We start from the raw sequence: 230,686 nt of genomic DNA on the forward strand, positions 1-230,686 counted from the left end.
ACAAACCACGCCAGAAGGTAAAACTTACGGTAACCCCTAAAGACGCAGCCGCAGCCATCGAAGGCAGCTACTCCGTGTCGGTAACGGATGAACAGAAAGTACCTGTGAATGAAGACAATGAAACGACCATTTTAAGCTCCCTACTGCTCAGCTCTGACCTGCAGGGATACATTGAGAAGCCCAATTATTATTTTAACAAAACGGACGACAAGAAACTGGCGGCGCTTGACGAGTTGCTGATCACGCAAGGTTACAGACGTTTCAACTACAAGGATATCCTTGCTGATAAGTTCCCGCAGGTAGCCTTTATGCCTGAGCAGGACATGCGCGTAACGGGCACCCTCAGAGACCGTACGGGAATGCCGGTAAGGAAAGGTGCCTTGCGCCTCACTGTCCCTGGCACTACCATTTCCGCAGAAGCAATCACCAGCCCTTCGGGAGTATTTGCATTTACCAACCTTGCTCTTCCTGACTCTACAGAAGCCGTCATCAACGCGAAATACGGAACCAATGCCTCCAACCTGATGATCATGCTGGACCCTGCACCACTACCACTCATCGCTAAAAACCCGCATCCACAAGAAGAAGTGGTCAACATTGACAGTACGATGTCTGCCTACCTGAACAATAGTAAAAGACAGTACAGCTACCTGCGTACATTGAAAGAGGTAAAGATTGAAGGTGCAAAAGCGAAGAGACCTAGTCACGCAGATCACCCTGCCCTCTCCGGACTGAGCTCCATCAACTCCACAGTGATTGAAGGCGACCGACTGAAAGACTGTAACTCCGTCGCCCTTTGTCTGCAGACCATGGCCATGGGTTTAACCTTCTTTGAGAATAATTTTTATGTTTCACGTGACTACCAGGCGGGCAGCAGAGTGCCCGTACAGATCTTCCTGAATGGTATGCCTATCGACTATTTCGGCCTGCTCAGCGTGCAGCCTTCGGAAGTAGAGTCCGTAGAGGTGTTCACTAAAGACGACCTCGGTACCGTTAACAGGATGTATAATACCAATGGTGTGCTCGTCGTCAATACCAAGAAAATCGAAAAGACCACCATCAGCCTGGCAGACCTGAAAAAGATGCTGCCGAAAGACAATATGCTGAAATTCACGCCTAAGGGTTTTGCCAAACAAAGAGAGTTCTACATGCCTAAATATGTGAATCCTGCAAATACCTATAACTTCAACGACCTGAGAAGTACCATTTACTGGAACCCTAAGGTCATGACCACTGCTGGTGCTCCGCTAACACTCGAATATTACAACGCCGATGGAAAAGGAACTTACAAAGCGGTCATTGAAGGAATAGACAAAGACGGCAATGTAAGCCGCTTTGTCTATCGCTATACTGTAAAATAAATTGCGCCTAAACATTAGGTATGCGAAGGAAGGTCACCTCATCTACTCTGGTTCATGATCATGATCTTCCTTCACACACTTAAGTCCTTCCTCGGTCATCACCCATTGCGTATATTGTTTGTTATCGTCACTTTCACAGTCCCAAAAATTGTCACCGCGGATATAACGGTCAAAATCTTTACTGATGAATACGTTAAGCCCCACCGGCACCTTTAGCACCAGCTCCACTTCCTGATCCCTCCAGTTTCCCTTATCCAGGATCTGCAGCGTCGGACTGAATATAAGCAAGGAGTCCTTCTGTACAAAGTCGTAGTGTGTCCGCTGCGCAGCCTTCAGGGCTTGTTCAAATGTCTTACCCTTGGCAAAATAGTTCTGACTGAGCGAAGCCTGCATTTTTTCACTTTTCTCTATCCGCAGTTTCACATTCCTTGGCTGCGCAAAGGGCCCGTTCATCTCATTCAGGATCTTACGACCTTTATAGTTTGCCGGATCAATACTGTACTGCAGGCTGTCGGCCTTTGTAAAAAAGCGACTGCGGTCTACGGTCAGGTAGTACTCAATCTTATCAGTAACAGGCACTACCTGGGTAAATTCCGCACTTTCCTTAAACTCAGAAGAGATTTTGGCAATGAAAAATATCCCCACTACCAGCGCTCCAAGCCATACGACCAGCAAACCGAAAGACAGCATCTTATGAACCGCACGGGTATTGAAGACCACGCGAATGGAAAAAAGGATCAATGCCAGCAATGGTACGGCGAAGCTCAGAAATACGGCAATCGTCAGGCTGACCATGTAATCTTCGTTCACAATGCTGAGTGGGAAATAACTGTAGATACTCGCATCCCAGAAGCCCATGAATGCCGCCAGACAGCCGATCAGAAATAACAGCAGCATTGAACCGAAAATCACGATCGCTGCGGCAATGGCTTTAAAAACAAACCTTGACGACTTCTGAAAAATATTACCCAGAAAAACCATCAGCTCTGCGATAAAGCCCCGTGACTGCCTAAATAGCGGGTTCAGGTGACTGTTCGCAAAACCTTTCAGGTTTGGTGTCTCCCCATACATTGCCATCTTTTCGGCCCTGCTCTCGGCTTTTGGGATCACAATCCACATCACCAGATAGGCCACCACTCCCGATCCGCCCAGAAGGAAGGAAAGCAATGCCAGCACCCTTACCCAACGGATATCAAGATCCAGGTAATGGCCAAATCCGGCGCAGACACCAGCGATCATCGCCTGGTCTGTATCCCGGTATAATTTCTTCACCTGATCGTAACCTGCAGCAGCCACGTAATCCTCTACTGTCGACTCATCGGCTTCGGAATTTTCAAAATCACTTACAGATCCCATCTGAAGCATCATTGCCTGTACGTCCTCCACACCAATCACCTGCTTCTGCTGCACTTGCAGCATCTCTGCAAACAACTCTGCAATACGGTTCTCTATGTCTGTCACGATCTCAAAATCATCTGCATTTTTTGAAAAATGCTGCTTCACCTCATTGAGGTAACCTTTCAGCAATTCATAAGCATCTTCCTCCAGATGGATGATGGAATTGCCAATATTTATATTTAATGTCTTTTTCATTTGTCTTGCGTTAGAGGTCAGATTTTTTATCAAGGTTAATTTTAATGCTGTCGTTCATCTTCGCGCCTTTTCTGGAGGTATCAATGGCATAAGCCAGCTCATTCCAGGTATTGTCCAGCTGCCCGAGAATGGCAGTCCCCTCCTCGGTCAGTACGTAATACTTCCGGGGAGGACCCGAGGTCGACTCCACCCAGTTGTAAGCCAGTAAACCGTTGTTCTTCAGTCGCGTCAGCAAAGGATACAAGGTACCCTCCACCACCAACAGCCTGGCAGACTTTAATTCGGAAATGATATCCGAAGCGTAGATCTCCCCACGGGAGATCACCAAAAGCACACAATATTCCAGGATGCCCTTTCGCATTTGCGTTTGTGTATTCTCTGCTATCATATCACAAAGTTATATGTTTTATATAGTAATATGCAATACATAGTACTGTATAAAAACAAAAGTCCAACACAACACACTGATTAATAGACTAATAATTTTGATTACATCTTGTCCTAGCTCGACAATATGTTCGTAAAAAAGCGAGATTTCGCCAACGGCAACGTAAAAACAGACGTCCTTTTTTCCCTTCAATGCCCATAAGGCGAGTGATCACAAGACTACACTAACACATTGTAAATGAACGAAAAAGAAAGAATTGTAAATGAGAATTAACAACAAACGAAAGTTATTAACATTTTAACATCAAAAAATAGCTTTGGCGCAGGCTTTGTATTCTGTCAACTGCATTCACAAAACACGACCTATGTTAAGTAAATCATACTCCATCTCTCAGATTTTTGCCAGGCAAAAGGAAGAGAAAAAAGCAAAGTCCCTCAGTAGGCAAGACTGGATCAAAGCTGACCGTGTGGTCATGATGTTGCTTTTCATTGCTGTAATTGTTGGCGCTGTGCTTTTCTCCTACACCCAAATGTCTTAAACGATTCTCCTTCAGATCGAAAGACCCTTACAACAATAAAGTGTCGATGCGATGGGCCTGCACCCTGCCCTGCAGTTCAGACCAGGTATATATCGTAAAATGTCCGTCCTGAGAGGCCACTAGTGCCGTAGCATCACGTTGATCGTGCACAAACTGAGCAGCAGAGAGGTGCCTTGTTCCGCCAACCTTCGTTGGATGCATCACTCCTGCATCGCCACCTGTAATCGGCTCTGAGAACGACAGTTCATCAATATTTTCTTTTCCTTTGGCCCTCCCGATCTTGGCCCCAAAGGCCAGTAATTCATAAGTACTGCTGATGATGGTTGCCCCATCTACTGCGGTGAGTCCCGCCAGATGGTCTACTTCCCGTTTTAAAGCCGTCTGCCAGAAGATCTGGCTGGCTTCCTTCCGGTCCTGCTGCAATAACTTGGAAAGCCCTGAAAAGGCAGGCTGAATTGCGTATTGTATGGGTTTGATGATCGATTGTAACCATTGGTTATGTGCCGAAGGAACAATCAGCAAGGTGCCACCACGGCCATGCGCACGCATGGAAACCGCAAGCTGGATCATGACATTGACCGCGTCATTCCAATAGGAAGGTGCGGTAAGATCAAGCAGCGACAGCAGCATTGGCGGGCAATCTGACTTCCTGATGCTGTGGTTATCCACCATCTTCACCTGGTCTCCCTTCAACACTGCCACATTGGTGAATTTTCCAAAGCCATAGATCCTACGGTGCTTGATCACCAGCAAAGCTGGTTCGGAAACATCTACCACAAAACAGAAGTTCGGGATGCTTACTGTTGTTCCCCAGATGAAAAGCTCTTCTTCTTCCATCCAGACGCCCAGATGGATCCCTGCACGTTCTATACCCGGTGCAATTTTTGTCAGCACCCCCGGTGTTAGCGGAAGACGGTATTTGAACATCAGCGGATTACCTGCCTGTGCAGGGGGCAGAAAAGCCAGCGAGATCTTCGGTGAATGCCCCTCTTCCTTGCGGAGACTTGCCCAGAAGGTCACATCTACAATCGCCTCCACCACATCTGCCGTAGGCAGCGGTGCCAGGTCGTCCTCCCCACTTGCCTTCGCTGCGGCAAGGTGCGCCGCAAAAATAGCTTCAACTTGAGGGGCAATAACGCCGGCTGCCTGATAGGTCGACTGGTAGATCATGCCATAAAGTTAAGCTATTCATGCTATTTTATGGTATACCTGAGTCCAAAAAATCCTCTGACGTTCTGGTTAGGGCCGTATACATAATTAGGATCAAAGGTCAGCGCAAAAGGATTACCTGCGGTTGACTTTACAGAGCCGTTTTCGTTGTACTCCACCTGCTTATCAAAGGGATCGTTCGCGCCGGCGATGATAAATGGATTGCCCTTGTTCGGCGTCCAGTTCAGCAGGTTCTTCACACCCCCGTACAGCTCAATATTTTTGAACCCGCCATAGGTAAACTGGATGTTCTGAATGCTCCAGGTCGAAGAGTATTCCTTCCTTGGGTCGAGAGGGCCCAGCAGCGGCAGGCGCATCGGGCTATATACGTTTCCCGTATAGTCAATGCCCAGGTTCAGCTTTTTAATTTTGTAGGATACCGCCCAGTTGCCGGAGAACTTCTCCGTCAGGATTTGCTGCATTTTTATCCCTCCTTCATAACTAGCTACATCCTGGTAAGTAGCGCCAAGTATAAATTTCAGTCCATTCCGGAAGGTGAGGTCGATGTTCGTGCTCAGCCCCTTGCTCACCGCATGCCCATCCAGGTTATCATAGACAATCTGGTTCGGATCTACATCGTAATCCCCGATGATGCGGTTATTGAAATAGGTATAAAAGGCCGAACTTTCTACCCCAATAAATGTTCCGTCGCCGGTATAAATTTTCTTGAGGTAGTTCAGGTTTACATTGTAAGTTTTCTCCGGTTTAAGCTCGTTCCTGATCACGACCTCCCTGGCACCCGTCAGTGCCGCATGGTCTTCGGTAAAGATGTTCACTACGCGGAATCCCGTTCCTGCATTTAAACGAAGGATGTCATTTTCACTGATGCTCCATTTATAAGCAAAGCGCGGTGTCAGGATATTCCCATGAAGGGAATTGTAGTCATAGCGGAAACCAGCCAGAAACTTATGCTTTGGTGCCAATGTAATTTCATCCTGGATAAAAACGCCAGGCAGCCAGATGTTTTTCGCAGGATTGTTCAGTGCTGTTGCAGCTGTATTGTCGTCATAATAGGTGTGTCTGAGCGCGGCACCCAGCAACAGGTCATGTCTGCCGGCTTTTTTGTCCCAGGTCAGCTGACCAAAGGCCACACGCTGTGAAGCAATATAGGAGGTATTGCCATATCGGCTATCCTGATCATGGTCATTGTATGAAAAAGAAAATAAGAACTTTTCCTTAACCGGCAGCTGGTAATTTCCAATGATCTCCCAGCGTTTGGTATAGATGCTTTCCCCATACACCTCATCTCCTCCGCGGTAGGATTTGTTCCAGTTCGTTTCTCCGCCCCAGCGGTCTTCATACAAGTATCTGCCGGCAATGGTAAAAATACGGTTGTCCTTACGCTGGAAGTTCCATTTCTGAAAAACGGAGATCCGGTCCTGTAGCGTCACATCGGTAAAATGATCATGGTTATTGTCGACGATGTGCCCATATTTAAAATAATTCAGGCCTGTCAGCGCTGTTGCTGTTCCCACCTTTGTTTTTAAACCCAGGTCCGTGTTGAGCTCCTGGTAGGTGGTTCCAAAAATGTCGGCCGACAGCAGTGGTGCATTTTGTGGTTTTTTAGTAATGATGTTGATCAGTCCGCCAACAGCTTCACTGCCATACAGCGATGATGCCGGGCCTTTGACAATCTCAATCTGTTCCACCAGTGAATTGGGAATTCCCGAAAGGCCGTAAACGGTCGATAAACTGCTTACAATTGGCATCCCGTCAATCATCACCATAGTGTAGGGACCTTCCAGCCCATTGATGTGGATGTCACCAGTATTACAAATGTTGCAGTTCAGCTGGGGACGTACACCGTTTACATTCTGCAATGCATCAAAAATACTGGGTGTGGGATTCTTACGGAAAAATGCCGGTGTATAGACCTCTACCGGAACAGGGCTTTCCATCCGCTTCACCTCTTTAAGCGTCCCGGTTACGACCACCTCATTCAGGTCATTCTGAAAATTGCTGAGGTCAAAATCCATCTCCTGTCCTGTTCCCTCCACCATTGTCAGGCTCCGGACCACCTTCCTGTAACCCACCGCTGTTGCCTGAACCCTTATAAGTCCTGCAGGAACGCCTGAAATCAGATAAATTCCACTGCTGTCCGTTGTTGTTTTCAGCTCGGTACCCTGAATCATGACATTTACTCCCTGCAAGGCCAGGCCGGCAGCGGAGACTTTCCCTTTTAGGCTGCGCTCCTGTGCCTTTAATCCGGCCCCGCATAAAACTAGAAACATAACGACCGATACAAACGCAGAACTGATTTTCATAATTGATTTTCTGAGATATAAGATTTTCAAACTGATAGCAAAATAAACAATAAGGTGTGTTGACTAAAATAAGTTAGATGACACTAACTTTTAAATATAATGCAATGATATAAAAGTTAGACTAGTCTAACAAATATAATATGATATTTATTCTTTTATATTTGCTGCATGCTATCTCATACCGAAGAAAACTATTTAAAGGCTTTACTGAAACTGAGCTTTCAAAATGAAGAGAAACCAGAAGCGGGCACCAATGAAATGGCGGCCTACCTGGGTGTAAAGCCTGCAACAGCTACGGATATGCTGAAAAAGCTGAAGGAGAAAGAGCTGGTTACCTATAAAAAATATGGCAAGATCCTGCTCACAGAGTTAGGTCGTGCCAAAGGCATTGCGATCCTCAGAAAACACCGCTTATGGGAAACTTTTCTCTATGAGAAGCTGGACTTCAGCTGGGACGAAGTGCACGAGGTAGCCGAACAGCTGGAGCACATCCAGTCGCCCAAACTGGTTAACAAACTGGAAGAGTTCCTTGATTTTCCCGAGTTTGACCCACATGGTGATCCTATACCAAGAGCAAATGGTGAGCTACCGACAGTGGACAAGGTATTGCTGACGGATGTCAAGGCAGGCGAAAGCTGCCAGGTAGTTGCCGTTAAGGATACCTCTACCGTTTTCCTCCAGTACCTCGAAAAGTTACAGGTCACCATCGGAACGCTCGTTAAAGTGATGGAGGTGGTCGACTTTGATGGTTCGATGAACATACAGATTGCCAGCTCAGACCCTCGCAATGTATCCATGAAGTTTGCCGAAAGTCTTTTCGTAAAGAAAAAGACCTCCGTAACGGTTTAAGCCAGCATTTGCACCGCATGCTGCCCAACCTTGGCAACAGGAGCCAATTTGTCCGGCAACGCATCCGGTTTTCTAATGAGATAGTCGTAAATTTGTGAGCACCGTTTATATCCCTAAGATATGTCAACAGAAATTAAATGCCCTAACTGCGCCCATTCCTTCCCGATTGAGGAAGTCATGGCAGAGGAATATAAAAAAGACCTGCGGGAAAAGATGGTTTCTTTCACCAAACAGAAAGATGAAGAATACCATAAGAAACTCCAGGAACTGACCCAGCAGCAAAAGCTGAAGGAACAGACATTTGAAGAGCAGCACCAGCAGCAGGCACGAAAGTTTGAGCAGCAGCTTGCCGAAGAAAAAAAACAGTTACAGACCGCCCTGGAGGAAAACCTGCGCAAAACCATAACCGGTGATTTTGAACATAAACTCCAGCTACTCGACAATGCCAACAAGGAGAATGAGGAAAAGCTGAAACTTGCCCGCAGCAAGGAAATGGACTTCCTGATGAAGGAAAAGGCCATGAAAGAGAAGGAAGCCGAAATGGAACTGGAAATCCAGCGTAAGCTGCAAAGCCAGCGTGAGGAGATGGTGGAACAGATCAGGAAACAGGAAGCCGAAAAAAGCAACCTGAAAGATACAGAACACCAGCTGCGCGTCAAAGAACTGGAGAAACAGCTTGATGACCAGAAGAAACTTGCCGAGGAGATGAAACGTAAGGCAGAGCAGGGATCGATGCAGCTGCAGGGTGAGGTACAGGAACTCATCCTTGAAGAGCTCCTTAGGAACGCCTTCCCATTTGACCTGGTGACAGAAGTAGGCAAGGGCGTCCGTGGTGCCGACTGTGTACACCACATCAGAAACCAGTTTGGGCAGGACTGTGGCAAGATCATCTACGAAAGCAAACGCACCAAGGACTTCTCCATGGAATGGATAGAGAAGTTAAAGAAAGATATGAGGAGCATGGGCGTGGATGTAGCTGTGATCGTCACCCAGGCCTATCCTAAGGGAATGGACTGCTTCGGGGAAAAAGATGGCGTATGGATCTGCTCTTTTGACGAAGTGAAAGCAGTTTCCTACATCCTCAGAGATGGGATCATGAAGTTGTTCAGCGCCGCCAAATCGCAGGAAAACAGAGGCGACAAAATGCATATGCTGTATGACTACCTGACCAGCAACGAGTTTTCGGAACAATGGAAAGCCATCCGTGAAGGTTTCATGAGCATGAAGCTCTCCATCCAGCGCGAGCGTGATGCCATGGAGAAACTGTGGAAAGCAAGAGAAAAACAGCTGGAGAAAGTGATGCTCAACGCAGCACACATCCGTGGTTCCATCGAAGGCATCGCCGGAACAGACAGCATACAGCTCAGCCTTACCGACGACGAGGATGATGCGCTATTACTGGAATAATGTTTTTTTAACCCATCCATGATCTACGCAAATAAGAAAGTACAGCAAAGCAAAAATACTGCTGCACAGACGGCAAAAATCATCGCCAATGTGATGGCCCTGGAGGAGAAAAACCTGATCCGAATTTCCGGACAGGAGATATTCCTCTACCCCGAGCTCTGGAAAGATAAAATATCGGCATTAAACTGGATCAAATGCCTTCATCTGTACTGCATGCTGAAGAAGCGCTTTAAGGAAAGCGACCCACTTTATTTCAAACATTTCAGTACAGAAGAGCCCCTGGGCAGCTATAAAAACAAAAAAGCAAGACTGCTCATTGATTTTTGAGCGGCATGCTTTTCTCAGGTGTTCAGGACCGTCTATTTCTTTTTCCAGCGACGTTGCGCCCAATCCTGCTGCTCAGGCGGCGTTAAAAACGTCCAGGCCACAAAGCGGCTGACTTTCTGTCCCTGGGCCATCTCTACCGTTCTCACCGTCTGGACACCAACCCGCTCCAATGCAGCGTAGATAAAGGAGAGGTTTGCGCTTTTGGACACGAGCGTGCTGAAGCAGAAACATTGTTTTCCGAACAGGGCACTCTCCTCAATCATCCGGCGGATGAATCCGACCTCGCCCCCTTCCACCCAGAGCTCTGCATTTTTCCCACCAAAGTTCAGTACCGGCGAAGGCCCTTTTTGCTTACCCAGGTTCCTCACTTTACGTTGCGTACCGGCCAATGCTTCCTGCGCTGAAGCATGGAAGGGCGGATTACACATGGTGAAATCAAAATATTCTTCTTTATGAATGATGCCTTTGAAGATCTGTCCTTTGCTCTGCTGCTGGCGGATGACAACAGCAGCTTTCAATGCTGGGTTAACCGCAGCAATATTCGCAGCAGCCTTTACCGCCACCGGATCAATTTCCGAACCTGTAAACTCCCAGCCATATTCCTGGTGGCCGATGATCGGATAGATACAATTGGCACCAATCCCCACATCAAGCCCTTTGATATTTTTCCCTCGGGGAAGATCGCCGCCATTTGCATCAGCAAGCAGATCAGCAATATAATGTATATAGTCTGCCCTTCCCGGAATCGGCGGACACAAGTAACCGGCGGGAATATCCCAATGGTCAATCTGATAGAAGTATTTTAGTAACGCTTTGTTCAGCGATTTTACTGCCGCAGGATCCGCAAAGTCGACAGACAGGTCTCCATATTGGTTTTCTCTGACAAAATCCTTCAGCGCCGGGAGACTGCGGATGAGTTCCGGAAAATCGTATCTGGAACGGTGTTGATTTCTGGGATGTAAAATTTGCTTCTCTGCTGACATATCTGATCTGATAACACCAAAACCGATGGCCAGCTATAAAAAGTGCTGAGCATCGGTTTTAGCGCATTTGTTATTCGGGTGTATAAAACGCTACGCCGGCAAAGATAAGCATTACTGTGCCAGATAACCGCCATCGGCAGCATAATAGGCGCCGGTAACGAAAGAAGCTTTGTCTGAGGCAAGCCAAAGTGCCAGCTCAGCAATTTCCTGCGATTCTCCAAGACGTCCGATTGGATGTAAAGATACCAGGCCGTCAAGCTGCTCCGGCGTCAGGCTTTTCTCCACCAGAGGGGTATGAATGTAACCAGGACCTACTGCGTTGATCCTTATTTTCTGATCTGCATAACCCAATGCGGCCGCTTTGGTAAGTCCGACTACACCATGTTTCGCAGCAACATAAGCCGGCGACAGCTTTGTACCTACCTGGCCCAGGATGGAAGCCATGTTGATGATGCTGCCACCACCACTTCTCAGCAATGCCGGGATCTGGTACCGAAGACCATAGAAAACTCCTGAAAGGTTAATTTCAATGACTTTGTCCCATCCATCCAGCGGATAATCCCCAGCCAGCGCTGCAGGGCCACCAATACCTGCATTGTTCACTGCAATGTGCAGTCCACCGAAGCCCTGTACGGCATGCTCCACCAGCTTCTCATTGTCTTCAGGTTTTGAGGTATCTGCTTTCACGAATAAAGCCGTACCACCGTTGCTTTTGATTTCTTCGACAACTGCATTTCCACCCTCTTCATTGATGTCTGAAACCACAACTTTCGCTCCTTCAGCGGCAAAAGTTAATGCAATTGCTTTTCCTATACCTGATCCGGCGCCGGTAACCAACGCTACTTTATTTTCTAAACTTGCCATAATGACTATAATTGAGTTTTTTCGTTAACTGATGTTTAAACACCTATATAACAAATCAAGCCTCCGGGAGTTTGTTTCCTGATTGTCAAATCTGACTATCACTGCCGGACCGGAGGGATAGACCTAAGGCCCAAAATAAAAGATTGTATAATCCAATCACCCTGCGTTAATTTGCATATTGGTTCAACAAAACAGATATTGGTTTAATACTAACGGGTTTTTGTACTATTGTTAGCCTTTTACCGGGTTCAGCAATGCAATGTTGGTTTGACACGACAACTAATATATTGATTCAACAGCACAGAGGATGTTAAGATTTTTCAAGAGTTTCGGATATGCCATATTGGGTCTACGTTATGGGTTTAAAACCCAGCTGAACTTTAGGGTACACTGCATTGCATTGATTGCGGTGCTGATATTGGGATGCTGTACGGGACTTAATGCCAACGAATGGCTGTGGATTTGTATGGCCTCCGGGCTGGTCATCGTGACCGAACTGATCAACACCGCACTGGAGGTTCTTGTAGATCTTGTGTCCCCACAGTACCATGTTAAGGCAGGCATCATCAAAGACCTCGCTGCGGGCGCCGTACTGGTCGCCGCCATTACTGCCGTTGTGATCGGCCTGTTGATCTTCATCCCAAAATTCTGCCATGCTACATAAAACCAGGGGCATCGTACTCAAGACCACCTTATACAGCGAGAGCAGTGTGATTGTGCAGATTTTCACGGAGAAACTTGGCATCCAATCGTACATGATCAACGGCGTCAAAAAGCCAAAAGCGAAGATCCATATGAACATGCTGCAGCCGCTGCACCTGGTCGATATGATTGTTTACCACAAGGCCAACACCAATATCCAGCGCGTATCGGAGCTCAGACCCTCTCCGGTATTCCGCAGCATCCCCTATGACATCATCAAGAGTACCATTGCCATGTTCCTCAACGAGGTGCTGTATAAGAGCATCCGACAGCAAACTACAGATGAACACCTCTTTGATTTCATCTTCAGTGCCATCTGCTGGTTTGATGAAACCAACGAACAGCAACATAATTTTCACCTGGCCTTTCTGCTGAAGCTGACCCGGTTCCTCGGTTTCGCACCAAGCACACAGACAAAAAGCGACCAGAGTTACTTCGACCTTCAGGAAGGGGAGTTTAAATCCCACCCGCCCATACACGCGCATTTCATTGATAAAAGCGATGCGGAAGTCTTCATTTCCCTTTTTGCAACGCCTTTTGAAAAAATATCTGAAATAAAACTGGGCAACAGAACCAGGAGATCTGTCCTTGATAAAATACTGGTTTACTACACCTTACACACCGCCTCTTTTGGCGAAATCAAGTCGCACCAAATCCTGGAAGATGTACTTTCCTAAAAAAGCTAAAAAATTTTTTGCAAAAATGATTTAAGGGTGTATATTTGCAATCCCAAATCGAAGGGACCTTCGAACGGGTTTTACGGCTTACTCAGCCGGTTGGATCAACAAATAGAGTATGAACTAAAGGGGAGATTAGCTCAGCTGGTTCAGAGCACCTGCCTTACAAGCAGGGGGTCACTGGTTCGAACCCAGTATCTCCCACCAACAGCCTGCCTCGGCTGAATACATAGAGGGAACCAAAGGGAGATTAGCTCAGCTGGTTCAGAGCACCTGCCTTACAAGCAGGGGGTCACTGGTTCGAACCCAGTATCTCCCACAAAAAAGACCACCCCTTCAGGTGGTCTTTTTTTATATCCATCAGGATTTTAAATGATGTTTTAGAACTGTCCTGGATAAACACCCTGACCGTCTCCCACAAGGTAAGCTCTCAACACCCTGTTTTCTTCAGCAGCGCTAATCATTCCGGCACTACCCAGGGGAGCTTCCACCAGGAAAATTTCGCCGGTGTCCCTGTTTTTAAGTACCAGCATATAATCGTAGGTAGGCTGTCCGGTAGTTGTATTTATAGCAACCGGCAGGGTCACATATGGAGAAAAACCGTTATTAAGTTCATTCCGTCCTACATTTTCAATCAATCCGGCGGTCACATACCTAAAAGGCCTCCTGGAAGTAGTCTGTTGCATAACTTCAATATCAAGGTGTTCAGGAAGGTTGGTCGCAAAGTTGGCAATGCTGATCTTCACCTCATTCAATTCCGGGGCCGGCACATCCGCCGGCGGGGTAATGATTTTCACAGGATCTGCCATATCCACACTAAATAAGGTAATAGACTTCGTGGTATTGCTTTCAATTTTAACTGTAGTTTCCTGCAATAAGGAATCCGGCCTGCTTGCTTTATAGAATTGAAGCTTGTATTCCTTTTCTGGCAGCAGTTGAATATTTTCACCTCCTATTCTCGCAAATCCCGGAAGGAGGTCCTTTCCGTTAAGTCTGGTAATGATGCTGTCGGGACCAGCAATCGTTCTGTTCACAATTTCGATCTTACCAAATGAGACAGCAGACATTTGTTCTGCTTTCTTACATGCAGAGGTCACGATAGTTAATGATAGTATAAAGAGTAATAGTTTTTTCTTCATAATGATTTATTTATAAAATAGCACTGTCCGCCCGATGAGCAGACAGTGCTTACTGTACATATATTTTTTTAATGGTTTACAATACTACCCATGGTTCAGCAACCCAGTTGGATGACGATGCAGGAGCAACAGCACCAAGGTAAGTTGTGGCACTAAAGAAGGCTGGCAATCCAGTAAAGTTAGCACCAGCGCTTGCAGGAGCAGCAATTGGCCTTAAAGCATTTACATTGTAAGCTGCAGCAGAAGTATAAAAAGGAGCAGCACCCAGCCCGAGTGCAGTTCCGACTCCTGTAAGCACAGAAGATGTCGTTACGTTACTTACGAAAGCAGGAGCAGTTCCAGCAGGATACAGTGAAGTAAATGCATGAAGTGCATTATAACTGAAGTTCGCACTGGTAGCATTTACCGTTTCAAAGGCAGCACCACCTGGGAATCCACCGATCACGGAGTTTTTAATGATCAGTGACGATCCTCTTCTCCAACGGTTACCATTACGCAATGAAGTAGCATTCGCAGAGTAACCCAGCAAAGTGAAGTTAGACAAGGTAGGACGTGTAGTCGGAGTAGCTGTTGAGCCGGTTGCATCATTATCAGACTCAATTCCGTTGGCATCAGAAGCACCACCGCTTACGCTGTGTGTAGTGGTAGGATCTTTCAGTCCCACAGCAAATTGAATGTTTCCTGAATATCCAAAATCGAAATCGAAATCATCATCATCACCACTGTTGGCGATCAGATATTTTGCATTTACGGTACCTCCGAAGAATTCAAATGAATCATCCGCGCTGTAAGAAACCTGGATGTGCTCTAAAACAGTTCCAGAACCAACGCCACCTAAAGTCAAGCCATTGATTTCCTGATTAGTAAACAATGGGACTCCCGGATATTCAATCCTTACATAAGTTAAAGAACCTGAATTATCAGCAGCAACGGTACCGCCATAGGTATTGCCACCTGCAACAGGTGCTTTAGGCAGACCCTCAATTTGTGGGTTTACTTTGTTTGTAGGTGCATTACCCAAAAGGACAACACCACCAAAGTCACCGGGGGCAGGACTTGCAGTAGCAGCAGTAAACACAACAGGGGCACTTGACGTACCATTTGCAAACAATTTACCTCCTTTTTCAACAACCAATACACCAGCTATACTCCTTGTTTGGACATCAGCAGGATTTTCAGGATTTGTCACAGTGTAGGTCTTAGCCGTTCCTGTCTGAATTGTAGTTCCGGCAGGAATCACCAATGAATAACCTGAAGGAACACGTGTAACGCTATCAAGCAGATAGGTATTACCTGCTGAAAGTGTCAGTGTAGTTCCTGAGTTGGGTACTATTCTACCCAGTGCATCCGTTGGGATGTGCACTATGGCCAGGGCACCAGCAGTAAGGTTTCTGTTGTCACCTTCCTGACCTTTTTTGCAGCTTTGTGCAAACATCATTACCGCGGCAGCAGTAGCGAGGAAACTTGCTTTTTTAAAAATCGTCATTGTTTTAAATTTAACTTGTTAATAATTGAACTTTTATGTACAGTTTCTTAATGTCTATTTTTAAAAATTGTAGGTAAAAGACAGACTGGCTGTCCTTCCATACTTAATCCGATGGGTCACTATGTCTCCCTCGCTGCGATCATACTTATCGCTCTTTCCCGGCTTGGCAATTGCCTGCTTACGGTCTTCGCTGATATCATAACCATCTGCGTTGATATAAAAAGCAGAAGCATCGTCAAGCAGATTGCTGATATTAAGCCTCAGCTCAGCCTTTTGCTTAAATAACTTTTTACTCAACTGCAGATCCACCAGGTTACGCCCGTTTTCATACTCTATGTTATTCGGTTCATCTTCTACAGTGTAGGTGCGGTATCCTGAGCGGTTAAATGAAGCGTTGACACCAAAGGTTTTTGCGTTATAACTTATCCCGGCATTGACAATGTAGGGAGACTGCCCAAATAGCGGACGTTTGATTTCCAGATCGAAGGCTTCAATTGTAGGAGCTGTACCCGGCTCACCCTGGATCACGTTCTCACCAACAATCGTCACCTTTGATTTCATTATCGTGGCATTTCCAAACAGACTCAGGTTATTCAGCCATTCCTGATCGCCAAGAAAATCAAGTGATTTCCTGAACTCCATCTCCACTCCTAGATTATAAGCCGACTTCTGATTGGTGAAATAATATTTATTCAGGTTATTGGTCTTCATTAATTCTACAGGATCATCAAAATCTTTATAGAATCCACTGATGCTCACAATCTCGCCTGATTTTGGATACCACTCATAACGCAGGTCATAATTCCTGATTCTGGTACTGATCAGATTTGATCCTGAAATCTCTCCACGCAGCAGGGGGTCGACAAAGGCCATTGTGGCAGTCTCTCTTAAATCAGGGCGGATCATTGTTATGGAATATGCAGCCCTGAAGTTCATCTTTTCTGTCAGGCTGTAGGTCAGGTTGGCCGATGGGAGATACTTCCAGTTTCGTTCTGACGTCTCTGTTAACCCTGTTCCTGTGTAAGGTTGCCCCGGAAACTGCTCCCCGAAACGTCTTCGTTTTTCCAACTCGGACAGCTGATCGTTCCTGGAGTCGAAATGTTCAGCCCTTACACCATATACTATTCTCAGTTTCTGAAAAAACCGCTGATCCAGCATCAGGTAAGCCGCATGGTACTTAGATGACCCCTTATACTGGTCGCCACTATTCTCTGCATTTGCAAAATAGTAACCTTTGTTCTGAGCCCAGCCCTGGTTCTCGGGAGCCAACACGACCTCGTAAGGACTATACAAGTCAAAAAACTGACCTGTATAAGCAGAATAAAGATTTACCAACAGCGTATTTTGCTCACGGCTTTTATGCCAACCCGCATAGCCTATTTTAACAAGGCTTTTGTCTTTCAGGAAAGAGAAAGGCCGACTAAGGTTCAGGCCCCAGTTATAATCTGTTTGTTTAACATGCGTCCACACACGGTAATCAAAGTCAAACCCAGTCCCAAGATTATTGCTGTTTGCCAGCAGAGGCGTCTGATAAATCTCCTGACCATCAACAACGGAGGTCAGTCCATAGGTAAATCTGCGCAGGTCTTTATGGTCCTGCCCTACTGAAGTACGGGCCACATTCCAGTCCAGCAAGAGGCCATCTTCTGTCAGCTTATGTTCGCCTTCCAGTTTATTCTGTAAGATATTCGTAAATACGGGATCCACAATGATCGAATACTGCTTACTTCCCAGGTCGTCATCCTGTCTTTTGTAGACACCATAAGCATCATCGGTAAACATTCTGGTGTAAAGGTTTCTGACGCTGATCTTATACTTTTCACCCTGAACACCCGCATTAATAGTTCCACCCAGGCTGCTGCTGAATTTCGAAACCTTACCGACGCCTGCCGTATCCGTATCAATCACATTCACATGACCATACCCTCTCGTTGTGCGGTAATCATTCGTCTCCTGTGCATTCCTATACGTCAGCCCTGTCACAAAACCAATCTTTGTATGTTCATTGAGGTCGTATAACCGACCCAGTGCGAAGCGGTAGTTTTGGTTTGGTCTTGCAGTTTCGTTGTACAACCTGAACCCATTCGGATTGAACCGTTTACTTTGTTCCAAAGCCGTTGGTTCATAAGCCTCCGGATTGTCATTGCCAATACCCCTCACTGGGAAAACCCAGTATTTGATATCTTTAGGCTGCTTCCTGTCGCCATCATCAAAAGCAAGGTAATCGTATTTACCACGGCCACCTACCTGAAGAAAGTCCTTACCCGTACTGCGGGTATTGCCGCCCGTTCCTGCCGTTACAGACATGAAGTTGGACTCCGGTATGGCGAGCGTATTTACCGTTACCTGTCCTCCGGAAAACTGGGCAGAGACATCTGGTGTAGCTGTTTTATTTACGACCACACTGCTTACCAGCTCTGCAGGCACCACGTCAAAGGAAAAATTACGCCGGTTGAGGTCTGTGCTCGGAACGGCAATACCATCCACCATTGCCTGGTTGTAACGCTCGGCCATACCACGCACCACTACATATTTGTTGTCAATGGTATTCACACCGCTCACCCGCTTTAGTACTGCCCCTACGTTATTGTCCGGTGTACGCGCGATCTGTTCAGACGAAATGCCATCTGTCATGGATGCTGCATTTTTTTGCTGGGCATACAGTCCCGCAACAGATTCCTTCTTAAAACTTCCGGTCACGGTTACCTGCTGGAGCGCATTAGCCGCAGCCTTCAGCACAACATCCAGCTTGCTGAGCTGGCCAGCTTTCACCACAACATCCGTAACACGTTTAGTTTGGAAAGAGATGTAGCTGACCTCAATGCTGTAGGTGCCTTCTGCCACATTAAACTGATAACTGCCATCCACACTACTTTGCATGGTTTTATTCAGCGGCAGAATCCTGACACTCGCTCCTGGCAGGCTTTCCCCCCGGTCATCAACAACCTTACCAGCAATGCGGCCGGTCTGCTGACGCTGGATCACCTTCTTATGGTCTATGCTGGCAGAAATATGGTTACTGGAGACCAGAAATACCAGTCGTGTATTTCTTTCCAGGTCCTTCAACACTGAGTTCAAAGGCACATCCTTGTATTCAATATGGTTGACCTCCAGTTTTTCAAACTCCGAAGAGTTGAAGCTGATGTCAAATCCACTTTGTCGGGCAAGGTCATTCAACAATGCTGCGGCAGATATTTTCGCATACTTCAGCGTCACCCTTCTTTCGACACCCGCACCCGCCTGCGCATAAAGCGGCAGACTGGAGATGACGATGAGTAACATCACGATATATGTGTTGATCAGTATTAGTTTTCCCCGTTTCGGGTTTATTAAGTCCATGTAGTTTTCTAAATATTGTTTTCTTCTTCCCGGATTTCCGGATTGGTGTTTCTTTATTTGTTTTGGTTCCTTTGCGGGTATCTATTTCTTCATAATGGAATAAGTCGTTTGGTTTACATCTTTAATAACTAGGTGGTGGGTAAAAGCGATGGAGCGTAAAATTTCTTTGGCATTTCCCTGTTGAAAAGAGCCGGTTACATACATCCTCCTGAAATGTTCCGGATTAAACTGGAGCTGAACATGGTAGTAAGCTGCAATATTGTAGAGCACCTCATCAAGACGGTCTTTACTGAACTTCAAAGTACCAGAGGTCATCGGATCTTTGGCCAATGAGAAGGATTTAACTGCATCCTGACGATGTTCGCTGTCCTGTTCAAACTCCTGACCGGGATGGAGGATAACAGTTCCGTCCTTTACATCGTCATTATGGGCGATCCTCACTTTTCCTGTATAAAGGCTGATTTTTTCGTATCCATATTTTTTGTAATTCTGTACGATGAATGAAGTCCCCAGGGCTGTCGTTGCGAGTTTCGCAGAACGAACGGTAAAAGGCTTTGTTTTGTCCTTTGCGACATCAAAGAAGCCACGCCCATCCTCCAGAAACACCTCTCTGGCATTCCTTGTAAATTTCTTAGGGTACCTGAAGACCGTTCCTGAGCTCAACGTCACTTTTGTTCCATCCGATAACTCCACAATTTTCATATTGCCTACAGGTACGCTCACTGTTACGTATGTCCGGGTCAGCTTAAGAAACTCCTGTTCCTGCCACACCCTGTATCCTCCACCAATGATCAGCAATACAGCCGCTACAGAAGCGGCCTGCCAAAGCCATTTTAGCGTATGCCTTTTTCTATCAGCCTGAATGTACTTGTTCAGTCTCTTTCCTACACGTGTCCTTGATTCCGCAGACGGCACAAACCGGGCCTCCGCACTTTCTTCTTCAAGCTCAGCAATCAGCCTGTCATAGTCAGCATCCAGCGCTCCGCTTTGCAACAATTCAAAAAATTCATTCAGCTCAGCTTCATTAAGCCGACGTTTACTGTACCTCCTGAATAAATCCTTTTTTCTTAAATAGTCCATTTTTCTTTGTCTTTCAGCAGGCTGATCACAATTACCATCTGGCTGCTATAGAGGTATAGTACTTCCGGGAGCAAGTAGGGTAGTCCGGCAACAAAAAAATCATTTACTTTTCTGAAATCATTGCAATATGAAGTACTAGTCCCGGTGCCGGGAAGAACTCACCAAGTGAAAAAAATCAGCCTGTCGCAAAAAAATGGCACCTGAAAGCCTGCGATCATCAAAGGAAAAAGAGTAGTAGTAGAAATGTTAACTAAAGAAAAGAAATGCAAAAAGGATAAAACCGTAGGTAAACTCGCCTGTACTGTTCAGCTTACGGATAGACTGATTGGCCTTCACCATGTGATCTTTTACAGCATCTCTGCTAATGGACAACCGCTCTGCTACCTCATTGTAGGAGAGCTCCCCAAATTTGATGAGTTCAAACACTTTACGTCGTTTCGGGGGGAAGCCATCCAGAAAGGTCTTCATCCGCGCCAGATCAAGCGCAGCATCTATCGCAATGTCCTGGCGTACACTGCGCTGATCGTTCAACAGCTGTACCTTATGCTCCGCCTTAAACACAGCATTCAGTGCATTCTTTTTTAACCATCGAAAGACCTCATGTCTTGCAATACTAAAAAGATACGCCTTAACGCCCTGTTCAGGATCAATCAGCTCACGTTTCTGCCATAATATCAGAAAGGCATCATGAGTAAGTTCTTCCGCAACCTCTTCATTCCGACTGTATTTAAAACACACAGACCAGATGTCGTTGTAAAAGCAATGATAAATTTTTCTGAAAGCTGAAGCGTCACCTTCTCTAAATCGCTGAATAACAATTTGTCCAAGCATATGATAAGCATTAACACTTCAAATAGACCGATTTAGTTTAACGGATAGGTTAACTTCATATTAAATAATGGTTCCCTTGTGAAAAACAATTAAATTCAGATTTATCGGTGTATGACGACCATACCTGCGTTTTCGTCTGTCGAATTCCTGGAATCGTAAAATACCTTCGCCGGCGTTGGCTTCGGGACAGATCGTAATGATGACTTGGCCGAAACACCTGTAATGTCGAACAATGCGCGGCTCAGTAATGGGTCTTCGGGATCTCCAAAAGGTTTAAGCGGCAGTAGTTCAAGTTCGTTGACTGCAATATCCGGCCTTAATCCAGCCGTATAATTGCCTATTCCATTTGCATTAAAGAGTTTATAAACAAGAGGATGGATCACCCAAGTCACCACCCTCGGGTTGCGCATGTCTTTCACTTCAAACGATGCCATATCCTTACCTAAAGTCTGCCCCCCCACGCGTACCGTAGAAAGATAAGGGGAAAGACCGTTGGCCACCAGCTCCGCTGAAGAAGCCGTATGAGCTCCGGTAAGGATATATATCCTACTTAGCGGAAGCCGGTAAGGGATAAGTTGTGCAACAGTGGTTCCAGTTGCCGAGAGCGTCTCATCAAAGGTATTACGCTGATTACCAATCCTGGAATTGCCCCTGTATTCCGCAAAAATGTCACTCCCTTTTACAGGCGCAATCAATGCAGTTAACAATGCTGCGATATTTACTTCTCCCCCAGCATTGTAACGCATGTCAAGTACCAGCTCAGTAGCCTGAGCTGCACGGAAATCTGAAAAAGCAGCTTGCAAACCGGATATTGCATGCTCACGAAAGGTGTTGAAAAACAAATAAGCCACCATTTTTCCGCTGCGCTCAAAAGTTTTTGCCACATAAACAGGTTTGTCTGCAGGATAAGAAGAACGGTAACTGACCTCACCGGACCTTCCTTTAAAGGTCATCCGAATGCTTCCCTGCGCAATAGCTCCATTGATGAGCGTGCTGATGTTCTGTCCCGTAATGGCAGTCCCGTTCAGCGACAACACCTGGTCACCCCTCCGGATGCCAGCCTGGTCGGCTTCCGCGCCAGGAACTACCAGGGTAACCAGGCATTGAGGTTGCGCGGATACTTCAACACCAATCATATCTATTCCCAATGCAGCAGATAGGGTAGGATTTGAGGTCAGTGGTTTTGAAGGATTGACCAGGAGCGAAAAGCGGTCTGCAGAATTTTTGATGTTATTAAAAAATGTCTGTGGTTCCATCGACAACAGCGGCTTTTTAGGAATGGCAGTATTCCAGTAATAAAAGACTTTCATACTGTCCAACACCCAGCTATTCAGGTATTCATTCGTATCAGCAGGATAATCAGGCTGGCGGTCATCTTTTTTACATGCACACAACGATAGCAATAGCAGACAAAAAACCAAACAATAGGAAAGACTGCGATCTGAGGGAGAGGTTTTCATCTTTTCTGTATTTAACATCGAAAGATACAGAAAGCAAGAGCTGCTGATATTAACTTAATGTTAAACATCAAAAAAAACACAACAAACCCTAAAAAAGAAGGGCTAGTCAACGACTAACCCTAAGATTTTTAACAAGTTAATTTAAAATTGACGATCTCTGCCGTGATCGACATTGCAAATGTAAATAAATCTTTAAGAAATAAAAACTTCATTATTAATGTTTTGTAAAATTAAGCTACATCACAACATTTAAACACATGGACACTAAAAATATAGCATACCTATCTGTTGGCGATACTCACCTGTGCACCCATCGAAATTATTGACAAGGGCTGCTGTCAGCACAGGTTTTATCTCTTAAGACAACATGGCATATATCATTTAAATTTCGAGCAAGTCATCAATCTGTTTGGCCAGCTTCCAGTCTTTCTCCGTAACCACATCACCAGCATCGTGTGTGCTTAACCAAATCTCTACTTTATTATACTCATTGGTCCATCTAGGATGATGGTTACTTTTTTCCGCGAGCAAGGCCACTCTTACCATAAATGCAAAAGCCTCCTGAAAATCCTTAAACAGCAATACTTTATAAAGCTTCTGACTGATCTCTTCCCATTGTTTCTGAACTACATTATCCATAATTTATGACGTTTATGTATGATGGTAAAAACAACTGGTCAATTGATAAGTTTCAATTCATTTTGACAAGCCTGAATTTTAAAGATTGGTTTTCTATCTTTAAAAAGAAAAAACAGCACCCGAAAACACATTGATCTATAGTATTTGCATCCAACCAATATCCAGATGAAAAGAATCACCCCTATTATTTTATCGTTCACATTATTTTACTCAGTCAATGTTGCAGCCCAGACCAGCATCCTGAAGCAAAAAATCAAACAACAGTTGTCTGGCAAAAAAGCAACTGTAGGTATTTCGATTCAGCACCTCGAGACAGGACAAACTCTTACCATCAATAACGACAAACATTACCCGATGCAGAGTGTGTATAAGTTTCACATCGCCATGGCCGTCCTGAACCAGGTAGACAAGGGTAAACTGCAATTGCAGCAAAATATCTATATCAAAAAAAGCGACCTGCTACCAGGCACCTGGAGTCCCATCAGGGAAAAATATCCGGAGGGGGAGATGAACCTGCCGTTGTCAGACTTGATCCGGTATACTGTGGCGCAAAGCGACAACAATGGATGTGACATACTCTTACGCTTGCTTGGCGGCCCTAAGCTAGTGAACAATTACATCCACAAGCTTGGCATCGAAGATGTTTCCATTCAGGCTACTGAAGAGCAGATGCACCAATCTTACCCGGTACAATTCAGTAACTGGTCAACCCCGAAAGCAGCAACCGATTTACTGCTGCTGTTTTACCAACAAAACACCCTGTCGAAACAAAGCTTCAACTTTCTATGGGAGACCATGCTGTCCACAACCACCGGCAAAAAACAACTCAGAGGACAGCTTCCCCTCAATACACCAGTAGCACACAAAACGGGCAACTCGGGCACTAATGACAAGGGGATCACTGCGGCATTGAACGACATCGGTATCATTACCCTGCCTGATGGCACTCACATCCTCATCAGTGTCTTTGTCTCCAACTCAAAAGAAAACAGTGAAACCAATGAAAGTATCATTTCTGACATCGCAAAGACCGCCTGGGACTATTTCCTGAAATAAATACCAGTTACATCACTCGGGCTTTCCAGGCATAGTACTGAGCTTCTCTTTGAGCACCTCATATTCCTTTTCAAGGTTTCGAAAGGCTTTATCCCTTGGAATTATACCTTCTTCAGCCTCTATACGTGCCATATAACTGGCTTCAACAACGTCAAAACGCATTTTCACTTCCCGATACTTCTTTTTATGCTCCCGCGCTCTTGGCGTTTCTACCTGCCCATTCAGATTACCCACATACATGCTGTCGGAAATTTCCGTTGCATCAGCAGAACGGAAGCACATAAAGGCCTCCATTGGTTGGTCCAGCAATGATTTATTCAATGGAATAAAATACTTACCAGCACTTCTCTTGGTGGCATTGAAATACATCCTTGAAGTTTTTACACCTGGGAAATAGAGCAAAATCATCACACCATCTTCCTCAGCACCCCTATACCAGGTCTTCTCACCCGGATTCCAGCTGACCACAACTCCCTCTTCTGTTTTTGCAAGATGAATGTCTTCTGCAGTGGATACCTTGCCATTACTATTGCTCAGGATGACTTTACTGTAGTCAATGCTCAGGTTAGGAAATTCACCTTGTAAGGCTTGTTTTTTGATGTAAGATGTAGCGAGGTTATGTGCGTTTTTTGTTGTTCCACGGGCTTCGAGTTCAAAACTGACCTTTACGAAATCCTTGATGCAGCGCAGGAAGTCCATTGTGACTGTCATGGCCTGAAAGTTAGCCTGTTGCTTTTTGCTGGGTTTACCATTGTACTCGCCAATGGTTCTGCTGACGTACTGTCCGTTCAACATATAATATACAACCCTTCCTATTTTCCCGATGAATTGGCCATTCAGGCCTTTACCTATTGCCATAATTAATTCGATTTAAGTTTAAAATGAGGTACTTGTTAATTTTAACACAAAATAGGAATCTTTCATGACAGATCCATACCAAAGCTATAATTAAATGTAAATTAAATTTAATTTAAATAGGTGTTTAGAATAGCTTAAAAGATCTTTTAGTCCTATCAACCCCCAATTAGATTCTATTAAAGAATCATTCAATAAACACTTAACTCTAGCCGTGCTAACAACGTGGTCATGCCGGCATGCTGGTACCGTTTACAGCAATGAACAGTTGTTCAATACCATAAAGGCTATTGCCAGTTAATCAAATGAAGTAATTTTGAAAAGATTAGTTTAAACGCTATGTTCTCATGAAAGGAGCGCATTGCGGATAGAGCGCTCCTGTATTTTGCTAAAAAACAAAACAGCAATAACGGCGCCGATCAATGCAGTTAGCATATCCGATTGCGTATCCCAGATGTCACCCTGAGTGCCTAGGAAGGCATCACCGGACTCCCCGGTATTGATGGAAACAAACCACTCGATTAATTCATAAAAAGCACTGATGGCCAAAGCAATACTAACAGTAATAAAGGCAAGCCATTTTTTTCCGTTCACCACATTTTTCCGGATGCACACTTCGCGGATTATCAGTGCCGGCACAAAGCCCTGCACAAAATGCCCTACCTTATCATAGTTGTTCCTGGATTGTCCGAAGGTCTCCCGCAACCAGTCGAACAATGGCACCTCTGCATAAGTGTAGTGTGCACCAACGAGCAACACGAGGCAATGGATCAGGATCATAAGGTACGTGAAATCACTCAGCCTGAACTTCTGATAGGTTAGCAACAGGATCAAAACACCAATAAAAGCAGGAATAGATTCCAGAAACCAGGTAAAGACCTCCCTACATCCGACGAAAGAAATGATGGCACTGAAGATAAATAAGGACAACAGGAGCAGATGTTTTTTCATTGGGGGTAACGTTGCGTTCCTGCAAGATATAAAAATGAAACGATTTACTACTACAGCGGATTATTTATGAGATATTTGAGATAACGAAATAGAAAAACTAGCTCTTTTTGAAAAGAGGTGACCGCAGTCATTTTTATTATCGGAATCTAGTGTTAGCTTTGGGATTAATTTAGGCAAAGAACAGCTTGCCCGTTTCGTCAATTAAATGAGCTTCATTTAGTCATGACGGATCAACCTAAAAAATTTTGATTATGTATATGACATTATCTGATATCAGTTTTTCCGAGTTCATCAAGGACTTTAAGCAGGCCTTAAACCACTTGTTTCATGAACAGGAAGACATCAACCTGTTGAGTCAGGAAAGAGGCTTGCCACCATCGGTACTGAAAGGTATTATGGATATGCAGCCTTTATCGGTTGCCATTCCAAAAGAATATGGTGGCCGTGGCAGTATCGTCAAGGAATGCCTTGGTGTACTTTCTGCAGCATCATACGAATCGCTGCCCCTATCGCTAACTTTCGGCATCAACATCGCCCTGTTTCTGGAGCCCATTTCCAAATATGCAGATGAAGGGGTAAGAAAAGAAATTTTTGACCGCTTCCTGGAGCAGCAGAATATGGGTGGGCTGATGATTACCGAGCCCAGCTATGGCAGTGACGCCCTGAACATGAAAACCCTGAACAGGGAGATCGATGGTGGTTACCACATCGAAGGCACCAAACACTGGCAGGGACTGACTGGCATGGCCGACTACTGGCTGATTGCTTCACGTAAGGAGCTGGCAAACGGCGATCTTGGCCGCGACATCGATTTCTTCATCTGTGATACGGCACAGCCAAAACAGCAGATTGTTGTGGAGGAATATTACGACAACCCCGGTCTTTACATGATTCCTTATGGATTGAATAAAGTGGACGTCAACGTTCCTGCAAACTATAAGCTGAATCCGGAAAGTACAGGTATCAAAATGATGCTCGACATTCTGCACCGCAGCAGGATGCAGTTCCCGGGCATGGGTATGGGTTTCATCACCAGGATGCTGGATGAGGCCATTACACATTGCAGGGAGCGCATTGTCGGAAACTGCAACTTGCTGGGGATCGACCAGGTACAGTTCCAGTTGTCAAGAATGCAGTCGGCCTATACCATCTGTTCAGCCATGTGCGCACGCAGCTGTGAAATCAGCGGTATTGAGCACAACCTGGCTATGGAAGGACTGGATGCCAATGCAATGAAAGCGGTCGTCACAGACCTGATGCAGGAATCCGCACAGTTGCTCGTACAACTATCGGGCTCTAAAGGTTACCGCACGAGCCACATTGGTGGACGTGGCATCATGGACAGCAGGCCATTCCAGATTTTTGAAGGATCGAATGAAATGTTGTATGCCCAGATCGCGGAGATGGTCACCAGACCAATGAAAAAGCAAAAGCTGAACAACTTGTTCGATTTCCTGAAAGACTTCAAAGCAACCGCACAGTCCTGCGAATACTTCAGAAAAGAACTGTCCTTCAACATCGGCGAGAACCTTTCTCAGCGTAAGCTGGTTGACCTGGGCAGGGTACTTGGCCGCGTCATCTGCATCGGTTACGTGCTCATGCTCGAAGAAAAAGGCTTCAGAAAAGACCTGGTAGAGAACTGTATTACCACAGTGAGACAAGAGGTTGCTTCGATACTTACTGCTTTCCATTTCGACAATACAGTAAAGGTGGTTGAAGATTATTCAGACAACAGCTCCTGGATGGCATTTGCCTAACCGGGCTTTTAAAACGGATTAAAACATTACAAATACAAACGGCTGTCCGGCATCATCCTTTTGAGGATCAAACCGGACAGCCGTTTTTTTGATATAATCACCGGACAACGTGTCTTAGTGCATCAGCTTTTTCAAATAAAGGACCGGCATGCTGACCGTCGTTTCATCAGACAGCCGGCCGCTAATCTGATGCAGGTCAATCTCTTCGTCTATGCTCAGGGAAACTTTCCCTTCGGTCACGATCTGCAGACGGTCAACAACATTTTTATGGTTATCTCTGTCATATAGACCAAATACCACTGAGGACTCGTTTGAGGCATGAATTTGCTGGAAACCGCAGGATTGCAGGCTGGATCTTAAAGAGGTAGCCTCCAGGTCCAGGCTCAGCGTTTCCATCCGATTTCTGCGGATTGCCAGGTCCCTTACACCCTTTGCATCTATTTTCAGCCGTCCTACGTCAAAAGCTCCCTCCAGTTCCGCACTAACTACATCCCGCATACTGAGGTTCAAAGTATCAGCAGTCATTTCCAGCCCAACTCTATTGACTTTCTTCACAGAAATACCGGATACCACAGGCCCATACACAAAGACTTCATAGATATCATAATCACTTTTTGGCTGCTTACCTTTCCAGGAAATCTGTAAGGTGCCATCCGCATCAACATCCGCAGAGATCGAATCCTTCAAGCCATCCGAAATTTTAATACCGGTATGCTGATCTTTAATGAAGATGAAGGTCCAGGATTTCATCATGCCATCTTTAAGTTCCAGCTTGCTGAAAGGCCGGTTGATTGCCACACTTGTCATTCCGCTGGTTGCACTGTCAAAGTGATTTTTCGATTCGTTCCTAGCCTTATCTTCATCAACACTGACATACCCGGTTTTCGCAGTATATGCAGTGATACTCAACGGCACGAGAAACGCTAAGAAGGCAAATGTGATCAATAGTTTATTACTTGTTTTCATTTGAATATTTTTTTTTAAAATACACCCTTAAAGCAAAGCTGCGGTCAGGAGGTAAAGTGATCTTTAATAAATTGTCCGTACAGGGATTCCAGTTCAGGAAACCCGATATCCAGGAGGTAAAGATTTCTGAAAAACACGGGCAGGTCTTCCTCTACGAACTGTGATTTGCGATAGCTTTTGATCTGCGCAATTGAGTCCGGCGCGATGAAAAAACCAATCCCACGCTTGTTGCTGAGGATATTTCTGTTCTGCAGCAACTCATAGCTACGCATGACGGTATTAGGATTCACCTCCAGTGATACCGCCAACTCCCTGACTGATGGTATTTTCTCCTCGATTTTCCAGTTACCAAGCAGGATATGCTCACATGCATAGTCTGCAATCTGAAGGTAAATGGCCTTATTGTCTCTAAATTCCATGTTGACAGGTTTAAATTAAACTTCCTTCTCTTTGAGACGGAAGAAGGTAGTGATCGATAAAAAGACTGCAATGACTATCGTGCTGACCAGCAAAAAAAGATAAGCGGTAAGTTTAGGATCGGAACCGAATGAAGCTGACGCCCTCATCGGTTTCATTCCAATCATCCATTGACTAAAACGGATCGTCGTATACCCTACCACCCATAAAAAAATCATACTCACTACTGCCGTTTTAATGTAATGAAAGCGATGAAAATAAATGGAGCCGAGAAGAAAAAGACTGGTGATAACCTGCGGAATAAGGAGACTATAGGCTACGGGCCCAGCCTCAAAAAACTCAGCAAAAAACAATCTCGTTATGACCGCTCTGTTTTCCAGGCCATGAATTTCATCCCCCTCAGTGGAAAACGTGATGCCTTCCAGCATGTGTCTGATGTAGCTGACAAACCCCAGGTCCGTCAAATAGAAGATCAGATAAAAACTGCCAACGCTCAACACACCTGTATACAGTACGCTGCACAGCCATTTTTCGAAAGTGGAAGCGGGGATCATCAGTTCGATGATGGCCTTTGGTCTCTGTCCCATAGCTGAAAAATAGCCACTTGCAGTAATGCTGATGAAAGCAAAACCAAGTATCAGAAATAATGGAATCCTGAACAACATATTGAAATTACCATCCCGGATAACAGTGCCCAAGGGCATATGATTGTCGTCGGTGTATTTTGGCAGGTTAAAAATATAGGTGATGATGATCGCCCCGGTGACAACCAGCAGGCTGATCAGATAGATCTTGCCGAAATCCAGCCATTGTCTCCTAACCAGCAAGGCAAAGCGGTTGAAATTAAAAATACTGTTCATAGCTGTTAGTTAAAGTGTTGTTTAAGTTTACTGTTGCCGCTGATGACTGCATTGAAAAGCAGCTCGATGTCCAGCTTGCTCTCTTCCCCATACTCATTTAGAAGCATTGCATTGAAACCTGCCAGTGCTGGTTCCGCATAGATGACTTTATCGTCAAGCTCCTTAACTTTTTTAAAGGTCAGTTTACCTGTAATCTCTTCTACAGATGCATTTAGGGCGATGCTGCTGTTGTCGAGCATGATCACTGTGTCAATGAGATTGTCCAGGTCACGCACCTGATGTGTGGAGATGATGATGCAGCGCTCATCAACCAATGCCGCAGCCATGATTTTCCGGAATTGGGCTTTAGAAGGAATATCGAGTCCATTCGTAGGTTCATCCATGATGACCAGTCTCGCCTGTGTAGCCAGGCCGAAGGCGATGATAAATTTCTTTTTCTGTCCATAAGACATGTCCACCAGTTTGTTGCTGAGTGGAATATCAAACTCCTTCAGCAGCTCCTCAAGGTAACGTTCATCAAAACGCGGATAGAACGGTGCATTGGCCTTGATGTAAGCACCAATCTTCAGGGACGGCAAATGAAACTCTTCAGGAATGAAACAGATGTCAGACAGCATTGCAGGATGCCTTTTTGCAGGGTCATAGCCCATCACTTCCAATCTGCCGCTTTTTGCATAAACGAGGCCTGCAATATTCTTCAGTAAGCTGGACTTACCGGCACCATTTTTACCAAGCAGGCCGTAGATGTGACCGGCACTGAGTTGTACATTCATGTCCCTGAAAAGCAATTGCTGCCTGGGATATCCAAAATTAAGATCGCTAATTTTTATCATACACTACTGTATTAGTTAAATAATACACTAAAGTATTTACTGATCATGAATAATCCAAATTATTTTTGATAATAAAACATTAGCTATCAACATGAAACATTGAAAAAGATAGCTCAAGCGATCAGAAACACTCTTTTCCATTATTTCGATTTGTTCCATTTACTTAAAAAAATGTAGACTCGGTAAATGCCGAACAAGGAAAAGCGAAGGAGACAGTCAAGCCAGTATGATAAAATCATCAGGGAAAACATGGAGGTTACCCTTCCCGAGGTGATCAGAGAGGTCTTAGGACTGGAGATCCTTCTAAGCGAGGAGTTACCAGATGATGTACAACATACCAGGGAAAGAAAACCGGACGCGCTGAAAAAGGTAACAGATATACAGGGAAATACCTTCGTCCTGCATATTGAGTTTCAGGTAGAAGACGAGAAAGAAATGGTATATCGTATGGCAGAGTATAGCATCATGCTGATGCGCAGGTATCAGTTACCGGTCAAACAGTATGTCATCTTCTTAAAGGACACAAAACCGCGGATGCCTACAGGACTGAAGACGCCAAAACTGGTATACAGCTTTGATCTCATCAGGATTGCTGAAATCAGCTACAAATTATTTATTAAATCAGACAACCCGGAAGTAAAAATGCTGGCCGTTTTGGCTAACTTTGATGAGGCAGACCGTGAGGGGGCATTGACATCAATCATTACAGGTTTGTTATCCCATTCAAAAGGCGACTTTGCGGAGCGCAGGCATTTTAAACAATTGCGTATCTTTATGCAGCTACGCAGCAGTATTGAACAACATTTTGATAAAGTTATGGACTCAGTAAGCACATTTTTCAAAGAAGAGAACGACTACTTTTACCGAAAAGGGGAAGCGCGTGGTGAAATTAAAGGGGAAGCGAAGGGAGAAGCTAAGGGAGAAGCCAAGGGAGAGGCAAAAAAAAGCCGTGCAGTTGTAGAAAACTTAATCGCGAAGTTAGGCTTCAGCGACGAGCAGGCTGCTGAAATTGCGGAAGTAACCGTGGATTTTGTAAAAGACATTCGTGCTGGACGAAGGACAAAGTAGCAGCCTTGATGTGAAGGCTGCCAAGAGGAGTTTTCAGAGCCCGGCCTTACCTTTCATCCAGTAAGCTTCTGTCCGGATATTTTTTACAGCTACCCCCATATGTCTTAGTGTCCTTTTTACATGCTGGATGGATGCTGCATTTCCGATGAGGTAAAAAATGCCCTGATGAAAAATATGCGGATAACCCGTCTTCATTGCATGCAATGATGCCGCAGCATAACGGCCGGGATCATCCGGGTTTTTTGTTACGGTCTTCAGACGCATCCCCAATCGTGCCGGCAGGGCCAGATTTTCTTCCGAAAGTTCCAGAACGCCGGTGTAGTGCTGATCCGCAGCATGGATTTCTTCTCTGAGCAACTTAAACAGTCCCAGTGCAGTTTCATCGCCGAAAAAAAAGTGGAACTGATGATCCGGCTGGTAAAGTTTACGCCCCCGGGGAATCACCATCTTCAGAACCTCTCCAACTTTCAGCCGACTGATAAAGTCGCTGCCAGGCCCATTTCCATGCAAATGGATGAGGATTTCGCAGGTACCTTCCTGTGCGTCAAAAGCACTTGGCGTATAATGCCGGAAGTCATTGTCGTTGACACGGAAATCGATAGCATAGCCGGGATGGAAATCCAATCCCTGGAAATCACCGGACAGGTTCAGCTGACATAATGTATCCGTCAGCAGTGTAACCGAGCTGACCCTAACCGTCAGATATTTTGAGGCAAGGACGCTTTCCATCGCATCACCAAGCCACTTTGGAACTCTGGGCATATCCTTAGCTGAAACTATTTAGGTAAGCACCTAAAGTATATATAGCAACACCTGTGAGGATCACTGCTGCAATGACCAGTCGTTTTGCCTTATTTTTTGTATTTTCTTCCTCCATAACGCTCTTGTTTTTACTGGTACAAAACAACGTCATGAAAGCTTGCCAAACAATGAAGAATTCGCAGTGTTGATTGGACTATTTGCGGTATCTCTGACGGAATTGCAACGGAGGCATACTTTCTACCTTACTAAACAAACGGATAAAATAGGTATGGTCCTGATACCCCAGCGCATGAGCAATTTCCTTTACGGTGTTCTCTGTATAAAACAACATCCGTTTCGCCTCCAAAATGATCTCCTGCTGAATCCAGAAACTCACCGGGCTGCCGGTTACCTGCTTGACAGCCTCATTCAGATACGAAGGACTAAGATTTAGTGCTTCCGCATATTCCGAAGGACTTTTCATTACCCTGAAGCTGATCATCAACAGGCTGCGAAACTGTTTTGTAATCGTATAAATACGCAGGTTGTTTTGCTCAGGCAGCTGTGCACGGTCTTTGTAATGTGCGGCAACAATTCCAACTACTGCATCGGTGGCACCGCGCAGCATGGCGTTGTAAACATTTCCGGAACCTTTCTGCATTTCAAGAGTATGAAGTAATAGTATAGCAGAGCGGATCAGGAAGGCTGACTCTTCATTCAGCGGTATCGGGGAAGGCTCAGTATAGATATCGTGTAATACCGGACGAAAATGTTCGTTTACCCATGCAGTATCCAGCGCAATCACCCATCCCCTAGTATCTTCAACTGAAATCCCGTAATGCACCTGACCGGGAAGAATGGCCATTACAGATGGGCCACTTGAACCAATTTCTTTAAAATCCACCATCATCCTGCCATGCCCCTCTTCCTGGAACATGATGATGTAGTGGTCATCGCGGTGCGCTGACATCAGCGAAAAATTCTCTGCATCAGCCCTGTCCACCCTGCTGACCTCCAGCCCGGATAGATTTTTTTCCTGCATGGAAAAGGTAGGGATCACTGATCGCTTTTTTGCCATATTTGTTAACATACCGCGCCAGGCTTTACCAGACGCTGCGCAAATAAAGGGAATAAATTGCCGGCAAAGATAGACGATTCAGGGTAAAGACTGGACAAATCAAGGTAAAACCAAGGACAAAGATCATCGCAGCCGGAAATCAATCCATTAATGGCCAATCAACAGAATGCAAGCAACTACATTTAAACCAAGATAACCAAAAAGGGCTGAATCCATTGTCGGATTCAGCCCTTTCGGAATGAGTATTGTCGTAATTATTTAGTCAGAGAGAAAGGAAGATCAGCAGCTGTACCTGTACGGTTTTTTGCGGGCTGTCCAGCCATTTCCAGTTTGAGCACGCCACCATTGGTGATGTCGCTATGGCGGATGAAGTTGGCCGTAAAAGGTTTACCATTTAGTGTGGTCGACTGGATATAGACATTGTCCTTGCTATTTGCCGCAGCATCGATGATGAATTTCTTACCGTTTTCCAGGTTGATGGTGATCTTGTTAAACATCGGACTACCCATCACATACTGATCTGTTCCCGGCGTAACGCTATAAAAACCAAGGGCACTCAATACATACCAGGAAGAAGTCTGTCCCTGATCTTCATCCCCCGGATAACCATTTTCGGTAGCATCATACAATTTGCTCATCACCTCCCGGGCGTGGAACTGCGACTTCCAGGGCTGTCCGGCATAATTGTACAGATATACCATGTGCTGAATGGGCTGGTTGCCATGTGCATACTGTCCCATATTGGCCATCACCATTTCCGTCATTTCATGGATCATACCCCCATAGGAACCTACATTTACCGTGTTTGGTTGCGAGAATACGGAGTCCAGCTTGGCAGTGAAGTTATCATTGCCACCCATCAGGTTGATCAGCCCTTTGGTATCATGAAATACCGACCATTGCCAGTGCCATGCATTTCCTTCGGTGTAAGGCCCTCCCCACTCTGTAGGGTCAAAGTTCGGCGACCAGGCACCTTTGTCGTCTTTCCCCCTCATGAAGCGGGTAGAAGGATCGTATACATTTTTATAGTTGTACATCTGCCTGCTGAAGATGTCGGCATAAAAGTTATTGCCCGTCATGCGTGCCAGCTCATATCCGCAGAAGTCATCATAGGCATATTCAAGCGTTTTCGCTGTAGCTTCCCTGACCTTATTGTAAGGTACATAACCCAGCTGGTAATATTCTTTCCAGCCGTCACGTCCGTTTGCAGGACCCCAGGGGCCTTTGTTGGTCGCTTCATGAAGGTAGGCTTCCAGTGCTTCTTTAGGATCGAAGGTGCGGATCCCTTTTGCCCATGCATCTGCCAGCAGGGAGATCGCATGGTTTCCGACCATGCTTCCCGCCTCACTTGGGAAAGACCAGGATGGCAGCCAGCCACATTGTTGATAGGCATCCAGCAAGGCTTTCATGTATTCACCATGCATGGTTGGATGTAACAACGTGTTTAAAGGAAACTGTGCTCTGAAGGTATCCCAAAAACCGGTATCTGTGAACATCTGCCCCGGATGGACTTTACCGTCATAAGGGCTGAAGTAGTACGCTTTACCATCTTTGTCCAGCTCGTAGAACTTACGGGAAAACAGGCTGGCACGGAAGAAGCAAGAATAGAAAGTGGCTTTGTCCGCTTCCGATCCCCCCTCCACGAGCACCTTGCCCAGGGACTTGTTCCATACCGCAGCAGCGGCACTTTTTGTCTGCTCCAGGTTGCGGTCTTTGCCGAGTTCTCTTTGGAGGTTGAGCTCCGCCTGCTCCATGCTAATATAAGAAGAAGCTACTTTCACCTGGACTTTGGCCCCTGCTTTGAATTGGATGTAAGCGCCTTTACCCATTCCTTCGGCTGTGGTAGAATCCGCTTTAATGGTGTTTTCTTTATTCTCCCAGGTGCCATAAGCCTGGATCGGCTGATCAAAATAGATCACGAAAAAGCTTTTCCATCCTTTTCTGAAGCCTTCACCATTGTTTACATACCCGGTGATTTTGTTTTGTTTTGGAAAGATCTGCACACCACTCATGCGGGTATACCCGTCCAGGATGAGGAAACTTTTCTTTCCTGCAGGATAGGAAAAGCGCAGGTGTGCACCACGTTCTGTTGGGGCGATCTCTGTGGTGATCTGGTTTTCGAACTTCACCTTATAATAGTTCGGCTTAGCGACCTCGTCAGCGTGACTGAACTTCGCTTCACGTCGGTTTTCGTCGACCACGAGGTTATCTACCATTGGCATGAAGGAGAACACCGCATAATCACGGGTCCAGGAGCTGCACTGGTGTGCCTGCTGAAATCCGCGGATACGGTCTTTGAAGTACTGGTACTTCCAGCCGTCACCGTTGCGTCCTGTTTGTGGCGTCCAGGTGTGCATGCCGAAGGGCAGTGCCGTGGTTGGATACGTGTTGCCACGTGTGAGTTCATGTTTAGAATTGGTACCTTGCAGCGTATTCACGTAGCGTACCAGGTCTGGTCCCTGGGCAAACATGCCGGTGCTGAGGGAGCAGGCCAGAATGGTGGTTAAGATTTTAGATTTCATTTGGTCTATTGTGTGTTGCAATATATAAATTTATCGTTTTAGCAGTCAGCAATTTATCTAATTTGTTACGGGTAACCAACACGGAATGTACATCCCCCAGGTGGAATAGGATCACTGAAAGGCCATTACCCCCTTTAACTTTTCCAGAGTTATCATTGTTATATAGTTCTGTAGTGATCAATCCACTATTGGTATTCATCAGCGTCCAAGAGTATAAGCGTTAATTTCTGTCCATTAATTAACCCTTCATGCGTACTTTACGTATCGCTGAGTTGGTTTTTCAGGTGTGGTGGTGAAGCGGCTCCTTAAGATCGGGTTTCATCTTTTTGCAGATGGCCAGCAGCTGATCCTTACCACCGTAGATTTTATAACCGTACAGGTACATATTGTGTTTAGAATCATCAATCCAGCCAATAGGACGTAATTCATGCCTGTGATTTTGCAGCAGTTCTTTTACCAATAAATACCCGCAATCACCTGCACCATAGATCATCACCCTTTTTTCCAGGATCCTGAAGTACGGCCATGGGATGTTTTACACGGAATTCTAAGTTTGTTCTGACAATTTATCTTTATTACCATCATAGAACTTTGTATCTTGCCGATACACAAAAAACAGCTATGAGTGTTATTTTCGGTAGATGCAATTTCCACTTTCAACCTGTTACCGGGAATGACCTGTCGATCATTGAAAAAACACTAAGCCACTGGAAATCAGACGATAAAGGAGCCTGGCTGCATAATGCCACCGGACTTGGCCATCTGATGCTCTATAACACGCCCGAATCTCTGACTGAAAAGCTTCCCTATCATCATGCAGGGAGTAAGCTGACCATTACAGCGGATGCACGCATTGACAACCGGGATGAATTGTTCAGTAAGCTGGGCGTTCCGGCTGCCGAACAGCTCACTATACCTGACAGCCTGCTCATCTTGAAGGCTTATGAGAAATACGGAACACATGCTCCTGCGCATCTGACAGGTGATTTTGCTTTTGCGATCTGGGATGAAAACGAGCAGAAACTTTTCTGCGCACGTGATCAGATGGGTGCAAAACCTTTTTTTTATTATTGTGCAGGCAGTTTCTTTGCTTTTGCTTCTGAGAAAAAAGGAATCATCGCCATTCCCGGCACAGACCTTACGGTCAACAAGCAGTTTTTATTCAACCAGCTTTTACGTCCGCCCGAGCAGGAGACGGATACCACTTTATACATCAACATCAAACGGCTTAAGCCGGCACATACCCTGCTGCTCGACGCCCGTACAGGGGGTATGCACACACAACAGTACTGGGACCTTGATCCTTATACAGAGCTGAAGTTTGCACGTAAAGCAGATTACCATGACGGGTTGCTCCACCATTTTGAGCAGGCTGTACAATGCAGGACACGTTCCCACTATAGTGTAGGCACTGAACTCAGCGGCGGAATGGACTCGTCGTCCATTACAGCGGTTGCGAATATTTACCTCAATCAACATCAAAAAGAACTGATTACCTTTTCCAATACACTGGCTGATGAGGTAACAGATCCTCAACTCACAGACCTTGACGAACGAAGGTACATTAATGCAGTACTGGAATTTAATAAGATCAAAAACGCTGTTTACATCACCCGGGAGGCCTTTGACGACCAGCTGGAGGAGCTTAGATTTGCCGTTGAAGTAAATGACGGTCTGGAGCGTTGGAATCCTTTATGGCAGATCCCGCTCAAAAAAAAGGCGATGCAAATGAATGTCCGTACGCTTCTTTCTGGTTTTCCAGGTGATGAACTGGTGACCTACCGGGGCAAATACTATTTCTTAGACTACCTTGATAAGAAGCAATACCTGCGGTATTTTCTGGCTAAAAAAAAATATCCCGGCTTCAATAAACTCGAGCCACTCCTATCACATCATTTTAAATACCAGATCAGCCAGGTAAAGCGAGCCTTTAACATCTGGCACCGCCCCAGGGAAAAGGAGATACTGGAAGAGTTTAGGATCCCTGATTTTTACAAAAGACACATGAGAGACTGTATCTGGCTCAACCCGGTTTACCAGGAACAGTTTAAGAGCTACCGGCATTTTCAACGCTGCAGGCTGCTGAAGCCCCAGGTTCACCACAGGATGGAAAGTGAAAGCCGGTATGGCATTCATTTCAGAACAGAGCCGCGCTTTCCGATGGCAGACATCCGTCTTACGCAGTTTTATCTATCTATGCCCAATGAATTTAAATACGAGGGTGAACTGAGCCGTACATTTTTCCGCAATACCTTAAGCAAATACCTGCCGCCAATGCTGATGCAGCGCAACGATAAATATGGCAGTGTTGCTCCCTTTATTAATAGGAATAGAAAGACCAGCAATGAACAGTTTCATCAACTGCTGGATACCGCTCCGGAGATTAGTTTTATCAATAAAGCGCGTTACCGCCAACAGGGTACTGAACCCCGTCAGTCGCTTCTGGAAATTCTGCTTTGGATAACTAAGAACAAAAACAGGATCGAAAAATTATGATGCATGCACTGCTAAATATCCGTACCGATGCATCACCTCCTGGTGTTTATCTACAATCATTTTAACCTGCAGTGGTGTAAGTTCATTCACCCAATCGCCCGAAATTCCCTTGCGGAAAAATTGTTTACTGTTCCTGTTTTTCTCCGCAAACCCTGTTTTCCCTTCCTGTTGCTGTAATTTTTCGAATTTAGTTTCTGCAATTGCCTTATCGATCTGTTCTTCTGTTGCATCAATCTTCATAAATAGGACAGCCCGGGTAAATACAGCTTTGGTGTCTGCCAGCATATCTTCATAGCGGAGCACTAACACAGGAAAAGGCAAATTTTTGTTCCAGCTTTTTACATGGCCGCTCCAGCTAAGCATTAATTGTGCGAACTGATTATTTACATTCCGGTTACCGGGTTGTTTAGCCAGATATCCGTTTTCATTGTTCATCAACTCGATCGCTTCATCGATTGTTCCTCCATTGTGTCCCGCAAAAGAACAAGCCACATCTAAGGGATTCCGGATAAAATACACCGCACACAAACTAGGTTCCTCCGGGATAATGGGTGCACCGTTCGCATTTAGAGTATACGCATCGTGTACTTTGATAAATAGCCGATCCCGCTCGAAGTTTCTGGCCTGGCACCTGTAAATATCCGGCAGCATATTCTTCACTTCTCTGTCATACAAGAAAGTAGAATTCAGATCAGCACTACTGTCAAAGATCCGGCGGGATGAAAAGATACCATCTGTTTTCATTGCGTTAATATTAAGATCACCTTCCCCAAGCAAAGCTGTTAAAAATGCCCTGAACCATGTATTTCCGCTTTTAGGGTACGAAGCCAGCCAGATGATCTTTTTTGGAATAGTTTTCAGATCAGTCATAACCTGGTAAATTAGATTCAATTAAAGCAATTAGCTCATCGATTGTATTGCGGTTCCCTGGTCTGGAAATTTTATAAACAGCCACTTCTGACGTTAACTTTGAGATCATTGAGAAATGGATCGCTCTCTTATTCATTGCGTTCATCTGGGAATGGCGATACGTATTTTGCTGCAATAGCTTAAAAGCGGCAAGTGAACCAAGCTTTTCTATTTCCGGGTTGTCACCCTTGGCATTGCCGTTTAAAATAAATACCTGTTTTATTTTTCTAGCTGAAACATCAAATTCATTGTGGTAGAATCTGCTGTATTTAGCCAGTTCAGGTCTAAGCTTATCCGTTTCTTGCGCAGCATTCAGTCCTATTTTCTGAAAACTGTCAGCCCATAGCTTGATCATTGGATAAGATGGCAGGGCAACCAGTTCCGCATTTTCATCATACTGCAAAACGCAGACATCATCAGAAAAGACAGTATAGCCCTTTTTCTGTAAGGCCGTTACTGTTGTTGATTTGCCGGCCCCGGAATGACCACAGAACAACACAATTCCGTCTTCATGATAAACTGCGGCAGCATGTAAGGGGATCACATCCCGCTGATGCAGCACAGCAGCCATTGCATTACTGAGCAGGAAAAGCCGGATGCTTTTTTCATCTGCACCAGGTTTTGCTTCCACACAGATTTCATTTCCGTTTGAAACATAGTAATCAGCCACATCAGGAACGGAATGCAGGTACGCCGTACTATTCATCGATACTTTAACGAGGTGTACAACATTATCACCCTCCAGTTGCATGGGAACGGTGCCTTTGAAAATATGAACGTCTGGCTGATCAAACACAGCAGGTAATAGTTCCGGAAATTCAATAGTCGAGTTAATGTTCAGGCCGAAGCCCCAGTAGCTATACATGTATGAAAATGATGATGATGTCGGTTATTGAGCAGAGGTAAGTATCGCAAATATTTTCTTACTTATTCAACAAATTTTAAATTTAATCTTTATTTTAGCCATGATATCAGTTCCCGTTAGATCAGAATTATATATACCAAATATAAAATCAACTTCCTGAAACTGCCACAGAATTGAGTTTAGCCCCATACAAATAACCTTCGATCATCGCCTCAAAATTAAAAAATATATGTTAGACCTCACTTCAAAAATTGTCAGGAATACAGACAGCTTCCTGTTAAGCGCACTCGGAAATGAAATCGTAATGATGGATACCCGGAATGGTAAGTATATAGGTCTCAACCAGGTGAGCAGTGACATTTGGAATTACCTTGAAAAAGGCCTTAGTGCAACAGAGCTGATCGACAGGCTGGTGAGTGAATATGAAGTGGAACGTGGAGAATGCGAAAGCCAAACACTTGAATGTTTGAATAAAATGGAGCAACAGGGGCTTATATCGGCAGTATAAAAACATGTACAACCCTCTGAAGAAACTGGCAGGCAAATTTAACACCCTGAGCAGTCTGTCCTTTAAAACCAAACTCCTCTTCATAGAAGCACTGGTTATATCGGGCTGGGTTAAAATATGTCTCCTCTTTTTTCCTTTTAATAGTATAATGGGCTGGTTGGGCAATGTCCATGTAGAAAGCTCATTTACGAAGGAAGACGAGACTTTAATGCTTCGCAGGGAAATCAAAAGCGCGATAGGCCTGTGCCGGAAATATGCTCCCTGGCCTACGGAATGTTATACCATGTCCCTTACCGGCAGAATTATGTTAAGGTGGCGCAAGTTAAGCAGCACTATTTACATTGGCTTTAAAAAAGAGGAGTCGGGCAAATATATGGGGCACGCCTGGCTGAGGGCAAATGACCTGTACATTTCAGGGTATAAAGAGTCTGCAGGATTCACTGTAAATTTCATTTTCAGCTAAATGCGGTCAGTTAGAGATCTGCTGAGAGCATCAGCACTGCTTTGGAAAGCCGACAAGCGCATTGCCTCTGTGAATATAATCTTAAAAATCATTCAGGCTATTCTGCCAATTTATCCCTGTATTTTCTAAAGCAACTGATAGAAGCGGTGATCCATGGGAACCAGCCCTTTGGTTGTTCCGATCGTTATTTATTATGGATCTGTACAATTGTTGTTGGCCGTTGCCGGGCAATATACGAGATATCAGCACCATTCATCAGCATAAGCTCAGGGATAAAATATCGGTAGAAGTTCTGGAGAAAGCCGTGAGTGTAGACTATTCCTATTATGAAAATCCAGCTTACCACGATACCCTGCACCTGGCCCAGCAGCAGGCCATTTTTAAAGTTTCATAATTGCTGAACAATTTTAATGGTATTCTGCTCAATAGCCTGTATTTGCTATTCCTGGTAACTTTCTTCTTTACGTTCACCAGACCTTAACTGGTATCAATCGGGCTAAAGAAGTCAGGGTATTTGGGTTCGCAGACGAGTTTATCCGTAGGTTTAAGCTGATCCGGCAGCTGATCCAGCAGGAGAAAACGAAGCAGAACACCAAACTAACCTGGTACAGTTTATTTGCTGAGGCCGGTGAAGTGATCGTGATGATCTTTATATTTGGCCTGCTGGCAAAATACACCTGGCAAAAAGTAATTACCGTAGGTACCTTTGTGATCTAAAAAATTTCGGAAATAGCAGCGGTTCTGAATGCAGATTTCAACAGGTCACCATCACTATCCTTCAGACTAAAATACATGCTGGTTTCATTTAGCCCTAAAATTTTCCTCGGGCTTTACCATCTTGCCTTGTCCTGGTCCCAGTTCCGGAAAAATAAACTTGCCGCACAGACCGATCGACAATAAGAATGATATTTTGTTGAAAGTTTCGCCATTCAAATATATTTGTTATTTTTACATTAATTATAATTTGCACTATGGAAAATCTTCAACATCAAAAAGCTGAGTTATCAAAATTAGATTCCTTCAATTCAGATCGCATCAAGAAAGCATGGAGTAAGCCAACTGTTGAAATAATTAATACGGGTGACATACAGAGCGGTGTAGACCCCATTGGTAGTGAGGCAGGTAGTGGGCCCGTATATGTAAGTTAAATACAGAATTTATGAAGACCTTTAATACTGCATTAATATTCATATTGAACGGTGACCACTGATTATATGATGATGTGCTATGTCTCTCTGTTCAGCAATAGCACAAATTTCCCTGAGTAGGTATATTGTATTTTAAAAGGTTCATTAGGCACACCTCTAAGTCAACATTCCACCATTCTTTCCAGTCATCCAGGTCATGCTGCTGCAGGATGAAGTTTTTGTAAACGTGACTCAAGCACTTTCACAAGCAGTGCCTTAACTTTTAGCTGGCCTGATAAGATACGAGCATCTGGCTTTAAGAAATGTCCTATTGTGTCTTTAACCACGGGGAGTACATTTTCGACGGAGGGATCATTCCCAAAGATTTCGTAGATCAGTACATCTGCTTTTTGTTCCCGCTTGTCGTCAACTTTATTGCTTTTAATAAATTTGTGATTTCCATTGAAACAACAATGCCATATTTCACAAGAATTTTCAAGTCAATATTCCTGCCATACAAATAATCATAGTGGAGAATATCGATCAACAGCCCTAAAATTCAACAAGATGTAATGGCAATTTTCATAATACCTGATTTTTATGTACTTTAAATGTTATAAATGAACAGTGTGATTCTAGAGCAATCGACCAATACCTTAATATTCAGACCAACTGACTACAAAACCATTTATGAGGAGCTGCACGCACTTCATGATCTGTATGCTTCACATAGCGGCGTTTCAGCAAGTAGTGTTATTGATCAGGATATGTGGCTCCCATCGGGTAACGCGGTTTCTCCGGTTAAAGCAGCACACTGCCTGTTAGAAATCCAACGTACAGCAGTATTCATTCGTGGTATAAACAAGGCAATACTTTCACTACAGGCATCATTTCCGGGACAGCGTATACATATCTTGTATGCAGGCTGTGGACCATATGCAACATTGCTTACACCATTTACATCACGTTTTACGAAGGATCAACTCACATTTCATTTACTGGACGTCAATGAACACTCATTAAACGCCGCAAAAAAGCTGTATAAAGGTTTAGAAATAGAGGAATATGTAGCTGAATGGATTTGCGGAGATGCGACGACGTACAGGTTACCCGATGATGTAACTATACACCTGGCTATTTCTGAAACTATGTTGAATGCGCTGCGAAAAGAACCACAGGTAGAGATCATGTTGAATCTGGTACCACAGTTAGATAAAAAAGCTCTTTTTATACCGAGTGATATAACAGTGACTGCGGAATTACTTGATAGCTACAAGGAGACATACAGGTATCTTGAACCCGAGAAGACGCCAGACAGGCTAAACCTGGGCACTCTTTATTCGATTGGGCGGGAACAATGTGAACCTCATAGTCAGGTTACGATAGAAATTCCACAGCAAATTGAGAACTTCAAACAACTAAACTTACTCACTACTATTACAACATTTGCTGATGAGCAGTTACAAACATACGAATGTAGTTTAAATATGCCTGTAAGAATAGCAGATGTAACCGGATATGAAGGACGGAAAATCACATTCGATTATGAACGCGGAGCTAAACCAGGGTTTAAGTATGAATGGATATAACAATACGCTCCTTATCCCCTCTAACAACCCCACTTTTTACATCAATTATTTCACCCGCAGCCGCTATCCATTATTTTTCTCAGCCTGGGAATTATCAGATAAATCTGATGATGGATGTAAATTTGGGATTTCCATAATACGTTGGCTTAAACAATGAAGGTCAAAGTAAAATAAATGAACACAATTCAAAATTGGAAAAAACAGACCAATTTAAAGACATACGCTTATAAAATACACTGACAAGTCTTGGCTATTAAGCATTGTAACTCCTTTGGGCTTTTAGCCAAAATTCTCTCCATTAACTAACCCGACGGTTTTTACGAAATATGCTGGCAGGAATGCATTGTTAAAAAATAGCGTGTTCACATTAATGATTTTAGCATCACGGCAATATATATTTATACATTGTTGATCTGATACAATTGTGCCTGCAGGCAATTGCCTTGCATCAGTATCACCAATAATTACAGCATCCATAAGCTTCACTTCTTGTCCTTTAAAAAAACTCAATGCTCCTTTATTCCAGGGATTACAAGCCCGCACCAGGTTGCATATTTCGGAAGCATCCATCTCTTCCCAATTTATCAGTACATCCTTTAAACCAGGTCGATTTTGATACTCCATAACCATATTCGTCGTATCAATATAGGGCAAAGGCATTCGCTGCATTAATAAACGCAGTATAAAGAACACTCCTTCTACACAAAGCTGACTAAGCAGATCATTTACAGATTGGTAATTGTAATGTGAAAGATTAGGACTCTCTTTCATCCAAACCACCGGGCCGTCATCGAATTTCTCTGACAACCGATGAATTGTAAGCCCCACACTATTGATTCCCTTTTTCAGTTGCCAAAAAACAGGCACAGGACCTCTGAAACCAGGTAAGGGTCCAAAATGAATATTAAACAACAGTGTGGTGTTATTCTTTAAACGATCCAGCCTGATCAACCAGGAATAGCCTAATATAAAACATACATCATAATTACCTTTTTTAAGCCACTGGTAAACATCTTGCTCCGTATTTTTTTCTTCGGTAAAAGATATATTGGTTTGTTGAACAAATGCTGCTACTCTTTGATTGACAAATTGGTCGGGTGATGGGCTAAAAAACACATACACCTGCAGCCCCTGAGCTGCAAGTGTATAAGTAAAGGGTATAAAAGAGTCTGTATTTGAAATAATGCCTATACGCATGTATAATATTAACTATTAAGGCCGTACAGGATAAAGCCCATTTATACAAATAATATAATTGAGAGCCAGAAAAGGCATAATATTGGCATGTGCCTGAGAACCTCCGGTATTAGAGAGCACCTGTGTATCTAACGCTCTCACCGATGCTCCGGTAGCATTGCCAGGTACATATCCTACTCCTGCCCCCGCCGACGAATTTACCACTCCTAAGTAGGATGTGTTGCTAGGAGCATTAACACTAGCCGGACTAGTTACTGTACTTACGGTAAGATTATGATTATGTGCAGGTAATTGTGCTTCAGTAAGAGCAACGGTTTCTGCCCCTCCAACACTACCTAATATCCGCGAAGTTAGCCCTGTACCTAATCCCTGGCCAACAGTCAATCTGCCTCTTAAGTCAGGTACCTTAAAATCTGTTGGCCCATTACTTCCATAAGTACTTCCGATTAAAGAGTATAGAGCTTCATTGCCCTGAACCGTTAAAGTCGCGCCATTACACATCATCCAGTCTACAGGGGCATAAGTTCCTGCAAAGGCTCTGATTTCGCCTAAATAATAGTCTGCCATATTTTTTAGATTAAAATTATAAATGAATTATTATGGTCTTGGTGGATATAATCCAAGAACAGCGATACAAAAATTAATTGTTTGAAAAGGCTGCATGTTACTATGTGGTGATCCCGCTCCGGTATTTCCAACTGTGTCCGGATTTAAAGTAGTTGTAGCACCCGCACTGGTATTATAGATATTAACCTGTGTTGAACCACCATTTGGGATTGCCAGGATGCCTCCTGCTAATCCTACTGATCCCAAAGCATTTTTTGCAGACACATAATGGTTATGCGGAGGCATTGTAGCCGTTTCAAGAGCCACTGTTTCCGAGCCACCATTGTTTCCTATAGTATAGGTATACGCTGGACTTGCTCCCCTGACCCCCGTTCCTACAGGTACACGTCCTCTTAAATCAGGTAAAGCAAAGGTAGTTGTACCATTGCCTCCAAATCTAGTGCCGAGTAAAGAATATAATGCTTGATTCTGGCTTAGAGGTAATAAACTTCCATCACAAAGTGCCCAGCCTTCTGGTGCATAACTACAAGCAAACGCTCTGATCTCACCTAAAAAATTGTCTGTCATTTCGAATTTTATATTTAATTTCCAAATTAGTTTGTTAAGGTCTGCTTGGATAATATCCATTAAAGCAGATGGCGTAAGTTACTGCAAGATAAGGTTGCCTGTTTTCATGAGCACCACCTCCTCCTGTCTGCGTAACTGACGAAGGATTTAACAGGGTATCAGGAGTACCAGGAGGAACATATCCACTTGCGGAAGTAAACGTTGTCGCACCCGCCCCTCCATAACCAAAATTTGTTAAATAGGAAGTGTTACCTGCAGTATTTGTCCTGAATCCAGTAGCCCCTATTGCACCATTAAAGACATGGTCATGGTTTGGAATCTGGTTTACTGTCAGCCCAGCTTTTTCAGTACCTCCGGTTTGTGCAAGTGTATAAGCACTTGTAGTTGGACCTTGCCCTGCACCAATGATTGCTTCTCCCTGGAGATTAGGAACTTTAAAATTTTGCCCCAGCGTTCCTCCATAAACAGTACCAATCACAGAATAGAGTGCCTGGTACTGAGCCAAAGGGTAAGTCGCACCATTACAGGCAAGCCAGCCATCGGGTATCCAATCGAAAGCAAAAGGTCTTACTTCACCAATAAATGCATCCATAAATGATAAGATTAAATTAAAAATGATTGTTAATTTTTTTGAAATTATATAAATATCTAGAGTAATTTATAATGTATAGTTTTAAAATCCAAGCATTTGTTTATAAAAAAATATTTTTTTTATTAGCACAGAGAGTTAACTAATTATATGAATAGTTCTGGCTTTAACCAAAATAGCTATAAAATGACACTAAATCGATTTTGTAACATAGTTTTAAGCAGATTGTATTATTCGCCGTTAAGAAAATCTTTAGGAAGATAAATATCCTATCAGGTTAATCAAATTCTGGTTTTTGGAAATTATTCTGGATTCCGACGAATTGAATCATATTCTTTCCTGATCAGGGAGTTACCCAGTGTATTTGCAACAATTGATAACAAAAAATATACTCATCTGTCCAACAGCAGCCCGATCAAAACAGTGTCAAAAATGCCGTTCACTTGAGTAACTTTTTGATTTCTTTATTCAGAATTGGGATTATTTATATGTTTATTTGTAATTAGATTCTAAAGCATTACTAAACCGATTAATCCTTTTTTATGCTACTCAGCATTCTTAACGTTATTTTTTGCATTTCATTTATTGGCTTCGCTTATGTAAACCTGAATGATGATGACTCCTGGCTATGGGTACCAATTTATATGGTGGCAGCCATTTGCTGCGGGTTGGTTGTTTTCGGACTTTATTATCCGTTAATATACCTTGGAGCCATTGCCTTTTACCTGATCTACGCAGTAATTCTGTTTTTTGCGGAAGATGGTGTAAAAGACTGGATTGTAAAATACAGGCGTCCAAGCCTGGTGGAGAGTATGCAGGCTACGAAACCATACATTGAAAAGGCAAGGGAATTCTTCGGCTTGCTGATTATCAGTGCTGCTTTGGCCATTAACTATTTTGTCGCAGTCAATTAAATTTGATCTCATGCATTTAACGGATCCTCACACCACCAGAACAATTGATGGGCTCTTTACGAGCATCATCCACAGGCACCTTTCGGAACAGGCTGAAGCCTGGCTTCAGGCAAAAGCCACGGCAGTAAAGACGGAGCAGGGCAGCATGCAACTCAACATGGCCTTTGCACAGCTGCCGAGGATGACCACAAAGGCCGCTTTACAGCTGAAAGCCGAAGAGGTCCAGGAGATAGATGCGCTGATGCCGGGGCTATCGGTGACGACGTGGAGCATCGACCAGCTATCGCGCGTATGGCTGCTGATGCAGGTCCCCGATGCGGATCAGGACAGCTACCTTAAAAAGATCAATGGCCTTTTTATCGCCGCAGAGATGAATGAACTGGTGGCATTGTATGCGGCACTTCCGCTGTTAAGTTACTCCCAGGAATGGGCATTCCGTTGTACTGAGGGCATCAGGAGTAACATCGGAACGGTACTGGAGGCCATCATGTACCACAACCCATACCCATTCCGGTATCTTCCGGAAACGGCATGGAATCAATTGGTGCTGAAAGCATTTTTTACAGAAAAAGACGTTGAATTGATATACGGGCTGATGGAAAGAAACAATAAGGCGCTGCAACAGACGCTGAAAGACTATGTGGAAGAGCGTGATGCCGCAGGGCGCACCATCAACCCATGGATCCATCGACTGATTAAAGGACAATAAAATATTTTAAACATGTGTTGTAACGAGAATTTTAACGACAGGAACCAGGAAGAGAAAGTACAGACCACACTGCACCTGGAAGAGATCAGCGGGATGAAGTTTTTCGATCCTCATGTACACATGACCTCACGCACTACGGACGACTACCAGGCGATGGCAGATGCAGGCATTGTTGCCCTGATTGAGCCTGCCTTTTGGTTAGGTCAGCCACGGACAGGCGTAGACAGCTTCACAGATTACTACAGCAGTCTGATCGGATGGGAGCGTTTCCGTTCTTCACAATTCGGCATCAAACATTACTGCACCATAGGCCTCAACTCGCGCGAGGCCAACAACGAAGCGCTGGCGGAGCAGGTGATGGAGCTCCTTCCTCATTTCATCTTCAAGGATGGGGTAGTTGGCATCGGCGAGATTGGCTTTGACGATCAGACGGCGGCAGAGGATAAATATTTCCGCCTGCAGCTGGAGCTGGCAAAAGAAGCATCCTTGCCGGTGCAGGTACATACTCCACACCGGGACAAGAAGAAAGGTACACAACGGAGTATGGACATTGCCATAGAACATGGCCTCTCCCCATACAGCGTCATCATCGATCATAACAATGAGGAAACAGTGAAAGAAGTACTCGACCGTGGTTTCTGGGCTGCTTTTACGATCTATCCTTTTACAAAAATGGGCAACGAACGTATGGTGGAGGTCGTGAGACAATATGGTTCCGAGCGCATCATGATCAACTCTGCGGCCGACTGGGGCATCAGCGATCCATTGGCGGTACCAAAGACTGCTGCACTGATGAAAAGATCAGGCATCAGCATGGAGGACATCGAGCTGGTGAGCTACCGCAATGCCATTACTGCTTTTGCACAAAGTGGCCAGGTTGATGAGGAGGATTTTCTCAGGGTAAAAAATATCGACCAGAGTCAGAAGTTCCAGAGCAACTCGATCCTTCGCGGGGGGCAGCAGCCGAGGGTAGACAAAAACTCTATCATTATCTCCTAAAAATTGGAAAAGAGACTGGCCTATATTAGAATGATGCGTCCTGCAAATGTGGTGACCTCCGTTGCAGATGTGCTTGCAGGCATTGCCATATCCGGCTATTTCCTTTCTCCGGTGATGAGCATGGCTTATATTGATCCGGTGCTCCTGCTCTGTCTGTCGACCATCGGCTTATACTCCGGTGGGATCATCTTCAATGATGTTTTCGACTTCGAGCTGGACAAGCTGGAACGGCCGGAGCGTGCACTGCCGAGTGGCATCGTCAGCATCAGGGAAGCCACCATTTTTGGAGCAATCTGCTTTGCCGTAGGCATCATCGCCGCTGCATTTGTGAATACCACTTCACTCAGTATGGCTCTGCTGGTGATGATTGCCGCACTAACCTATGACAAATGGGGCAAACACCTATCGCTGATAGGCCCTGTGAATATGGGCCTTTGTCGCGGGTTAAACCTGCTGCTGGGCGTCACCATCATCTCCACTGTTCCTGAAGGCTGGTGGCTGATTATTGCCGTTATTCCCATCATTTATATTGCTTCTATCACGATGATCAGCAGAGGCGAAGTACATGGCGGCAGCAAAAAGATGCTTTACTTTGCGGCATTGCTGTACATCCTTGTGGTGACCTTTATCCTTTTCATTGCACACAATAAGGGGCATTTCCTGCTGACCCTTGTTTTTGTTGTCCCCTTTTACTGGATGATCTTTACACCTTTATTCAAAGCGATGGAAGATCCCGTAGGGAAAAACATAGGCAAGGCTGTAAAGGCAGGTGTTATTGCCCTGATCCTGCTCAACGCCGCATGGGCCAGCGCCTTCGGCATCTGGTACATTGCCCTCGTTATTGCGCTCCTGTTACCATTATCCATATGGCTAAGTAAAACTTTTGCCGTCACCTAAAACCCGTCATCCGGTTTCAAACAGATGAGGAATTTCAATTATGAGTCATTTAAAACAATCTTTCAGCGTAAAGTTCGAATATCAGATTTATTTCAGTGCAGGCCTGTTCCAGCCTGAAAACCGGACATTTGCCGACTTCCTGAACATCAGACAGTCCAGCGCTTCCAGAAAAATCTTTTTTGTGGTGGACGAAGGAGTTGCTGCAGCACACCCTGAGCTGATCAACAACATAAAAACTTATTTCCAGCAACATCAGGAGGTGCAGCTCGTCGCCGACGTCATGGTGGTTCCCGGTGGGGAGCCCTCAAAAAACAGCACCGCCTTGTTTGATGAGCTGATTGCCGCTGTAAACACTTATGGCATCGACAGGCATTCCTTTGTTGCTGCCATTGGTGGTGGTGCCGTGCTTGACCTTGTGGGATATGCTTCGGCAGTAGCACACCGCGGCATCCGTCACATCCGCATCCCGACGACCGTACTTTCACAAAACGATTCCGGCATAGGGGTAAAAAACGGGATCAACTACAGGGGCAAGAAAAACTTCCTGGGCACCTTTGCACCACCCGCAGCCGTATTTAATGATGAGCAGTTTCTGCTGACATTGAGCGACAGGGACTGGCGGTCGGGGATCTCTGAAGCCATTAAGGTCGCCCTGATCAAGGACCTGCCTTTCTTTGAATGGATTGAAGCACATACTCATCAGCTGGCGGCACGCGATATGGAAACCATGAACTACCTGATCAAGCGTTGTGCACAACTGCACCTCGACCATATTGGTGGCGACGATCCTTTTGAAACCGGTTCCGCAAGACCCCTCGACTTTGGACATTGGAGTGCCCATAAGCTGGAGCAACTCAGCAACTTCGCCATCCTGCATGGAGAGGCGGTTGCTATGGGTATCGCGCTGGACAGCAGCTACTCTTATATCAAAGGGATGCTGACCGAAAGCCAGCTGCAACGCATTCTTAATGTATTACATGCCCTTTCTTTCGACATTTCCAACCCACTGATCCAGATCAGCAACAGCAATTCGGTCATCCTTACGGGATTAAAGGAGTTCCAGGAACACCTTGGCGGGCTGCTGACGATCACCCTCCTTACAGCACTCGGAGTAGGCAAAGAGGTGCATGAGATGGATGAGCAGCAGCTCATCGAAGCCAGCAACTATGTGTCGGCATTTATGCTGGAAAAAACAGGCGTATCTACGATTAATCATTAACGATGAAGTTAAACACCGGTCATCTGACCTACTGTACCAATATACACTCCGGCAAAAACTGGGCGGAGGATTTTGAAATCTTAAAACACGACTTTCCGGCCATCAAATCAATGGTGGCACCCCGGCAAGCGCTGGGCCTTGGCCTGAGGTTGTCACATGAGGCGAGTTTATCACTCAGCAGTCCGGAGGAAATGGCGACCTTCAAAGCATGGCTGCAGCAGCAGGATGCCTACATATTTACCATGAACGGCTTCCCTTACGGAGCGTTTCACCACGCTGTCGTGAAGGCTGAAGTACATGCGCCCGACTGGACCACTGAAGCGCGGCTGTCGTATACGCTGCGCCTTTTTGACCTGTTGGCGCAACTGCTTCCTGCAGGAATGGATGGTGGCATTTCCACCTCCCCACTCACTTACCGCTATTGGTTTAGTGAGCAGGAGACCTTTGCTGAGGCACGAAAAACGGCTACGGCAAACCTCATTAAGGTGATCAAAAGACTTGCTGAGCTGGAACGCGAAACCGGAAAGCTGATGCACCTGGATATGGAACCAGAGCCAGATGGGATGCTCGAAACCGGCAGGGAGTTTATCGACTGGTTTGAACAGGACCTGCTGCCAGCCGGCATTCCGGTACTGGCCGAAGCCCTTCAGATTGATCATGCAGCAGCAGCTGTACTCGTCAGAAGACACCTGTGCCTGTGTTACGATGTCTGCCACTTTGCGATGGGCTACGAGGATCACGAAGCCGTGCTACAGGAGCTCAATGAAAAAGGCATCCAGATTGGAAAGATACAGATCAGCGCAGCCCTGAAGGCTGAGTTTAGAGGCGACAGAGATAAGATTAAAGCGGCGTTTAGTGCCTTTAATGAGCCAACCTACCTGCACCAGGTGGTAGCCAGAAAAGAGGATGGGGAGTTACTGCGCTACCGCGACTTACCTGAAGCACTGCAGGACTTCAGCCATGATGGCGTATCGGAATGGCGCTCACATTTCCATGTACCCATTTCGGTAAAGGAAATCGGCCCGCTTCAATCCACACAGGACGACATTGTTGCTGTTCTGAAGCTGCAGGAATCGTCACCTTTCACCAACCATCTGGAAGTGGAGACCTACACCTGGGAAGTACTTCCTGAACAATTGAAACTTCCAATTACAGAGAGCATCAGCAATGAGCTCAACTGGGTAAAAAACAACCTATCCTCTTAAAACGTCCACAATGAAGAAGACCGTAGTTATAGATGTTGTCGGTTTATCGGCAAACCTGATTGGAAAACACACCCCTTTTCTGGAAGCCTACAGCAAAAAGAAAAACCTGAGTAGCATTGCCCCGATGTTGCCTGCGGTGACCACCGCGGTACAGTCGACCTACCTGACCGGCAAACTGCCTTCTGCACATGGCGTAGTGGGGAACGGATGGTACGACCATACCGATGCTGAAGTGAAGTTCTGGAAACAGTCCAATAAATTGGTGCAATCAGATAAAATCTGGGATAAGGCTAAAAAGGAAGACCCCTCATTTACCTGCGCCAATATGTTCTGGTGGTACAACATGTACTCGAACGCTGATTACTCGGTCACGCCCAGGCCAAACTACCTTGCCGATGGACGCAAACTGCCGGATTGTTATTCACACCCGGCATCGCTCAGGGACGTGCTTCAGGAGAAACTCGGACAGTTTCCCCTGTTTCAGTTCTGGGGACCCGGAGCGAACATTAAATCTTCTAAATGGATTGCAGAAGCCTCAAAGATCAATGAGGTCATGCACAACCCTACCCTAACCCTGATTTATCTGCCGCATCTCGACTATTGTCTGCAGAAGTTTGGTCATGACTTTGACAAGATCGGCAAAGAGCTAACCGAAATTGACACGCTCGTTCAGGATCTGGTTACGTTTTATGAGGAACGCAATGCAAATGTGATCATCCTTTCAGAGTATGGCATCAACCCGGTCAATCATCCCATCCACCTCAACCGGATTTTCAGGGAACACGGACTATTACAGATTCGTGTGGAACGAGGGCTGGAGCTGTTGGATGCGGGTGCCTCTAAAGCTTTTGTAGTAGCCGACCATCAGGTGGCACATGTATACATTAATGATGCTTCGGTACGTGAACAGGTGCAGCAGATCTTAAAAAGTACTCCTGGTATTGCATTGATACTGGATGAAGAGGGGAAGCATAAACATGGCATAAACCATGAACGGGCAGGAGATTTTGTGCTGATGGCCGAAACAGAAAGCTGGTTTACCTACTATTTCTGGCTGGATGATGCATTGGCTCCTGATTATGCAAGATGTGTAGACATCTTTAAGAAACCTGGATATGATCCTGTGGAGATGTTTATGTCTTCCAAAGGAAGGGCTGCATACAAGTTATTACGCAAGAAAGCAGGGTTCCGTTATGTAATGGATGTAATCCCACTTGACGCCACGTTAATCAAAGGATCGCATGGTGCAACAAACACTGCTGAAGGTTTTCATCCAGTACTGATCAGCGACCAGAAGCCAGAGGCTAAGTTCGTCGCTACAGATGTATTTGATGTGATCTGGAACAGCCTGACCGCAAAGGTTTAGGTCAGGCTGAGGCCATAGGCGTATTTTCGACTACTCCTTAATTAACAGGAACCAATTTATATATGGTGCCCGGTGATTCAACAGCAATGTAGATAAACCCGTCAGGTGCCATTCGGACATCCCTGAGTCTGCCAATATTTTTAAAGAGAATCTCTTCTTCTACTACTTTGTTGTTTTTGATTACAGATCTGTTCAGGTATTGGAAACGCAGGGATCCGGTAAGGAGGTTTCCTTCCCATCCTTTGTATTTGTTGCCGGTCACGAAAGCCATTCCACTCGGTCCGATAGAAGGGATCCAATAATGTATGGGAGCAGTAATGCCCTCCTTCTCAGAAATGCTACTGATGATTTTACCGTTATAATTGATGCCGTAGGTAGCAACAGGCCAGCCATAATTGCTGCCTGGTTTGATGATGTTGATCTCATCCCCGCCTCTTGGTCCATGCTCATTCTCCCAGATTTCCCCGGTTACGGGATGAATGGTCAGTCCTTGCGGATTGCGGTTTCCATAAGTGTAAATCGAGGTTTGTGCATCTTTGACCTTCACAAAGGGATTGTCGGACGGAATGCTGCCATCACTTTTGATGCGGTGGATTTTTCCAAGGGCATTACCTTTAATTTCCTGTGGGTTTTGCTTTTCATTGCCACGTTCACCAACGGAGAAGTACAGGTACCCGTCTTTGCCGAACTGCATCCTCGAACCATAATGATGTTGCGTACGCTGCCATGGCATGGCGACAAAAATGTCCTGCTGCGCGGTCAGCTGATCATCTTCCAATCTCGCCTTCAGGATTGCCGTTGTCGCCAGCAGCGTGCCGTTTTCATTTTTAAATTTAGCGTAAGACAGGTAAATGGTTTTGTTGCTGGCAAATGCAGGATCAAGGATGACATCCATGAGGCCGCCTTGTCCGCGGTTGAGCACTTCCGGTGCGCCACTGATGGCATGGAGGCTACGGTCGGTCCCTACCCTGTAAAACTTACCATTTCGGTCAGTGACCAGCAACTCTCCTTTTGGGAGAAAAGCCATTCCCCAGGGTACATCCATTCCAGTTGCAACGGTATCCAAACGAATGCTGCCCGTCTTTGTTTTGAAGAGGTTACTTGACGGTTTATTGTTATCCGCGTAGCGGTCTACATTTTTGATCCCGGTCAGGATGTAATCGGCAAGCTCATTGATTTCCTTATCGGTGAAAGTGGAATCGAATGATGGCATGCCATCATTAGCATTACCATGTTTGATGGTATTGAAAAGATCTTCTTTTTTATTGCCATGTTTCCATTGCCGGTCTACAAAAGCATCCATTTTCTCGCCATGGCAACCGCTGCAGTAGGTGCGGTAGTTTTCGGCAGGCAGGTCTTTGCCAGGCAGCACTTCTGCGGGCAATGTTTTATGCAAGGGCTGGTGCGCCGTATTTTGCTGCTGTGTATAGCTGAGGTAGCCACCCGTCAGGGCAGCAAGAACCAGCGTTGTTCCAACATATTTAATCATAAACTAAGGCTTAGGGTGTTTGTTGAAGCCAATTTAAGCATTTGAGGAGCCGCATTTCAGAAAACAGAAAAAATAATCGTAAAATAGTTGTGCGTTTTGCAATGCATCACGATTTATTATCAGCGAGCTCACAATTTATTAATAATCGAAGACCTAAATTTGTCGCTTAATTTATTAACACCACCAAACATGGATTCCAGAAGATCATTCTTAAAGAAAGCGGCCTTATTATCTGGCGCAGCCGTAGCACCCAACGTCATTCCCATGTCCATCCAAAAAGCAATGGCCATCAGTGCTGATCCGGGCACTACATTTTACGATGCCGAGCATGTCGTCTTTCTGATGCAGGAGAACAGGTCTTTTGATCATATGTTTGGTAAGCTGAAAGGAGTACGTGGTTTCAATGACCCCCGCAGTTTCAGCCTTCCCGACCTGAACAAGGTCTGGATGCAAAAAGATAAAGACGGCAAAACCTACGCACCTTTTCATATCGACATCAATAAGACAAAGATCACCTGGCAGGGTGGCTTGCCACACTCCTGGAACGACCAGCTGGCAGCCCGCAATGGCGGTAAGTATGACCATTGGATCGAGGCGAAGACACACATGTGCCTTGGACATTATGACCGTACCGATGTTCCTTTCTACTATGCCATGGCTGACGCTTTCACAATCTGTGACCATCACTTCTGCTCCTCACTGACAGGCACCACACCAAACAGGTTATTTTTCTGGACAGGCACCATCCGCCCTGAGCAGAACGGCACCTCAGTAGCTGCGGTCAATAATTCACAGGCAGAATCCAGGGATAATGTCTTCATCGACTGGGACACTTTTCCTGAATTGCTGGAAGACCATGATGTAAGCTGGAAGATCTATCAGAATGAAATCTGGACGGCAGACCTGAAGGGAGATACGGTAGACGACTGGTTGGGCAACTATGGCGACAACGCCATTGAGTACGTCAAACGTTACCATGTAAAGCTGTCGGCATATTTCAGAAAAAATGGTGATGCCACAGCAAAGCCAGCACTGACAGCTGCAGAAGTAACCGCAAAATATAACGCGCTGACAGAAAGAGAAAAGAACCTGATCGACAAAGCGTTCGCGACCAACATTAATGCCCCGGAGAACTACCTGGAGCTGGCTCCTTTTACCTTCAACAACGATCTGGGTACAGAGGAAACGTTAAACATCCCGAAAAACGACATATTTCATCAGTTCAGGGCTGATGTAGACAATGGAAACCTGCCAACGGTATCCTGGCTGGTGGCCCCACAGCGTTTCTCGGACCATACCAGCTCGCCGCTATACGGCACCTGGTATGTGTCTGAAGCCATCGACATCCTGACTAAAAATCCGGAGGTATGGAAGAAGACCATTTTCATTCTCACTTACGATGAGAATGATGGTTATTTCGACCATATTCCTCCTTATGTAGTCCCTAAACCAGGCGATGAACAATCGGGTAAGGTCTCTGCGAAGATCGACACCGCTGCGGATTACGAACTGACGAAAGACAGCCCAATCGGACTGGGCTACCGTGTGCCGATGCTGATTGCCTCGCCATGGAGCAAAGGTGGTTATGTCAACTCGCAGGTTTTTGACCATACCTCCTGCCTGATGTTTCTTGAAAACTTTCTCGCAAAAAAAACAGGTAAACAGATCAGAAGCAAAAACATCAGCAGCTGGCGACGTGCCATTTGCGGCGACCTAAGTTCAGCTTTCAGGCCTGCAAAAGCTGATGTGTCCAACCCTGTAACGCCATTGAAGCGCGAAGAGGTCATCACAGGAATACAGAACGCCAGACACCGTCCGGCACAGGTAAAGCCAGATCCGCTGACCGCCGCGGAAATCAGTGCGATCAATTCATATCCCTCGTTTGCTGAACAGTCGCCCTCGGCCATGCCGAAGCAGGAAAGGGGTACAAAACCGGCATGTGCACTTCCTTATGAACTGTTTGCCGACTGTAGCCTGAATGCAGGGGCAAAGCAACTGGAGCTCCAGCTGGGCAGCGCCAAAGGTAGCTTTGGACAAGCGCAGGTACCTGCAGGGGCACCTTTCCTGGTGTTTAGCAAAAAGCCCTACCAGGGTAAAACAGGCAAAACATGGTCGTATGCCGTGGTGGCTGGGGATCAGCTGAATGACCACTTTGACTTGGCCTCATTTGATCAGCAACACTACCAGCTTTGCATCAGCGGCCCCAATGGCTTCTTCAGAGAATGTCAGGGTGACATCAAAGACCCTTTGCTGACCATCTCCTGCCTTTATGACAATAAGGGTTTGCTGATGAAGAAAAAAACCGGGAACGTAGAGCTGCTGCTTGAGAACAAAGGCGATACCGCACTTACGGTAAATATCACCGACGACATCTATAGAAACCAGCGATCGCAGGAAATCATCCTGACTGCAAAAAGTAGCAAGAGACTGATCATCAGTCTTCAGAAAAGCGCAGGTTGGTATGATTTTAAAATCAGTCTAAAAGGCAACGAACAATATAGCAGGCATTATGCAGGTCACGTAGAGACCGGCGAAGAATCGATTACAGATCCATACATGGCCGGAATACTCTAAATCCCTGCCACCGATACAATTTGACGCATTGAAATCCTGCGCAAATGAAAAAACCAAAGGAAGGCGTCTCAGACGCTTTCCTCTTCTTGTTTTTCAGGCTCCAGTTCTACACATCCTTCTTTGTCCTTTTTAGCAAAAAGAATCGGATACATGAACATCAGCGCACCGGCTATAAAAAAGAATCCGGCGAGCTCCAATACGTAAATACTGGCATCTATCTTATTGACATTCATAACTTTATATACCACCAGCGCCACTATTCCCAGAATAATTGCAATGAGGGCTTTTTGGAGTTTCAGGATTTTGATCATGACGTGGGAAGTTAAGGATATGTGTTCAAACTTATACAAAAATCAATCCAACATCATTATTCGTCCAATGTGTATAAAGATTGGCCAAGATATCTTCTATTTTTTTCCTATTTTACCGCCCAAATTTATGACGACCATAAGTTTGCAGGGACAAGTTAGCTTTTATGATAATGAGAAGACTATCATTTTTGAATCTAAAAATGTACCTTTGCACACTTAATTTTTTGAGATACTTGATTGATGTATAGGGAATTTAAACAGCTGGAACTAGCGAAGATAGGAAAAGAAATACTTGATTTTTGGAAAGCAGAAAACATCTTTGAGAAGAGCATTTCCACGCGTTCGAAGTCAAACCCGTTTACCTTTTACGAAGGCCCGCCTTCTGCAAATGGTATGCCTGGTATTCACCATGTAATGGCACGCGCCATAAAGGATATTTTTTGCCGTTACAAAACGCTGAAAGGGTTCCAGGTGAAACGCAAAGGCGGATGGGATACGCATGGTCTTCCTATCGAGCTTGCTGTGGAAAAGAAACTGGGCATTACAAAGGAAGATATCGGCAAGAAAATTTCTGTAGAAGAATACAACACCGCCTGCCGTGAGGAGGTGATGAAATACACAGATGTATGGAATGACCTGACGGAAAAGATGGGTTACTGGGTAGATCTTGAAAACCCGTATGTGACTTATGAAAACGACTACATCGAGTCGTTGTGGTCTATCCTGAAATCTTTCTACGACAAAGGACTTTTATACAAAGGATATACGGTACAGCCCTATTCACCTGCTGCCGGAACCGGTCTGAGCTCACATGAACTCAACCAGCCGGGTACTTACAAAATGCTGAAAGATACCACGGTAACGGCACAGTTTTTCCTGAAAAAAGATCAGGAACATGCGATGATGCCTGTACTTTTCGATTCGGAGAATGAAGACACCGCCATCATTGCCTGGACGACGACGCCATGGACATTGCCCTCCAATGGCGCCCTTGCCGTTGGTGAGAAGATCAGCTACGTAAAAGTCAAAACGTTTAACCCATACACCTATCTGCCGGTCAGCCTTGTGCTGGCGAAAGACCTTGTGCAAAAACATTTCAAGGCTGACGCAAAGGACCTGTCGTTTGAGGATTACAAACCTGGCGACAAGCTGATCCCATGGACGCTGGCAGCAGAATTTACCGGTAAGGAGCTGGTAGGCCTGAAATACCATCAGCTGATGAATTATGTGACCAATGCGGAGCTCGAAGAAAAAGCCTTCCGTGTGATCCCTGCAGATTATGTGACCACTGAAGATGGTACCGGTATCGTGCACATTGCTTCCGTATTTGGTTCAGACGATTTCAGGGTTGCGAAAGAAAGCGGCGTCCCTGCGGTGATGATCAAGGATGAGCAGGGCAATGAGCTGCCCCTGGTAGACAAACAGGGTAAGTTTGTTGCAGAGGTGACCGACTTTGCCGGCCGTTATGTAAAAGAAGAATATTATAGCGACGACATCCGTCAGGCTACAGACTTCAAGCCTACAGATGTGCTGATTGCCATCAAGCTGAAGGAAGACAACAAGGCTTTTGACGTCAAGAAATATGAACACAGTTATCCACATTGCTGGAGAACAGACAAACCCGTGCTTTACTATCCGCTGGACAGCTGGTTCATCAGGACTACTGCCGTAAAGGAAAAGATGGTGGAGCTGAACAAGGGCATCAACTGGAAACCTGAGGCTACCGGTACAGGGCGCTTCGGCAACTGGCTCGAAAACCTGGTAGACTGGAACCTGTCGCGCTCCCGCTACTGGGGTACTCCCCTGCCGATCTGGCGTTCTGCCGATGGTCAGGAGGAAAAATGTATCGGTTCCGTTGCGGAGCTGAATGCAGAAATCCAGAAGGCCGTGGAGGCAGGTTTTATGGCGCCAGGTTTTGAGCTGAAAGACATGCACCGTCCGTATGTGGATGATGTGATCCTGGTATCTCCTACGGGCCAGAAAATGGTACGGGAGCTCGACCTGATCGACGTATGGTTTGACAGCGGTGCAATGCCTTATGCGCAATGGCACTTCCCTTTTGAAAATAAAGAAGAATTTGAGCACGCCTACCCGGCAGATTTTATCGCCGAAGGCGTAGACCAGACCCGTGGCTGGTTTTTCACCCTGCACGCCATTGCGGTGATGCTGAGTGAGAGCAGCGAGGAGATTAAGGCCATTAACACTAAAGTGGGTAACCCTGGGGTGGCCTTCAAAAATGTGGTATCAAACGGTCTGGTGCTGGATAAAAACGGCAATAAAATGTCAAAACGTCTGGGCAATGGAGTTGATCCATTCTCGACGATTGAGACCTACAGTGCCGATGCTACCCGCTGGTACATGATCAGCAACGCTTCGCCATGGGACAACCTGAAGTTCAACATGGATGGCCTGGATGAGGTACGCCGGAAGTTTTTCGGAACCTTATACAACACTTATGCTTTCTTTGCGCTATATGCGAACATTGATAAGTTCGAGATTGACGTCAATAACCTGACACCTGTTGCTGAACGCAGCGAGCTGGACAGATGGATTTTGTCGTTGTTACAGGCTTTAATTACTGAGGTTGATGAAAGTTATAACGCTTATGAGCCGACAAAGGCTTCAAGGGCAATACAGAACTTTGTAGATGAGCACCTGAGCAACTGGTATATCCGTTTATCACGCCGCCGTTTCTGGAAAGGCGAGATGACTGCAGATAAAAAGGCAGCTTATGAGACCTTGTATACCTGCCTGAATACCATCGCGCAGCTGATGTCACCGGTAGCGCCATTCTTTGCAGACTGGCTGTATCAGAACCTGGCGGTGGCAGATAAAAACAATGATGTACAATCGATTCACCTGACTTTGTGGAAGGAAGCAGATCACAGCCTGCTGGATGCCGCATTGAATGAGCGCATGGAGCTGGCACAGCAGATTTCTTCGATGGTGCTCTCCCTACGCAAGAAATCGGGCATCAATGTTCGTCAGCCATTAGCAAAGATCCTTGTCCCGGTACTGGATGAGCAGTTTGCAGCGAAGGTGGAACTGGTAAAAGAATTGATCCTCACGGAAACCAACATCAAGGATATTGAGTATATCAGAGACACTGCGGGATTCATCAAAAAGAAAATTAAACCAAACTTCAAGGCATTGGGGCCTAAAGTTGGAAAGGACATGAAGTCTGTTGCCGAAGTGATCAGCAACCTCGATCAGGAGCAGCTGGCACAGTTTGAGGCAGCGGGTGAGTACGCCATTCCAGGAACGAACTATGTGGTTTCCCTGTCTGATGTAGAGATCATTGCCGAGGATATTCCTGGATGGCAGGTAACGAATTTAGGCAGTCTGACTGTGGCGCTGGACATCACCATTACGGATGAATTGAAGCAGGAAGGCTTATCGAGAGAGTTGATCAACCGCATACAGAACCTGAGAAAAGAATTGAACTTTGAGGTTACCGATAGAATTACGGTGAGTTTACAGAACGATAATTTGATAGCAGCAGCTGTGGCACAAAATAAAACATACATTTGCTCGGAAATTTTATCCGACGATATTAATTTGACAGATAATTTAGGTAACGGAAACAAAATCATCATCGATGATGTTGAACTACTCATCTCGATTGAAAAACAATAATTATTATGGAAAAAGCTACAAAAACAAGGTATTCTGATAGTGAACTACAAGAGTTTAAGGACCTTATTCAGGAGAAATTACGTATGGCCAGGGAAGAATTTCTTTCATTGACCAGTTCATTAAGCAATCCTAACTCCAACGGAACAGAGGATACTTCGGGCACTTACAAAACGCTGGAAGATGGTTCTGCGACTTTAGAGAAAGAGCAATTGAACCAGCTGGCCGCGCGTCAGAAGAAATTCATTGAAAACCTGGAGGCGGCATTGGTACGCATTGAAAACAAAACTTACGGTATTTGTCGTGAGACCGGTAAACTGATTCAGAAAGAGCGTCTGCGCGCGGTGCCGCATGCGACCTTGAGTATGGAAGCTAAACTGAAGCAGTCGTAATGAAAGGCTATACAAAACCTTTACTGATTATCTTTTTAGTGTTGCTGGCCGACCAGTTGCTGAAGACCTGGATCAAGACCAATATGTACATCGGCCAGGAGTTTAAGATCGCGGGCAACTGGTTCATCATCCACTTCACGGAAAACAATGGTATGGCTTTCGGACTGGAGTTTGGGGGAGAGTTTGGCAAGCTGGCCTTGTCGTTGTTCAGGATCGCTGCAGTAGCCGGGATCGGTTACGGCTTGCATTACCTGATTCAGAAGAAATATCACAGGGGCTTGATCATGAACGTAGCACTGATTTTCTCGGGTGCCGTAGGTAACATCATCGACTCTGTGTTTTATGGAAAGATCTATGGCTACGAAGGCTGGTTTCATGGCAGAGTAGTAGACATGTTCTACTTTCCGATTATACAGGGCAACTTCCCTTCCTGGGTTCCTGTATGGGGCGGTGAGGACTTCGTTTTCTTCAGGCCTGTTTTTAACATTGCAGACGCTGCAATCTCTGTTGGGGTGATCATTATTCTGATTTATCAGAAGACCTACTTTAAGGAAGAGGTTACTGAAGAAATCGGACCCAACAATGAAATCGTTGAAGATTAAATTGTATTCTATATATTTTTAAACCGGCCGGGTCATGCGCAATGATCCGGCCGGTTTTTTGTTAGGGATAGCTTGTTAACTTGTTAAATAAATCAACCTGACGATCAACCCATTACAGAACAATAAAAGAAAATATTAATGAACAGCTATGGAAACGGTATGATATTTACATCTGATCATTAAACACACAAATAAAAATTACCATTATGAAAAAGTTATTTGCCCTCGCCTTTGTTGCCTTATTCAGTTTAAGCGCCATGGCCCAACAAGTAGACCTGCGTAAAAAGATTACCGTAACCGGATCTGCAGAAACAGAAGTGACCCCAGACATCATCTATATTACCATTTCCCTGAAGGAATACCTGAAAGATGGGAACAGCAAGAAAAAAGTCGAGATCACTACACTGGAAAACCAGTTGTACAGTGCAGTGCAAAGTGCGGGCTTGCCAAAAGAAAACCTGACGATCAACAATTTATCAAGTTATACTGCGGCAGCAGAGAAAAAGAAAAATCCGGACTATCTGGCTGGGAAACAATATCGCCTGAAAGTCACAGATCTGAATAAATGGAATGCCATCATTGGTGATGTAGATGCGAAGGGTATTGCCTACACTAACATCGACAGTTATGATTATTCAAAGATTGAAGCTTTGAAAAAAGAACTAAAAATTAAAGCACTGAAAGCCGCAAAGGAGAAAGCAAGCTACCTGGTGGAAGCCCTTGGCGATCAGCTGGGCAGTGTGATCGACATCCAGGAGATCAACAATGAATCTTATCCTCAACCGATGTATCGTGCAAACGCGATGATGGTAAGGGCTGAAAGCGCCGATATGGCTGCCCCTGCCCCGGAAATAGATTTCAAGAAAATCAAACTCAACTATACCATGAATACGGTTTTTGAGATCAAATAATGCACTCCACAGTATACAAATAACCCATTAAACTGTGCTGTGAGATATTTTGAAAATATTAATTATCCGCATAAAACGCTAATAAAGCGGGTTTTGATCAGAAAACGACAGTAAACAAAGGACCTACCACTATTTTTTGGTAGGTTTTTTGTTATTTATGGCACAGTAAGTATTAAACCCAAAATCATATGAAAAAATTCATTTACTCCCTTGCCTTAATATTCATGTTAGGCGTTAGCGCAAATACAGTTCTTGCAGCAGAAAAATCCGAAAAGAACAAAACGGAGATGACAGCGGAGCAGAAAGTACAACTGAAGAGAATTACTGATCGCGTAGAAGAAATCAGAGACATGGACAAATCTGACCTGTCCAAGTCTGACAGAAAAGAGTTACGTAAAGAGCTTAGAGAATTAAAGAAACAAGCACGTGCAATGGGTGGAGGTGTTTACCTTTCCGTTGGTGCGATCATCATCATCATCTTATTGTTGATCCTGATCCTATAATATTTCATCTACCTATGGAATGGGAACGGTTGATCATTGATTTGATCAACCGTTTTTTTATTTAAGCTGATCAACTCCTCATAAAAAAAGCATAAACCAGTAAGTTTATGCTTTTTTTATTACAGTATCTGAACCAGGATGACCCGGTCAGAATATCCGGATTACTCAATATATTCAAAGCCGGTATATTTCACCAGGGCTTCAGGGATTTTGATACCTTTCTCTGTCTGGTTATTTTCCAGGATGGAGGCTACTATACGTGGCAATGCCAATGCACTTCCATTCAGCGTATGTGCGAGTTGTGTTTTTCCTGTAGCACCTTTAAACCTTAATTTCAAGCGATTGCTCTGATAGGTTTCAAAATTGGACACTGAAGATACCTCCAGCCAGCGTTGCTGGGCAGCGCTCCACACCTCCATATCGTAGGTCATCGCAGAGGTAAAGCCCATATCTCCGCCGCAGAGGCGCAATACACGGTAGTGAAGCCCAAGTTCCTGCAGCAGGGATTGCACATAGACACTCATCTGCTCCAGCACCTCATAAGATTTTTCAGGATGTACCACCTGTACCACTTCCACCTTATCAAACTGGTGGAGGCGGTTAAGTCCCCGTACGTGTGCGCCATATGAACCGGCTTCACGACGGAAGCAAGGCGTGTAGGCTGTATTTTTTACCGGCAGTTCCTCTTCTTTCAGGATCACGTCCCTGTAGAGGTTGGTCACAGGTACTTCTGCAGTAGGGATCAGGTAAAGGTTGTCAACCCCGGCATGGTACATCTGTCCTTCTTTATCCGGGAGTTGTCCGGTGCCGAAACCCGAAGCCTCATTCACCAGGTGGGGCACCTGCATTTCCTTATAACCTTCAGCAGTAGCGTGGTCGAGGAAGAAGTTGATCAATGCACGTTGCAGCCTGGCGCCTTTTCCTTTATATACCGGAAAACCAGCACCCGTGATTTTCGTTCCCAGTTCAAAGTCGATGATGTCGTACTTTGCTGTCAGCTCCCAGTGTGGCATTGCATTTTCCGGGAGGACCGCTGGTTCACCATGCACATAGACCACTTCGTTTTCCTCGGCTGTACTGCCTGCAGGAACCAGGTGGTAAGGGATGTTCGGCAGCTGTACAATCAGCTGATATAGTTTTTCTTCCGCTGTGGCAAGCACATCAGAAAGGTTTTTTATGTTTTCTTTGTTTGCTGTAGTCTCCGATTTTAATACTTCCGCTTCTTCTTTTTTACCATTACGCATGAGCTCACCAATCTGTTTGGCACTGGCATTGGCGACGGCAGAAAGCTGATCCAGTGAGGTTTGCGTATTTCTGCGCTCTTCATCAATCTTGATAATCTCATCTACCAGTTCAGGTTGTTTGAAATTACGTCTACTTAGTCCTTCTAAAACTTTCTCTCTATTTTCGCGGATATAGTTAACTTGCAGCATTATTTTATTTTTTAGGCAAAGATAATAAATAAGTCGTCATTGCGAATGTAAGCGGCAGGAAACGAAAAATAACTATGGAAGGTAAACTATATCTTGTTCCCACGCCCATCGGCAACCTGGAGGACATGACATTCCGGGCGATCAGGATCTTGAAGGAGGCAGATGTGATCCTTGCTGAAGATACACGCACCAGCGCGCCGATGCTCAAACATTTTGGGATCGACAAGAAGGCTTATTCGCATCATCAGCACAATGAACATCAGGCGACATCGGAGATCATCAAATTTCTGAAAGAAGGCAAACAGGTAGCATTGATTTCAGATGCTGGCACTCCTGCCATCTCCGATCCTGGATTTTTTCTGGTGCGCGAAGCCATCAAACACGACCTGGCAGTAGAATGCCTGCCAGGAGCGACCGCATTTGTACCCGCACTGGTCAACTCCGGGCTTCCTTCCGACACCTTCATCTTCGAAGGCTTTCTGCCGGTCAAGAAAGGCCGTCAGACACGCTTCAAGAAGCTGGCAGAAGAAGACCGCACGATCATCCTATATGAGAGCCCACACAGGCTCCTGAAAACACTGGAGGAGTTTGCACAGTACTGTGGCGAAGACCGCCAGGCTTCGGTGAGCAGGGAACTCACCAAGCTCTACGAAGAAACCGTCAGGGGTACATTAACAGAGATTAAATCACATTTCGAAAACAATATATTAAAAGGAGAATTTGTAATTTGTATCGCCGGAAAGGCAGAAGAGAAAAAGCAGAAATATACAAAAGACAATTAGGTTCAATTTTTGATCATACAGGATAAAGCATACACCATGATATTAATAGATAGATTTTTAAGCGACGAGCAGGATCCTAAGGCTGTAGAAAAAGTACTAGGCAAATTAAATGACATGCTGAGCACCAATGAGGAGCTGATTTACCTCGCTGTGCAAAAGCGGCCGGCGGTGAACCTGCTGCCTACCTGCATTGCGGTGAGCAACAAACGCATCTTCTACTGTGAGCCGGGCAACTTCGGCATTACGATGAACTTCAAGGACATCTCTTGGAAAAGCATCAAGGAAATCTCGTTTAAAGAAGAGATCTTCGGATCGAAGTTCATTTGTGTGCCTACTTACGGAGAAAACATCATCACTGAATATATTCCTAAAGTCCAGGCCAGAAAGCTATACCAGGCAGCCCATGAGCAGCTGGAAGGCTTCAAGGAACAGCAAAGACAGGCCGAATTGGAAGACAAACGTTCCAGCACTTCACCGGTGACTGTAACCACTGCTCCTGAGCCCAAGGTGATCGAGGAACCGGCGCCTTACGTAGCACCAACACCTATCGTGGAGCAGGAAGATGAAACTACGCTGAAATTGAGGAAACTGAAAACCTTATTTGACAAACAGCTGATCACCCTGGAGGAATACGAAGCAAAAAAAGCAGACATACTGGACAGCCTGTAACCCCGCCCTGATGAACCTTAAAAACCATGCACTGCCGGCCGTTATCAGTGCTTTTCTATTGTGGCTGGCATGGCCACCGATTCCTTACACTGCTCCCCTCTTACTTATTGGCCTTGTGCCTTTGCTGATTGCCATATCCAGGATTAAAGCCGATGACCGGCAGAAAAAGGGAAAACGCATCTTTCTGACGGCGGGGCTCTGCTTTCTGATCTGGAACACAGCCTGCATTTATTGGGTTTACAATGCCATCAGCGCAGATAACAATGCCGTCGTGGCCTTGCTGGTATCGATGATTCCCTTCGGCCTTGGAGCTTTGCTCATGACCTTTGCTTTCTGGCTGTATTATCAGCTGGGGCGGCGGACAGGGCAAATTACTGCCTATGCCGGGCTGATCAGCTTTTACATCAGCATGGAGTACCTGCACCAGAGCTGGGACCTGGCCTTCCCCTGGATGACCCTGGGCAATGGTTTTGCCAGCACACACCAACTGGTGCAGTGGTATGAATATACCGGTGTATATGGCGGTTCATTCTGGGTATTACTCAGCAACATCCTGGCATTTGAAGTGTACCGAACGATGAAAGATCCGGCCCAAGCAAAAAGAAAAATAAAAACTATTGCTGCATTTGCGGCGGTGGTCATTCTTCCGGCTGCAATTTCCTTATGGAGCTACTCAGCGTACACGGAGAAGTCTGTGCCCATTAATGTGGTCGCTGTTCAGCCCAACATTGACCCTTATGTTAAATTTGGGGGAATGAGCCCGTCGCAGCAGCTGGATGTTTTAACCGGGCTGACTGACAGCATTGCTCAGGTCAATACCGAATATTTTATCTGGCCGGAGACGGCGATCCCCAATTATGGAAATGAGGACCGCATCCGCAGCAACAATGATTTCATCAGGCTTCAGGACTTCCTGACAAAATATAAAAACGGGACGCTGATTACTGGCATGGAGAGCATCAAACAATACCAGCAGCAGGAGACCCTGAGTGCGAAGTATGATGCCAACAGCGGTAGTTATTACGACAACTTCAACACCGCCATACAAATTGAAAATTCTGCAAACGTACAGTTTTATCATAAGTCCAAGCTTGTTCCCGGAGTGGAGAAACTTCCTTTTCCAAAAGTGATGTCCTTTCTTTCCCCTGTATTTGCGCAACTGGGAGGATCTGTAGGTGGCTGGGGCTGGCAGGAAAACCCGACCGTATTTTATGCACAAAGTGGTGTCGGTGTAGATCCTGTGATTTGTTATGAGTCACTCTGGGGAGAATGGATCGGCAGATCTGTCAAAGAAGGCGCTCAGTTCATCGCCATCATCACCAATGATGGCTGGTGGGGCAACACCTCAGGAAAAGACCAGCACCTCCTATACGCGAAGTTAAGGGCTGTGGAGACACGCAGGTGGGTTGTCCGCTCTGCGAACACCGGGATATCGGCATTCATCAATCAGCGTGGCGACATTACCAGCCAGACGAAATGGTGGACACGCACGGCAATCAAAGCAGACATCAACCTGAATACGGACCTGACCTTTTATGTCGAATATGGAGATGTAATTGCTAAGTTGATGTGTTTTGCAGGCTTATTACTGGCATTGATTATTCCCTATAAACGATGGACAAACAGGAACCAAAAACAAGTGGCACTTCCGTAATAAGGAGTTTCGCTTTGATTTACAGGATTATGATGATCTTGCTTAGCTGGACAGCACTGATCCTGCAATGTTATCTTATGCTGATAAACAGAGAAGTTGGATTGCTGGAAACAATGATTCGTTTCTTCAGCTTCTTTACGATCCTGACCAATCTGCTGGTTGCACTTAGCTTTAGCTTACCATTGTTAACCCCTGGATATCGCCTGTCAAAGTTCATGGCACGTCCTCAGACATTTACCGCCATTGTCGTTTACATCATTGTCGTCAGCGCAGTGTACAATATGTTTCTCAGGAACCTATGGCGACCCGAAGGACTGCAATTTATTGTAGATCTGATGTTGCATACGATTCTTCCTGCCCTTACCATATTGTATTGGATAGTATTTATCGACAAACGTGGATTTCGCTGGGCTGTTGTGATTCCATGGTTGTGGTATCCGCTAATCTATTGCCTGATGATCTTGTTAATCGGCAGTGTTTCTGGATTTTATCCATACCCCTTTGTGAATGTGACTACTTTGGGTTATCCCATAGTGCTCCTGATTTGTGTGGCACTCGCAGGCGTATTTCTGGTTTTATCGCTCATTATCGTAGCCATCACAAAACTCCTGAACTGGAAACAGGAAAACCGGCATTGATCAACTTAAGCTAATTAAGAAAGATGTTTACCTACAATAGGCATCCTCCTGCCCATACCAAATGCTTTAGGCGATACCCGGAGGATTGGAGGTGTCTGATAGCGTTTGAATTCCGCGTTATTCACCATTTTAATCACACGTCGCACCAGCTGTTCATCAAATCCCTGAGCGATGATCCTTGCAGAGCTTTGCTTCTGTTCGATATAATGATAGAGGATCTGGTCCAGGGTATCGTAATCAGGCAGAGAATCTGAATCCTTCTGCCCCGGGCGCAGCTCCGCCGATGGGGGTTTAACAATAGAATTTTCAGGAATCAGGATACCATCTTTATTCATATAATGGCACAGTTGGTATACCTGAGTTTTGTACACATCTCCAATTACGCCAATGGCTCCGCACATATCACCGTACAACGTGCCGTAGCCTACTGCGCATTCACTTTTGTTGGACGTATTCAAGAGGATATATCCAAATTTATTGGACATGGCCATAACAACAACTCCACGGCATCTGGCCTGGATGTTTTCTTCCGTCAGGTTAAAAGGCAATCCCTGAAATGCAGGTGCTAAGATCTCGTCAAAGGCATCGGCCACAGCTTTAATCTCGATGATTTCATGTTTACAGCCGAAATTCTCTACAAGGTCAAGCGCATCTTTGACAGAATGATCTGATGAGTATTTGGATGGCATAAGCACGGCCATTACATTCTCAGGACCGAGTGCCCTACAGGCCAGCGCACAAACCAACGCGGAATCTATTCCTCCGGATAAACCCAATACCGCTTTACTAAAACCCGATTTCTGGAAGTAGTCTTTGATGCCCAGCACCAGCGCATCATGGATCTGTTCTATGTCTGGAACAGCACGCTGAGCAACCGGCGACAGCCCTTTAAAATGATCATCCTCAAACTCATAGATGCGCAGGTCTTCACTGAAGTAAGCCATCTCATCCAGCAGTTGACCTTGATTATCGAAAGCCATGGAACCGCCGTCAAAAATGATCTCCGTCTGTGCCCCTACCTGGTTTACATACAGCAGTGGCAATTGATATTTTCTGGCATTATCAGATAAGACGACTACCCTTTCATCATCATGGCAATAGGAGAAAGGAGAGGCCGCAATATTAATCATCAGGTCGGGCTGCTGACGGATCAGTTCATCCATTGGGGAGGAAATGTATAAAGGGTTGTTGTTGATGTTCCAGAGGTCCTCACAGATGGTGAGGGCAATTTTCTTGCCTTGAAAAGGCACACATGCAAACTGTGTCGCCGGTTCAAAATAGCGGTATTCATCAAATACATCATAGTTTGGCAGGAGTGCTTTTCTGACTGTTTGTTTGATGTCACCATCCTCAATGAAAACTGCAGCATTGTATAGGTCCTTGCCCGCGAGCACTTGATTTTTTACCGGCAGTCCAACGATACAGGCAATACCGGTACACTGCGCTGCAATCTCCTCCACTGCCTGTTCACAGAGGGTGATGAACTCCTCAAACTCCAGAAAATCACGCGCAGGATAACCACAGATGGCGAGCTCGGCAAACACCACCAGGTCGGCGCCTTTAGATCTGGCCAGCTGGACGTGTTCAATGATCTTTTTCGTATTGGATTCAAAATTGCCAATGTGATAATTTAGCTGCGCAAGTGCGATTTTCATGAGTATATTTTATTACGCCGAAGATAAGATGGTTAAATATGGAAATAGCAATCCACAGTTCTTTAAAAGAACACAGCAAAGTTAAGGCCTACGTAATGATTTTTCACATTTCTATTGCGCTGTGTTGCAATATTAGTGAAGCCGTTGTTGAAGGTAAGGCCTACAGCAATGCTGGTATGCCCGTCAATGTCATATTCACCACCTGCACCAACGATCAACCCCGCACGATACCATTTGATTTCATCAGAAATATTCTCACTGTCGGCAAGCACTGTTCCCCCCACTGCTACCGCACGCTGGTGCGCTTTGATGTTAAAGCCATTGGAAAGCCCGAACTGACCGTACCATTTGACATCACCCATTTTGTTGGTTTTGAGTTTAATGGTCATTGGAATTTCCAGGTATTGCAGTTTGTAACGCAGGTCGTAAGCAGAACTGACTTCAGCATTATGATATGGAGGAACGTCCAGTTCAGTACTTTTTCCATTGATGGTAGTGACCGTAAGCCCCGTTGAAAAGGAATAGTTTTCTGCAAAGTTGAAGTCGCCCAGCAGGCCGTAGCTGAATCCTAATGCCAGACCGTTTGTTTTTCCTGTTTCCGGTTTGATCCAGCCCAAAGTAGGGTGTGCCGTAAGCCCGAGCCTGAAGCCATAGTCGGGCCGTCCTCCATACTGTGCAAAGGTGGCCATACTCAACAGGAACAATAATAGGGTAAGGTATTTTCTTTTCATTTGTCAGTTTATTAAATTAATATATTTGCTGTGATGACACAGCATGCAACAATCAGCCGAATAACGCTATCCCTTCTGATCCTGCTCAGTTTGATTTCGTGCAGGCAAAATACGAAACCTGACGTTAGCAACATTAGTCTGCAGCTCAAAATAGAACGTTTTGACAAAGATCTGTTTAATGGCAAAGGTAAAAATCTGTCGGCAACAGACCAGCTGCTGACTAAAAAATATGGCTTATTCTATAACGATTACATCCATAGGATGGTGGGTGATTTCAGCTATGGCAATGCAGAGATCCTGCATACCCTTTACCAGGACAAGGCCTATACCGACCTGAATGCAGAGGCAGACAGCGTATTTAAAAGCATGCAACCAATAGAACAGGAGCTCACCAGCACCTTTAAATACATCAGATATTATTATCCGAAGGTAAGGATTCCAAGGTTCATTTCCTTTATTTCCGGTTTTGCGGTGCAGACCCCTGTTGGAGACGATTATGTAGGCATTGGCCTTGACATGTTCCTTGGCAGGAACAGCAAATTCTACGGCGCTATTGTGCAGAGTGTACCAACCTACCTGTCCCGAAGATTTAGTCTGGAGTATGTTGTGCCACGTGTTACGGAGACATATGCGCGGGAAGACCTCTTCCCGGAGCAGGATGAGGACCGCAGCCTGTTGTCCAAGATGGTTCATAACGGGAAGGTACTTTATTTTATGGATCAGGTCCTGTCGGACACCACCCCGGATTCAGTAAAAATCGGTTATACTTCGCAGCAGTTGCAATGGTGCAAAGCCTTCGAAGCTGATATCTGGGCTTACCTTTTAGAGAACAAACTCCTCTATGAAACGGATTATCAAAAAATACAGGTACTTTTAAGTGAGGGCCCCTTTACACCAGGCCTTGGCGAAAAGAACGAGTCGGCCCCAAAGCTGGGTGTATGGATCGGCTGGCAGATGGTGAAGAAGTATATGCGGGAACACCCGGAGCTGAGCCTTCAGCAGCTGATGGCAGAGCAGGACGCGCAAAAGATATTAAACGGATCAAAGTATAAGCCCAAATCGTAAGGTTATGACTAAAGTAGGAATTGTATTATCAGGAGGAGGGATCAGGGGCATTGCACATCTGGGTGTGCTGAAAGCGTTCATCAATGCGGGCATCACCTTTAGTCACATCAGTGGCACCAGTGCCGGATCTATTGCCGGGGCATTTTACGCGGCAGGGATTGATCCTGAGGAGGGGCTGAACATCTTCATGAAGACCAAGCTGTTGCGCTTCATCAGACCTGCGGTAGGCTCGCTGGGCCTGGTCAACATTGAGTATACCTCCAACCTGCTGAAAGAATTTTTTCCGGATGATAAGATCGAAAATCTGAAAATTCCATTAACCATTGCGGCGACAAACTTTAGTGAGGGCAGGCTGGTTTATTTTACAAAAGGCCCATTGATCCGGGCCATTCAGGCGTCCAGCTGCATTCCGGGAATTTTTAAGCCCATTATGATTGACGAACAGATGTATGTAGACGGGGGCATCCTTAACAATTTCCCTGTAGAGCCCCTGCTTGGGAGTTGTGACTACATCATTGGCTCTTCCTGCAACCACCTGCGTTCTGTAGACAAGATCGTCAGCATCCCCTCACTCATGCGCCGCGCGGGGATCATGTCGATCAACCACGATATGGAACGCAAATCATCCTTGTGTAATGTTGTCATAGAACCTAAGGGCATGGGCGAGATCAGCACCTTCGACATGAAAAAGGCGGAAACCATTTACTGGCTGGCGTATGAGGAAACATTGAAAACCATACGTACCAATGAGAGTCTTCAGGAGCTGATCAGAAAACCAAAAATAAAGCTGGATTAGCATCCTTAGGATGACATGGTCACGAGGGCATCGCCCTTCAGCACCGGAATGGCTTTGCAGATGTCAAACTGGAGGCAGAATTTCACATCCTCCTCAATATTGAGCTTGGCAAGCCGGTGGCTATGAGAGGACTTATTGATGTAAGCGCGCAGGTTATCTTTAGCCATGAGGTAAAGGTCTTCTGCAGCTACACCAGCATCATCAGAAAGTACAAAGTCTTTGGACAGCTCGTTGACAACTGCACCGGCAAATAGGGTATCCTCTAAATTAAAATTATCCTTCCAGCCGGCGCAGAGCAGCAGGATGTTGCTATCCTGTACTTTCAGCCATTCACACAATGCCGACAGGTTAAGGAACGCGCCGATGACCACCTGTTTGGCCGTTGCCCTCGCCATATGTAGGGCTTTGGTGCCATTCGTGGTGGTGAGCACCACTGTCTTCCCCGACACTTTCTCTGCGGTATAGGAAAATGGAGAGTTGCCGAAGTTATACCCTTCAACCACCTCTCCATTTCGCTCTGCAGCAAGCAAAAAGCCGTCCTTTGCATAAGCAAGGCAATCTTCTACCTGTGCCACGGGGATAATTGCTGTAGCCCCGTTATCGATCCCATATACCATAGATGAGGTTGCCCTCAATATATCAATGACCACCACAATGCTGTCTTCAATGTTGTAGAGGTTCAGTAACGCTGGTGTGAGACACACTTCTATGCTTTTTTTCATTGCTGGTATTTTCTTATGATGCGATAACCGGGTTTTAAGATTTATTTATAGAATGGGAATTTTACCACTTTAGCTTTGATCCTGCTGTTGCGGATATTGATGAAAATTTCAGTTCCTTCTTTGGCAAAAGCTTTATCAATGTATCCCATACCGATGGCTTTCTGCAATGACGGCGCCTGTGTCCCTGAAGTTACACGTCCAATCACCTGACCTTCTGCATCCACAATCTCATAGTCGTGGCGCGGAATGCCCCTGTCGATCATTTCAAATCCGATCAGTTTACGGCTTACCCCAGCCTCTTTCTGTGCCTGAAGCGCCTCAGAGTTGGTAAACACCTTGCTGAACTTGGTGATCCAGCCCAGGCCTGCTTCGATTGGCGAGGTAGTATCGTCAATATCGTTACCATACAGGCAGAAGCCCATTTCCAGACGGAGCGTATCGCGGGCACCAAGGCCAATCGGCTTGATGTTCAGTGCCGCTCCTGCCGCAAAGATTGCTTCCCAGATTTCATTCGCATGTTCGTTATCAAAATAGATTTCAAAACCACCTGCGCCAGTATATCCTGTTGCAGAAATCACGACGTTGCCTACACCTGCAAAGGTACCTTTGGTGAAGCTATAGTATTCCATGGACGCCAGGTCCACCTCTGTAAGGCTTTGCAAAGCTTCGGCCGCTTTAGGACCCTGGATGGCCAGCAGCGAAGTTTTGTCGGAAATGTTGTGCATTTCCACACCTTTATCATTGTATTTCTGAATCCAGTTCCAGTCTTTCTCAATATTTGAGGCGTTGACTACCAGCATGTAGGTAAGCTCATCAATGCGATAAACCAGCAGATCGTCTACAATACCGCCATCTTCGTTCGGCAAACAGGAGTATTGCACCTTGCCATCATAAAGCTTGGAAGCATCATTGCTGGTAACCCTTTGGATGAGGTCCAGCGCATTTTCACCTTTCAGGATAAATTCCCCCATATGACTTACATCGAAAACGCCCACAGCGCTTCTGACTACGGCATGTTCAGCGTTAATGCCTTCATATTGTACGGGCATGTTATACCCTGCGAAAGGTACCATCTTGGCCCCTAAAGAAATGTGTTTGTCTGTTAAAGCGGTATTTTTCATGCTATATATCTATAAAAACGTGGCAAAAGTACATAAAAATTATGCACTAATTAATTTTTGATAGATAACCAACATTCTTTCGGTTATGGTATTGATATCGTGGTCTCTTTCAGCTGTTTTTCTTGCATTTTCTCCAATTTCCCTCCATTTTTTCGGATTTGTGATGCATTGCAGGATGGCGCGGTAAAACTCATCAGGAGTATTGGCAATCATAATGTCTTTTCCATGGACACAATTGATCCCTTCGGCAGCCATACCTGTGGCAATGATGCATTTACGCATGGCCATACCCTCTACAATCTTTACCCGCATCCCACTTACGGAGAGCAACGGAACAATCATAATGGCCTTGGAGTTCATAAACTCGATGGCATCAAAGATCTCCCCTTCTACCACCAGGTTATCCGAATCATAATGAAAAAAATCTTCAGGCATACTCTTCCCGGCGATGTAAAAGCGCAACTCCGAGTTCAGCGTTTCAATGTCGGGCCAGATCTCATCAAGAAACCATTCAAGCCCCTCTTTATTAGGCCTCCAATCCATAGCACCTAAATGAAAAAGTGTGGGAAAGCTGATCTTCGAAGGGTCAGTCACGTACTTCTCAAAATCCAGCGCCACTGGAAATACCTCCATGGGTGCTTTACAGCCAAAGCGCAGGATGCTCTGCCGGTCCTGCTCGGAGATGGTAAAGATCTGGTCAAAGCGGTTGATCTGTTCGGTCTCATACACCTTGAGCCTTCTGGAAAGGAACTCCAGGTATTTTCGTCTGGGACTGAACTTCTCGGTTCTCGCAATCCGTTCCCATACATCGAACTCAATGTTATGTGCCCTGTAGATTACCTTTGCACGCGTATGTTCCTTGACCACATCGAGGTAAGGGACCACAAACAACCCTTCAAACTGAACGATGTCAAAATCGGTTTCCTTGAGTACATCTTCCAACAGGCGTGCCGCATCCTCATGATAAAAACGGGACACGTTGTAGGACTTGTTGGAGAAGATGTTCACCAAAGCATCGTACACATTAACGCCAGTATCGAGATGAAAAGAATGAAAGCTAATCTGATCAAAGACGGGATCATAAATATCCTCCACATCGAGGTTATGTTTCAGTGGATTGATGCTGAACAAAGTAATTTCCACCCCAAGCTTCAGCAATCCCTTCATGGTGTTGTAAACAACAATGGGATAACCACTATTTGGAGGAAAAGGAACCCGGTTTGTCAGTATCAGTGCTTTCAAATCAGCTCAAAATACTAATTATCCGTTGATTTCCGAAAACATGACCAGCTGGGGATCTGTAATGCTGAAAGTTTTACGGTGATATGGCGATAAACCATGCGCCAATGCCGCCTTACGGTGAACGATGGTGGGATAACCTTTGTTCTGTGCCCACTGGTACACAGGATATTCCAGTGCAAGCTGTTCCATGTGCTCATCGCGGTGTGTTTTTGCAAGAATGGAGGCTGCAGCAATGTTAAGGTATTTACCATCACCTTTTACGATACAGCTGTGTGGAATGCCGGTATAAGCTTTAAACCTGTTTCCGTCAATGCTCAGGTACTCCGGTTTCAGGCTGAGCTGTTCAATGGCACGGTGCATGGCCAAAAACGAGGCGTTGAGGATATTTATTTTATCGATCTCTTCATGGTCCACAGATGCTACAGCCCAGGCCAGCGCTTCCTGCTCAATGATGATGCGGAGTGCTGCCCGTTGTTTATGGTTCAGCTTTTTCGAATCTGTCAGCTCCCCGGGGATAAAGTCGGGGGGAAGGATTACTGCAGCAGCAAATACAGGACCGGCAAGGCATCCACGGCCTGCTTCATCACAGCCGGCCTCAATAAAGTCAGTTTGGTAACAGTTCAGCAACATGGGACAAAGTTAATAAATTATAGAGAGATGTTCTGCGACTTCACATCGAAAGCATCCCGTAAACCGATGGCCAGCAGATTAAAAGCATATACCGTCAGCATGATGGCCAGTCCCGGCAGCACGGCAAGGTAGGCGGCATCCATGATGATGTATCCATAATGCTCCTTGATCATCCCTCCCCAGCTGGGCATGGGTGGCTGGGCACCGAAACCAAGGAAGCTCAGGCCTGTTTCCAGCAATATCGCGGAGGCGAAGTTGGCAGAAGCGACGACGAGGATGGGGCCGGCAATATTGGGAAGGATATGGCGGATGATGGTCCTTGAGGAAGAAAAGCCCAGGGCTGTGGATGCTTCAACAAACTCCACCTGCCGGAGGGCCATTACCTGGCCGCGCACAAGGCGGGCAACATCTACCCAGGTGGACAACCCCACAGCGATAAAGATCTGCCAGAAGCCTTTTCCCAGCGCAAAGGATATGGCGATCATCAGCAGCAGGGAAGGCAGCGACCAGACCACATTCATGAACCAACTGATGGCACCATCAGTCCATCCACCGTAAAAACCTGCAAGTGCGCCCAGGGAAACACCCAGGAAAAGCGAGATGAGCACGGCAATGAGACCAACAGACAAGGATACCCTGATGCCCAGGATCAGCCTGCTGAGGATATCGCGGCCCTGAATGTCGGTACCTAACCAGAACGTCTGCCTATAGTGATTATCAGGACCCAGTAAGGGATATATTTGTTCCGATCCCTGTTCGTCATCGCCGATATAAGGCCGGGCATAAACTTTATTTCCCGACTCGCGGTAGCTGGTGATGGGGATACTTTTAAAATCAGCCTCCTGGCCATAAATCATGCGCCCAAAGAAATTCCGTTGTTCCACATCTTTCAAGCGGCTGATGATCAGGAACTGAAAGGTTCGTCCAGGCTTTTTTATCGTCAGCTGAAGATGACTGTTATTGCCCATGGGTGTTTGATCGGGGGTAATCAGATAACCCAATACTGCCATCGACATCATCAGCAGGATAAAACACAGACCAGCAACGGCAAGCGTGTTGGATTTAAAGCGTTTCCATACTCTTGATGAGGGACTGTGCTGGGCTTCCATTATTTTACCATTCTACCTTTCCAATTGTATTTCCCTGTGTTACCGGCAATGCCAATATACACAATATAAAGAATGTGCATCAGCCCCACCACAGGCAGCAGGACCATTAATTTTGTTCTTCCAGCGAAGCGGGTAACATCCCAGAGGAAAACTCCTTCGACCACCAGTTTCGCCAGCAACTGACACAAGGCCAGCTTGAAGTAAAAACCAATGAAAAGACCGACACCGATATTGAGCAGGATGCTCAGGTTGAAGAGCCATACGGCAACGCCCAGCACGATGATGGATTTGTTTTTATACCGTGTACTCTTGGACGCCCAGCGTTTGCGCTGCTGAATAAATTCGCCAAGCGTGGCCTTAGCATGAGTATATACGATGGCATCGCGGTTTTTCAGGAAACCGATGCGGTTGTCAAAACGGGCGGCCATCTTGTGGAGCAGCAACTCGTCATCCCCTGAAGCAAGATCATCGATTCCTTTAAAGCCGCCGACTTCGTAAAAGGCTGCTTTTTCATAGGCTAGGTTTGCGCCGTTACAGGTTGAAGGCGCCTTATTGCCTATGGTAGATGCACCGAGGCCGATGAGGTACAGAAACTCCAGCGACTGTGCCCGCTCGAAGAAACTTCTCTCTTCAAAATAAGCTACAGGCGAGGAGATCATTTTGTAATCGTGCGTCTCATAAAAGCGGACAATCGTTTTCAGCCAGTCGCGCCCCATGCGGCAGTCGGCATCGGTGGTAATGATCAGTGTGCCCGTGGAGGCACCAATGGCCGTTTGGATGGCTTTCTTCTTATAAGAGTTTAAGGGCTGGTCTTCATTGAGACGAATGAGCTGTACCCCACGGTCCGCATAGGCAGCGATGATGTCACCCGTACGGTCAGTGGAGTGATCGTCGATAAAGATGATTTCCATCAGCGCGGGGTTATAATCCTGGTTGATGAGGTCTTCCAGCGTAAGGTGGATGCTTTCTGCTTCATTTCTGGCCGCAACAATGATGGATACCTTGGTCTGCGCAACGCCATCGCGGCGACTAAAATCGCTAAGTTTGTGCCATCCCCTGATAAAGGCGACAACAATAACCAGGTATAGAATGGTCAGGAATGAGGTGAAGTAACTAACGACGCTGAAGATTTCCAAAGAAATTAACTTTAAATACGAAATAAGTGCCTAATATAGCAGGAATAATAATATTTATCAGCCATATGCTTGCCGTGCATGCAATCACGGCTACATCCTGATTGGTAACAGACTTGAAAAAATAAGATGCCGTCACACTTCTTACGCCAATATCGAAAAGGTCCAGCGAAGGCAAAGTAGACTGCACAAAGAAGAGGATGCTGATCATCATCAGAATATCGAGGTAATGAAGCTCAGGAATGAGCCAGTAGAACAGAATGAAATACTGACTGCTGAATACTGCATACCTGGATAGACACAGGAGCAGGATTTTGAGAAGTTCCTTTTTCTGATATCGGCCCAGGATGTTATAGAATTTTTTATACTTCCTGGTAAATCTCATGGACAAGAGAATCCCATTCAGCCACCTGATGTTAAAATAGAAAATGATAAAGAACAGACAAAACATGACGGAGAGTGCGACCAATGCATAAAACAACAGGTAGTCCAGATTTGAGAACCTGTAAATAAATATACACAACGCAATGGCCCCGAAAACATTGGTCAGCACCATCTGGCCGATATTCCCTACCGCCATTGCGACAACCCCCACGATCCGCCTTTTTGGAGAGAGAAAGAACACACGGCCCCCATATTCACCGATTCTGTTGGGTGTGAATACCGCCCAGGTAAGGCCGCAGAATACCGATTCGATAGCCCTCCAGAGGCTGATCTTTTCCACGCCGGAAATGAGGCGTTTCCACTTTACGGCCTCCAGTCCCCAGTTGAGGAGCATTAGCACCAACACAAGACCTACCACCGCAAAGATCTCCCCGTCAGGGATTTCAGCTATGAGTTCTTTAAATTTCCTAAGGTTCTCATTTGAAGACAGCTTTTTGTAGATGATCCAGAATGCAAGTACTACAATACCGCTTTTAATAAGATAAGAAAGTATTTTTTTGTATCGTGATGTCAACTTTTTTGCTTTTACTGTGTGCAAATATGCTTAATATTGTTCTTATGTTGGCTGAAAAAAAGGAAAGGGTGATCATGGGGATTGACCCGGGAACCTCGATCATGGGTTATGGAGTGATATTGGAGCGCGGGAGTAAGATCGAGCTGGTCACGATGGGCATTGTGCGGATGGATCATATGGATGATCATTTCCTGAAACTTCAGCGGATTTTTGAGAAGACTGTGGTGCTTATCGATGAGTTTAAGCCGGACACGATGGCCCTTGAGGCCCCCTTCTACGGAAAAAATATTCAGGTGATGCTTAAGCTGGGCAGGGCACAAGGTGTAGCGATGGCGGCGGCCTTGTCGAGGAACATCCCAATAACAGAATATGCACCCCGGAAGATCAAACAATCCATCACCGGCAATGGAAGTTCGGGCAAGGAGCAGGTAGCGGCAATGTTGCAGCGTTTGCTGAACTTTAAAGAAACACCGGAATTCCTCGATGCCACCGATGGACTGGCTGTTGCTGTATGTCATTCCTTTCAGCGGGTGGGAACTACCGGAAGCGGCAAATCTTATTCCGGCTGGGAGGCATTTGTGAAAGACAATAAAAAGAGAATGAAATAAAAAAGCCTGCCTCCGGATTGATCTGCATCTCCGGGGCAGGCTTTCAAACTGCGATATTCTGATTTAGGCAGCGACGTTTCTTTTTTGCTTTTTATAATAACGCAAGCCGAAATAAACCAACAGGCCAAACAGCAGGAGCATCCAGATGTTAGTGAGCAGAATGATAAATTCCTTGAAGATGAACCAGCCATTCTGAATGCTGAGTAGCAGGCGCTGAAAAAACGGAGGGCGATAATCACTGAGGTTATCATTTCCTACCACAACCTGTTTCACAGTGTTATCCTGGTAAAAGCTCAGCGTGATATCGCTGTATTTTACACGGTTGTTGATGTCTAGGTTTGCTATCTTTTTATCGATATAGTCATCTTTTAGGACGAGTGCTGTCTCCACGTTGTTGCTTTTCTTCGTGGCATTTCTGTTGAGTTGTTCAGTGGCCTCTACCCTATTTTGATTTTTCATCTGGTTGGAGAGGTAGTTCAGGCTGAGGTCATCCATCTTCATCGACTGGTGGTGTACGAAGATGGCCATTTTTGCCACTTTGTTGGTGAACTCATCCAGCTTTGCGGAGGGCACCTTCGCCGTGATCTGGCCTTCGGTCCTGTAAGAGGTAAGCTCCAGGAGTGAATCTGTTTTATACGGTACTTTTTCTGTTTGCTGGATGTTGCTGCTGATGGAAAACTCAGCGATCGTGCCTCCTTCAGACTTGATGGCCTGACTTAGTTTTTCTTTGGTCTGCTGTACATCTTTTACCCGGAACTGCATGTCGGCAGTTTTGATGATCTTTTCAGTAGCTGTGGTGTCCATGCTATCCAGAGAGGCTGTTGCTTCAGCTGATCCTTCTTTGTAGCCAGATTTACCGCAACCTAAAGCCGCCATTGTGAATACACAATAGATTAAATATTTTTTCATAATATTAATGGTTGATTATTTAACCTTAATACAAAATATCAAAATAGGTAACCTTAAAATATTTAGATCACACAAAAGTTACCTAAAAAAAATTCCCCATTGGTCTTGACTCCAATGGGGAATTCCCGAAAAAACTGCGTTTTGTTGACTAGGCAGCTAATATTTTAAATACTCCTTTAATGGCAATGATGGCACCAATAAAAAGGATGACCCATGAAACAATAGATAAAGTCATGGAATCACCAGCGAAGCGCAGATAAACGCCCAGCATGCTAACCAGAATGCCTACAGTCATCAATTTATAGATTGATGTCTCATTCGCTCTTTTCATGCTTTCGGTATTGTGATTTGGTGTCTGTTCCATAATATCAATTTTTATGGAGCAAAAATAATATTAATTAGCCATTTGCCATGATAAAAAAGAGAAAAATTTTATACATAAAATTTACCATCTTGGCGTTCTAGTTTTTGCAGATAAATTACGGAACTTTGGACCTGCAGGAATAAATCTAACCATTGGCAAAAGAATAAATGATCCAATATAGCTCCTTAACTGATTTTGAACTCGTCGATTTCTTAAAAAACGGGGAAGAAAGAGCCTTCAGGGAGATTTATGAGCGCCATTGGCAAAAGTCATACCTCATGGCGCGCAAACGGCTGAGCGATGATACCGGGGCAGAAGAAGTCGTACAGGACATCTTCTGTAAGCTGTGGCGCAAGAGGGATTCCTTTACGCTCACCAAAGGATTGGACAATTACTTTGCCGTTGCGGTAAAGTTTGAAGTCATCAACCAGCTTGCAAAAAAAGCAAGGCATACCCGATTTGAAAAAGAGACCTTTACCAGGTTTTCGGAAGCTGACAATTCGACCATTGAGGATCTTGACCTTAAAGAACTCAAGGAGCAGCTGCAGCAATCCATTGATGCCTTGCCGGAGAAATGCAGACAGGTATTCAAACTTAAATACGAGCAGGAATACACGCAGCTCCAGATCGCTGCGGAACTGGATATCTCCGAAAAAACGGTCGAGGCACACCTCTCCAAGGCCAGAAAGACCCTTAAAGGCACCTTCCAGGGCATGCTGGGTTTATTGATCTGCTTCCTTTAAAAAATTTATTTTCATTGCCACTAAGGGATTGGGCGTCCCCGATTGGCTATACATCAAACAAGCTAACCAAATGTCTTCTGAAAAACCGCAATCCATCATTCATAAACTTGCCAGGAAGTGGCAGGAAGGCACAATTACGCCAGAAGAGAAAATACTATTCAATGAATGGTATGATTCTTTTGAGGAAGACGACATGGAACAACTGCCGCAGGAACAGCTGAAGAAGAGGATGTATTGGAACATTCTCGAAAAAGAAGCCATTCCTGTGCAAAGGCAAAACTCCCCACGATGGTGGTTTGTTGCTGCAGCAGTAACTTTTGGTGTGTTTGTTTCTTTCGGCGGTTATCTGTTGTTAAAAAACAAAGGAATAGAACCTGTACCATCCTCTGCCCTATCTCAGGCTGCAGACATCCCTCCGGGTCAGAATAAAGCCATGCTTACTTTGGCTGATGGCTCAAAAATCACATTGAACGACGCGAAAAATGGCATCCTGGCCAACCAGGGTGACTTATATATTTCTAAAGATAAAGATGGTCAGGTGATTTATCATGCTTCCAAATCAGGAACAAAAACCAGAGGTCCCGTATTTAACGAAATCTCCATTCCGCGTGGCGGACAGTTTCAGGTTAACCTTCCTGACGGTACAAAAGTATGGCTCAATTCCGCCTCTACCCTTAAGTTTCCACTCGCATTTAATAAAGACGAGCGGCGTGTAGAGTTGACCGGAGAGGCTTACTTCGAGGTAAAACATCAGGCATCTTCCAAACACAAATCTGGCAGACTTCCCTTTATCGTGTCCAGTCGCGGACAACAGATCGAGGTACTGGGTACCCACTTTAACGTCAATGCTTATCCGGATGAAAACGATGTAAAAACGACATTGCTGGAGGGAGCGGTAAAAGTTGTCCAGCTATCCACAAATCAATCCAGAGTACTGAAGCCCGGCCAGCAATCGGTCATGAATACAAACATTTCCGTATTTGATGTAGATGCGAATCAGGCGATAGAATGGCAGAAAGGATATTTTTCTTTTGAGAACGAAACCCTGGAGAACATCATGCGCACCATCTCCCGCTGGTACGATGTAGACATCGAACTTGAAGATGGCATCCGTTACAGGCGCTTTGGCGGAAGGATTTCCAAATTTGAAAACATCTCCCAGATCCTGAAAATCATGGAGAAGACAAAAGTTATTCACTTTAAAATTGAAGAAAGGAGGGTTATCGTTATGCCGTAATCACTACACAACCATCAAATTTAAACAGCGAAACCAAATCATCCGGCAGCAAAAAAAAAGTTGCCGACTTAACCAAATATAATTAATCCTGAGATCGATGTATAAAAATTGCATTAGATTAGTGTATAGCTATATCAGCTGTATTCCTTTAAAACTTCTGCTTCCTATGAAACTCACCTTTATCATTCTGCTTGCTACGCTTCTGCAGGTGCAGGCACGTGGATACGCGCAGAAGGTCAGCATTACTGCCCGTAACGTAAGTATCGAGCAGATTTTCAAGGAAATCAAGAAACAAACAGACTACAATATTTTTTATGATATGCAGATGTTGCAAGACACGAGACCTGTAAGCATTTCTGTCAAAAATGCACCTATAGAAACGGTGCTGGAACAATGTTTTGAAGGTCAGCAACTGACTTTTGACATTGAGCAAAGGACCATCACTGTAAAGAAAAAACCAACTGCAGCACAGACCATAAGCAGCTACGCGAACCAGACCAGCATCTCCGGCAAGGTTACTGACGAAAGCGGCTTGCCAATACCCAGCGTCAGCATCCGTGTAAAGGGATCGACAGCAGGGGCAAGCACGGATTCCGAGGGACGCTTCAAGCTGAGTGTCTCGGATAAAAATGCGACGTTGGTATTTGCCTTCATTGGATATACAACTAAAGAGATACCGCTTAATGGGCAGACCTCTGTTAATGTACAACTGCTCCCTGAGCAGAAAAACCTGGATGAGGTCGTTGTTATCGCTTACGGTACGCAACGCAGGGCAAGTGTGGTTGGCGCAATAGACCAGGTGCGTGCAAAACAAATTGAAGACCGCCCGGTGGGTAACCTTACCCAAGCACTTCAGGGCGCATCTCCCAGCCTCGTGATTCAGCAGCGTAGCATGAACCCCAATGACAACAACATGAACATCAACCTGAGGGGTGTCGGCACTTTCGGCAATAACTCGCCTCTGCTGGTCATCGACGGAATCATCAGCGAGGATGTCAACAATATGAACAACCTCAATCCAAATGATATTGAAAGCATTTCTATATTAAAAGACGCAGGAAGTTCTGCCATTTATGGATCGCGTTCCTCGAATGGGGTTATTCTGGTGACCACAAAAAAAGGTAAGCTCAATATGAAACCTGTGGTCCGGTTCTCCGGCATCCTGGGTACACAAACGCCTGAAGTATTGGTAAAGCCGCTAAAAGGATATCAGAATGCATTGCTACGCAACGACTCCTACATCAATGTCGGTGCAAATCCAATTTATTCCTCAGAACAGATCAGCCAGTTTGCAACTGGTGACAGTGAATATTTCCTGAAAGGAATTCTTAAAGATGGAAAACAGCAAAATTACAATGTGGACGTACAGGGCGGTTCAACAAATACCGCTTATATGGTGTCCTTCGGTTACTACGATCAGAAAAGTAATTTTAAAGGCCCCGATTTTGGAACAAAACGATACAACCTACGCTCCAACTTTACCACTGATATCGGCAAATTAAAGCTGACTACCATATTGTGGTATGACAGAAATGAAGGTAAAGCTTATCAGGGAGATACCGGATTCCTTATTGCTGATGCATCCAGGTTGCCGGTTTATAACAACTACATCCTTAAAGGAGATAATGGCCGTTACTACACAAACGATGTACTTACTGCGGGAAATCCGCTTGCCGGACTGGAGCATGGCGGTTATACAAATAACATCAATGACCATTTTCAAGGTAGCTTAAATGCAGAAGTGGAGATCATCAGCGGACTGAAGGCGAAAGGGTTGATATCCCTGGACCTGCGCCCGGACAGCAGGTTGATCAGGCGGTTCTACTGGCCTGTATACAATTTGTCCGGAGATGATACGCCAATCAACATCAACGACAACAAAAACTATAGCATCGAAGACTTCTCGCAAAAATCAACGCTACAGAATATTCAATTGATGCTGGACTATAATAAAACTTTCGGCAAGAGTCACAACGTATCGTTATTGGGTGGTTTTTCCAATGAGTCTTACAGAAGGGTTGCGCAGGAGCTCAAAAAGAAGTTTGTAGATCCCGACCTTGGTATTCCTGTAGAGGGAACCATTATAGATCCTACCAGCAGCAATACCGTTGACAATACTACTGAAAGGACACTATATTCATACTTCGGACGCGCAGGATATTCTTATGACAACAGATACTTTGCTGAGGCGAGTTTCCGTTATGATGCTTCGTCCAGATTTGGCGTAAACAACCGCTGGGGATTCTTCCCTTCAATGTCCCTTGGATGGCGCATCACAGAAGAGGGTTTCTTTAACTTCTGGAAAGAGAAGGTCGGAGATATGAAAATCCGCGGTAGCTACGGTAGCCTGGGTAACCAGAATGTTGCTGATTACCAGACCTACACTACTTATGACATTTACAATAACCAATATGGTTTCAACAATGTAGCAGTACCAGGAACAGGTTATACATTTGGTAATCCAGACCTGAAATGGGAGTCGACAAATGCCTTCAACATCGGAGCCGATGCCTCGTTCTTCAGAGGGAAAATGAACGTGATATTTGATTACTTCCACAAAACCACAAATGACATACTCTTGCAGCCAAAAACACCTGCGACATTAGGTGGAGCTGTAGCCAAGGCCAACCTGGGCGCGATGGTTAACCGCGGTTGGGAAGTGAGCATCAACTACCGCCTGAACCACGGTGACTTCAACCATAATTTCGGTTTTAACGTGGGTGATTCCTGGAATAAAGTGACCAGGTTTGAGGGCGATGAACAAATCGATAAATCTGATGAGATCGAAAGAATCATCCGTGTGGGTTTACCACTATACAGCTATTATGGCTATAAAATGGCTGGATTGTTTCAAAATGAGGAAGATATCAAAAACTCAGCCCTTCCTGTAGGTGTGGCAGCACAACCTGGAGATGTAAAGTATGTCGACAGAAATAACGATGGTATCATCGATGACAATGACCGTTTTGTACTGGGACATGCATTCCCGCGCCTGAACTTCGGGTTCACCTACGATATTCAATGGAAAGGCTTTGATCTGAGTATGTTATGGCAAGGTGTAGGGAAACGTGAAATGGCCTTAAGGGGAGAAACCATTGAGCCTTTTCATGGTGGCTATTCCTTTGTGATGTTTGAACATCAGCTGGATTACTGGACCCCGGCAAACCCTGACGCAAAATGGCCTAGACTAACTCCTCCAAGCACCGCCTCTACCGCAAACAATTACGGAAAAGGATCTGACCTTAACATTTTCGACGCCGCTTACCTGCGTCTTAAAAACATCCAGATTGGATACACCATTCCTAAAAACGTCACCGCTAAAATAGGAATGAGTAAAGTGCGCGTTTTTGTCAACGGTCAAAACCTGCTGACCTTCAGCAAAAACTCATTTGTGGATCCTGAATCAACAGAATTCGGCGGCAGCATGAATGCCAGTGGTGCAAATAGTGTCCGTAATTATCCGCTGCTCAAGTACGTTGGTGGTGGTTTCAATGTAGAATTTTAATGATCAATAGATAAATGAGAATCATGAAAAGGAATTTAAAAAAATATAGTCAGCTAATTCTACTTGCCGCAGGGATCTGCCTGAGCGGCTGCGTTAAGCTGGATGTCACCCCAACCAATAAGTTTACCGACGAGACTTACTGGACCTCGGAAGACAAAGCCAATTCGGTACTCAGCATGGCTTACCGCCAGATGTTTAATGCCGGATCGATCTTCTCAAATGAGATCCTGAGCGACAACGTTTATAACGGCTACGGAACTACAAACGAAAAACTGATTGCAACAGGTATTGCAGATGCATCCAACCCACGCTTCCTCTCAGACTGGACGGACGCCTACGGTGGAATAAAAACATGTCATACCTTCCTCGCGAACATAGACCGTGTAACGGCGATGACCCAGCAAAAAAGAGACCAGCGAAAAGCGGAAATACGTTTCATCCGGGCCATGCTTTACTGGCAGCTGACCACCTGGTATGGTGATGTCCCCTTCTTCACCGAAGACATCAACCTGGAGCAATCCAAAGCTTTATTCCGTAAACCGCAGGCAGAAATTCTTGCCTGGGTGCATCAGGAGCTCGATGAAGTTGCGACGTTGTTGCCAAGCAGGGAACAGTATGCTGCTGCAGACAATGGCCGGATTACCAGCGGAGCAGCAATAGCCCTCAATGCAAGGGCTTATCTTTATGAAAACAACTGGGCTAAAGTTGTCGAAAACTGCGAAAAACTAATCAACGGCAGCACATATGGATCTTACAATTTATTCTCTAATTACGAGGAATTGTTCTGGGTAAGAAATGAGTACAATAATGAGATCATCATGAGCCTTCAATTTGTCCCTGAACTTAGAACCTGGGGCACGCTGGTAGATTATGTCCCGATTTCTGCCAATGCCCGCCTCTGTCTGGCAGGACCAACGCAGGGTCTGGTAGACAGCTATCTGATGAAGAATGGTGCGAAATGGACTTCTGCCGATCCTGATTACGCCAACCGCGACTCCCGGATGGGGGCAACGATTGCCTATGATGGCTCACAATGGATCGACAGGGCTGGCAACACCTATCCTATCGTCACCCATCCTGACGGCACCGTTCCTACAGGCAAATCTTCTGATAAATATACCGGGCCTGGTACTGCCCAAACACCTACGGGTTACTACTACCGCAAATATGCCGATCCTACTGCTTCCTCTTATTTGGGTGGCGGCTGGGAATCTAGCCTGAACCTTCCGGTAATCCGCTTCGCGGACGTTTTACTGATGTACGCAGAAGCAAAAAACGAGCTGAATCAGATGAATACCGCCGTATGGGACCAGACCATCAGGAGATTAAGAGAAAGAGCAGGTTTCGACAATACCACTCAAGCGCGATCCATGCCTTCCTCAGACCAGACTGCACTTCGTGAAGTTATACGCAATGAACGTCGTGTAGAGCTTGCTCTGGAGGGTTTGCGCATCTATGACCTCCGCAGATGGAAGACTGCTGAAACGGTACTTACACAACAACCACGCGGTGCCAGATTCGACAAAAGCAGCGGAACATACGATTATATCAAATTGCCAGCAGGAAACTTTAACCGCAACCGCGACTACCTCTGGGCAATCCCGAGAGCTGAACGTCTGCTCAACACCAACCTTACACAAAACCCAGGCTATTAATTTTAAAAAGAAGAAAATGAAAACGAATATATTATCTATCACCTGTTACCTGATGGCAATTCTGGCTTTCTCAGGCTGCAAAAAAGACAATGATTTTAAAGAGGTGAGTGTTACAGAAGTAAATACCCTCTACTCTCCTGATGATGGAAGAAACCTCGTCCTCCAGGCGGCGGGATCGGCATCTTTGTATTTCGAATGGGAAAAAGCCATCGCTCAGGACAATGGAGTAGTTTATTATGACGTATTGTTTGACAAGGAAAACGGTGACTTCTCCAATCCTGTGTTTACGGTTACCGCCGACAACAAAGGTACCAGCACCGGTGCGAGCATCACTCATAAAACACTAAACAAAATCGCAGGCCTGGCCGGAATTGCAGCATCGGAAGAAGGCACCTTGAAATGGACCATCGTTTCTTCAAGAGGTCTTACTAAAACGCCATCAAAACAGGTTCGTAAACTGAACGTCACCCGTTTTGCAGGCATTGAGGCTCCAAGCGCACTGTTCCTGACAGGTGAAGGGTCTGAAGGCGGGGTGGACATGGCTCAGGCACTGGCGGTGAAAACACTCGAAGGTGGAACGGAATTTGAAATCTATACAAGGTTGACCGCAGGTAAAAAATATACTTTCGTAGATTCAAAAACAGGTACATCAAGAACATTCTCTGTGACACCCGCTGGTACCGCATTCCAGGAAAATGCTGAAGGCGCTACGGTAGCGAAAGACGGAATTTATAAAATCAACCTTGATTTTCTTGCCGGATCTGCATCAATTGTAGAGGTAAACAAATTGGACTTCTTCATGTGTACTCCACAAAAAAGACAAACACTGACCTATCAGGGTAAGGGGGTATGGCGTGTGAATGATATGGTGCCCGACTTTACTACAGAGTTCGGTGATGACCGCTATTTCTTCTGGATCACCCTGGGCGGTGTGGAACAAAAAATCGGTAGTATCAACAAAGACAACCAGCCGCCTTCTGGCAAAACCGGTCCGTACTTCAAACTGGCTTTCCATCCTGAAGATAAGAACCGCTGGGACTATTCTTTCAAATTCCCTAACAGATCAATAGCAAAATGCAATGTAATCCTCACCATGAACGCGGAGGTCGCCGATTACACCCACGAAATTGCATTCTAATCCGGGCTTACCAAATATACATACAGATGAAAAAGATCATATTAATGGCCGGGATGGCACTACTATTCAGTGCCTGCGGAAAGATAGACGATGAGTACATAGACCGAAGTACAAAATATAATATCGACTGGGACCAGGCTGCAGACAGCAGCAGCAGCAGCTTTAGCAGTGTGTACTTTAATTCTACAAAGCACCATTTCAACAACGATAACTTTGGGGCGATAGGGCAATACGATTACTGGCCTGAGGCCCATGGGTTAGATGTACTCATCGACGCCTACAACAGAACGAAAAGCGCAGTCTATAAACAGCAGATTTATGATTTCTATGAAGGTGTAAAAGCCAAAAACGGAGGAGGATTCTATAACAATTACTATGATGACATGGGATGGCATGGAATGACACACCTGCGTGCACTGGAAGCAACGGGAGATACACGCTACGAAGCTTCTGCAAGGCTACTATGGAACGAGATCACTAAAGGCTGGAATACCTTCGACGGTGGCGGGATTCCATGGAACCACGAGAATAATGACGCCGGCAAAAGTAAAGGCGTTCCGTCCAACGGACCTGCAGCGATTATTGCTGCCAGACGCTGGCAGAAATATGGAGACGCGGAAGTCATGAACGGACACAATAACCTGGAATGGCTATCCATGATCTACAACTGGATGAAAGAAAACCGTGTGGTGCAACAGTCCGGTAGGGTCTACGAAAACATTGAAGATAAAAATGGCGACTGGACTTACAATGCAGGCACCTATTTGGGTGCAGCACTGGAATATTATAAGATTACCGGCAACAAGGTTTATCTTAATGATGCCATCAAAACTGCCGATTGGGCGACAAGCACCCTTGTAAATGCGAACAATAAAGTGCTTAGCGACTGGGCGGAACAACAGGACCATGACGTCAACCTGTTCAAAGGTATCTTCGTCCGTTACCTTGTATTGTTGATCCAGCACAAAGATCTGCCCGAGACCTCCAGAAAGAGATATGTTAACTTCCTAAAAAACAGTGCCCAGATATTATGGACTAAAGGGACTGCCAAAAGTCCGGTGATCCTTTTCGGTTACCACTGGTGGGAAGCACCATTAGATGGTAAAGCCGGCCTGCGCGCAGAAATCAGCGGAGCAACATTGATGGAAGCAATGGCTACCTTAAAACAAGGGGGCTACCTCAACTAAGCAATAACTTTAGAAAGTTGAAAAGTGCGGTATCATCTACATGATGATACCGCCCTTTTATTTATGGATTTTTTTAAGTGGCGACATCGTATTAAAAACTTAACATTATGAAGTCCATATTTATTCTCTTCCTTAGCCTTATCGGCATACAACAAATCCAGGCTCAACTCCCACCCTCCTTTAACGCTAAACTGGAATCTGTCAGCATTTACAGTCATGGTGCCCTGCTCAACCACAGCGCAAAGGTACGGCTGCCATCGGGAACTACTGAGATCCTACTGACTGCCGTCGCCAACCAGCTATATGACGAAAGTCTCCAAATTAATGTTCCTGAAGGTGTAACGATCTTATCTACCAGTTACGTAATGGATTACCTGAAAAACGAAAAGAAAAGTCCTGCCTACCTGAAGGTCGAAGACAGCCTCAGCGTGACGGCAAAGGTGCTCAGCGATATACAGAACAACATCGTCGTGGAAGAAAACATGCTACTGATGCTGGATAAAAACCAAACTGTAGGCGGCACAGCCAATGGGGTAAATGTTGCCGAGCTGATCAAAGTGACAGAGTACTATAAACGAAAACAATTGGAGCTCAGGGCCAGTATCTATAACCTACGTCAGAAAGAGGAACTTCTGAAAATGAAGATCAGCAAAATGCAGCAACAATTAAAAGAGCTAAACAGTAGCCCGTCTGACAATACTGGACAGCTCCTGCTTCAATTGGTATCAGTCAAGCCAATAGAGGGTGATTTCAAGATTAGTTATATGGCCCCTGGGGCATCATGGACACCGTTTTATGACTTGCGCGCGGAAAACGCCGCTGCGCCCCTTAAAATCATGTATAAGGCAAATGTAGTTCAGTCAACCGGGCTCGATTGGAAAAAGGTAAAGCTGAGCTTATCCACAGGAAATCCGAACCGCAGTGGATCTGCCCCGATCCTGAGTCCATGGTTCCTTCGCTACCAACAGCCTCAGCAGTTGCCAAATGCTTTGGAAGGGAAGGTCGCAGGCATATCTGCAAATCGGGCTCGTGCCAAAGCAGTACCTTCAGATAACGACATGGTCTTGAACGAGGTGGTCATCAGCCCGTCCCTTAACGAACATGTAAATGCGACACAGCAAACATTGAGTACTGTCTTTGACATTGACATTCCTTACGACATCCTTTCCAATGGCAAGCCGCAGCTCATTGCGCTAAGAGAGCTGACCCATCCGGTGCAATACAAGTACTACAGCATTCCAAAAGCAGATGCAGACGTATTCCTTGTTGGGGAGATCAGCGGTTATGACCAGCTTGACCTACTCCCGGGAGAAGCCAGCGTCATCTTTGAAAACAGTTATGTCGGCAAAACCACCATCCAACCGAATACAGGCAGCGATACCCTTCAGCTCAGTATGGGCAGGGACAAAAAGATCATTGTAAAAAGAGAAAAAATCGCAGAACAGACCGGTACCAAATTTATAGGCGCAAATAAGAAACAAACCTTTAATTATGAGATCAGCATACGTAACGGTAAGAATGAAACAGTTTCCCTCTATCTGAGGGATCAGTATCCTATTACAACGGATAAAGATGTGGAAGTAGAATTACTCGACTCGGGCTCCGCATCAGTCAACCCACAAACCGGCATATTGACCTGGAACCTGAAGTTAAAACCGGGCGCCACACAGAAGATAAAGTTCAGCTATGCTGTTAAATCGCCAAAAGACAAGGTCCTGGCAAACCTCTAAACACATAAGCTCTCCCCCAAAATCCCGGTGCCAACAAAAGAGCACTGGGTATACAAAAAAAGCCCTTATCAATTAAGATAAGGGCTGTGTATTTTTAGTAAGGAAACCTTAACCGTTCAAGGCTGCAGCGCCACTCACAATCTCAGTAAGCTCTGTGGTAATCGCTGCCTGACGTGCCTGATTGTAAGAAAGTTTTAAGGCTTTCAATAAATCACCGGCATTTTCAGTCGCTTTATCCATAGAAGTCATACGTGCGCCATGCTCTGAAGCATGAGAGTCAAGGACTGCTTTATATAACTGAATTTTGATAGATTTAGGAATCAGCTGCTCTACAATCTCTTCCTGAGCGGGCTCAAGGATGTAGTCGATCTTCGAACGTTTCTCGTCTTTTAATACTTCAGGTTTAGGCAAAGGCAACAATTGTTCTGTAGTCAGGATTTGCACCGCTGCATTTTTGAACTTGTTATAAACCATTTCCACCCTGTCGAACTCACCTTTTTCAAAGCCTGCCATAATGGAGTCTGTGATTTTGGTAACGTTCTCAAAAGTAAGTGAAGCATATACCTCGTTATTGTTTCCAATGACGTTATAGTTACGTTTCTCATAGAAATCCTGAGACTTCTTACCGATAGCAACGATGCTCACATTACCATTTTTGTACTGCTCGCTGTATTTTTCGGCAATCAGGTTGTTGGTTGCTTTGATGACGTTCATGTTGAACGCACCAGCAAGACCACGGTTAGAAGAAACCACTACAATTAACACTTTATTAGGCTCACGCTCCTGAATGAAAGGGGAGGAAGATCCTTCTAAGTTAGCAGAAAGGTTTCCAAGGATCTCTTTCAGCTTTGTAGCATAAGGACGTAACTGTATAATTGCATTCGTAGCACGCTTCAACTTCGCAGCCGAAACCATTTTCATGGCCTTGGTGATCTGCTGTGTTGACTGCACAGAGGCGATACGAATTCTTACTTCTTTTAAATTTGCCATTCTTTTCTATTATTCAGTCAAGAGTAATTTTTAGTATTTAGCGGAAAGCTCTTTTGCTACAGTTTCCAATACTCCTGTAATTGTATCATCAAATTTTCCAGCTTTCAGTGCAGCCAAAGTATCCGCGTGACGCAATTCCAATTGCTGTAAAAATTCAGTTTCAAACTCTTTCACTTTATTTACAGGAACTGAACGCATTAAGTTTTTAGTACCGATATAGATAATCGCTACTTGCTTCTCCACAGTCATCGGAGAGAACTGTCCTTGTTTCAGGATCTCCACGTTACGTGAACCTTTGTCAAGAACAGATTTCGTAGCTGCATCAAGGTCAGAACCGAATTTAGAGAAAGCCTCTAACTCACGGTATTGTGCCTGATCTAACTTCAGCGTACCCGCAACTTTTTTCATGGATTTGATCTGCGCGTTACCACCTACACGTGATACCGAGATACCAACGTTGATCGCAGGACGGATACCAGAGTTAAACAAGTTGGTTTCCAGGAAGATCTGTCCGTCGGTAATCGAAATTACGTTCGTAGGGATATAAGCAGAAACGTCACCTGCCTGAGTTTCGATAATCGGAAGGGCTGTTAACGAACCACCACCTTTTACAATTCCTTTTAAAGATTCAGGAAGATCATTCATTGCCTGGGCAATCTCATCGTTTGAATTGATCTTTGCAGCACGCTCTAACAAACGGCTGTGAAGATAAAACACGTCACCTGGATAAGCCTCACGACCCGGTGGACGACGAAGTAACAGAGATACCTCACGGTAAGCAACAGCCTGCTTAGACAAATCATCATAAACAATCAGGGCTGGCCTTCCTGTATCACGGAAGAACTCACCAATCGCAGCACCAGAGAACGGCGCGTAGAACTGAAGTGGCGCCGGCTCAGCAGCAGAAGCAGCAACAACAACCGTGTATGGCATTGCACCGTTTTCTTCTAATGTACGAACGATATTCGCCACTGTACTTGCTTTCTGACCACAAGCTACATATATACAGAATACAGGCTGCCCTGCTTCATAAAATTCTTTCTGGTTGATGATGGTATCGATACAAACCGCAGTTTTACCAATCTGACGGTCACCAATTACCAGCTCACGCTGACCACGACCGATTGGTATCATACCATCAATCGCTTTGATACCAGTCTGCAAAGGCTCAGTAACCGGCTGACGATAGATTACACCCGGTGCTTTACGCTCGATAGGCATCTCGTACGTCTGACCAATAATTGGTCCCTTACCGTCGATAGGCTCGCCAAGGGTGTTTACCACACGACCCAGCATACCTTCACCAACTTTGATAGAGGCGATCTTCTTAGTACGTTTAATCGTATCACCTTCTTTGATTGTATCGGAAGGGCCCAAAAGAACCACACCAACGTTATCCTCTTCAAGGTTTAAAACAATACCTTGCAGGCCGTTTTCAAATTCAACTAACTCTCCAGATTGAACTTTAGTTAAACCATATACACGGGCAATACCATCACCCACCTGCAGTACGGTACCAACTTCTTCAAGTTCTGCTTCTGACTTAAAGCCCGCCAATTGTTGCCTGATAATTGCCGATACTTCGTCTGGTCTTACCTCTACCATAATTTTATATTATTTCTTTTGTAAATCAGTATGTTATCTATATGTCGCCCGGACTAAACAATCCCCTGGGCAAATTCTTTTTTAAGTTTGTTCAAGCCATTGGCAATGCTGGCATCAAATTGCTTGTCGCCAACCTTTAAAATAAAACCGCCAATCAGTTTCTCATTTACCTTCTCTTTAATGATCACCTCATTAGCTTGTACTTCCTTCTTCACCAAAGCTACGATTTCCGCACGGCTAGCCTCTGTAAGTTCAATTGCAGAAGTGACATAAGCAGTCACAATTCCCTTGATCACATTATATTGTTGGATGAAGGCTTTTGCTGTTCCAAAAATGATCTCCGAACGCCCTTTTTTAACAATCAGTTTCAGGAATGTTTTAGTGACCTCATGAACATGTGTCCCAAAAACATTAATCAGTATACTCTCCTTTTTATCCAGGGGAACAATAGGATTATTGAGAAGTGCTTCCAGCTCGGAGCTATCATCAATCACCTGGTCTACAAGAACCATGTCCTTTTTGATATCTTCCAAAGCGTTCTGCTCCTGAGCAAGGTCTATTAAAGACTTGGCGTATCTCGATGCTGCTTTATTTTCTAACATTTTTATCTAATTTGGCTAAGCGAAGGAATCAATTAATTTAATTCAACGTCTTTTAATAGATTCGTTACTAAGTCCTGCTGAGTAGCTTTGTCCTGCAGCTGGTTACGTAAAACACGCTCAGCAATATCAAGGGAAAGAGACGAAACTTGATTTTTCAATTCTGACAAAGCAGCTTTCTTTTGATTTTCAATCTCAATTTTAGCTTTTTCAATCAGCTTAGCACCTTCATTGTGTGCCTGGGTCTTAGCCTCATTGACAATATTGTCTTTAAGTGCTTTTGCTTCTTTCAGGATCAGGTCACGCTCAGCACGCGCTTCTTTCAACAGCTCCTCATTCTGACTGGTCAGACGTGCCATTTCTGTCTTAGCAAGTTCAGCTTTATTTAAAGCGTCTTCGATGCTTTGCTCACGCTCCTGAATGGCAGCAAGTATCGGTTTCCATGCAAACTTCTTAAGTAATATTAATAAGCAGACAAACGCGATTGATGTCCAAAAAACTAATCCTATGCTAGGGGTTACTAATTCCATTATATGATACTTTTAAACTTGTTTTCTATATTAAAGCAGGTACCCGGCCAATCGCCGGGTACCTGCTTAAAATTTTCAGTTTGAATTATGCAGGATTGTTTCCTAATAATGCAACTACCACACCGAATAAAGCAGCACCCTCGATAAGGGCAGCAGCGATAATCATTGCAGTCTGAATTTTTGATGCAGCCTCTGGTTGACGAGCAATACCTTCCATTGCTTTACCACCAACTTGACCGATACCGATACCGGCACCAATTACTGCTAAACCGGCACCTATTGCCGCGATTGAACCTACCATAACTAATTTAATTTATATAATTTGTAAAAAATGGTTTGCTAACTATTAATGGTGTTCCTCTACTGCCATACCGATAAATAAAGCGGTAAGCAACGTGAAGATGAACGCCTGTAAAAATGCAACCAACAGTTCCAGCACATCCATGAACAAAACGAATGCGATAGATACAGGTGCGATTGCAAGGGTTTTAAAAATAAAAATCAGGGAAATCAAACTCAGCACAATGATGTGACCCGCAGTAATGTTCGCAAACAAACGAATCATCAACGCGAAAGGTTTTGAGATGATACCAATTACCTCCACAACAACCATCAATGGCCACAACCAGAATGGTACGTTAGGAAGAAAAATATGTTTCCAGTAATGTTTGTTACCGTTGATGTTCACGACGATCATCGTAAACAACGACAACACAAACGTCAATGCGATGTTACCTGTTACGTTGGCACCCCCCGGGAAAATCGGAATGAGGCCGAGGATATTATTGATCCAGATGAAAAAGAAAACAGTCAGCAGGTAAGGCATGAACTTCGCATATTTATGACCAATGTTCGGACGGGCGATGTCATCTCTTACGAAAATGATGATCGGCTCTACAAAAGACTGCAGTCCTTTAGGGGCTTTACCTACCCTTTTGCGGTAAGCAGCAGCTACTGAAACAAAAACGATAAGGATGACGGCAATCGCTACAAACATGGCAGCAACATTCTTGGTGATTGAGAAATCAAGCACGGCAGCAGAAGCAGCCTCGTCAACATTTCCATCAGCACCTACAACCTTGATTTTATCTTCAACAAGACGGTAGTTGTTTACCCCCTGATAGTCATGCTCACCATGATGAAAATGACCTGAAGAAAAAACTTCGAGACCTCCGTTAGGAGTATATACAATTACCGGAAGAGGAAGGGAAGTATGTCCCCACAGATGCCACATATGTGAATCGGCAATATGCTCCATAATCACTTTTGTTGGCTCGAATTTTTCTTCGCCATGTGCGGCGGCATGCCCTTCGGCACCTTCAGCATGAACTTCAGTTGCAGAAACCGCAGTATCCGCTGAAACAACAAGGCTATCGGTCTGCCCGTAAGCATCTGACCTGAGAGAGAAAAACGCTAAAAAAAGCGCAAAAACAACAATTAACCTATTCACTTTAAATTCAAAAACGTGGCTACAATCCATTTAGTCGCAGATTTTTACTATTTATTTTGGTGGCGCAAGTTAAGTAACAAAGAGTATATTTCAAAGAAGCTGAACAATAAATATAAAGAAAAAAAATTCAGCACTAAAAGCAAGCCCTTTTCTTTAGCGTTCAGGCTGTAAATCAGCACAAAAGCCAGTGAAAACATGACTTTGATCACGATTGATCCCATAATGGCCATTATACCCGTTTCAGGATTGCGTTTCATCCCAAAATCAGCGAGTGCATAGGCGATATACGTGATCCCTGCGAGAAAGCCAAACATCACCCAGAAACGGGGGATGAACAATACCACATCAGGAAACAGGTAAGGTAGGAAAACCACTATCGCAGCCAGCAGAAAACTGTACAATAAATAGTAAAGGGTAAAACGCGCTAAACTCAATTTGGTATATTTTTCTGCAAAAGTATATAATAAGTATTGCTTTATACAATTACTACTTTGTTTTATTGAGTTGTCGCACAACCTGATATAAGGAAAGCACCACTCCCAGCAGACTGAACAATGCAGTAAAAAGCGGCTGCCCGGGACCTCGACTGGCATCGATCTTATATCCGATAAAAGCGAATATACCTATAGTGACCAGCATCTGTACGCTGATTGCCGTATATTTGGCAAAATCATTTAAGCTCTTTTTTTTTCCTTCAGGATCCTTCATAAACTGAGATGCTGCAAATAAAACTTATTTTGTTAAGAAGTTATTCACGAATAAAATACTTTTGTATATATTTTGTAGTTAATTAAACTAAAAACCAATCTGCACTTTTTGAAAAATTACGCAATCGACATCCTAAAGGTAATACTATTTATCTTTTGCACGAGCATCCTTTACGCTTGCAGTACACACAAGGATACCGGCGGAAGCAGAGCGATACAAAACCTCACTTCCCGGTATAACTATATATATAATGCCAATGTGATCCTGACGACCCACCAGCAGGAACTCAGGGATACCTACGCCGACAATTACGAGGAGATCTTACCAGTATATACCAACCCGGACAAATACGATATTTATAACATACAGGCTGAGGCCGGAATCCCGGCAATGGATGACGTCATCAAAAAGGCCCAGGTGATCATTCTCGAAAAAAGCTATGGGAACTACATAGACGAGGCCTACCTGCTGCTTGGTAAAGCCAACTTCTTTAAAAAGAACTATTTTAATGCTGTTGAGTACTTTGGCTACGTGACCAAAAACTACGACAGTCTCAGGAACAGTTACCTTCAGGGTATGGACTGGAAAGCCAGAAGCCTGATGCAACTGGGCAAATACAGCGAAGCTGCCGGTGTTCTGGATACGCTGCAGGATTCTGTAAATGTGGCGACGAGGCACATTGCAGAACCTTTGGCCACCATTGCGCAGATGTACATCTACCAACGCAACTACAAGGAGGCCGCCAACACGCTTCAGGCGGCTATTGCGTCCGGCCCTGAACAGCAGGAGAAGATACGATGGACCTATATTCTAGCACAGCTTTCAGAGATCGAACAGCAATATACCACAGCCCTGCAGCATTACCGCAGGGTCGAAAAGAGCAATGCTCCTTTTGAATTGTACTTCAACGCCAACCTCAACCGCATCAAACTGAATGCTTTCCTGAGTGGGGAAAAAGTAAATAAACAGGCACAATTGCTGGCATTGCTGAAAGACGATAAAAACCTGGACTATCACGACCAGGTATATTACCAGATTGCAGAGTCGTATGCAAGGGATGAACAGTTTAATGACGCCCTTAAGTACTACAACCTGTCTGTCAGGAACAGTACCAGTAACAACTATCAGAAAGGGCTCTCCTATCTAAAAGTTGCCGACCTCCACTTTAAAGAACTCCGGAATTACCGGGCAGCAAAGTTATATTACGACAGTGCCGTGCTCACCCTACCGAAAACCTACCCTGGTTATGGGCTTATTGTTAAGAAAAACCAGAACCTGGAATACCTGACCGACAGGTACGAAATCATTACTGTCCAGGACACCCTGCAGGCACTTGCCAGGCTGCCGGAAGCAGAAAGACTTACCAGGATTGATGCCATGTTAAACCCTAAAGTCAACAGTACTTCAATCCCAGACCAGAACATTAATACGCCATTGTTTGATAACAACACCAACCCTTCTTCGAGGACAGGAAATACATCAGGGGCCTTTTACTTCGCAAATACCAGCGCAGTGGACATGGGCTTCTCTGATTTCAAGAAGAAATGGGGAAACAGAAAACTGGAGGACAACTGGCGTCAGAGCATCAGGACCTCAGCGCAGGCCACTACAGATGAGATCAAAAAAAATGAATCCGGCAACGCTGGAATCAACCCTGATAGCGTACTTGCGGGCATCACCGATAAAGATCAGAAAATCCGGAACTTCAAAGACTCCATCCCTTTGACACCTGTACAACTGGCAAAGTCCAACCAGCAGATCATCGATGCCTACTACCAGATTGCCAACTTCTACCTGCAGGAATTAAATGATTATAAGGAAGCGGAAACGGTATACCAGCTCCTGTTAGAGCGCTTTCCGGACAACAATCACCTCGCTGCCATCTATTACAGCATGTTCCTGCTGAATAAAACCAGCAACCCGGAAAAGTCAGATTTGTACAGAAATAAGGTACTGAAGGAGTTTCCAACCTCTACTTATGCCAAGACCATACTTGATCCTTCCTTCTCTCTGAGGCAATCGGAGCTGGAGACCGCTATTAATGCACAATACAATACCATCTTTGGTCAATATGAGCAGAAGGATTTTAGTGGGGTAATACAGCGTGTAGACGAGGTGCTAAACCGTAACCCGGAAAACTACCTGGCACCTCAGCTTGCTTACCTGAAATCTATCGCCATCGGCAGAACAAGTCACGTGGACAGCCTGATTAATTCATTTGAATTGCTGAAAAGCGGGTTTCCAAACGACCAGCTCATTGTCCCATTGGTAAATGACCACCTGACATACATCCGTCAGCACCTTGAGGAATTCAGAAAGAGACCAGTGGCCCTGATCGACTTCGACCCATCCGAACCAAGGTTCTTCAAACAGCAGCCACTGGCGAGCGTATCCAAAAAACCACAAACACAGATACCTCCTGTCGTTACACCAAAACCCATTGCACCAGAAGCAACGGTTGTCGCACCAGTAACCGTGACGCCTAAACCAGAGACGCCTGTAATGGTCACAAAACCTGAGCCTGCAAAGGTGCAGACGATTTTCAGCACCGCCGCATCGGGTACTTATTATTTTGTTGTGCATGTTGCTGACGCCAGTGTCAGTCTCAGTTCGTCCCGCTTTGGCATCGGCCAATTTAACCGTGGAAACTACGCAGGAAGCAATCTGCGTCATCAAATAACGGAATTTGACAATGATCAGCTTATATTTGTCGGAAACTTTGGTACTTTAGACGATGTAAAAGAATATTCGTCTGGCATCACACCACAGTTAAGACAGATCATGAAAGTCCCTGCAAACCTGTACGACAGCTTTATCATCAGTAAGGAAAACTTTGAGAAGCTGACCAGCAGGGACCTGATGAACAAATACCTTGAATTCTATAAAAACAACAATTAAACAATGAGGAAGCCACTTTCGCAAGAAGACATTAGAAAGTACAATTTTAGACTTTGGAAGATATTGATCGGGGGGATAGTAGTATTTGCACTTTTCATCGTTTCCGTGGGATTTGGTTTATTCGGCACTTTGCCATCATTCAGAGATATTGAGCATCCTAAAAGTAACCAGGCATCAGAAGTTGTCACTGAAGATGGTAAAATCCTGGGCACTTATTTTGTACAGAACCGGTCGAACGTCACCTACAATGAGATCTCGCCCAACGTGATCAATGCCTTGATTGCTACTGAAGATGTTCGTTTTAAGGAACACTCAGGGATAGATTTCAAGCGCACATTCACCATTTTCCTATATGCGCTGATCGGCAAAAAACAAGGAGGAAGTACCATCACGCAGCAGCTTGCCCTGAACCTTTTCTCAGAAGAAGGACGTCAGAAAAACTTTGCCAAGCGTCTTCTTCAGAAATTCCAGGAATGGGTGATTGCCGTAAAGCTGGAGCGTAACTACACTAAAGAAGAGATCATCGTGATGTACCTGAACACCGTAGACTTCGGGAACCAGGCATATGGGATCAAGTCGGCAGCAAGGGTTTATTTCAACACCACTCCTTCCAGGTTAACCGTACCTCAGGCGGCCACATTGGTGGGTATCCTAAAGGGGATTACCCGTTATTCACCTACGCGTAACCCCGAGCGCTCCCTGGCACGCAGGAATACCATCATGGGCCTGATGGTAAAAAATGATTACCTGACAGAACAGGATTTCCAAACCAACAGGGAAAAACCACTTGCACTTCATTTTAGCGCAGCGACAGTAAATGATGGTATCGCCCCCTATTTCCGTGCGGTACTTAAAAACGACATCAAAAGGATCTTCCAGGAACGCTCCATCCTCAAAGCAGATGGCACACCTTACGATCTGGACAGAGACGGGCTCCGCATCACGACTTCCATCAATTACGACATGCAGGTTTATGCGGAAGAGGCGCAAAAGGAATACATGAAAATCCTTCAGGCTTCCTTCAACAAAAGCTGGAAAGGCAGAAACCCCTTTAAAGGAAAAGAGATGCAGATTGATCAGGGTATGAGAAGATCAGACCGGTACAAATCATTGCAGCTGGAGGGGAAGTCAGACGAAGAGATCAAACAGGATTTCAATACACCGACGCGACTGAGCATTTTTACCTGGAAAGGCAATATCGATACGCTGATGAAACCGATTGATTCGGTTAAATATTATAAAATGCTGCTGAGAAATGCAATGATGGCCATGGATCCAAGAACCGGACAAGTGCGCGCATGGGTGGGTGGCATCAACTACGAGCATTTTAAATACGACCAGGTAAAAATGGGAACAAGGCAGGTAGGCTCCACAGCAAAACCTTTTACTTATGCTGTGGCCATAGAGAACGGGTACTCCCCTTGTTACAGCGTATTAAACGAACCCGTAACGATCGAAGTACCTGGCAGTCAGCCATGGACACCGAGATCATCAGGTACGGTACCTGGATACCTCACCCTGCAGAAAGCTCTGGCATTGTCGCAAAACTACATTGCAGCTTACCTGATGAAACAGGTAGGCCCTACAGCAGTGGCCACACTTGCAAAGAAAATGGGCATCACCTCGGAAGTTCCGGCCTACCCTTCTATTGCCCTTGGGTCTTTTGATGCCTCGGTCTACGACATGGTGGGTGCGTACAGTGTTTTTGCCAACAAAGGCGTGTGGAACAAGCCCACTTATATCATGAGCATCACGGATAAAAATGGAGTGGTCCTGTACAGTGAAAAACCAATTCCGGTACCAGTGATGAATGAGGAGGTGGCTTATGTGATGACCAGGATGCTGCGCGGTGTAGTAACCAGCGGAACGGGATGGCGACTGGGGAGCAGGTATGGTGTAAATGGGCCTATCGGTGGTAAAACAGGAACAACAAACGCGAACTCTGATGGATGGTTTATGGCCATCACTCCAGAGCTTGTCGCTGGTGTATGGACGGGATGTGAAGACCGTGCTTTCCACTTTACGAGTACTGCTGGTGGTGACGGAGCGACGACAGCACTTCCGGTATATGCAGGTTTCATGAAACGGGTATATGCAAGCTCAAAACTAAACATGAGCAAGGCCGACTTTGAACCACCTAAAAACGGTGTATCCATCACATTCGACTGCAATCAATACCAACAACAGGATTCACTGAACACAGAACTGGATGAGAAATTAGGCTTCTAATCCGTTTAAACGTTAAGATTCATGAGTGCTTTTGACTATAAAAAGGTTTTGGCGGATATCCCCCACAAACCCGGTGTCTACCAATACTGGGATGTGGAAGATACGCTCATTTATATCGGAAAGGCCAAAGACCTTAGAAACCGTGTGGGCTCTTATTTTATTCAGGACAGACAGCTGAATGGAAAAACAAGGGTGCTGGTTTCGAAGATCAGAAAGATCACATTCACGATTGTAGATACGGAGATCGATGCCTGGCTATTGGAGAACAGCCTGATCAAAAAACATCAGCCGCGTTACAACATCATGCTCAAAGATGATAAGACCTATCCATGGATCATCATTAAAAAAGAACCTTTTCCCCGGGTATACTGGACGCGAAACCGGGTGAAGGACGGCTCGACCTATTTTGGTCCTTATGCTTCAGTAGGAATGATGCACACCATCCTGGACCTGATCAAGGAAACCTATACCCTGCGCACCTGTAACCTCCCGCTGACACAGAAAAACATTACCGACGGAAAATTTAAGGTCTGCCTCGAATACCAGATCGGCAACTGCAAAGGCCCCTGCCAGGCTTACCAGTCGGAGCCTGACTATGATAAAAACATTGAGGAAATCAAGGAGATCCTGAACGGTAAGATCAGCAATGTCATCAAGGATGTTAAGCAGGTCATCAGGGATGCTGCCGCAGAACTCAACTTCGAGTATGCACACCAATACCAGAAGAAACTGCTCGTCCTGGAAAAATATCAGAGTAAATCCACCGTAGTCAGCAGCGCCATTACTAACATTGATGTGGTCAGCATTGCTTCAGATGAGCGCTATGCCTTTGTCAATTATTTAAAGGTGATGAACGGCAGCATCATTCAAACTCAGACGATAGAAATCAAAAAACGTCTTGACGAAACTGACGAAGAGCTGCTGACCCTGGCAATCACAGAATTCCGTACAAAATTCAACAGTACCTCCAAGGAGGTCATCGTTCCTTTTGATATTGTTTTAGAAGACAGCAACCTTCGTTTTACGGTTCCCAAACTCGGCGAAAAGAAAAAGCTCCTGGAACTCTCTCAGAAGAACGTGCTCTTCTTTAAAAAAGAAAAACTCAATCAATATGAAAAGCTCAACCCGGACCTGCGTACCGAACGGATCTTAGGCCAGTTGCAGAAGGATCTGGGAATGGCAAAATTGCCAGTGCACATTGAGTGTTTTGATAACTCCAACTTTCAGGGAAAATATCCGGTATCCGCAATTGTAGTTTTCAAAGATGCCAAACCTTCAAAAAAAGACTACCGGCACTTCAACGTTAAAACCGTGGAAGGCCCTAACGATTTCGCAACTATGGAGGAGGCTGTTTTCAGGCGGTACAAGCGCATGTTAGAGGAAGAGGATACACTACCTCAACTTATCATTATTGATGGCGGCAAAGGGCAGCTATCCTCCGCTATGAGCTCTTTAAAAAAGCTGGGCCTTGCCAATAAGGTTATGGTGGTAGGAATTGCCAAACGTCTGGAGGAATTATTCTTCCCGAACGACCCCTATCCATTATACCTGGATAAAAAGTCTGAGAGCCTCAAGCTCATTCAGCAGCTGCGCGATGAGGCACACCGCTTCGGCATTACCTTCCATCGGAAAAAACGCGATCAGGGAACACTTAAAACAGAATTGGAACAGATTGAAGGCATCGGAAAAACTACAGCAGACAAATTACTGAGACAATTTAAATCAGTAAAGAAGATCAAAGCGGCAACAGAACCGGAACTGCAGACTGTCCTGAACAAAGCGCAGGTAAAAACCTTACTTGAGTATTTCGAGAAAAACCCATAATGTCATAGAGGCAATCTAAACAGCCAGTAAAAAATATGGAGGTTGATAAGGTATACCCCGCCCTTTAAGGCACATTCAGCAGGCTTTTCTATTGCTTTTATATATCCATATACCTTACACGGGATATCTGAACACCTTGTGAGTACCTTGTCAACCCCTTGTGAATAGCGAACAAAACCCGAACAACTGGCGAACATATCACGGAAAATACAAAATACAAAAGCCCCGGCATCTGCCAGGGCTCTAAATATATCATCAGGACTTAATACTCCCAAAGACTTTGCTCAAAGTCTGCAATGGTTTTTTTGATACGTTCAGATTCGTACAGTTTCCTGGGATCTTTTTTGTCTGTCTGACCAAGAATATCAACGATGTTCTTATTTGCAGGATTGGTTTCCTTAACGATGTTACTCGAGAACAAACGTCTTACGAAGAAATCATCAAAAGTCAATACCGACGCATCATTTGAAGGATTGACAATTCTCTTTTTAGAGAGCAGTTCCCTTGCCTGATCGTAATAAATCCAGAACACCGGCTGCCAGTTTCCTTCCACCTCCTTCATTGGCGCAATACCAATGATCCTCGGTTCAAAAACAGAGCGTTTGGAATCCAGGATCCAGTCTTCCTTAATCCGGTACTTCATATACTCATCCGGTCTGAAGCGCTTTAAGGTAGGCTCAGCAATCTGTCCTGTGGTAGGATCTGCTTCCCCTTCTGTAAGTCCTCTTGCCCCAGCCAAAGCCTGCTCAGGGGTCAGAAGGATTTTGAAAGAATCGTTATCTTCCAGAAGTTTACCAGCCACTGTATCTTTAGGAGAAAAGGCATCCAGCTCACCTGCGCCAACAGCCTCCATCAATACGTCAATCAGTTTTGCATTTTCAGCTCTCAATACTGAATTGATGGTGTCACGAAGATCAATTTCTCTCCAGATGCGTTTCGAATAAAACACATCCTCTTCCCTCACATCCGCATACGGAACCATAATGGCGCTGTCTACATCCACCCGTGCCGTAAAACCATCCTTTGGAGGAGTTTTGATCTTGGCCTTTTTCACCGGTACCTTAACCGCAGTATCCTGCGCAAAAGCACTTACACTCAACAACAGTATTACTGCAATGCCTAAAACCTTTTTCATAATTATCTTATTTTGCACTAAATGTAATGCCATCCAATACCTTCTGACGTCCATCAGGGCCTTCACAAACAATGTCCTTGAACAATACTGTCGCTCCTGGCTTGATCGAATTCAGGGCACCTTTCACTTGTCCGCTGAAGCTACCACCACTGTTCTGAATAGTCACCGCATCAGAGCGTGGGTTGATAAACGTAGCAGAGAAGCGCACTACTCTGTATTTTACATCAAAAACAAAATCTTCCAGCTGTGTATCCATTACACCCGCACTGGCAAGCGCTTCCACATCAATATTTCCACCTGACTTACCTTTTACCATCGCTTTTGGTGTCGGCAAAGCCTTCACACGGAAACGTTGTGCACCAAGATTTATTGTTTTCCCTGCATTGGTAGCGGATACATTGATGCTCAGCTCTTTGCCGACCTGAGTTCCGGGAACATTTACGGTATATTTTCCGTTAGATCCTGAGATTGAACCTCCATCAATGGTAGCTCTTACACTCTCCATAGGGAAACCCGCAGCAGAAACAGAGAATGGGTTTGGAATACCTGCATAAATTACGTTCATCTTATCCGGAGACACCGTGGCAGATGGTTTTGCAACCTGATAAGTCTGCTCAGCTGTAGGGTAGGTTTTCACCGTACCATCTGTTTGTTTCACCGAAATCACCGCTTTCCACTTGAACACACCAACGCTGTTTGTACCGCCTGTATAGGTACCTTTTCCTTCTCTTACCGCCAATGAACTACCATTTACGGTAATGTTAGGGTTAGACTTGGAATCGCTGGCGGTCAGGAATACCTGCGCAGTATAGGGTTGCCCCTGGATTACATAAGAAGAAGGTGCCACGGCAACTGCATCAAATTGATCCAGGTTCACCAGCGACTTATCCATGTTTCCAAATAATTTTTTAACGATCTCCGCCTCGGCATTTTTGGTGTCCGACTGTAGTTTGGTCAGGATGGTATTCGCAGCAGTCAGCGGCGTTCCTTCACCAAAGTTAATGTCTTCCCATTTTTTATTGCCATTGATAGATTTCGTCGCATCCTTGGCTTCCAGCGTAAAAGTAATGCCTTCACGATCCTGAGGCTCAAGCAAAGCAATCAGCTTCTCCCTGGTTTCGTTGATCTTTGCTTTTAACTTCTCCCCTTCTTTCTGGTTGATCATAATGCCCTGGGCAATGTCCAGGTTAGAGCGCTCTACCAGGTCGCCGGTTTCGGGGTCAATGCCGTTACCAGCAGTGCTGAACTGATCTTTCAGCTTCTGGATGTAGTTGGTGAGGTCGTCAGCATATCCTTTCGCCTGATTGGCTTTAGCCCAGATTGGCTGGGCCCTTGCTGGTTCATCTTTTAGTTTTGTATTTTCAAATGCTGCAAACAACTGTTCAATGCTGGTATTCACATTCGTCTTTGACGTCAGCAAACTATCATTGATGTTTTTGAAAGCATTCAGTATCGTATCCGATACGTTTAAGGCGAGCATAGCGAGCAATACCAAATACATGATATTGATCATCTTCTGCCTTGCTGTTTCTTTTCCTCCGGCCATTATTAGTTAGGTCTTTGTGTTTAAATGATAACTAATTCAGGATTATACGCGTGGCTGGTTCATGGCAGATAACATATTGCCATAAATCGCATTTAACGAAGATAGGTTTTTGGCCAGTTTGCCAACTTCTTCCTTAAACTGTTTAGAATCTTCCATCGACTCATTGAAGTTGTTCATCGTCAGGGAAAGGTTCTGATAGAACTTATTCATGGATTTAAGGTGGGCACTTGAATCCTGAAGTTCCAGCTCGTAAACTGCATTCAGGGCACCGAGGTTTTTGGCAAGTGCGTTCACCTGCTCATGGTACGCTTTAGAAGCATCGTTGCTTTGTCCCATTTCAGAAAGCTGTGCTGTAGCCGATGCAAAAGCACCGCTTAAAGCATCAAAGCTCGCAGAAGTTGTTTTTAATTTACCAGCAAATTCTGCAGTGGCCATAGAAGCATCAGCAACGTTAGAGATTGCCGCCACTTTGTCGCCGAAAGTCCTTAATCCGGTACCAAGGCTCTCGATCAGTTCAGGACCAACTTTCGCATCTGAAAGCATTTTATCCAATGCTGCAGTAGAAGAAAATCCTCCTGATGCCTGGGCTACGGGTCTCGCAGAAGCCTTTGGAAGCTCCCCGTTAAAGTCTTCGCTCAATTCAGGATATACTCTTTCCCATTTCGGATCTGGTGCCGGCGGAAAAAATCCTGTCAGCGCAAAGAGAAAGGCCTCTACGCCAAGTCCGGCTCCAATCATGTAGTTGCCCCATACCCCACCTAAGTGAAGGATTTTGAACAGTGCTCCTATAATTACCACACTCGCACCAAGCGAAATCGCCAGGTGCAGCTTATCAATTTTTACTTTTGCTGCCATTTTGTTGTAGGGATGAAGGGGGTTGTTTTTATGTTTTTTTTTTAGTTACTATAACGGATATCGGAACCAGGATATGCCGAGATACACCTGAAACCAATGTAAGATCTGGATTCATCCTGATACTCATAAGTACCTACGGAATTCTGAAGGAAAAAGCCGATGTCCTTCCAGGAACCGCCTCTTACGACCTTACGTTTTTTGTATTTGCTTTCCCCAGGTCTGTAGACCGAGGTGAAGTTAGGGTTAAAGTCTAGGAGTAACGGTGCGGCCGACTGGTTGTAGGAAGTGACCGTCCATTCAGAAACGTTACCGGCCATGTTATACAGACCGTAGTCATTTGGAAAATAAGAACGGACATTGACGGTGTACAGGCCCCCGTCATCGGAGTAGTTACCGCGTCCTACCTTAAAGTTTGCCTGCATACATCCTTTGGTGTTCCTGACATAGGGACCTCCCCATGGATATTTAGTTTTCACATTGCCACCCCTGGCTGCATATTCAAACTGCGCATCACTCGGAAGCTGATATTCAGGCCTTGCATTGATGGGTTGTTTTCTTGACGCGGCCACCGACTCATAAAATCGGGTACGCCATACACAGAAAGCAGTTGCCTGTTCCCATGAAACACCAACCACAGGATAGTCATCATAGGAAGGGTGATTGAAATAGGTCTTGACCATTGGATCATTCTGTGAATATGAATAATCTACTTTCCATACCAGTGTATCCGGATAAACATGTACGGATGGGAACTGATTTGGGTTATTAGGATCAGGAAGATCAGTATAGGTAACGATGAAATCAGATCTCTTCTTCGTAGGATCCTTTCGGCCTTCCGCTTCCAGATCTATGCTTTTGTAACTGTAGGCGTACCTTAATTTCCGGACATCGATTTCTTTGCGTCCAGGGATGGCATCTGCACCGCTATAGTACATATCCCCAAGCTTAGATCCAAAACCTCCGTTTTTATTGCTCCACAGTAGTGAGCCATTGCCTACTTTTTTCCAGTTGATGTTTCTTTCTGATGGAAGTCCGGCACCCGCATTTGCTGGTGCGGGCATATAGAAGTTGGGCGCTGCACTTGGCCCCAGGGTGGTCACCGCCACGGAATCCCTCACCCAATTGACAAATTGCCTGTACTCTGCGTTGGAGATCTCCGTCTGGTCCATAAAAAAGGCGCTGAAGGAGGTCATTCTGCTCGGTGCAGTCTGGGTATTGTTGATATCTTCATCAGACATACCAATGAGCGTTCGCCCGGGAGGCACGTATACCATGCCTAACGGAACCCTGTTGTTCTTGAATTTCTTATTGTAAACACCTACCAGCTCTCCCTGTCCTCCTTTTCCACAACTCGCTAATAGTGCAATTGCAATAAATCCAAAAAAGTATATGTTTCTCATAATTATGTCAGGCAATTTTATAGCAATTTTATCGAATATGATTCATATATGCAATTATTAAAAGGAAAAAATGCGCTGTACTGTAATAATGAACAAACTTTTCCGTTCAGACCCGTTCACGACGCTGCCGCGGGAAATATTTATTTCGAATAAATCAATAAAAACAAAAAAGGAGAAACCCCTCTGGGCCTCTCCTTTAAATAAAGCGAAACTTGCTTGTTTATTTGTTTGATTTCTTAATGTAGTTTTCGATGGCCATAATCATTGATGGCGCTTCAGGTGATGGCGCAGCGATGTCAACAATCAGCCCGGCATCTTTAACCGCCTTATGGGTGTTCACACCGAAGGCCGCAATGCGGGTATTGTTCTGCTTAAAGTCTGGGAAATTGGTGAATAACGACTGGATACTTGAGGGGCTGAAAAATCCGATGATGTCATAAAACACCTCCGCAAGATCCGACAGATCAGATACTACCGTCCGGAAAAGTACTGCCGGCGTAAAGTCATAGCCATTTTTCTGCAGAAAGTTCATGGTGTCCTCTGTAGCCACATCTGAACAAGGATAAAGAAACTTCTCCGATGCATGTTTCTTCAATACCTCAGCAAGATCGGCGGCAGTTTGCTTTCCAAAGAAAATCTTACGCTTCCTGTACTGAATGTACTTCTGCAGGTACAGAGCTGTAGATTCCGAAATACAAAAATATTTCAGCTCCGCAGGAACATCATGTCTCATTTCTTCACAAATACGAAAGAAATGATCTACAGCATTCCTGCTGGTAAATACTACCGCAGTAAAATCACCTAAGTTAATTTTGTCTTTTCTAAAGTCTCTGGCAGGAACACCCTCAACATGAATAAATGATCTAAAATCAATTTTCAGGTTGTACTTCTTTGCCAAATCAAAATAAGGAGACTTCTCTGTTTCAGGTTTTGGCAGGGTGATCAATATACTTTTCACCTTGCGTAGCCTATCTTCTGTCTTTTCTTGCATTTTACCTAATTACCGCTTTAAAATCCTATTGCCTTGATTAATATTAATATAGGGCAAATTTCGAGGGCACAAAAGTACAAAAATAAATACACTTTAGAAAATCGATAATGCGATAAAATATTAATTCCGGCACGGATAAATTGAAAAACAAAAATGACTGCAAGTAGTATAAAGGACACTGCAACATAGTAAGGCCCATACTTTAAAGGAGATAAGGCAAAAGCAATAACCAGCGGCATAAACAGCAGTGACAGGTTAAAATAACTCAAATATAATATGGAAACATATTCGTTAACGGCCTTCTGCACATTGAAAAGATAACCCAGTACTCTCAAAATGATAATTTTCAGCGCATATAAAATCACCACGAGTATCGAAATACTTACATAAAACTGAAAGCCGCTGCTGGAAAAAGTGATGTTATAATACTGGGATGTGAGGTAAAAAAACATCCCAAGGGTAAATCCAAACTGAATAAACAGCAGTAAAAAAGGCCATGAGGTAAACAAATTATCTTCTTTATTGAGGTTATTCAGTACGCGGTTACTAAAGAAAGCCTGTATGATACTCTGCAATTGTTTGGCAAACGTAAATCTCAGCGCAGAGAACACCATCAGCAGAACAGCAATTACCGCGAGAATCCAAAGCTCGCCCTTCGGCAGTGGCGTTCCCTTACGATAGGGTGTGTTTTTCCTCAGCTCTCCAAAGTCCTTGTACCGCTCATAAAGACCCGAGCGCCCAACGGTGTTTGCTTTCAGGATGCTGTCGATGAGGAGGTGTTTACTGATAAGGGAGTCTGGTGCAGCCCAGGTATGTGTGATGATTGAGTCTGTGACTTTCCGCTGAATAGCCAGATTAGCGTAGTAGGCTGAATCCCGCAGCATCCTCCGGTATACGGGCTTTTGCGGCGTCAGACTATCGCTCTGAGCAACAGGTAGCACCTGCCCCCTGGACTCCTGAAGACCTGCAGCCAACGTAAAGAGAAACACTACGACAATGCGAATGAGATTCATTGCCGCAAATTTAGGTTATTATATGGGATATTAAAGCTGACAACAATCACAGCGTGAATAATATTTCAGAAAGATTCGCGAGGGCATTGATCAACAGTTATAAACGTGCTTATACACAGTTCACGACAAGCCCGCAAACGACGGCGGAAATCCCACCACTACAAATCCTATAAAGTATAAAACTCCTTAGCGTTCAACCCGTAAAAAGCGGCCTGCTCGCTCTTGCTGAATTTCCCGAAATAATCCGTCGCCACCTGCAGCTGCGCCTCGTATGAGGAAGCTGCAAGCAAAAATACCGGCCAGTCCGAACCGTACATGATCCTGCCCGTCCCGAAATGCGAAACCACCACGTCCAGATAAGGCTCAAAGTCTTCATTTTTCCAAGTGTGCCAGGATGCCTCTGTCACCATGCCAGAAACTTTGCACCATACATTTTCATGTTCGGCAACTGCAGCAATATCGGTCTTCCAGCGTTCCAGTCCGCCATTTTTAATGTCTGGTTTTGCCATATGGTCGATCACGAACTTCTGATCCGGAAAAGCGCCAACAAAGGCTGCAATAAACTGAAGCTGATCTGCCAGCACCAGAACCTCATACACAAAATCATGGTCACGAAGCTGCCCTATCCCACGCATAAAATCAGGACGCAACATCATGTCACGCTGTGGCTCCGCCTGAAGTCCGTGCCGGAAGCCTTTCAGTAAGGGAAACTGCCGGTAGTAACGGAGTTTGTCAGCAAGCTCTTCAGATTGGAAGTCGAGCCAGCCGACCACCCCTTTTATGAAATTATTTTCAGATGCGGCTGCCAGCAGAAAGACATTCTCTGCTTCCGACTGGTCCGCCTGCACGGTAATACATCCGTCAAAATCGTTGGCTTTCAGCAATCCTTCAAGATGAGCAGGCAGGAAATCTTGTTGCAGCACCTGCATATCCGATGTAATCCAGCGGTCTCTTTCTGCATCATATTTCCAGAAATGCTGGTGACTATCTATTCTCATTATGTGATCAGGTTTATAAATGGATGATAAATATAAGCTATTGACATCTCATTTGCCGTATCTTTGCAGGAATGGCCGGCATTTATATACACATTCCCTTCTGCAAAAAAGCATGCACCTATTGCGACTTCCATTTCAGCACTTCTATGAAGTATGTGGAAGAGATGACTGATGCCATCTGCAAAGAATTGGTTCAGAAGAAATCACGCGCCACGGACCAGATAGGAAGCATTTATTTCGGCGGAGGCACACCCTCGGTACTTCCAGACCATGCACTGGCAAAAATTTTTGACACGCTAACCAGGCATTATTCCATTTCTTCGGATGCGGAAATTACGATTGAGGCCAACCCTGATGACCTGAATGCACAAAAGATCAGGGCGCTGAAACAGCTCCCCGTCAACAGGTTCAGCATTGGTATACAATCTTTCTTTGAAGAAGACCTGCGCTGGATGAACCGCGCCCACAATGTACAGGAAGCTGAAGAATGCATCAAACGAAGTCAGGATGCAGGTTTTGAAAATCTGACCATAGACCTGATTTACGGCTATCCTTTGCTCACAGATCAGAAGTGGCTGAGCAACATCAATAAGGCCATTGAGTTCCAGACACCTCACATCTCAGCTTACTCACTCACCGTCGAGCCACGCACCGCACTGGCCAGCGCCATAAAACGAGGGAAGCAAACTCCAGTGAACGATGAGCAAAGTGCGGATCAGTTTCTGACATTGATAGATAAACTCAGCTCTGCCGGATTTCAACATTACGAAATCTCTAATTTTAGTCAGCCGGGTAAATATGCCGTCCACAACACCAACTATTGGAGGGGCGTCTCCTACATTGGCATCGGCCCCTCGGCGCATGGCTTTGACGGCCACACCCGCTACCTGAATGTCGCCAACAATGCCCTTTATCTTAGGGACATGGACCAGGGAAAATTACCCGAAACTATAGAACAGCTGGACATTTACGACCGGTTCAACGAGTACATCATGACCTCGTTGCGGACCATGTGGGGAACAGACCTGGATCAGGTTATGCGCAACTTCGGATCAGAATTCCATAAAGATACCTTAAAACACATCAAGCCTTTCGTTGAAAAAAAGTGGCTTTCACAGCAGGACAATCAACTGACATTAACAACAGATGGAAAATTATTTGCAGATCACATTGCCTCCGAACTCTTTCTGATTCCCGAGGACCATCAGCAGTAACATCGACAATCAAGTAAAACATGAAGAATAAAGTCATATGGATCACGGGCGCATCCTCAGGAATCGGAGAAGCTTTAGCTTATGCGCTAAGCCAGATGGATGCCAGGCTCATCCTTTCGGCACGCAACCGGGACGAGCTCTACCGCGTTAAAAGTGGTTGTAAAAATAAAATCAACACCCACATCTTATCCCTCGATCTGGAGCGGGGTACCACCCTGGATCAGAAAGCAGAAGAAGCACTCCGTATTTTCGGACATATAGACCTGCTGATCAACTGTGCCGGTGTTACACAGCGGTCGCTCGCATTGGAAACATCTAACACAGTAGAACAAAAACTGATGAACGTCAACTTCTGGGGCAGCGTACTGTTAAGTAAGGCGGTACTGCCGGCTATGATTGCCAGAGGAGAAGGACATATTGTTTGCGTCAGCAGCCTCCTGGGTAAATTCGGAACAAAATGGAGGTCCGGATACGCCGCAGCAAAACATGCACTGCATGGTTATTTTGATGGTTTGCGACTGGAGGTCTATGACAAGAACATCTTCATCACTATCGCCTGCCCAGGTTTCATCAAAACTAATATTACGTTAAATGCGTTAACAGCAGACGGCAGTCCGCAGCAAACAATGGATAGCGCCCAGGAACAAGGAATGGCTCCCGAACTATGTGCACAGCACATCATCAAAGCCATCCTACAGCAAAAAGAAGAAGTATATATTGGCGGCAAAGAAATTAAAGGCGTCTGGTTTAAACGGTTCTTTCCACTGCGGTTTTCGAAATACCTGAGAACAGCAAAGGTCAATTAACCCGGCGTTCAGCCTTAACTTTAAATTTATGAATTTTATCGTACAACTCCTGCTCAATGCCGGCATCATCTTAGGCATGACCTACATCATGCGCAGCATAAAGGTTAAAAATTTCAGCACTGCAATCCTTGTGGCTCTGGTGGTGGGGCTGCTGAATGCGACCATCGGATGGATCATCAGGTTTCCATTAAACGTAGTCACACTGGGTTTACTCTCTTTTGCAGTACACATTGTTGTTACCGCAATCATGATTAAAGTTGCAGATTTGTTCTTTAGTGGCTTTGAGATCAAAGGGTTCACCCCGGCCATACTCATTGCACTCGTCATGGGCGTCCTTGGCGCAATGGTGTCCTACTTTTAACCGCGCCTACTTCATTACACCGATCCTGTTGCCTTTCCAATCCGGAAAAAGGACCTGATCATTGTGGATATTGAGGTGGCGGTCTGCCACCTCACTGAAAACAGCTCTGAAGTCTGTGGTTACGGCGAGGTCACGTCCATCTTCAAGGTTGTCCACTGCAAGAGGCTGTACCTGTCCGTGTACCTTCCCTCCTGTCGCCCCGCGACTCAGGATAAAGTTACAGGATGCACGACCATGATCGGTACCACCGGTACCATTTTCCTTTACCGTCCGCCCAAATTCAGTCATGGTCATCACCGTCACATCGTCCTGGAGTGTACCCATATCCGTCCAGAATGCCATAATGCTCTCACTCAGGTCATTCACGTTTCTCGCAAAAATACCGGTATCGCGGCCCTGATTGAAATGAGTATCCCAGCCGCCGGATTCGGCGAAAGCCACCTCCATACCTACATTCATCTTGATCAGCTGGGCGATTTGCTTCAGGGAGTTTCCCAACGTCGATTTCGGATATACAGCACCGTCCACAGGCTTGTAATTTTTTACATCTGTTTTCTGCAGCATCTTAATTGCTTCGAAACTCTCGCGGCCAGCACCTTTTAACAAGTCTGAGGAGGTCTGGTCATACAGGTCCTCGAAACTTTTCGCAGCAACATTCGCAGCATTGGCATTCCCACGCATCCTGATGTTAAAATCCTGCAGGTTGCTGATGGCTACTGCAGCTTCATCTCCATAAAAAGACCTTGGCAAGGAGGACGTAAGGCTTACCCCCTGAAAGGGAGTGGCACCATCGTGGCCCAGAAGGCCCACTGCACGGTTGAGCCAGCCGCTCTCCGTATTTTTCTGGAAAGGCGTTCCAGACTCCATATAGTCCTGGGCATCAAAATGGGACCGCGTTTGGTTTGGAGAACCCAGACCATGCACAATCGCCAGCTGACCTTCCCGGAAAACCCGTTCAAAAGCAGCCATGGAAGGGTGTAAACCAAAACGGCCGTCAAGATCAATCAATGGTTTTTCCTTCGTACCCTTAGCTGCAGACATGAACAGGTTCGGCCGTGCTTCTTTGAGGTACTGATCGGTAAAGGGTGTGACTGCCATCAACCCGTCCATGGCACCACGCTGAAAGATACATACCAGAATTTTCTTTCTTTTGAAAAGCCCGGGCGCTGTTGTCGCTGCCACGGCATCTGCAAGAAATCCGGGGATTCCCCCCAGCCCTATCCCAAATAATGCCAGTCCCCCGGCTTTGATAAACCCCCTTCTTGATGTTGTCATAACTGTCGAGATTTAATAAATATTTTTATGCCATCATTTACGTTGAAATTCCGGGGAGCCAATAATTACACCCACCACCTGTGCCAGCATATCCTGCTGACCTGCCCCTGCCTTCGCGACTGTCCTGGTATCACGTTTCGCCAAAATCACAGACTCAGCGGCATGGGCCACCTTAGTACTAAGGGAGGGATCATTTAACATAGGCTTCAACCGTCCTGTGGTTGCCATAACATCACGCTCAGGCAACATCAGCTTACTATAAGTCAGCAATGCTGCTTCTGCACTTTCAGGCTCATGGTGACCGTTGAGTGCCGCCAGGTCGACCCGCACCCCGGGGATACGCTGTGCGGCAAGAGCAAGCCCAAAGTTCATCCTGTTTAGTAAGGCACCTGTATTGATCCAATACTGGCCCCTATCCGGAAATCCCGTCGGTGCCTGGAAATAATAGATTTTTTGCCCCATCTTGCTGATCCAGGTAAACAGCTGATAGGGCTGCCTGACCTGAGCATCAAGGCTTCGCACAGCGCTGATGGCCAATTCAAAAGGAGATTTGGTTTTCTCCCGCAATGCGTCCGGCGACCAGAATTCCGGGGCGGAGACCATCGTAATCATCACCTCGCTGATATCGCCTTCAGTTTTTATAAATGTTGCTGCCATCTTATCTATCAGTTGCTGGGCAGGATGATCATTTACAAATCTGACAGCAAGCTTTTTGGAGATGAATACCGCTGTGGATGGATGATGCGCCAGCATCTGCAGCAGGGCTACACCTTCCTGATACCCTCCGCCGGAAGAGAAGTGATGTCCCAGCACTTCCTTTTCTGCATTGTCATGCCTGCCGGGAACAAAAAGAAAATCCCCTTCTCTGACATAACCTTTTTTCTCCATCGCCTCCGGATCCAGCTTAGCCAGCAATTTCTTTGTGCCGCTACCATAACCTCCCTCACCCATAGGCGCGATGGTCCAACCCGTCAGGACTCTCGCCGCCTCCGTTACATCACGCTGTGTATAACCTCCATCCACACCAAGTGTATGAAGCTCCATCACCTCCCTGGCATAGTTTTCATTTAAACCGCCCTTGCCAGGCCGCTTCTGTCCTGAAACTCCCCCCTGCTTAGCCGAAGTTACCGGCTGCCCGCTGCTCCTGAAATTATCCAGATAAATCAGCATCGCCGGTGACTTCGCGGTACTCATCAGCAAGGTTTCAAAATCTCCTGTTACATTGGGCCTGATGACATCGCGCTCATATGCCGGTACAAATGAAGCACACTGATTCTTAGTGAGTGACACATTGAAATGATTAAACCAGAAATCCGTCATCAGTTCTCTCAATTGATTTTCTGTATAAGTAGCTCTCAGGATCTTCTGAGAGATAAACTGCCGGTATAATTCCTGACTGGGCTTCAACCCTTTTTGTTTCATGTAAGCCTGAAGTTGGTCGCGGTATGCCTTATTGTCCACCTTATTGACGGAGTTCCGATCAATTGCCCCTTCCCTCATGGCCATTCGAAGTGTCCTCGCGTTTCCAGGAAATTGATTCTCCACTTCTGTATTGCTTAGGTTGATGTCCTTCAGCTTTTGCAGCATGAGGTCTAAGGAATCGTCCTTAAGTTGGCCGTCCAGTTGCTGCAGGAACCATTTCTCCAGTCCCAATTTCACCACAGCATCCACATCGTCCTGCCGGCCGCCATAAGTAAACCGGCTAAGCAAGTGGGCTGCCGCCTGCCGCGTACTCAGTCCCTGTTTCCGGTAAGGGAAGGAAAATTTTGTCACAGACATTCCCGCTACGTGCTCATTTACTACTGAAAATTGGGACTTGGTGAGCAGGACAGGTGAAAGACCGTGCGGTTGCTGACGGTCCTCACGAAAAGACGTAAACAGCATGGCACCCACAAAGAGTACCACAAAACTAATCATCACTTTAAACGGATTTTTCATAAGCTTAAAGATGGGTTCAAGTCTTTCTGACAATTACAACGTCAAAAGGATTAATAGCGTACACAAAACATGTGCTTGAAAAGAAACCTATCCTTTGTCAGAAAAAATCCATATTTATATCCATGCTAATTATCATTTCCCGATTTATTTAATTTTGCTGCTAACATTATCTTAACATAAGTTGATGGGATAATGCATCTGAACAACAGCAAACCTATACAGATGAAATTTGACCTGACTCCGATAGATGTTGTGGACAACATCTCAAAAGAAGATTTCGAAAAACATTACCTGAAAACCAGAAGGCCATTGATCATCAAGAGTATGGCAAAAAACTGGCCCGCTTACGACAAGTGGGATCTCGACTATATGAAAACAGTTGTGGGAGATCAAACGGTACCGCTATATGACAGCTCCAAGGCAGACCCCTCGAAGCCAATCAATGCTTCTGCCGCAGAAATGAAGTTTTCAGACTATGTTGAGCTGATCAGGAATACACCTACCGACCTTCGCATATTTCTCTTCGACCCGATCAAACATGCCCCAAAGCTACTGGAAGATTATCGTGCTCCAAAAGACCTGATGGGCGGTTTCCTGGATAGCTATCCGAACATGTTCTTTGGAGGGAAGGGCTCTGTCACCTTTCTGCATTACGACATTGACCTCGCCCACATCTTCCATACCCACTTCAATGGCCGCAAACACGTCATCCTCTTTGAGAACGAATGGAAAGAACGCCTGTACCAGATCCCCTATGCCACTTATGCACTGGAAGACTATGATGTGGAACAACCTGATTTTGAGAAATTCCCTGCATTGAAAGGTGTAAAAGGCGTCGAAGCATTCCTGGAGCATGGGGATACGCTATTCATGCCAACAGGATACTGGCATTGGATGAAATACCTCGATGGCTCTTTCTCCATCAGCCTGCGCGCATGGGATAAATCATGGGCTGTGAAGGCCAAAAGCCTTTACAACCTAACCATCCAGCGTAAATTCGATGACTTCATGAAACACAACTTCAGGGACAGCTACATGGCCTGGAAGGAAAAACTTGCCGTCAGAAGAGCAAACAAAGCTTTCCGTAAACAGGAGCCACGTTAAATCCAGTTTAACCCTGAGTTCAGAAAATAATTTTGCGATGGAGGATAAGTTTAAATTTTAATTTACACTTTTGTCCTCTTATCCCATCATTATGAGCTTTATATTAAAGCCGGTAGATACCGTAGAGAGCATTAGTCCCGCTGATTTTAAAAAAAATTACCTGGACAAAAGACGTCCCCTGATCATCAAAGGACTGACAAAGTCATGGCCAGCCAGGGAAAAATGGACAACGGACTACCTCAAATCAATTGCTGGAGATATCAATGTCAGCCTGATGGACAATTCTAAGGCCGACCCCTCAAAGCCCATCAATGCCTCTGTGGCAAACATGAAGTTCGGCGACTACCTCGACCTCATCAAAAGAGAACCAACGGAACTTCGCATATTTTTCTTTAATCTTTTCAAACATGTTCCCGACCTGATTAAAGACATTACCCTGCCAAAAGACCTGATGGGAGGTTTTCTGGAGAGCATGCCAGCCATGTTTTTTGGTGGCTCAAACTCCGTGACCTTCCTGCATTACGACATCGACCTGCCTCATCTTTTTCATACGCACTTCGGCGGCAGAAAACACATCATTCTTTTTGACAACAAATGGAAAGACCGGTTATACTGCATCCCCAATGCCACTTATGCACTGGAAGATTATGATGTGGCCAATCCTGATTTTGAGAAATTCCCCGCCCTGAAAGGTGTAGAAGGATATGAAGTCTTCCTTGAACATGGAGATACCCTTTTTATGCCTACAGGTATGTGGCACTGGATGAAATACCTGGACGGATCCTTCTCTCTTACGCTGCGTGCATGGGATGCTTCCATCAGCAGAAAGGTGCAGAGTGTCGCAAACCTTGCGCTGAAAGGGGGACTGGACAGTGTGCTGAAGATGGTATTCAAAGCACCTTATGCGTTATGGCGTGAGAAACTGGCCATTAAACGTGCCGAACGGGCCCTCGCCAAGGGAAGTCCAAAGTAATGTCAGAACAGCAGGCCATGCAGTAATGCAGATGCTTTTTGACAGCCCTTTATTTTACAAGTGGATAACATTACTGATACCTCAAACTTTTATCTTCGGTAATCCGTTATACTGATGATATGAGAGGTTTTCATTTTTCTAATTTCCAGCCAGATGACCTTCCCAAAGGAGGCTTCGATGAGCTGCTCAAGCTGTTCACCCAGCTGCTGAACTATACAGCCGGAGATGCAGGTGAAGCACTGGCCTGGATGAATGAGCTGGACAAAAAATACAAGTTCACCAATAACGACTATGGTATGGGCGACTTCATCGAGGACCTTAAAAATAAAGGTTACCTTAAGGAGAACACTGCAAATGGCGACATGAACATCACCGCCAAAACGGAACAGACCATCCGCCAGTCGGCCCTCGAGGAAATCTTCGGACAGCTGAAGAAAGCTGGTAAAGGAAACCACAACAGCAACCTCTCCGGAATTGGGGAGGAGAAAAATGCCGACAGAAGGGAATATTCTTTTGGAGACAGCCTCGACCAAATCGACATGACCGCCTCTATCCACAATGCACAAATCAACCATGGCATCGGCAACTTCACCCTGACAGAGCGTGATCTTGAGGTGGAGGAGAAAGATTACAAAACGCTCACTTCAACTGTCCTCATGATCGACATCTCGCACTCCATGATTCTCTATGGTGAAGATCGGATCACCCCCGCAAAAAAAGTGGCTATGGCTCTTGCCGAACTCATCAAAACACGCTACCCTAAAGATACACTGGACATCGTTGTCTTCGGTAATGATGCATGGCCCATTACCGTCAAAGACCTTCCTTACCTGCAGGTAGGTCCGTATCATACCAATACTTTCGCGGGCCTTGAGCTTGCTGCTGATTTATTGAGAAGGCGTAAAACCCACAACAAGCAGATTTTTATGATTACCGACGGCAAGCCCACCTGCCTGAAGGAAAATGGAAAATATTACAAAAACAGCATGGGACTGGACAGGAAAGTCATCAACAAAACACTGAACATGGCCGCCCAATGCAAAAGGCTCCACATCCCCATCACAACCTTCATGATCGCACAGGATCCCTACCTGCAGCAGTTTGTACGTGAATTCACACAAATTAATGGTGGCAGGGCCTTCTACAGTTCGCTTACAGGCCTTGGAGAATACATCTTTGAAGATTATATAAAAAACAGAAGAAAAACAGTACGTTAAGCTAGCTACCATTACCTCAACATTGCCCTACACTTAAAATATGGATCACATTAATATAAAAACATTAGGCCAGTTGAAGGCCGCCAACTATAAATCACAAACAGTAAAAGATGAATTGCGGAAGAACCTGATCCGGCAGCTCCAGGACCATGAGGCCGGATTTGAAGGCATTCTGGGTTATGACGAGACGGTAATTCCTGAACTGCAGACTGCCATCCTTTCCAGGCACAACATCCTGTTGCTGGGTCTTCGCGGGCAGGCAAAAACCCGAATCGCCAGGTTAATGGTCAACTTACTGGATGAATACATCCCTTATGTAAGTGGAAGCGAAATTTTCGACGATCCCCTGAACCCCATCTCCTGGTACGCTCACCACGAGATTTCTATACATGGTGACGAAACACCCATCAGCTGGCAGCACCGCTCTGAACGTTATACAGAGAAACTGGCTACTCCGGATGTAACCGTGGCCGACCTTATCGGCGACGTGGATCCCATTAAAGCGGCAACACTTAAACTAACCTACAATGACGAGCGGGTGATTCACTTCGGCCTGATCCCCAGAGCACACCGCAGCATCTTCGTGATCAACGAGCTTCCTGACCTACAGGCCAGGATCCAGGTGGCATTATTCAACATGTTACAGGAAAAGGACATCCAGATCCGCGGCTTTAAACTGCGCCTACCACTTGACGTACAGTTTGTATTTACGGCAAACCCTGAAGATTATACAAACCGCGGATCCATCGTTACCCCCCTGAAAGACAGAATTGAAAGCCAGATCCTTACTCACTACCCGAAAACAATTGCCATCTCCCGTAAGATCACCTTCCAGGAAGCACGCACCACCCAGGCACAGAAAGATGCCATCGAAGTCGATGGGCTGGTAAAGGACCTGATTGAGCAGGTGGCCTTTGAAGCGCGCCAGAGTGAGTTTATTGACCAGAAATCAGGTGTATCGGCAAGGCTCACCATCTCGGCTTATGAAAACATGATCAGCACTGCTGAACGCAGGATGCTCATCAATGGGGAGAAAAGCACTTTTGTGCGCCTGGCCGACCTGGTGGGCATCATCCCGGCAGTAACAGGAAAGATCGAACTGGTCTATGAAGGGGAACTGGAAGGTCCTGCAAAAGTCGCCAATACGCTTATTGGAAAAGCCATAAAGACGCTCTTCAGCCGGTACTTCCCGGATCCGGAGAAAGCGAAAAAAAGCAAAGCAGCCAACCCTTACAACAGCATCACAGAATGGTTTGTGGAAGGAAATACACTTGATATCTCCGACCGCCTGACACTGCCAAAATATAAAAAGGAGCTTTCGCAGGTAACAGGACTCCCGGAATTGGTAAAACAGTTCCATCCTAAACTCAGCGCCAACCAGACCTTATTGATGATGGAGTTTGTACTGCATGGCCTTGCGGAATATTCACAGCTCAACAAAAAATATCTGGATAGTGGCTTTGGCTTCTCGGATATGTTTGACAGCCTCTTTAATAGTGGGATCGATGACGATGATGAAGATTTCCGTTAGCCCTTGTTTTATCCATGATCATCAATTTCAACTAAATGAGTCGACTGACCCTTTTTATCATCATCTCCGTTTTTCTTTTGGCGTTCGACTATTATTGTTACCGGGCGATACTCAGCGTTTTTAAAAAATGGACCCCAAAGACGAAGAAACTCTTTGCTGTAGCCTGGTGGTCATACACCATTCTACTGGTCATCAGTGTATTCGCCGCCTTTTACGCCAATGTCTTTCTGAGTCTCAAGTCGGTGATCCTCGTAGCCTTCTTTATGACGCTGGCCTGCAAGCTGGTCATGCTCCCATTCCTTCTGATCGATGACCTCAGAAGACTGCTGCTCATTGCATTTCGATATGTAAAAAAGGAAAAACAGAAGTCCCCTGCTGATGCGCAGGAAAACAACAACGTTCAATTGACTTCCATCAGCAGGTCTGAATTTATCATTAAGGCGGGTCTAATTACGGCAGCCATTCCACTCAGCTCTTTATCCTGGGGAATTGTAAGTGGCGCTTATGATTATAAAATTAAAAGAAGAACATTGGTACTGCCAAACCTCCCCAAGGCATTCGAGGGGATGACCCTGGGCCAGATATCAGATATCCACTCCGGCAGCTTCTACAACCAGAAAGCGGTTCGCGGAGGCGTGGACATGTTACTTGCTGAAAAACCTGATGTGATCTTCTTTACCGGTGACCTGGTGAATGACATGGCCAGCGAGATGCGCGACTATCAGGACATCTTCGCCAAAGTGAAAGCTCCTCTGGGGGTATATTCTGTACTTGGTAACCACGACTATGGTGATTACCATTTCGGCAGAAACCCTTCTGCCGAGAAAGCACGTAACTTACAGGAGGTGATCAAAACGCACGAGCGTATGGGCTGGGACCTCCTCATGAACGAACACCGACGTCTAAAGATTGACGGGGAAGAGATCGGTATTCTTGGCATTGAAAACTGGGGCACAGGACGCTTTCCGAAATATGGACGCATGGACCTGGCAACAAAAGATACAGATGACCTCCCTGTAAAATTACTGCTGTCTCATGATCCCTCACACTGGCGTGAAGAAGTACTTCCCAAATATCCCCAGATTGACGCCATGTTCAGTGGTCATACACATGGAATGCAGTTTGGGGTACGTACAGAAGATTTCCAATGGAGTCCTGTACAGTATATTTATAAGGAATGGGCGGGACTATACCGCGAACAACAACAACAGCTATATGTGAATGTCGGCTACGGATTTCTGGGTTATCCGGGAAGAGTTGGAATATTACCGGAAATCACGATATTTGAATTGAAGCGTGCCTGATACACGCAGGAATCAAACCAGCCATGGTAAAAAAAGTATTGCTTTCGATTCTTGACTTTACCCTGTTCAGCAACCTGTTCATCGCCATTTGCGCTGTTGCACAGGGACTGATCACTTATCAGCTGCTGGGTGCGAAGCCGGATAAATATGTACTTGCGGTCATCTTTTTCGGCACCCTGTCCATCTACAACTTCGGCATGCTGGTTACCAATCCTAAAATGTTGGCTGCGTCGCCCTTTTTAAGCATGAGGTGGGTAGCTGAGCACCACCGGATCATGATCTCCATTACGCTGATTTGTGTGCTTTGTATGATTCCCCTCGGCCTCCTCTACCTCAGCATAGAAGCGCAGGTCTTACTCGTGTTCACAGCCATCATCGCCATTGGCTATAATGTTCCTTTTCTCCTTATCGGGGATCAGAAAATCGGATTGAAAAACATCCCGGGTGTGCGTATATTTCTTATCGTCTCAGTCTGGTGCATCAGTTGTGTGCTACTCCCCATTGTTGAGCTGGAGAAAAACTATGCCATCAGCATCTCTGCAGGGGAAACCCTCCTTCTGGCTGCAAAAAGGTTCCTCTTCATCATTGCCATTACCATCCCTTTTGATCTACATGATCTCGCACGTGACAAACAACATGCCCTGAAAACCATTCCTGCGTTAGTAGGAGAAAAGAAAGCCTATCTGTTTGCCCTGCTGCTACTATTGCTATACCTGCTGCTGATGCTCCTGTTCAACAAAGGTTTTGACCTAAGCATTGTTGCCATTACCATTTCTCTGTTTGTAACAGCCTGGTTGATCATCAATGCCAATAGGAAAAGAAATGAATACTATTATCTGCTATTTTTGGATGGTACCATGCTGCTTCAGTATTTCCTGCTGCTGGCATTTAGCCTCGCTGCATGACACCACCCCTTTTGGAATTTATGAAGGATTAAACCTGTAGCCGATACCACGTACCGTCTGTAACAGCTGCGGATTGTCCGGATTGGCCTCAATCTTTTTACGCAGACGGACAATGTGCATGTCCAGTGTCCGTGTATTGACATCCGAATTGTATCCCCATACTTCCAGCATCAGCGCGTCCCTGTTGATTACCTTATTCGGATTTCTCAAAAAGTACAACAGGATCCTGTTCTCCAGAATGGTCAGCTCTATTTTTTTGTCGTTACGAAATAGCGTGTGGATGTTCGGATGATGCTCCATATCTCCAAAACGATGTACCTCAGAACGGTCATTGTTCAGCAGAAACTTCACCTTACTTTCCAACATGGCCACCAACACATCCATATTGAATGGTTTTGTTACGTAGTCGGACACCCCAAAGTTATAGGCATCAATCTTATCTACATCCTGCGCCTTTGCCGTCATCATGATGATCAGGTTTTCAAATCCCTGTTTCCTTACCTCTTCACAGACTTCAGAGCCCTGCTTGCCTGGCAACATCCAGTCGAGCAGCACAATATCTGGTTTTTCAGACATGATCACCTGACCTGCAACTTCACCATCGCCAGCTTCCAGCACCTGGTATCCTTCTGCTTTCAAACGATGTACGACTAAAAAGCGTAAATTTTCATCGTCCTCGACTATTAATATTTTAATTTCCTTAGACATATTTTAATCATTATATGGTAGTACAATTTTAAATTCTGTTCCCTTATTCTCACGGCTGCGCACGCTGATCTCGCCCTTCATGAAGTTGACCAGCTCCTTGCAGAAGGCCAGGCCCAGGCCCACGCTCCCATTCTGGTTGTACTGGTTCTGTATCCTGAAGAACTTCTTGAAGATGTTATTGATCTCCGAAGAAGGAATTCCTATGCCCTGGTCGGTAAACCTGAATACCACTTTGCCCTTGATCAGTCTGGCACTGATGTGCAGACGCTTGCGCTCTGCAGGAGAATATTTATAGGCATTCTCCGCGAGGTTATCAAAAAGACTGCCAAGCAATACCGGATCGGTGACAAAAGTCGTGAATCCGGAGACCTCATAAGTAAACTCAAAATCAGGGTGTTTCAGTTTATGTGATTCCACAGTACTCTCAATAAAGTCTTCAATATAGATTTCATCCCTGTTCAGGACAATTGCCTTATTTTCAATCTGCGTGAAGGCCAGCAGCTTGTTCATCAGTCCATTGAGCTTATCGGCCTCTTCATCAAGGATTTTGCCATACAGCAGCAGTTCCTTATCCGTCAGCATCGTAGCGCTTTTGATGTTATTTCCAGCAATTTTGATGACGCTCACGGGCGTCTTGAATTCATGGGTGAGGTTATTCACGAAATCATACTGCAGCTTAAACATCTTTTGATTGATGTTGAGGTTTCTGTAGATCAGAAAAGCCACCAGCACCACAATTGCATAGAATACCAGGATGCCCATCGCAATGGGCAGAAAGTAATTCCGGATTTCCTTGTCTACGAAAGACTTGGAGGACATAAAGTACAGCTTAAAGTCCGAAAAGGGCCCCGGCAAGGTGATCTCCGTGCTCAGGTAAGTTGCAGTAGTGTCGATAGGGTCATAAGTAAGTGGCTCGATCTTGATGTATTGATACAGCTTTGGCCTTGTATTGATGATCTTGATCTTATAGGGGTCCAAATGAAAAGACAGCATGTCCTGCTGATAGACCGGCTGCGGTGTGAGCGTGCTCCGCAGCATCTTTTTATACATTTTGATGTCCTCAATCCTGGGGATATTGAGGTAGGTGATCTTGTTGGAACGCACATTGCTGAAATTGCTGAACAGCTCATCCTGACTGGGCACGCGACTGGTATCAAGACTCTCGATATAGGAGGCGAGCTTCAAAGCCAGGGCGTTAAAATCATCACCCACAATAAACCTCCGGGTATCATCACGTGAAAAGAGTTTGACCGAGTCCAGGGGTACCAGACTTCCAAACTGATAGATATCCTTGGGACCAAATGAAAACCGACCGGTGTTCAGGCCGTCACTCACAGGGGTGTTCCGTACCTCTGAGTCGTAGAAAATGACCTTGGATACAAAAGGATACTCCAGCAATAGGGTATCCACAAAATTAGATGCCGTTGTAGAGTCCAGGTAACCATTATAATAGGAAACCTCCGGAAGTTTCTTCTGAAAGAAATCATTGTAAGGTTTGATGCTTCGCTCAAGGACGTTCACCTTTTCCGAGACAAACTCATTCTCGATGAACTTTTTACTAAAATTATAAGCCAGGAATAGGGAAAGCACGAACAGTACAGACATCAGTATGATGAAGGTAATGATGAGCAAGAAGTTCTTACGGTAACCTGTTATCTTTTCTGAAATCATGTGTGGTCAATTTACCTATTTTTCAGGTTAACTTCTAAAAATTGTTCAAGAGCAGCATAAAACTTCCGTCGGCTCTCCTGATTCTTTGAAGGGTAACTGATGCCGTCGTGCTCCAGATAGGTCACATTCATTTCTCTTTTTTTCAGGTTCCTGATCAGCTGAAGATGCTCCGCCGCACTGGTATTCTGATCCTTGGTATTCTGCGCCAGGAATACTGGAATGTTAATCTTGTCGGCCTGAAATAACGGCGATGCCCAGCGCATCTGGTCTGCATCAGCCAAGGGGTCGCCAATGATCTCATAATACATCTGCAGGGTACTCTTCGAATAGGGTGGAATCGACTTCAGGTAGGTAAACAAATTGATGATACCCGAATTGGAAGCGGCACAAACGAAGGTTCCTTTATTCTGACAGGCGCCATTTAAGGCCACATTGCCCCCAAAACCGGAACCATAAATACCTATCCGTTTAGGATCAGCAATGTCTTGGTCGATGAGCCATTTGACACCGTCAATGATATCATGCTGGATCTTACATCCCCATTGTTTATATCCGGCAGCGGCAAATTTCTTTCCGTAACCTGAAGATCCTCGGTAATTCACCTGGAATACTGCATACCCGCGATTCGCCAGGAACTGCACCTCAGCATTATATCCCCAAAGGGTACGGTCCACGGGGCCATCATGTGGCAATACTACTACAGGCAGGCCCTCGGGACTGATCCCGTTCGGCAGTGTCAGGTAGCCATGGATGGTTAGCCCATCTCTGGATGGAAAACTGGCAGGCTTCATCTCACACATCTCCTCCTCATGAATGGCCGGATTAAAATCCCTAAGCTTTTTGAGCTTGCGCTGATCAGCATAATACAGGTAATAGGAACCCGGATTCCGGTCGGTAAACGTTCTGACGACAAATACATTCTCGGCCTGATCGCGGTCAAGGATCCTTGTTTCCGTCTTTGGCAACAGACTGTCAAGCACCTCATAAATCTGCCTCACACTTTCATCAAGAAAATGCTTTTCCTTCTTCCAGGTTTCATAAACAGCAAACGAAAGCCTGCTTTTTTTTCGGGAATAGGTAGCGTCCGTCACATTCAATGTGTCGCTGCCAAACAGCACCTTCAATTCCTTTCCGGTATGGCAATCCACTTCCACCAGGGCCGCCTTATCGCGGTTCACGTTGGAAATGGCGTAGATGATATTCGGACTTCCCGGCTGAAAAGCAATGGGTGTAAAAGTCGTGTTAAAAGTATTGGTCATCACCGGCTGAAAGGGCTCATGTTCACTGGCACGGTACAGCAACGTGGAATTACCGCCGTCGGTACTCACCGCAAGGCGCAGCTTACCCTCCGCATCAGTACGCCATTCCGTAATGTTACCAGGATTTTTTGCGGCCATCTCCATCTCACCATTCCGCACATTCAGCCTGTACACATCAAATACAGTAGAGTCGCGCTGATTTGAAGAAACGAGCAGGTACCGCCCGTCGATCAGCTGGTCTTCCAGGATCCGCAGTCTGCTGGTATCATCTTTACTCAGCTGCCTTTCTTGCTTCCCGTCTTTACCAATGATGAAAATATCTGAACGGTGGCTGGCTACATCAGACTCCTTATAATAAATCAACTCATTATTGCTTACCCAAAAATAAAACAGGATACTCTTGTCTTCCATCCGGGTAATCATCTTCGACTTGCCCGAAGCAATAGCTTCGACATATAGGTTTAGCCGGTCACCCTCCAGTTTAAAATATGAAATGTTCAATCCATCAGGTGAGACACGGTAGGCCATCTTGTCCTGCAGCTTGAAAAAATCATCTATGGGGATATCGCCAACACTCCTTCTCTGCTGACAGGCAACATTCAAGGTCAATAACAACAGAAAAAGATATTTTGTATTCAGACTCATAATTTATTCAGCGGCAAATCTACACATCGTCAACCTGGCAAAAAGGCTATACACCAACATTGTTACTTATATAAAGCCCCACATCGGTAACGCTGAATATAATTACTTTTTTGGGCTATGAAAATATAAATCCGTAACATTTAAAATACGGGTGTGTATCAATCTTGTTCAAAAGAAGCCGAAGTTAGCCTGCAATTTGTTATTTTTAGAATCCCTGAATGATTTCATCAAATGAACAAGATTCTTCTCCTCATCTGCTGCTGTTTTTACTCCTCCTTATCCTTCGCGCAGGAGAATATGGACGACGCATTAGCGTACCAATATTACCAACAGGGACAATACCAGGAAGCAGCGGTCTTACTGGAAAAGTTGTATAACAAAACAAAAAACCAGGTTTACTTTGAGCTGTACTTCAACAGCTTGTTGAAATTGAAAAAATTTGATGAGGCAGAAAAGATGGTCAGGAGACTACCCCGGCAGGAAGGTAAAAATCAAGGCTACCTCATTGCCTTTGGTCGGCTGCTCCAGGAGAAGGGAGAATCGGAAGCGGCTAATAAACAGTACTTGCAGGCCATCAATAACCTGCCAGCCGAGGAATACAAAATCCGTGAGCTTGCCAATCAGTTTTATGCCTTCCAGGCTTACGATCTCGCGGTCACGACCTTTCTTCAAGGCCGCAAGCTGCTCAAAGATGAACAGCCTTTTACTTTTGAATTGCTGAACATCTACCGGTTCAAGAAGGATAAAAATATGCTGATCCAGGAGTACCTCAATGCACTGCCTGCCATGCCCCAGTTGCTGCCACAGGCAGAAAATGTATTGGCTACAATTTTTGAAGACCACAACGACTATGCCCTCCTGCAATCGGCCCTGCTGCGCAAAATTCAAAAATCACCCCAAACGGAAATTTATAACCAGCTGCTCATCTGGCAGTACCTGCAGCAACAGGAATATGAAATGGCGTTAAGACAGCTGATCGCGCAGGACAAACGCCTGAAGGATGATGGTGGCTTATTGTTCCAGGCTGCAGGCACCTTCACTAGTAATGGCGCCTACCCTGTAGCAATTAAAGCCTACGAATACCTTCTCATGAAAGGCAAAGAAAGCGAATATTATCTGCCCGCGAAGGTCGAACTGATCAACGCCCGTTACGAGCTGGTCATTGCTGGTAAATATGAACCAACGGCCGTCACCACTCTTGCTGCTGATTATGAATCCATTCTCGATGAGTATGGAAAAACTGCGAAAACTATCTTTGCATTGAAAAAATGGGTCACCCTTCAGGCCTACTACCTGAATCACCTGAGTATCGCGGAAGCTGCATTGGAGGAAGCCATACTGATCCCAGGCCTGGATGTTAACGAAACCGGGGCCCTGAAACTGGAGCTTGGCAACATCTACATCCTCACCCAACAACCATGGGAGGCGGTGCTGATCTATGAGCAGGTCGTTCACCAGTTCGAAGGCCAGCCACTCGGCAACGAGGCTCGCTACCGCTCCGCAAAACTCTCTTTCTACCAGGGAAACTTCAACTATGCAAAGTCCCAGGCCGATGTACTCAAGGCTTCTACCTCACAGCTCATTGCCAATGATGCCCTGAACCTAAGCCTTCTGATCTCTGACAACCTCCAGTCTGAACTCGATAGCAATGCGTTAAAGATGTATGCCGACGCGGAAATGCTGGAATTCAGAAACCAACCTGCAAAAGCACTGGCAAAACTGGATAGTATCCCTCTTGTTTTTCCCAACAACAGCCTCCTTGACGACATCCTGATGGCAAAGTCAAGGATTTACATCAAAGGGAAGGACTTCATTGCAGCAAGTGCCGCGCTAAAAGCACTCATTGAAAAGCAAAGCAGCAGCATCTGGACGGACGATGCACTCTTCAACCTTGCTGATCTATGTGAGCAAAAATTAGGCGACAATGAGCAAGCTAAAACGTTGTACCAAAAGCTGATCACTGATTATCCCGGAAGTATGTACACTGCCGAAGCAAGGAAGAGGTTCCGAAAACTTCGCGGAGATATTATTGGCACTTAGTTGCTATCTTTGCGCAATGTTATTATTCAATATTACTTACATTATGGAAGAAGCTACTGCACCAAAATGGCTTCAATGGATGCAGGAGTCCCATATTCCACGTATTATGGCAACGGAACATTTTGTTTCTTACCGCCTGTTGAAGGTCCTCGATTCGCCAAATGAAGGTGTAACCTACTGCGCCCAGTATGTCGCCGAAAATATGGCAGAATATTTGTCCTACCAAAGTAACCATGCCCCGGCATTCGAAGCCGAGGTAAGCACAAACTTTGAAAATCAGCTGGTATCATTCCAAACGCTGATGGAATATATTGATTAATTTATGACGATAAAAGAAACCCCGATCAAAGGGCTGCTGATTGTTGAACCAAAAGTATGGAAAGACAACCGCGGCTATTTTTATGAAAGCTTCAATGCGAAGATCCTATCTGACGCTGGTATCGATGTCACTTTTGTACAGGATAACCAGTCTTTCTCTCAAAAAGGTGCATTGCGAGGACTCCATGCGCAGAAAGACCCGTTTGCACAGGGTAAGCTGGTCAGGGTGATCCAGGGACGGGTAATGGACGTTGCTGTCGACATCCGCAAATCCTCCCCAACCTTTGGTCAACATTTTGCGCTTGAGCTTAGCGGCGAGAACCACCTCCAGCTCTGGGTACCGCCCGGATTTCTGCACGGCTTCATCACCCTTGAAGATGACACCATCTTCACTTACAAGGTGAGCAACTACTACGATAAAAATTCTGAAATAGGCGTCATCTGGAATGATGCGGACCTCAACATCGAATGGGGCAAAGAAGTTCCGGAAAGTGAATTCCTTCTGTCCGACAAAGATCAGGTGTTGCCTGCTTTCAAAGACTTCAGCAGTCCTTTCTAAAAGAAAAAGGGGTTCTTCATAAAAGAACCCCTTTTTTACGACCATCGTTATCTTCAGCCTGCCTACTGCTTGATCAGATCGTATAGCTCATCCAGCTTTGGAGAAAGGACAATCTCGATCCTGCGGTTTTTACTGCGTCCCTCTGCATTTGCATTGGATACCAGCGGCTGAAACTCTCCCTTACCTGTAGCCGTCATCCGCACACTTTCCACCTTATTGACTTCCGTAAGGTAACGTACAACAGACGTAGACCTCAATACACTCAGGTCCCAGTTGTCTTTGATCTGCCCCAGGTTGGTAATCTTCTGAGAGTCGGTATGCCCTTCTACGGCAATGTTGATCTCCGGCTGCTGCTTAAGTACGGTAGCCAGTTGCGTCAACGCCTGTTTTCCTTTCTCATCAATCACGATACTGCCGGATGGAAACAATAGTTTATCTGTCATGGAGACATATACTTTCCCATTTTTGATCTCTACAGTGAGGCCGCTTTTGGTGAATCCGAGTAATGCCTGCTGTAGCTTCTCTTTCAGCTGATTGGTGGCCTCATCACGCTTTCTCAGGATTTCCTCAACCTCTTTCAAACGTTGTTCCCTTTTTTTAAGGTCCTGAGACAGCTTATTGATCTCTGAGGAACTGTTACTGCGTAGCTTATTATAATTGCTGTCCATCCGCGAATACTGATTCTTCATGTCATTCAAGGCACTGCTCAGTCCAGTGGTATCTTTTCTCAATTTCGCAATCAGGCTTTCCAGGTTTTCATTCATCAGCTGCGATTCATTCCATCCCCTGTTCAGGGAATCCTGTGTTGCAAGCAAAGCCTTATATTTCTTTATAGACAAAACCTGGCAGGAACTGAAAGCAGTTGCAAAGAGCCCTACGAATAATAACAAATAGATCTTTCTCATAATAATTTACTGCACTACGGCATTTCTCAAAAATAATATAAACGGATGTACGCTTTCAAAAGCGTGTTTCAACTGATCAGCAACACCTTGTTTAAGGAAATCCTCATCTTTCAACGGATAAATCGCAATGAAACTCTTCAGTTTTAGCAACTCTATCTGAGGATGGTCTGTCTCATATCCTTTGGGTGCATTTTTCAGTTTATCGGTCTGCTCAAGCTCGAATATGGTTTTGAAATTATCCGCATGGATAATCTTAAGAAACTCAGCAGTATTGTAGTCAATTTCTTCTCTGATCTTCTTCAGTACCGGTGCCTCAGGCATCCAGAATCCGGCACCAAAAAATGACTGTCCGCCGGGCTGGATGTGCAGGTAATAACCTGGATCAGGAACTCCTTTGGGTTTTACATTGAAAGAAATTCCATAGTTGTTTTTATAAGGATCTTTGTTTTTGCTGAAGCGTACATCCCTGTAAATGCGCATCAGGCATTTCTTAGCTGGAGTATCTACAGAAAATTCAGGATCAACAGCCGCAAGAAGGGGAATCAGCTGGTCAACAAACTGCAGAACATCCTCCCTTGCAGTTTCATACCGGTCTTTGTTATCGGCAAACCACTCCCTATTGTTATGTGTGGCTACATCTTTTATAAAACTAAGTGTCTCTGGTCTAATCATGGTTGATCATAATAAGAATTGTACTTAACCTTTGGCGTCAGCCAATGTAATAACATCACCCGTGAATAACGGTAATTGAAAGGCGCGAGTATCAGACATCCTGAAAAAATAACACCGATGTACAGCCAGAAGGATTCGAATTCCAGCCATCCCCCTGATAAAATGTAGGTCGCTATACCCAGAGAAAGCATTTCAGAACAGTTCATCGCATAACTGACATACATGGCTGCGTAAAAATACCCGGGCTCAATCTCGAACCTGAAACCGCAATGGCTGCAGTTGGTATTGGTCTTCTGAAGGTTAAAGCCATACATGCTGCCAGTAAAGATCTCTCCCCTTCTGCATTGCGGGCACTTGCCGTTCAGGACGGCATGTACTTTTGACGTCTTCTTCATCGTCTAGGGCTGTACATCCAGCACCTCTCCGGTATTTTTTTTACGGAACTTCACATACCACAGAATTCCCATTCCAGTAATCAACACATAAGGAATGGCTAATAGATAAAGGATCCCGGTATTCAATCCTTTTCCCTGTGAATTTCCATTTTTTACACTCTGCTCAGCAGTCACGGTACACATGGCACATTGAGCATTTACTGTTGAAGTGGTTGTCATGGCCAGTAAAACCATAAAAAATAAGACAAAAACTATCTTTTTCATAATACAAATATAGTAAAGATTCACAACCGAAAATGAGCTTACACGCAACAATTACACCTACATTACCGGAGCGTTCCTGAAGCAGAACAGCAGTATAGCTGTTCTATAAACATCCGGCTGAAAACATAGTTCCAAAGAACTGTAAAATACGCGTCTCAGTAAGGGAATAAATTAAAAATTGTAATAAGGAGAGATCATCAGGTAAACGATGACACCCGTCACGGCCACATATAACCATACGGGATATGACCAGCGAACAATCTTGCGGTGACGTTCAATCTGCATATTTAAACCCCGATAAAAGCTAACCAATACAAGTGGCAATACAATTACAGCGAGAACAATATGTGTAAAGAGGATGACGAAATAAATAGCCCTGGTACTCCCCACAGCAGCAAGCTCAGCCGCCGACAAAATGCCGTTATGGTCAATATCGCCGAACTTAGTGTCCTTCTCATACAAATGAAAGAGGATATAGAATACGAGAAATATAGCCGACAGGATAAATGCGACCACGTTCGTCACCTTATGGGCCTTTATGTTCTTACGCTTGATGAAAATCAGGGAAATGATCAGCAATACGGATACCGCCGCATTGATTCCGCCGATAATATGCGGCAGAAGATAAATGAAAGAAGGTTTATCTGTCGGAGGAGGTACCAGCTTTAAAGCAATAACCACAACCAGCACAACGGCAGTAACGATCCAGATTAACCGTAAAAAAAACTTATCATTCATCTTAATATTTCATTAGCGACGGACTATCTTCCGTCATTGTTATTTCTTAATTCTTCAGTAATCAACACCTTGATTTCATCATCCAGCTTAGAAAGGGCTTCCTGACTGGTGGCTTCATAATATCCGCGTATGCGGTGCTGAGGATCCAACAATACAAACATATTGCTGTAGATAAATTTCGGCTGCGTGGCGGTGCCCTCCTGGTGTGCGTCAATAAATAGTCCTTTGTTAACCAGGTTGTAGATCATCGCACTATCACCGGTCAGCAGATCCCATTTACCCGCACTGGCACCCAACGTCTGTGCATACTTAGCCAGCACGTCGGGAGTATCGTGTTTTGGATCGATACTCAAGCCTACAAAGTGGACCACCTTATTGTTAGCGTAAGTCGCCTCGTAAGCCTTCATTGCCTTATTGGCAAAGTTCACCGCATGGGTATCGCCATTGGTGTAAAAAAGGTTTAAGACCAGTAGCTTGCCCTTATAGCTGTTCCAGGTCACTGTATCGGACTGCTGGTTCAGAAGTTTGAAATCGGGCACCAGGTGATAATTGGTATCAGGCACTTGCTTGCCCCTCACAGAATGGAAGGTTCCCGACAGCTCCTTAGGCCCGAAAAATGGCAGCGGTTTGTAACGGTTTTTTCCCTTATCCTGTAGTAAATAATATAAAAATCCTGGTACCGCTAATATGGTGACCAGGATTAATACCTTTTTTATGGAAGCACTATTCATTAAACTTTAGGCATATGAAGATGTAAATAGCCCCCTTCAATCAGCATTAATGTAATGAAATAGAAAATAAAAACGAATGATACCGTTAAGGACAATTGAAGTCCTAATTTCTCATACTTCAAGTGCATGAAATAGGCTACGATATAAAATGCTTTTAATAAGGTCAAGGCGATGTAAACGAAGTTACCTACTGCACGTGACATATAACCATTTGGCAATACCCAAAGGGCAATGATAAACTCGATAACGGTAATCAACAATAAGATACCGAACACCTGCCAAATTTTCTTTTTCGATAGGCCTTCGTGCTCCCCATGTGCGTGTTCGTCTGAAGTATGTATGTGTTGTTCTGACATAATATTTTTATTGAATGATGATTAAACTAAATAGAAGAAGGTGAAAACGAATACCCATACCAAATCAACGAAGTGCCAGTATAAACCAACTTTCTCCACCATCAGGTAATGTCCGCGTTTTTCAAACGTACCGTTAATGGTCATGAAAAGGATAATGATATTGATAACCACTCCACTAAATACGTGAAATCCGTGGAAGCCGGTAATGGTAAAGAATAGATTTGAAAACTGTTGTGCGGATACCGTAGAAACTTCACCCTCATTGAAAAGATGTTTCAAAGTTTCCATGGTAGGAATTTTACCCCACCCAAATCCTTCGTGGAAAAGGTGAGTCCACTCCAATGCCTGACAACCAAGGAACATAAATCCTCCGATGATCGTAGCAATCATCCATCCGATCACTTCTTTCTTAGAACGTCTGTGACCAGCCTCTACCGCCAGTACCATCGTTACAGAACTCATAATCAGGATGAAGGTCATGATGCCCACAAATACCAGCGGTGCTCCGTGGTCCATTACGCCCGGGATAGACTGGAATACAAGATCCGGATTAGGCCATGTGAACTTAGAGAAGCGTTGTGCTCCATAATATATCAATAATGAAGAGAATGTGAATGCATCAGAAAGCAAGAAAAACCACATCATTATTTTACCGTATTCTACCGACCACGGTGAGCGCCCTCCACTCCATGGAGTAGTTTTAACTTGATCTAATTGTGATAATGAATTCATTTTAAAAATTGTAATAGTTTGTTAACAAATCTAACTGTTCAAAAGTAAAAAAACATACAGATATATCCATAATATATCTATAAAATGCCAAAATATCGAGGCCAACTCCATCCGGTATTTAGCCCTGGCTGCCGACAGGTTCATGTAAGAGCCGGCAAGACTGCTGAAAATGAAGCCTAGCCCTCCTAGAATGTGTAATAAGTGCATCCCGGAAACGATGTAGATCAACGAAATCGCAGCGTTGTTGTTCACCAGTGTCGCTCCGGTTCTGAACAATGCGCTCCAGGCATCCACCTGCAGGTATCCAAAAGTCAAAGCCAGCGCAGCCGTTGCCCATAAGAACAATTGTTGCATGCCCTTGTTTCCGGATTTCAGTGCTTTTGAAGCAAAAAACAGACAAACACTGCTTCCAATAAGGATCAATGTACTGTACATAAATGCTTCTGGAAGTACCAAGCCATGCCCCTTACCTTTAGATGCGGCAAATACGATGTAAAAACTCGTAAATCCTCCGAACATAATGGTCGATGCCACCACAAATAACCAAAGCACAAATTTCTTTGGCTTTGTATCTGTAACAGCTTCGTATCCTAAGTCCTGTTCTTTTAATGTATGTACCATATTCAAAAATTATTTAGCTATAAAATCAAATAACAAAATCAACTGGACCAAAGGCAGGTAGAAAAAAGAACAAAACATGACCTTCCTTGCGCTGGCCAGATCCAGGTTTACCCAAAGCTTAAAACTAAACCAGGCAAAAACCAATGAAGCAATCAGCGACACTCCGGCAATATAATATCCGCCGAAGCCGTAAAATGTGGGTAGCAAACTCACTGGAACCAGGATCAATGCGCTCAGTAAGGTAATGAAGGCACTAGCCTTATCACGCTTCGTGGTTGGCAATAGCCTGAAACCTGCCTTCTTGTAATCGTCATCCAACACCCAGGCAATCGACCAGAAGTGTGGAAACTGCCACACAAATTGAATCAGGAATAAGATGACCGCAATCTGGTCAATTTTACCATGCGCAGCAACATAACCAATTAGAGGCGGCAACGCGCCTGGAATGGCGCCGATAAATACGGCTATGGGCGACTTCCGTTTCATCGGTGTATAGGCAAAAGCATATAAAAAGATCGAAAACACAGAAAGCAACCCGGTTACGAGATTTAAACTTCCCAGCAGCCATGTACCCAGCAAACCCATCACCAGACCGGAAACCAGCCCCTGCCCGGTAGTCATGTGCCCTGCCGGCATCGGACGGTCTTTAGTCCTTGTCATCAGCTTATCCAGGTCGACCTCGATCACCTCGTTAAAGCAGTTGGCTGCTGATGTCACTAAAAATCCACCAACAATCAGCTTCAGCCAGTTCAACCAGTTAATGTCCGGATACACCCCATTGATCTGTACCTGCGAGCCTATCAGAAATGTGATAGAGGCCGAAAACACCACCAGAAAGGTGAGCCGGAATTTAATGAGTTTAGAGAAATCTGCGAAGAACTGCTTCAATTTATATATAATTTATTCTATTAATGATAGGTTTCTGTACGGTATACCAGCAGATACAAATAGTACTGAAGGGTAAACAATGCCGTAGAGAACAATATGTGTAGGGCCTGCGCATAAGGAGGCAATGCAAAGTTAGATAATAATAAGCCAGTTGCCACCTGTATCAACAAAACAATGGCAATTGAATTACCGACACGCAGAGCCGTCGCCTTTCCGTTAAATCGATCTTTTACCAGTTTATAGACCACCACATTAACAATCAGCACCAGGATTGCCAGGTCCCTGTGGTATGAAAAAACATTCCCTACCCGACTCACCCATACATTGCGCCCATTGTAGCTCATTTGCTTTGCAATAGCATCTATCGCCTCCCTGACCTCTGTTCCAAGAACAATCTGTACAGTACTTAATACAACAGAAACAAAAATGAGTAATTTCAACCATGTAATGTTCGACATGATCACCGTTTCCGGCTGATGGAGCTGCTTTGCGTAATTATAGGTATAAACCAGAATGCCAAGTATGACAAGTGCAAGCAGCATGTGTACCGTAACAATCCAGGGCATCAGGTTTGTGGACACCACAATTGATCCAAGCCAGGCCTGGAAACCAACAACGACCAGATTCAAAATGCTCAGCACAAAGATCCGCTTTGCTGTCTTCCGGTACCTATAGGAGAAAATTACCAAAGCCAACAGGAAAAAGCCAGTAAGCGCACCCATCAGCCTGTTGATATATTCCGTCCAGGTTTTCGCTACGTTAAAGGGTTCATGTTGGAGGATGGACTGGTCGTGACGGATACTATCTGCAAGATGCGCTTTGCCCATGCGCTCCAGGGTTTTCGCAAAACGTTCGTTCTTTTTAACCCGCTGGGCAACGTACTTTTCTTTGTAATCTGCCGGAAGCTGCGAAACATCAGTCGGCGGTATGTATTGATCAAAACACTTTGGCCAGTCGGGACATCCCATACCAGACCCCGTACTGCGCACAATACCACCTGCAAGGATAAGCAACAAGGTAATGATGATCGTAATGAGGTTTAACCTGATAAATCTATTTTCAGATTTAGGGACCATGGGTTAAGTATTTGATTTAAAAAAAATGAGGTACCTGTTGTAAGTATTTACCTACCGCAGATACCCCATTTATATAAGCAAAATGTGTTATACTAATTTATCAGTATCAGGTTTGCTGTTTTTAGCTTCCCAATCCTTTTGGATCTGCTCAGCTTCAGTATTGCCTTCAAAGTCATGAGGCATGTTTGAGCTCATGGTCTGAGAGAAAGGAACAGTCTGAGGAATGAAATCCTCTTCAGCACCTGGTTTACTGTAATCATACGGCCAACGGTATACTGTTGGGATCTCTCCCGGCCAGTTACCATGGATATGCTCTACAGGTGTTGTCCACTCCAGGGTGTTTGAATCCCAAGGATTCTGAGGTGCTTTTTTACCGAAGAAGATCGACGAGAAAAAGTTCCATAAGAAAGCAACCTGTGCCAAAGCACCAAGGATTGCAGCCCAGGTAACGAATACGTTTACGGTTAACCATTTCTGCATAAACTCAAACTCAGTGAATGCATAATAACGACGAGGTACACCATCCAGACCTAAGAAGTGTAGCGGGAAGAATACCAGATAAGCAGAAATAAAGGTCAGCCAGAAGTGCAGGTATCCTAATTTACTGTTCATCATCTTTCCGAACATCTTAGGGTACCAGTGATAAACACCGGCAAGCATACCGAAGATCGCCGCAGATCCCATTACAAGGTGGAAGTGGGCAACTACGAAATAGGTATCATGCAGGTTGATATCCAGGGAGGCGTTACCAAGGAATAGACCGGTCAAACCACCAGAGATGAAGAAAGACACCAGACCAATGGCAAATAACATCGCAGGTGTGAACCTGATGTTACCTCTCCATAAAGTAGCCAGATAGTTGAAAGTCTTTACTGCAGATGGTACCGCAATGATCAGCGTAGTGATCATAAATACACCGCCCAATAATGGGTTCATACCCGTTACGAACATGTGGTGACCCCAAACGATAAATGACAATATGGTAATACCAATTAATGAATAAACCATCGCATGGTAACCGAAGATTGGCTTTCTGGCATTTACAGAGATGACCTCTGATGAAATACCCAAAGCTGGCATAATTACGATATAAACCTCCGGGTGTCCAAGGAACCAGAATAAGTGTTGCCAAAGAATTGGTGATCCACCTTCATTAGGCAGTACTTGCGTACCCATAACAATATCAGACAGGTAGAAACTCGTGCCGAAACTACGGTCAAAGATCAGGAGCACAACTCCCGCGACCAAAACCGGGAAAGAAAGAATACCTAATATCGCAGTAAGGAAGAATGCCCAGATGGTAAGTGGCATTTTCCAAAGGTCCATACCTTTAGTACGCATGTTTAATACTGTACTCACGTAGTTGATACCACCCATTAAAGAAGAAGCAACAAACAAAACCATACTGATCAACCACAGCGTCATACCCATCGCAGATCCTTTGATCGCTGTAGGTAGTGCCGACAATGGGGGATAGATCGTCCATCCTGCACTTGCAGGCCCAGTCTGAATGAAGAATGAACTCATCATGATCACACAGGCCATAAAGAAGAACCAGTAAGAAAGCATGTTCAGGAAAGGCGAAGCCATATCCCTTGCACCAATCTGAAGTGGAATCAACAAGTTACTGAACGTACCGCTAAGACCGGCAGTCAGTACAAAGAATACCATGATGGTACCGTGAATGGTTACCAATGCAAGATAAAAGTCAGGCTTTATACGCCCGCCTTCTGCCCATGTGCCTAAAAACGTCTCCAGAATTGGGAAGTTTTTCTCAGGCCATGCCAGTTGTAGACGGAACAGGATAGATAAGCCCATCGCAATAACAGCCATAATAATACCTGTGATCAGGAATTGCTTAGCGATCATTTTGTGATCCTGACTGAAGACATACTTCGTCAGAAACGTCTCTTTGTGATGCCCATGATCATCATGGCTATCGTGGTGGTGTGTATCGTGTAATGATATAGTTGACATAATGTGCTATTCCAGTATTATTAATTTTTTAAAGCCAATTGATTTGTTTTAACTGCAGCAGTATCTTTTGCTACACTATCAGCTGCATTTGCCGCTGGTGCCGCAGTTACAGGCATATTAAATTCCTTTCTCAGGTCGTCAGTCAGGTATGGCGATTGTTGTTTCACCCACTCATCATACTCAGCCTGCGAAACTACCCTTACTTCTTTCTGCATCTTGTAGTGACCTTCACCACAGATTTTTGAACAAAGGAACAGGTATGCAAATTTAGGATCATTAGTTTTTGCCTTCATCTCTTCAGTAGTGATGGTCGGTGTGAACTCAAAATAAGAGGTCATACCTGGTACAGTATTCAACTGAACCCTAAAGTGAGGCATATAAAAACTGTGAATAACATCTTTACTGGTCAGGATCAAACGAACCGGCTTGTTGACAGGGATCACCATTTCATCGGCTACCTGATCATCAATATTGTTTTTGTCTGTGAAGTCCATTCCCAACTGGTTCACGGCAGTAATCAGTTTGTAGTTCTTTTTACCAACGATACCATCTGCTCCAGGATAACGAAGCGCCCAGGCAAACTGAGATGAAGTCACCTCAATGCTCAATGGTTTGTTGTTCGGATCTTCAATTTTATAGAAGATGGACCTCCAGGTCAGGAAACCCATCAATACCAATACGGTCAGCACCAATGCAGGAACGATCGTCCAGATACGCTCCAGGGAGTTGTTGTGCGGATAGTAATACGCTTTTCTTTTACCTGTGTTTTTATAGATATAAGCAAAGACAAAAAGCACAATATGCGTAAGGACAAACACGATGGTAGTAATGATCAGCGTGATGTTGAACATCTGGTCAATCTTTTTACCATGCTCCGAAGCGGCTTCTGGTAAGATCATGTTTCCATGAACCGTATATTCCCAATATACACCGTACAGACCGACAATCAGGAACAGGGCGAACAAAGTACCGTTCACTTTATTCCAGTTGATTCCAGCTGGTTTATCCTGAGCCTCACGCGTCAATTCATATACCCTTAATGCTTTTCCGATGATTGCTATAAATAAGCAAAGCAGTAAAAAGCCCATGGTATAAAATATCACCGTTTTATAGACCGGCCCCATATCAACAGGCTTCGCAACGGCTTCAGCGGTAGCGTCTGCAGCCTGTGCAAAAACGCTTGTGTTTGCAAATACAGTAAGTACTACTGCCAATGCCGCTATTGTTTTGTTACTTATAAATTTTCTTAAACTCATTTCCTTAAAAGTAGTAACGCTGTACTTCTATTATACTATTATTTATATACTCAATTCAGATCACCGATTACAAGTGGTGATTTAAACTTTCTTGTAAGAACGGGTGATTTTTTGCAATTAATGGTTTTTTACTCAATGCAGTCAGGACGGTAAAGGTAAACAATCCTACAAAACCTGCAGCAGTTCCGATCTCAACAATACCAAATTTATGATGTTCCTCAACAGTACCTGGCATAATCATCTGATAATAATCTACCCAGTGACCACACAATACCACGATGGAAACGGTCAGCAGGATATTTTCTGCTCTCTTATTATCCCTGTCCATTAACAGTAATACAGGTGAAAGGAAGTTTAATACCAGGTTCAGATAGAACCAGAATTCATATTGATCAAAACGTTTGTAGAAGTAAACAGTCTCCTCAGGAATGTTGGCATAATAGATCAGCATAAACTGAGCAAACCATACATAGGTCCAGAAGATAGAGAAACCAAAGATGAACTGACCCAGGTTGTGCAGGTGACTGTTGTTCACCCAGCTCATATAACCTGATTTCTTCAAAAGAATAATGATGATCGCGATGGTTGCCAGGCTACTTACCCACATTGCTGCGAAATTATACCAACCGAACATAGTCGAGAACCAGTGTGCCTCTAAGGACATCACGGTATCAAAGGCAAAAATCGGAGTAGTAAAACCATAGATAACCAGGAAGATACATGAGTATTTGAAACTTTTTCTGTAAGAATTCAAACCGCCTTCAAGATCTTCGTTGTTAGACAACTTTGTCAATAATAAAGCAAAGAAAGAATAAACTGATAGAAAAACTACCTGGCGTCCCATGAAGAAAGGAACATTCAGGAAAGCCGACTTCCCGTCGATTAATTTATCATAGTTTTCGCTGTTCACATCGGTTAAACCGGGTGCGCTCCAGTGATGATATAAGTTATGTGTTGCTAAACCAGCACCAATTACCGCAACCAGAATAACTGCTGCGATAGGTAAGGTCTTTGCCATTGCCTGAGGTACACGTAAAATTGACGCAGACCATCCTGCCTGTGCTACAAATTGAACAGCCAGAAAAAATAATCCTGACATGCAAACACATGCGAAATAATAAGCCATTAGTAACAGGTTGGCAAAAGTACGCTCGTGTTCTCCTGCTGAAAAGCCATAAGCTATAGCAGCGATCCCTATCACAATAGCGATGATGCTTAAGGTTTTTGCTTTACCTGTAAACTCAAACTGCTCAGTAAAATTATAATTGTGAGTTCCCATTTATTTGTGCTTTTCTATTGTATTTTTTGTAATTGTTGAACATACATCACTACTTTCCATCTTTCTTCAGGAGAGAGTTGAGAGGCATGTGAACCCATATTATTTAAACCATACATAATGGTATGATAAATCTTACCTGCAGTAAGGTCTTTCATGTTGCCACCGCGGGAAGAAGTAGCATCACCATGATATGAAGGGATACCGCTGATCTTTTCGATTTTAACAAGATGTCCCTGACCATCACCTTTTTCACCATGACATGGTGCGCAGAATACTGTAAAGTAATGCTTTCCTGCAGCAAGGTTCTTCTCATTAGCAGGGAAAGGATTTACCAGCGCGGCACCAGCAGCCTCGTAACCTTCTTTGGTATTAGGATATTCATAGCTGTCAAATCCTACCGGTGTAGTGTGTGCCGGTGGAGTCTGGGCAGTCTGTCCCTTAAAACTTGGATTAGGATTTGGCTGATCTGGGTTGTAAGCAAGAGGATCATACATATTCCTTGCATATTCTAGACCTGTACTCTGTTTATCTCTGCATGCTGAAAATATAACAGCACTCGCAAGAATACAAAATGAGGCTAAAACTACTTTATTCTTATTCATAGCTAATATACTTCCTTTCATTATGCTTCACTTCTAAAGCACCTGCATCTTTTAATAAACCATCTATCTTACCGTGATCCACATTGGTCTGCGCATCAACAGCGATAATAAACCTGTCATCTGTCGCTCTTAAGTCCATTACCCTTGGCGCTCGTCCCGGGAATAAATGGGTAGAGGCATAATAAGCACCTACTAAACTAAACGCACAGAATAAAATCGTAAGCTCGAACATAATTGGAATAAAATCAGGAAGCGCTAAAGCAGGCTTACCACCAATGTTGTGCTTCCAGTCTACCACCGAAGTCAGGTAGATCAATGCAAATGCAGACATGGTTCCCGTGATCCCGCAAAAGAATGCGAGTATATCCAACCTGGATCTTTTGATCCCTAATTTAGCCTCGATGCCGTGAATAGGCATTGGTGTATAAACATCATGGATTTTAATGTTATTTGCCTGCAGCTGCTCAATGCCGTGCATCAAGTCATCAGGATCACCAAAACTGCCTAAAATATATTTGATATTACTCATTGTTATATTTTTGCGTATTCTTCTTGTTTAACACTATCAAATTTCTCTAAAGACTCAATGTATTCTTTTACTTGTTCTTTATCTAAATGACCTTCTTTAATCTGTTTCAGTTTCTCCTGCTCACTTGCGCTTTTCAGGATCATTTTCACCTCTGCCATCGCAATTGAAGGTAATACCCTCAGGAACAACAGGAATAAAGTGAAGAATACCCCGATAGATCCTACGAATACACTGATATCTACCCATGTTGGATAAAACATCGCCCAGCTGGAAGGAATATAATCCCTGTGTAATGAGGTTACAATGATCACGAAACGCTCAAACCACATACCGATGTTTACGACAATGGATAAGATCCAGGTTGCAGGAATGCTAGTACGGATTTTCTTGAACCACAACAGCTGTGGAGAGATAACGTTACACGTCATCATCATCCAGTAAGCCCACCAGTATGGACCGGTTGAACGGTTGATAAACGCATACTGCTCATATTCAGAACCTGAATACCATGCAATAAAGAACTCAGTGATGTAGGCTACACCCACGATAGATCCTGTAAGAATAATGATCTTGTTCATCGATTCAATGTGGAACATGGTGATGTAGTTCTCCAGACCTAATACCTTACGTGCAACCAACAGTAATGTCAGTACCATCGCAAATCCGGAGAAGATCGCCCCTGCCACGAAGTATGGCGGGAAGATCGTAGTATGCCATCCCGGAATTACCGACGTTGCAAAGTCCATCGATACAATCGTGTGTACCGAAAGTACCAGCGGTGTAGAGATACCTGCAAGGATCAGTGATACGGCCTCAAAACGTTGCCATGTTTTTACGTTACCATTCCATCCGAAAGAAAAGATAGAATAGATTTTACGTCTCACACCAGTAGCACGGTCACGGATGGTAGCGATATCAGGAAGTAAACCTGTATACCAGAATAATAGTGATACGGAGAAGTAAGTAGAAATCGCAAACATATCCCACACCAATGGTGAGTTAAAGTTCACCCATAATGATCCGAACTGGTTTGGCAGCGGAAGTACCCAGTACGCCAACCAAGGACGCCCCATGTGGGATACAACATAAGTTGCCGCGCAAATAACGGCGAAGATGGTCATCGCCTCTGCAGAACGGTTAATGGAGTTCCTCCAGTTCTGACGGAAGAGCAACAGTACCGCCGAAATCAGCGTCCCTGCGTGACCGATACCTACCCACCATACGAAACCGGTGATGTCCCATGCCCATCCTACTGTTTTGTTTAATCCCCATGCACCAATACCAAACCAGAAGGTGTAACCTACCGCTACAACCCAAAGTGTGGCACCACACAGTGAAAGTATAAACCCTATCCACCATGCCCTGTTAGGCTTGTTCTCAACCGGCATCAATACATCATTCGTAATTTTTGCATACGTGATGTCCTGGCCGGTGATTAATGGTTCTCTTAATATTGATTCGTTATGTCCTGACATAATTTATTTTCTTTAATATCAGCTTACGCTTGTACTGTTGTATCTGTATTTCTAATTTTCGTCATGTAACCAATGCCCGGTTGAACGTTGATCTCTTCCAGAACGTAGTAGATACGCTCACTACGCAATGCTTTGGATACTTCTGATTCCGGATCGTTCGCATCACCAAAGATGATTGCATTTGCAGAACATGCTTCCTGACAAGCCATTTTGATATCGCCGTCTTTCAATGGACGTTTCTCCATTTTAGCCTGCAGTTTACCACCCTGGATACGTTGGATACACATCGAGCATTTTTCCATTACCCCTCTTGAACGGGTAGTTACATCAGGGTTAAGTACCAGCTGAGTGAACTCGTTGTTCAGGTAGTTGTCAAAACGTGAATCATTCCAGTAGTTGAACCAGTTGAAACGACGTACTTTATATGGACAGTTGTTTGCACAGTAACGTGTACCTACGCAACGGTTGTAAGCCATATGGTTCAGACCATCTGAAGAGTGTACCGTTGCCAGTACCGGACAAACCGTCTCACATGGAGCGTGGTCACAGTGCTGACATAACATCGGCTGGTGTACCACAGATACATTGTCCATGTTCTCCAGGTGCGCAATCTCTTTTTCTTTAGTTACAGCGTTGATGCCATTGCCATGTTCGCCATGAGCACCGTGTGCTGCATGAGCATCGCCATCACCTTCTTCAGCCTCTACATTAAAGCTATAGTAACGGTCGATACGGATCCAGTGCATCTCTCTGCGTCTGCGTACCTCTTCCTTACCTACAACAGGAATGTTGTTTTCTACGTTACAGGCAACGATACAAGAACCACAACCAGTACAAGCATTCAGATCGATTGCCATTACCCAGTTGTTACCTGGTTTCTCGTATTTATCCCATAAATCGTAAGTTTTATGTTTAGCGTGGTCATTACCTGAACCAGCTGCCGGATTCTTTTTGTAAGCTTCGAATGTAGCCTCGCGGATTACATTTCTACCTTCGAAAGAGTGGTGCGTTTGTGTCTGCGCCAGTTCTTCTCTCATTCCAGTACCAGTCAGGGTAACTGTAGTTGCATATTTGGCAGTACCATTGTTAAAGCCAACAAACGGGAAAGCGTTCTTTCCTACGTTGTTTCCAGCTTTACCAACCATGGTACGTCCGTAACCCAATGCGATGGAAGCAGTACCTTGTGCCTGTCCTGGCTGAATCAACACAGGAAGGTCAACACTGTAACCATTCTCAGCTTTTACAGTTACTATATCAAATTCCTTGAATCCAAGTTTCTCAGCGAATTTAGGCGCAAGTGCAATGTAGTTGTCCCACGTTACTTTAGAAACCGGATCAGGCAACTCCTGAAGGAAGGCGTTGTTGGCATGTTTACCATCACGCATCGGGATGCTTTCGTAAACCTGAAGCTCGATGTCTTTCGACAGCGACTTGCTGTTGCTCAATACCGCAGGAATAACTGCTGCTAATGACAGGTTGAAAGTATAAACTGTAGCTGGTTTCTGGGCTGTAGCAAATACACCTGTCTGCAATACTTCTTTCCAGCTCTTGCCGAATAAAGGCAGAATGTTTTTCTCCCAGTTGTTACGCACATACTGATAGTATTCTTTCACCGCATTGTCAGACCAGATCAACAAGCTTTCTTCGGCCTGACGGCTGTTAAATACTGGGTTGATGGTTGGTTGTACAATAGAGTAAGATCCTTCGTAAGCACTTGCATCTCCCCATGACTCTAAGTAGTTATGGTTGATGGCGATGACATCACAAAGATCAGAAGTTTCATCTTTACGGTCTGAGAAAGATACTTTAAGTGATACTTTCTTCAGGGCCTCCGCAAATGCTGTTGCTTTCGCTACGTCATATGCAGGATTGGTATCCAGGAAGAAAACAGCTGCAACTTCACCTCTGCTCATCTCATTGATGAACTCAGCAAATTCTGCATCATTACCAGCATAACGTTTACATGGGTTATCCAGGTCAATCGTAGCACCGTAACTGCCGATGGCAGCATTGATGGCATTTACCAGGATTTGTGTAGACACATCGTTAGATCCTGAAATCACTACAGATTTACCTTTGTTCTGCAACAATTCTTTAGCAACCAGTTTGATCGCTTTGTCTGCAGTCACATTGTTAGGCAATGCTGCTCCTGAAAGGGTATTGCCGGTAATTGCATTATATAGTGCAATTAAGGCCGGTCCTTCTTCAGAAAGTTTTACAGGAACACGGGTGTCCGCATTGGTACCGGTCAGACTCATACCTGCTTCAAACTGGAAGTGGCGGGACATCTTACCAGCCTTCAGCGACTTGTAATTTCTGTTTTCAATATATTGTGCTGTGAACTCCTCACCGCTGATCCAGGTACCTAAGAAATCGGCACCGAAACTAACGATCAGGTCAGCTTTATCAAATTTGTATTGAGGTACTACAGCCTTTCCAAAGCTGTTTTCATTTGCTTTGATGATACCTGTATAAGATACCGCATCATACTGAACATGTTTAGTGTTCGGATAAGCAGCAGCGAAATCAGCGATCACGTTCTTAGCTGTAGGGCTGCTTACTGTAGAAGAAACAATACGGATTTTCTTGCCTGATGCCTGTGCCTTGTTCAACTCTCCTTTTACAAAAGCGTCGATCTCTGCCCAGTTGGCTTGCTCTAAACTTGCTTTACCTGCTTTTTTCATTACAGGGGCCTGCAATTTAGAAGTGTCATACAGATCAAGTACAGAAGCCTGTGCCTGTGAATCAGTTCCACAGTTGAACGCACCCGCATTTGGATTTGCATCTACCTTAATCGGACGACCCTCTCTGGTTTTTACCAGGATGCTCTGTCCGTTAAAGCTCGAAACATAGTAGTTAGGAATACCCGGAACTACTTCTTCCGGTTTAATCACGTAAGGAATTGACTTGTGTACAGGAGCAGTCTGACAAGCTGCAAGCGTTACCGCTCCAAGGCCGAAGCCTAATGCTTTCAAAAAGTCCCTGCGCGGGGTCACCGTACTTAACCCTGCTTCATTTAAAACATCTTCTATTGGAAGAGGCTCAGCAAATTCGTTTTTGTTGTTTTCAACAAAATCGGGAGTGTTTTGATACTCCTCTAAGCCTTTCCAGTATTTTTTATTGCTTTCCATTTAAGCTATATTACTGTTTATCGAACGTTCTTTTTACTTAACTCTATTAATAGTGACATTTACCACACTCTAAACCACCAAGGGCTGCAGGCGTAATCTTCTCGCCTTTCTTGATCTTCTCGTGATTCTCAATCACTTTCGTGTAGTAAGCATTGTCCTTACCTGAAATCTCTGCATCCTTATGACAGTTGATACACCATTTCATGGTCAAAGGAGAATACTGGTAAATCTCTTCCATCGTGTTTACCGGACCGTGACATGCAAAACATACCGGCTCTTCTGGTTTCAGACCTTTTTCTTTTCTGATCGCCTGCTCGCCTACCACAACGTGTTGCGAGTGGTTGAAATAAGCAAAATCAGGAAGGTTGTGGACACGGATCCATTCTACTGGTTTCTCTTTCGTTTTGTCGTAAGTCAATGTTGCCGGATCATAACCGATAGCGGTATAGATTTTCTGGATCTCAGGAGAGATCTCGCCATTGTATTTCTCTGTAGCCTGTACCGATTTGTGACAGTTCATACAAACGTTCACAGATGGAATGGTAGAGTTTTTAGATTTAAACGCACCTGCGTGACAGTACTGACAGTCAATCTTGTTCGTACCTGCGTGAAGTTCGTGTGAGAACTTGATCGGCTGAACTGGCTGATAACCGGTGTGTACACCCGTGTTCCACATGCCCATCCATCCGAAAGAACCTAAGCTCACTATCAGACACAGGATAAAGAAGAACACAAATTTCTTGTTTTTGAACAGGCGGCGAACACCAACAGCCAGAGAAACATTCTCCTCTTCAACGATCACCACACCTTGCTTCTGAAGAATCAGACGCTCCAGCATTTTGATCGCACGGCCTAAGATCACCAATACCGCAATCGAAATCAGGATGATCGCAACGATACCTGCAATAGAAAAATCAGAAACACCTTCTGATGCAGCTTCAGTTGGTTCATCACCAGTAGGCGCTTTCTTAGGCTCCCCTACTTTAGCGTAAGCGATCACACTTTTAATCTGGTCATCACTCAGGTTAGGGAATGCAGTCATCTCCGATGGAGAGAACTTCGAAGCCTCTACTGCCTGAGGATCACCTGATGCAATCAGCGCCGGAGAATTTTTTATCCATTTCAATAAAAAAGCTTCATCCAGTTCATTCATCTTCGGCGTTAATGCCGGACCGGTACTGTTACGGTCTAACTGGTGACAAGAAGAACATTTATCCTTAAATATTTTCCTTCCCTCCACTACATCTTGCGCTTGTGTTGTAGAAACGATTAAAACAGATAGAGCCGTAAACATAAACGCCGACTTCCAAACTCTTCTAATGATCAATGAGATATCCCTCATAATGAGTATTTTATACTATTTTTTAAAAAACTTAATAACCGTTTTATGCGATTTCCCCCGCGGTCTTCACCAAAACGTCCACAAAAGTAAAATTTATTAACTTACCAATGACAAAGAAATGACAGTAAATACAATTTATAATCAATCTAAATAGTTCGTTCCTGATGCTTTAAACGAAGAAAATCAGCAATTTTTACAAATTTGCTGATTCCCTCATCTCCGCATCCGGACGAATATTTTTTGGAAATTAAAATTACATTTTTAAGATCCATGAAAAGATCAAAGGTGCTACAATTGTCGCATCCGATTCCACGATAAATTTGGGCGTATGGATGTCGAGTTTACCCCAGGTGATCTTCTCATTAGGCACCGCACCGGAGTAAGATCCGTAAGAAGTCGTTGAGTCAGAAATCTGACAGAAATAGCTCCAGAAAGGGATGTTTTCCATTTCCATATCCTGATACAACATCGGTACCACGCAAATCGGAAAATCACCCGCAATACCGCCACCAATCTGGAAAAACCCAATTCCCTTACCGCCACTGTTCGCAATGTACCAGTCGGCCAGGTATCCCATATATTCAATACCACTTTTCATGGTACTCGCTTTCAATTCAGATTTCATCACGTAAGAAGCAAAAATGTTCCCCATCGTGGAATCTTCCCACCCTGGAACCACAATCGGAAGGTTTTTCTCCGCAGCTGCCAGCATCCAGGAATTTTTAGGATCAATCTCATAATACTGTTCAAGATCACCGCTCAACAGCATCTTGTACATAAACTCGTGAGGAAAATAACGCTCTCCGGCATCATCCGCATCTTTCCAGATTTTATGAATATGTTTCTGTAACCTGCGGAACGCCTCCTCTTCAGGGATACAAGTATCAGTTACACGGTTATAATGGTTCTCCAACAGGTCCCACTCATCTTGAGGACTCAGGTCACGGTAGTTGGGTACTCTTTTATAGTGCGAGTGTGCAACAAGGTTCATGATGTCCTCCTCAAGGTTTGCACCTGTACAGCTGATAATGGCTACCTTATCCTGGCGGATCATCTCTGCCAGAGAAATGCCCAGCTCAGCAGTACTCATCGCTCCTGCAAGGGTAATCATCATTTTACCGCCTTCATCCAAATGTGTTTCATATCCTTTAGCTGCATCCATCATAGCTGCCGCATTAAAATGGAGGTAATGCTGCTCCATGAATTGCGAGATAGGTCCTCTTGTTGTACTCATCGTTGTTTTTAAATTTTGTTGCCACAAAAATAGATAAATATTATTAAAGCCATCATCAGGCTCAATTTCTATTTATTGGCCTCAATCTTGCTAAGCTGTCGAACATCCTAAACAGCATTTCTGTTTAAATTACTACCATAATTAAATCTTTACCTTATTTTAGGCCGATGAATAAATTTTTGCTTTGTGTTGTACTGGTGATTGCAGGGACCCACGTGTCGGGTCAGAAGAAGATGATAAAGCGGTATCTATCCAGCGAAACAGACTCCTCACGCAAAGCCAGCTTTATGCCCATACCAGTATTCCGGTATGCACAGGAAACCGGAATGGAGTTTGGCCTTGGTGCCATTTATTCGAAATACCTCGACAAAAAAGACACACTCAACAGAAGCTCCAATTTCGCTACCATACTGTCTGCATCTACCAAAGGCCAATACAATGTATCCTTAAAAGGGGACATCTGGACCAAAGCCAATAAACACCACCTCATCGGTGAAATCCGCCTCCGTAAAATGCCTTTCGACTTTTTCGGCATCGGCAACGAAACCCTTGAAGCCAATAAAGACCGCCTCGTCCAGGGACAGGTCCGCGTCACCATGGAAGCGGAACGGAGTTTTGCCAGACACCTGTACAGTGGCTTCTCCCTGGGTTTTGAAAATTATCACTTTACAGATGAAGTAGTGGGTGGGCCTTTTACAAACGACCAGACCCTCATTCATAAGATTGGCGGCAGCGTTGCCTACATTGGTGTCTCCCAAAGTTATGACACACGGAACTCCAACAATTATACTACAAGAGGCTTTCTGGCCAGGGTTTCCTACCAATATTCACCCGACTTCTGGGGTGGCGAGAACTTTACAGGCAGCATCATCAAAATGAACGTACGTAACTTCTGGTCACTGTCTTCCAAATTCGTGTTGGGCCTGAATGCACTTTACCATACCGTACAAGGAAAAAACACGCCGTTTTATCTGATGCAACAAATGGGCAATGATGAAATGATGAGGGGATATTATACCGGAAGGTACCGCGACAGGAACCTGCTTGCTGCACAGGCAGAACTTCGCTACAGATACAACAACCGCTTTGGTGCGGTCGTATTTGGAGGAGGCGGACAGGTGTTCGACAACGGCGAATTCTCAGCCAGAAGTTTCAAACCCGCTTATGGTGCAGGGGGACGTTATTTCTTCGATCCTGAAAAAGGACTCAGCATCCGCATGGATTACGGCATAGGTGAAAAACGCGCAAACGAGAAACGTCAGACGGGCTTTTACCTGACTTTTGCCGAAGCCTTCTAAATGTGCTCCTTCCCTGAAAACCAAGTCTCAGAACTTAATTTTGAAGTGTTCCTTTGCTTGTCCTTTCCTGAAATATACCAGTCCGATCCAGAACAGATCGATCGTCACCGTCACCTCGGGATGTGCCTTGATTTCTTCCCATGCTTCTTTCATCCCCTTACTCCAGTAGATATCATCAAAGATCAGTAATGATCCTTCGTGCACCTTCGGCAAACACCAGTTGAAATAATTTAATGTCGCATCTTTACGGTGGTTGCCGTCGACGTACACAAAGTCCAGTTGCTCCTGCTGTTCAATAATCCCAGGCAATAAGACATCAAAATTACCCACCTGCAGCTCGGTATTCTCCAACTCAAGGTCCTTAAAGTTCTGATACGCGACCTTTGCGGTCTCAGGACATCCTTCAATGGTAATCACTTCCGCCTCCGGACAAGCCTTCGAGAGGTAGGCTGTCGTGATGCCAAGGCAGGTGCCCAGTTCAATCACACTCTTCGGATGGGTATCTGCCGCCAGTCTATAGATCAGCTGCGCCAGCGCAGGGCTCTTCAATGCATTCTTCGCAATCTGTGAAACTTTCTTAGACCTGTTTTTGTTCAGATGAGAACCTGCACCGAGATCCGTCACATGAACAATGGAATCGTCATGTAAAAGTTTTTTTCGCTGGAGCTCCACGCTTTTGTAGGCCGTTTTAACGTTAAAATCGTAAATTACCTCATCCGTAAGCCGGTAAACAAAAGGAGAATGGGTACCATGTCTGCTTTTTGAAGTAAAGCGATGCTTCAGATAGTCTTTGAGGAAGTTTAAAACCATAGCTACAAAAATAAACAATCGTAGTATTCTAAGTCGCATGTTAATGGAAAATAGTAAAGAAATAAGTGCATTGGTGAAATTGCTGGACGATCCGGATCAGGAAATCTTTCAGCATGTGGAAAACCGGTTGCTGGAATACGGCAATGAGGTGATCGATTTTCTGGAACATACCTGGGAGTCCTCCCTGGATACACTGCTGCAGGAACGAATAGAAAATCTGGTGCATAAAATCCAGTTTACAAATGTGAAGGAAAGTCTGCGGTTGTGGTATCAGGGTGGAGCATTCGACTTACTGCAGGGGGCGCTGGTCATCAACAGGTATCAGTACCCTGACCTCGATGAAGAGAAGATCATCCTCCAGATGGAAGAAATCAAAAGAGAAATCTGGATGGGCTTACAATATGAGATGAGCTCGGTAGAAAAGATCAAACTCATCAACCATGTATTCTACAATGTTTACGGCTTCAGTGGCAACACCAAAAATCACCACGACCCGCAAAATTCATACATCAACCAGGTGCTGGAAAGCAAAAAGGGAAACCAGATCTCACTGGCCATCATCTATTCTACCCTTGCACAGAAACTGGACATCCCTGTTTACGGTGTCAACCTGCCACAGCATTTTATCCTGGGCTACATTGATGAAAGTAAAATAGAAGACCATGAATTCGGCGTACTATTCTACATCAATGCCTTCAACAAGGGAGCGATATTCGGCAAAAATGATGTAGACCAGTTCCTCCGCCAGCTTGCCTTGGAGCCTATGCCGGGCTTCTACGCGCCATGCAGCAACGTCGAGATCATCAGAAGGATCATACGCAACCTGATTTCCTCTTATGAGAACCTGGGTTCCATGGAGAAAGTCGAAGAACTGAAAGAACTTCAGGAAATCATCAACAACACCGACCTATAGGATTTTACTGGCAGACATCCAGTGTTGCAAACGACCAAACCACTCATCCGTGGTGGTCTTATTGTGCAGCCCGAAGCCATGTCCACCTTTTTGATAGAGGTGCAACTCTGCAGGCACACCTGCCTTTACCAGCGCCTGATCAAAGAGGATGCTGTTGTCAGGAGGCACCACCTTATCATCATTGGCGTGTACCATAAAGGTCGGTGGCGTCTGTGCATTTACCTGCTTTTCACAGGAAAAATAATCTTTCTGCTCCGCAGTACCATTTTTACCAATCAGGTTTGCTACTGAACCTGTATGTGCAGAAGCACCAAATGATACTACAGGATAAATCAATATGGAAAAATCAGGGCGCAGGCTCAGTCGCTCCTGATTTTCTATTTTAACATCCTCATAATGAACAGTCAGCGTTGCTGCAAGGTGCCCTCCCGCAGAAAAGCCCATAATTCCGATTTTAGCCGGATTTACAGCCCAACGGGAAGCATTCTTACGCAGCTGATAAATTGCTTGCTGCGCATCCGCCAGCGGGCCGAAAAACTTATCCGTCATGATTTCATCACTTGGCAGTCGGTATTTCAACACAAAGGCAGCCACACCAATGGCATTAAACTGACGGGCCACATCATAGCCTTCATGACTGATCGCCAGAATCCCATAACCGCCACCCGGACAGATGATCACCGCGGCTCCGGTTGCTTTGTCTTTTGATGGAAGGAATGCGTAAAACCCTGGCTGAGAAACTTTACTCACCCGCGTGATGCCGTCAGTACCCTCTTCAGTCAGCTCCCGATAATTACCAGGAACAGTCTTAGCACCCGGAATTGTTCCCGGGTAAAGTGGCACAAATTCCTGCGCCTTCATATTCCCGGCACCAGCCATGATCACCATCAGCAACACCATTAGACCTCTCATTTTAGAATTCCATTAAGTAAGCTTTTAAAAACTCATTCAACTCCCCATCCAGCACACCCTGCGCATTGGAGGTTTCATAGTTGGTTCTTAAGTCCTTCACCAGCTTATACGGATGAAGCACATAATTTCTGATCTGTGACCCCCATTCAATCTTCTTCTTAGAGCCTTCTATCGCCGCCGTGGCTTCCATGCGCTTGCGCATCTCTGCTTCGTACAACTGCGATTTTAGTAAACGCATCGCATTTTCCTTATTCTGCAATTGTGAACGTGACTCCTGGTTCTTGATCACAATGCCGGAAGGTTTGTGGTACAAGCGCACGGCCGTCTCCACCTTATTCACGTTCTGCCCTCCCGCACCACCGGAACGGAAAGTCTCAAATTCAATCTCTGAATCTTTAACCTCAATCTCAATGGTATCGTCCACCAACGGGTACACATATACCGACGCGAACGAGGTATGTCTGCGCGCATTGGAATCAAAAGGCGAAATTCTTACCAGCCGATGTACGCCGTTCTCCCCCTTCAGATAACCGTAGGAGAAATCTCCGGCAAACTGCAAGGTAACCGACTTCACGCCTGCTACCTCACCTTCCTGATAATCCTGTTCCGTCACCTTGTAACCGTTCTTTTCCCCCCACATGATGTACATCCGCATGAGCATCGCTGCCCAATCGCAACTCTCCGTACCACCCGCACCTGCAGTAATCTGCATCACCGCATGCAACTGGTCTTCCTTGCTGCTCAGCATATTCTTCAGCTCCAGCGCCTCGATCAGTGCCAGACACTCATCATATTGCTCCTGCATCTCCTCCGCCGTGGCATCTCCTGCCTGCAGGAAGTCAAACATCACTTCTGTATCTTCCAGTTTTGCATTCACAACCTGCCAGGCATCTGTCCATACCTTCTTACTGTTGATTGCCGCAAGATGCTTTTCTGCTTTCTTCGGGTCATCCCAAAAACCGGGCTGCAGGGTCAACTCCTGCTCAATGTATATTTCATCTAAACGTACTTCTACGTCAAAGATGCCTCCTCAGCGACGCTACTCTGTCCCTTAAATCCTGTATTTGTTCTTTTGTCATAATCACAAATATAAGATATTAAAGATACTTCCCTAATTCAAAAACTCCGGCATTGTAGAAAAAAGCCAGCATTCCGGCAGGATCGCGTACAATCAACAGCAGAAAGTAAAATCTTTTTTTAAACGAATTTTGTTCTGTTATTTACAAGATAAACCGCCGACATTTAGTTGCCATTAGGCAATTAATGAAGATCAGATTTCACCAAATAAAATAAACCATTACATTTACCAAAAACACAATTATTATGCTGCCAACTATAAATTTTACTGAAACAGAAGCTTACAAATATTTAGCGGACCATTTCATCAATATCAATGAAAAAAGTCTCAAAGACCTGTTTAAGGAAGATGAAGGAAGATTTGAAAAGTTCTCCCTGATCTTTGAAGACATCCTGATCGATTATTCAAAAAACAGGATAGACGACACGACGATTGCTCTACTGATCCAGCTGGCCAGGGAGTGTAAATTAGATGAAGCCATCAAAGCGATGTTCAGCGGCGACAAGATCAATCAGACCGAAGGCCGTCAGGTATTGCACATCGCACTCCGCAATCAAGGAAAAGAACCGATCCTTGTCGACGGTAAAAACGTGATGGATGATGTCAACAAGGTACTGGCAAAGATGGAAAAGTTCAGTGGACAGATCATCTCCGGTGAATGGAAAGGATATACCGGCAAAGCAATTACCGACGTGGTCAACATTGGTATCGGTGGATCGGACCTGGGCCCGGTAATGGTAACTGAAGCACTGAAAGCTTATAAGAACCACCTGACCATGCACTTTGTGTCCAACATCGATGGCACACACATCGCTGAGACACTGAAAACCGTAAATCCTGAAACTACCCTGTTCCTGATCGCCTCAAAAACATTTACTACACAGGAAACCATGACCAATGCCAACAGTGCAAGAGATTGGTTCCTTAAAAACGGTGCAGCAAAAGAAGACATTGCAAAACACTTCGCTGCCCTTTCTACAAATGCAAAGGACGTCGCTGCTTTCGGCATTGATACTGAAAACATGTTCGAATTCTGGGACTGGGTAGGTGGCCGTTACTCCCTGTGGAGCGCCATCGGTCTGCCTATCGCACTCAGCATCGGCTTTGACAAATTTAAAGAACTGCTGCAAGGTGCGCACGCTGCAGATCAGCATTTCGAAACTGCAGAGTTTGAAATCAATATCCCGGTGATCATGGGTCTGATCGGCATCTGGTACATCAACTTCTTCGATGCAGAAACACAAGCCATTCTGCCGTACGATCAGTACATGCACCGCTTCGCAGCTTACTTCCAGCAGGGAGACATGGAAAGTAATGGTAAACATGTAGACAGAAACGGCAAAGACGTCACCTATGAAACTGGCCCGATCATCTGGGGAGAGCCCGGAACAAATGGTCAGCATGCCTTCTATCAGCTGATCCACCAGGGCACAAGGCTCATCCCATGCGATTTCATCGCCCCTGCACAAAGCCTCAACCCTATCGGTGAACACCACCCGATCCTGCTTTCCAACTTCTTCGCGCAGACTGAGGCCTTAATGAATGGCAAGACCGCCGAACAGGTAAGTGCAGAACTGGAAAAAGAAGGAAAGACAGCGGAAGAGATACAGAAAATCAGCCCTTTCAAAGTGTTCGAAGGCAACAGGCCTACCAACTCCATCCTGCTGAAAAAGATCACTCCGTATAGCCTCGGCAGCCTCATCGCATTTTATGAACATAAAATCTTTGTTCAGGGCATCATCTGGAACATCTTCAGCTTCGACCAATGGGGGGTGGAACTTGGTAAACAACTGGCCAAAAGCATCCTGCCTGAGCTGAAAGACGACAATGAAGTCAATAGTCACGATGGATCTACCAACGGACTCATCAACCAGTACAAATCCTGGAGGTAATATTGTTACACAATTTAGCATTTAAAATTAAACTTTTAAATGCTAAATTGGTCTTATACAATAAACTAGGTATTATGAAACAGCTAAAGAACATGTTGATGCTGGGCATCTTATTATCTGCGATGCAGGTAGGCGCCCAGACAGACAAGGCAACAACAGCAAGGCTTGTGGAAGAACAGCGCCTCGTATTCAATGCGACCTCTGCCATGCCCCTGGCAAGTGCAGACGTCACTGCTGTACTTAATAAAATGCAGGGCGCACAAGGCGCCGGTAACATACAGCTCTCGGGCGGACAATACGACCTTCGCCTCACGAAAGACAGTGTAACGGCATTTCTCCCTTATTACGGCAGGGCTTATGTAGCAAACATGAATACCAATGAATCTGGCATCCGCTTTAACAGCAAAAAGTTCAATTACAAGTCTGATAAGAAGAAAAAAGGTGGGTGGGTCATCACCATCACCCCTAAGGATACCAGGGACGTACAATCTATGACCCTAAGTGTGTCAGAAAACGGATATGGCATGTTGAATGTCAACAGCAACAACCGCCAGTCCATTACGTTTAATGGCTACATTTCGGAGCCAAAAGCGCTGAGTAAGTAAAGCGCCCAAACCCATTAAAAAAAATAGTCCTGTCCAATTGATCATTGCAGCCTGCAGAGGTACAATCCTTGCTAATGGCCATAAAGGATCAGTCAGACAGGACTTTTATGTTCAGCTGGAATTTCCCACCAGCTCTCGATGTCATTATTTCTTCGGCACCAGCTTAATCTCAAACATATGAGGCCATTTCTTACCCGTCACAAATAAACGCTTGCCGGCAGCATCCCAGGCGATCCCATTCAGTACATTGTTAGAGCGCTCATCATCTGTTTTAAAATAGTCAGCAGGCAATAGTCCTGAGCAGTCTATTTCCTGTTCTACCACCCCCGTTTTGGGGTCGATTACTACAATTACATTTTTCGTGTACACATTGGCGTAAATCTTTCCGTCGATCAGTTCGATTTCATTTAATGCAGGAACAGGACCATTGAGATCATAGACTTCTACAGCCCCTTCTTCTTCGTAGGTATCCTTATTCAGCGTCCACAGTTTATTGGAGCCATCTGATTTAATCAGCTTCTCACCATTGAATGCCAGTCCCCAGCCTTCCATGCTCGACTGGTAAGGAAAGGTAGATAGCTGATGAAGAGTTTTCGCATCAAACACCAGCCCCATGTTGTTTTGCCAGGTCAGCATCACCACCTTGTCACCTACAAGGGTAGAACCCTCTCCAAAATAGGCATCATTGATTTTAGTACTTTGCAGAACCTTGCCTGACTTCAGGTCTACCCAACGAAGCGTAGAATGTCCCAATTCACCTGTACTCTCCAGGAAACGTCCGTTATGGTATTCCAGGCCCTGCGTATACGCCGAAGTGTCATGGGAATAAGTATTGACAACCTGATAGCTCAACATTTCTGGTTTTACCACGGATTTCAACTCGATATTCACTGTTAGTGTATCTTTGCGGCCCGCCTGCTCTACAACGGCTGTGATCAATTTATATCCAAGGGAAAGTCCCTCGGTAGGCAATGAGAATGCAGTCCCGTCTTTCTTGCTTCCTACAGACTTTCCATTGACCAGATAGGTTGCCGAGCTCACCTCCGAACCTGAAGGAAGGTCCAGTTCGATTTTCACAGCTTCTCCAAGACCATAACTCTGGCCCTGCTCAGGAAGCTTAAAGCTGATCCCTGTAGATTTCGGATCTCCCTTACAGGAAACAAGCGCAGACAACCCGAACAATAAAAACAATGATGAGGCGACCACCGAGTGGTTCACCTGTTTTTTAACTTGGCCAAAATGCATCTTCAATATGATTAATTTTATAAAGGTCTTTATTTTCAAAAACAATTGCAATAATATCAAAACGGATCTCTCCCTGATGTCCCGTCATCTCCAGGTAGGCAGAAGAGGCAAACTCAAGTTGCCGCTCTTTCTTCCTGCCAACAAACTCCTCCGGTTCACCAAAGTCCCTCGAACTCCTGGTCTTCACCTCCACGAAAACAATCACCCCATCATGATCAGCTATAACGTCAACTTCTGCCCTTCCGTATTTCCAGTTGATCTTTAAAATGCGATATCCCGAGTGCTGGAGAAACTCCTGCGCAATCTGCTCACCTCTTCTCCCCAACTCGTTGTGTAACGCCATCTACTTCAGGATCACGGTGCCCAGATATTTGGAAATCTCCCGTTCCACGCCTTTGATGAAGATGAAACGCTGCATCAGGATCTCCAGGTTTGTAGGATCTTCCTCCGATTTGATCTCCTTGGATAAATCAGTAAGCATCCTTGCAACCTTTCCTTTTTTCAGGTGAAACAATCCCCCCAGGATGGTACCTTTCAGGTTCACACTTTCATCCCGCACATAAATTTTATGTTTATTATACCAGTTCTCACTCAATGAATAAGGGGAGGTCGACAGGTTTATGGCCAGTTCCGAGATCTTCCTGTCCTGGTTATTGATAAACTGACTGGCTACCGGCAGATGCCCTTCTTCAATCTCATTTCTGTAAGTATCGATGATGCTTTTACACACAGGATCCTCAAAGCTGACATCCGCCAGGTTCTGCATGATAAAAGAACCAATATACATATTGTCAATCTTATCCCAAGTCACCTGCTGATGGCCGAAGGCAAGCAGCAGGCGAACAATCTCCTGTTCCTGGATCAGGTCGGTCTCGACCTGATCCGGAATCTCTGTAACCGGCACACTCGCATCGGCATGTTCAAAAAGGTTATCCGGTGGCCCATCGGGATAGGGCTGGTAGCTGTTTTGCTGCTGAAAGGACGACGGCTGCTGATGGCCTCCGCTCTGCTGACCGGAAGGACCTGCATTACCGGCTTTCTTGAACTTCGCCATCCTGATCTTATTCAGCTCAGAAATCAAAATCCTTTCTTCCACCTGCAATAAACCACTGCATTCGCGGATGAATACCGACGCCTTGATGTCATCTGGAATCTTGGCAATACTTTCCACGATGTCCCTGATGATACCCGCACGTTTTATCGGATCTGTACCAGCCTCCTTTAAAAGAATACTGGCCTTATACAGGATAAAGTCCTTACGGTTCTGTTCAATATAAGCCTTAAACTCGCCCGCACCAACATGGTGCATATAGGAATCCGGATCGTGGCCGTCCGGAAATAAGACTACCTTCACATTCAGACCTTCTTCCAGGATCATATCCAGTCCGCGGAGTGAGGCCTTAATCCCTGCAGCATCTCCATCATACAGAATGGTCACATTCTGGGAGAAGCGCCCAATCAGACGGATCTGCTCTGTTGTCAGTGAAGTACCCGATGAAGCAACCACGTTTTCAATGCCTGCCTGATGTACCGCAAGCACATCAGCATATCCTTCTACCAGGTAACAGTTGTCGGTATCCCTGATCGCCTTTTTTGCATGAAACAAACCATAAAGCACATTGGATTTATGGTAGATGTCACTCTCCGGAGAGTTGACGTATTTCGGAACGTTTTTGTCGGTCTTCAGCGTCCGTCCACCAAAGCCAATTACCCGGCCCGTAAAATTGTGGATAGGGAACATCACCCGGCCGCGGAAGCGGTCATATAACTTGCCTTTATCATTTCTGATGGCAAGGCCGGTTTTCTCGAGGTACTCTTCTTTATGGCCAGCGCCCTTCGCACTTAAGATCAGCGCATCCCAGATGTCCGGAGAGTAACCGAGCTGGAATTTGTTGACGATATCCTCCCTGAAACCCCGCTCCTTGAAATAGCTAAGGCCGATGGCCCTTCCCTGATCGCCCGTCCAAAGCTCATTCGCAAAATAATTCGCCGCATACTCAGAGACGATGTATAAGCTCTCCCGTGCATTCTGGGCCTCGAGATTCTGTGGAGATTGTACTGTCTCCTCCACTTCAATATTGTATTTCCGCGCCAGAAACTTCAGCGCCTCGGGATAGGAATACTTCTCATGGTCCATGATAAAATGGACAGAGTCGCCCCCCTTGCCGCAGCCAAAGCACTTATATATCCCCTTCGCTACAGAAACATTGAAGGAAGGTGTTTTTTCATTATGAAAGGGACAATTCCCAATCAGACTGGAACCACGTTTTTTTAAGGACACAAACTCACCGACAACCTCGTCTATACGGACGGTCTCCATGATTTTGTTAATGGTTTCGTGGTTAATCATTGTTATTGTTTTATCAGTTTTTCTATTTGATCAATGGAAGCAATGCATCGGCAACAGCCTGATTGCCTTTTGCATTCAGGTGAACCCGGTCGGTCGTCAGCACACCTTTTTCTACATCGTCTATATTATTTGCAGTGTTGTAGTCCGTAAACAGCGTTCTCAGGTCGCATAATGCCAGCTTATTTTTAGCTGCCAGCTCTCTGATCGCTCCTGCATACTTGTCAAGATCTGCGTCAAGTTCATTCGCCCTGTTCTTTTTCTCCCCAATAACCGCAGGTGTACACACCACTACTTTGGCCCCGTTTGTCTGGATTTTATTGATTAATGCCTGATAGAATTTAATGAACTTATCGTAATCGGTTCCGGTGTGGCTCGACTGTTTATGCCATACATCATTTACCCCAACATAAATCACGACCACATCAGGCTTTTTCACCAACACATCCTCTTCCATGCGCAAGTATAGATCGTACACCTTATTCCCGCCAATTCCCGCACCAATAACCTCATATTTTGAAGGCTCCAACGCCTTTTTGATCAGATCAACATAACCGCCGGGTGCCACGCCAGCCTGCGTAATGGAATCGCCGAAAAATATAATTTTCTTAGGCTTTGCTTTCATGGCAACAAGAACCACTGTAAGCGAACAAATCAGGATGAAAGCAGCAAATGGCGCTATTTTTTTCATAATATAAAGGTTTTTAGCATTGTGATTACAAAGTCAAAGGTACAAAAAATGCAGGAAATGTACGTAATGACCCTGCCTACGGGACTTCAAATCATCCATCGTAAAAACAACCAGACGCAACGCCGTTAACAAGAGTAGGTAGGTCATTTACCACGGGGGACTTTCACAACGACCAGTTCGTAAAGAAAATCCTGTCTTCGAAAAAAAATAAACTCCAAAAACATTAACATTTATTTAAAATAAAGCGTGTTATTCGACATAGCCAATCCACATATTATGCCCGTAACTACAAAATATATCGATCCGCTTATAGATTTCGCCTTCAAGAAAATCTTCGGCGGAGATCCAAATAAAGATTTGCTCATTGATTTGCTCAATGCACTGTTCAAAGGCCGGAAAATTATCATTGATTTGACCTACAATAAAAATGAACATCCGGGTGACTCCGAACATGAGGGTGCTGCGGTGTTTGACTTATTATGCACAGGACAAAACGGCGAGCAGTTTATTATTGAAATACAGAGAGCGAAACAGGAAAATTTTAAAGAACGTGCACTATTTTACACCAGTCGTCTCATCAGCAGCCAGGCGCCAAAAGGAAACCGTGCTTCCTGGGGATATCGCCTGACTGAAGTTTACCTCATTGCACTAATGGAAGACACAACTTTAAATGACGAATCTGAACATGAGTTTCTACACGACATTTGTCTTTGTAAACGAGATACAGGTAAAGTATTTTACGAGAAATTAGGCTATTTATATATCGAATTACGTAAATTCGTAAAGAGCAGTACCGAGCTTCAAACAGATTTGGACAGATGGTTATTTCTACTGAAGAACCTGAGCTCAATGGACAAAATACCTGTTTATCTGAGAAAGCCGATATTCGAAAAATTGTTTAGCATTGCTGAATACAGCAATTTATCTAAGGAGGAAAAAATGTCTTACGATAGCCGAATGAAATATAAATGGGACAATGAGAACGTACGGGAATACGCCAGAAAAGAAGGACTTGAAAAAGGGCTGGAAGAAGGCAGGGAAAAAGGGAGGCTGGAAGGCAAATTAGAGGGTAAGCTAGAAGGCAAATTAGAAGGTAAGCTGGAAGGCAAGCTGGAAGGCCGGAAAGAGGCAGCGATCAAAATCGCAGGGGAGATGAAATCCGCAAATCTGCCCTTGGACCAGATCGCAAGATTTACGAAATTAAGCCTGGAGGAAATAGAGGGCATTTAATCCCGTTCGTAATCCTTATGTACGATTAAAAAACTGGCACGTTCTTCCTTTTTAAAAGGGTAATCCCAGTTGCCCTGGTACGAGATTTTGGTCGGTAGTTTCTCTCCGCCAAAATAGCTCATCTCAATGTTCATCTGCACATCAAAATCGAATAACATATTGCTGTACTTCATATCGACATACCTGCCCAATATTTCGAAAGTCCGCTGATCAAAGATGGTGGTTAGCTCTTTGATCATCAATCCGTCTTTAGTTCCCCGACTTAAGTCTTGTTTAACGGTCACCTTGAACCTATACACTGGTATAGAGTCCAAATAGGTACCACTAAAGTAACTATAGTCGTAATATTGCCTCATATTGGCGGTAAAGATCTGTGTCTTGCTCCCTATAAATGGCAGCCCCTTAATAGGCTTTCCCGGAGAAAAGATCAATGTTTTCAATTTATCCTTATAACTCTCATTTGCCTCTCCGGGCTTTCCGTTCGATGCAGCAGGTGCGGCTACGAATTCCGTATTATAGGCGTTCAAAAAGATATAGTCGAACATCTCCATCGTGTACAGCTGGTACTTACCGTTCTTCTTGTATAATTTCCCGGTATCCTGTTTAACGAGGTACTCCAGCTTCTCAGGACCAGACGCACGGCGTCTGATCTTGCGGTAGATCTTTCCCTCTACCTTATTTTTTTTATCATAGGTAAAAATGCTGTTTTCTGCAAGGAAGTTATACTTCTTGGTATTCCGAAAGGCCTGATAGAAAGTGTCATCTGCAATGATCGCGTTGATGAACGTCTCCACCCCAAACTTCTGTGCGGTAATATTCACAGCAGAATCCAGTTGTATCGTCCTGATTGTATCGGGATTAAAACGTTCAATTTCCTGCCCATAAATAGGAGCCGCAGAAAAAAGGAAGAGAAACAACAACGCTGTTTTATATACCATCTGATCAAAAATTAAAGAATGCATCAAGCATCTGCAACAAGATGCCTGACATTAAGGCCAATGACTAATTGCCGAGCTGTCTCAGGGCGATATAAGCCATCAGTCCCGTAGAAAGCTTTAAAGCATCCTCGTCGATATCAAAATTGGGCGTATGCACAGAATAACTTGTTCCTTTCTCTTTATTTCCCGTACCTAACCTGTAAAAGCAGGCATCAGTAACCTGAGAATAGTACGCAAAATCTTCTGCTGCCATCCAGATATCCAGATCGAGTACATTTTCCTTACCGAGGTAATCTTCTGCATAACCCTTTGCCGCATTGCTTAACTGTTCTTCGTTGATCAGGAAAGGATAACCATCCATAATATTAAAATCGCAGCTACCGCCCATGCTTTCAGCAATGCCTTCCGCCATCTTTTTCATGAGCACCTTAGCTTCTTTGCGCCATTCCTCATTCAAGGTCCTGAAGGTACCTTCCAGCTTCACCTCGTTCGGGATGATATTGGTAGCCCCATTTGCCTGAACCTTTCCAAAAGAAAGCACCGTTGGTAAACGAGGATCTGCATTCCTGCTCACAATCTGCTGCAGTGCAACAATGATGTGGGCAGTAATGAGCACAGGATCTATGTTTTGCTGCGGCTGAGCACCATGCCCGCCTTTGCCATGTACAGTTACATATAGCTCATCTGTTGAAGCCATATAGATTCCCGACCGGAACCCAACTTTGCCGGCGTCAATGAGCGGCATCACATGCTGCCCGATAATGGCCTGAGGTTTCGGGTTTTCGAGTACCCCTTCTTTAATCATGATGCTCGCCCCACCAGGAAGGACCTCTTCTGCAGGCTGAAAGATCAGCTTAACAGTCCCGCCAAAGCTTGCTTTCATACTGTTGAGAATAAAGGCCGTTCCTAAAAGCGAAGAACTGTGCACATCATGGCCGCAGGCATGCATTACACCTGGATTTTTGGAGGTATAAGGTTTTTCATTAGCCTCCAGAATTGGCAGGGCATCAATATCCGCACGCAAAGCAATCACCTTATCCGAAGGCAGCTCACCAGTAATCAGGCCGACCACTCCTGTATTGGCCATTTCCGTGTAAGGGATGTCCCATTCTTCCAGGTGTTTTCTGATGTAGGCAGAGGTTTCAAATTCCTTAAAAGAAAGCTCAGGATTGGCGTGGATGTGTTGGCGGTAGCCTACTACCTGCTCAAATATAGCTGTGGAAAGTTGCTGGATCTGCTCTTTAATTGTCATTGCTGTAATCTAGGTTAGGGGCATTGATTTTCTCCCTGAAAATAAACAAAGTAGGAAAGGATGGCCTGAGCTCATTCATGAGTCGCTGCGCTTCAAGTTTGGTCCTGAAGTCGCCCACCCTAAGGTAATAATTAGGCTCTTTATAGCTGATATAGGTATTCAGTGCAGGATAACTGGACTGGAAGCGCGACTGTTCGCTAAAGACCTTACGGCGATCCGATCCATAGAATACCTGCACCCGGTATCCCATCTGGCTGACAATTGCTGCTGCTGGCTTTGCCGCAATAGCAGCCACCGCAGTAGGTTTGCTGTTTAAGGCAATCCGTTTGGCAATCAGGCTGTCGATCATGGGGTTGACCACAATCTTCACTTCCCCGCGCTGCTGCGCAAAAGAAGCAAGGGAGACGAAACACAAAAAGCCGGTAGTTAATATTTTCATGAGCTGTATAAAAAAAGAATGCCGAATTCTTTTTACAAAATTCGGCATTCTCAATGGGTATTACAAATTACAAACCTGCGCCATGGCAGTTTTTGTATTTCTTACCACTACCGCATGGGCATGGTTCATTTCTTCCTACGGTTACTTCCTTACGTACAGGCTGCTGTGGCGCCAGTTCCCTGGTGTCTTCCATCGGCATACCCTCAGCAGCACCAGGCTGTGCGAATTCAGGCTTAGACATCTTTAGTCTGCTCGGAGCAGGCTTGGGAGCCTGTGCTTCCCTGATGTCATTCGGATCTGCCTGCACTGGGATTCCTCCTTTATACAGGAAGCTCACGACCTCTTTATTTACCGCATTCAACATGTTCTTAAACAGGTTAAACGCTTCCATCTTATAAATGATCAATGGATCTTTCTGCTCATAAACCGCATTCTGTACGGATTGTTTCAGCTCATCCATCTCGCGTAAATGCTCTTTCCAGGACTCGTCAATCAGTGCCAATACAATTGTCTTTTCGAAAGATTTTGTTACCTCGCGACCACCATTGTCAATTGCCTTTTTCAAATTCACCGGAACTTGTATGCTACGCAACCCATCTGTAAAAGGAACGATGATCTGCTCAATATGATCACCACGCTCGTCGAAAACCTGATTCAATACCGGCATCGCCTGCTGAATGATGGCATCCGACTTCCTTGCATAGAAGTTAGTCACTTCTTCAAATAACTTATCTGTAAGGGCATGAATGCCTTTTGCATTGAATTCATGCTCGTCAATGCTGGTATCCGCAGAGAAATTTTTGATGACTTCCAGTTTAAAGCCTTCGAAATTTCCTTCCTCTTTATATTCAGTAACGATATCCTCAGCAACATCAAATGTCATGTTGTTCATGTCAACATCCAGACGCTCGCCAAACAAAGCATTTCTTCTTTTAGCATAGATTACAGAACGTTGTGAGTTCATCACATCGTCATACTCCAGCAAACGCTTACGGATACCGAAGTTGTTCTCTTCCACTTTTTTCTGTGCACGCTCAATAGACTTGGTGATCATCGAATGCTGGATCACTTCTCCATCCTCGATACCCATTTTCACCATGATATTGGAGATTCGTTCTGACCCGAACAACCTCATGAGGTTATCCTCAAGAGATACGAAGAACTGAGAAGACCCCGGATCACCCTGACGACCAGCACGGCCACGGAGCTGTCTGTCTACACGACGTGATTCATGACGTTCGGTACCCACAATGGCAAGACCTCCGGCCTCTTTAACACCAGGACCTAATTTAATATCCGTACCACGACCAGCCATGTTCGTTGCAATCGTTACCTGCCCCGGTTGTCCCGCTTCAGCAACAATATCCGCCTCCCGCTGGTGCATCTTCGCATTCAGTACGTTATGTTTGATACCTCTTAGTTTAAGCATCCTGCTAAGTAACTCAGAGATCTCTACAGAAGTCGTACCTACCAATACCGGACGGCCTGCTTCTGTCAGTTTCACAATTTCTTCGGCTACCGCATTATATTTTTCACGTACCGTACGATATACATAATCCTGATGATCTTTTCTGGAGATCACCCTGTTTGTTGGGATTTCCACCACATCCAGTTTATAGATGGACCAGAACTCGCCCGCTTCCGTTGTTGCAGTACCCGTCATGCCACACAGCTTGTGATACATACGGAAGAAGTTCTGCAGCGTTACCGTAGCGTAGGTTTGTGAGGCATCTTCCACCTTCACATTCTCTTTAGCTTCAATCGCCTGGTGCAAACCATCAGAATAACGACGGCCATCCATGATACGACCAGTCTGCTCATCTACAATTTTGATCTTACCCTCATCGATGATGTATTCCACATCAATCTCGAATAATGTATATGCTTTCAGTAATTGGTTTACAGAATGGATACGTTCCGCTTTGATGGAATAGTCGCGCATCAACGCATCTTTACGCGCGATTTTGTCTTCATTGCTGAGCGTCGATTTTTCGATCTCTGCAATTTCAGTACCTACATCCGGAAGTACGAAGAAGTTCACATCTTCACCGGATTTGGTGATCAGTTCAATACCTTTCTCGGTTAGCTCTACCTGATTGTTTTTCTCATCAATATAAAAATATAGTTCCGCATCAACCTTAGGCATATTCTTCGACTGATCAGCCATATAATAGTTTTCCGTTTTCAGTAAGGTCTGCTTTACGCTACCCTCACTCAGAAACTTGATCAATGCTTTATTTTTAGGCAAACCGCGGTGTGCACGTAAGAGCGCTAACCCACCTTCGCCTTCTTCAGTTCCGGCTTTACCATCATTAATTAATTTTTTAGCCTCATTCAGCGCCCTGGTCACATATTCTCTCTGCGCAGAAACCAATCTCTCAATTCTTGGTTTCAGCTCATGGAATTCATGCTGATCTCCAAAAGGTACAGGACCGGAAATGATCAATGGTGTACGAGCATCATCAATCAATACTGAATCGACCTCATCGACCATGGCAAAGTGCAGCTTACGCTGTACCAGCTGATCGGGAGTCTGCGACATATTGTCACGCAGGTAGTCAAACCCAAACTCGTTGTTTGTTCCATAAGTGATGTCTGCCAGGTAGGCATTTCTTCTTTCCTGGGAATTCGGCTCATGTTTATCAATACAATCCACTTTAATGCCATGGAACTCGAACAAAGGTCCGTTCCATTCAGAGTCACGTCGTGCCAGGTAATCATTCACCGTAACGATGTGTACGCCTTGCCCTGCCAGTGCGTTCAGGTAAGCAGGAAGTGTACTCACCAGCGTTTTACCCTCACCCGTAGCCATCTCAGAGATTTTACCGCTATGCAGTACCATACCACCAATCAGCTGTACATCATAATGTACCATATTCCATGAGACTTCAGTACCTGCAGCATCCCATTTATTTGCCCAGAAAGCCTTATCCCCCTGAATGGTAACATTGCTCCGGCGTGCAGCATAGTCTCTGTCGTGCTGTGATGCGGTCACCTCCAGCTGTGGATTTTCAGAAAAACGTCTTGAAGTCTCTTTAATCACGGCAAAAGCCTCAGGAAGGATTTCCTGTAAAACAACTTCCAATTCTTTATCACGGTCTTTAACCAGGGCATCAATCTGATCGTAAATTGCGGTTTTATCTGCCAAAGAAAGCTCAGCACTCTCCGCATCGCTTTTCAATCCACTGATCCTACCGTCGATCTCCGTCAGCGCTTTAGCGATAACATCTTTAAAGTAAACTGTCTTATTACGCAACTCATCGTTGCTGAGCGCTGAAAGCTTCGAATATTCTTCGTTTATTTTGATGACGATAGGCTGCAAGGCCTTAATGTCTCTCTCCGATTTGCTTCCAAACACCTTGGTTAAAAATCCTAACATCTTGTATGTATGTGTTTATAATTTATTATTCTGTGAAAATGATGAATTTACAACAATTACGCCATACGGACCAACAGGTCAGATTGGCAGTTTGCCGGGCGCTAAAATTACAAAATATCCTGTAATTCGCTCTAGTATGCAAATTTTATTTAAAAGTTGTCCGCAAAAGACTTTCCCTGGCCATTAAATTCCCCCATAGCTCGTGATAACACGATAATGACGACAGACAACAATGACAATTTCCAGTATCAATAAGGTTTTGTATATTTGTTAATCCCCACAACTTACTTGGTCACGTAGCTATAATGGCCGGCACAAGCCTTTTACACTGTCCCTATTTAGCCTGTATACTGGCCGTAGTTGATAGCTCTCTGCAGAGGGGTTGCTAGGGCCATGCTAGGGCGCAACTCCGTCTTCAGCCCCACCACCCCCGCAGCTCTGCCTTCTCTTTATGCCCTCAGTTCCGAACTGTATACGAACCGTACCTAGCGCTAACTCCTGAGGTTATTGGTTACATCACTGTCCAACATAAGCGGGCTATCCTGGAATACTAGCTTAAACAACCCTGTACAGATTGTCTTTTACTTTTAAACCCTAAAGCGGTATATTTGCCCAAATCCGGACCTAAGTGCCGGACTGTCAATTAAACAAACAAATCACAAATCAATGAATATCTTACTATTAGGTTCCGGAGGAAGAGAGAGCACTTTAGCCTGGAAGATGAGTCAATCTTCTGAATGTTCCCAACTTTTTATCGCTCCCGGAAACGGTGGTACCGGTGCTTACGGCAAAAATGTAAACCTGAACCCTAATGACTTTGAAGCGGTCAAAACACTGATCCTCAAAGAAAACATTGAAATGGTAGTCGTAGGACCCGAAGAACCTTTGGTCAATGGCATCCACGATTTTATTGCAGATGACGAGGCACTGAAACACATCCCTGTGATTGGCCCTAAAAAAGAAGGCGCCATCCTGGAAGGAAGCAAAGACTTCTCCAAACAGTTTATGGCCCGCCATGGCATCCCTACCGCAGCATCCCGTTCCTTTACCAAGGAAACCCTTGAAGAAGGATTAACATACCTGCAAACGCATGCCCTGCCGATCGTCCTAAAAGCAGATGGCTTGGCTGCAGGAAAAGGCGTATTGATCCTTGACAATAATGCCGAAGCGCAGGAAGAGCTCAAACTAATGCTGAGCGGTAAATTCGGAGAGGCAGGAACAACTGTAGTTGTCGAAGAATTTTTAAGCGGTATTGAACTATCTGTATTTGTGCTGACGGATGGTGAAAACTACGTGATCCTTCCCGAGGCAAAAGATTACAAACGCATTGGTCAGAACGACACCGGCCTGAATACGGGCGGAATGGGTTCTGTATCTCCTGTACCCTTTGCCAACGAGACATTTCTTAACGAGGTAGAGCAGGACATCATCATTCCAACAATCAATGGTTTGAAAAAAGACAAAATTGATTACACCGGTTTTATCTTCTTCGGACTGATCAAGGTAAATGACAAACCTTTTGTAATTGAATACAATTGCCGCATGGGCGATCCTGAGACCGAAAGCGTGATCCCAAGGATAGAAAATGACCTGGTCGAACTGTTTGTTGCTGCAGGGAAGAAACAACTTAAAAACGTGCAGCTGACCATCAGCCCTAAACATGCTGCCACTGTCGTGGTAGTTGCTGGCGGTTATCCCGGCGACTACGAAAAGGGAAAATCTATCACCGGCATCGACAATGTACGCAAGTCAATCGTATTCCATGCGGGCACTGCACTGGAAGGTGGCGTCATCAAGACCAACGGCGGGAGGGTGCTTGCTGTAAGCAGCCTGCAGGACTCTCAGTTTGACGCACTACAGTCGGCCACCGCCGATGCCGCAAGGATATACTTCGATGGTAAATATTTCCGTGAAGACATCGGTTTTGATCTCGTCTAACCCAAACGAAAAAATAAAAAAAGCGCTGGTGCAGATGCATCAGCGCTTTTTTTATGATCGGATTGGTCTTCTAATTTCTTTTTAGTGATTTGCTGCCCATGATGTTGTAGCGCAATCCAAATGCCTGCTGGCTATCTACTACTCCATCCACGAAGTGGAAAGATAAGGCCAGCTTTCCTTCCACGTTTTTAAACAGGATGGGACTCCAGCTCAGGTCTGTTCTGTTATAGGTTTTTGACCGGTAGAACTTATCGCCCATCGTGATATTATGCCCTTCTCCCTTATAGAAAGAGTTGGTAATTCCAAAGCGATGGTACCCTGCATGTGCCTCGAGCAATACCCCTTTGGGGGTAGCCCAGCCACCAATGGTACGCACCCGCTCAAACGACATCATCGCACCAGTATTGATGGTGAGTGAATCCAAAAAGGTCTTTCCAGATAAGTCCACCCCGATTTTAACCGCCGCAGCACCGTTATCTTCGATATGGTCATCCGGAATAGGGATGCCTGGTCCGGCATTGTGGAGCATCATCCCGTAGTATGAAACAAAAAAAGCTCCCGGCTGGTAACGTCCCGACAACCCAAAGATGAAGTTTTCCCTTGCTGTCGCCGTCTGCCTGCTGGTCCAGTCGATGAACAGGATCTGTCTCCAGTTTTTATTTTCAAATTTCGCCAGCATCCCTTCCACGTTAGGGCGGAAGTAATTCAATGTGTCATTGAGGATTGCCCTTGGAAAATCGCTGATCAGGTCCTGTCGAGGAAAAACCCCCATATAAAAATTCCAGTTCTGCTTCATATATTGATAATAAACAATAGGATCAATCTTGTTGGTAAACTCAGGAGAACCAAACTCGTGCAGCGCATTTAAGCCAACACGGATCCGGTGTGTGCTGTCGACCAGCAAACCGATCTGAGGAGCAAAACGCAGACCGAAGATGGTTTCAGAAAACCGGTTGGAACGGGCATATTCCCTGTTATCGGCGAAAGTGTGGATATTCAACGCACCCTCAATCTCTTGAGCATGAAGTTGATGAAATGCAGTACCAAGTACCAGGAAGGTAAAAAGAAGCTTAAAGCGCATATATTAAATGTTATCGTTTGCTGGTGGCTTTATTGGTGAAATACAAAAAAGGGGCATCCTGATGGACATCCCCTTTTTCGTTGATTCTTAATGGTGATGATTATTTAGACTGACCTGCACCAAGAACTTCTGCAAGTTTCTTTTGCAGCTCTTCGCCCCTGATGTCTTTGGCAATAATTTTTCCTGTTGGATCAATCAGGTAGTTGGCAGGAATGGACTGTACGCCATACATTTTTGCCACTGCATTGTCCCAGAATTTCAAATCAGAAACATGAGTCCATGTCAATCCGTCTTTTTCAATTGCTGCTAACCAGGCATCTTTTTTTCCAGGCTGGTCCAGAGATACGCCCAGCACAGTGAAGTTTTTGTCTTTAAAATTTTTGTATGCAGTAACGACATTAGGATTTTCAGCACGGCAAGGGCCACACCACGATGCCCAGAAATCAACAAGCACATATTTACCCTTGAAGTCTGAAAGTTTCACTGGTTTATCATTTACATCATTTTGTGTGAAATCCATTGCCATCTGACCTACTGCGGTTTTCTGTGCTGCAGTAATTTTACCAGTGATCGCTTTACCAAGATCAGTAGTTTTCAGTGTTGCAGGGAATTTATTGAATTCCGTTTCAATAACCTTAGGGTCAGTATCAGGAGACATATTACTGCTGAATGCAACCAGACTGATGAATGAGTTGCGGTTAGCCTCAATAAAAGATTTGTTCAATGCTTCCATCTCTTTCTGATTGGCTTCATCACGGCTCATTACGGTTTTCATGTAAGCCTCATCCTTACGCTCTTCCGGTGATTTGCTACGGTACTCAGTCATCAGAGCTGCGTTTTTATCACTCACAGACTTTACAAAAGCCTGGTATTTTACGTTATCCTCATTTACCGGAGAACCTTTGATTACCGCTTTTGACACCGAGTCAGTAGCTGAAGTCACCTCAAAAGTTTTCGGTTCAAGGTACAGCATTAAAGCATCAGGACGCGCCATTTGATTCGCAGCAGCATCGCTGTGTTTCACCATCAGTTGTGCTTGTGCCGGGCCGGAGATCGGGCCTGTAAAAGTGAATTTACCAGCAGTAACGGCAGCAGAATCCAGCACACGCTCAGAACCTACCATATGCAGCAGGTATACTTTTGCAGGTGCATTTAAGTTACCTACTTTGCCTTGAAGGGTATATTTCCCTTGTGACATGGCTGCAATTGGCAACAGGCAGATTGCAGTGATTAAAGTCTTCTTCATTGTTGTTTTGTTTATTGTGTTAAGTTAGTTTCGGAGCTTTCCTTATGCATACAGACTAAATCAACTGTAAAAGGATTAATACAATCAAATATAAGTCCTGATTTTATACTTAACGTTATAACTGATGTAAAATTACAGTAGTTTTTGGTAAGTACGCCACCAGAGATCAGGCATTTCCCCGTTTACGGCCATGGTATAATCGTCGTACCGGCATGGCACCAGATGAAAGCGTTCATTTTTAGATATCCCTGTCGGATAAGGCACCTGCATCCACCAGCGGTCGGACTTTTTGCTTTTGACAAAGAGCATTTCACCGGAGCCGTCGTTTAAACTCGCCCGGTAGATCAGGTACTGCGATTTCGGGGTGAGCGGAAAATCTTTCTTACGGTTGTAAAAGCCGTCGATGCAATACCATACCATCTGGGCCAACAGCATGGCCGTCTGCCCGTTCTGGTCAAATGCAGGATTGAACTCATAAAAACCAATACTGGTCAGCTTATCACTCATTCCCGCATAACGGGCAATACGGCAGGCCTGCTCCCCGTAGAATCCATTGGGCCCTGCATTGGCATTGGCCGCAGCATCGGATGAGCGTATGGCACCGATGTCGAAACTGATCATATTCGCATTGCGGATGATGGGCTCTGTTAATGAGATGTCCTCAGTAAATTCCCCCAGCCGGTGTACATCGAAATACAACTTACTCATGACCTTCAGGCTATCCTGGTTCACATAGTAGGTTTGGTAACCGATGTTACTGAAATTAAACAGGTAGTTTGGCTGATGAAGCAAAATTTTGTTCAGGTAGGTATCCGACTTTGCCGCCATTCCCTCCTGATCCTCCTCGTCCAGGTCAAACTTATTGTCGACCACCACGAGGTCCACCTTCTGCTCCAGGCTTTCATAAGCAAGGTACTGCGGATAAGTAAGGTCCTGTCCGCCACCAATAATGATCGGCAGGATGTTCAGTTTCATCAGTTCTGATACCACCATCTTTACGGCCACATATGTATCAGAGATGGATGCACCGGCTTTAATGTTGCCCAGATCAATCAACCTGCTGTTAAATGCGCCTTCATTCAGGCTGTAAAACTGCGCCCGGAAGTAGTCGGGGCCCAGTGCGCAGCCCTCATTGTTGACCGCAGCACGGTCATCCAGGACACCGAAGATGGCAATATCGTATTGATTTTCTTCAAGATCCGGAAATTCATTGGTATAGAAATCGGCCTTTAAACCCATCTGACTGGTCAAAAACCCATGTTTAGGTGCAAACTTGTCGGGGCTTAGAGGAGAAAAAAAATCTGATAAAGACATATTGTACTATAAATGTATCCGTCAAATATCTATTTTTGAGAGCATATTTTAATGAACATCCTAAAAAAAATGAAATGATATTGGTTACCGGTGCTACTGGATTTTTAGGAGCCGAATTGACACATCAGCTGAGCCGGTCTGGGGTAAAACTACGGGCTTTAAAACGTAAACATGGGATCATCCCTTCGCTGCTGAAGGACAACCCTCATATCGAATGGGTTGTTGCTGACATCAATGACTTTTCTTCACTCGAAAATGCTTTTGAAGATGTCGACCAGGTTTACCACTGCGCAGCAATGGTATCATTTGACCCCCGTAATCAGGCGGAATTGTTACGTGTTAATATTGAGGGCACAGCCAATGTGGTGAACCTCTGCAACACCTTCCAGGCGAGGTTGCTCCATGTCAGCTCTGTAGCTGCACTGGGAAATGCCAAGAAAGACAATCTGATCAAGGAGACTGACTTCTGGGAGTATGATCCGAAAGCGCATGCCTATGCCATTTCCAAATACGAAGGGGAAATGGAAGTCTGGAGGGGCATCGCTGAAGGTCTTGACGCCATCATCGTCAACCCCTCGGTTATCATTGGTGCAGGAGCCGGATTTAAGGGCAGCGGAGCGATCTTTAAGCTCGTCAAAGAAGGGCTTTCCTATTATACACGCGGTGCCACAGGACTCGTCGATGTGCAGGATGTAGCCAGATGTATGATCGCGCTGATGAACAGCAACATCCGAGACGAGCGCTTCACCATCTCGGCGGAGAACTATCATTATCAGCAGCTCCTGGTGGAGATCGCGAAAGGCTTCGGCCTGAAGGCCCCAGGCAAAGAGGCAAAACCATGGATGCTTGGTCTTGCATGGCGTGCGTTAAAGCTAGCTTCCCTACTCAGCGGCAAACCCGCGTCACTAACCAGGGATTCCGCACGCAGCAGCCTCAACAAAAGCCTGTACAGCAATGAGAAAATCACCAGTGCTACAGGAATTACATTTAAACCACTAAGCCAAAGCATTGCGGAAATATGCAGTGCCTTAAGCTAAACCGATATACGATTTATACAAATGAGCCAAAAGAACATTTACATCATTGATTTCGACAGCACCTTTACGCAGGTAGAGGCCCTGGATGAGCTGGCACGGATTTCCCTGAAGAAACACCCGGATAAAGAAGCGATCTTTCAGAAAATTGAGGACTATACCAACCTCGCCATGGAAGGTAAGTTATCTTTCGGCGAGAGCCTGGCACAACGCGTAAAGCTGCTGGAAGCTTCTGAAGACCACCTGAAGCAGCTGATTACACGCCTCAAGAAAAAAGTTTCTGCATCATTCTCCAGGAACGCCGCTTTTTTCAAGAAGCATGCAGACGAAGTCCTGATTGTTTCCGGCGGTTTCAAGGAGTTTATCACCCCCGTGGTGAGCCAGTATCACATCAAAAAAGAAAACATCTACGCCAACACTTTTGTCACCACCGGCGATGGGAAGATCATCGATTACGACCATTCCAACCCGCTGAGTGAGGAAGGCGGAAAGGTAAAGCTCATGAAACAGCTGAACCTGGAGGGCAATCTATACGGGATCGGCGATGGCTATTCTGACTTTCAGCTGCGCGAAAGTGGGCTGATCAAAAAGTTTTACGCCTTTACTGAAAACATCTCCAGGGAAAGCATCGTCCTGAAAGCGGACCATGTGACCCCCAGCTTTGATGAGTTTCTATATGTCAACAACCTTCCGAGGGCCATCTCCTATCCTAAAAACAGGATTCTGTGTCTTATCATTGGAGAAGTAGACCCTCAGAGTATTGAAATGCTGAAGAAAGATGGCTTCTCTATTCGTCATAAAGAGACTTTTGAGGAAAAATATGTGGCAGATGTACACATGCTCCTCCTGGCAGACGGCCAGAAAATTGAACCAGAGACCTTAAGCAGGGCCATTACATTGAAAACCATCGGTTACCTGGGCAGTGCGAAAAACAAGCTCGACCTGCTACAATGCACCCAACAGGGAATTGTAGTATTTGATGATGCAAAGTCCAACCCGAGAAACAACAAGTTCATCCCTCAGCGGATGATTGACTTCATGAACACCGGCACCACGCACCTCAGCAGCAATTTTCCCAACTTGCAACTGCCAAGGATTGACAAGTCGCACCGCCTGATTCACATCCACAAGAATGTACCTGGTATCATGGCCAAGATCAACATGGCCTTTGCCTACCACGACATCAATATTGTTGGCCAGTTCCTGATGACCAACCCGACCATAGGTTATGTCATTACCGACATCAACACACAATACGACAAACAACTATTCAAGTTTTTAAAGAAGATTGAGCACACCATCAAATTCAGAGTGCTTTATTAAACCAAACAATGGAATTAACACCACAAATCAAAGACAAGCTGGATAAACTGCAGGAGAAATATACTGCAATGGGCCAGGACATGTCGGCCTACCTCGACGGCTTGTTGTATGCGGACTTCCTGACTTACTGGGATTACATCCACCTCGATACGCTACTGAGCCTGCAACATCCGAAGACCTCCTTTCCAGACGAGGAGATCTTCATCATGTACCACCAGATCACCGAGCTGTACTTCAAGCTCTCCCTGCATGAACTGAAGCAGATTGCCGAACATGAGCAGCTGACAGTGAAGTTTATGACCGACCGTGTAAAGCGGATCAATGCGTACTTTACGGCCCTGGTATCTTCTTTCGAAGTGATGGTAGACGGTATGGAAAAAGAGCAGTTCCTGAAATTCAGGATGTCGCTGCTTCCGGCCAGCGGATTCCAGTCCGGCCAGTACCGCATGATTGAAATCTCGGCAACAGACTTCGGCAGGCTCATTGAAAAGAGCAAAAGAGAAGAACTGGCAAATGCGACCATAGAAGAACAGTTTGAACACATCTACTGGAAGTCGGGCGCCACGGAGCTTTCCTCAGGAAAACAGACCCTGACGCTGAAGCAGTTCATCAATAAATACGCAGCACAGTTTCTGCAGCTGGTAAAAGACAGGCAGCACACCAACCTGTCGGCACTATACCACCGTCTGGAAGCAGAAGGTCAGGACGTCAGTGCCCTGGCAGAAGAGCTCAGGAAGCTTGACCTCTTCGTCAATGTGGAATGGCCACTGTCGCACTATAAGTCAGCCGTCAGGTACCTTGAAAAAGATCCGGTAGACATCGCTGCCACCGGAGGCACCAACTGGCAGAAGTACCTGCCTCCGCGTTTTCAAAAGAGAATTTTCTACCCCTTCCTGTGGACCGGAGAACAAATGGAAGAATGGGGTAAGGGATGGGTTCTTAGTGTATTAAAAACACTTAGAAACGAAGGTTAATCGCTCTCGAAAACAAAATTAAAGCCAATACAAAGGACATTTTTTCTTAAATTTGTCCCTTAGAAATACGAATACAATGAACGAGACACTGGACATCACCATCACTAAAGCTGCGCAAAGCAGGCTTACAGTAACAGACTTTTCCCAACTTCCTTTCGGAAAGGTGTTTTCCGATCATATGTTTATTGCTGAATATGACAATGGCACCTGGAGCAATCTGGAGGTCATGCCTTATGGTCCTATTCCGATGAGCCCGGCGATTTCTGCACTGCACTACGGACAGGCCATCTTCGAAGGAATGAAAGCCTACCGCCAGGCCAACGGCAACATCAGCGTCTTCAGGCCGGAGAAAAACTTTGAGCGTTTCAACAAATCAGCAGCACGTATGTCTATGCCGGAGATCCCTAAGGAGGTTTTCATGCAGGGTATCGCTGCATTGATCGACATCGACAAAAACTGGATTCCTGACCAGGATGGTTACTCGCTGTACATCCGCCCTGTGATGTATGCAACAGATCCTTACCTGGGTGTGAAGGCATCAGACACCTATACCTTTGCCTTGCTGACTACACCAACGGGCCCATATTACAGCAATGCCCTGAAAGTAAAAATTGAAACTGAATATACACGTGCTGATGATGGTGGTGTGGGTTTCGCCAAAACCGCAGGTAACTACGCCAGGTCATTGCATCCCTTCGCCGAAGCCGTAAAAGAAGGTTTCGATCAGCTCATCTGGACAGATTCTGTGACACACGAATACATTGAGGAAGCCGGAACAGCCAACCTGATCTTTGTGATTGATGGTAAGCTGGTGACCCCATCAGTGAGAAGTACAGTTCTTGATGGTGTTACACGTGATACCATTATACAGCTGGCGAAAAAAGCGGGCATCCCTGTGGAAGAGCGCCGCATCAGTGTGAAGGAAGTCATTGAAGGTATCGAAAACGGAAGTCTGACAGATGCCTTTGCTGCTGGTACTGCGGCTACGGTAACGCCGATTGGCGAAATCAGCTACCTGGGCAAGAGATATGTCCTATCTGATCCTGCAACGCGCACAGTTTCCGCCGGTATCGCAAAAACATTAAATGACATCCGCTACGGACTGGCACCAGACGAGTTTGGCTGGAACTGGATCGTTCAATAAATAAGATTTATCCGCAGCCGCTATCGTGCCTGCATAAAATGATAAGCGTCATCCTGGCTCATTCCGGGATGACGCTTTTTTTTCGGGTAACATCTTTCACATATCCTTGCCTGATTGATTCTACTTTAGTAATTTCCCCTGCTTTTTAACATCAGCAAACCACAAAGAAACCATTAACCATTTTATTTATGAGAAAAGCGCTACTGCTTGGTATTGCAGTGTCCTGCTGCCTGAATATGACTGTCTCGGCACAGCTCAAAAGACTGAACCAGCAACAGACCTTTAAAGGGGTACCTTCCATCACCAGACCGATGAGCAACATCTATGGATGGCGTGATGACAACCATTACATCGAGATGAACGAGTCTAACCGGAGCCTGTATGCGGTAAATGTACTCACCGGAGAGAAAGCTCCCTACACACCCCCTCCTAAAAGCAATGTAGATGTCAGCATCATTAAAGATGACGTGTACATCCAATATGGCAAAGAGGAACCCAGACAACTGACCAACAGCAAGGAACAGGAAAAGAACCCTACGTTGTCGCCTGACGGCAAATATGTAGCCTTTACGAGAGACAACGACCTTTTCACTGTGGACCTAACTACAGGAAAGGAGTTGCGTTATACCAGCGACGGCACCGATGTCATCTATAATGGATGGTCCTCATGGGTCTATTACGAGGAGATCCTGGGCAGATCGACCAACTATAAGGCTTTCTGGTGGGCGCCCGACAGCAAACACATTGCCTTTATGCGTTTCGACGATACCAAGGTCCCCATGTTTCCTATCAACGGATCAACAGGTCAGCATGGTTATACAGAAAAAACCAGATACCCTAAAGCCGGAGATCCCAATCCTGAGGTGAAGGTCGGTTTTGTTCCTGTAACCGGCGGTGATGTGGTATGGGCCGCATTTAATGAAAAGGATGACCAGTATTTCGGCACTCCTTACTGGAGTTATGACGGCAGCAGCCTGATGGTGCAGTGGATGAACCGCGGACAGGACAACCTGAAATTTTATGCTGTAGACCCAAATACTGGCAGCAAGAAGGAGATCTATAACGAACAACAGTCTTCCTGGGTAGACCTCGACTATAGTGGGCGAATTGAATACCTTCAGGATAAAAAACATTATATTCTGAAAAGTGACAAGACCGGCTGGGCACACTTTTACCTCTATCAGCTCGACGGCACCCTTGTCAATCCCATCACCAGTGGAAAATGGCAGGTGACCGACCTTGTCCTTGTGGATGAAAAAGCAAAGGTAGTCTACTTCAATGCGCGCAAAGAAGCCTCCACACGCAGCGATTTATACCGCGTGGACTATGATGGAAAGAACCTGAAGCGACTGACCTTCGGCGACTACTCTCACCGCATTCAGGCCTCCCCTGGTGGAAAGTATTTCATCACCACCTATTCCAACGTCAGCACCCCTTATAAACGGGCACTGCTGGACAATACAGGTAAGCTGATCAAAACACTTGGCGACACAAAATCTGCGGAGTTCGACCAGTATGCCATCGGGAAAACAGAAATGATTACCATCCCTACTGAAGATGGTTATCAGCTTCCGGCAGTCATCACCTACCCGACCGACTTTGATGAAAACAAACAATATCCTGTCATCATGAGCATCTACGGCGGACCTAATGCAGGTAACGTAAGCGATAGCTGGAAGGGAACCTCCAACCAGTGGTGGGCCAATGAGGGCATCATCCAGATCTCAGTGGACCACCGAGCGTCCGGACAGTTTGGAAAAGAGGGCGTAGCACTGATGCACCGCAACCTTGGCAAATGGGAGATCCAGGACTACAGCACCGCAGCACGCTGGCTGAAGTCCAAACCCTGGGTAAACAACAAAAAACTACTCATTACCGGCCATAGCTATGGTGGATATGTGACCTGCCTGGCGCTGACCATGGCCGCCGATGATTTCGACTTCGGCATCGCCGGAGCACCTGTAACCAGCTGGGAGCTGTACGACAGCAACTACGCAGAACGTTTTATGGACAGTCCGCAGGAAAACCCGGAAGGTTACAAAAAAGCTTCTGTGCTGAGCTATGTAGAAAAGTATAAGGGACTACTGCGCATCATGCATGGCGACATGGACGACAACGTCCATATGCAGAATACCATTCAGCTGATCGATAAACTGCAGAATGCGAACAAACACTTTGAGCTGATGATCTATCCCGGCGGCAGACATGGCTGGGGTGGCCTCAAAACGCCTCATGATACGGCGGAGCGAATCCGCTTTTATTATCAGAACCTGCTCGACAAACCTGTTCCTGCAGAACTTGCCAATTGATGACCGGCGGCTGCCCGGAACGCTGCATACCAGCGCAACCCGGGCAGCCGTTATTTTATGCGCTCCTTTGCCGCGCGACGACGTTCCCTACGTCGCTGGCGCTCTTCCCGCGAAGCCTTGATTTCTTTGAACCTGGCGATCTGAGTTTTTATCTGTTGCTCTTTTTCTACGGTCACCCCTACACTATGGCGGATGCCCTGGAGCAGGGTCTTCCAGACAAAGCTGAAAAAGGACATCGTGGGTGCCCGCTCCAGCCGAAGGTCGGCCGTTACAAACTTGCCCGTTTCATCCGGATTACTGGCATTCAGTACCATTGCATTGGCCAGAAAGGACATCCAGCCCTGCTTCACCAGGCGGCTTTCCCCATCCTCCTTTTTGAGCAGGGAGACCGAAAGGTCCTTATACTTAAACCACAACCGCCCCTTGGCTTCACGGTCATTTGCGACCACATTAAAGTTCAGCTTCTCCACTGCGCCGCTACGGATTTCCAGCATTCCTAAAGGACGGGTAATCCTGTTCAGCGCTTTACCATCCATTTCATGCAAGGCTCCCGAATACGAAAAAGCACCATCTTTAGCCTTCAGGTCAAACTTAAAGTTCACATCCAGCTTTCCCCTGCCCATAACGTAGCTGGTCAGGTTGGCCACCATCAATGGGTTCCTGTTTTTAAACTTCTCCGCATTGGTCACATTCGTGATCGTGCCAAAGGTGTTCTCAAAGGTAATCGTCCCTTTCTGCTTACTTTCCTCATGATACACAGAATAGCCAATCCCTACATTATTGAGGTTAATTTTGTCAATACTGATCTGCTTTGCCGCGCGCTGCAACAATTGCTGGGGAAAACGTCCCGTCCGGTCTTCGGTTCTCCTGGAAAGTTCAGCATTGGAAAAAACATCAATAAAACCATTGGCCACGTTCATTTCCCTGGCAAGCAGCTGCTGTTTGAGAATATAAGCCGTCAGGTCGATGCCGTCCAGACTGATGTTGCTCATGCGGATGTGGTAACGATTGTTCTTGGCGCCAGGCATGGTGCCGAACTTCATTTCATCGTAACGCGGGATGACATTGAAGCTGTTGATATTCAGTTTGCCCGAAGAGGCTGAAAAATCGAGCTGATCCAGGCTCACATGATAAAGGCTGTCGGGAGTAGCAAAGGTATACTCCTTTAATTTCAAAACGATGTCCTTAAGCAGATAGAGCCTGCTCTTGTCCTGTGCTGAAGTAGAATCAATGAGGTAATCTTTCAAAGTGACATTAAGATTGCCCACGGAATCGGCGTCGGGCAGTACATGGTTATGGTTGATGTACTTGAAGCTGACGTCGTTGAAATTAATGGTTCTGATCCTGAACTCCTTCAGATAAGCAGAGATGAGGTTATACGGGGATTCTTTCGGCTGTGCGGATTTGTTCTCATTGTAGGCAAACTGCCGGTTAACCATGGTGACTTTCGGTTGATCAAGGATGAGCTCATTGATGTTCAGCTTCCTGGTTTTCAGAAAACGGAAGAGGTGAAAATTCCGGATGCGCATTTTCTGGAGTTCGATATAATAGATGTTGTTAGGTGCCTTTTTTCTCTCGATCAACCTCCGGTACACCTGGGTATCAGGCACCACCCGCACATCGTTCAGGGAGGCATTGGCCGTCAGCATATTGATTTTCAGACTAGAAAATTCGATATGGTAAAGGCTGTCCGTTGTACTCAGCACCAGAGCTTTGATCTGCTCCTTGATCAATGGCTTGAACTTATGGCCTGCATATTTTGAAGCAACCATCAGTACCGCCACAACGCCCAAGGCAATACAGGTAATCCAGATTGCTACCTTCCTTTTCTTGCGGAATTTTTCGGTCATAGGCCTTAAAGGGGATTACCCGAATATACATTTTTATCCGTCATTATTTTCGCCCTTCTTCTGTTCTTTCTCTTTTTTCTTCTGGCGTTCCGCCCTTCTTTTTTCCCTCTTTTCCTGTCGTTCTTCTTTTTTCTGCTGAATTTTCTTCATCCCTTGTTCAGGAGTCTTGACGGGCACAATGCCAATTCCTGCTGTCTCCCGAAGACCGATAAACACGCCTTTCCAGAGCAGATTAAAGAATGATGCCGCCGGAGAACGCTCAAAGGTGATGTTTGCTGTACGTGCCGCTTCTCCTTTTGTCGGATTGGCATCCTTGATCAGAATGGTGTTGGCAAGAAAAGACAACAATCCTTTCTCTTTGGTAGGGTTACCATCCTCGCCTTCCTTCAGAAGTTTGACCTTCAAATCGGTGTAGCGGAAGTTAACGGCACCTTTAGATCCATACCGGTTTGCACGGATGCTGAAATCCGCGCCCTGCATTTTACCGCTTTCAATCTCGATCAGCCCCAAGGGTTTCGAGACCACATTGAGGTCGACCATATTCATGGGCCCAATCTTCCCTGTATAGCTAAATGCGGCGTCCGGAGCCTGTAGATCAAAGTTGATCTTAATGTCTATATCGGCCTTTTTCATGACTACTGCCTTGAGCTGCGCAATGGCAAAATGGTTTTCCGCTATGCGACTGGAGTCATTGGTAAGGTGCGTGATATTTCCGCGTAGACGGTCAAAATAGATCGTACCCTTCTTCTGACTGATCGGATTATATTCCGTATAGGCTACATCAATATTCTTAAGCTTCAAGGTATCTATTGTGGTAGGTATAGGGATTTTCCTCAGTGCCATGTGAGGGAAATTTTTAAACTTGTCCAGTCCCGGGGGAGCGGGCTTCTCACGGTTCAGAAATATACCCGCCCTGGCTGGTCCGATTTTGAGCGCCTCCAGATGGATCGTTCCTGAGGTATTGAATTCCACAAAATCAAGTCCGCTGAGACTGATCTCTTTGAAGTCAAGATCGTATCGGTCTTTGCCATAGGTAAACATCCTGCTGAAGGCCAGATCAGGGTAACGGGGGATCATCTTAAACCCTTTCACTGTTACGCGTTTTCCTGCTAAAGAGCCCAGGATGCTGTCGGCCGTCATTGTATACATCTTATCTTTAGACTCATAACCGATGATGGCAAAATTGATCCCCTTTGTATAATAGTAACGCGTGGTATCCGTTTGACTGAGCGAATCGATCAGCAAATCCTCCACCGTAATTCCAAGGTGTTTGATGGAATTTTTCTTTTTGCCGTCAGCACCGTTTACATAGTCGAAATTGGCATCTTCAATTCTGATCACTTTTACGTGTACCGACCGAAAGGTCTTTGAAATCAATTCGTACAATGTTTTTTCTTCTTTTACGGTATCTGGTTTTTTCGGCACTCTGTAATGGATCATTTGAATGGAAGGCTCACGCAGAACAATACTGTTCAGCTCTACGCGTTTTTTAAAAAGGGCCTCGATAATGCTCAGCCTGTTGAGCTGAAGTTTTTCCAGGCTCAGCTGAAAGATGTGTGCCGGGGCAAGCTTTGCAGCCTTCAGTTTGCCGTATACTGCCGTGTCAGGATTTAGGGTCACCTCATCAATAGAGGCTGTACCTGTAATCAGGTTCAGGTGAATGTCTTTAAAGCCAAGGTGGTACAATCCCCCCGAGCCCTCCTCGACACCAGCCTTCAGCTTCTCTGAAAGCATTGGTTTCCATTTCGCACTGAAATATAACGCTGCAGCTCCAATGAGAAGAAAGATGACAGCTAAAATTCCGGCGATCCACTTCAGCCAGGCGTGCCGATTACCTGTATTTTCCTGAGCCATAAAATTCTGATTATACCAGGTTACTGCAATATCAAGGCCACAAAAGCAGATCTATATTTTTTCATCCAACGGAAAAATTGAAAGCTTGTAATTTCTTTGCCATTTAACACCCTGCCAATTTGTCATTTTTAAATATTATTGTGTATTTTTGAGGTTCATAAAACCGTAAAACCATTTATGATTGATTTACCACTGACAGATAAGACTCACGATGAAGGACGCCAGGGCGAGGCTTTAGTGATAGGTGCACCTGAAATCAGGAATGGCAGAAAGCTGTATATTGAGAGTTACGGCTGCCAGATGAACTTCGCTGACAGCGAGATTGTCGCGTCCATATTAAAAGACCAGGGCTTTGAGACAACCGGAGACTATAAAGAAGCTGATGTTGTGTTTATCAACACCTGCTCAATCCGTGAGAATGCCGAGCAGCGTGTACGAAACCGGCTGTCACAATTCAGCGCCGAGAAACGCAAAAACCCTAAGCTCGTAGTCGGTGTATTGGGCTGTATGGCAGAACGCCTGAAGTCCAAATTCCTCGAAGAAGAGAAACTTGTAGACGTGGTGGTAGGTCCTGATGCTTACCGTGACCTTCCTCAGCTGATCGGCCAGGTAGAAGAAGGACATAAAGCCATCAACGTGTTACTCTCCCGTGAGGAAACTTATGCTGACATCAGCCCGGTAAGGTTAAATGGCAATGGCATCACAGCCTTTATCTCTATTATGCGTGGCTGCGACAATATGTGTTCTTTCTGCGTAGTTCCTTTTACACGTGGACGTGAGCGCAGCAGGGATCCACATTCGATCCTTGCGGAAGCACAGGATCTGGTCGATAAAGGATATAAGGAAGTAACCCTTCTGGGACAAAATGTGGACTCCTACAAATGGAAGGGTGCTGATGCGGAAGAAGGTGCTGAGATCGAGGTGAACTTCGCGCAGTTACTTGAAAAAGTAGCGCTCCTCAGCCCGGAACTGAGGGTCAGGTTCTCAACTTCCCACCCTAAAGACATTACTGACGAGGTATTGTATACCATCGCCAAATATGATAACATCTGCAACTACATCCACCTGCCAGTGCAATCCGGCAGCAGCAGGGTGCTTGAGTTGATGAACAGGACCTATACCCGCGAGTGGTACATCAATAGGGTGGATGCCATCCGCCGCATCATCCCTGGTTGCGCCATTTCATCGGACATCATTGCCGGTTTCTGCACAGAAACGGAAGAAGAACACCAGGAAACCTTAAGCATGATGGATTATGTGGGTTACGACTTTGCCTTTACCTTCAGCTATTCCGAGCGTCCGGGAACCCTGGCAGCCCGTAAACTGGAAGACGATATTCCTGAGCCTGTAAAAAAACGCAGGTTAGCAGAGATCCTGCTGAAACAGCAGGAAACTTCACTATATCGCCTGCAGCAATTTGTGGGCACTATGCAGCGTATTCTGGTAGAAGGTACTTCAAAAAAATCCGACAAGGATTTCTGCGGCAGAAACGACCAGAATGCAATGGTGGTCTTTCCCGCTGTGGAAGGGGTTAAAGCTGGAACATACGTAAATGTGCATGTTGACCGTTGTACCTCTGCCACCCTGCTGGGAACTGTTGTGGTAGAAGAACCGGAGATTATTTAATTAGAAAAAGACGCATTACCTTGGATATACAAGATATAAAAAACCGATTCGGGATTATTGGTGGCTCTCCACTGCTCAACCGTGCGATAGACATCGCAAGACAGGTTGCACCAACAGACATGTCTGTATTGATTACCGGCGAAAGTGGTAGTGGTAAAGAGGTATTCTCTCACATCATCCACCAGCTGAGTACCCGTAAACATGGCTCTTTCATCGCGGTAAACTGCGGAGCTATTCCTGAAGGGACCATTGACTCAGAACTATTCGGCCATGAGAAAGGATCTTTTACAGGTGCTCATGAAGCCCGTAAAGGTTATTTCGAGGTGGCCAATGGCGGTACCATCTTTTTAGATGAGGTCGCAGAACTTCCTCTCGGCACACAGGCACGTTTGCTCAGGATCCTGGAAAGCGGTGAATACCTCCGTGTAGGCTCTTCCAAAGTGCAGAAGACAGATGTCCGTATTGTTGCAGCGACGAACGTGGATGTTTACAACCGCGTGAAGTCGGGCAAGTTCCGCGAAGATTTATATTATCGTCTGAATACAGTTCCCCTGCGCATCCCTGCACTTCATGAGCGCAAGGAAGACATCTACCTTCTGTTCAGAAAATTCTCTGCCGACTTCAGTGACAAGTACAGAAGTCCGGGTATTCAGCTGGAACCTGATGCGATACAGATGCTCAGCAACTACAGCTGGCCAGGAAACGTGCGTCAGCTGAAAAACATTGCCGAGCAGATCTGCGTTTTGGAAAAAGACCGCAATGTGACCTCCGCGGCATTGCTGAACTATATCCCCAACGAAAGTGCAACCAACCTTCCGATGGCCATCAGCAGCAACAACAAAGAGGATTTTACCGAAAGGGACATCCTTTATAAGGTGCTTTTTGACATGAAAAAGGACATGATGGAATTGAAAAAACTAGTTGCGGAGATCATACAGAGCGGGGGCAACACCTCACACATTATGGCTGATAACCCACACTACATCAACCAGTTGTATCAGGAGATCGACGAAACACGCGCAGAACCTACTTTCACTATTAAAAAACCTTCTCAAAGTGCACCTGTGGATTATAACTATACGCAGGAAGCAGAAGAAATTGAAGAGTCGCTGTCGCTCATCGACAAGGAGTCTGACCTGATCAAAAAGGCATTAAAGAAACACAAAGGCAAAAGGAAGTTTGCTGCACAGGAGCTGGGTATCTCTGAGCGCACCCTGTACCGAAAAATCAAAGAGCTCAACTTAAATTAGATTCATGAAAAAGTTAGCGATACTATTCATTGTTGTACTGTTCAACTCCTGCTCCATTGCATTTAACGGCGCATCCATTCCTGACGAGATGAAAACGGTGAATGTTCCCTTTTTTGAGAACAACGCACCTCTGGTAATTCCCGACATGGCGAATAAATTTACGGAAGAATTTAAAACAAGGATCAGAAACCAAACCAGGCTCAGCATTACCAACAACAATGCGGATGCAACCTTCTCCGGAAACATCACCGGTTACGACATCAGGCCTGTCGCCATTCAGGACAACAACCAGCCTACAGCCGGTGCCAACAGGATGACCATCAGGGTAAGTGTGAAATATACCAATAACCTGAACCCCAAGCTGAGCTTCGAAGAATCTTTCGAGCGCTTCAAGGATTTTAAGCTCAACGGTGCAAGCCTGCAGGCAGTGGAACCAGGTTACATCAGAGATGTGACGCTGCAGCTGACTGAGGATATTTTTAACCGTGCTTTTGCAAATTGGTAGAAATTGAAGTTTCAATGATTAACTTAGCAGCGTGGAGCAGGAAATAGACATTAAACAGCAACTGAAGGTATTGTTATCGGAACCTGAAAAGGTGGAGCCAGCACACCGGCCCATGCTGGAGTCGCTGGTATCATCGTACCCCTATTTTCAACCCCTGCACCTGCTGCTGGCCAAGGCCACCGGAACTTCCACGGATGAGGCCAATATAAACCTGGCTACCGCGGCCCTGTACACCAACGGACAGACGCTGCATCAGTATATCTTTGAGCCCCAAGGTTTGTCGCCCAAAGATTTTCAGGTAATCCTATCTCCCGCGTACGACCAGATGGGAAGTCAGCCGGAAACACTGGACGACTTTGTGCTTGATGAGGTCTCCACAGACCCGGAAGAAGTTCCCGCCACAGCTGAAGAAAAATCTGAAGAGTCCTTTTCTGCTGATGTTGAATCATCAATTGCCGCTGACCCAAATGAACAGGTTCATGCGATAGAACACGCTGAGCCTAGTAACCTGACTGGAAGAAAACAGGACCAGGAAGAAAAAGCGAAGGACGACCTTGTTTTGGAGAACATTGTTGCAACTGACTTTTTTGCTTTTCAGAAAAATGTAGAGCCCGCCGCCGAGCAGAACAACTCACAGAGTTCTTCACCTCTTTCTGAGCAATCAGAGACCTCAGCGGAGGAACCTGTGGTGATCAGCAAGTATGATGACGACAAACTTCCTTACACCTTCCTTTGGTGGCTGGCAAAAACCAGAAAGGAGCATCAGCAGATTTTCCAGCCATATGTCAGTACAAAGAATCAACCTGCCGCAACCCCTGGCAAGCCTAATGAGCTGCAGCAACAATATGTAGAACATATTTTCCATCTGCAGACTGCTTTTGAGAAAGAACTTGAAGAAGATTATACCGAGGATGATTCAAGGGTACCCTCCAAAGGTACAGAGATCATCGATAGCTTCCTGAAAAACGATCCTCAGATCAGCCCCCCCAATGCAGAGCAGATCAATAATGAGAATAAAGCAAAGAAGAGTGCGGAAGACCACAACGACCTGGTATCCGAGACACTCGCGAAAATATATATTGAGCAAATGCTTTATGACAAGGCCATAGAGACTTATGAAAAATTAAGTTTGAAGTTCCCGGAAAAAAGCCGTTACTTTGCCGACCTTATCCAATCTATAGAAAAGAAAATTTAACCATATAACCGATTATGCTTTTTTTAATTATTTTATTAATCATTGTTTGTATTGCCCTGGCGCTATTTGTATTGGTACAAAATCCTAAAGGCGGTGGTCTTGCTACCGGTGGGGCGGGCAGTAATATGTTTGGTGTTCAACGTACAGGTGATGTTCTTGAAAAAGGCACATGGGTATTATTAGCACTTATTGTAGTATTGACGCTGTCCATTACAACTGTAGCTAAGACAGGTGGTACCGCATCTTCAACAGACTCAAAAATTCAGGAACAGCTGGACAGAACTCCTGCTCCATCTCCACTTGGTGGAGGCGCTGGCGCTCCTGCAGCAACAACCCCTGCAACGACAGCACCAGCTGATACTGCTAAGAAATAGGCTGTCAGTAAAAGATCTTCAGGCCCGGTATGAGACAATCATACCGGGCTTTTTTATGTCTTCTGCCAGTCTGACACAAAAAATAGCGGCCGAGAATCCTTTAGCTGACAATGCGGTGTAAATTTGTCAAATGAAAGTTTATTGGCATAGAAACTGATACATTGACCATAGTCAAATAAAGACACTTACATTAATTTTAAAATTAAAAACAATAATAAGTTATGGCTTTAAACATTAAACCCATTGCAGGCTCACTAAATAGGGTGATTGTTGAACCTGCTGCGGCGGAAGAGAAAACAGCATCCGGAATTTACATCCCTGATACTGCAAAAGAAAAACCATCAAAAGGAACCGTGGTATCTGTTTCTGAAGAAGATTCTGAAGGAAAAAAACCAGCAGTTAAAGTTGGTGACGTGGTTCTTTACGGTAAATATGGTGGCACTGAGCTTCCTATTGATGGCAAAGACTATTTGATCATGCGTGAAAACGATATCTACGCAGTAGTTCTGTAATCCAATTCTTTAATTATCCTTAGTTTTTAACCTGGGTTAAACATCCAGCTTAATTATAATTATAAAAAAATGTCAAAACAAGTAAAATATAACGTTGAAGCTCGTGACGCCCTGAAAAAAGGGGTAGATATCCTTGCGAATGCTGTAAAAGTAACCTTAGGTCCAAAAGGACGTAATGTCATTATTGACAAGAAATTCGGTTCACCTTCCATTACTAAAGATGGTGTGACTGTAGCTAAAGAAATTGAACTGAAAGATCCAATTGAAAACATGGGTGCTCAGATGGTGAAAGAAGTGGCTTCAAAAACTGCTGACATCGCCGGCGACGGAACAACTACTGCAACCGTATTGGCTCAGGCAATTGTTACTGCAGGAATTAAAAACGTTGCTGCTGGTGCAAACCCAATGGATTTGAAACGTGGTATCGACAAAGCTGTTGCTGCTATTGTTAAAAACCTGAAAGAGCAATCTCAGACTGTTGGTGAAGACAACAACAAAATCAAACAGGTAGCTTCAATCTCTGCAAACAATGATGAAGTGATCGGTTCTCTGATCGCTGAGGCAATGGGTAAAGTAGGTAAAGATGGCGTCATCACTGTTGAAGAAGCAAAAGGTACTGAAACTGAAGTAAAAACAGTAGAAGGTATGCAGTTTGACCGTGGTTACCTTTCTCCTTACTTCGTAACCAACGCAGACAAAATGGAAGCAGAGCTGGAAAGCCCTTACATCCTGATCTACGACAAAAAAATCAGCAACATGAAAGAATTGTTGCCAGTATTGGAAAAACAAGTACAAACTGGTAAACCACTATTGATCATCGCTGAAGACCTTGATGGTGAAGCTTTGGCTACATTGGTAGTGAACAAAATCCGTGGCTCACTGAAAGTTGTTGCTGTCAAAGCTCCAGGATTTGGTGACCGTAGAAAAGCAATGCTTGAAGACATCGCTATCCTGACTGGTGGTACTGTTATTTCTGAAGAAAGAGGTTACAAATTAGAAAATGCTGACCTTTCTTACTTAGGTACTGCTGAAAAAGTAGTTGTTGATAAAGACAACACAACGGTAATCAACGGTGCTGGTTCTTCTGAAGACATCAAAGCCCGCGTTAACCAGATCAAAGCTCAGATCGAAACTACTACATCTGACTACGATAAAGAAAAGTTACAGGAACGTCTGGCTAAACTTGCTGGTGGTGTTGCTGTGCTTTATGTAGGTGCTGCTTCTGAAGTAGAAATGAAAGAGAAAAAAGACCGCGTTGATGATGCTTTACATGCTACACGTGCTGCTGTTGAAGAAGGTATCGTTGCCGGTGGTGGTGTTGCTTTCATCCGTGCCATTGAATCATTAGAAGGTACTAAAGGAGACAATGAAGACGAGACTACAGGTATCCAGATCGTTAAACGTGCCATCGAGGAGCCGCTTCGTCAAATCTGCCAAAACGCAGGCATCGAAGGTTCTATCGTTGTTCAAAAAGTAAAAGAAGGTACTGGTGACTTTGGTTACAATGCCCGTACTGATGTATATGAAAACTTAATCGCTGCTGGTGTAATCGACCCAACTAAAGTAAGTCGTGTAGCACTTGAAAATGCAGCCTCTATCGCAGCAATGTTGTTAACAACAGAATGTGTATTGGCTGATGATCCTGAAGATGCTCCTGCTGGTGCAGGTATGCCTCCAATGGGCGGCGGTGGCATGGGCGGCATGATGTAATCATCCCCCAAGGCTTCAAAGCTTAAAAATCCCGCTTCATTCACTTGAAGCGGGATTTTTTGTTTAACGCTGTTCTTTTCACAAAAGAAATCCCCTGACAAACCAAACGATTCTCAATCTCGTATACATCAATTCAATCTATTTCAATAATTGGGGGATTACGTTTAAATACATTCATCTTGTTCATATTCTTGAGCGAGAATCTGTTATGAGATTTTTTTGTAATAAATGCAGTTATTTATAGGCAGAAATTTATTTATATTTATTACGTAATACTTCCCTATGATAAAACGTTTACTACTATTAACTGTTCTTGCGTTTTCTCTACAATTATCTGCTGCATTTTCCCAGATTAATTTTGGGAGTGTAGAACCTGGACCCTATGCTCCAGGCTCCACCATAACCGCGTTATTCAACACGGGTTCATTATGTATTGAAAGAGCCAACACATTTGAGCTTTTTCTTTCTGACGCGACAGGAAACTTTGCAGCAGAAACACGCATAGGTACTTATAATAGTTTCTACTCCACTTTTGTTAACGGAAGAATTCCAGTGGCAACACCTCCCGGTACAGGCTACCGGGTCCGAATCAGGTCCACCAGCCTTGGAACCTACTCAGCTCCATCGTCTGCCTTTGAGATTCGTGCTGGAGTACCCGCTACTGCAGCGCTCGGTTCCGCCCCCGGACAGCAACTTAGTCAGGCACCCCTTACATTTGGAAATTGCGATACAGATCCAAATGTAACCAGCACTACCTTTAGGTTTACAAACGAATCAAGTACAGGAAATGTATCTGTAAGAATCATCAACGAGATGACACCAACGGCACCGGAAGGAGCCATGACATTTGCCTCCATCTCAGAAGCTAAAACCTTCGCGGCATCACTTGCACATTATACGATGGTGGTAAAAGCGACCATGCCCGATGGTTCTATAGCGACCCATTCTTACTTCCTCGTAAACAACCTGGCCGTAACTGCATTTACTACTACATCAGGAAATACGGTATGTTATCCTACCGGCACATTTGAATATAGTGTAACTGTTTATGACGCTACGGGGATTGGGAGAAATTTCCCAGGTAACACCTATAGAATAGACTGGGGAGATGGGAGGAGTGATGAATACACCATATGCGATATTGTCAATGACGCAAACAGGGTACGGCACTCTTATACAGAGTCTTCCTGTGGAAGATCCTATACATCCGGCAGTCAAACTTTCTACAATGCATTTGGTGTAAATGTCAATGTTCAAAGCCCATTCTGCGGAGCAATAGGCTCGCCGCTCTCTACACCTGCAAGAGTAGTCACAAGACCAGAAAACAGGTTCAGCTTCCCTCCTATTGCATGTCTGGGAGATGAAGTTACCTTCGTGAATCAATCTTTACCAGGACAACGGGCAAATACAAACTCCATTGGTTGCGCCGACAACGAACTTTTTTTTAACTGGTATGTTGATGGTGTGTTGGTAGCGGAAAACTTAACCCTGACCGAAAACTTTGTACATACTTTCACCACAAAGGGACCACATGAAATAAGATTAACCTCAACCGGGTCAGGTGCATGCCCGGCAGATGATTTGATTCGTGAGATCTGTGTGCAGGATCCACCCCAACCAGCATTCATACTTTCGGGAAATACACTATGTCTTTCATCTGCCACCATCAACGCAAATAGTAGCACTTCCGTCATTGACAATACCTGTCCAAATACACCGACCTATATCTGGAATGTAACGCCAAATACAGGAGTAAACATTGGCAATGCCAGCAGCCCAAGCCCTAGCTTCACCTTTGCACAAACCGGGGTATACAACATCACGTTAACCATTCAGACCGGCACCTGCGAGGTAACCACCGCACCGCAGGAAGTAGTAGTAAATGCTCCGCCACAAGCTACTCTGTCACCGGATATTGACCTTTGTGCGAGAGGTGATTACACCTTTGGCCCCAATGGAAGCGTCACCAATACCGTCATTACGGGCACATCAAAACCAGTTGCCGATACTTACACCTGGACAGTAACAGGCGCAGGGGGTTATTCCTTTGTTGGCCCTAGTTCAGCAAACTCCCAATATCCCACCATAAATTTTGAAGATTTTGGAACTTATGTGGTTACAATTACCCACAAAAATAATTGTGGAACGGTTGTCAGCACACAGGAGCTGACTTTCTCCCCGGCACCAGTCCCAAGCATCACAGCCAATCCAGCGGCAATCTGTTACAATGACAATATCAATCTGACGGGGGCAATCTCCAACGGTACAGCCAATACCACATTTGAATGGAGAGGAGCAGGAACTTTCACACCTGCAAATACCCTGACCACAGTTTATACGCCAACAGCGGCGGAGCGGACGTCAGGGATAGCAAACATCACTTTGTTTGTCAATACTGGAATCACAGGAAGCTGCGCTCAGGTACAGACTTCGGCGGCCATTACCATCTATCCACGCAACATCGGAACAAATCCACCTGCCTCCAGAATGCAGAGCATCTGTACTGGAACCAGGCTAACATTTCAGCCGACATCAAGCGTTACACCAAGCACCTACAGGTGGACAGCAGTAAATGCTGATGGAAACGCTTCCGGATTCAATGCAACAGGTAACGGAATTATTGATCAGACGATTACGAACAACAACCCGACACAAAATGCGGTCGTGGTGTATACCATCATACCTGTGGCCAATGGTTGTGACGGAGAACCCTTTACCTTTACGGTCACCGTTACACCAAACCCGATCCTGACCGCTACAGCAGCATCTCCCATCATCTGCAGCAATAGCGCCACCGGAATCACCTTATCCTCAAACCTACAGAACACCACATACCGCTGGACCAGTAGCGTCATAGGAACCGTAACAGGAAATTCCAGCCCTACCGGAACATCGTCCGGCACGACCATTCCAGACATACTCATCAACACAGGAACTGCCCAGGGCAGTGTAACTTATGTGATCACCCCTGTCTCAGAAAATGGTTGCCCGGGAGCCGCCAGAACCGTTACCATACAGGTCGATCCTCCGGTCACCATTGCAGATGCCGGACAGAGTGGAAATATTTGTGACGACAACAGTTATACCCTCAATGGAAATACGGCAATTGTAGGTACCGGAAGATGGACACAGGTTGCGCCATTTCCTAACGTGGTGACTTTTGCAGACGACACCTTTGAAAGAACAACAGTTACCGGCCTGACCCCAGGACAGACTTACACCTTCAGGTGGACCATAACCGGTACAGGTGCCTGTCCGGAAACCAGCAGCACGGTCACCATTACCGTTAATGAGCCAACCATCGCCGGCACATTGGATGGAGCAGCCACCGTTTGTCAGGGCATCAACAGTGGACAGCTCAACCTCAGCGGCAGCAGAGGCGCCATAATCCGTTGGGAGTCTTCAATAGATGGAGGTGTTACCTGGACAGAAATTCAAAATACCACCACCAGTTACAACTATACCAATCTTACACAGACTACCCAGTATAGGGTGATTGTGCAAAATGGCAATTGCGACCAAAAGATCTCTAATACCATTTTGGTGACGGTTACTCCTGCGGGCACAGTTGCTGATGCGGGGCCCTCACAAGTATTATGTGCTCCGACAGCCCTTGCACCAGTGTCGGCCACGTTAACGGGCAATGCACCTGCAGCAACAGAAACCGGACTCTGGACGGTTACCCCGGCCAATCCATCCCTGGTGATCGAGAACCCCGCCGGGCCTACAACAAGAGTGAACGGATTGATGCCGGGACAATCCTATAGCTTTACCTGGACCATTAGCGGTACATCTGCCTGTGGGCCAAATTCCTCCAATGTAACTGTCCAGATTCTCCTGCCGATTGAAAACAACACCATTACCAGCTCCAGTGCGATCGTATGCTCGGGCCGCCTGATAGATATCATCGGGAGCACCGTAACGGGTGGCACAGGTAACTACAGCTATACCTGGGAACGTAGTGTGGATAATGGTACCTCCTGGACACCGATACCTAACGAAACCAACAAAGACCTGCTGAATTATCAGGTTGTAGAAACGACCATCTTCAGGAGGAACGTCAGCAGTGCATCCTGCAGCCTGTTCAGCAATGAATATACCGTTACAGCACAGCCTCCGGTCGCTAACAATACCATTACAGCAGATCAGACCATTTGCAGCGGTCTGAGTCCAGCTGAACTGATCGGATCATTGCCAACAGGTGGCGACGGCCTATTCAGGTATCAATGGCAATCCAGCACTGATGGCAACAGCTGGGTCAACATCTCTGGTGCATTGAGCCAAAATTATCAACCGCCAATCCTGACCGCGCCCAGCCATTACAGAAGAATAGTAACGACGGCAGCCTGTGACGGCGTACTCCAAAATGTCAGCAATGCCGTAATCATTACGGTAAACCCCAATGCGGAGGCTGAATTTACTTATGCTTTCCAGACAGGATGTGCGCCATTCGCCCTGGACATTACCGCAACACCATATGCTGATCGCAATGCTACGTATACCTGGTATGCAAACAACAATGTGATCGGCACAGGCATTGATTTCCCAGGTTACACCATCACAGAAAGCAATACGACCGCAACCATCAGACTGGTGGTCACCAGCTCCCTGGGTTGCACTTCGGATGAGCAAAGCACCGTCTTCAGTACCAATCAGGCCGTCCCTGCATCATTTAGCCAAAGCACTTCGAGTGGCTGCGGGCCATTGGCTGTAAACTTTGTGAACACTTCCGTATTGACCGGGGGAGCAACATTTGTGTGGGACTTTGGCAACGGCCAAACCTCTACTCAGGCAAATCCACCAACAGTTACTTACCTAGCGGAACCGACAGGCAAGGACACCACATACGTAGTTACCCTCACCGCGACAACCAGCTGTGGTACTGATGTAAGGACATCGACTGTGCTCGTTAAAGCCCAACCGATCGCTGTATTTTCACCCAGCAGGACGGACGGCTGTTCTCCAATGACGGTAAGCTTCACCAATACATCTCCGGGATCAACAAACACCTACTATTACGATTTCGGCGATGGAAGCCCAGTCCTGGAAACCACAGACAAAGGCCCTGTGCAACATGTCTATACCACAACTACTGTCCAGCTCTTCAGAGCACGACTGACTGTAGTCAATGAATGCGGCACAGATTTCAGGGAATATAACATCCGGGTAGCTCCGCAAAACATCACGCCGGAGCTCGTCGTAGATGCTACCCAAAAAGAAGGATGTGCGCCTCTGCTGGTCAATTTCGACAACAACTCTACAGGAGCAACAAGGTTTACCTTCGACTTTGGTGACGGCGGCACCTTAAATACCGTTGCGCCAGGCAGGGTGCAACATACCTACACCCGCCCGGGAACCTACACAGTAACCATGACTGCCTACAACAGCTGCTCGGAAATTGCAACCACCGAGACCATCACGGTACTACCTCAGCCAGTTGCAGCCTTCGAAGCAGATGTTACGCTTGGATGCCCCGGACTCCCTGTGCAGTTCAGAAATACAACACAGGATGGATTCAGCTACTTCTGGGATTTCGGTGATGGCACCACTTCAGATGAGTTTGAACCACGTCACATCTACAGTGGCGATCAGGAATACTATACCGTCACGCTCACTGCCACCAATACACTAGGCTGTTCTATCTCCGTCATCAGAAACCAATATATCCATGTAGTACAGGCTCCTGTTGCACGATTTAATGTCGACCCTTCTGTGGTCATTGATATTCCCAACTACACCTTCCGTTTTATAGACGAAAGCACCGGATCACCTACCAACTGGGCTTGGGACTTTGGCGATGGCACAAACTCCTCTCTTCAAAGCCCTTCACATACCTACCCTGATACAGGCACCTACCGGGTGACGCTGCGAGTCATGAACCAACAGGGCTGTTTCACCACGACCTTCAAGGATGTCACCATTAAAGGTGTTCCGGGATACTTGTTCGTACCAAACTCCTTCATTCCAGGAAGCCCGATGCCGGAGCTCAGGGAGTTCAGAGCTAAAGGGTCTGGCATGGAAACTTATAAGCTCAGCATATTTAATAAATGGGGGGAGCTCCTTTGGGAAACCACAAAACTGGAGGAAGGAAGACCTGCTGAAGGATGGGATGGCACCTTTAAAGGATCGCCAATGCCGCAGGGCGTCTATTTCTGGAAGATGGAAGTGAAGATGATCAACGGCACAGAATGGAAAGGCATGACCTACGACAGCTCGCCACCAAGACGTACCGGACCAATACATTTAATCAGATAACGATGAGGAGAAGAGTGAACTATTTAGGAACGTTATTAACGATGATGATTTGCCTGTCGGCACATGCACAGGATCACATGTACTCTCAATTTTTTAACTCCCCTATGTACCTCAACCCATCCCTTACCGGGCAGTTTGAAGGCGACATCAGGCTGAACATGATCTATAGAAACCAATGGTCAGGCCTTAGCGGCGACTTATCCTATATCTCCGCTTCTGCAGACCTCAACATTTCCAAGTTTGCGGGCGGGGTCGGACTGATGTTTAACCGCAGCAGCGAGGGTACCGCCTATCTGGTCAAGAACAATGCTGCGGCTACCTATTCCTATAGTGTTGGCGGCGACGACTTCCTGATGTCTTTTGGTATCCAGGCGGGTTTTACCAACAGACAGATCGACTGGAGCAAGCTGGTGTTCTCCGACCAGATCGACATGCGCCTGGGATACCTTCCCGGCAGTGTGTCTGCGGCGCAGCCTCCTGATATTGACAACAAAATTTTCTTTGATGCTGCAGCAGGTACCAACATCGTCTATCATGACTTTATGATTGGTGCGGCTTTTCATCACATCAATCAGCCTGATGAATCCTTCAGCGGTACGCAGGCGAAGTTGCCAATGCGCGTTACTGTCAATGCCAGCTACCGCATACCTATTGGTGGATATGTCGGCTATGGTCAGGAAGATGATGGCCCTTACATCATTCCTTCGGTAGTCTATTACAAACAGGCCAGCTCCACCTCACTGAGTACAGGTGCGCAGTTCAAGTACCGGGGATTAAATGCCGGATTATGGTACCGCAGCAGTGGCTCAAGCGGAAATGACGCTGTTGTCGTCTCCCTGATGTTTGACATCTTTAAAGGAAGTAGAAACGGCGAAAAACTGCGTCTTGGAATTAGTCACGATGCCACCACCTCAGGCATCAACTATACCAACACCAGCGGAACCACAGAAGGCTCCATCGGCTATGAAAAATATTTTCCCAACAGCTCCAACTACAATAAATACAATGGGTTGCGCTGTTACGATTTCTATTAGGAAATCAGAATTACATCGCCTTTCTTTGTAGGTGATATTAGATTACATGGAAAACATCATCGACCACCATCACTTCATTACCCAGTCGGAAGTCAACAAGTTCCTTCTGGCGACCTTACTCTGTGGACTGATTGGTGCCGAACGGGAATTCAGAAATAAGCAAGCGGGGCTGAAAACCATGATCATGATCGGTCTGGGCTCCACGCTCTTCACCATCCTTTCCATCAAAATCGGTGAAACCAGTCACGATCGCATTGCCTCAAACATTGTTACCGGCATCGGCTTTCTGGGTGCGGGCGTGATTTTTAAGGAAGACAACAATGTCAAGGGCCTTACCACAGCCTGCGTCATCTGGATTGTTGCCGCCATCGGGATGGCCATCGGAGCTGGCTATTATGAACAGGCTACGGGTGTCACCATTGTCATTCTCATCACCCTCCTTACCTTTCCTTACCTGGAAGAGATGGTCGAGCGCCGTTACACCAAACGCGTATACCGCATTGTCAAAAAATACGAAAATGAAAGCCTGGAAAAATATGAGGAGTACATCAAGAACTCCAGGCTGAAGCTAAGCAGAGGTAAACAGGAACTTTCAGATGGCCTGATCACTGGCAGCTGGACAGCAATTGGCAGCCCTAAAAATCACAAAAAGTTTGTCGACCGCATGTTACAGGATGAAAAGATCATTGCGTTTGATTTTTAGCAATTCATGCGGCAGCTTGACTTGATCGGGAATGGTCCCGAATATATATCCACCAAGACCATAAAACCACATCAAAGGGGCAAATAAAAAATATATTTTACTGAATAAAAAGGCAGTAAGATGGAAATTCCTACAAAAAACTAAATTGACATCAAATTACTTTTTTTAAAACATCATCCCCATAGCAGACAGCGTAAAATGTCGATAAACAATATTAGCTTTGTAGCATTATGCAAAGGGAACAGATTTCGGTTTTTGATATTTTTAAAATTGGCGTAGGTCCGTCAAGTTCACATACTTTAGGTCCATGGCGCGCGGCACAACAGTTCATTGCTACCCTGAGAGAAAAGGACGCCCTGGCTGAAGTCGATCAGATCAAAATCCTCCTATACGGCTCCCTTGCTAAAACTGGTGTCGGTCACGGTACCGATATTGCCATTTTATTGGGTTTATATGGTGCCGATCCGGTGACCTTCGATGTCAATGCCATTGATGCCACCATTGAGGAGATCAAGACCTACGGGCAGCTTTCACTTAACGGCGAGCAGAACATCAGCTTCAACTACAGCGAAGACCTCGTGTTCCTTTTCCTGGAGAGCCTTCCCTTCCATCCCAATGCGGTAACTTTCCAGGCCTTCCTGAGTACAGGTAAAGCCATCTCAGAGACCTACTACTCTATTGGCGGTGGCTTTGTGGTTAAAGAAGGAGAGCAAGGCAGCGACAAGGAGCAGGTAGACCTGCCCTTCCCCGTGGAAAAAGCTTCAGAACTGCTGCACTGGTGCCTCAGCACCGGACTAAAAGTCTCCGAAGTGGTCATGGAAAATGAACTTGCCTGGCGCTCTGAAATTGAAACAAGAAAAGGCATCATGCAACATTTCTATGTGATGCGCGACTGCACTTACCGGGGATGTCATACCTCAGGTTTCCTTCCCGGTGGACTTAATGTAGGCAGAAGGGCCGCAGCTCTCAACAAAAGACTCATCGGTAACAACACCTATACCAACTATGAAAGCTGGATCGAAGCCATCAGGCATGGTGGCAATAGCTTCAATTATATCCTCGACTGGGTCAGCTGTTTCGCACTTGCCGTAAATGAAGAAAACGCATCCTTTGGTCGCGTAGTCACAGCGCCAACCAATGGCGCGGCAGGTGTCATCCCGGCTGTGCTTCAATATTACGTTGTTTTTTGTGATGGGTTCAGCGATGAAAAGATCACACAGTTTATTGCCTGCGCTTCCGAAATCGGCAGTATCTTTAAAAAAGGAGCCACTATATCTGCTGCAATGGGCGGTTGCCAGGCGGAGATCGGAGTTTCTTCGGCAATGGCCGCAGCCGCGCTCACAGAGTGTCTGGGCGGCTCACAGCGACAAGTGTTAATGGCTGCAGAAATTGCCATGGAACATCACCTTGGGCTTACCTGCGACCCTATTGGAGGCCTGGTGCAAATCCCATGCATAGAAAGAAATACCATGGGGGCCATCAAAGCCATTACCGCCAGTCAGCTTGCCCTGCAAAGCAACCCGGATAAGGCAAAAGTAAGCCTTGATGCCGTTGTGAACACCATGTGGGAAACAGCACTCGATATGAACTCTAAGTATAAAGAAACATCAGATGGTGGTTTGGCTACCAATATCCCCATCAGTCTTCCAGAGTGTTAAGCCGTATCGTAAATTAGACGGAAGAACTAAGTTAAAATGAAAAATTAAATGCGCTGCTGCGCTTTGATGGCGAGATAACGGTTCACCACACTCACAGTCAGTTTTTCGGGGGGAGTCAATACACTCAGGATACCATGTCGGGCGAGTTCTTTTACCATCAGTTTTTTCTCGTAAGCAAACTTGGCAGCAATCGTCTTGATGTAGATCCCCTCCACATCTATAGCTTCGTCAGTGCTCACCTTGGTCAGCTCTGTATTCTCAAAAAACACAATCAGCAGCAAGTGAAACTTCGCCAGCCTTTTTAAATAGGGAAGCTGCCGCTGTAACGCAGACATACTCTCAAAATTCGTGAAAAACACAATCAGGCTGCGCTGCTTCAATACACTCCGCACCTTACTGTATAGTGCCTCCATATTGGGCTCCAGGTAACGTGTTTTTTCGCGGTACAGTACCTCCATGATCCTTCCCAGCTGTGCAGGCCGACGGTCTGCAGGCACGACACTTCCCACGTCTTCAGATACGGTAATCAAACCGGCTTTATCCTCTTTCAGCAGGGCCACATTAGCTAAAACCAGGCTCGCATTGATCGCATAATCCAGCAGGCTCATCCCCTCAAAGGGCATCTTCATCGACCTTGATTTGTCAATCACACAATACACATGCTGCGCCTTCTCATCGGTAAACGAATTTACCATTAGCTCACCCCTTCTGGCTGTGGCCTGCCAGTTGATCGTACGGTAATCATCACCCTGAACATAGGTTTTCACCTGATCAAATTCCAGGCTATGCCCAATCCTCCTGATCTTCTTCACCCCAACTTCATTCAACCGGTTTGAAATGGCCATCAGTTCATACTTGCGCAGCTGAAGGAATGAAGGATACACGGGTACCATCTCCTCCTTCCCGAAATTAAAACGACGCGTAATCAGCCCTAATGGCGACTGCACATACAGCCTCGTCTGCCCAAAGGAATACTCACCACGCTTCGTGGGCCGCAAGATATACCTGATGGTCTTCCGTTCAGCGGCGTGTAGCACTGCCCGAAACCACAGGTCCCTTTTTTGAAACTGAAAAGGAATCTCATCAATCAACCCGATTCGGATCCCGAAGTGATAGAAGTTCTCCAGGTAAACGTTGATCTCGTTGTCATCACCATTGCTCAGCCGGTCCGGAAGCTCCCTCCTCAGGAATACAGTTTTCCTACTCGCATATAACAGCAACAGATCTATAAATAACAGCAGCACAAACACCCAAAAGCAGATATAAGGCAAATCGCCAAGCCATGGCAAAAAGAAAGAAAACAGAAAGAGACTGACACACACGCCAGCTCCTGCAAATAGTCTTTTGCCGGGAAAGAGGTCCTTATAGGTTTGGAATAGCTTTTTCAAAAGGCTGTATTTTATCTTGGTACTTCAATTTTCTGAATGATCTGTCCCACTACATCGGCCGCTGTCAGCCCTTCCATCTCCTTATCTGCCGTCAGCATAATGCGGTGTGCCAGCACCGGCGCCGCCACCTTTACCACATCATCAGGCGTGACGAAGTCGCGGCCCTGCATTGCTGCCACTGCCTTCGCACCGTTGATCATCGCCAGCGAAGCCCTTGGAGAAGCACCCAGGTAGAGTGACTTATGGTTCCTGGTTTCGTGCGTAATCCTGGCAATGTATTCAATCAGCTTTGGCTCCACATGCAGAGACTTGATGATGGCGCGGCACGCCTGCACCTGCTCAATGCTCAGCACCGCTTTGACCTCCTTCAGCCCGCTGTCCAGCTTATGCTGATGTTGATTGTTAAGAATGGCAATTTCTTGCTCCAGTGTCGGATAGCCCACCTCAATCTTAAACAGAAAACGGTCGAGCTGCGCTTCCGGCAACCTGTATGTTCCTTCCTGCTCAATTGGGTTTTGTGTAGCCAGCACCATGAACGGTTCGTCCATCACATAAGTATGCCCGTCAACGGTAATCTGACGTTCTTCCATCACTTCAAAAAGTGCCGATTGTGTTTTTGCAGGTGCGCGGTTGATCTCATCCACCAGGATGATGTTCCCAAATATTGGCCCCTTACGGTATTCAAATGAAGCCGAGCGTGGATCAAACACTGAGGTTCCCAACACATCCGAAGGCATCAGGTCAGGTGTAAACTGAACTCTTGAGAAAACCGCATCAATGCTCCTCGCTACCAGCTTTGCACTTAGCGTTTTTGCCACTCCAGGAACACCCTCCAGCAGGATGTGGCCATCTGCCAGCAATCCGGCAATGAGAAAGTCTATCGTCGACTCCTGACCAATGATGATACTGCCCAGGGTTGCTCTGATTTGTTCTACCGCTGTGTTTAACTGCGAAAGGTCTGTTCTCTGATTAAACATTTCCTCTTCCATAATTTATTGGGCTTGTTTATAAAATTTTTCTATTAACTGATTCAACAGGATCAGCGACTCATCGCTGACCTGGTATTCCTTATCTATATTCCTGATTACCGAAAACAATCCGTTTACCGTCTCCTGCGGCACACCTGATTTATGGATCAGCTCTTCCTGCATCGCAAGATCGGCTGTGGTCAGCTTAATCCTGTACCGGCTACGGAGGAAATCCATAAAATAACTGATTTTCTTCTGCGCAATGTCGCGGTTGTCGCGCCGCTGGTAATAAAGCTTCCCGATCAGCTTTACAAACTCAAGAGATGAATTCTGCAAAGGCTCCAATACAGGAATGATGCGCTGCCTGCGCTTCATCTCAAAAAACACAAAGGCAAGCAATGAAAAAAGCGACAGGTAATAGGCCCAGCGTAAAGCATCATGTTTAAAGATCACCCTCAGGACAGAGCTATTCTCGATGCTCCCTTTGGTACTGTATTCATCCCAGATCAGCACCTTTCCTTTCGGAAGATACGACAAAGCCTTTACGGCATAGTCGGCGCCCGGTTTTCCCAGCAAGCAATAATTGCTGAACACCTGCGGGTTTGGCATGACATACAGTGCCCCTTTACCATAGCTATATTTCAGGAAGTTGATCTCGCCAGCCGTGTTCCTACCAAGAACGGTCGCCCTCGAAGAATCGATCCTGCTGAAATAGGCATCACCAATACCTTTGTTAAAAAGGTATGACTTATCGTTCTTGAGTACCGGATTCTCGAAGTTAAGCCCTGTCTTTCCCTCATAAAAAGTACCGTATACATCCAGCCCCAGCGTATCCTTGAGCGTCTTACCTAAATCTGCCGCAGCAATGAATACAGAATTGCCCTGTTGCATAAACTTCGTCAGCTCCTGATAGTCCAGCTGATCCATCTTGACCGAACCTGTGATCAGCAAATAACCAGCATCTTTATAACCGGCCGACTTCAAAGTGTTGTAGACCGGTTTTCTGGATACATGGACAACAGTTTTAGGAAACAGTACATCCAGTTCCTCATGAAGCACATACAAGCCAAAAGGAATTTTATCTTCCTTGAGGTAACTGGACGTCCAGTCCACCGGTTTAGGCCTGTAATACTGTGCAATGAGGTAGATGACCAGGATAACGGCACTGCCGATGAAATACATTCTTATTCCCTTCATGCCAACCCCCTGTTAAATTTTTCAAATGCTGTACGAAGTTCCGCAAAGCTTTCCTTCTCTATAAAAAATTCCCCATACCAGACATACTCAAACTGGAGGGTTAACTGTCTAAACTGTACTTTACGCTCAGGATCAGTCAGCTCAGAGACATACGCGTGGTTTGTCTTTTCCGGTTGCCAGTCGATCAGGTTCCGGTCGCTCAGCTTTTTCAGAGATTGCAGGTAAAACAACCGCACTGCAAGACGATAATTACCAGCAACAACTGCTTTTTCAAGTTCCACGTTAAAATCAATCTCATGAATATTGTCTTCCAGCTCCATATAGGGCACATCAACCGCTTTAGACTTGCGGGAGAAAATTCTGAGGTTCAGACCAGCGAGCCTGGTGATCAGAAAACCAATCAGCAGCACCAGCAGACCAAGTGCGATATATTTGATGAATGTCCCCGTACTCGTGCTATCGTTGATTGCTTTATTAAACAGGTTAGAAATCAATCTCCAGAACCAGCTCCAAAAACGCTCCCACAAACCATCTACCTGCACTATCCCTTCGTCGTATTTGAAGTCGGGATTGTTACGATAGCTGCGCAGGTGTCCCGCATCCATCTTCCGTAGCTGCAGTGCCCCGCTGTCCGTCTTCAACCTCTCCGGCGTATCAATGGACACGACAACAGGCGGTGTGATCTTCGCGATTACAGGACTTCCATGCGATACGGCAATCAACAACAGAAAAGGAAACCATCTCCTCATCTTAATATTCTTCCGGTGCTTTAAATGCCTGTTTATCCTCTCCCAGCTGACCGATACGCTGCATCAGGCCATCGCTGTCCAGGCGCTCTACCAGACTAAAATAGGTCAGGGAAAAACCAATGACCGGCAGGATCATAAACACCTGACATAGGTACTGCAAAACTGTAGACCCTGCCAGGAGCCAGTTGAGTGTGGTTTTCTCAAATTGTAGAAATTGAGAAGTCATGGTAAAAATCAAAGCCGGGGCAGAGACAATCGACATACAGGCATACGTCATGACATATAAGATCAGGATGACCCCTGCCGTAGGAAACCACTGGTTCTTCAGCAACTTAAACGAACGGCTGAAGGAATAGCTGAAACCTCCATTTTCATAAACCATCACTGGCAGGAAAATGCACAACGCCGGGAACACATAGATTCCGGGGATGATACACATCATCAAGGCAACAAAAAAGAAAAGCCCCATCAGCAGACCACTGCCCAGGGCCCTGAAAAAATAATACTTAAAATAAGCCCATACCTCTTCGAGGCTTGGAATTACGTTCCCCTTTTCGATATATACGGCAACATAACTCAGAACGGAGACATATATGGCGACATAGTTGGCTGTGCTGAAAATAATGACCAGCAGGTAATTGAGATTGAATATCTGCGACAGCTGGGCAAAAGGAGATGTCCTTGGACTGCGGAGCGCATCTTGTGCGTTAATCGTATAGATGATGGTACTGATTGCACTGCCCACCAGGAAGAACCCGCATAAGGCGAAGAAAACCTTGATTAATGGCTTAAAATTCTGCTTTAAAAACAGAAAAGTATCGTTAATGATCTCACCAAATTCCCTGATCTTTTTAAATTCCAGTTTGTCCTGCATGTTGTAAATGTTGATTGCGTTTTGATAACCGGTAGGGATATACGATCACATACCAGATGATAAATAATAGAGAGCCCCCAAGGATGCTGATGCTCAGCCATAAGGGCATTTCCGTATGCCGGGTTACATAACCCTCAAACAGAGCGGCAACAATAATGATCGGTACGATGCCCAGGGCAATCTTTGTTCCGTCTTTGGCACTTCGCCTGAATGCCTGCATACGTGTGTAGGTTTTAGGGAACAATAGCCCATGCCCAAGCACCAGTCCGGCAGCGCAGGCAATGATGATCGCTGAGATTTCCAGCGTACCATGGATCCAGATCACCAGCACCGACTCGGCACCGAGCCCCTTACTAAAGAAATAGTATTCAAAGGAGCCGATCATGACTCCGTTTCTCAACATAAAAAATACAGGCCCGATGGCAAAAAACACACCGCTCACAAACATAAGCAAGGAGACGTAGGTATTGTTGGCCGCAATCATCAGAAACATGCTGAACGGCCCCTGCCGTTTGTAAACACCAAAAGGATCTCCCTTCGAGATGTTCTCATTGGTCATGTTCACATACCCGTCACCAAGGATCAGCCGCACAAAAGTATCGTCGTACTTCGCCGATAATACGCCTATTGAAGAGGAAATGATAAAAAAGATAAAGGCATATAACAGCTGTTTCCTGTATTGATAAAATAACTCCGGCAACTCATATTTCCAGAACCGCAGAAACCGGTTACCCTCTTCTTTTTTATTCTTGTAAATAGACTGATGCAGCCTGGAAGCCATCCCATTTAAATAGTCTGTAGTCTTGGATTTCGGATAAAAAGTATTCGCAAAGGCAAGGTCATTGGTAATTTCCACAAAACGTTCGGCAAGTTCATCAGGGCTATCGGTGTGCAGCTCCTCATAGCGCTTCCACTTTTCCGAATTATGTTTAACAAATAGCGCCTCTCTCATGATACCAACTTGGGAATACAATTTTCCCGTAAAATACAGACAAAAAACAATTTTACAAGAATAATTTGAACATCAATATTATATTTGAACTATATGGAAACTATAAAGGTCAAAACCTCCCAGCATGTCGATATTGATTACCCTGTAGCAGGGCTTGGAGAAAGAATCTCTGCAAGATTAATTGACCTGGGGATTTTTGTGGGCATCTACATCCTGTTCATCATTCTCGCAGCACTGTTTACGGGCGTTGCAACGGATACAGCCGTCCCATTTGTGATCGCTGCTGTGATATATGGCGCGGGTTTTGTTTTTTATAACCTGCTCACCGAGATGTTCATGGACGGACAAAGTATTGGAAAGCGCCTGCTGAAAATTAAAGTCATCAGCCTTGATGGTGCGCAGGCCAGCATGGGACAATACCTGATCCGCTGGCTATTCAGACTGGTAGATTTTTACCTGACGGGACAGGTAGGAGGACTGATCTGTGTTGCCCTCTCGGAAAACAAACAACGTATTGGCGACCTCGTTGCCGGCACCGTGGTTATCAAAACCACCCAGCGCACAACCTACGACCATATTGCCTTCCGGCCCATTGAGGAAGCAGGATATGTTCCGGTTTTCAACAATGTGGACCAGCTCAGTGACCGCGACATGGAACTGATCCATGAAGTCATAAGGACCTATTACAAAACTTTCAATACAGAATTAATATATGCCACGGCGGCAAGGATTAAAACCGTTCTGGGCATCAGTATCCCAGAAGGTATGAACGAGCTACATTTTCTGGAAACACTGGCCAAAGACTACAACCACATCACCGCGGCAGTAGAGTACTAATGCTTTAAAAATACCTTTTCAACTGATGGCGCAACATTTACGGCCCAGTCGAGGTACATCTTTGCCGAAGGATGGAGTCCATCTTCAGCCACCAGGCTGTTGTCGCTACCTGCAAGCCTTGACGCCGGCGTAATGTCTGTATAACTTACGTTCCGGTCTTTGCTGATGGCCTTGTTTACCGCATTAAACTCATCAATTTCTTTAGAGATCTGCGCAACATCCCGGCCGCTGTTCTTACCAAAAGGCGTTAATCCCCAGTCCGGGATAGACACCACAAAAACCTTTGAGGCATCGCCCCTGGCGAAGTCTATCGCTGTTTGCAGCAACGCTGTAAATTCCTTTTTATAGCTGTCAATAGACTCACCACGGTATTGGTTGTTCACCCCGATCAGCAGCGTGACCATGTCAAATTTCCTGTTAAGTTTTTCTGCGCGGATTGCATCCTGCAACTCCGAGGTTGTCCATCCGGTCACTGCAATGATCTTCGGACCAGCCACCTTCAGTCCTTTATTCTTCAGGATCCCCACCAGCTGATTTGGGAAGTTTCCAGCTGCAGGCACTGCCTCACCGATGGTGTAAGAATCACCAAGCGCAAGGTACGTCAGCTCGCCTGTTGAAGCTCCTGCATCAATATTCTCTGTATTCATCGCATTTAAGTTTCTTTCGCAGCCCAATATTACCAATATTGAAAGAATAAACAGGTAGATTTTCATGGAATAATTCAGTCGGACATTGTTGCCCGACGGTATTTATTTACGAAGAAGAAAGGTATTGAGTTTGCCGCTAAGAATGGGCAGCGGGATCATTAGAAATGATTAATAAAGGAAGCAAACATCTACCCGCGTTTAATGCTGATGGGGGCCTGCAATTTTAAACAGGTAGCTGATCAGCACCACAGCTCCACTGAAAAGAAACATTACCTTAACTAACCGGTCAGTCCTCCAGGAGGTAAAATATCTTGCCGGCAGGCAGATGATGAAGGTAAGCAGCAAAGGAATGGTAGGAGGATATAAATGCAGGCTTTGCTGCAGATCGCCTTTCAGCAGCGCCAGCAGGGAGCGCTGAAAGCCACAACCCGGACAATCATAGCCCGTAAGGTACTTAAAGGGGCAGGTAAGAAAAAAATTATCCGCCTGTTCTAATAAAGAAGACCAGGCGGATAAAAAGTATGACATCAACACGTTAACTTATACGTTTGGTGTGGTCGGAGGTTTGTTGAAAGGATCGTTTGCGCCAAACGGATTGTTGTTCAAACCGAAGGGACCACCATTTTGAGCTTCCGAAGCAGATGGGCCGAGGTAACGCGCATCACCGAATCCCAGCATCGGGACAAAAACGATAGGCAAAAGAATCATACCCACAGTGTACCCTTCTGTTTTACCAAAGCTTTTGCTCAGCAGATTGTAAAGCCAGATGGCGAACACAATGTTCACACACGGAATAAGTAAGAATAAAATCCAGATCATTGGTTTCCCAACAATCTCAAGAAGCACGATTAAATTGTAAATTGGAATGATGGCAGCCCAACCGGGTTTTCCTGCTTTTTCAAAAATTTTCCATAAGCCAGCGTAAATTACGACGACTAAGAGAAGAGAGAAGAATACTGCTCCCAAGCCAATTCCTGCAGCAGCGCCCGCCGCTGCTGATTCTGATGTGTAGTCCATAGATGTTTGTTTTTTTAGTTTCCCGTAAAGATAATATTAGTTATAAAAATTCAAAGCTTTCATTGCATTTTTATAAAACTCTGATAACAAACACCATTACTGAAGCAAACGAACAGAAAAACATCTAAAAGTTGGGATAACAGAAACCCGATTTCATCCAATCAACAAAGATTCTACTAAAAAGGCGGTGTTCAGTTCAGTTGAATTAATCGCAATTCTAATGAAGCGTCATGTGAAAAAGATCAGCAATATGACCTTTCAGACGACTTTTCACCTCTGCCATATCTAGCGCATATCCCAGCTCACGCTGCATCGAAGTCACGTCTTTATCATCTATCCCACAAGGAACAATATTATTGAAGTAATCGAGACTTGCATTGACATTGAAAGCGAAACCATGCATGGTTACCCATCTGCTACAGCGCACGCCCATCGCACAGATCTTCCGTGCTTTTTCATTATCCGCATCAATCCAGACCCCAGTAAAGCCGGGATACCGTCCTGCGGCGATCCCATAATCCGCAAGCGTCAGGATTACGGCTTCTTCCAGCGTACGCAGGTAAAGGTGGATGTCAGTAAAAAAATTGTCCAGGTCAAGGATGGGATAACCGACAATCTGGCCAGGACCATGATAGGTGATGTCGCCCCCACGGTTGATTTTATAATAGGTAGCCCCCTTGTCGGCCAAGCCCTGCTCATCCAGCAACAGATTTTCGGGATGTCCGCTCTTGCCGAGCGTATACACATGTGGATGCTCGCAAAAAACCAGGTAATTGGGGGTTTCCAATGTAGTATGGTTGGTTCTGTTAGCGGTTTTTATGGCCACTGTAGTATTGAACAGCCCCTCTTGCTTGTCCCAGGCCTCCTGATAATCGGTAAGTCCCCAGTCTATGAATTGAACATTCTTATTCATGGTATGAAAATTAGGCGACTACATAGCCGAGCATGTAACCATCATCCGTTTTAAAATAGCGCACATCCAGTTCGCGAGGCCCCTCCGGAAGGTCAACAACCGCCGTCAGGATGCCATCATCCTTCAGCTTAAAAGGTTTGATATGAATGTCCTGCTTAAACTCCAGTCCTTTCCTTCCATTCCACTTATAAATGGCTTCTTTAGCGCACCAGCAGACATACAGGCCGTTGATGTTGTCGCCAATCTGCTTTTGCGCCAGCTCCGCATCAGAAAGAAACTTATGTTTGATGCTCTTGATCTTGTGTTTGATCAGCTCAATGTCTACCCCAACCTTCTTCGCCTTACCAATCATCACGGCAGCATAATCGTAAGAATGACTGAAGGAAATGTGGTAATCAGAGTTTGGAAGATACGGTTTGCCATGCTCATCCATCTGACAGTCGATATATTCAGAAGTATTTAACATGGTCCTCAGCAGCACACGAGTGCTCAGCCAGTGCAGCAGACGTTTGCCATTGTTCAAGGAGGAGATGAAATCCAGTTCATGCTGCTTGAGCTGCAGACCGGCCATCAGCTGCGCTTCGGTCTCTTCGATTTTCCACACCGAAAGTGTGGTATCATCGTCAATGTTGATATTAAAAACTACGGGCATCTCTATTTTGGAATACTGTGCAAAAGTATCTTAAATTAATCATAATTTAGCCCAATACTTGATAAAATGATACTGTCTGACAAAAGAATCCTTGAAGAAATTGACAAGGGAACCATCATCATCGAGCCTTTTAAAGCAGAATGCCTGGGCACAAACTCTTACGATGTTCATTTAGGAAAATACCTTGCCACTTATAAAGACCGTATTCTGGACGCCAAAGCACACAATAAAATCGAGCACTTCGAGATCCCCAAAGAAGGATATGTCCTTCAGCCCGGAACACTCTACCTTGGCGTAACCCTCGAATACACCGAAACACACGCACATGTACCCTTCCTCGAAGGCAAATCCAGCACCGGCCGCCTCGGCATAGACATCCATGCCACCGCTGGCAAGGGTGATGTCGGGTTCTGCAACACCTGGACACTGGAAATTTCCTGCGCACAGCCGGTACGCATCTACGCCGGGATGCCGATAGGACAGTTGATCTATTTCGTTGTAGAAGGTGACATTGAGACCATGTATAACAGTAAGAACAACGCCAAATACAACAACAAAACTACCAAACCTGTCGAAAGCATGATGTGGAAGAATAAGTTCTGACCCTACCCCGCCGGGAACCTTAAATTATATAAAGCCTCAATATTTCGTATATTGAGGCTTTATACATTAATGCCCATCTCCATGAACCGTAAACTATTTCTGCCTTTGCTCCTGGTGTCTATTATAAGTATGGCTTTTGTCTCCATTGCTTACGATGACCCTTTCGACGATCTGCTGAAGAAAATGCAGGGTTACAACCAGAAATATGCACAGGAAAAAGTGCACCTGCACCTGGATAAACCTTACTATGCCGTTGGGGATAACATCTGGTTTAAGGCTTACATCATGAATGCAGCCACCATGACACCTTCGGATATCAGCAAAATCCTGTACGTGGAGCTCATCAATGAAAAAGATTCTGTAAAAAAACGGTTACGGCTGGCCTTCAACGGAGGCTTCGGATGGGGCGACTTCAAATTACCGGATACCCTGCGTGAGGGCAACTACAGGATCCGCGCCTACACCCAATGGATGAGAAATGCAGGCCCTGAGTTTTTCTACGACAAGACCATTAAGGTGGGCAACTCCTGGTCAAACAAGGTATTTACCAACGCAGAATATACCTATAGTAAAGACGGCGCCAAAGATAAAGTGTCCGCCAAGGTTGCTTTCATGGATGATAAAGGGGATGCCCTTGCCAACAGAGAAGTCAGCTATGAAGTGCAGCTCGGCTTTAAACCCGTTGCCAAAGGGAAAGCAACCACCAATGCACAGGGAGAGGTCAGCCTCGACTTTGTCAACAATATACCCGCAACCAGCAAGTCGGGCAAAATCGTGGCCGTCATCCAGATGCCTGATAAAGAAAAAGTGATCAAGGAGATCCCAATCAAGGCGACGTCCAACGATGTTGATGTCCAGTTTTTTCCGGAAAGCGGACACCTCGTGATGGGACTGCCAAATCGTGTCGGATTCAAAGCAGTCAGTCCCTCCGGACTTGGGGTTGCAGTTACAGGCACGATCCATGATCAGCAGGGTACAGAAATCAATACCTTTACCGCAGGCCCGCTTGGGATGGATAACTTCGTCCTCAACCCTCAACCGGGCAATGCATACACTGCGACGGTGAAATTCCCCGACGGATCATCCAAAAAGGTTGCCCTTCCAAAAATAGAAAACAGCGGTTACATCATGAATGTCAACAACATTGATACAGCCAAGATCTATGTTAAAGTGATGATGAGCGAGGACCTGGTAGGCCCCAAAAACCTGAAACTCGTTGCACAGCATGGAGGAACGGTATACCTTGCCTCCAATGCGACCTCCGACAAACAAGTCATCGTGATCCCTTTATTAAAGAGTGAGCTGCCCTCGGGCATCATACAGCTCACTCTTTTCTCTTCCGACAATCAGCCCATCGCAGAGCGACTGGTCTTTGTCAACCATGTAAATGATAAGATTGATGCTAAAATTGAAAGTGCCAAAAGCAGCTACGGAAAAAGAGAAAAGGTAACCCTCAACTTGTCGGCCGCTATTGCAGGCAAACCCGTACAAGGCACCTTCTCCGTCGCTGTCACCAATACTGCGGCCGTAAAACCCGACCTGGAAAATGAGAGCAACATCATGACCTCCATGTTGCTCAGCAGCGACCTGGTCGGCTACATCGAAAAACCCAATCATTACTTTCTCGACAACACCCCTAAGACCCTTGAAGATTTAGACAACCTCCTCCTCACACAGGGATGGCGCCGTTTCATCTGGAAAAACATCATCAGCAACGCCGCTCCCATCATCCGCTTCCAGCCGGAAAAATCCATCGCCATCAGCGGCACCATTACCACCTATGGTGGAAAACCCGTTCCTAATGGCAAGGTATCCCTCTTTTCCTCTTCAGGAGGTTTATTTGCGATAGATACACTCACCAATGCAGAAGGCCGGTTTAACTTCGACCAGCTCATCTTTGGCGAAGACACCAAATTTATTGTTCAGGCACGCAATGAGAAAGGAAAGAAAAGCGTTGATATTAAGCTGGACCAAGTCCCAGGACAAATTGTGACGACCAATAAAAACACCGGAGATATAGAGATCAATGTGAATGAAGCCCTGTCTGCCTACCTGACCAAAAGTGCAAACTTCTTCGACGAGATGGCAAAAAGAGGGCTCCTGGAACGTAGCCTCATGCTCGACGAGGTCAAGATTGTCGAGAAAAAGAACCCTGCTAAGAACTCCAGCAATATGAATGGCCCGGGTAATGCAGATGCGGTGATTACTGCCGACCAGCTCAACACCTGCATCAACCTTTCACAATGTCTGCAGGGACGTGTCGCCGGCCTCATCATCACCAATGGCCAGGCCTTCCTGACCAGAAATGGTGGTCGCATCCCGATGCAGATCTTTCTCGACGGCATGAACATCGGCTCTGAGGGACTGGACAACATCGTTCCCAATGACGTAGAGACCATCGAGGTGCTCAAGTCCATCAGCTACACCACCATCTATGGCTCCAATGGCGCCGGGGGCGTCCTTGTCATCACCACCAAACGCGGTGGCGGATATGCCAACATGGACCGCTTTGTTCCCGGCATCATCACCCACAACCCTCAGGGTTACTACCTCGCAAGGGAGTTTTATTCACCTGCTTATGATGAAAACCCAAATGCCGCAGCTGACCTCCGCAGCACCGTATACTGGAACCCAAACCTGGTAACGAGCACGGATGGAAAAATCCCTTTCAGCTTCTTCAATACCGATGAAGCGGGCAGCTACCGCGTTGTTGTGGAAGGGATAGACATGCAGGGGCACCTGGCACGGACCACTTATAATTACGAAGTAAAATAATAAACATAACCACCCCTATGAATACCATTAAAGTCACCATAAAGGACCGTGTTGCCCTGATCACCCTCAACCGGGGGCGCTCGAATGCATTGAACAGAGAGATGATTACCGAGCTCAACGACATGTTCCGCAACATCGCGTCCGACAACAACATCTCTGGCGTGATCGTGACCGGACAGGAGCAGTTTTTCTCCGCCGGACTTGACCTCATCGAATTATACAACTATACCGAAGAGGAAGCTGCCAGCTTCTGGCACCTTTTTCTCGAATTTGTCGCCACCATCACTGCTTTTAAAAAACCTTTCGTCGCGGCCATCAACGGCCATAGTCCGGCTGGAGGATGCGTGATTGCCCTTGCGGCCGACTACCGCATTATGGCGGAAGGGAAGTCCATCATCGGGCTGAATGAGGTACCCGTAGGCATCATCGTTCCCAACAGCATCTTTCAACTTTACGCGTTTTGGCTGGGCCAGGCAAAGGCGAGCAGGAGTTTGCTGGAAGGTCGTTTATACAGTCCGGAAGAAGCTCTCGCCGATGGGCTGGTCGATGAGGTGGTGAACCCTGCAGGGATCCTTACCGCTGCCGAGCGCCGGATCCGCAAATACATGGCTATGGAGCGCAACACCTGGGAGCAGAGTAAGCTCAACATCCGCAGGGAGCTGATTGCAGCTGCCAACGCCGATCATTCCGCAGAACTGGAACTGATGCTCCAGCAATGGTGGTCGCCCACCACCAGGAGCATCCTCAAAACGATCATTGATAACCTTCAAAAGAAATAATCATGTACAATCAACCCATGTTACGAGACGATGCCTTACAGGGCAAAACCATTGTCATTACTGGCGGAGGTACAGGACTTGGCAAAGCGATGGGCCTATATTTCCTTAAACTGGGCGCGAACCTTGTCATCACCAGTCGCAAGCTCGACGTCCTTCAAAAAACGGCAGCAGAGATGGAGCAGGAAACAGGAGGAAAAGTGCTTGCCCTTGCTTGTGATGTGCGCGACTACCAGCAGGTGGAACAAGTGCTCGCAGAAACATTGAAGGCCTTCGGAAAGGTAGACAGCCTGCTTAACAATGCTGCGGGCAATTTCATCTCCCCTACAGAACGTCTTTCTGCAAATGCATTTTCTACCATCATCGATATCGTGCTGAAGGGCTCTGTGAACTGTACGCTGGCTTTTGGCAAACACTGGATCAGTGAGAAACAGCCGGCAAGCGTGCTCAATATTGTCACCACTTATGCCTTTACCGGATCGGCTTATGTCGTTCCTTCGGCTTGTGCCAAGGGAGGCGTTCTAGCCATGACACGCTCGCTGGCTGTAGAATGGGGTAAATATGGCATCCGTACCAATGCGATCGCACCGGGTCCTTTTCCTACGAAAGGGGCATGGGAACGGCTGCTACCGGGCGAGCTTGCTGAAAAGTTTGATTTTAAAAACAGGGTGCCGCTAAAGCGTGTAGGTGAACATCAGGAGCTGGCCAACCTTGCCGCTTTCCTGATCAGCGACTTCGCAGGGTACATCAATGGTGAAGTCATCAGCATTGACGGAGGGGAATGGCTACAGGGTGCAGGTCAGTTTAATGGACTTGAAGCCATCCCTGATGAATTGTGGGACAGCTTTGAGCAGATGACCAGATCAGCGAAAGGGAGTTAATATCCGCTGTTACCAGCGGATCAGTGCACTGCCCCAGGCAAAGCCGGAACCGAATGCAGCCAGGCAGATCAGATCGCCCTCTTTGACCCTGCCTGATTCCCAGGCCTCACTAAGTGCAATGGGCACTGAGGCAGCCGTCGTATTTCCATATTTCTGAATGTTGTTGAATACCTTTTCATCGGGCAGCGACAGCAGTTGCTGTACATACTGACTAATGCGGAGGTTCGCCTGGTGCGGCACCAGCAGGTCGATGTCTTCTGCAGTCATGCCATTGGCTTCCAAAGCCTCGCGGATCACTTCAGGAAACTTGACCACGGCCTTTTTGAATACAGCTGGGCCATCCATGTAGGGCAATGTTGCCCCTTGTTCTATCTGTTCCTTGGTGATGAACAGGCCACCAAGCTCCTGATCAGGATAACCGGGTTTATCCTTCAGCCATTTGTTCGCATGAGCACCAGGATAATACATCGCCAACTCTTCTGCATCCGCACCATCACTGTGCAGGTGCGTACTCAGTATTCCCTGTCCTTCTTTGTCCGTGCGCTGCAGCACCACCGCCCCGGCACCATCGCCAAAGATGACAGACACATTGCGGCTCCGGGTTTCGAAGTCCATGGCAAAAGAATGTTTCTCGCTGCCCACTACAAGGATATTCTTGTACATTCCCGTTTTGACAAACTGGTCGGCAATAGAAAGGGCGTACACAAAACCTGAACATTGATTGCGGATATCCAGGGCACCGATTTCTCTCATTTGCATCTCGCGCTGCAGCAAGACACCGCAGCCAGGAAAGTAATAGTCAGGGCTCAGCGTCGCAAAAATGATGAAATCCACCTCCTGTGCGGTGATGCCGGCACGCTCCATAGCAACCTTTGCAGCTTCCACGCCCATGGTCGTCGTAGTCTCTTCCAGGCGGTCAGCAAAACGCCGCTCCCTGATGCCGGTACGCTCCTGGATCCAGGCATCACTGGTCTCCATAAAACGGGACAAATCATCATTTGTATACACATTTTTAGGAACGTAGTGCCCAACTCCTGCTATTTTCGAACGATACATTATATCTGGGTTTATGAATAATTTATGCAAAAATAACTTTAACTACAACATTATTTTGAAATTAGCTTATTTTTGTAAAATGTCCACAGAAACAAAAGAAGAAACATTTACATTAGAAGAAATCCTGACCTCGTTAAAGACGATTCACCGTTTGATCCTTTGGAACGATGATGTAAATACTTTTGACCATGTCATTCACTGCATGATGAAATACCTGGATTACTCCGAGAGTCAGGCAGAAAAAATTGCCTGGGAGGTGCACAACAAGGGTAAATGTGCCGTGCTGGAAGGTTCATTCACGGAGATGGAAGTCTACCGTAAGATCTTACAACAAGAAGGGCTAACCGTTTCTGTCGATTAACCCTCCCCTTTAATATTTAATGGCATTGATCAGGAATTAACACTGATCCTTACTTATCCTATTGATGTCGCAATCACATCGATACCGCTGCATTATTTTAGCTGGTTGATGACCGCCGCAAGTTCCTCCTGCGTAGACACGGACTTATCTTTTGCATACCAGCTGTGGAGTTTTTCAGAAACTACAGTCATCTCCGCATTTTCTTTTTTCCATTCTACCAATAGTGTTTGCAGCACCTGAGGACGTGGCCCCCATTTCAATAACAACTGTCCTTCTTCATCCAGGATCAGAAGTACCGGAATCGCACGACCGCCATTGGTCAGGTGCGCATCGATCAATGGTAGCTGCTGATCCCGCAGCACAAACCTGAGCGACAGGTGATCCGGGGCAGCATTCGCCATCTTATCAAACAAGGGTACAATCTGTGCCGCATCACCACACCAGCCTTCAGAAATGACCAACATACTGTACTTACCCTTCAGGGCTTTCAACGCATCCAGCAGCGAGGGCTGCAGTTGCACAGTTTTATCCACCCTGTTCATCCTTTGCACATTCATCTTCGAGTAATGAAGCATGAACTCACTATGGTCAGGTCCGGTGGTTTTTCCTTCCGACAAGAATTGGCTGATGAGATTACGGTAAGACGTGTAAGTCATACCTTCGCTAACAAAAATTTTACTGTATTCCATGGTTTATAAGCTGTAATAAAATAGTTACTCCTCTTATTTTAAACTTCACCGCCGTTTCTTTGTCCCTCTTATAATAAAACACACACAAAGCCAGAAATCATTGATGAAGAATATGCAATACAAAGTTCTATTTTTAGCGCTTGCCATTTGTACTACAACTGTAAAACTTAATGCCCAGGAAGCTACCGGACATGGGAAAATCGTCGCCAAAGTAATTGATGCGCAGACGAATGAGACTGTTCCCTTTGCTACCGCGGTAATCCTCAATAGAAAAACCAAAGCCGTCGTCAAAGGCGCACAAACAGATATCAACGGAAATTTGCTGATGACAGGCCTTCCCAACGGAGCATTTACCTTCAAAATCAGCTATGTAGGCTACCAGACCATGGTGAGGGATTCGGTGTCGCTTTCCGACATCATCAGGGAGATCAACCTGGGCACCATCAAAATGAAAACTGCCAAAGGTACCGTCCTGAATGAGGTGGCCATCACCGCCCAGAAAAGTACCATGACGATGGGTGTCGATAAAAAAGTATTCTCCGTAGACCAAAGTCTGGTCAGCGAAGGAGGTTCCGCATCCGACCTGCTCCAGAATGTTCCTTCAGTACAGGCCGACATTGACGGAAATGTGAGCCTTCGTGGCTCCAGCGGCGTTAGGGTGCTCATCGACGGTAAGCCTTCGCTGATCGCCGGAGGTAACGTAGCCCAAATCCTTCAATCTATCCCCGCCAGCAGCATCGAAAGTGTCGAGCTCATCACCAATCCTTCTGCAAAATATGATGCCGAAGGCCAATCGGGGATCATCAATATCGTCCTGAAAAAGAATAAAAAACTAGGCCTGAACGGAAACGTGGCACTTACAGCAGGTAACCGTGATAACTACAACGCCAATACCAGCCTCAGCTTTCAGAACAGCAAGGTAAACCTTTACGGAAATTACAGCTACCGTTATGGAAACCGCATCGGTGGCGGTTACAACAACATCACCTATCTGAATCCCAGTTTCGCAACAGCCTTCGCCGATCAGAATACAGATTCCAGGTCCAACGACAAGGGCCACAATGTAAAAGCGGGTATTGATTATACCTTAACGGACAAGGATGTCATCAGTTTTTCCGGTGGGTTCAACATCCGCGACAACGACAAAACGGATTTTATCAATATCAATCAGTTGGGGGCCGGCTATAACCCGTTAGAGCTCAGCAGAAGAACCAACACCAACCTGGGTTCCGGTGGCAGTTACGACCTCAACCTGGACTACAGCCATAAATTTGCCAACCCAAAACAGGAAATCACCTTCAACGGAAGTTTTTCTGATGGAACGAATGACAATTATCAAACCTACAATACAGATATTTTTAACCAGAATGGTATGGATGTTACCCTGCTGCCTACGCTGAGCAGGAACGATGGAAAGGGTACCAACAGGAACTATAACATCCAGGCAGACTATACCATGCCGATCGGTGATGCCGGAAAGTTTGAAGCCGGATACCGGAGCCAGATCAGGTACGCAGACAACAATATTTTTGCCGACAATTTCAATCACCTGACGGGCGACTACGAAGTAGATTTCTCACTCACCAATAACTTCGACAGCAAGGACCAGGTGCATGCTCTATATGCCAACTACCAGAACCAGATTAAAAACTTCGGTTATCAGGTAGGGTTAAGGGCTGAAGATGCTACCCTCGATACGCGTCTCGGTATGTACCAAAACTCCAGCAGCCTGAGCTATACGCCTGGAAAAGTAGACTACACACGTTTATACCCAAGTATCTATCTGACGCAAAAGCTGAAATCAGAACAGCAGGTGCAGCTGAGCTACAGCAGAAGGGTAAACCGCCCACGTCCATGGGACACCAATCCCTTTCTGGATGTTTCCGATCCACTCAACTACCGTCAGGGTAACCCGAATCTGAGACCTGAGGATGTGCACGCGTTCGAGTTGAGCTACAGTAAATTCTGGAAAAAGATCACCTTCATTTCGACTGCCTATGTTCGTCAGACAAACGACGTCATCCAAAGGGTAAGGACGGAGCCTGATGAGAACGGGATCACCACCAGCACACCTCGAAATCTAACCAAGGAACTGTCCAGCGGTCTGGAGCTCATCGGTCGCGTAGATGTTTCCAAAGCATGGAACTTTACAGCAAATGCCAACTTGTACCAGACAGACATCAACGGTGTTCCTGAATTTGGTATCGTCGACAACTCTGGTTTCACCTGGAATGCCAACCTGACCAATAATTTTGTTCTTCCTTACAACATTACCCTGCAGATCAAAGGCGATTACCGTGCAAAACAGGTGATGGCCCAGGGAACAAGAAATGCGATGTATGGCATTGATGCAGGTGCCAAATACGACTTCAAGGACAAAAAATCTTCATTGAGTTTCAACATCAGGGACATCTTCAACACCAAACGCTGGAGCATGACCACAGAGACAGAAAGCTCAATCGTAGATTTCAAACGTTACATGCAAGGTACAATGGGCAGCCTGACCTACTCTTACCGCTTCGGAAAGACAACCTTCAATGCCAAAAAAGCAAAAAAACCTGAGCAGCAGGAGATGCGCAGCAATGAAGAATCTTTTTAATGCTGAAATGAGAAATTAGTATATTGCGACCATGGAAGATAGGAACCCCTGGATCACAATAGAAAGTCATAAAGTATATGAGAACAATTGGATTGGGCTCACAGAACATCAGGTCATTAATCCCTCCGGAGGCAAAGGCATCTATGGTGAAGTTCATTTTAAGAACTATGCGATCGGTGTGTTGCCTCTGGATAAAGACCTGAACACATGGCTTGTCGGTCAGTACCGCTTTCCTCTCAAAGCATACAGCTGGGAAATTCCTGAAGGCGGAGGCCCGCTTGATGAAGAGCCCCTTGACAGCGCGATGCGCGAGTTAAAGGAAGAAACAGGGCTCATCGCTACGGAATGGATGGAAATCCAGCGCATCCACCTCTCCAACTCTGTCAGCAATGAGCTGGCCATCCTCTACATCGCCAGAAATCTAACCCAGGGAGAATCCAGCCCCGAGGAAACGGAAGATCTGCAAATCAAGAAGCTGCCTTTTCAGGAGGCTTATGAAATGGTTCTCAGCGGTGAGATCACCGACAGCATGAGCGTAGCGGCAATCCTCAAAACGCACATCCTTTTAAAAGAAGGTCATTTTTAATCTCCACATCACAATGAATAAGTTTCTAGGGTATCTGTTAACGCCCGTATTCTATTTTTTCTTTTTCCTGACCCTCATCATCTTCCAGCCGATACAATGGGTCTGCTACCGCTTTTTCGGATATCAGGCACATAAAGTGTCTGTGGACATCCTCAACTTTTTCCTGACCTACTGCCAGGTATTCCTGGGATCCAGTACCACCTTCCGGAACGAGCAGGACATTCCAGTGGACCAGCCAAAGATCTTTGTAGCCAACCACCAGAGCATGTATGACATTCCTGCACTGATCTGGTTCCTCAGAAAACACCATGTCAAGTTCATTTCCAAAATTGAGCTTACGAAAGGTATTCCCTCGATCTCCTTTAACCTGAAGTATGGTGGCGGTGCCAACATCAACCGCAAGGACAGCAAACAGGCGGTAGGTGAAATTATCAAGCTGGGACGCAGAATGAAAGAGAAAAACTGGTCGACATTGATCTTCGCTGAAGGTACCCGCTCAAAAGACGGACAACTGAAACCTTTCCAGGTGGGTGGCATTGCAACATTACTGAAAGTCGTTCCCAACGCATTGGTAGTGCCGGTGGCCATTGAGAACTCCTGGAAGATTGTCCGTTATGGTTCCTACCCGTTAAGTGCAGCCGAGAAACTGAAATGGACTGTGCTCCCTCCACTGGACATCACAGACAAAAAGCCAGAAGAGATTACCCTTGAACTTGAAAATGTGATTAAAAAAGCAATAGGACAGTAACCACATCCTTTTCTTCCTTCTTCTTTAATTAATACATAGTAAAGCTCCTCCAAGTGCCTGTTTTGATGGTATTGCATTTTGCGATACCATGTCTTCTACTTCCTTCTCAGTTAGCTGCATGATAAATTTCCCACGAAATCATTAACTATTTCCCTTTTCGCTTAAACCCGATTTCTGCTCTTGGCTGTTCTTCTTTTTCAATGAATTTACTCAGATAAGTGAACAATATCTCTATTTTCTGATCCTGCTTGAGGAGCTTTTTTTCTACCTGCTCCACCAGCAATAATACGTCTTTATGCAGCAGTACGAGTTCACGGATGCGGGTATAGATACGAATGATTTGAATATTGACATGAATAGCACGTTCACTACTCAATACACAAGATAACATCGTCACTCCCTGTTCTGTGAAACAAAAAGGCATATAGCGTAATCCTTGGCGGTCTTCTTTGGAGGTCACAAACTGTGACCTCCAATTCTCCAGTTCATCTTTAGTCATTTCAAACATAAAGTCCTCCGGAAAACGGGTTATGTTACGTCGTACTGCCTGTTTTAATACCTTCGTCTCCACACCATACAATTCAGCCAAATCCCTGTCCAGCATCACCTTATGGTTCCGGATCATATAAATCTTACTCATGACTACTTCGTCAGGTATAATAACTGCGTTCGTTTGACTCATACTACGAATGTATCTATATAGGTACTTATAGTGGTTATTTCTTAGGATGATATTTGTCAACGATTCCTTCAGATCGTCCTGATTACTGATGTGGTTTAATGATGTGATGGTATTTGAATTTAAAATATATCTATTTGCATATAATATGTCGATATATTCCCATATTAGATGTAAATGCATATACTATGAAAGGATTAGCTTCATTCGTAAAAGAGAGAAGAAAACTTACTGGATTAACTCAGCAAGAGTTTTCAGATAAAGTTGGCGTTGCCCTTACGGTAATCCGTAAAATCGAACAGGGTAAGGAGAATCTGAACCTGTCTAGCGTCAACCAGGTATTGTTAATGTTTGGAAGCATGCTTGCACCGGTCAGCAAGAAAGAAATTGAGTAAAACAATAATAGCCCGGCTTATCCGGGCTATTATTATCTCTAGGCCAATGGCTTATTAGATATTTTTATTGTCAATATGCTTGAAGAATTCATCCCTGTAAGTATCTCCGATTGGGATGACCTTACCGCAGATGCTGATCCTGCTGCGTTCGATGCTTTCGATCTTATCTAAAGCAATGATATAAGACTTATGCACCCTGATGAACTGACCATCGGGCAGTGTCTCATCCATCTTTTTCATATTCTGAAGCGTAATCACACGCTCTGTTTTTGTATAGATAGAAATATAATCCTTTAATCCTTCAATGTATAGGATGTCATCCAGCTGGATTTTCTGAATCTTATGCTCTGTCTTCACAAAGATGAAGTCTTGTATTGTATTTGCAGGTGCAGCAGATTGTGCTACCGGTGTCGCAGGAACTTGCGTTGCAACGGCCACTGGTTCGGCGGTCTTTTGCTGCTGATTATGTACCTTCTCTACTGCTTTATAGAAGCGGTCGAAGGCAATAGGTTTCAATAGGTAATCAGAAACATTAAGATCGTAGCTTTCCAGCGCATACTGTGAGTAGGCAGTAGTCAGGATATAACTCGCTTTGTTGTTGGCGATCTTCAAAAACTGGATACCTGTAAGTTCCGGCATCTGAATGTCCAGAAATACCAGGTCAATCCCTCCGGCCTGCACCATCTGCAATGCTTCAATGGCATTCTCCGTTCGTTTCACCAATTCGAGAAAAGGCACTTTGGAGACATAATCCTCTATAATATCCAGCGCTAAAGGCTCATCATCAACCGCAATACATTTTAACTTTGTCATATATCTAGCATTAATTCACTGGTGTAATGGGTAGCCGAATTTACGATATTTAATTTATATCTATCAGGATATAACAGCTGAAGACGTCGCTCAACGTTATGCAGGCCCACACCTCCCATTTCATCCTTATTAAAATTATTCTTTTTATTCGTAACACTGAAGTGCAGAATTTTCTGGTTGGCAATGATATTGATCTTGATCGGATTCTCAGGATCATTCGCAACACCATGTTTAAAAGCATTCTCCACAAATGAAATTAGGATCAGCGGTACAATATGCTGACCATCAATCTCGCCGTTCATGGTGAACTCCACCGCTGCGCCATCCTTAAAGCGGAGCTTCTGCAGCTCGATGAAACTCTGTACATATTCTACTTCTTTGCTGAGTGCCACCCAACTGTCATTGCTCTCATAAATCATATAACGCATGATCTCCGAAAGTTTCAATACTGCATCTGCAGTTTTATCGGATTTCTGATAAGCAAGAGAGTAAATATTGTTGAGTGAATTAAATAGAAAATGTGGGTTGAGCTGAGACTTCAGGAACTGCAACTCCA

The 230,686-nt window shown here is 45.4% G+C and carries 204 protein-coding genes and 2 tRNA genes (1 of these 206 cut by a window edge); 91 read left to right on the forward strand and 115 right to left on the reverse strand.

From position 1 onward, the window contains the following. Positions 1 to 1,361: carboxypeptidase-like regulatory domain-containing protein (locus tag PBAL39_RS06360; protein ID WP_008239523.1), on the forward strand; the 1,361-nt coding region annotated here is incomplete at its 5' end. Between the two features lie 42 nt (positions 1,362 to 1,403). Here PBAL39_RS06360 and PBAL39_RS06365 read toward each other — a convergent pair. Together PBAL39_RS06365 and PBAL39_RS06370 are read right to left on the reverse strand one after the other, a co-directional pair. Next, on the reverse strand, positions 1,404 to 2,954 hold the full coding sequence (locus tag PBAL39_RS06365; protein WP_008239524.1) for a PspC domain-containing protein: 1,551 nt from the start codon (positions 2,952 to 2,954) through the stop codon (positions 1,404 to 1,406). 10 nt (positions 2,955 to 2,964) lie between these two features. Further along, positions 2,965 to 3,342 (reverse strand): PadR family transcriptional regulator, encoded by a 378-nt coding sequence (locus tag PBAL39_RS06370; RefSeq protein ID WP_008239525.1) that lies wholly within the window; start codon positions 3,340 to 3,342, stop codon positions 2,965 to 2,967. Between the two features lie 364 nt (positions 3,343 to 3,706). Between PBAL39_RS06370 and PBAL39_RS25550 the strand changes: the two genes are divergently transcribed. After that, positions 3,707 to 3,880, forward strand: a complete 174-nt coding sequence (locus PBAL39_RS25550) for a hypothetical protein (protein WP_008239526.1) — start codon at positions 3,707 to 3,709, stop codon at positions 3,878 to 3,880. A gap of 27 nt (positions 3,881 to 3,907) precedes the next feature. Here the strand turns inward: PBAL39_RS25550 and PBAL39_RS06375 are convergent, their stop codons facing one another. Both PBAL39_RS06375 and PBAL39_RS06380 read right to left on the reverse strand, forming a co-directional pair. Beyond that, entirely contained in the window at positions 3,908 to 5,050 is a 1,143-nt protein-coding gene (locus PBAL39_RS06375; RefSeq protein WP_008239528.1) for a putative sensor domain DACNV-containing protein, read from the reverse strand. 23 nt (positions 5,051 to 5,073) lie between these two features. Then, positions 5,074 to 7,320, reverse strand: coding sequence for a TonB-dependent receptor (locus tag PBAL39_RS06380; RefSeq protein WP_198139785.1), 2,247 nt, complete (start codon positions 7,318 to 7,320; stop codon positions 5,074 to 5,076). 201 nt (positions 7,321 to 7,521) lie between these two features. Here PBAL39_RS06380 and PBAL39_RS06385 point away from each other — a divergent pair, with 201 nt between their 5' ends. From PBAL39_RS06385 to PBAL39_RS06395, 3 genes are all read left to right on the forward strand, one after another. Then, a complete protein-coding gene (locus tag PBAL39_RS06385; protein ID WP_008239531.1) occupies positions 7,522 to 8,202 on the forward strand; it encodes a metal-dependent transcriptional regulator in 681 nt (226 codons plus the stop codon). A gap of 120 nt (positions 8,203 to 8,322) precedes the next feature. Continuing rightward, the gene (locus PBAL39_RS06390; RefSeq protein ID WP_039866206.1) at positions 8,323 to 9,609 is read left to right on the forward strand and encodes a DUF2130 domain-containing protein; all 1,287 of its coding nucleotides are present in this window, start codon (positions 8,323 to 8,325) and stop codon (positions 9,607 to 9,609) included. Positions 9,610 to 9,627: 18 nt separating this feature from the next. Beyond that, the gene (locus PBAL39_RS06395) at positions 9,628 to 9,936 is read left to right on the forward strand and encodes a hypothetical protein (protein ID WP_008239538.1); all 309 of its coding nucleotides are present in this window, start codon (positions 9,628 to 9,630) and stop codon (positions 9,934 to 9,936) included. A 32-nt stretch (positions 9,937 to 9,968) separates the two neighbouring features. Here the strand turns inward: PBAL39_RS06395 and rlmF are convergent, their stop codons facing one another. After that, positions 9,969 to 10,919 (reverse strand): 23S rRNA (adenine(1618)-N(6))-methyltransferase RlmF, encoded by a 951-nt coding sequence (gene rlmF / locus PBAL39_RS06400; protein ID WP_008239540.1) that lies wholly within the window; start codon positions 10,917 to 10,919, stop codon positions 9,969 to 9,971. 111 nt (positions 10,920 to 11,030) lie between these two features. Further along, positions 11,031 to 11,783, reverse strand: a complete 753-nt coding sequence (locus PBAL39_RS06405; protein ID WP_008239543.1) for an SDR family NAD(P)-dependent oxidoreductase — start codon at positions 11,781 to 11,783, stop codon at positions 11,031 to 11,033. 307 nt (positions 11,784 to 12,090) lie between these two features. Between PBAL39_RS06405 and PBAL39_RS06410 the strand changes: the two genes are divergently transcribed. From PBAL39_RS06410 to PBAL39_RS06425, 4 genes are all read left to right on the forward strand, one after another. After that, positions 12,091 to 12,447, forward strand: coding sequence for a diacylglycerol kinase family protein (locus PBAL39_RS06410; protein WP_008239544.1), 357 nt, complete (start codon positions 12,091 to 12,093; stop codon positions 12,445 to 12,447). Continuing rightward, positions 12,437 to 13,162, forward strand: a complete 726-nt coding sequence (gene recO, locus PBAL39_RS06415) for a DNA repair protein RecO (protein WP_008239546.1) — start codon at positions 12,437 to 12,439, stop codon at positions 13,160 to 13,162. The genes PBAL39_RS06410 and recO overlap by 11 nt, the downstream gene beginning before the upstream one ends. 129 nt (positions 13,163 to 13,291) lie before the next feature. Then, positions 13,292 to 13,369 (forward strand) — tRNA-Val (locus PBAL39_RS06420). Positions 13,370 to 13,406: 37 nt separating this feature from the next. Beyond that, positions 13,407 to 13,481, forward strand: a tRNA-Val gene (locus PBAL39_RS06425). A gap of 61 nt (positions 13,482 to 13,542) precedes the next feature. Here PBAL39_RS06425 and PBAL39_RS06430 read toward each other — a convergent pair. The 7 genes from PBAL39_RS06430 to PBAL39_RS06460 form a co-directional block, all read right to left on the reverse strand. Further along, positions 13,543 to 14,301 (reverse strand): hypothetical protein, encoded by a 759-nt coding sequence (locus PBAL39_RS06430; protein WP_157273931.1) that lies wholly within the window; start codon positions 14,299 to 14,301, stop codon positions 13,543 to 13,545. A gap of 76 nt (positions 14,302 to 14,377) precedes the next feature. Further along, a complete protein-coding gene (locus tag PBAL39_RS06435) occupies positions 14,378 to 15,787 on the reverse strand; it encodes a hypothetical protein (RefSeq protein ID WP_008239551.1) in 1,410 nt (469 codons plus the stop codon). A 60-nt stretch (positions 15,788 to 15,847) separates the two neighbouring features. Continuing rightward, positions 15,848 to 19,126: a TonB-dependent receptor gene (locus PBAL39_RS06440; RefSeq protein WP_008239557.1), complete on the reverse strand. Its 3,279-nt coding sequence runs from the start codon at positions 19,124 to 19,126 to the stop codon at positions 15,848 to 15,850. A gap of 81 nt (positions 19,127 to 19,207) precedes the next feature. Next, entirely contained in the window at positions 19,208 to 20,206 is a 999-nt protein-coding gene (locus PBAL39_RS24565; RefSeq protein WP_008239558.1) for a FecR family protein, read from the reverse strand. Positions 20,207 to 20,452: 246 nt separating this feature from the next. Next, positions 20,453 to 21,037: an RNA polymerase sigma factor gene (locus tag PBAL39_RS06450; RefSeq protein WP_008239559.1), complete on the reverse strand. Its 585-nt coding sequence runs from the start codon at positions 21,035 to 21,037 to the stop codon at positions 20,453 to 20,455. A 101-nt stretch (positions 21,038 to 21,138) separates the two neighbouring features. Next, positions 21,139 to 22,497 carry a S41 family peptidase gene (locus PBAL39_RS06455; RefSeq protein WP_157273932.1) on the reverse strand — a complete coding sequence of 453 codons (1,359 nt, stop codon included), beginning with the start codon at positions 22,495 to 22,497 and terminating at the stop codon, positions 21,139 to 21,141. Positions 22,498 to 22,878: 381 nt separating this feature from the next. Beyond that, positions 22,879 to 23,136 (reverse strand): 4a-hydroxytetrahydrobiopterin dehydratase, encoded by a 258-nt coding sequence (locus tag PBAL39_RS06460; RefSeq protein ID WP_008239561.1) that lies wholly within the window; start codon positions 23,134 to 23,136, stop codon positions 22,879 to 22,881. A 165-nt stretch (positions 23,137 to 23,301) separates the two neighbouring features. Between PBAL39_RS06460 and bla the strand changes: the two genes are divergently transcribed. Beyond that, positions 23,302 to 24,192, forward strand: coding sequence for a class A beta-lactamase, subclass A2 (gene bla / locus PBAL39_RS06465; protein ID WP_008239563.1), 891 nt, complete (start codon positions 23,302 to 23,304; stop codon positions 24,190 to 24,192). A gap of 12 nt (positions 24,193 to 24,204) precedes the next feature. Here bla and PBAL39_RS06470 read toward each other — a convergent pair whose 3' ends face one another. Both PBAL39_RS06470 and PBAL39_RS06475 read right to left on the reverse strand, forming a co-directional pair. Then, on the reverse strand, positions 24,205 to 25,050 hold the full coding sequence (locus tag PBAL39_RS06470) for a DUF6266 family protein (RefSeq protein ID WP_008239564.1): 846 nt from the start codon (positions 25,048 to 25,050) through the stop codon (positions 24,205 to 24,207). Positions 25,051 to 25,392: 342 nt separating this feature from the next. Beyond that, positions 25,393 to 25,998 carry a DUF2238 domain-containing protein gene (locus PBAL39_RS06475; RefSeq protein ID WP_008239565.1) on the reverse strand — a complete coding sequence of 202 codons (606 nt, stop codon included), beginning with the start codon at positions 25,996 to 25,998 and terminating at the stop codon, positions 25,393 to 25,395. A 251-nt stretch (positions 25,999 to 26,249) separates the two neighbouring features. Between PBAL39_RS06475 and PBAL39_RS06480 the strand changes: the two genes are divergently transcribed. Next, positions 26,250 to 27,755 carry an acyl-CoA dehydrogenase family protein gene (locus PBAL39_RS06480; protein WP_008239567.1) on the forward strand — a complete coding sequence of 502 codons (1,506 nt, stop codon included), beginning with the start codon at positions 26,250 to 26,252 and terminating at the stop codon, positions 27,753 to 27,755. 114 nt (positions 27,756 to 27,869) lie between these two features. On the opposite strand, the gene PBAL39_RS06485 is transcribed toward PBAL39_RS06480, so the two are convergent. The 4 genes from PBAL39_RS06485 to PBAL39_RS06500 are packed head-to-tail and all read right to left on the reverse strand — an operon-like array spanning position 27,870 to position 30,831. Further along, complete coding sequence (locus PBAL39_RS06485) at positions 27,870 to 28,721, reverse strand: hypothetical protein (protein ID WP_008239572.1); 852 nt, start codon at positions 28,719 to 28,721, stop codon at positions 27,870 to 27,872. A 44-nt stretch (positions 28,722 to 28,765) separates the two neighbouring features. Then, positions 28,766 to 29,140, reverse strand: coding sequence for a GntR family transcriptional regulator (locus tag PBAL39_RS06490; RefSeq protein WP_008239574.1), 375 nt, complete (start codon positions 29,138 to 29,140; stop codon positions 28,766 to 28,768). 15 nt (positions 29,141 to 29,155) lie between these two features. Further along, a complete protein-coding gene (locus PBAL39_RS06495) occupies positions 29,156 to 29,998 on the reverse strand; it encodes a hypothetical protein (RefSeq protein WP_008239576.1) in 843 nt (280 codons plus the stop codon). A gap of 5 nt (positions 29,999 to 30,003) precedes the next feature. Next, a complete protein-coding gene (locus tag PBAL39_RS06500) occupies positions 30,004 to 30,831 on the reverse strand; it encodes an ATP-binding cassette domain-containing protein (protein WP_008239577.1) in 828 nt (275 codons plus the stop codon). Between the two features lie 186 nt (positions 30,832 to 31,017). Here PBAL39_RS06500 and PBAL39_RS06505 point away from each other — a divergent pair, with 186 nt between their 5' ends. Beyond that, positions 31,018 to 31,899 (forward strand): hypothetical protein, encoded by an 882-nt coding sequence (locus PBAL39_RS06505; protein WP_008239578.1) that lies wholly within the window; start codon positions 31,018 to 31,020, stop codon positions 31,897 to 31,899. A gap of 33 nt (positions 31,900 to 31,932) precedes the next feature. On the opposite strand, the gene PBAL39_RS06510 is transcribed toward PBAL39_RS06505, so the two are convergent. The 4 genes from PBAL39_RS06510 to PBAL39_RS06530 form a co-directional block, all read right to left on the reverse strand. Next, positions 31,933 to 32,661 carry a siderophore-interacting protein gene (locus PBAL39_RS06510; protein ID WP_008239579.1) on the reverse strand — a complete coding sequence of 243 codons (729 nt, stop codon included), beginning with the start codon at positions 32,659 to 32,661 and terminating at the stop codon, positions 31,933 to 31,935. A gap of 193 nt (positions 32,662 to 32,854) precedes the next feature. After that, the gene (locus tag PBAL39_RS06515; RefSeq protein WP_008239581.1) at positions 32,855 to 33,718 is read right to left on the reverse strand and encodes an AraC family transcriptional regulator; all 864 of its coding nucleotides are present in this window, start codon (positions 33,716 to 33,718) and stop codon (positions 32,855 to 32,857) included. A gap of 254 nt (positions 33,719 to 33,972) precedes the next feature. Continuing rightward, positions 33,973 to 36,240, reverse strand: a complete 2,268-nt coding sequence (locus tag PBAL39_RS06520) for a GH92 family glycosyl hydrolase (protein ID WP_008239586.1) — start codon at positions 36,238 to 36,240, stop codon at positions 33,973 to 33,975. Positions 36,241 to 36,520: 280 nt separating this feature from the next. Further along, positions 36,521 to 36,733 (reverse strand): nucleoside-diphosphate sugar epimerase/dehydratase, encoded by a 213-nt coding sequence (locus tag PBAL39_RS06530; protein WP_008239588.1) that lies wholly within the window; start codon positions 36,731 to 36,733, stop codon positions 36,521 to 36,523. A 128-nt stretch (positions 36,734 to 36,861) separates the two neighbouring features. On the opposite strand from PBAL39_RS06530, the gene PBAL39_RS06535 reads away from it, so the two are divergent. After that, positions 36,862 to 38,736: an asparagine synthase-related protein gene (locus PBAL39_RS06535; RefSeq protein WP_008239589.1), complete on the forward strand. Its 1,875-nt coding sequence runs from the start codon at positions 36,862 to 36,864 to the stop codon at positions 38,734 to 38,736. Here the strand turns inward: PBAL39_RS06535 and PBAL39_RS06540 are convergent. Then, positions 38,731 to 39,606, reverse strand: a complete 876-nt coding sequence (locus PBAL39_RS06540; RefSeq protein ID WP_008239590.1) for a sulfotransferase domain-containing protein — start codon at positions 39,604 to 39,606, stop codon at positions 38,731 to 38,733. The two genes, PBAL39_RS06535 and PBAL39_RS06540, sit on opposite strands and share 6 nt — an antisense overlap. Next, complete coding sequence (locus tag PBAL39_RS06545; RefSeq protein WP_008239591.1) at positions 39,599 to 40,510, reverse strand: hypothetical protein; 912 nt, start codon at positions 40,508 to 40,510, stop codon at positions 39,599 to 39,601. The genes PBAL39_RS06540 and PBAL39_RS06545 overlap by 8 nt, the downstream gene beginning before the upstream one ends. A 229-nt stretch (positions 40,511 to 40,739) precedes the next feature. Between PBAL39_RS06545 and PBAL39_RS06550 the strand changes: the two genes are divergently transcribed. The 4 genes from PBAL39_RS06550 (at position 40,740) to PBAL39_RS24570 (ending at position 44,197) form a co-directional block, all read left to right on the forward strand. Continuing rightward, a complete protein-coding gene (locus tag PBAL39_RS06550) occupies positions 40,740 to 41,018 on the forward strand; it encodes a PqqD family peptide modification chaperone (protein WP_008239593.1) in 279 nt (92 codons plus the stop codon). 4 nt (positions 41,019 to 41,022) lie between these two features. Continuing rightward, positions 41,023 to 41,481, forward strand: a complete 459-nt coding sequence (locus PBAL39_RS06555; protein WP_008239594.1) for a lasso peptide biosynthesis B2 protein — start codon at positions 41,023 to 41,025, stop codon at positions 41,479 to 41,481. Between the two features lie 193 nt (positions 41,482 to 41,674). Next, positions 41,675 to 41,875, forward strand: coding sequence for a hypothetical protein (locus PBAL39_RS25275; RefSeq protein WP_157273933.1), 201 nt, complete (start codon positions 41,675 to 41,677; stop codon positions 41,873 to 41,875). 1,353 nt (positions 41,876 to 43,228) lie between these two features. Continuing rightward, the gene (locus tag PBAL39_RS24570) at positions 43,229 to 44,197 is read left to right on the forward strand and encodes a class I SAM-dependent methyltransferase (RefSeq protein ID WP_008239600.1); all 969 of its coding nucleotides are present in this window, start codon (positions 43,229 to 43,231) and stop codon (positions 44,195 to 44,197) included. A 279-nt stretch (positions 44,198 to 44,476) separates the two neighbouring features. Here PBAL39_RS24570 and PBAL39_RS06570 read toward each other — a convergent pair whose 3' ends face one another. The 4 genes from PBAL39_RS06570 to PBAL39_RS06585 are packed head-to-tail and all read right to left on the reverse strand — an operon-like array spanning position 44,477 to position 47,120. Next, positions 44,477 to 45,394 carry a formyltransferase family protein gene (locus tag PBAL39_RS06570; RefSeq protein ID WP_008239607.1) on the reverse strand — a complete coding sequence of 306 codons (918 nt, stop codon included), beginning with the start codon at positions 45,392 to 45,394 and terminating at the stop codon, positions 44,477 to 44,479. Positions 45,395 to 45,409: 15 nt separating this feature from the next. Then, entirely contained in the window at positions 45,410 to 45,961 is a 552-nt protein-coding gene (locus PBAL39_RS06575) for a phage tail protein (RefSeq protein WP_008239608.1), read from the reverse strand. 30 nt (positions 45,962 to 45,991) lie between these two features. Then, positions 45,992 to 46,588 carry a phage tail protein gene (locus tag PBAL39_RS06580; protein WP_008239609.1) on the reverse strand — a complete coding sequence of 199 codons (597 nt, stop codon included), beginning with the start codon at positions 46,586 to 46,588 and terminating at the stop codon, positions 45,992 to 45,994. Further along, positions 46,563 to 47,120 (reverse strand): phage tail protein, encoded by a 558-nt coding sequence (locus PBAL39_RS06585; RefSeq protein WP_008239610.1) that lies wholly within the window; start codon positions 47,118 to 47,120, stop codon positions 46,563 to 46,565. Before PBAL39_RS06585 ends, PBAL39_RS06580 begins: the two co-directional genes overlap by 26 nt. Positions 47,121 to 47,659: 539 nt before the next feature. Here PBAL39_RS06585 and PBAL39_RS06590 point away from each other — a divergent pair. The 7 genes from PBAL39_RS06590 to PBAL39_RS06620 are packed head-to-tail and all read left to right on the forward strand — an operon-like array spanning position 47,660 to position 54,426. Then, positions 47,660 to 48,031, forward strand: coding sequence for a transmembrane 220 family protein (locus tag PBAL39_RS06590; RefSeq protein WP_008239611.1), 372 nt, complete (start codon positions 47,660 to 47,662; stop codon positions 48,029 to 48,031). 10 nt (positions 48,032 to 48,041) lie between these two features. Further along, a complete protein-coding gene (locus PBAL39_RS06595; RefSeq protein ID WP_008239612.1) occupies positions 48,042 to 48,740 on the forward strand; it encodes an EboA domain-containing protein in 699 nt (232 codons plus the stop codon). A 12-nt stretch (positions 48,741 to 48,752) separates the two neighbouring features. Further along, the gene (locus PBAL39_RS06600) at positions 48,753 to 49,739 is read left to right on the forward strand and encodes a TatD family hydrolase (protein ID WP_008239613.1); all 987 of its coding nucleotides are present in this window, start codon (positions 48,753 to 48,755) and stop codon (positions 49,737 to 49,739) included. A gap of 3 nt (positions 49,740 to 49,742) precedes the next feature. After that, complete coding sequence (gene eboC, locus PBAL39_RS06605) at positions 49,743 to 50,636, forward strand: UbiA-like protein EboC (protein WP_198139786.1); 894 nt, start codon at positions 49,743 to 49,745, stop codon at positions 50,634 to 50,636. Positions 50,637 to 50,676: 40 nt separating this feature from the next. After that, positions 50,677 to 51,855 carry a 3-dehydroquinate synthase gene (locus tag PBAL39_RS06610; RefSeq protein WP_008239621.1) on the forward strand — a complete coding sequence of 393 codons (1,179 nt, stop codon included), beginning with the start codon at positions 50,677 to 50,679 and terminating at the stop codon, positions 51,853 to 51,855. Between the two features lie 2 nt (positions 51,856 to 51,857). Continuing rightward, positions 51,858 to 53,060: a metabolite traffic protein EboE gene (gene eboE, locus PBAL39_RS06615; protein ID WP_008239623.1), complete on the forward strand. Its 1,203-nt coding sequence runs from the start codon at positions 51,858 to 51,860 to the stop codon at positions 53,058 to 53,060. Between the two features lie 10 nt (positions 53,061 to 53,070). Beyond that, positions 53,071 to 54,426, forward strand: a complete 1,356-nt coding sequence (locus tag PBAL39_RS06620) for an alkaline phosphatase family protein (RefSeq protein WP_008239625.1) — start codon at positions 53,071 to 53,073, stop codon at positions 54,424 to 54,426. 37 nt (positions 54,427 to 54,463) lie between these two features. On the opposite strand, the gene PBAL39_RS06625 is transcribed toward PBAL39_RS06620, so the two are convergent. After that, on the reverse strand, positions 54,464 to 55,915 hold the full coding sequence (locus PBAL39_RS06625) for a PQQ-dependent sugar dehydrogenase (RefSeq protein WP_008239627.1): 1,452 nt from the start codon (positions 55,913 to 55,915) through the stop codon (positions 54,464 to 54,466). 189 nt (positions 55,916 to 56,104) lie between these two features. On the opposite strand from PBAL39_RS06625, the gene PBAL39_RS06630 reads away from it, so the two are divergent. Continuing rightward, positions 56,105 to 58,489, forward strand: a complete 2,385-nt coding sequence (locus tag PBAL39_RS06630; protein WP_039866207.1) for a phosphocholine-specific phospholipase C — start codon at positions 56,105 to 56,107, stop codon at positions 58,487 to 58,489. A 68-nt stretch (positions 58,490 to 58,557) separates the two neighbouring features. Here the strand turns inward: PBAL39_RS06630 and PBAL39_RS06635 are convergent, their stop codons facing one another. After that, entirely contained in the window at positions 58,558 to 58,800 is a 243-nt protein-coding gene (locus PBAL39_RS06635) for a hypothetical protein (protein WP_008239633.1), read from the reverse strand. Between the two features lie 240 nt (positions 58,801 to 59,040). Between PBAL39_RS06635 and ileS the strand changes: the two genes are divergently transcribed. From ileS to PBAL39_RS06665, 5 genes are all read left to right on the forward strand, one after another. Next, a complete protein-coding gene (gene ileS, locus PBAL39_RS06645) occupies positions 59,041 to 62,436 on the forward strand; it encodes an isoleucine--tRNA ligase (protein ID WP_008239635.1) in 3,396 nt (1,131 codons plus the stop codon). Between the two features lie 5 nt (positions 62,437 to 62,441). After that, positions 62,442 to 62,825: a TraR/DksA C4-type zinc finger protein gene (locus PBAL39_RS06650; protein ID WP_008239636.1), complete on the forward strand. Its 384-nt coding sequence runs from the start codon at positions 62,442 to 62,444 to the stop codon at positions 62,823 to 62,825. Then, positions 62,825 to 63,427, forward strand: coding sequence for a lipoprotein signal peptidase (locus PBAL39_RS06655; RefSeq protein ID WP_008239637.1), 603 nt, complete (start codon positions 62,825 to 62,827; stop codon positions 63,425 to 63,427). Before PBAL39_RS06650 ends, PBAL39_RS06655 begins: the two co-directional genes overlap by 1 nt. 206 nt (positions 63,428 to 63,633) lie before the next feature. Continuing rightward, positions 63,634 to 64,338, forward strand: a complete 705-nt coding sequence (locus tag PBAL39_RS06660) for an SIMPL domain-containing protein (protein WP_008239638.1) — start codon at positions 63,634 to 63,636, stop codon at positions 64,336 to 64,338. A 188-nt stretch (positions 64,339 to 64,526) separates the two neighbouring features. Continuing rightward, positions 64,527 to 64,841, forward strand: a complete 315-nt coding sequence (locus PBAL39_RS06665; RefSeq protein ID WP_008239648.1) for a hypothetical protein — start codon at positions 64,527 to 64,529, stop codon at positions 64,839 to 64,841. Positions 64,842 to 65,002: 161 nt separating this feature from the next. Here PBAL39_RS06665 and serS read toward each other — a convergent pair whose 3' ends face one another. Next, the gene (serS, locus tag PBAL39_RS06670) at positions 65,003 to 66,274 is read right to left on the reverse strand and encodes a serine--tRNA ligase (RefSeq protein WP_008239650.1); all 1,272 of its coding nucleotides are present in this window, start codon (positions 66,272 to 66,274) and stop codon (positions 65,003 to 65,005) included. A gap of 74 nt (positions 66,275 to 66,348) precedes the next feature. Here serS and rsmI point away from each other — a divergent pair, with 74 nt between their 5' ends. Genes rsmI through PBAL39_RS06690 form a run of 4 tightly spaced genes read left to right on the forward strand, consistent with a single transcriptional unit; the run spans position 66,349 to position 70,017 of the window. After that, positions 66,349 to 67,056, forward strand: a complete 708-nt coding sequence (gene rsmI, locus PBAL39_RS06675; protein WP_008239652.1) for a 16S rRNA (cytidine(1402)-2'-O)-methyltransferase — start codon at positions 66,349 to 66,351, stop codon at positions 67,054 to 67,056. 36 nt (positions 67,057 to 67,092) lie between these two features. Beyond that, positions 67,093 to 67,725 (forward strand): PH domain-containing protein, encoded by a 633-nt coding sequence (locus tag PBAL39_RS06680; protein WP_039866208.1) that lies wholly within the window; start codon positions 67,093 to 67,095, stop codon positions 67,723 to 67,725. Between the two features lie 10 nt (positions 67,726 to 67,735). Continuing rightward, positions 67,736 to 69,379 carry an apolipoprotein N-acyltransferase gene (gene lnt / locus PBAL39_RS06685; protein WP_008239658.1) on the forward strand — a complete coding sequence of 548 codons (1,644 nt, stop codon included), beginning with the start codon at positions 67,736 to 67,738 and terminating at the stop codon, positions 69,377 to 69,379. 29 nt (positions 69,380 to 69,408) lie between these two features. Beyond that, entirely contained in the window at positions 69,409 to 70,017 is a 609-nt protein-coding gene (locus PBAL39_RS06690) for a Pr6Pr family membrane protein (protein WP_039866254.1), read from the forward strand. Positions 70,018 to 70,031: 14 nt separating this feature from the next. On the opposite strand, the gene PBAL39_RS06695 is transcribed toward PBAL39_RS06690, so the two are convergent. Together PBAL39_RS06695 and PBAL39_RS06700 are read right to left on the reverse strand one after the other, a co-directional pair. After that, positions 70,032 to 71,672 (reverse strand): NAD+ synthase, encoded by a 1,641-nt coding sequence (locus tag PBAL39_RS06695; protein ID WP_008239660.1) that lies wholly within the window; start codon positions 71,670 to 71,672, stop codon positions 70,032 to 70,034. A gap of 62 nt (positions 71,673 to 71,734) precedes the next feature. After that, the gene (locus tag PBAL39_RS06700) at positions 71,735 to 72,403 is read right to left on the reverse strand and encodes a porin family protein (RefSeq protein WP_008239661.1); all 669 of its coding nucleotides are present in this window, start codon (positions 72,401 to 72,403) and stop codon (positions 71,735 to 71,737) included. A gap of 33 nt (positions 72,404 to 72,436) precedes the next feature. On the opposite strand from PBAL39_RS06700, the gene gldB reads away from it, so the two are divergent. Next, positions 72,437 to 73,468 carry a gliding motility lipoprotein GldB gene (gldB, locus tag PBAL39_RS06705; protein WP_008239667.1) on the forward strand — a complete coding sequence of 344 codons (1,032 nt, stop codon included), beginning with the start codon at positions 72,437 to 72,439 and terminating at the stop codon, positions 73,466 to 73,468. Between the two features lie 4 nt (positions 73,469 to 73,472). Continuing rightward, positions 73,473 to 74,264 carry a patatin-like phospholipase family protein gene (locus PBAL39_RS06710; protein WP_008239668.1) on the forward strand — a complete coding sequence of 264 codons (792 nt, stop codon included), beginning with the start codon at positions 73,473 to 73,475 and terminating at the stop codon, positions 74,262 to 74,264. Positions 74,265 to 74,269: 5 nt separating this feature from the next. Here the strand turns inward: PBAL39_RS06710 and PBAL39_RS06715 are convergent, their stop codons facing one another. Genes PBAL39_RS06715 through PBAL39_RS06745 form a run of 7 tightly spaced genes read right to left on the reverse strand, consistent with a single transcriptional unit; the run spans position 74,270 to position 81,179 of the window. Then, positions 74,270 to 74,986, reverse strand: a complete 717-nt coding sequence (locus PBAL39_RS06715; protein WP_008239669.1) for a 2-phosphosulfolactate phosphatase — start codon at positions 74,984 to 74,986, stop codon at positions 74,270 to 74,272. A gap of 41 nt (positions 74,987 to 75,027) precedes the next feature. Next, the gene (gene gcvT, locus PBAL39_RS06720) at positions 75,028 to 76,107 is read right to left on the reverse strand and encodes a glycine cleavage system aminomethyltransferase GcvT (RefSeq protein ID WP_008239670.1); all 1,080 of its coding nucleotides are present in this window, start codon (positions 76,105 to 76,107) and stop codon (positions 75,028 to 75,030) included. A 39-nt stretch (positions 76,108 to 76,146) separates the two neighbouring features. Beyond that, entirely contained in the window at positions 76,147 to 77,349 is a 1,203-nt protein-coding gene (locus PBAL39_RS06725; protein WP_008239671.1) for a glycosyltransferase family 4 protein, read from the reverse strand. 18 nt (positions 77,350 to 77,367) lie between these two features. Continuing rightward, entirely contained in the window at positions 77,368 to 77,979 is a 612-nt protein-coding gene (locus PBAL39_RS06730) for a ribonuclease HII (RefSeq protein ID WP_008239672.1), read from the reverse strand. Between the two features lie 17 nt (positions 77,980 to 77,996). Beyond that, complete coding sequence (locus PBAL39_RS06735; protein WP_008239673.1) at positions 77,997 to 79,088, reverse strand: ABC transporter permease; 1,092 nt, start codon at positions 79,086 to 79,088, stop codon at positions 77,997 to 77,999. Continuing rightward, positions 79,088 to 80,224 (reverse strand): glycosyltransferase, encoded by a 1,137-nt coding sequence (locus PBAL39_RS06740; protein ID WP_008239674.1) that lies wholly within the window; start codon positions 80,222 to 80,224, stop codon positions 79,088 to 79,090. Before PBAL39_RS06740 ends, PBAL39_RS06735 begins: the two co-directional genes overlap by 1 nt. Continuing rightward, positions 80,202 to 81,179, reverse strand: coding sequence for a lysylphosphatidylglycerol synthase domain-containing protein (locus PBAL39_RS06745; protein WP_039866255.1), 978 nt, complete (start codon positions 81,177 to 81,179; stop codon positions 80,202 to 80,204). The genes PBAL39_RS06740 and PBAL39_RS06745 overlap by 23 nt, the downstream gene beginning before the upstream one ends. A 44-nt stretch (positions 81,180 to 81,223) precedes the next feature. Here PBAL39_RS06745 and ruvC point away from each other — a divergent pair, with 44 nt between their 5' ends. Beyond that, positions 81,224 to 81,787, forward strand: coding sequence for a crossover junction endodeoxyribonuclease RuvC (ruvC, locus tag PBAL39_RS06750; protein WP_008239676.1), 564 nt, complete (start codon positions 81,224 to 81,226; stop codon positions 81,785 to 81,787). Positions 81,788 to 81,850: 63 nt separating this feature from the next. Here the strand turns inward: ruvC and PBAL39_RS06755 are convergent, their stop codons facing one another. After that, on the reverse strand, positions 81,851 to 82,696 hold the full coding sequence (locus tag PBAL39_RS06755) for a DUF4349 domain-containing protein (RefSeq protein WP_157273935.1): 846 nt from the start codon (positions 82,694 to 82,696) through the stop codon (positions 81,851 to 81,853). Between the two features lie 148 nt (positions 82,697 to 82,844). Further along, the gene (locus PBAL39_RS06760) at positions 82,845 to 83,060 is read right to left on the reverse strand and encodes a hypothetical protein (protein ID WP_008239691.1); all 216 of its coding nucleotides are present in this window, start codon (positions 83,058 to 83,060) and stop codon (positions 82,845 to 82,847) included. 167 nt (positions 83,061 to 83,227) lie between these two features. Between PBAL39_RS06760 and PBAL39_RS06765 the strand changes: the two genes are divergently transcribed. From PBAL39_RS06765 to PBAL39_RS06795, 7 genes are all read left to right on the forward strand, one after another. Continuing rightward, complete coding sequence (locus PBAL39_RS06765; RefSeq protein ID WP_008239693.1) at positions 83,228 to 83,803, forward strand: RNA polymerase sigma factor; 576 nt, start codon at positions 83,228 to 83,230, stop codon at positions 83,801 to 83,803. Positions 83,804 to 83,873: 70 nt separating this feature from the next. Further along, positions 83,874 to 85,040 (forward strand): FecR domain-containing protein, encoded by a 1,167-nt coding sequence (locus PBAL39_RS06770; protein ID WP_008239695.1) that lies wholly within the window; start codon positions 83,874 to 83,876, stop codon positions 85,038 to 85,040. Positions 85,041 to 85,206: 166 nt separating this feature from the next. Beyond that, entirely contained in the window at positions 85,207 to 88,545 is a 3,339-nt protein-coding gene (locus PBAL39_RS06775) for a TonB-dependent receptor (protein WP_008239697.1), read from the forward strand. Positions 88,546 to 88,568: 23 nt separating this feature from the next. Continuing rightward, positions 88,569 to 90,200 (forward strand): RagB/SusD family nutrient uptake outer membrane protein, encoded by a 1,632-nt coding sequence (locus tag PBAL39_RS06780; protein WP_039866256.1) that lies wholly within the window; start codon positions 88,569 to 88,571, stop codon positions 90,198 to 90,200. A 16-nt stretch (positions 90,201 to 90,216) separates the two neighbouring features. Continuing rightward, complete coding sequence (locus PBAL39_RS06785) at positions 90,217 to 91,338, forward strand: SusE domain-containing protein (RefSeq protein ID WP_008239701.1); 1,122 nt, start codon at positions 90,217 to 90,219, stop codon at positions 91,336 to 91,338. Between the two features lie 26 nt (positions 91,339 to 91,364). Next, on the forward strand, positions 91,365 to 92,525 hold the full coding sequence (locus PBAL39_RS06790; RefSeq protein ID WP_008239712.1) for a glycoside hydrolase family 76 protein: 1,161 nt from the start codon (positions 91,365 to 91,367) through the stop codon (positions 92,523 to 92,525). Between the two features lie 107 nt (positions 92,526 to 92,632). Beyond that, positions 92,633 to 94,255, forward strand: a complete 1,623-nt coding sequence (locus PBAL39_RS06795) for a DUF4139 domain-containing protein (RefSeq protein WP_008239715.1) — start codon at positions 92,633 to 92,635, stop codon at positions 94,253 to 94,255. A 108-nt stretch (positions 94,256 to 94,363) separates the two neighbouring features. Here the strand turns inward: PBAL39_RS06795 and atpG are convergent, their stop codons facing one another. The 8 genes from atpG to PBAL39_RS06835 all read right to left on the reverse strand — a co-directional run bounded on the left by atpG (position 94,364) and on the right by PBAL39_RS06835 (position 100,137). Beyond that, positions 94,364 to 95,245: an ATP synthase F1 subunit gamma gene (gene atpG, locus PBAL39_RS06800; RefSeq protein ID WP_008239716.1), complete on the reverse strand. Its 882-nt coding sequence runs from the start codon at positions 95,243 to 95,245 to the stop codon at positions 94,364 to 94,366. A gap of 30 nt (positions 95,246 to 95,275) precedes the next feature. After that, positions 95,276 to 96,850, reverse strand: coding sequence for a F0F1 ATP synthase subunit alpha (gene atpA, locus PBAL39_RS06805; protein ID WP_008239717.1), 1,575 nt, complete (start codon positions 96,848 to 96,850; stop codon positions 95,276 to 95,278). Positions 96,851 to 96,903: 53 nt separating this feature from the next. After that, on the reverse strand, positions 96,904 to 97,452 hold the full coding sequence (gene atpH, locus PBAL39_RS06810; RefSeq protein WP_008239719.1) for an ATP synthase F1 subunit delta: 549 nt from the start codon (positions 97,450 to 97,452) through the stop codon (positions 96,904 to 96,906). A gap of 32 nt (positions 97,453 to 97,484) precedes the next feature. Beyond that, positions 97,485 to 97,979, reverse strand: a complete 495-nt coding sequence (locus PBAL39_RS06815) for a F0F1 ATP synthase subunit B (protein ID WP_008239721.1) — start codon at positions 97,977 to 97,979, stop codon at positions 97,485 to 97,487. An 85-nt stretch (positions 97,980 to 98,064) separates the two neighbouring features. Next, positions 98,065 to 98,280, reverse strand: a complete 216-nt coding sequence (atpE, locus tag PBAL39_RS06820; RefSeq protein WP_008239723.1) for an ATP synthase F0 subunit C — start codon at positions 98,278 to 98,280, stop codon at positions 98,065 to 98,067. A 45-nt stretch (positions 98,281 to 98,325) separates the two neighbouring features. Further along, positions 98,326 to 99,459 carry a F0F1 ATP synthase subunit A gene (gene atpB, locus PBAL39_RS06825; RefSeq protein ID WP_008239724.1) on the reverse strand — a complete coding sequence of 378 codons (1,134 nt, stop codon included), beginning with the start codon at positions 99,457 to 99,459 and terminating at the stop codon, positions 98,326 to 98,328. 17 nt (positions 99,460 to 99,476) lie between these two features. Beyond that, the gene (locus PBAL39_RS06830) at positions 99,477 to 99,863 is read right to left on the reverse strand and encodes a hypothetical protein (protein ID WP_039866210.1); all 387 of its coding nucleotides are present in this window, start codon (positions 99,861 to 99,863) and stop codon (positions 99,477 to 99,479) included. A gap of 52 nt (positions 99,864 to 99,915) precedes the next feature. After that, positions 99,916 to 100,137, reverse strand: a complete 222-nt coding sequence (locus tag PBAL39_RS06835; RefSeq protein ID WP_008239728.1) for an AtpZ/AtpI family protein — start codon at positions 100,135 to 100,137, stop codon at positions 99,916 to 99,918. Positions 100,138 to 100,245: 108 nt separating this feature from the next. On the opposite strand from PBAL39_RS06835, the gene PBAL39_RS06840 reads away from it, so the two are divergent. The 3 genes from PBAL39_RS06840 to uvrC are packed head-to-tail and all read left to right on the forward strand — an operon-like array spanning position 100,246 to position 107,088. Beyond that, the gene (locus tag PBAL39_RS06840; protein ID WP_008239729.1) at positions 100,246 to 103,035 is read left to right on the forward strand and encodes a tetratricopeptide repeat protein; all 2,790 of its coding nucleotides are present in this window, start codon (positions 100,246 to 100,248) and stop codon (positions 103,033 to 103,035) included. A 3-nt stretch (positions 103,036 to 103,038) separates the two neighbouring features. Beyond that, complete coding sequence (locus PBAL39_RS06845) at positions 103,039 to 105,264, forward strand: transglycosylase domain-containing protein (RefSeq protein ID WP_008239730.1); 2,226 nt, start codon at positions 103,039 to 103,041, stop codon at positions 105,262 to 105,264. A gap of 21 nt (positions 105,265 to 105,285) precedes the next feature. Continuing rightward, entirely contained in the window at positions 105,286 to 107,088 is a 1,803-nt protein-coding gene (gene uvrC / locus PBAL39_RS06850; protein WP_008239731.1) for an excinuclease ABC subunit UvrC, read from the forward strand. 262 nt (positions 107,089 to 107,350) lie between these two features. Here uvrC and gldN read toward each other — a convergent pair whose 3' ends face one another. The 7 genes from gldN to PBAL39_RS06890 form a co-directional block, all read right to left on the reverse strand. After that, positions 107,351 to 108,223 (reverse strand): gliding motility protein GldN, encoded by an 873-nt coding sequence (gene gldN, locus PBAL39_RS06860; RefSeq protein ID WP_008239738.1) that lies wholly within the window; start codon positions 108,221 to 108,223, stop codon positions 107,351 to 107,353. A gap of 7 nt (positions 108,224 to 108,230) precedes the next feature. After that, positions 108,231 to 109,769 carry a gliding motility protein GldM gene (gene gldM, locus PBAL39_RS06865; RefSeq protein WP_008239740.1) on the reverse strand — a complete coding sequence of 513 codons (1,539 nt, stop codon included), beginning with the start codon at positions 109,767 to 109,769 and terminating at the stop codon, positions 108,231 to 108,233. A gap of 42 nt (positions 109,770 to 109,811) precedes the next feature. Continuing rightward, positions 109,812 to 110,624, reverse strand: coding sequence for a gliding motility protein GldL (gene gldL, locus PBAL39_RS06870; protein ID WP_008239741.1), 813 nt, complete (start codon positions 110,622 to 110,624; stop codon positions 109,812 to 109,814). A 41-nt stretch (positions 110,625 to 110,665) separates the two neighbouring features. Beyond that, entirely contained in the window at positions 110,666 to 112,024 is a 1,359-nt protein-coding gene (locus PBAL39_RS06875) for a gliding motility-associated lipoprotein (RefSeq protein ID WP_008239742.1), read from the reverse strand. A gap of 220 nt (positions 112,025 to 112,244) precedes the next feature. Then, positions 112,245 to 113,015: a uroporphyrinogen-III synthase gene (locus PBAL39_RS06880; RefSeq protein ID WP_008239743.1), complete on the reverse strand. Its 771-nt coding sequence runs from the start codon at positions 113,013 to 113,015 to the stop codon at positions 112,245 to 112,247. A gap of 17 nt (positions 113,016 to 113,032) precedes the next feature. After that, positions 113,033 to 114,028 (reverse strand): DUF4271 domain-containing protein, encoded by a 996-nt coding sequence (locus PBAL39_RS06885; RefSeq protein ID WP_008239744.1) that lies wholly within the window; start codon positions 114,026 to 114,028, stop codon positions 113,033 to 113,035. A gap of 167 nt (positions 114,029 to 114,195) precedes the next feature. Continuing rightward, a complete protein-coding gene (locus PBAL39_RS06890) occupies positions 114,196 to 115,026 on the reverse strand; it encodes an amidohydrolase (protein ID WP_008239745.1) in 831 nt (276 codons plus the stop codon). A 71-nt stretch (positions 115,027 to 115,097) separates the two neighbouring features. On the opposite strand from PBAL39_RS06890, the gene hemW reads away from it, so the two are divergent. From hemW to PBAL39_RS06905, 3 genes are read left to right on the forward strand one after another with little or no spacing between them, the layout of a single operon-like run. Next, positions 115,098 to 116,240 (forward strand): radical SAM family heme chaperone HemW, encoded by a 1,143-nt coding sequence (gene hemW, locus PBAL39_RS06895; protein WP_083801717.1) that lies wholly within the window; start codon positions 115,098 to 115,100, stop codon positions 116,238 to 116,240. 20 nt (positions 116,241 to 116,260) lie between these two features. After that, positions 116,261 to 117,046 carry an SDR family oxidoreductase gene (locus PBAL39_RS06900; RefSeq protein WP_008239748.1) on the forward strand — a complete coding sequence of 262 codons (786 nt, stop codon included), beginning with the start codon at positions 116,261 to 116,263 and terminating at the stop codon, positions 117,044 to 117,046. A 28-nt stretch (positions 117,047 to 117,074) separates the two neighbouring features. After that, entirely contained in the window at positions 117,075 to 117,407 is a 333-nt protein-coding gene (locus PBAL39_RS06905) for a phage holin family protein (RefSeq protein ID WP_008239750.1), read from the forward strand. A 6-nt stretch (positions 117,408 to 117,413) separates the two neighbouring features. Here the strand turns inward: PBAL39_RS06905 and PBAL39_RS06910 are convergent, their stop codons facing one another. Both PBAL39_RS06910 and PBAL39_RS06915 read right to left on the reverse strand, forming a co-directional pair. Continuing rightward, on the reverse strand, positions 117,414 to 118,682 hold the full coding sequence (locus PBAL39_RS06910; protein WP_008239751.1) for a DUF1501 domain-containing protein: 1,269 nt from the start codon (positions 118,680 to 118,682) through the stop codon (positions 117,414 to 117,416). A gap of 33 nt (positions 118,683 to 118,715) precedes the next feature. Further along, complete coding sequence (locus tag PBAL39_RS06915; protein WP_008239752.1) at positions 118,716 to 120,620, reverse strand: DUF1800 domain-containing protein; 1,905 nt, start codon at positions 120,618 to 120,620, stop codon at positions 118,716 to 118,718. A 222-nt stretch (positions 120,621 to 120,842) separates the two neighbouring features. On the opposite strand from PBAL39_RS06915, the gene PBAL39_RS06920 reads away from it, so the two are divergent. The 6 genes from PBAL39_RS06920 to PBAL39_RS06945 all read left to right on the forward strand — a co-directional run bounded on the left by PBAL39_RS06920 (position 120,843) and on the right by PBAL39_RS06945 (position 127,654). Then, entirely contained in the window at positions 120,843 to 121,724 is an 882-nt protein-coding gene (locus PBAL39_RS06920) for a cupin-like domain-containing protein (protein ID WP_039866260.1), read from the forward strand. Between the two features lie 91 nt (positions 121,725 to 121,815). Further along, positions 121,816 to 122,697 carry a cupin-like domain-containing protein gene (locus tag PBAL39_RS06925; protein ID WP_008239756.1) on the forward strand — a complete coding sequence of 294 codons (882 nt, stop codon included), beginning with the start codon at positions 121,816 to 121,818 and terminating at the stop codon, positions 122,695 to 122,697. Positions 122,698 to 122,816: 119 nt separating this feature from the next. Beyond that, the gene (locus PBAL39_RS06930) at positions 122,817 to 123,914 is read left to right on the forward strand and encodes a VWA domain-containing protein (protein WP_008239758.1); all 1,098 of its coding nucleotides are present in this window, start codon (positions 122,817 to 122,819) and stop codon (positions 123,912 to 123,914) included. 40 nt (positions 123,915 to 123,954) lie between these two features. After that, the gene (locus tag PBAL39_RS06935) at positions 123,955 to 125,445 is read left to right on the forward strand and encodes a sigma 54-interacting transcriptional regulator (RefSeq protein WP_008239767.1); all 1,491 of its coding nucleotides are present in this window, start codon (positions 123,955 to 123,957) and stop codon (positions 125,443 to 125,445) included. A gap of 35 nt (positions 125,446 to 125,480) precedes the next feature. Continuing rightward, positions 125,481 to 126,749, forward strand: coding sequence for a metallophosphoesterase (locus PBAL39_RS06940; protein ID WP_008239770.1), 1,269 nt, complete (start codon positions 125,481 to 125,483; stop codon positions 126,747 to 126,749). 23 nt (positions 126,750 to 126,772) lie between these two features. Further along, positions 126,773 to 127,654 (forward strand): UbiA family prenyltransferase, encoded by an 882-nt coding sequence (locus PBAL39_RS06945; RefSeq protein ID WP_008239772.1) that lies wholly within the window; start codon positions 126,773 to 126,775, stop codon positions 127,652 to 127,654. Between the two features lie 18 nt (positions 127,655 to 127,672). Here PBAL39_RS06945 and PBAL39_RS06950 read toward each other — a convergent pair whose 3' ends face one another. Genes PBAL39_RS06950 through PBAL39_RS06960 form a run of 3 tightly spaced genes read right to left on the reverse strand, consistent with a single transcriptional unit; the run spans position 127,673 to position 131,937 of the window. Next, a complete protein-coding gene (locus tag PBAL39_RS06950) occupies positions 127,673 to 128,362 on the reverse strand; it encodes a response regulator transcription factor (RefSeq protein WP_039866213.1) in 690 nt (229 codons plus the stop codon). A 3-nt stretch (positions 128,363 to 128,365) separates the two neighbouring features. Then, complete coding sequence (locus PBAL39_RS06955) at positions 128,366 to 130,033, reverse strand: sensor histidine kinase KdpD (protein ID WP_008239774.1); 1,668 nt, start codon at positions 130,031 to 130,033, stop codon at positions 128,366 to 128,368. An 11-nt stretch (positions 130,034 to 130,044) separates the two neighbouring features. Next, on the reverse strand, positions 130,045 to 131,937 hold the full coding sequence (locus PBAL39_RS06960; RefSeq protein ID WP_008239776.1) for a prolyl oligopeptidase family serine peptidase: 1,893 nt from the start codon (positions 131,935 to 131,937) through the stop codon (positions 130,045 to 130,047). 231 nt (positions 131,938 to 132,168) lie between these two features. On the opposite strand from PBAL39_RS06960, the gene PBAL39_RS06965 reads away from it, so the two are divergent. Genes PBAL39_RS06965 through rfbC form a run of 3 tightly spaced genes read left to right on the forward strand, consistent with a single transcriptional unit; the run spans position 132,169 to position 134,854 of the window. Further along, positions 132,169 to 133,977: a tetratricopeptide repeat protein gene (locus PBAL39_RS06965; RefSeq protein ID WP_039866216.1), complete on the forward strand. Its 1,809-nt coding sequence runs from the start codon at positions 132,169 to 132,171 to the stop codon at positions 133,975 to 133,977. Positions 133,978 to 133,993: 16 nt separating this feature from the next. Further along, complete coding sequence (locus PBAL39_RS06970) at positions 133,994 to 134,296, forward strand: DUF4286 family protein (RefSeq protein ID WP_008239780.1); 303 nt, start codon at positions 133,994 to 133,996, stop codon at positions 134,294 to 134,296. Between the two features lie 3 nt (positions 134,297 to 134,299). After that, a complete protein-coding gene (gene rfbC / locus PBAL39_RS06975) occupies positions 134,300 to 134,854 on the forward strand; it encodes a dTDP-4-dehydrorhamnose 3,5-epimerase (RefSeq protein WP_008239781.1) in 555 nt (184 codons plus the stop codon). 62 nt (positions 134,855 to 134,916) lie between these two features. Here the strand turns inward: rfbC and PBAL39_RS06980 are convergent, their stop codons facing one another. The 20 genes from PBAL39_RS06980 to PBAL39_RS07075 all read right to left on the reverse strand — a co-directional run bounded on the left by PBAL39_RS06980 (position 134,917) and on the right by PBAL39_RS07075 (position 155,057). Next, positions 134,917 to 135,759, reverse strand: coding sequence for an OmpA family protein (locus PBAL39_RS06980; RefSeq protein ID WP_008239782.1), 843 nt, complete (start codon positions 135,757 to 135,759; stop codon positions 134,917 to 134,919). Between the two features lie 6 nt (positions 135,760 to 135,765). Further along, positions 135,766 to 136,431 carry a DUF2461 domain-containing protein gene (locus tag PBAL39_RS06985; protein WP_008239783.1) on the reverse strand — a complete coding sequence of 222 codons (666 nt, stop codon included), beginning with the start codon at positions 136,429 to 136,431 and terminating at the stop codon, positions 135,766 to 135,768. After that, a complete protein-coding gene (locus PBAL39_RS06990; protein ID WP_008239785.1) occupies positions 136,428 to 136,826 on the reverse strand; it encodes a hypothetical protein in 399 nt (132 codons plus the stop codon). The genes PBAL39_RS06985 and PBAL39_RS06990 overlap by 4 nt, the downstream gene beginning before the upstream one ends. A gap of 3 nt (positions 136,827 to 136,829) precedes the next feature. Continuing rightward, the gene (locus PBAL39_RS06995) at positions 136,830 to 137,090 is read right to left on the reverse strand and encodes a hypothetical protein (RefSeq protein ID WP_008239786.1); all 261 of its coding nucleotides are present in this window, start codon (positions 137,088 to 137,090) and stop codon (positions 136,830 to 136,832) included. A 171-nt stretch (positions 137,091 to 137,261) separates the two neighbouring features. Further along, a complete protein-coding gene (locus PBAL39_RS07000; RefSeq protein WP_008239788.1) occupies positions 137,262 to 137,828 on the reverse strand; it encodes a DUF420 domain-containing protein in 567 nt (188 codons plus the stop codon). 23 nt (positions 137,829 to 137,851) lie between these two features. Then, a complete protein-coding gene (locus PBAL39_RS07005; RefSeq protein WP_008239790.1) occupies positions 137,852 to 138,559 on the reverse strand; it encodes an SCO family protein in 708 nt (235 codons plus the stop codon). Beyond that, positions 138,559 to 138,915, reverse strand: coding sequence for a cytochrome C oxidase subunit IV family protein (locus PBAL39_RS07010; protein ID WP_008239792.1), 357 nt, complete (start codon positions 138,913 to 138,915; stop codon positions 138,559 to 138,561). The genes PBAL39_RS07005 and PBAL39_RS07010 overlap by 1 nt, the downstream gene beginning before the upstream one ends. 21 nt (positions 138,916 to 138,936) lie before the next feature. Further along, complete coding sequence (locus tag PBAL39_RS07015) at positions 138,937 to 139,647, reverse strand: cytochrome c oxidase subunit 3 (protein WP_039866219.1); 711 nt, start codon at positions 139,645 to 139,647, stop codon at positions 138,937 to 138,939. Between the two features lie 30 nt (positions 139,648 to 139,677). Next, positions 139,678 to 140,268 (reverse strand): cytochrome c oxidase subunit 3, encoded by a 591-nt coding sequence (locus PBAL39_RS07020; RefSeq protein ID WP_008239796.1) that lies wholly within the window; start codon positions 140,266 to 140,268, stop codon positions 139,678 to 139,680. A gap of 9 nt (positions 140,269 to 140,277) precedes the next feature. Further along, positions 140,278 to 141,156, reverse strand: coding sequence for a heme o synthase (gene cyoE, locus PBAL39_RS07025; RefSeq protein WP_008239798.1), 879 nt, complete (start codon positions 141,154 to 141,156; stop codon positions 140,278 to 140,280). Between the two features lie 20 nt (positions 141,157 to 141,176). Continuing rightward, positions 141,177 to 142,232: a heme A synthase gene (locus PBAL39_RS07030; RefSeq protein ID WP_008239801.1), complete on the reverse strand. Its 1,056-nt coding sequence runs from the start codon at positions 142,230 to 142,232 to the stop codon at positions 141,177 to 141,179. Between the two features lie 87 nt (positions 142,233 to 142,319). Beyond that, positions 142,320 to 144,209, reverse strand: coding sequence for a cbb3-type cytochrome c oxidase subunit I (locus PBAL39_RS07035; RefSeq protein ID WP_198139787.1), 1,890 nt, complete (start codon positions 144,207 to 144,209; stop codon positions 142,320 to 142,322). Between the two features lie 20 nt (positions 144,210 to 144,229). After that, on the reverse strand, positions 144,230 to 145,465 hold the full coding sequence (locus PBAL39_RS07040) for a cytochrome c oxidase subunit II (RefSeq protein ID WP_008239810.1): 1,236 nt from the start codon (positions 145,463 to 145,465) through the stop codon (positions 144,230 to 144,232). Positions 145,466 to 145,532: 67 nt separating this feature from the next. Beyond that, positions 145,533 to 146,744 carry a hypothetical protein gene (locus PBAL39_RS07045; RefSeq protein ID WP_008239811.1) on the reverse strand — a complete coding sequence of 404 codons (1,212 nt, stop codon included), beginning with the start codon at positions 146,742 to 146,744 and terminating at the stop codon, positions 145,533 to 145,535. A 14-nt stretch (positions 146,745 to 146,758) separates the two neighbouring features. Then, positions 146,759 to 147,367, reverse strand: coding sequence for a cytochrome c (locus PBAL39_RS07050; protein WP_039866220.1), 609 nt, complete (start codon positions 147,365 to 147,367; stop codon positions 146,759 to 146,761). Continuing rightward, entirely contained in the window at positions 147,339 to 147,875 is a 537-nt protein-coding gene (locus tag PBAL39_RS07055; RefSeq protein WP_008239814.1) for a DUF3341 domain-containing protein, read from the reverse strand. The genes PBAL39_RS07050 and PBAL39_RS07055 overlap by 29 nt, the downstream gene beginning before the upstream one ends. A gap of 2 nt (positions 147,876 to 147,877) precedes the next feature. Next, positions 147,878 to 149,350 carry an NrfD/PsrC family molybdoenzyme membrane anchor subunit gene (nrfD, locus tag PBAL39_RS07060; protein WP_008239815.1) on the reverse strand — a complete coding sequence of 491 codons (1,473 nt, stop codon included), beginning with the start codon at positions 149,348 to 149,350 and terminating at the stop codon, positions 147,878 to 147,880. Between the two features lie 23 nt (positions 149,351 to 149,373). Beyond that, positions 149,374 to 152,481, reverse strand: a complete 3,108-nt coding sequence (locus tag PBAL39_RS07065; RefSeq protein WP_008239816.1) for a TAT-variant-translocated molybdopterin oxidoreductase — start codon at positions 152,479 to 152,481, stop codon at positions 149,374 to 149,376. 46 nt (positions 152,482 to 152,527) lie between these two features. Then, positions 152,528 to 153,823 (reverse strand): c-type cytochrome, encoded by a 1,296-nt coding sequence (locus PBAL39_RS07070; RefSeq protein WP_039866221.1) that lies wholly within the window; start codon positions 153,821 to 153,823, stop codon positions 152,528 to 152,530. Positions 153,824 to 154,076: 253 nt separating this feature from the next. Then, complete coding sequence (locus tag PBAL39_RS07075; RefSeq protein WP_039866222.1) at positions 154,077 to 155,057, reverse strand: deoxyhypusine synthase family protein; 981 nt, start codon at positions 155,055 to 155,057, stop codon at positions 154,077 to 154,079. 167 nt (positions 155,058 to 155,224) lie between these two features. On the opposite strand from PBAL39_RS07075, the gene PBAL39_RS07080 reads away from it, so the two are divergent. Next, positions 155,225 to 156,355 carry a BamA/TamA family outer membrane protein gene (locus PBAL39_RS07080; RefSeq protein WP_008239823.1) on the forward strand — a complete coding sequence of 377 codons (1,131 nt, stop codon included), beginning with the start codon at positions 155,225 to 155,227 and terminating at the stop codon, positions 156,353 to 156,355. A gap of 27 nt (positions 156,356 to 156,382) precedes the next feature. Here PBAL39_RS07080 and PBAL39_RS07085 read toward each other — a convergent pair whose 3' ends face one another. Further along, positions 156,383 to 157,165: an O-methyltransferase gene (locus tag PBAL39_RS07085; protein WP_008239825.1), complete on the reverse strand. Its 783-nt coding sequence runs from the start codon at positions 157,163 to 157,165 to the stop codon at positions 156,383 to 156,385. 43 nt (positions 157,166 to 157,208) lie between these two features. Between PBAL39_RS07085 and PBAL39_RS07090 the strand changes: the two genes are divergently transcribed. After that, positions 157,209 to 158,078, forward strand: a complete 870-nt coding sequence (locus tag PBAL39_RS07090) for a transglutaminase-like domain-containing protein (protein WP_008239828.1) — start codon at positions 157,209 to 157,211, stop codon at positions 158,076 to 158,078. On the opposite strand, the gene PBAL39_RS07095 is transcribed toward PBAL39_RS07090, so the two are convergent. Next, positions 158,073 to 158,990 carry an alpha/beta hydrolase gene (locus PBAL39_RS07095; RefSeq protein WP_039866223.1) on the reverse strand — a complete coding sequence of 306 codons (918 nt, stop codon included), beginning with the start codon at positions 158,988 to 158,990 and terminating at the stop codon, positions 158,073 to 158,075. The two genes, PBAL39_RS07090 and PBAL39_RS07095, sit on opposite strands and share 6 nt — an antisense overlap. A 1-nt stretch (position 158,991) precedes the next feature. After that, positions 158,992 to 160,069 (reverse strand): peptide chain release factor 2 gene (gene prfB / locus PBAL39_RS07100; RefSeq protein WP_157273936.1). Its coding sequence is split into 2 segments (ribosomal slippage): positions 158,992 to 160,008 and positions 160,010 to 160,069, totalling 1,077 coding nucleotides; the frame shifts between segments, so codons are not numbered across the junction. Between the two features lie 244 nt (positions 160,070 to 160,313). Between prfB and pgi the strand changes: the two genes are divergently transcribed. Together pgi and PBAL39_RS07110 are read left to right on the forward strand one after the other, a co-directional pair. Further along, a complete protein-coding gene (gene pgi, locus PBAL39_RS07105) occupies positions 160,314 to 161,960 on the forward strand; it encodes a glucose-6-phosphate isomerase (RefSeq protein ID WP_008239839.1) in 1,647 nt (548 codons plus the stop codon). A gap of 74 nt (positions 161,961 to 162,034) precedes the next feature. Further along, a complete protein-coding gene (locus PBAL39_RS07110) occupies positions 162,035 to 162,565 on the forward strand; it encodes a DUF4251 domain-containing protein (RefSeq protein ID WP_008239840.1) in 531 nt (176 codons plus the stop codon). A 144-nt stretch (positions 162,566 to 162,709) separates the two neighbouring features. Here the strand turns inward: PBAL39_RS07110 and PBAL39_RS07115 are convergent, their stop codons facing one another. From PBAL39_RS07115 to PBAL39_RS07130, 4 genes are read right to left on the reverse strand one after another with little or no spacing between them, the layout of a single operon-like run. Beyond that, positions 162,710 to 163,810, reverse strand: a complete 1,101-nt coding sequence (locus PBAL39_RS07115; RefSeq protein WP_008239841.1) for a glutaminyl-peptide cyclotransferase — start codon at positions 163,808 to 163,810, stop codon at positions 162,710 to 162,712. After that, positions 163,791 to 164,153 (reverse strand): YraN family protein, encoded by a 363-nt coding sequence (locus tag PBAL39_RS07120; protein WP_008239842.1) that lies wholly within the window; start codon positions 164,151 to 164,153, stop codon positions 163,791 to 163,793. Before PBAL39_RS07120 ends, PBAL39_RS07115 begins: the two co-directional genes overlap by 20 nt. Then, positions 164,154 to 166,160: a DNA primase gene (gene dnaG / locus PBAL39_RS07125; protein WP_008239844.1), complete on the reverse strand. Its 2,007-nt coding sequence runs from the start codon at positions 166,158 to 166,160 to the stop codon at positions 164,154 to 164,156. 22 nt (positions 166,161 to 166,182) lie between these two features. After that, positions 166,183 to 166,848 (reverse strand): SGNH/GDSL hydrolase family protein, encoded by a 666-nt coding sequence (locus PBAL39_RS07130; RefSeq protein WP_008239845.1) that lies wholly within the window; start codon positions 166,846 to 166,848, stop codon positions 166,183 to 166,185. A 276-nt stretch (positions 166,849 to 167,124) separates the two neighbouring features. On the opposite strand from PBAL39_RS07130, the gene PBAL39_RS07135 reads away from it, so the two are divergent. Beyond that, positions 167,125 to 168,078 (forward strand): Rpn family recombination-promoting nuclease/putative transposase, encoded by a 954-nt coding sequence (locus PBAL39_RS07135; protein ID WP_008239846.1) that lies wholly within the window; start codon positions 167,125 to 167,127, stop codon positions 168,076 to 168,078. On the opposite strand, the gene PBAL39_RS07140 is transcribed toward PBAL39_RS07135, so the two are convergent. From PBAL39_RS07140 to secA, 4 genes are all read right to left on the reverse strand, one after another. Then, positions 168,075 to 169,016, reverse strand: a complete 942-nt coding sequence (locus tag PBAL39_RS07140) for a hypothetical protein (RefSeq protein ID WP_039866262.1) — start codon at positions 169,014 to 169,016, stop codon at positions 168,075 to 168,077. The genes PBAL39_RS07135 and PBAL39_RS07140 overlap by 4 nt on opposite strands. A gap of 64 nt (positions 169,017 to 169,080) precedes the next feature. Next, on the reverse strand, positions 169,081 to 170,268 hold the full coding sequence (locus tag PBAL39_RS07145) for a M20 family metallopeptidase (RefSeq protein ID WP_008239848.1): 1,188 nt from the start codon (positions 170,266 to 170,268) through the stop codon (positions 169,081 to 169,083). Further along, positions 170,258 to 170,707: an SPOR domain-containing protein gene (locus tag PBAL39_RS07150; protein ID WP_232282906.1), complete on the reverse strand. Its 450-nt coding sequence runs from the start codon at positions 170,705 to 170,707 to the stop codon at positions 170,258 to 170,260. The genes PBAL39_RS07145 and PBAL39_RS07150 overlap by 11 nt, the downstream gene beginning before the upstream one ends. Before the next feature lie 67 nt (positions 170,708 to 170,774). Further along, complete coding sequence (gene secA / locus PBAL39_RS07155) at positions 170,775 to 174,086, reverse strand: preprotein translocase subunit SecA (RefSeq protein ID WP_008239850.1); 3,312 nt, start codon at positions 174,084 to 174,086, stop codon at positions 170,775 to 170,777. A 666-nt stretch (positions 174,087 to 174,752) separates the two neighbouring features. On the opposite strand from secA, the gene purD reads away from it, so the two are divergent. Beyond that, positions 174,753 to 176,024, forward strand: coding sequence for a phosphoribosylamine--glycine ligase (gene purD, locus PBAL39_RS07160; RefSeq protein ID WP_039866224.1), 1,272 nt, complete (start codon positions 174,753 to 174,755; stop codon positions 176,022 to 176,024). A gap of 70 nt (positions 176,025 to 176,094) precedes the next feature. Here purD and PBAL39_RS07165 read toward each other — a convergent pair whose 3' ends face one another. The 3 genes from PBAL39_RS07165 to PBAL39_RS07175 form a co-directional block, all read right to left on the reverse strand. Then, a complete protein-coding gene (locus PBAL39_RS07165) occupies positions 176,095 to 177,105 on the reverse strand; it encodes a hypothetical protein (RefSeq protein ID WP_008239853.1) in 1,011 nt (336 codons plus the stop codon). A 100-nt stretch (positions 177,106 to 177,205) separates the two neighbouring features. Beyond that, on the reverse strand, positions 177,206 to 178,351 hold the full coding sequence (locus tag PBAL39_RS07170) for a redoxin domain-containing protein (protein ID WP_008239855.1): 1,146 nt from the start codon (positions 178,349 to 178,351) through the stop codon (positions 177,206 to 177,208). 132 nt (positions 178,352 to 178,483) lie between these two features. Then, entirely contained in the window at positions 178,484 to 179,665 is a 1,182-nt protein-coding gene (locus tag PBAL39_RS07175; protein WP_008239857.1) for a formimidoylglutamase, read from the reverse strand. 74 nt (positions 179,666 to 179,739) lie between these two features. Between PBAL39_RS07175 and PBAL39_RS07180 the strand changes: the two genes are divergently transcribed. The 5 genes from PBAL39_RS07180 (at position 179,740) to PBAL39_RS07200 (ending at position 186,449) form a co-directional block, all read left to right on the forward strand. Then, on the forward strand, positions 179,740 to 180,702 hold the full coding sequence (locus tag PBAL39_RS07180; protein WP_039866263.1) for an NAD-dependent epimerase/dehydratase family protein: 963 nt from the start codon (positions 179,740 to 179,742) through the stop codon (positions 180,700 to 180,702). A 21-nt stretch (positions 180,703 to 180,723) separates the two neighbouring features. Continuing rightward, positions 180,724 to 182,022, forward strand: coding sequence for an HAD-IB family phosphatase (locus PBAL39_RS07185; protein ID WP_008239860.1), 1,299 nt, complete (start codon positions 180,724 to 180,726; stop codon positions 182,020 to 182,022). An 8-nt stretch (positions 182,023 to 182,030) separates the two neighbouring features. Next, complete coding sequence (locus tag PBAL39_RS07190; RefSeq protein WP_008239861.1) at positions 182,031 to 182,996, forward strand: tryptophan 2,3-dioxygenase family protein; 966 nt, start codon at positions 182,031 to 182,033, stop codon at positions 182,994 to 182,996. A gap of 76 nt (positions 182,997 to 183,072) precedes the next feature. Then, positions 183,073 to 184,140, forward strand: coding sequence for a branched-chain amino acid aminotransferase (locus tag PBAL39_RS07195; RefSeq protein WP_008239863.1), 1,068 nt, complete (start codon positions 183,073 to 183,075; stop codon positions 184,138 to 184,140). A 188-nt stretch (positions 184,141 to 184,328) separates the two neighbouring features. Next, complete coding sequence (locus PBAL39_RS07200; protein WP_008239865.1) at positions 184,329 to 186,449, forward strand: DPP IV N-terminal domain-containing protein; 2,121 nt, start codon at positions 184,329 to 184,331, stop codon at positions 186,447 to 186,449. Positions 186,450 to 186,499: 50 nt separating this feature from the next. Here PBAL39_RS07200 and PBAL39_RS07205 read toward each other — a convergent pair whose 3' ends face one another. Both PBAL39_RS07205 and PBAL39_RS07210 read right to left on the reverse strand, forming a co-directional pair. Next, entirely contained in the window at positions 186,500 to 188,299 is a 1,800-nt protein-coding gene (locus PBAL39_RS07205) for a hypothetical protein (protein WP_008239868.1), read from the reverse strand. A gap of 33 nt (positions 188,300 to 188,332) precedes the next feature. Continuing rightward, complete coding sequence (locus tag PBAL39_RS07210) at positions 188,333 to 190,153, reverse strand: hypothetical protein (RefSeq protein WP_008239870.1); 1,821 nt, start codon at positions 190,151 to 190,153, stop codon at positions 188,333 to 188,335. A gap of 177 nt (positions 190,154 to 190,330) precedes the next feature. Between PBAL39_RS07210 and miaB the strand changes: the two genes are divergently transcribed. The 11 genes from miaB (at position 190,331) to PBAL39_RS07265 (ending at position 206,975) form a co-directional block, all read left to right on the forward strand. Further along, positions 190,331 to 191,779: a tRNA (N6-isopentenyl adenosine(37)-C2)-methylthiotransferase MiaB gene (gene miaB / locus PBAL39_RS07215; protein WP_008239872.1), complete on the forward strand. Its 1,449-nt coding sequence runs from the start codon at positions 190,331 to 190,333 to the stop codon at positions 191,777 to 191,779. 20 nt (positions 191,780 to 191,799) lie between these two features. Further along, the gene (locus PBAL39_RS07220) at positions 191,800 to 193,029 is read left to right on the forward strand and encodes a sigma-54-dependent Fis family transcriptional regulator (protein WP_008239874.1); all 1,230 of its coding nucleotides are present in this window, start codon (positions 191,800 to 191,802) and stop codon (positions 193,027 to 193,029) included. A 4-nt stretch (positions 193,030 to 193,033) separates the two neighbouring features. Further along, on the forward strand, positions 193,034 to 193,534 hold the full coding sequence (locus PBAL39_RS07225; RefSeq protein WP_008239876.1) for an LptE family protein: 501 nt from the start codon (positions 193,034 to 193,036) through the stop codon (positions 193,532 to 193,534). A gap of 31 nt (positions 193,535 to 193,565) precedes the next feature. After that, positions 193,566 to 194,729, forward strand: a complete 1,164-nt coding sequence (locus PBAL39_RS07230; RefSeq protein WP_008239878.1) for a hypothetical protein — start codon at positions 193,566 to 193,568, stop codon at positions 194,727 to 194,729. A 14-nt stretch (positions 194,730 to 194,743) separates the two neighbouring features. Further along, a complete protein-coding gene (secG, locus tag PBAL39_RS07235; protein WP_008239879.1) occupies positions 194,744 to 195,103 on the forward strand; it encodes a preprotein translocase subunit SecG in 360 nt (119 codons plus the stop codon). Positions 195,104 to 195,324: 221 nt separating this feature from the next. Beyond that, entirely contained in the window at positions 195,325 to 195,615 is a 291-nt protein-coding gene (groES, locus tag PBAL39_RS07240; protein ID WP_008239881.1) for a co-chaperone GroES, read from the forward strand. A 69-nt stretch (positions 195,616 to 195,684) separates the two neighbouring features. Then, entirely contained in the window at positions 195,685 to 197,325 is a 1,641-nt protein-coding gene (groL, locus tag PBAL39_RS07245) for a chaperonin GroEL (RefSeq protein WP_008239884.1), read from the forward strand. Between the two features lie 282 nt (positions 197,326 to 197,607). Next, positions 197,608 to 203,580, forward strand: coding sequence for a PKD domain-containing protein (locus PBAL39_RS07250; protein WP_008239886.1), 5,973 nt, complete (start codon positions 197,608 to 197,610; stop codon positions 203,578 to 203,580). Between the two features lie 2 nt (positions 203,581 to 203,582). Next, positions 203,583 to 204,614 (forward strand): PorP/SprF family type IX secretion system membrane protein, encoded by a 1,032-nt coding sequence (locus PBAL39_RS07255; protein WP_039866226.1) that lies wholly within the window; start codon positions 203,583 to 203,585, stop codon positions 204,612 to 204,614. Positions 204,615 to 204,660: 46 nt separating this feature from the next. Then, complete coding sequence (locus PBAL39_RS07260) at positions 204,661 to 205,317, forward strand: MgtC/SapB family protein (protein ID WP_008239888.1); 657 nt, start codon at positions 204,661 to 204,663, stop codon at positions 205,315 to 205,317. Between the two features lie 230 nt (positions 205,318 to 205,547). After that, positions 205,548 to 206,975 carry an L-serine ammonia-lyase gene (locus PBAL39_RS07265; RefSeq protein WP_008239889.1) on the forward strand — a complete coding sequence of 476 codons (1,428 nt, stop codon included), beginning with the start codon at positions 205,548 to 205,550 and terminating at the stop codon, positions 206,973 to 206,975. A 44-nt stretch (positions 206,976 to 207,019) separates the two neighbouring features. Here PBAL39_RS07265 and PBAL39_RS07270 read toward each other — a convergent pair whose 3' ends face one another. Genes PBAL39_RS07270 through PBAL39_RS07295 form a run of 6 tightly spaced genes read right to left on the reverse strand, consistent with a single transcriptional unit; the run spans position 207,020 to position 213,103 of the window. After that, positions 207,020 to 208,363: a DUF58 domain-containing protein gene (locus PBAL39_RS07270; protein ID WP_008239890.1), complete on the reverse strand. Its 1,344-nt coding sequence runs from the start codon at positions 208,361 to 208,363 to the stop codon at positions 207,020 to 207,022. An 11-nt stretch (positions 208,364 to 208,374) separates the two neighbouring features. Continuing rightward, a complete protein-coding gene (locus PBAL39_RS07275; protein ID WP_008239891.1) occupies positions 208,375 to 209,352 on the reverse strand; it encodes a MoxR family ATPase in 978 nt (325 codons plus the stop codon). Between the two features lie 3 nt (positions 209,353 to 209,355). Beyond that, positions 209,356 to 210,528: a DUF4350 domain-containing protein gene (locus PBAL39_RS07280; RefSeq protein ID WP_008239893.1), complete on the reverse strand. Its 1,173-nt coding sequence runs from the start codon at positions 210,526 to 210,528 to the stop codon at positions 209,356 to 209,358. Continuing rightward, complete coding sequence (locus tag PBAL39_RS07285; RefSeq protein WP_008239895.1) at positions 210,525 to 211,277, reverse strand: DUF4129 domain-containing protein; 753 nt, start codon at positions 211,275 to 211,277, stop codon at positions 210,525 to 210,527. The genes PBAL39_RS07280 and PBAL39_RS07285 overlap by 4 nt, the downstream gene beginning before the upstream one ends. A 1-nt stretch (position 211,278) precedes the next feature. Further along, complete coding sequence (locus PBAL39_RS07290) at positions 211,279 to 212,151, reverse strand: hypothetical protein (protein WP_008239896.1); 873 nt, start codon at positions 212,149 to 212,151, stop codon at positions 211,279 to 211,281. After that, complete coding sequence (locus PBAL39_RS07295) at positions 212,129 to 213,103, reverse strand: stage II sporulation protein M (protein WP_008239897.1); 975 nt, start codon at positions 213,101 to 213,103, stop codon at positions 212,129 to 212,131. Before PBAL39_RS07295 ends, PBAL39_RS07290 begins: the two co-directional genes overlap by 23 nt. Positions 213,104 to 213,196: 93 nt before the next feature. Here PBAL39_RS07295 and PBAL39_RS07300 point away from each other — a divergent pair, with 93 nt between their 5' ends. Next, complete coding sequence (locus PBAL39_RS07300; RefSeq protein ID WP_008239898.1) at positions 213,197 to 213,940, forward strand: RDD family protein; 744 nt, start codon at positions 213,197 to 213,199, stop codon at positions 213,938 to 213,940. Here the strand turns inward: PBAL39_RS07300 and PBAL39_RS07305 are convergent. The 5 genes from PBAL39_RS07305 to PBAL39_RS07325 form a co-directional block, all read right to left on the reverse strand. Next, complete coding sequence (locus PBAL39_RS07305; protein WP_050784327.1) at positions 213,937 to 214,587, reverse strand: SGNH/GDSL hydrolase family protein; 651 nt, start codon at positions 214,585 to 214,587, stop codon at positions 213,937 to 213,939. The two genes, PBAL39_RS07300 and PBAL39_RS07305, sit on opposite strands and share 4 nt — an antisense overlap. Positions 214,588 to 214,785: 198 nt before the next feature. Next, positions 214,786 to 215,115: a DUF2752 domain-containing protein gene (locus PBAL39_RS07310; protein WP_008239900.1), complete on the reverse strand. Its 330-nt coding sequence runs from the start codon at positions 215,113 to 215,115 to the stop codon at positions 214,786 to 214,788. A gap of 12 nt (positions 215,116 to 215,127) precedes the next feature. Beyond that, entirely contained in the window at positions 215,128 to 215,604 is a 477-nt protein-coding gene (locus tag PBAL39_RS07315; protein WP_008239901.1) for a DUF5684 domain-containing protein, read from the reverse strand. 217 nt (positions 215,605 to 215,821) lie between these two features. Continuing rightward, positions 215,822 to 216,517 carry a lipoyl(octanoyl) transferase LipB gene (gene lipB, locus PBAL39_RS07320; protein ID WP_008239907.1) on the reverse strand — a complete coding sequence of 232 codons (696 nt, stop codon included), beginning with the start codon at positions 216,515 to 216,517 and terminating at the stop codon, positions 215,822 to 215,824. A 10-nt stretch (positions 216,518 to 216,527) separates the two neighbouring features. Then, entirely contained in the window at positions 216,528 to 217,169 is a 642-nt protein-coding gene (locus PBAL39_RS07325; protein ID WP_008239909.1) for a 4'-phosphopantetheinyl transferase superfamily protein, read from the reverse strand. A gap of 66 nt (positions 217,170 to 217,235) precedes the next feature. Here PBAL39_RS07325 and dcd point away from each other — a divergent pair, with 66 nt between their 5' ends. From dcd to PBAL39_RS07345, 4 genes are all read left to right on the forward strand, one after another. After that, a complete protein-coding gene (gene dcd, locus PBAL39_RS07330; RefSeq protein WP_008239910.1) occupies positions 217,236 to 217,772 on the forward strand; it encodes a dCTP deaminase in 537 nt (178 codons plus the stop codon). 81 nt (positions 217,773 to 217,853) lie between these two features. Then, entirely contained in the window at positions 217,854 to 220,547 is a 2,694-nt protein-coding gene (locus PBAL39_RS07335; protein WP_039866271.1) for a carboxypeptidase-like regulatory domain-containing protein, read from the forward strand. 17 nt (positions 220,548 to 220,564) lie between these two features. Beyond that, entirely contained in the window at positions 220,565 to 221,326 is a 762-nt protein-coding gene (locus PBAL39_RS07340; protein ID WP_008239912.1) for an enoyl-CoA hydratase/isomerase family protein, read from the forward strand. Positions 221,327 to 221,328: 2 nt separating this feature from the next. Further along, positions 221,329 to 222,204 (forward strand): SDR family oxidoreductase, encoded by an 876-nt coding sequence (locus PBAL39_RS07345; RefSeq protein WP_008239913.1) that lies wholly within the window; start codon positions 221,329 to 221,331, stop codon positions 222,202 to 222,204. 9 nt (positions 222,205 to 222,213) lie between these two features. On the opposite strand, the gene PBAL39_RS07350 is transcribed toward PBAL39_RS07345, so the two are convergent. Continuing rightward, entirely contained in the window at positions 222,214 to 223,260 is a 1,047-nt protein-coding gene (locus PBAL39_RS07350) for a 3-oxoacyl-ACP synthase III family protein (RefSeq protein ID WP_039866227.1), read from the reverse strand. Between the two features lie 79 nt (positions 223,261 to 223,339). Between PBAL39_RS07350 and PBAL39_RS07355 the strand changes: the two genes are divergently transcribed. Beyond that, a complete protein-coding gene (locus PBAL39_RS07355) occupies positions 223,340 to 223,621 on the forward strand; it encodes an ATP-dependent Clp protease adaptor ClpS (RefSeq protein ID WP_039866272.1) in 282 nt (93 codons plus the stop codon). 92 nt (positions 223,622 to 223,713) lie between these two features. Here the strand turns inward: PBAL39_RS07355 and PBAL39_RS07360 are convergent, their stop codons facing one another. After that, positions 223,714 to 224,310: a thioredoxin family protein gene (locus PBAL39_RS07360; RefSeq protein ID WP_008239918.1), complete on the reverse strand. Its 597-nt coding sequence runs from the start codon at positions 224,308 to 224,310 to the stop codon at positions 223,714 to 223,716. Positions 224,311 to 224,422: 112 nt separating this feature from the next. Here PBAL39_RS07360 and PBAL39_RS07365 point away from each other — a divergent pair, with 112 nt between their 5' ends. From PBAL39_RS07365 to PBAL39_RS07375, 3 genes are read left to right on the forward strand one after another with little or no spacing between them, the layout of a single operon-like run. After that, entirely contained in the window at positions 224,423 to 226,909 is a 2,487-nt protein-coding gene (locus tag PBAL39_RS07365) for an outer membrane beta-barrel family protein (RefSeq protein WP_232282907.1), read from the forward strand. Between the two features lie 31 nt (positions 226,910 to 226,940). After that, on the forward strand, positions 226,941 to 227,495 hold the full coding sequence (locus PBAL39_RS07370) for an NUDIX hydrolase (protein WP_008239938.1): 555 nt from the start codon (positions 226,941 to 226,943) through the stop codon (positions 227,493 to 227,495). Positions 227,496 to 227,508: 13 nt separating this feature from the next. Further along, positions 227,509 to 228,243, forward strand: coding sequence for a 1-acyl-sn-glycerol-3-phosphate acyltransferase (locus PBAL39_RS07375; RefSeq protein WP_008239940.1), 735 nt, complete (start codon positions 227,509 to 227,511; stop codon positions 228,241 to 228,243). 145 nt (positions 228,244 to 228,388) lie between these two features. Here PBAL39_RS07375 and PBAL39_RS07380 read toward each other — a convergent pair whose 3' ends face one another. Further along, positions 228,389 to 228,883, reverse strand: a complete 495-nt coding sequence (locus PBAL39_RS07380) for an ORF6N domain-containing protein (protein ID WP_008239942.1) — start codon at positions 228,881 to 228,883, stop codon at positions 228,389 to 228,391. A gap of 227 nt (positions 228,884 to 229,110) precedes the next feature. Here PBAL39_RS07380 and PBAL39_RS07385 point away from each other — a divergent pair, with 227 nt between their 5' ends. After that, the gene (locus PBAL39_RS07385) at positions 229,111 to 229,317 is read left to right on the forward strand and encodes a helix-turn-helix domain-containing protein (RefSeq protein ID WP_008239943.1); all 207 of its coding nucleotides are present in this window, start codon (positions 229,111 to 229,113) and stop codon (positions 229,315 to 229,317) included. Between the two features lie 54 nt (positions 229,318 to 229,371). On the opposite strand, the gene PBAL39_RS07390 is transcribed toward PBAL39_RS07385, so the two are convergent. Both PBAL39_RS07390 and PBAL39_RS07395 read right to left on the reverse strand, forming a co-directional pair. After that, positions 229,372 to 230,130, reverse strand: coding sequence for a LytTR family DNA-binding domain-containing protein (locus tag PBAL39_RS07390; protein WP_008239944.1), 759 nt, complete (start codon positions 230,128 to 230,130; stop codon positions 229,372 to 229,374). Further along, positions 230,127 to 230,686: the 3' portion of a sensor histidine kinase gene (locus tag PBAL39_RS07395; protein ID WP_008239945.1), read on the reverse strand. It continues 472 nt past the right edge of the window; 560 of the gene's 1,032 nt are visible here — the last part of the coding sequence; the start codon falls outside the window, past its right edge; the stop codon is at positions 230,127 to 230,129. The genes PBAL39_RS07390 and PBAL39_RS07395 overlap by 4 nt, the downstream gene beginning before the upstream one ends.

This window comes from Pedobacter sp. BAL39 (assembly GCF_000170795.1).
Classification (GTDB): Bacteria; Bacteroidota; Bacteroidia; order Sphingobacteriales; family Sphingobacteriaceae; genus Pedobacter.

What these genes read in the sequence shown, in the direction of transcription:
- PBAL39_RS06365 (WP_008239524.1), bottom strand. Translation starts at nt 2,954, where the DNA reads ATGAAAAAGACATTAAATATAAATATTGGCAATTCCATCATCCATCTG.
- PBAL39_RS06370 (WP_008239525.1), bottom strand. Translation starts at nt 3,342, where the DNA reads ATGATAGCAGAGAATACACAAACGCAAATGCGAAAGGGCATCCTGGAA.
- PBAL39_RS25550 (WP_008239526.1), top strand. Translation starts at nt 3,707, where the DNA reads ATGTTAAGTAAATCATACTCCATCTCTCAGATTTTTGCCAGGCAAAAG.
- PBAL39_RS06375 (WP_008239528.1), bottom strand. Translation starts at nt 5,050, where the DNA reads ATGATCTACCAGTCGACCTATCAGGCAGCCGGCGTTATTGCCCCTCAA.
- PBAL39_RS06380 (WP_198139785.1), bottom strand. Translation starts at nt 7,320, where the DNA reads ATGTTTCTAGTTTTATGCGGGGCCGGATTAAAGGCACAGGAGCGCAGC.
- PBAL39_RS06385 (WP_008239531.1), top strand. Translation starts at nt 7,522, where the DNA reads ATGCTATCTCATACCGAAGAAAACTATTTAAAGGCTTTACTGAAACTG.
- PBAL39_RS06390 (WP_039866206.1), top strand. Translation starts at nt 8,323, where the DNA reads ATGTCAACAGAAATTAAATGCCCTAACTGCGCCCATTCCTTCCCGATT.
- PBAL39_RS06395 (WP_008239538.1), top strand. Translation starts at nt 9,628, where the DNA reads ATGATCTACGCAAATAAGAAAGTACAGCAAAGCAAAAATACTGCTGCA.
- rlmF (WP_008239540.1), bottom strand. Translation starts at nt 10,919, where the DNA reads ATGTCAGCAGAGAAGCAAATTTTACATCCCAGAAATCAACACCGTTCC.
- PBAL39_RS06405 (WP_008239543.1), bottom strand. Translation starts at nt 11,783, where the DNA reads ATGGCAAGTTTAGAAAATAAAGTAGCGTTGGTTACCGGCGCCGGATCA.
- PBAL39_RS06410 (WP_008239544.1), top strand. Translation starts at nt 12,091, where the DNA reads ATGTTAAGATTTTTCAAGAGTTTCGGATATGCCATATTGGGTCTACGT.
- recO (WP_008239546.1), top strand. Translation starts at nt 12,437, where the DNA reads ATGCTACATAAAACCAGGGGCATCGTACTCAAGACCACCTTATACAGC.
- PBAL39_RS06430 (WP_157273931.1), bottom strand. Translation starts at nt 14,301, where the DNA reads ATGAAGAAAAAACTATTACTCTTTATACTATCATTAACTATCGTGACC.
- PBAL39_RS06435 (WP_008239551.1), bottom strand. Translation starts at nt 15,787, where the DNA reads ATGACGATTTTTAAAAAAGCAAGTTTCCTCGCTACTGCTGCCGCGGTA.
- PBAL39_RS06440 (WP_008239557.1), bottom strand. Translation starts at nt 19,126, where the DNA reads ATGGACTTAATAAACCCGAAACGGGGAAAACTAATACTGATCAACACA.
- PBAL39_RS24565 (WP_008239558.1), bottom strand. Translation starts at nt 20,206, where the DNA reads ATGGACTATTTAAGAAAAAAGGATTTATTCAGGAGGTACAGTAAACGT.
- PBAL39_RS06450 (WP_008239559.1), bottom strand. Translation starts at nt 21,037, where the DNA reads ATGCTTGGACAAATTGTTATTCAGCGATTTAGAGAAGGTGACGCTTCA.
- PBAL39_RS06455 (WP_157273932.1), bottom strand. Translation starts at nt 22,497, where the DNA reads ATGAAAACCTCTCCCTCAGATCGCAGTCTTTCCTATTGTTTGGTTTTT.
- PBAL39_RS06460 (WP_008239561.1), bottom strand. Translation starts at nt 23,136, where the DNA reads ATGGATAATGTAGTTCAGAAACAATGGGAAGAGATCAGTCAGAAGCTT.
- bla (WP_008239563.1), top strand. Translation starts at nt 23,302, where the DNA reads ATGAAAAGAATCACCCCTATTATTTTATCGTTCACATTATTTTACTCA.
- PBAL39_RS06470 (WP_008239564.1), bottom strand. Translation starts at nt 25,050, where the DNA reads ATGGCAATAGGTAAAGGCCTGAATGGCCAATTCATCGGGAAAATAGGA.
- PBAL39_RS06475 (WP_008239565.1), bottom strand. Translation starts at nt 25,998, where the DNA reads ATGAAAAAACATCTGCTCCTGTTGTCCTTATTTATCTTCAGTGCCATC.
- PBAL39_RS06480 (WP_008239567.1), top strand. Translation starts at nt 26,250, where the DNA reads ATGTATATGACATTATCTGATATCAGTTTTTCCGAGTTCATCAAGGAC.
- PBAL39_RS06485 (WP_008239572.1), bottom strand. Translation starts at nt 28,721, where the DNA reads ATGAAAACAAGTAATAAACTATTGATCACATTTGCCTTCTTAGCGTTT.
- PBAL39_RS06490 (WP_008239574.1), bottom strand. Translation starts at nt 29,140, where the DNA reads ATGGAATTTAGAGACAATAAGGCCATTTACCTTCAGATTGCAGACTAT.
- PBAL39_RS06495 (WP_008239576.1), bottom strand. Translation starts at nt 29,998, where the DNA reads ATGAACAGTATTTTTAATTTCAACCGCTTTGCCTTGCTGGTTAGGAGA.
- PBAL39_RS06500 (WP_008239577.1), bottom strand. Translation starts at nt 30,831, where the DNA reads ATGATAAAAATTAGCGATCTTAATTTTGGATATCCCAGGCAGCAATTG.
- PBAL39_RS06505 (WP_008239578.1), top strand. Translation starts at nt 31,018, where the DNA reads ATGCCGAACAAGGAAAAGCGAAGGAGACAGTCAAGCCAGTATGATAAA.
- PBAL39_RS06510 (WP_008239579.1), bottom strand. Translation starts at nt 32,661, where the DNA reads ATGCCCAGAGTTCCAAAGTGGCTTGGTGATGCGATGGAAAGCGTCCTT.
- PBAL39_RS06515 (WP_008239581.1), bottom strand. Translation starts at nt 33,718, where the DNA reads ATGGCAAAAAAGCGATCAGTGATCCCTACCTTTTCCATGCAGGAAAAA.
- PBAL39_RS06520 (WP_008239586.1), bottom strand. Translation starts at nt 36,240, where the DNA reads ATGAAATCTAAAATCTTAACCACCATTCTGGCCTGCTCCCTCAGCACC.
- PBAL39_RS06530 (WP_008239588.1), bottom strand. Translation starts at nt 36,733, where the DNA reads ATGATCTATGGTGCAGGTGATTGCGGGTATTTATTGGTAAAAGAACTG.
- PBAL39_RS06535 (WP_008239589.1), top strand. Translation starts at nt 36,862, where the DNA reads ATGAGTGTTATTTTCGGTAGATGCAATTTCCACTTTCAACCTGTTACC.
- PBAL39_RS06540 (WP_008239590.1), bottom strand. Translation starts at nt 39,606, where the DNA reads ATGACTGATCTGAAAACTATTCCAAAAAAGATCATCTGGCTGGCTTCG.
- PBAL39_RS06545 (WP_008239591.1), bottom strand. Translation starts at nt 40,510, where the DNA reads ATGTATAGCTACTGGGGCTTCGGCCTGAACATTAACTCGACTATTGAA.
- PBAL39_RS06550 (WP_008239593.1), top strand. Translation starts at nt 40,740, where the DNA reads ATGTTAGACCTCACTTCAAAAATTGTCAGGAATACAGACAGCTTCCTG.
- PBAL39_RS06555 (WP_008239594.1), top strand. Translation starts at nt 41,023, where the DNA reads ATGTACAACCCTCTGAAGAAACTGGCAGGCAAATTTAACACCCTGAGC.
- PBAL39_RS25275 (WP_157273933.1), top strand. Translation starts at nt 41,675, where the DNA reads ATGGATCTGTACAATTGTTGTTGGCCGTTGCCGGGCAATATACGAGAT.
- PBAL39_RS24570 (WP_008239600.1), top strand. Translation starts at nt 43,229, where the DNA reads ATGAACAGTGTGATTCTAGAGCAATCGACCAATACCTTAATATTCAGA.
- PBAL39_RS06570 (WP_008239607.1), bottom strand. Translation starts at nt 45,394, where the DNA reads ATGCGTATAGGCATTATTTCAAATACAGACTCTTTTATACCCTTTACT.
- PBAL39_RS06575 (WP_008239608.1), bottom strand. Translation starts at nt 45,961, where the DNA reads ATGGCAGACTATTATTTAGGCGAAATCAGAGCCTTTGCAGGAACTTAT.
- PBAL39_RS06580 (WP_008239609.1), bottom strand. Translation starts at nt 46,588, where the DNA reads ATGGATATTATCCAAGCAGACCTTAACAAACTAATTTGGAAATTAAAT.
- PBAL39_RS06585 (WP_008239610.1), bottom strand. Translation starts at nt 47,120, where the DNA reads ATGGATGCATTTATTGGTGAAGTAAGACCTTTTGCTTTCGATTGGATA.
- PBAL39_RS06590 (WP_008239611.1), top strand. Translation starts at nt 47,660, where the DNA reads ATGCTACTCAGCATTCTTAACGTTATTTTTTGCATTTCATTTATTGGC.
- PBAL39_RS06595 (WP_008239612.1), top strand. Translation starts at nt 48,042, where the DNA reads ATGCATTTAACGGATCCTCACACCACCAGAACAATTGATGGGCTCTTT.
- PBAL39_RS06600 (WP_008239613.1), top strand. Translation starts at nt 48,753, where the DNA reads ATGTGTTGTAACGAGAATTTTAACGACAGGAACCAGGAAGAGAAAGTA.
- PBAL39_RS06610 (WP_008239621.1), top strand. Translation starts at nt 50,677, where the DNA reads ATGAGTCATTTAAAACAATCTTTCAGCGTAAAGTTCGAATATCAGATT.
- eboE (WP_008239623.1), top strand. Translation starts at nt 51,858, where the DNA reads ATGAAGTTAAACACCGGTCATCTGACCTACTGTACCAATATACACTCC.
- PBAL39_RS06620 (WP_008239625.1), top strand. Translation starts at nt 53,071, where the DNA reads ATGAAGAAGACCGTAGTTATAGATGTTGTCGGTTTATCGGCAAACCTG.
- PBAL39_RS06625 (WP_008239627.1), bottom strand. Translation starts at nt 55,915, where the DNA reads ATGATTAAATATGTTGGAACAACGCTGGTTCTTGCTGCCCTGACGGGT.
- PBAL39_RS06630 (WP_039866207.1), top strand. Translation starts at nt 56,105, where the DNA reads ATGGATTCCAGAAGATCATTCTTAAAGAAAGCGGCCTTATTATCTGGC.
- PBAL39_RS06635 (WP_008239633.1), bottom strand. Translation starts at nt 58,800, where the DNA reads ATGATCAAAATCCTGAAACTCCAAAAAGCCCTCATTGCAATTATTCTG.
- ileS (WP_008239635.1), top strand. Translation starts at nt 59,041, where the DNA reads ATGTATAGGGAATTTAAACAGCTGGAACTAGCGAAGATAGGAAAAGAA.
- PBAL39_RS06650 (WP_008239636.1), top strand. Translation starts at nt 62,442, where the DNA reads ATGGAAAAAGCTACAAAAACAAGGTATTCTGATAGTGAACTACAAGAG.
- PBAL39_RS06655 (WP_008239637.1), top strand. Translation starts at nt 62,825, where the DNA reads ATGAAAGGCTATACAAAACCTTTACTGATTATCTTTTTAGTGTTGCTG.
- PBAL39_RS06660 (WP_008239638.1), top strand. Translation starts at nt 63,634, where the DNA reads ATGAAAAAGTTATTTGCCCTCGCCTTTGTTGCCTTATTCAGTTTAAGC.
- PBAL39_RS06665 (WP_008239648.1), top strand. Translation starts at nt 64,527, where the DNA reads ATGAAAAAATTCATTTACTCCCTTGCCTTAATATTCATGTTAGGCGTT.
- serS (WP_008239650.1), bottom strand. Translation starts at nt 66,274, where the DNA reads ATGCTGCAAGTTAACTATATCCGCGAAAATAGAGAGAAAGTTTTAGAA.
- rsmI (WP_008239652.1), top strand. Translation starts at nt 66,349, where the DNA reads ATGGAAGGTAAACTATATCTTGTTCCCACGCCCATCGGCAACCTGGAG.
- PBAL39_RS06680 (WP_039866208.1), top strand. Translation starts at nt 67,093, where the DNA reads ATGATATTAATAGATAGATTTTTAAGCGACGAGCAGGATCCTAAGGCT.
- lnt (WP_008239658.1), top strand. Translation starts at nt 67,736, where the DNA reads ATGAACCTTAAAAACCATGCACTGCCGGCCGTTATCAGTGCTTTTCTA.
- PBAL39_RS06690 (WP_039866254.1), top strand. Translation starts at nt 69,409, where the DNA reads ATGATGATCTTGCTTAGCTGGACAGCACTGATCCTGCAATGTTATCTT.
- PBAL39_RS06695 (WP_008239660.1), bottom strand. Translation starts at nt 71,672, where the DNA reads ATGAAAATCGCACTTGCGCAGCTAAATTATCACATTGGCAATTTTGAA.
- PBAL39_RS06700 (WP_008239661.1), bottom strand. Translation starts at nt 72,403, where the DNA reads ATGAAAAGAAAATACCTTACCCTATTATTGTTCCTGTTGAGTATGGCC.
- gldB (WP_008239667.1), top strand. Translation starts at nt 72,437, where the DNA reads ATGACACAGCATGCAACAATCAGCCGAATAACGCTATCCCTTCTGATC.
- PBAL39_RS06710 (WP_008239668.1), top strand. Translation starts at nt 73,473, where the DNA reads ATGACTAAAGTAGGAATTGTATTATCAGGAGGAGGGATCAGGGGCATT.
- PBAL39_RS06715 (WP_008239669.1), bottom strand. Translation starts at nt 74,986, where the DNA reads ATGAAAAAAAGCATAGAAGTGTGTCTCACACCAGCGTTACTGAACCTC.
- gcvT (WP_008239670.1), bottom strand. Translation starts at nt 76,107, where the DNA reads ATGAAAAATACCGCTTTAACAGACAAACACATTTCTTTAGGGGCCAAG.
- PBAL39_RS06730 (WP_008239672.1), bottom strand. Translation starts at nt 77,979, where the DNA reads ATGTTGCTGAACTGTTACCAAACTGACTTTATTGAGGCCGGCTGTGAT.
- PBAL39_RS06735 (WP_008239673.1), bottom strand. Translation starts at nt 79,088, where the DNA reads ATGGAAGCCCAGCACAGTCCCTCATCAAGAGTATGGAAACGCTTTAAA.
- ruvC (WP_008239676.1), top strand. Translation starts at nt 81,224, where the DNA reads ATGTTGGCTGAAAAAAAGGAAAGGGTGATCATGGGGATTGACCCGGGA.
- PBAL39_RS06755 (WP_157273935.1), bottom strand. Translation starts at nt 82,696, where the DNA reads ATGAAAAAATATTTAATCTATTGTGTATTCACAATGGCGGCTTTAGGT.
- PBAL39_RS06760 (WP_008239691.1), bottom strand. Translation starts at nt 83,060, where the DNA reads ATGGAACAGACACCAAATCACAATACCGAAAGCATGAAAAGAGCGAAT.
- PBAL39_RS06765 (WP_008239693.1), top strand. Translation starts at nt 83,228, where the DNA reads ATGATCCAATATAGCTCCTTAACTGATTTTGAACTCGTCGATTTCTTA.
- PBAL39_RS06770 (WP_008239695.1), top strand. Translation starts at nt 83,874, where the DNA reads ATGTCTTCTGAAAAACCGCAATCCATCATTCATAAACTTGCCAGGAAG.
- PBAL39_RS06775 (WP_008239697.1), top strand. Translation starts at nt 85,207, where the DNA reads ATGAAACTCACCTTTATCATTCTGCTTGCTACGCTTCTGCAGGTGCAG.
- PBAL39_RS06780 (WP_039866256.1), top strand. Translation starts at nt 88,569, where the DNA reads ATGAAAAGGAATTTAAAAAAATATAGTCAGCTAATTCTACTTGCCGCA.
- PBAL39_RS06785 (WP_008239701.1), top strand. Translation starts at nt 90,217, where the DNA reads ATGAAAACGAATATATTATCTATCACCTGTTACCTGATGGCAATTCTG.
- PBAL39_RS06790 (WP_008239712.1), top strand. Translation starts at nt 91,365, where the DNA reads ATGAAAAAGATCATATTAATGGCCGGGATGGCACTACTATTCAGTGCC.
- PBAL39_RS06795 (WP_008239715.1), top strand. Translation starts at nt 92,633, where the DNA reads ATGAAGTCCATATTTATTCTCTTCCTTAGCCTTATCGGCATACAACAA.
- atpG (WP_008239716.1), bottom strand. Translation starts at nt 95,245, where the DNA reads ATGGCAAATTTAAAAGAAGTAAGAATTCGTATCGCCTCTGTGCAGTCA.
- atpA (WP_008239717.1), bottom strand. Translation starts at nt 96,850, where the DNA reads ATGGTAGAGGTAAGACCAGACGAAGTATCGGCAATTATCAGGCAACAA.
- atpH (WP_008239719.1), bottom strand. Translation starts at nt 97,452, where the DNA reads ATGTTAGAAAATAAAGCAGCATCGAGATACGCCAAGTCTTTAATAGAC.
- PBAL39_RS06815 (WP_008239721.1), bottom strand. Translation starts at nt 97,979, where the DNA reads ATGGAATTAGTAACCCCTAGCATAGGATTAGTTTTTTGGACATCAATC.
- atpE (WP_008239723.1), bottom strand. Translation starts at nt 98,280, where the DNA reads ATGGTAGGTTCAATCGCGGCAATAGGTGCCGGTTTAGCAGTAATTGGT.
- atpB (WP_008239724.1), bottom strand. Translation starts at nt 99,459, where the DNA reads ATGGATTGTAGCCACGTTTTTGAATTTAAAGTGAATAGGTTAATTGTT.
- PBAL39_RS06835 (WP_008239728.1), bottom strand. Translation starts at nt 100,137, where the DNA reads ATGAAGGATCCTGAAGGAAAAAAAAAGAGCTTAAATGATTTTGCCAAA.
- PBAL39_RS06845 (WP_008239730.1), top strand. Translation starts at nt 103,039, where the DNA reads ATGAGGAAGCCACTTTCGCAAGAAGACATTAGAAAGTACAATTTTAGA.
- uvrC (WP_008239731.1), top strand. Translation starts at nt 105,286, where the DNA reads ATGAGTGCTTTTGACTATAAAAAGGTTTTGGCGGATATCCCCCACAAA.
- gldN (WP_008239738.1), bottom strand. Translation starts at nt 108,223, where the DNA reads ATGAAAAAGGTTTTAGGCATTGCAGTAATACTGTTGTTGAGTGTAAGT.
- gldM (WP_008239740.1), bottom strand. Translation starts at nt 109,769, where the DNA reads ATGGCCGGAGGAAAAGAAACAGCAAGGCAGAAGATGATCAATATCATG.
- gldL (WP_008239741.1), bottom strand. Translation starts at nt 110,624, where the DNA reads ATGGCAGCAAAAGTAAAAATTGATAAGCTGCACCTGGCGATTTCGCTT.
- PBAL39_RS06875 (WP_008239742.1), bottom strand. Translation starts at nt 112,024, where the DNA reads ATGAGAAACATATACTTTTTTGGATTTATTGCAATTGCACTATTAGCG.
- PBAL39_RS06880 (WP_008239743.1), bottom strand. Translation starts at nt 113,015, where the DNA reads ATGCAAGAAAAGACAGAAGATAGGCTACGCAAGGTGAAAAGTATATTG.
- PBAL39_RS06885 (WP_008239744.1), bottom strand. Translation starts at nt 114,028, where the DNA reads ATGAATCTCATTCGCATTGTCGTAGTGTTTCTCTTTACGTTGGCTGCA.
- PBAL39_RS06890 (WP_008239745.1), bottom strand. Translation starts at nt 115,026, where the DNA reads ATGAGAATAGATAGTCACCAGCATTTCTGGAAATATGATGCAGAAAGA.
- hemW (WP_083801717.1), top strand. Translation starts at nt 115,098, where the DNA reads ATGGCCGGCATTTATATACACATTCCCTTCTGCAAAAAAGCATGCACC.
- PBAL39_RS06900 (WP_008239748.1), top strand. Translation starts at nt 116,261, where the DNA reads ATGAAGAATAAAGTCATATGGATCACGGGCGCATCCTCAGGAATCGGA.
- PBAL39_RS06905 (WP_008239750.1), top strand. Translation starts at nt 117,075, where the DNA reads ATGAATTTTATCGTACAACTCCTGCTCAATGCCGGCATCATCTTAGGC.
- PBAL39_RS06910 (WP_008239751.1), bottom strand. Translation starts at nt 118,682, where the DNA reads ATGACAACATCAAGAAGGGGGTTTATCAAAGCCGGGGGACTGGCATTA.
- PBAL39_RS06915 (WP_008239752.1), bottom strand. Translation starts at nt 120,620, where the DNA reads ATGAAAAATCCGTTTAAAGTGATGATTAGTTTTGTGGTACTCTTTGTG.
- PBAL39_RS06920 (WP_039866260.1), top strand. Translation starts at nt 120,843, where the DNA reads ATGAAATTTGACCTGACTCCGATAGATGTTGTGGACAACATCTCAAAA.
- PBAL39_RS06925 (WP_008239756.1), top strand. Translation starts at nt 121,816, where the DNA reads ATGAGCTTTATATTAAAGCCGGTAGATACCGTAGAGAGCATTAGTCCC.
- PBAL39_RS06930 (WP_008239758.1), top strand. Translation starts at nt 122,817, where the DNA reads ATGAGAGGTTTTCATTTTTCTAATTTCCAGCCAGATGACCTTCCCAAA.
- PBAL39_RS06935 (WP_008239767.1), top strand. Translation starts at nt 123,955, where the DNA reads ATGGATCACATTAATATAAAAACATTAGGCCAGTTGAAGGCCGCCAAC.
- PBAL39_RS06940 (WP_008239770.1), top strand. Translation starts at nt 125,481, where the DNA reads ATGAGTCGACTGACCCTTTTTATCATCATCTCCGTTTTTCTTTTGGCG.
- PBAL39_RS06945 (WP_008239772.1), top strand. Translation starts at nt 126,773, where the DNA reads ATGGTAAAAAAAGTATTGCTTTCGATTCTTGACTTTACCCTGTTCAGC.
- PBAL39_RS06950 (WP_039866213.1), bottom strand. Translation starts at nt 128,362, where the DNA reads ATGTCTAAGGAAATTAAAATATTAATAGTCGAGGACGATGAAAATTTA.
- PBAL39_RS06955 (WP_008239774.1), bottom strand. Translation starts at nt 130,033, where the DNA reads ATGATTTCAGAAAAGATAACAGGTTACCGTAAGAACTTCTTGCTCATC.
- PBAL39_RS06960 (WP_008239776.1), bottom strand. Translation starts at nt 131,937, where the DNA reads ATGAGTCTGAATACAAAATATCTTTTTCTGTTGTTATTGACCTTGAAT.
- PBAL39_RS06965 (WP_039866216.1), top strand. Translation starts at nt 132,169, where the DNA reads ATGAACAAGATTCTTCTCCTCATCTGCTGCTGTTTTTACTCCTCCTTA.
- PBAL39_RS06970 (WP_008239780.1), top strand. Translation starts at nt 133,994, where the DNA reads ATGTTATTATTCAATATTACTTACATTATGGAAGAAGCTACTGCACCA.
- rfbC (WP_008239781.1), top strand. Translation starts at nt 134,300, where the DNA reads ATGACGATAAAAGAAACCCCGATCAAAGGGCTGCTGATTGTTGAACCA.
- PBAL39_RS06980 (WP_008239782.1), bottom strand. Translation starts at nt 135,759, where the DNA reads ATGAGAAAGATCTATTTGTTATTATTCGTAGGGCTCTTTGCAACTGCT.
- PBAL39_RS06985 (WP_008239783.1), bottom strand. Translation starts at nt 136,431, where the DNA reads ATGATTAGACCAGAGACACTTAGTTTTATAAAAGATGTAGCCACACAT.
- PBAL39_RS06990 (WP_008239785.1), bottom strand. Translation starts at nt 136,826, where the DNA reads ATGAAGAAGACGTCAAAAGTACATGCCGTCCTGAACGGCAAGTGCCCG.
- PBAL39_RS06995 (WP_008239786.1), bottom strand. Translation starts at nt 137,090, where the DNA reads ATGAAAAAGATAGTTTTTGTCTTATTTTTTATGGTTTTACTGGCCATG.
- PBAL39_RS07000 (WP_008239788.1), bottom strand. Translation starts at nt 137,828, where the DNA reads ATGAATGATAAGTTTTTTTTACGGTTAATCTGGATCGTTACTGCCGTT.
- PBAL39_RS07005 (WP_008239790.1), bottom strand. Translation starts at nt 138,559, where the DNA reads ATGAATAGTGCTTCCATAAAAAAGGTATTAATCCTGGTCACCATATTA.
- PBAL39_RS07010 (WP_008239792.1), bottom strand. Translation starts at nt 138,915, where the DNA reads ATGTCAGAACAACACATACATACTTCAGACGAACACGCACATGGGGAG.
- PBAL39_RS07015 (WP_039866219.1), bottom strand. Translation starts at nt 139,647, where the DNA reads ATGAATTCATTATCACAATTAGATCAAGTTAAAACTACTCCATGGAGT.
- PBAL39_RS07020 (WP_008239796.1), bottom strand. Translation starts at nt 140,268, where the DNA reads ATGGTACATACATTAAAAGAACAGGACTTAGGATACGAAGCTGTTACA.
- PBAL39_RS07030 (WP_008239801.1), bottom strand. Translation starts at nt 142,232, where the DNA reads ATGGTCCCTAAATCTGAAAATAGATTTATCAGGTTAAACCTCATTACG.
- PBAL39_RS07035 (WP_198139787.1), bottom strand. Translation starts at nt 144,209, where the DNA reads ATGTCAACTATATCATTACACGATACACACCACCACGATAGCCATGAT.
- PBAL39_RS07040 (WP_008239810.1), bottom strand. Translation starts at nt 145,465, where the DNA reads ATGAGTTTAAGAAAATTTATAAGTAACAAAACAATAGCGGCATTGGCA.
- PBAL39_RS07045 (WP_008239811.1), bottom strand. Translation starts at nt 146,744, where the DNA reads ATGGGAACTCACAATTATAATTTTACTGAGCAGTTTGAGTTTACAGGT.
- PBAL39_RS07050 (WP_039866220.1), bottom strand. Translation starts at nt 147,367, where the DNA reads ATGAAAGGAAGTATATTAGCTATGAATAAGAATAAAGTAGTTTTAGCC.
- PBAL39_RS07055 (WP_008239814.1), bottom strand. Translation starts at nt 147,875, where the DNA reads ATGAGTAATATCAAATATATTTTAGGCAGTTTTGGTGATCCTGATGAC.
- nrfD (WP_008239815.1), bottom strand. Translation starts at nt 149,350, where the DNA reads ATGTCAGGACATAACGAATCAATATTAAGAGAACCATTAATCACCGGC.
- PBAL39_RS07065 (WP_008239816.1), bottom strand. Translation starts at nt 152,481, where the DNA reads ATGGAAAGCAATAAAAAATACTGGAAAGGCTTAGAGGAGTATCAAAAC.
- PBAL39_RS07070 (WP_039866221.1), bottom strand. Translation starts at nt 153,823, where the DNA reads ATGAGGGATATCTCATTGATCATTAGAAGAGTTTGGAAGTCGGCGTTT.
- PBAL39_RS07075 (WP_039866222.1), bottom strand. Translation starts at nt 155,057, where the DNA reads ATGAGTACAACAAGAGGACCTATCTCGCAATTCATGGAGCAGCATTAC.
- PBAL39_RS07080 (WP_008239823.1), top strand. Translation starts at nt 155,225, where the DNA reads ATGAATAAATTTTTGCTTTGTGTTGTACTGGTGATTGCAGGGACCCAC.
- PBAL39_RS07085 (WP_008239825.1), bottom strand. Translation starts at nt 157,165, where the DNA reads ATGGTTTTAAACTTCCTCAAAGACTATCTGAAGCATCGCTTTACTTCA.
- PBAL39_RS07090 (WP_008239828.1), top strand. Translation starts at nt 157,209, where the DNA reads ATGGAAAATAGTAAAGAAATAAGTGCATTGGTGAAATTGCTGGACGAT.
- PBAL39_RS07095 (WP_039866223.1), bottom strand. Translation starts at nt 158,990, where the DNA reads ATGAGAGGTCTAATGGTGTTGCTGATGGTGATCATGGCTGGTGCCGGG.
- pgi (WP_008239839.1), top strand. Translation starts at nt 160,314, where the DNA reads ATGCTGCCAACTATAAATTTTACTGAAACAGAAGCTTACAAATATTTA.
- PBAL39_RS07110 (WP_008239840.1), top strand. Translation starts at nt 162,035, where the DNA reads ATGAAACAGCTAAAGAACATGTTGATGCTGGGCATCTTATTATCTGCG.
- PBAL39_RS07115 (WP_008239841.1), bottom strand. Translation starts at nt 163,810, where the DNA reads ATGCATTTTGGCCAAGTTAAAAAACAGGTGAACCACTCGGTGGTCGCC.
- PBAL39_RS07120 (WP_008239842.1), bottom strand. Translation starts at nt 164,153, where the DNA reads ATGGCGTTACACAACGAGTTGGGGAGAAGAGGTGAGCAGATTGCGCAG.
- dnaG (WP_008239844.1), bottom strand. Translation starts at nt 166,160, where the DNA reads ATGATTAACCACGAAACCATTAACAAAATCATGGAGACCGTCCGTATA.
- PBAL39_RS07130 (WP_008239845.1), bottom strand. Translation starts at nt 166,848, where the DNA reads ATGAAAAAAATAGCGCCATTTGCTGCTTTCATCCTGATTTGTTCGCTT.
- PBAL39_RS07135 (WP_008239846.1), top strand. Translation starts at nt 167,125, where the DNA reads ATGCCCGTAACTACAAAATATATCGATCCGCTTATAGATTTCGCCTTC.
- PBAL39_RS07140 (WP_039866262.1), bottom strand. Translation starts at nt 169,016, where the DNA reads ATGGTATATAAAACAGCGTTGTTGTTTCTCTTCCTTTTTTCTGCGGCT.
- PBAL39_RS07145 (WP_008239848.1), bottom strand. Translation starts at nt 170,268, where the DNA reads ATGACAATTAAAGAGCAGATCCAGCAACTTTCCACAGCTATATTTGAG.
- PBAL39_RS07150 (WP_232282906.1), bottom strand. Translation starts at nt 170,707, where the DNA reads ATGAAAATATTAACTACCGGCTTTTTGTGTTTCGTCTCCCTTGCTTCT.
- secA (WP_008239850.1), bottom strand. Translation starts at nt 174,086, where the DNA reads ATGTTAGGATTTTTAACCAAGGTGTTTGGAAGCAAATCGGAGAGAGAC.
- purD (WP_039866224.1), top strand. Translation starts at nt 174,753, where the DNA reads ATGAATATCTTACTATTAGGTTCCGGAGGAAGAGAGAGCACTTTAGCC.
- PBAL39_RS07165 (WP_008239853.1), bottom strand. Translation starts at nt 177,105, where the DNA reads ATGCGCTTTAAGCTTCTTTTTACCTTCCTGGTACTTGGTACTGCATTT.
- PBAL39_RS07170 (WP_008239855.1), bottom strand. Translation starts at nt 178,351, where the DNA reads ATGAAGAAGACTTTAATCACTGCAATCTGCCTGTTGCCAATTGCAGCC.
- PBAL39_RS07175 (WP_008239857.1), bottom strand. Translation starts at nt 179,665, where the DNA reads ATGTCTTTATCAGATTTTTTTTCTCCTCTAAGCCCCGACAAGTTTGCA.
- PBAL39_RS07180 (WP_039866263.1), top strand. Translation starts at nt 179,740, where the DNA reads ATGATATTGGTTACCGGTGCTACTGGATTTTTAGGAGCCGAATTGACA.
- PBAL39_RS07185 (WP_008239860.1), top strand. Translation starts at nt 180,724, where the DNA reads ATGAGCCAAAAGAACATTTACATCATTGATTTCGACAGCACCTTTACG.
- PBAL39_RS07190 (WP_008239861.1), top strand. Translation starts at nt 182,031, where the DNA reads ATGGAATTAACACCACAAATCAAAGACAAGCTGGATAAACTGCAGGAG.
- PBAL39_RS07195 (WP_008239863.1), top strand. Translation starts at nt 183,073, where the DNA reads ATGAACGAGACACTGGACATCACCATCACTAAAGCTGCGCAAAGCAGG.
- PBAL39_RS07200 (WP_008239865.1), top strand. Translation starts at nt 184,329, where the DNA reads ATGAGAAAAGCGCTACTGCTTGGTATTGCAGTGTCCTGCTGCCTGAAT.
- PBAL39_RS07205 (WP_008239868.1), bottom strand. Translation starts at nt 188,299, where the DNA reads ATGACCGAAAAATTCCGCAAGAAAAGGAAGGTAGCAATCTGGATTACC.
- PBAL39_RS07210 (WP_008239870.1), bottom strand. Translation starts at nt 190,153, where the DNA reads ATGGCTCAGGAAAATACAGGTAATCGGCACGCCTGGCTGAAGTGGATC.
- miaB (WP_008239872.1), top strand. Translation starts at nt 190,331, where the DNA reads ATGATTGATTTACCACTGACAGATAAGACTCACGATGAAGGACGCCAG.
- PBAL39_RS07225 (WP_008239876.1), top strand. Translation starts at nt 193,034, where the DNA reads ATGAAAAAGTTAGCGATACTATTCATTGTTGTACTGTTCAACTCCTGC.
- secG (WP_008239879.1), top strand. Translation starts at nt 194,744, where the DNA reads ATGCTTTTTTTAATTATTTTATTAATCATTGTTTGTATTGCCCTGGCG.
- groES (WP_008239881.1), top strand. Translation starts at nt 195,325, where the DNA reads ATGGCTTTAAACATTAAACCCATTGCAGGCTCACTAAATAGGGTGATT.
- groL (WP_008239884.1), top strand. Translation starts at nt 195,685, where the DNA reads ATGTCAAAACAAGTAAAATATAACGTTGAAGCTCGTGACGCCCTGAAA.
- PBAL39_RS07250 (WP_008239886.1), top strand. Translation starts at nt 197,608, where the DNA reads ATGATAAAACGTTTACTACTATTAACTGTTCTTGCGTTTTCTCTACAA.
- PBAL39_RS07255 (WP_039866226.1), top strand. Translation starts at nt 203,583, where the DNA reads ATGAGGAGAAGAGTGAACTATTTAGGAACGTTATTAACGATGATGATT.
- PBAL39_RS07260 (WP_008239888.1), top strand. Translation starts at nt 204,661, where the DNA reads ATGGAAAACATCATCGACCACCATCACTTCATTACCCAGTCGGAAGTC.
- PBAL39_RS07265 (WP_008239889.1), top strand. Translation starts at nt 205,548, where the DNA reads ATGCAAAGGGAACAGATTTCGGTTTTTGATATTTTTAAAATTGGCGTA.
- PBAL39_RS07275 (WP_008239891.1), bottom strand. Translation starts at nt 209,352, where the DNA reads ATGGAAGAGGAAATGTTTAATCAGAGAACAGACCTTTCGCAGTTAAAC.
- PBAL39_RS07280 (WP_008239893.1), bottom strand. Translation starts at nt 210,528, where the DNA reads ATGAAGGGAATAAGAATGTATTTCATCGGCAGTGCCGTTATCCTGGTC.
- PBAL39_RS07285 (WP_008239895.1), bottom strand. Translation starts at nt 211,277, where the DNA reads ATGAGGAGATGGTTTCCTTTTCTGTTGTTGATTGCCGTATCGCATGGA.
- PBAL39_RS07290 (WP_008239896.1), bottom strand. Translation starts at nt 212,151, where the DNA reads ATGCAGGACAAACTGGAATTTAAAAAGATCAGGGAATTTGGTGAGATC.
- PBAL39_RS07295 (WP_008239897.1), bottom strand. Translation starts at nt 213,103, where the DNA reads ATGAGAGAGGCGCTATTTGTTAAACATAATTCGGAAAAGTGGAAGCGC.
- PBAL39_RS07300 (WP_008239898.1), top strand. Translation starts at nt 213,197, where the DNA reads ATGGAAACTATAAAGGTCAAAACCTCCCAGCATGTCGATATTGATTAC.
- PBAL39_RS07305 (WP_050784327.1), bottom strand. Translation starts at nt 214,587, where the DNA reads ATGAATACAGAGAATATTGATGCAGGAGCTTCAACAGGCGAGCTGACG.
- PBAL39_RS07310 (WP_008239900.1), bottom strand. Translation starts at nt 215,115, where the DNA reads ATGTCATACTTTTTATCCGCCTGGTCTTCTTTATTAGAACAGGCGGAT.
- PBAL39_RS07315 (WP_008239901.1), bottom strand. Translation starts at nt 215,604, where the DNA reads ATGGACTACACATCAGAATCAGCAGCGGCGGGCGCTGCTGCAGGAATT.
- lipB (WP_008239907.1), bottom strand. Translation starts at nt 216,517, where the DNA reads ATGAATAAGAATGTTCAATTCATAGACTGGGGACTTACCGATTATCAG.
- PBAL39_RS07325 (WP_008239909.1), bottom strand. Translation starts at nt 217,169, where the DNA reads ATGCCCGTAGTTTTTAATATCAACATTGACGATGATACCACACTTTCG.
- dcd (WP_008239910.1), top strand. Translation starts at nt 217,236, where the DNA reads ATGATACTGTCTGACAAAAGAATCCTTGAAGAAATTGACAAGGGAACC.
- PBAL39_RS07335 (WP_039866271.1), top strand. Translation starts at nt 217,854, where the DNA reads ATGAACCGTAAACTATTTCTGCCTTTGCTCCTGGTGTCTATTATAAGT.
- PBAL39_RS07340 (WP_008239912.1), top strand. Translation starts at nt 220,565, where the DNA reads ATGAATACCATTAAAGTCACCATAAAGGACCGTGTTGCCCTGATCACC.
- PBAL39_RS07345 (WP_008239913.1), top strand. Translation starts at nt 221,329, where the DNA reads ATGTACAATCAACCCATGTTACGAGACGATGCCTTACAGGGCAAAACC.
- PBAL39_RS07350 (WP_039866227.1), bottom strand. Translation starts at nt 223,260, where the DNA reads ATGTATCGTTCGAAAATAGCAGGAGTTGGGCACTACGTTCCTAAAAAT.
- PBAL39_RS07355 (WP_039866272.1), top strand. Translation starts at nt 223,340, where the DNA reads ATGTCCACAGAAACAAAAGAAGAAACATTTACATTAGAAGAAATCCTG.
- PBAL39_RS07360 (WP_008239918.1), bottom strand. Translation starts at nt 224,310, where the DNA reads ATGGAATACAGTAAAATTTTTGTTAGCGAAGGTATGACTTACACGTCT.
- PBAL39_RS07365 (WP_232282907.1), top strand. Translation starts at nt 224,423, where the DNA reads ATGCAATACAAAGTTCTATTTTTAGCGCTTGCCATTTGTACTACAACT.
- PBAL39_RS07370 (WP_008239938.1), top strand. Translation starts at nt 226,941, where the DNA reads ATGGAAGATAGGAACCCCTGGATCACAATAGAAAGTCATAAAGTATAT.
- PBAL39_RS07375 (WP_008239940.1), top strand. Translation starts at nt 227,509, where the DNA reads ATGAATAAGTTTCTAGGGTATCTGTTAACGCCCGTATTCTATTTTTTC.
- PBAL39_RS07380 (WP_008239942.1), bottom strand. Translation starts at nt 228,883, where the DNA reads ATGAGTAAGATTTATATGATCCGGAACCATAAGGTGATGCTGGACAGG.
- PBAL39_RS07385 (WP_008239943.1), top strand. Translation starts at nt 229,111, where the DNA reads ATGAAAGGATTAGCTTCATTCGTAAAAGAGAGAAGAAAACTTACTGGA.
- PBAL39_RS07390 (WP_008239944.1), bottom strand. Translation starts at nt 230,130, where the DNA reads ATGACAAAGTTAAAATGTATTGCGGTTGATGATGAGCCTTTAGCGCTG.